This is a genomic window from Tamlana sp. 2_MG-2023 (assembly GCF_030548465.1).
Classification (GTDB): domain Bacteria; phylum Bacteroidota; class Bacteroidia; order Flavobacteriales; family Flavobacteriaceae; genus Pseudotamlana.
On record NZ_JAUOSF010000002.1, the window covers coordinates 288,357 to 519,042 of the forward strand.

Annotated in this window: 199 protein-coding genes, 1 other RNA gene and 1 pseudogene (2 of these 201 only partly in view); 127 read left to right on the plus strand and 74 right to left on the minus strand. The window is 32.9% G+C overall.

Annotation, left to right across the window (positions count from 1 at the left end; genetic code table 11):
- The 4 genes in view from Q4566_RS04340 to Q4566_RS04355 are tightly spaced (at most 31 nt apart) and all read right to left on the minus strand, a layout consistent with a single transcriptional unit that may run on beyond the window.
- Positions 1-647, minus strand: partial view of a lipopolysaccharide biosynthesis protein gene (locus Q4566_RS04340; protein ID WP_303418724.1) — the 5' portion only. 880 nt of this gene lie to the left of the window's left edge; the window shows 647 of its 1,527 coding nt (coding positions 1-647); the start codon lies at positions 645-647; its stop codon lies beyond the left edge, outside the window.
- Between the two features lie 31 nt (positions 648-678).
- Positions 679-1,959 (minus strand): nucleotide sugar dehydrogenase, encoded by a 1,281-nt coding sequence (locus Q4566_RS04345; protein WP_303418727.1) that lies wholly within the window; start codon positions 1,957-1,959, stop codon positions 679-681.
- A 3-nt stretch (positions 1,960-1,962) separates the two neighbouring features.
- Positions 1,963-3,342 carry a nucleotide sugar dehydrogenase gene (locus Q4566_RS04350; RefSeq protein ID WP_303418730.1) on the minus strand — a complete coding sequence of 460 codons (1,380 nt, stop codon included), beginning with the start codon at positions 3,340-3,342 and terminating at the stop codon, positions 1,963-1,965.
- Between the two features lie 5 nt (positions 3,343-3,347).
- Positions 3,348-4,331 (minus strand): SDR family oxidoreductase, encoded by a 984-nt coding sequence (locus Q4566_RS04355; protein ID WP_303418732.1) that lies wholly within the window; start codon positions 4,329-4,331, stop codon positions 3,348-3,350.
- Positions 4,332-5,158: 827 nt separating this feature from the next.
- Here Q4566_RS04355 and Q4566_RS04360 point away from each other — a divergent pair.
- From Q4566_RS04360 to Q4566_RS04375, 4 genes are read left to right on the plus strand one after another with little or no spacing between them, the layout of a single operon-like run.
- Positions 5,159-6,289 (plus strand): DegT/DnrJ/EryC1/StrS aminotransferase family protein, encoded by a 1,131-nt coding sequence (locus tag Q4566_RS04360; protein ID WP_303418735.1) that lies wholly within the window; start codon positions 5,159-5,161, stop codon positions 6,287-6,289.
- A complete protein-coding gene (locus tag Q4566_RS04365) occupies positions 6,286-8,238 on the plus strand; it encodes a nucleoside-diphosphate sugar epimerase/dehydratase (RefSeq protein ID WP_303418737.1) in 1,953 nt (650 codons plus the stop codon). The genes Q4566_RS04360 and Q4566_RS04365 overlap by 4 nt, the downstream gene beginning before the upstream one ends.
- A gap of 29 nt (positions 8,239-8,267) precedes the next feature.
- Complete coding sequence (locus Q4566_RS04370) at positions 8,268-9,041, plus strand: polysaccharide biosynthesis/export family protein (protein ID WP_303418739.1); 774 nt, start codon at positions 8,268-8,270, stop codon at positions 9,039-9,041.
- A 3-nt stretch (positions 9,042-9,044) separates the two neighbouring features.
- Positions 9,045-11,417, plus strand: coding sequence for a tyrosine-protein kinase (locus tag Q4566_RS04375; RefSeq protein ID WP_303418742.1), 2,373 nt, complete (start codon positions 9,045-9,047; stop codon positions 11,415-11,417).
- 104 nt (positions 11,418-11,521) lie between these two features.
- Here the strand turns inward: Q4566_RS04375 and aroB are convergent, their stop codons facing one another.
- From aroB to Q4566_RS04410, 7 genes and pseudogenes are all read right to left on the minus strand, one after another.
- Positions 11,522-12,589, minus strand: coding sequence for a 3-dehydroquinate synthase (gene aroB / locus Q4566_RS04380; protein ID WP_303418745.1), 1,068 nt, complete (start codon positions 12,587-12,589; stop codon positions 11,522-11,524).
- A gap of 142 nt (positions 12,590-12,731) precedes the next feature.
- Positions 12,732-13,801, minus strand: a pseudogene (locus Q4566_RS04385) (polysaccharide biosynthesis protein).
- A 20-nt stretch (positions 13,802-13,821) separates the two neighbouring features.
- On the minus strand, positions 13,822-14,415 hold the full coding sequence (locus Q4566_RS04390) for a sugar transferase (RefSeq protein WP_303418748.1): 594 nt from the start codon (positions 14,413-14,415) through the stop codon (positions 13,822-13,824).
- A gap of 1 nt (position 14,416) precedes the next feature.
- Entirely contained in the window at positions 14,417-14,791 is a 375-nt protein-coding gene (locus Q4566_RS04395; RefSeq protein WP_303418751.1) for a hypothetical protein, read from the minus strand.
- Positions 14,792-14,830: 39 nt separating this feature from the next.
- Positions 14,831-16,030 (minus strand): alanine dehydrogenase, encoded by a 1,200-nt coding sequence (locus tag Q4566_RS04400; protein WP_303418753.1) that lies wholly within the window; start codon positions 16,028-16,030, stop codon positions 14,831-14,833.
- A gap of 159 nt (positions 16,031-16,189) precedes the next feature.
- Positions 16,190-16,594, minus strand: coding sequence for a tRNA (adenosine(37)-N6)-threonylcarbamoyltransferase complex ATPase subunit type 1 TsaE (tsaE, locus tag Q4566_RS04405; RefSeq protein ID WP_303418755.1), 405 nt, complete (start codon positions 16,592-16,594; stop codon positions 16,190-16,192).
- Positions 16,595-16,668: 74 nt separating this feature from the next.
- Positions 16,669-18,222, minus strand: coding sequence for a bifunctional response regulator/alkaline phosphatase family protein (locus Q4566_RS04410; protein ID WP_303418758.1), 1,554 nt, complete (start codon positions 18,220-18,222; stop codon positions 16,669-16,671).
- 40 nt (positions 18,223-18,262) lie between these two features.
- Between Q4566_RS04410 and Q4566_RS04415 the strand changes: the two genes are divergently transcribed.
- The 23 genes from Q4566_RS04415 (at position 18,263) to Q4566_RS04525 (ending at position 39,631) form a co-directional block, all read left to right on the plus strand.
- Positions 18,263-19,483 carry an HD domain-containing protein gene (locus tag Q4566_RS04415; RefSeq protein ID WP_303418761.1) on the plus strand — a complete coding sequence of 407 codons (1,221 nt, stop codon included), beginning with the start codon at positions 18,263-18,265 and terminating at the stop codon, positions 19,481-19,483.
- 51 nt (positions 19,484-19,534) lie between these two features.
- Positions 19,535-20,560, plus strand: coding sequence for a UDP-3-O-(3-hydroxymyristoyl)glucosamine N-acyltransferase (lpxD, locus tag Q4566_RS04420; protein ID WP_303418764.1), 1,026 nt, complete (start codon positions 19,535-19,537; stop codon positions 20,558-20,560).
- A complete protein-coding gene (locus tag Q4566_RS04425; RefSeq protein WP_303418767.1) occupies positions 20,547-21,953 on the plus strand; it encodes a bifunctional UDP-3-O-[3-hydroxymyristoyl] N-acetylglucosamine deacetylase/3-hydroxyacyl-ACP dehydratase in 1,407 nt (468 codons plus the stop codon). Before lpxD ends, Q4566_RS04425 begins: the two co-directional genes overlap by 14 nt.
- A 3-nt stretch (positions 21,954-21,956) precedes the next feature.
- Positions 21,957-22,742: an acyl-ACP--UDP-N-acetylglucosamine O-acyltransferase gene (gene lpxA / locus Q4566_RS04430; RefSeq protein ID WP_303418769.1), complete on the plus strand. Its 786-nt coding sequence runs from the start codon at positions 21,957-21,959 to the stop codon at positions 22,740-22,742.
- A gap of 4 nt (positions 22,743-22,746) precedes the next feature.
- On the plus strand, positions 22,747-23,313 hold the full coding sequence (gene efp / locus Q4566_RS04435; RefSeq protein WP_303418772.1) for an elongation factor P: 567 nt from the start codon (positions 22,747-22,749) through the stop codon (positions 23,311-23,313).
- Positions 23,314-23,319: 6 nt separating this feature from the next.
- On the plus strand, positions 23,320-24,261 hold the full coding sequence (locus Q4566_RS04440) for a UDP-3-O-(3-hydroxymyristoyl)glucosamine N-acyltransferase (protein ID WP_303418775.1): 942 nt from the start codon (positions 23,320-23,322) through the stop codon (positions 24,259-24,261).
- A gap of 68 nt (positions 24,262-24,329) precedes the next feature.
- A complete protein-coding gene (sucD, locus tag Q4566_RS04445; protein ID WP_303418778.1) occupies positions 24,330-25,202 on the plus strand; it encodes a succinate--CoA ligase subunit alpha in 873 nt (290 codons plus the stop codon).
- Positions 25,203-25,393: 191 nt separating this feature from the next.
- Complete coding sequence (gene fabG, locus Q4566_RS04450; protein ID WP_303418782.1) at positions 25,394-26,140, plus strand: 3-oxoacyl-[acyl-carrier-protein] reductase; 747 nt, start codon at positions 25,394-25,396, stop codon at positions 26,138-26,140.
- A gap of 22 nt (positions 26,141-26,162) precedes the next feature.
- Complete coding sequence (locus Q4566_RS04455; protein ID WP_303418784.1) at positions 26,163-28,196, plus strand: VWA domain-containing protein; 2,034 nt, start codon at positions 26,163-26,165, stop codon at positions 28,194-28,196.
- Between the two features lie 16 nt (positions 28,197-28,212).
- Positions 28,213-29,025 (plus strand): prohibitin family protein, encoded by an 813-nt coding sequence (locus tag Q4566_RS04460; RefSeq protein WP_303418787.1) that lies wholly within the window; start codon positions 28,213-28,215, stop codon positions 29,023-29,025.
- 325 nt (positions 29,026-29,350) lie between these two features.
- On the plus strand, positions 29,351-30,208 hold the full coding sequence (gene hisG, locus Q4566_RS04465) for an ATP phosphoribosyltransferase (protein ID WP_303418791.1): 858 nt from the start codon (positions 29,351-29,353) through the stop codon (positions 30,206-30,208).
- Positions 30,209-30,326: 118 nt separating this feature from the next.
- Positions 30,327-31,610, plus strand: a complete 1,284-nt coding sequence (gene hisD / locus Q4566_RS04470; protein WP_303418793.1) for a histidinol dehydrogenase — start codon at positions 30,327-30,329, stop codon at positions 31,608-31,610.
- Positions 31,611-31,661: 51 nt separating this feature from the next.
- Positions 31,662-32,708 carry a histidinol-phosphate transaminase gene (hisC, locus tag Q4566_RS04475; RefSeq protein ID WP_303418794.1) on the plus strand — a complete coding sequence of 349 codons (1,047 nt, stop codon included), beginning with the start codon at positions 31,662-31,664 and terminating at the stop codon, positions 32,706-32,708.
- Positions 32,708-33,844, plus strand: a complete 1,137-nt coding sequence (hisB, locus tag Q4566_RS04480) for a bifunctional histidinol-phosphatase/imidazoleglycerol-phosphate dehydratase HisB (protein WP_303418797.1) — start codon at positions 32,708-32,710, stop codon at positions 33,842-33,844. The genes hisC and hisB overlap by 1 nt, the downstream gene beginning before the upstream one ends.
- Positions 33,845-33,925: 81 nt before the next feature.
- On the plus strand, positions 33,926-34,546 hold the full coding sequence (hisH, locus tag Q4566_RS04485; RefSeq protein WP_303419255.1) for an imidazole glycerol phosphate synthase subunit HisH: 621 nt from the start codon (positions 33,926-33,928) through the stop codon (positions 34,544-34,546).
- 47 nt (positions 34,547-34,593) lie between these two features.
- Positions 34,594-35,328, plus strand: a complete 735-nt coding sequence (hisA, locus tag Q4566_RS04490) for a 1-(5-phosphoribosyl)-5-[(5-phosphoribosylamino)methylideneamino]imidazole-4-carboxamide isomerase (protein WP_303418800.1) — start codon at positions 34,594-34,596, stop codon at positions 35,326-35,328.
- A gap of 92 nt (positions 35,329-35,420) precedes the next feature.
- Positions 35,421-36,176: an imidazole glycerol phosphate synthase subunit HisF gene (hisF, locus tag Q4566_RS04495; protein ID WP_303418803.1), complete on the plus strand. Its 756-nt coding sequence runs from the start codon at positions 35,421-35,423 to the stop codon at positions 36,174-36,176.
- A gap of 50 nt (positions 36,177-36,226) precedes the next feature.
- The gene (gene hisIE, locus Q4566_RS04500; protein WP_303418807.1) at positions 36,227-36,820 is read left to right on the plus strand and encodes a bifunctional phosphoribosyl-AMP cyclohydrolase/phosphoribosyl-ATP diphosphatase HisIE; all 594 of its coding nucleotides are present in this window, start codon (positions 36,227-36,229) and stop codon (positions 36,818-36,820) included.
- Between the two features lie 9 nt (positions 36,821-36,829).
- Positions 36,830-37,606, plus strand: coding sequence for a tRNA pseudouridine(38-40) synthase TruA (locus tag Q4566_RS04505; RefSeq protein ID WP_303418810.1), 777 nt, complete (start codon positions 36,830-36,832; stop codon positions 37,604-37,606).
- A gap of 167 nt (positions 37,607-37,773) precedes the next feature.
- Complete coding sequence (locus Q4566_RS04510; RefSeq protein ID WP_303418813.1) at positions 37,774-38,280, plus strand: Dps family protein; 507 nt, start codon at positions 37,774-37,776, stop codon at positions 38,278-38,280.
- A gap of 124 nt (positions 38,281-38,404) precedes the next feature.
- Positions 38,405-38,566, plus strand: a complete 162-nt coding sequence (locus tag Q4566_RS04515) for a DUF1328 domain-containing protein (RefSeq protein ID WP_303418815.1) — start codon at positions 38,405-38,407, stop codon at positions 38,564-38,566.
- 83 nt (positions 38,567-38,649) lie between these two features.
- On the plus strand, positions 38,650-38,835 hold the full coding sequence (locus Q4566_RS04520) for a hypothetical protein (RefSeq protein WP_303418819.1): 186 nt from the start codon (positions 38,650-38,652) through the stop codon (positions 38,833-38,835).
- Between the two features lie 115 nt (positions 38,836-38,950).
- Complete coding sequence (locus Q4566_RS04525; protein ID WP_303418822.1) at positions 38,951-39,631, plus strand: DUF2461 domain-containing protein; 681 nt, start codon at positions 38,951-38,953, stop codon at positions 39,629-39,631.
- Here Q4566_RS04525 and Q4566_RS04530 read toward each other — a convergent pair.
- Positions 39,628-40,044 (minus strand): glyoxalase, encoded by a 417-nt coding sequence (locus Q4566_RS04530; protein ID WP_303418825.1) that lies wholly within the window; start codon positions 40,042-40,044, stop codon positions 39,628-39,630. The genes Q4566_RS04525 and Q4566_RS04530 overlap by 4 nt on opposite strands.
- A 235-nt stretch (positions 40,045-40,279) precedes the next feature.
- Here Q4566_RS04530 and Q4566_RS04535 point away from each other — a divergent pair, with 235 nt between their 5' ends.
- The 7 genes from Q4566_RS04535 (at position 40,280) to Q4566_RS04565 (ending at position 49,248) form a co-directional block, all read left to right on the plus strand.
- A complete protein-coding gene (locus Q4566_RS04535; RefSeq protein ID WP_303418828.1) occupies positions 40,280-40,666 on the plus strand; it encodes an acyl-CoA thioesterase in 387 nt (128 codons plus the stop codon).
- A gap of 210 nt (positions 40,667-40,876) precedes the next feature.
- On the plus strand, positions 40,877-42,271 hold the full coding sequence (gene leuC / locus Q4566_RS04540; RefSeq protein WP_303418831.1) for a 3-isopropylmalate dehydratase large subunit: 1,395 nt from the start codon (positions 40,877-40,879) through the stop codon (positions 42,269-42,271).
- 85 nt (positions 42,272-42,356) lie between these two features.
- Complete coding sequence (leuD, locus tag Q4566_RS04545; RefSeq protein ID WP_303418833.1) at positions 42,357-42,953, plus strand: 3-isopropylmalate dehydratase small subunit; 597 nt, start codon at positions 42,357-42,359, stop codon at positions 42,951-42,953.
- A 3-nt stretch (positions 42,954-42,956) separates the two neighbouring features.
- Positions 42,957-44,480, plus strand: coding sequence for an alpha-isopropylmalate synthase regulatory domain-containing protein (locus Q4566_RS04550; RefSeq protein ID WP_303418835.1), 1,524 nt, complete (start codon positions 42,957-42,959; stop codon positions 44,478-44,480).
- Positions 44,481-44,560: 80 nt separating this feature from the next.
- Positions 44,561-45,619, plus strand: a complete 1,059-nt coding sequence (leuB, locus tag Q4566_RS04555) for a 3-isopropylmalate dehydrogenase (protein WP_303418838.1) — start codon at positions 44,561-44,563, stop codon at positions 45,617-45,619.
- 201 nt (positions 45,620-45,820) lie between these two features.
- Positions 45,821-48,334, plus strand: a complete 2,514-nt coding sequence (locus tag Q4566_RS04560; RefSeq protein WP_303418841.1) for a right-handed parallel beta-helix repeat-containing protein — start codon at positions 45,821-45,823, stop codon at positions 48,332-48,334.
- Between the two features lie 143 nt (positions 48,335-48,477).
- Positions 48,478-49,248, plus strand: coding sequence for a hypothetical protein (locus tag Q4566_RS04565; protein WP_303418843.1), 771 nt, complete (start codon positions 48,478-48,480; stop codon positions 49,246-49,248).
- A gap of 261 nt (positions 49,249-49,509) precedes the next feature.
- Here Q4566_RS04565 and Q4566_RS04570 read toward each other — a convergent pair whose 3' ends face one another.
- Both Q4566_RS04570 and Q4566_RS04575 read right to left on the minus strand, forming a co-directional pair.
- On the minus strand, positions 49,510-50,391 hold the full coding sequence (locus tag Q4566_RS04570; RefSeq protein WP_303418846.1) for an NAD(P)-dependent oxidoreductase: 882 nt from the start codon (positions 50,389-50,391) through the stop codon (positions 49,510-49,512).
- A gap of 312 nt (positions 50,392-50,703) precedes the next feature.
- On the minus strand, positions 50,704-52,986 hold the full coding sequence (locus Q4566_RS04575) for a S9 family peptidase (RefSeq protein WP_408056941.1): 2,283 nt from the start codon (positions 52,984-52,986) through the stop codon (positions 50,704-50,706).
- 290 nt (positions 52,987-53,276) lie between these two features.
- Between Q4566_RS04575 and Q4566_RS04580 the strand changes: the two genes are divergently transcribed.
- From Q4566_RS04580 to Q4566_RS04605, 6 genes are all read left to right on the plus strand, one after another.
- Positions 53,277-54,830: a DEAD/DEAH box helicase gene (locus tag Q4566_RS04580; protein ID WP_216067963.1), complete on the plus strand. Its 1,554-nt coding sequence runs from the start codon at positions 53,277-53,279 to the stop codon at positions 54,828-54,830.
- Positions 54,831-54,933: 103 nt separating this feature from the next.
- On the plus strand, positions 54,934-55,386 hold the full coding sequence (locus Q4566_RS04585) for a cold-shock protein (protein ID WP_303418849.1): 453 nt from the start codon (positions 54,934-54,936) through the stop codon (positions 55,384-55,386).
- A gap of 47 nt (positions 55,387-55,433) precedes the next feature.
- A complete protein-coding gene (locus Q4566_RS04590; RefSeq protein WP_303418852.1) occupies positions 55,434-56,348 on the plus strand; it encodes an EamA family transporter in 915 nt (304 codons plus the stop codon).
- A gap of 16 nt (positions 56,349-56,364) precedes the next feature.
- Positions 56,365-57,177 carry a DMT family transporter gene (locus Q4566_RS04595; protein WP_303419263.1) on the plus strand — a complete coding sequence of 271 codons (813 nt, stop codon included), beginning with the start codon at positions 56,365-56,367 and terminating at the stop codon, positions 57,175-57,177.
- A 529-nt stretch (positions 57,178-57,706) separates the two neighbouring features.
- On the plus strand, positions 57,707-59,173 hold the full coding sequence (locus tag Q4566_RS04600; protein ID WP_303418855.1) for a circularly permuted type 2 ATP-grasp protein: 1,467 nt from the start codon (positions 57,707-57,709) through the stop codon (positions 59,171-59,173).
- A 7-nt stretch (positions 59,174-59,180) separates the two neighbouring features.
- Positions 59,181-60,161 carry an alpha-E domain-containing protein gene (locus Q4566_RS04605; RefSeq protein WP_303418857.1) on the plus strand — a complete coding sequence of 327 codons (981 nt, stop codon included), beginning with the start codon at positions 59,181-59,183 and terminating at the stop codon, positions 60,159-60,161.
- Between the two features lie 34 nt (positions 60,162-60,195).
- On the opposite strand, the gene Q4566_RS04610 is transcribed toward Q4566_RS04605, so the two are convergent.
- The 6 genes from Q4566_RS04610 to Q4566_RS04635 all read right to left on the minus strand — a co-directional run bounded on the left by Q4566_RS04610 (position 60,196) and on the right by Q4566_RS04635 (position 72,610).
- Positions 60,196-61,122, minus strand: a complete 927-nt coding sequence (locus Q4566_RS04610; RefSeq protein WP_303418860.1) for a transglutaminase family protein — start codon at positions 61,120-61,122, stop codon at positions 60,196-60,198.
- A 1-nt stretch (position 61,123) separates the two neighbouring features.
- Positions 61,124-63,685 (minus strand): circularly permuted type 2 ATP-grasp protein, encoded by a 2,562-nt coding sequence (locus Q4566_RS04615; RefSeq protein WP_303418864.1) that lies wholly within the window; start codon positions 63,683-63,685, stop codon positions 61,124-61,126.
- A gap of 19 nt (positions 63,686-63,704) precedes the next feature.
- Positions 63,705-67,037 (minus strand): DUF2126 domain-containing protein, encoded by a 3,333-nt coding sequence (locus Q4566_RS04620; protein ID WP_303418867.1) that lies wholly within the window; start codon positions 67,035-67,037, stop codon positions 63,705-63,707.
- 286 nt (positions 67,038-67,323) lie between these two features.
- Positions 67,324-69,423, minus strand: a complete 2,100-nt coding sequence (locus Q4566_RS04625) for an HAD family hydrolase (protein WP_303418870.1) — start codon at positions 69,421-69,423, stop codon at positions 67,324-67,326.
- A gap of 91 nt (positions 69,424-69,514) precedes the next feature.
- Positions 69,515-71,605, minus strand: a complete 2,091-nt coding sequence (locus tag Q4566_RS04630; RefSeq protein ID WP_303418873.1) for an HAD family hydrolase — start codon at positions 71,603-71,605, stop codon at positions 69,515-69,517.
- A gap of 183 nt (positions 71,606-71,788) precedes the next feature.
- A complete protein-coding gene (locus Q4566_RS04635; RefSeq protein WP_303418875.1) occupies positions 71,789-72,610 on the minus strand; it encodes a DUF1853 family protein in 822 nt (273 codons plus the stop codon).
- A 123-nt stretch (positions 72,611-72,733) separates the two neighbouring features.
- On the opposite strand from Q4566_RS04635, the gene Q4566_RS04640 reads away from it, so the two are divergent.
- The 6 genes from Q4566_RS04640 to Q4566_RS04665 all read left to right on the plus strand — a co-directional run bounded on the left by Q4566_RS04640 (position 72,734) and on the right by Q4566_RS04665 (position 78,641).
- On the plus strand, positions 72,734-73,300 hold the full coding sequence (locus Q4566_RS04640; RefSeq protein ID WP_303418877.1) for a DUF4251 domain-containing protein: 567 nt from the start codon (positions 72,734-72,736) through the stop codon (positions 73,298-73,300).
- 335 nt (positions 73,301-73,635) lie between these two features.
- On the plus strand, positions 73,636-74,256 hold the full coding sequence (locus tag Q4566_RS04645) for a hypothetical protein (RefSeq protein WP_303418880.1): 621 nt from the start codon (positions 73,636-73,638) through the stop codon (positions 74,254-74,256).
- 69 nt (positions 74,257-74,325) lie between these two features.
- Positions 74,326-75,324: a metal-dependent hydrolase gene (locus Q4566_RS04650; RefSeq protein ID WP_303418883.1), complete on the plus strand. Its 999-nt coding sequence runs from the start codon at positions 74,326-74,328 to the stop codon at positions 75,322-75,324.
- Positions 75,325-75,457: 133 nt separating this feature from the next.
- Entirely contained in the window at positions 75,458-76,798 is a 1,341-nt protein-coding gene (locus Q4566_RS04655; RefSeq protein ID WP_303418886.1) for a DEAD/DEAH box helicase, read from the plus strand.
- A gap of 6 nt (positions 76,799-76,804) precedes the next feature.
- Positions 76,805-78,118, plus strand: coding sequence for a DEAD/DEAH box helicase (locus Q4566_RS04660; protein ID WP_303418890.1), 1,314 nt, complete (start codon positions 76,805-76,807; stop codon positions 78,116-78,118).
- A gap of 82 nt (positions 78,119-78,200) precedes the next feature.
- Positions 78,201-78,641: a KTSC domain-containing protein gene (locus Q4566_RS04665; RefSeq protein WP_303418893.1), complete on the plus strand. Its 441-nt coding sequence runs from the start codon at positions 78,201-78,203 to the stop codon at positions 78,639-78,641.
- 66 nt (positions 78,642-78,707) lie between these two features.
- On the opposite strand, the gene trxA is transcribed toward Q4566_RS04665, so the two are convergent.
- From trxA to Q4566_RS04710, 9 genes are all read right to left on the minus strand, one after another.
- A complete protein-coding gene (gene trxA / locus Q4566_RS04670; protein ID WP_303418895.1) occupies positions 78,708-79,004 on the minus strand; it encodes a thioredoxin in 297 nt (98 codons plus the stop codon).
- 33 nt (positions 79,005-79,037) lie between these two features.
- Positions 79,038-79,373: a cupin gene (locus Q4566_RS04675; protein WP_303418898.1), complete on the minus strand. Its 336-nt coding sequence runs from the start codon at positions 79,371-79,373 to the stop codon at positions 79,038-79,040.
- A gap of 142 nt (positions 79,374-79,515) precedes the next feature.
- On the minus strand, positions 79,516-80,421 hold the full coding sequence (locus tag Q4566_RS04680; protein WP_303418901.1) for an alpha/beta hydrolase: 906 nt from the start codon (positions 80,419-80,421) through the stop codon (positions 79,516-79,518).
- A 345-nt stretch (positions 80,422-80,766) separates the two neighbouring features.
- Positions 80,767-81,927, minus strand: coding sequence for an iron-containing alcohol dehydrogenase (locus Q4566_RS04685; protein ID WP_303418904.1), 1,161 nt, complete (start codon positions 81,925-81,927; stop codon positions 80,767-80,769).
- A 20-nt stretch (positions 81,928-81,947) separates the two neighbouring features.
- The gene (locus tag Q4566_RS04690; protein ID WP_303418906.1) at positions 81,948-82,949 is read right to left on the minus strand and encodes an NADP-dependent oxidoreductase; all 1,002 of its coding nucleotides are present in this window, start codon (positions 82,947-82,949) and stop codon (positions 81,948-81,950) included.
- A 5-nt stretch (positions 82,950-82,954) separates the two neighbouring features.
- The gene (locus tag Q4566_RS04695; protein ID WP_303418909.1) at positions 82,955-83,587 is read right to left on the minus strand and encodes an NAD(P)H-dependent oxidoreductase; all 633 of its coding nucleotides are present in this window, start codon (positions 83,585-83,587) and stop codon (positions 82,955-82,957) included.
- 21 nt (positions 83,588-83,608) lie between these two features.
- Positions 83,609-84,268, minus strand: a complete 660-nt coding sequence (locus Q4566_RS04700) for an NAD(P)H-binding protein (protein WP_303418913.1) — start codon at positions 84,266-84,268, stop codon at positions 83,609-83,611.
- A gap of 1 nt (position 84,269) precedes the next feature.
- Positions 84,270-84,854 (minus strand): TetR/AcrR family transcriptional regulator, encoded by a 585-nt coding sequence (locus Q4566_RS04705; protein WP_303418916.1) that lies wholly within the window; start codon positions 84,852-84,854, stop codon positions 84,270-84,272.
- Positions 84,855-85,266: 412 nt separating this feature from the next.
- Entirely contained in the window at positions 85,267-86,166 is a 900-nt protein-coding gene (locus Q4566_RS04710; protein ID WP_303418918.1) for an EamA family transporter, read from the minus strand.
- Positions 86,167-86,385: 219 nt separating this feature from the next.
- On the opposite strand from Q4566_RS04710, the gene Q4566_RS04715 reads away from it, so the two are divergent.
- A complete protein-coding gene (locus Q4566_RS04715; protein WP_303418919.1) occupies positions 86,386-87,927 on the plus strand; it encodes an SLC13 family permease in 1,542 nt (513 codons plus the stop codon).
- A gap of 41 nt (positions 87,928-87,968) precedes the next feature.
- Here the strand turns inward: Q4566_RS04715 and Q4566_RS04720 are convergent, their stop codons facing one another.
- The gene (locus tag Q4566_RS04720) at positions 87,969-88,877 is read right to left on the minus strand and encodes a DUF6268 family outer membrane beta-barrel protein (RefSeq protein ID WP_303418922.1); all 909 of its coding nucleotides are present in this window, start codon (positions 88,875-88,877) and stop codon (positions 87,969-87,971) included.
- Between the two features lie 265 nt (positions 88,878-89,142).
- Positions 89,143-89,862 (minus strand): 3-ketoacyl-ACP reductase, encoded by a 720-nt coding sequence (locus tag Q4566_RS04725; protein WP_303418924.1) that lies wholly within the window; start codon positions 89,860-89,862, stop codon positions 89,143-89,145.
- A gap of 291 nt (positions 89,863-90,153) precedes the next feature.
- Here Q4566_RS04725 and Q4566_RS04730 point away from each other — a divergent pair, with 291 nt between their 5' ends.
- The 8 genes from Q4566_RS04730 (at position 90,154) to Q4566_RS04765 (ending at position 97,316) form a co-directional block, all read left to right on the plus strand.
- Entirely contained in the window at positions 90,154-90,498 is a 345-nt protein-coding gene (locus tag Q4566_RS04730; protein WP_303418927.1) for a hypothetical protein, read from the plus strand.
- Between the two features lie 13 nt (positions 90,499-90,511).
- Positions 90,512-91,081: a hypothetical protein gene (locus Q4566_RS04735; protein WP_303418930.1), complete on the plus strand. Its 570-nt coding sequence runs from the start codon at positions 90,512-90,514 to the stop codon at positions 91,079-91,081.
- Positions 91,082-91,163: 82 nt separating this feature from the next.
- Positions 91,164-92,837 (plus strand): patatin-like phospholipase family protein, encoded by a 1,674-nt coding sequence (locus Q4566_RS04740; protein ID WP_303418932.1) that lies wholly within the window; start codon positions 91,164-91,166, stop codon positions 92,835-92,837.
- Positions 92,838-92,885: 48 nt separating this feature from the next.
- Positions 92,886-94,655 (plus strand): hypothetical protein, encoded by a 1,770-nt coding sequence (locus Q4566_RS04745; protein WP_303418935.1) that lies wholly within the window; start codon positions 92,886-92,888, stop codon positions 94,653-94,655.
- Between the two features lie 213 nt (positions 94,656-94,868).
- Positions 94,869-95,513 (plus strand): DsbA family oxidoreductase, encoded by a 645-nt coding sequence (locus tag Q4566_RS04750; protein ID WP_303418937.1) that lies wholly within the window; start codon positions 94,869-94,871, stop codon positions 95,511-95,513.
- Between the two features lie 57 nt (positions 95,514-95,570).
- Positions 95,571-96,398 (plus strand): phospholipase A, encoded by an 828-nt coding sequence (locus Q4566_RS04755; protein ID WP_303418940.1) that lies wholly within the window; start codon positions 95,571-95,573, stop codon positions 96,396-96,398.
- 115 nt (positions 96,399-96,513) lie between these two features.
- Positions 96,514-96,681: an adenylosuccinate synthetase gene (locus Q4566_RS04760; RefSeq protein ID WP_303418943.1), complete on the plus strand. Its 168-nt coding sequence runs from the start codon at positions 96,514-96,516 to the stop codon at positions 96,679-96,681.
- A gap of 44 nt (positions 96,682-96,725) precedes the next feature.
- Entirely contained in the window at positions 96,726-97,316 is a 591-nt protein-coding gene (locus tag Q4566_RS04765; protein ID WP_303418947.1) for an HD family hydrolase, read from the plus strand.
- Between the two features lie 156 nt (positions 97,317-97,472).
- On the opposite strand, the gene Q4566_RS04770 is transcribed toward Q4566_RS04765, so the two are convergent.
- Positions 97,473-97,730, minus strand: a complete 258-nt coding sequence (locus tag Q4566_RS04770) for a hypothetical protein (RefSeq protein ID WP_303418950.1) — start codon at positions 97,728-97,730, stop codon at positions 97,473-97,475.
- 229 nt (positions 97,731-97,959) lie between these two features.
- On the opposite strand from Q4566_RS04770, the gene Q4566_RS04775 reads away from it, so the two are divergent.
- On the plus strand, positions 97,960-98,388 hold the full coding sequence (locus Q4566_RS04775) for an organic hydroperoxide resistance protein (RefSeq protein ID WP_303418953.1): 429 nt from the start codon (positions 97,960-97,962) through the stop codon (positions 98,386-98,388).
- A 146-nt stretch (positions 98,389-98,534) separates the two neighbouring features.
- On the opposite strand, the gene Q4566_RS04780 is transcribed toward Q4566_RS04775, so the two are convergent.
- Positions 98,535-99,827: an Ig-like domain-containing protein gene (locus tag Q4566_RS04780; protein ID WP_303418956.1), complete on the minus strand. Its 1,293-nt coding sequence runs from the start codon at positions 99,825-99,827 to the stop codon at positions 98,535-98,537.
- 324 nt (positions 99,828-100,151) lie between these two features.
- On the opposite strand from Q4566_RS04780, the gene Q4566_RS04785 reads away from it, so the two are divergent.
- Positions 100,152-101,357 (plus strand): DUF4350 domain-containing protein, encoded by a 1,206-nt coding sequence (locus tag Q4566_RS04785; RefSeq protein ID WP_303418959.1) that lies wholly within the window; start codon positions 100,152-100,154, stop codon positions 101,355-101,357.
- A 27-nt stretch (positions 101,358-101,384) separates the two neighbouring features.
- Here the strand turns inward: Q4566_RS04785 and Q4566_RS04790 are convergent, their stop codons facing one another.
- Complete coding sequence (locus tag Q4566_RS04790) at positions 101,385-101,765, minus strand: Fur family transcriptional regulator (RefSeq protein WP_303418961.1); 381 nt, start codon at positions 101,763-101,765, stop codon at positions 101,385-101,387.
- A gap of 120 nt (positions 101,766-101,885) precedes the next feature.
- Between Q4566_RS04790 and Q4566_RS04795 the strand changes: the two genes are divergently transcribed.
- From Q4566_RS04795 to Q4566_RS04835, 9 genes are all read left to right on the plus strand, one after another.
- Entirely contained in the window at positions 101,886-102,293 is a 408-nt protein-coding gene (locus Q4566_RS04795) for a MerC domain-containing protein (protein ID WP_303418964.1), read from the plus strand.
- Entirely contained in the window at positions 102,283-102,948 is a 666-nt protein-coding gene (folE, locus tag Q4566_RS04800) for a GTP cyclohydrolase I FolE (protein ID WP_303418966.1), read from the plus strand. The genes Q4566_RS04795 and folE overlap by 11 nt, the downstream gene beginning before the upstream one ends.
- Positions 102,949-102,973: 25 nt before the next feature.
- Positions 102,974-103,939, plus strand: coding sequence for a DUF4625 domain-containing protein (locus tag Q4566_RS04805; protein WP_303418969.1), 966 nt, complete (start codon positions 102,974-102,976; stop codon positions 103,937-103,939).
- Positions 103,940-104,065: 126 nt separating this feature from the next.
- A complete protein-coding gene (locus tag Q4566_RS04810; protein ID WP_303418971.1) occupies positions 104,066-104,974 on the plus strand; it encodes a GTP-binding protein in 909 nt (302 codons plus the stop codon).
- A 47-nt stretch (positions 104,975-105,021) separates the two neighbouring features.
- The gene (locus tag Q4566_RS04815) at positions 105,022-105,651 is read left to right on the plus strand and encodes an ABC transporter ATP-binding protein (RefSeq protein ID WP_303418974.1); all 630 of its coding nucleotides are present in this window, start codon (positions 105,022-105,024) and stop codon (positions 105,649-105,651) included.
- Positions 105,648-106,916: an ABC transporter permease gene (locus tag Q4566_RS04820; protein ID WP_303418976.1), complete on the plus strand. Its 1,269-nt coding sequence runs from the start codon at positions 105,648-105,650 to the stop codon at positions 106,914-106,916. The genes Q4566_RS04815 and Q4566_RS04820 overlap by 4 nt, the downstream gene beginning before the upstream one ends.
- Positions 106,906-107,343, plus strand: coding sequence for a hypothetical protein (locus tag Q4566_RS04825; RefSeq protein WP_303418978.1), 438 nt, complete (start codon positions 106,906-106,908; stop codon positions 107,341-107,343). The genes Q4566_RS04820 and Q4566_RS04825 overlap by 11 nt, the downstream gene beginning before the upstream one ends.
- 206 nt (positions 107,344-107,549) lie before the next feature.
- Positions 107,550-108,677, plus strand: coding sequence for an alkene reductase (locus tag Q4566_RS04830; RefSeq protein WP_303419266.1), 1,128 nt, complete (start codon positions 107,550-107,552; stop codon positions 108,675-108,677).
- A gap of 566 nt (positions 108,678-109,243) precedes the next feature.
- A complete protein-coding gene (locus Q4566_RS04835) occupies positions 109,244-112,399 on the plus strand; it encodes a P-loop NTPase fold protein (RefSeq protein ID WP_303418980.1) in 3,156 nt (1,051 codons plus the stop codon).
- A gap of 678 nt (positions 112,400-113,077) precedes the next feature.
- On the opposite strand, the gene Q4566_RS04840 is transcribed toward Q4566_RS04835, so the two are convergent.
- Entirely contained in the window at positions 113,078-114,277 is a 1,200-nt protein-coding gene (locus tag Q4566_RS04840) for a porin (protein WP_303418982.1), read from the minus strand.
- A gap of 191 nt (positions 114,278-114,468) precedes the next feature.
- On the opposite strand from Q4566_RS04840, the gene Q4566_RS04845 reads away from it, so the two are divergent.
- The 4 genes from Q4566_RS04845 (at position 114,469) to mgrA (ending at position 117,882) form a co-directional block, all read left to right on the plus strand.
- The gene (locus Q4566_RS04845) at positions 114,469-115,086 is read left to right on the plus strand and encodes a YqaA family protein (protein WP_303418985.1); all 618 of its coding nucleotides are present in this window, start codon (positions 114,469-114,471) and stop codon (positions 115,084-115,086) included.
- A gap of 57 nt (positions 115,087-115,143) precedes the next feature.
- Positions 115,144-115,440: a DUF3817 domain-containing protein gene (locus Q4566_RS04850; RefSeq protein ID WP_303418988.1), complete on the plus strand. Its 297-nt coding sequence runs from the start codon at positions 115,144-115,146 to the stop codon at positions 115,438-115,440.
- 4 nt (positions 115,441-115,444) lie between these two features.
- Complete coding sequence (locus Q4566_RS04855; RefSeq protein ID WP_303418991.1) at positions 115,445-116,692, plus strand: mechanosensitive ion channel family protein; 1,248 nt, start codon at positions 115,445-115,447, stop codon at positions 116,690-116,692.
- 176 nt (positions 116,693-116,868) lie between these two features.
- The gene (gene mgrA / locus Q4566_RS04860; RefSeq protein ID WP_303418994.1) at positions 116,869-117,882 is read left to right on the plus strand and encodes an L-glyceraldehyde 3-phosphate reductase; all 1,014 of its coding nucleotides are present in this window, start codon (positions 116,869-116,871) and stop codon (positions 117,880-117,882) included.
- 33 nt (positions 117,883-117,915) lie between these two features.
- Here mgrA and Q4566_RS04865 read toward each other — a convergent pair whose 3' ends face one another.
- From Q4566_RS04865 to Q4566_RS04875, 3 genes are all read right to left on the minus strand, one after another.
- Complete coding sequence (locus Q4566_RS04865; RefSeq protein WP_303418996.1) at positions 117,916-118,581, minus strand: hypothetical protein; 666 nt, start codon at positions 118,579-118,581, stop codon at positions 117,916-117,918.
- Positions 118,582-118,713: 132 nt separating this feature from the next.
- Positions 118,714-119,124 carry a 3D domain-containing protein gene (locus Q4566_RS04870; protein ID WP_303418999.1) on the minus strand — a complete coding sequence of 137 codons (411 nt, stop codon included), beginning with the start codon at positions 119,122-119,124 and terminating at the stop codon, positions 118,714-118,716.
- A gap of 31 nt (positions 119,125-119,155) precedes the next feature.
- Positions 119,156-121,132 carry a dehydrogenase E1 component subunit alpha/beta gene (locus tag Q4566_RS04875; protein ID WP_303419269.1) on the minus strand — a complete coding sequence of 659 codons (1,977 nt, stop codon included), beginning with the start codon at positions 121,130-121,132 and terminating at the stop codon, positions 119,156-119,158.
- A 224-nt stretch (positions 121,133-121,356) separates the two neighbouring features.
- Here Q4566_RS04875 and Q4566_RS04880 point away from each other — a divergent pair, with 224 nt between their 5' ends.
- The 8 genes from Q4566_RS04880 to Q4566_RS04915 all read left to right on the plus strand — a co-directional run bounded on the left by Q4566_RS04880 (position 121,357) and on the right by Q4566_RS04915 (position 129,577).
- Positions 121,357-122,304, plus strand: a complete 948-nt coding sequence (locus tag Q4566_RS04880; protein WP_303419002.1) for an isopenicillin N synthase family oxygenase — start codon at positions 121,357-121,359, stop codon at positions 122,302-122,304.
- Between the two features lie 16 nt (positions 122,305-122,320).
- Positions 122,321-122,650: a translation initiation factor gene (locus Q4566_RS04885; protein WP_303419005.1), complete on the plus strand. Its 330-nt coding sequence runs from the start codon at positions 122,321-122,323 to the stop codon at positions 122,648-122,650.
- 3 nt (positions 122,651-122,653) lie between these two features.
- Positions 122,654-123,595: a DUF1835 domain-containing protein gene (locus Q4566_RS04890; protein ID WP_303419007.1), complete on the plus strand. Its 942-nt coding sequence runs from the start codon at positions 122,654-122,656 to the stop codon at positions 123,593-123,595.
- Entirely contained in the window at positions 123,585-124,454 is an 870-nt protein-coding gene (locus Q4566_RS04895; RefSeq protein WP_303419010.1) for a nucleoside phosphorylase, read from the plus strand. The genes Q4566_RS04890 and Q4566_RS04895 overlap by 11 nt, the downstream gene beginning before the upstream one ends.
- Positions 124,455-124,464: 10 nt before the next feature.
- Entirely contained in the window at positions 124,465-125,031 is a 567-nt protein-coding gene (locus Q4566_RS04900) for a GNAT family N-acetyltransferase (RefSeq protein ID WP_303419012.1), read from the plus strand.
- Positions 125,032-125,130: 99 nt separating this feature from the next.
- Complete coding sequence (locus Q4566_RS04905) at positions 125,131-125,985, plus strand: substrate-binding domain-containing protein (protein ID WP_303419015.1); 855 nt, start codon at positions 125,131-125,133, stop codon at positions 125,983-125,985.
- Positions 125,986-126,273: 288 nt separating this feature from the next.
- Positions 126,274-127,938 carry a polysaccharide lyase family 7 protein gene (locus Q4566_RS04910; protein ID WP_303419018.1) on the plus strand — a complete coding sequence of 555 codons (1,665 nt, stop codon included), beginning with the start codon at positions 126,274-126,276 and terminating at the stop codon, positions 127,936-127,938.
- Between the two features lie 265 nt (positions 127,939-128,203).
- Positions 128,204-129,577 carry a TlpA disulfide reductase family protein gene (locus Q4566_RS04915; RefSeq protein WP_303419020.1) on the plus strand — a complete coding sequence of 458 codons (1,374 nt, stop codon included), beginning with the start codon at positions 128,204-128,206 and terminating at the stop codon, positions 129,575-129,577.
- Positions 129,578-129,723: 146 nt separating this feature from the next.
- Here Q4566_RS04915 and Q4566_RS04920 read toward each other — a convergent pair whose 3' ends face one another.
- Positions 129,724-131,298, minus strand: a complete 1,575-nt coding sequence (locus Q4566_RS04920; RefSeq protein WP_303419023.1) for an NAD(P)H-hydrate dehydratase — start codon at positions 131,296-131,298, stop codon at positions 129,724-129,726.
- Positions 131,299-131,641: 343 nt separating this feature from the next.
- Between Q4566_RS04920 and thrA the strand changes: the two genes are divergently transcribed.
- The 4 genes from thrA to thrC all read left to right on the plus strand — a co-directional run bounded on the left by thrA (position 131,642) and on the right by thrC (position 137,136).
- Positions 131,642-134,086, plus strand: a complete 2,445-nt coding sequence (gene thrA / locus Q4566_RS04925) for a bifunctional aspartate kinase/homoserine dehydrogenase I (RefSeq protein ID WP_303419026.1) — start codon at positions 131,642-131,644, stop codon at positions 134,084-134,086.
- A gap of 88 nt (positions 134,087-134,174) precedes the next feature.
- Complete coding sequence (locus tag Q4566_RS04930; RefSeq protein ID WP_303419271.1) at positions 134,175-135,095, plus strand: homoserine kinase; 921 nt, start codon at positions 134,175-134,177, stop codon at positions 135,093-135,095.
- A gap of 214 nt (positions 135,096-135,309) precedes the next feature.
- Complete coding sequence (locus tag Q4566_RS04935) at positions 135,310-135,666, plus strand: four helix bundle protein (protein ID WP_303419027.1); 357 nt, start codon at positions 135,310-135,312, stop codon at positions 135,664-135,666.
- A 174-nt stretch (positions 135,667-135,840) separates the two neighbouring features.
- Positions 135,841-137,136 (plus strand): threonine synthase, encoded by a 1,296-nt coding sequence (gene thrC / locus Q4566_RS04940; protein WP_303419030.1) that lies wholly within the window; start codon positions 135,841-135,843, stop codon positions 137,134-137,136.
- A 56-nt stretch (positions 137,137-137,192) separates the two neighbouring features.
- On the opposite strand, the gene Q4566_RS04945 is transcribed toward thrC, so the two are convergent.
- Both Q4566_RS04945 and Q4566_RS04950 read right to left on the minus strand, forming a co-directional pair.
- Entirely contained in the window at positions 137,193-138,668 is a 1,476-nt protein-coding gene (locus Q4566_RS04945; RefSeq protein ID WP_303419033.1) for a carbohydrate porin, read from the minus strand.
- A 149-nt stretch (positions 138,669-138,817) separates the two neighbouring features.
- Entirely contained in the window at positions 138,818-140,560 is a 1,743-nt protein-coding gene (locus Q4566_RS04950) for an ATP-binding protein (RefSeq protein WP_303419035.1), read from the minus strand.
- Positions 140,561-140,845: 285 nt separating this feature from the next.
- Here Q4566_RS04950 and gcvT point away from each other — a divergent pair, with 285 nt between their 5' ends.
- From gcvT to Q4566_RS04990, 8 genes are all read left to right on the plus strand, one after another.
- On the plus strand, positions 140,846-141,925 hold the full coding sequence (gene gcvT, locus Q4566_RS04955) for a glycine cleavage system aminomethyltransferase GcvT (protein ID WP_303419037.1): 1,080 nt from the start codon (positions 140,846-140,848) through the stop codon (positions 141,923-141,925).
- Positions 141,926-141,929: 4 nt separating this feature from the next.
- Complete coding sequence (locus Q4566_RS04960; RefSeq protein WP_303419040.1) at positions 141,930-142,844, plus strand: glutaminase; 915 nt, start codon at positions 141,930-141,932, stop codon at positions 142,842-142,844.
- A 25-nt stretch (positions 142,845-142,869) separates the two neighbouring features.
- A complete protein-coding gene (locus Q4566_RS04965) occupies positions 142,870-143,703 on the plus strand; it encodes a sugar nucleotide-binding protein (protein ID WP_303419043.1) in 834 nt (277 codons plus the stop codon).
- Between the two features lie 55 nt (positions 143,704-143,758).
- Positions 143,759-144,052 carry a 4a-hydroxytetrahydrobiopterin dehydratase gene (locus tag Q4566_RS04970; RefSeq protein ID WP_303419046.1) on the plus strand — a complete coding sequence of 98 codons (294 nt, stop codon included), beginning with the start codon at positions 143,759-143,761 and terminating at the stop codon, positions 144,050-144,052.
- 105 nt (positions 144,053-144,157) lie between these two features.
- A complete protein-coding gene (locus Q4566_RS04975) occupies positions 144,158-144,877 on the plus strand; it encodes a YebC/PmpR family DNA-binding transcriptional regulator (protein ID WP_303419049.1) in 720 nt (239 codons plus the stop codon).
- 334 nt (positions 144,878-145,211) lie between these two features.
- On the plus strand, positions 145,212-146,198 hold the full coding sequence (locus Q4566_RS04980) for a Gfo/Idh/MocA family protein (RefSeq protein ID WP_303419051.1): 987 nt from the start codon (positions 145,212-145,214) through the stop codon (positions 146,196-146,198).
- A 364-nt stretch (positions 146,199-146,562) separates the two neighbouring features.
- Positions 146,563-147,510 carry an App1 family protein gene (locus tag Q4566_RS04985; RefSeq protein WP_303419054.1) on the plus strand — a complete coding sequence of 316 codons (948 nt, stop codon included), beginning with the start codon at positions 146,563-146,565 and terminating at the stop codon, positions 147,508-147,510.
- A complete protein-coding gene (locus Q4566_RS04990) occupies positions 147,507-148,400 on the plus strand; it encodes a diacylglycerol kinase family protein (protein ID WP_303419057.1) in 894 nt (297 codons plus the stop codon). The genes Q4566_RS04985 and Q4566_RS04990 overlap by 4 nt, the downstream gene beginning before the upstream one ends.
- Before the next feature lie 56 nt (positions 148,401-148,456).
- Here Q4566_RS04990 and Q4566_RS04995 read toward each other — a convergent pair whose 3' ends face one another.
- The gene (locus tag Q4566_RS04995) at positions 148,457-149,188 is read right to left on the minus strand and encodes an NYN domain-containing protein (RefSeq protein WP_303419059.1); all 732 of its coding nucleotides are present in this window, start codon (positions 149,186-149,188) and stop codon (positions 148,457-148,459) included.
- A 194-nt stretch (positions 149,189-149,382) separates the two neighbouring features.
- On the opposite strand from Q4566_RS04995, the gene Q4566_RS05000 reads away from it, so the two are divergent.
- A complete protein-coding gene (locus Q4566_RS05000; RefSeq protein WP_303419061.1) occupies positions 149,383-151,941 on the plus strand; it encodes a zinc-dependent metalloprotease in 2,559 nt (852 codons plus the stop codon).
- 121 nt (positions 151,942-152,062) lie between these two features.
- Here the strand turns inward: Q4566_RS05000 and Q4566_RS05005 are convergent, their stop codons facing one another.
- The 5 genes from Q4566_RS05005 to Q4566_RS05025 form a co-directional block, all read right to left on the minus strand.
- Positions 152,063-152,611, minus strand: coding sequence for a 1-acyl-sn-glycerol-3-phosphate acyltransferase (locus tag Q4566_RS05005; RefSeq protein WP_303419063.1), 549 nt, complete (start codon positions 152,609-152,611; stop codon positions 152,063-152,065).
- A 4-nt stretch (positions 152,612-152,615) separates the two neighbouring features.
- Entirely contained in the window at positions 152,616-153,704 is a 1,089-nt protein-coding gene (locus tag Q4566_RS05010) for an iron-containing alcohol dehydrogenase family protein (RefSeq protein WP_303419065.1), read from the minus strand.
- 132 nt (positions 153,705-153,836) lie between these two features.
- On the minus strand, positions 153,837-154,538 hold the full coding sequence (locus Q4566_RS05015; RefSeq protein WP_303419068.1) for an HAD family hydrolase: 702 nt from the start codon (positions 154,536-154,538) through the stop codon (positions 153,837-153,839).
- Entirely contained in the window at positions 154,532-155,242 is a 711-nt protein-coding gene (gene kdsB, locus Q4566_RS05020) for a 3-deoxy-manno-octulosonate cytidylyltransferase (RefSeq protein WP_303419274.1), read from the minus strand. The genes Q4566_RS05015 and kdsB overlap by 7 nt, the downstream gene beginning before the upstream one ends.
- A gap of 79 nt (positions 155,243-155,321) precedes the next feature.
- Positions 155,322-156,746 (minus strand): ATP-dependent RecD-like DNA helicase, encoded by a 1,425-nt coding sequence (locus Q4566_RS05025; RefSeq protein ID WP_303419071.1) that lies wholly within the window; start codon positions 156,744-156,746, stop codon positions 155,322-155,324.
- A gap of 129 nt (positions 156,747-156,875) precedes the next feature.
- On the opposite strand from Q4566_RS05025, the gene Q4566_RS05030 reads away from it, so the two are divergent.
- The 3 genes from Q4566_RS05030 to rsmD are packed head-to-tail and all read left to right on the plus strand — an operon-like array spanning position 156,876 to position 158,963.
- On the plus strand, positions 156,876-157,613 hold the full coding sequence (locus Q4566_RS05030; protein WP_303419074.1) for a hypothetical protein: 738 nt from the start codon (positions 156,876-156,878) through the stop codon (positions 157,611-157,613).
- The gene (locus Q4566_RS05035; protein WP_303419076.1) at positions 157,597-158,418 is read left to right on the plus strand and encodes a DUF3822 family protein; all 822 of its coding nucleotides are present in this window, start codon (positions 157,597-157,599) and stop codon (positions 158,416-158,418) included. The genes Q4566_RS05030 and Q4566_RS05035 overlap by 17 nt, the downstream gene beginning before the upstream one ends.
- Positions 158,418-158,963 (plus strand): 16S rRNA (guanine(966)-N(2))-methyltransferase RsmD, encoded by a 546-nt coding sequence (rsmD, locus tag Q4566_RS05040; RefSeq protein ID WP_303419078.1) that lies wholly within the window; start codon positions 158,418-158,420, stop codon positions 158,961-158,963. Before Q4566_RS05035 ends, rsmD begins: the two co-directional genes overlap by 1 nt.
- Before the next feature lie 252 nt (positions 158,964-159,215).
- Here rsmD and rnpB read toward each other — a convergent pair.
- Positions 159,216-159,567: RNase P RNA component class A (gene rnpB / locus Q4566_RS05045), an RNA gene on the minus strand.
- 102 nt (positions 159,568-159,669) lie between these two features.
- Here rnpB and dnaX point away from each other — a divergent pair.
- Both dnaX and Q4566_RS05055 read left to right on the plus strand, forming a co-directional pair.
- Positions 159,670-161,385: a DNA polymerase III subunit gamma/tau gene (gene dnaX / locus Q4566_RS05050; protein ID WP_303419081.1), complete on the plus strand. Its 1,716-nt coding sequence runs from the start codon at positions 159,670-159,672 to the stop codon at positions 161,383-161,385.
- Positions 161,386-161,415: 30 nt separating this feature from the next.
- Positions 161,416-161,997 (plus strand): tRNA-(ms[2]io[6]A)-hydroxylase, encoded by a 582-nt coding sequence (locus tag Q4566_RS05055; protein WP_303419277.1) that lies wholly within the window; start codon positions 161,416-161,418, stop codon positions 161,995-161,997.
- Here Q4566_RS05055 and Q4566_RS05060 read toward each other — a convergent pair.
- From Q4566_RS05060 to Q4566_RS05080, 5 genes are all read right to left on the minus strand, one after another.
- The gene (locus Q4566_RS05060; RefSeq protein WP_303419084.1) at positions 161,994-162,521 is read right to left on the minus strand and encodes a porin family protein; all 528 of its coding nucleotides are present in this window, start codon (positions 162,519-162,521) and stop codon (positions 161,994-161,996) included. The genes Q4566_RS05055 and Q4566_RS05060 overlap by 4 nt on opposite strands.
- A 32-nt stretch (positions 162,522-162,553) precedes the next feature.
- A complete protein-coding gene (locus tag Q4566_RS05065; RefSeq protein ID WP_303419087.1) occupies positions 162,554-163,654 on the minus strand; it encodes a glycosyltransferase family 4 protein in 1,101 nt (366 codons plus the stop codon).
- A 108-nt stretch (positions 163,655-163,762) separates the two neighbouring features.
- Positions 163,763-164,668 carry a Ppx/GppA phosphatase family protein gene (locus Q4566_RS05070; protein ID WP_303419090.1) on the minus strand — a complete coding sequence of 302 codons (906 nt, stop codon included), beginning with the start codon at positions 164,666-164,668 and terminating at the stop codon, positions 163,763-163,765.
- Between the two features lies 1 nt (position 164,669).
- Positions 164,670-166,736, minus strand: coding sequence for a polyphosphate kinase 1 (ppk1, locus tag Q4566_RS05075; RefSeq protein ID WP_303419092.1), 2,067 nt, complete (start codon positions 166,734-166,736; stop codon positions 164,670-164,672).
- 139 nt (positions 166,737-166,875) lie between these two features.
- The gene (locus tag Q4566_RS05080) at positions 166,876-167,361 is read right to left on the minus strand and encodes a histidine phosphatase family protein (RefSeq protein ID WP_303419095.1); all 486 of its coding nucleotides are present in this window, start codon (positions 167,359-167,361) and stop codon (positions 166,876-166,878) included.
- A 448-nt stretch (positions 167,362-167,809) separates the two neighbouring features.
- Here Q4566_RS05080 and Q4566_RS05085 point away from each other — a divergent pair, with 448 nt between their 5' ends.
- Genes Q4566_RS05085 through Q4566_RS05095 form a run of 3 tightly spaced genes read left to right on the plus strand, consistent with a single transcriptional unit; the run spans position 167,810 to position 176,419 of the window.
- A complete protein-coding gene (locus Q4566_RS05085; RefSeq protein WP_303419098.1) occupies positions 167,810-173,551 on the plus strand; it encodes a gliding motility-associated C-terminal domain-containing protein in 5,742 nt (1,913 codons plus the stop codon).
- Positions 173,552-173,561: 10 nt separating this feature from the next.
- Positions 173,562-174,488 carry a type IX secretion system membrane protein PorP/SprF gene (locus Q4566_RS05090; RefSeq protein WP_303419101.1) on the plus strand — a complete coding sequence of 309 codons (927 nt, stop codon included), beginning with the start codon at positions 173,562-173,564 and terminating at the stop codon, positions 174,486-174,488.
- An 11-nt stretch (positions 174,489-174,499) separates the two neighbouring features.
- Positions 174,500-176,419: an OmpA family protein gene (locus Q4566_RS05095; RefSeq protein ID WP_303419104.1), complete on the plus strand. Its 1,920-nt coding sequence runs from the start codon at positions 174,500-174,502 to the stop codon at positions 176,417-176,419.
- Positions 176,420-176,496: 77 nt separating this feature from the next.
- On the opposite strand, the gene pdxH is transcribed toward Q4566_RS05095, so the two are convergent.
- On the minus strand, positions 176,497-177,144 hold the full coding sequence (gene pdxH, locus Q4566_RS05100) for a pyridoxamine 5'-phosphate oxidase (protein ID WP_303419106.1): 648 nt from the start codon (positions 177,142-177,144) through the stop codon (positions 176,497-176,499).
- A gap of 84 nt (positions 177,145-177,228) precedes the next feature.
- Between pdxH and Q4566_RS05105 the strand changes: the two genes are divergently transcribed.
- Positions 177,229-177,642: a hypothetical protein gene (locus Q4566_RS05105; protein ID WP_303419109.1), complete on the plus strand. Its 414-nt coding sequence runs from the start codon at positions 177,229-177,231 to the stop codon at positions 177,640-177,642.
- Here the strand turns inward: Q4566_RS05105 and Q4566_RS05110 are convergent.
- The 12 genes from Q4566_RS05110 to rpsA all read right to left on the minus strand — a co-directional run bounded on the left by Q4566_RS05110 (position 177,639) and on the right by rpsA (position 188,796).
- Positions 177,639-178,544, minus strand: a complete 906-nt coding sequence (locus Q4566_RS05110) for a ribonuclease Z (protein ID WP_303419113.1) — start codon at positions 178,542-178,544, stop codon at positions 177,639-177,641. The two genes, Q4566_RS05105 and Q4566_RS05110, sit on opposite strands and share 4 nt — an antisense overlap.
- A 75-nt stretch (positions 178,545-178,619) precedes the next feature.
- A complete protein-coding gene (locus Q4566_RS05115; RefSeq protein WP_303419116.1) occupies positions 178,620-178,952 on the minus strand; it encodes a ribonuclease Z in 333 nt (110 codons plus the stop codon).
- A gap of 3 nt (positions 178,953-178,955) precedes the next feature.
- On the minus strand, positions 178,956-179,885 hold the full coding sequence (locus Q4566_RS05120; RefSeq protein ID WP_303419119.1) for an aspartate carbamoyltransferase catalytic subunit: 930 nt from the start codon (positions 179,883-179,885) through the stop codon (positions 178,956-178,958).
- Positions 179,886-179,957: 72 nt separating this feature from the next.
- Positions 179,958-180,503 carry a bifunctional pyr operon transcriptional regulator/uracil phosphoribosyltransferase PyrR gene (gene pyrR / locus Q4566_RS05125; RefSeq protein ID WP_303419122.1) on the minus strand — a complete coding sequence of 182 codons (546 nt, stop codon included), beginning with the start codon at positions 180,501-180,503 and terminating at the stop codon, positions 179,958-179,960.
- Positions 180,504-181,126: 623 nt separating this feature from the next.
- A complete protein-coding gene (locus Q4566_RS05130) occupies positions 181,127-182,977 on the minus strand; it encodes an ankyrin repeat domain-containing protein (RefSeq protein ID WP_303419125.1) in 1,851 nt (616 codons plus the stop codon).
- A gap of 289 nt (positions 182,978-183,266) precedes the next feature.
- A complete protein-coding gene (locus tag Q4566_RS05135) occupies positions 183,267-183,662 on the minus strand; it encodes a hypothetical protein (protein ID WP_303419129.1) in 396 nt (131 codons plus the stop codon).
- Entirely contained in the window at positions 183,616-184,782 is a 1,167-nt protein-coding gene (locus Q4566_RS05140) for a hypothetical protein (protein ID WP_303419131.1), read from the minus strand. The genes Q4566_RS05135 and Q4566_RS05140 overlap by 47 nt, the downstream gene beginning before the upstream one ends.
- Positions 184,783-184,916: 134 nt before the next feature.
- A complete protein-coding gene (locus Q4566_RS05145; protein WP_303419134.1) occupies positions 184,917-185,531 on the minus strand; it encodes a hypothetical protein in 615 nt (204 codons plus the stop codon).
- A 44-nt stretch (positions 185,532-185,575) separates the two neighbouring features.
- A complete protein-coding gene (locus tag Q4566_RS05150; protein ID WP_303419137.1) occupies positions 185,576-185,722 on the minus strand; it encodes a hypothetical protein in 147 nt (48 codons plus the stop codon).
- A 495-nt stretch (positions 185,723-186,217) separates the two neighbouring features.
- Positions 186,218-186,511 (minus strand): type II toxin-antitoxin system RelE/ParE family toxin, encoded by a 294-nt coding sequence (locus Q4566_RS05155; protein WP_303419140.1) that lies wholly within the window; start codon positions 186,509-186,511, stop codon positions 186,218-186,220.
- Positions 186,505-186,726: a hypothetical protein gene (locus Q4566_RS05160; RefSeq protein ID WP_303419143.1), complete on the minus strand. Its 222-nt coding sequence runs from the start codon at positions 186,724-186,726 to the stop codon at positions 186,505-186,507. The genes Q4566_RS05155 and Q4566_RS05160 overlap by 7 nt, the downstream gene beginning before the upstream one ends.
- Positions 186,727-186,969: 243 nt before the next feature.
- The gene (rpsA, locus tag Q4566_RS05165; RefSeq protein WP_303419146.1) at positions 186,970-188,796 is read right to left on the minus strand and encodes a 30S ribosomal protein S1; all 1,827 of its coding nucleotides are present in this window, start codon (positions 188,794-188,796) and stop codon (positions 186,970-186,972) included.
- A 483-nt stretch (positions 188,797-189,279) separates the two neighbouring features.
- Here rpsA and Q4566_RS05170 point away from each other — a divergent pair, with 483 nt between their 5' ends.
- Positions 189,280-189,660: a LysM peptidoglycan-binding domain-containing protein gene (locus Q4566_RS05170; protein ID WP_303419149.1), complete on the plus strand. Its 381-nt coding sequence runs from the start codon at positions 189,280-189,282 to the stop codon at positions 189,658-189,660.
- A 414-nt stretch (positions 189,661-190,074) separates the two neighbouring features.
- Here Q4566_RS05170 and cmk read toward each other — a convergent pair whose 3' ends face one another.
- The 4 genes from cmk to Q4566_RS05190 form a co-directional block, all read right to left on the minus strand.
- Positions 190,075-190,758, minus strand: coding sequence for a (d)CMP kinase (gene cmk / locus Q4566_RS05175; protein ID WP_303419152.1), 684 nt, complete (start codon positions 190,756-190,758; stop codon positions 190,075-190,077).
- A gap of 132 nt (positions 190,759-190,890) precedes the next feature.
- On the minus strand, positions 190,891-191,907 hold the full coding sequence (porQ, locus tag Q4566_RS05180) for a type IX secretion system protein PorQ (RefSeq protein ID WP_303419155.1): 1,017 nt from the start codon (positions 191,905-191,907) through the stop codon (positions 190,891-190,893).
- A gap of 116 nt (positions 191,908-192,023) precedes the next feature.
- Entirely contained in the window at positions 192,024-194,474 is a 2,451-nt protein-coding gene (gene lon, locus Q4566_RS05185; protein WP_303419157.1) for an endopeptidase La, read from the minus strand.
- A gap of 535 nt (positions 194,475-195,009) precedes the next feature.
- Entirely contained in the window at positions 195,010-195,660 is a 651-nt protein-coding gene (locus tag Q4566_RS05190; RefSeq protein WP_303419160.1) for a rhomboid family intramembrane serine protease, read from the minus strand.
- Between the two features lie 63 nt (positions 195,661-195,723).
- On the opposite strand from Q4566_RS05190, the gene Q4566_RS05195 reads away from it, so the two are divergent.
- Positions 195,724-196,605, plus strand: a complete 882-nt coding sequence (locus Q4566_RS05195; RefSeq protein ID WP_303419162.1) for a lysophospholipid acyltransferase family protein — start codon at positions 195,724-195,726, stop codon at positions 196,603-196,605.
- Between the two features lie 116 nt (positions 196,606-196,721).
- Here the strand turns inward: Q4566_RS05195 and glmM are convergent, their stop codons facing one another.
- Entirely contained in the window at positions 196,722-198,113 is a 1,392-nt protein-coding gene (gene glmM / locus Q4566_RS05200) for a phosphoglucosamine mutase (RefSeq protein WP_303419164.1), read from the minus strand.
- Positions 198,114-198,192: 79 nt separating this feature from the next.
- Here glmM and Q4566_RS05205 point away from each other — a divergent pair, with 79 nt between their 5' ends.
- From Q4566_RS05205 to Q4566_RS05215, 3 genes are all read left to right on the plus strand, one after another.
- Positions 198,193-198,792 (plus strand): ACP phosphodiesterase, encoded by a 600-nt coding sequence (locus tag Q4566_RS05205; RefSeq protein WP_303419166.1) that lies wholly within the window; start codon positions 198,193-198,195, stop codon positions 198,790-198,792.
- A gap of 180 nt (positions 198,793-198,972) precedes the next feature.
- On the plus strand, positions 198,973-199,692 hold the full coding sequence (locus Q4566_RS05210) for a hypothetical protein (protein WP_303419168.1): 720 nt from the start codon (positions 198,973-198,975) through the stop codon (positions 199,690-199,692).
- 339 nt (positions 199,693-200,031) lie between these two features.
- Positions 200,032-200,397 (plus strand): hypothetical protein, encoded by a 366-nt coding sequence (locus tag Q4566_RS05215; protein WP_303419170.1) that lies wholly within the window; start codon positions 200,032-200,034, stop codon positions 200,395-200,397.
- A 106-nt stretch (positions 200,398-200,503) separates the two neighbouring features.
- Here the strand turns inward: Q4566_RS05215 and Q4566_RS05220 are convergent, their stop codons facing one another.
- A complete protein-coding gene (locus tag Q4566_RS05220; protein WP_303419173.1) occupies positions 200,504-201,028 on the minus strand; it encodes a hypothetical protein in 525 nt (174 codons plus the stop codon).
- A 180-nt stretch (positions 201,029-201,208) separates the two neighbouring features.
- Between Q4566_RS05220 and uvrA the strand changes: the two genes are divergently transcribed.
- From uvrA to Q4566_RS05260, 8 genes are all read left to right on the plus strand, one after another.
- Complete coding sequence (uvrA, locus tag Q4566_RS05225) at positions 201,209-204,040, plus strand: excinuclease ABC subunit UvrA (protein ID WP_303419175.1); 2,832 nt, start codon at positions 201,209-201,211, stop codon at positions 204,038-204,040.
- A gap of 71 nt (positions 204,041-204,111) precedes the next feature.
- Positions 204,112-204,801, plus strand: coding sequence for a TIGR00730 family Rossman fold protein (locus Q4566_RS05230; RefSeq protein ID WP_303419178.1), 690 nt, complete (start codon positions 204,112-204,114; stop codon positions 204,799-204,801).
- A gap of 148 nt (positions 204,802-204,949) precedes the next feature.
- On the plus strand, positions 204,950-207,688 hold the full coding sequence (locus Q4566_RS05235; RefSeq protein ID WP_303419181.1) for a metalloprotease: 2,739 nt from the start codon (positions 204,950-204,952) through the stop codon (positions 207,686-207,688).
- A gap of 174 nt (positions 207,689-207,862) precedes the next feature.
- Positions 207,863-210,274, plus strand: coding sequence for a thiamine pyrophosphate-dependent enzyme (locus tag Q4566_RS05240; RefSeq protein ID WP_303419184.1), 2,412 nt, complete (start codon positions 207,863-207,865; stop codon positions 210,272-210,274).
- Positions 210,275-210,560: 286 nt separating this feature from the next.
- Positions 210,561-211,031 (plus strand): hypothetical protein, encoded by a 471-nt coding sequence (locus tag Q4566_RS05245; RefSeq protein WP_303419186.1) that lies wholly within the window; start codon positions 210,561-210,563, stop codon positions 211,029-211,031.
- Between the two features lie 193 nt (positions 211,032-211,224).
- Complete coding sequence (locus Q4566_RS05250; protein WP_303419189.1) at positions 211,225-211,899, plus strand: hypothetical protein; 675 nt, start codon at positions 211,225-211,227, stop codon at positions 211,897-211,899.
- A gap of 221 nt (positions 211,900-212,120) precedes the next feature.
- Positions 212,121-212,753 (plus strand): outer membrane beta-barrel protein, encoded by a 633-nt coding sequence (locus tag Q4566_RS05255; RefSeq protein WP_303419191.1) that lies wholly within the window; start codon positions 212,121-212,123, stop codon positions 212,751-212,753.
- Between the two features lie 90 nt (positions 212,754-212,843).
- Positions 212,844-213,806: a D-2-hydroxyacid dehydrogenase gene (locus Q4566_RS05260; protein WP_303419193.1), complete on the plus strand. Its 963-nt coding sequence runs from the start codon at positions 212,844-212,846 to the stop codon at positions 213,804-213,806.
- Positions 213,807-214,119: 313 nt separating this feature from the next.
- Here Q4566_RS05260 and Q4566_RS05265 read toward each other — a convergent pair whose 3' ends face one another.
- Both Q4566_RS05265 and Q4566_RS05270 read right to left on the minus strand, forming a co-directional pair.
- Complete coding sequence (locus Q4566_RS05265) at positions 214,120-216,627, minus strand: heavy metal translocating P-type ATPase (protein WP_303419195.1); 2,508 nt, start codon at positions 216,625-216,627, stop codon at positions 214,120-214,122.
- An 8-nt stretch (positions 216,628-216,635) separates the two neighbouring features.
- The gene (locus Q4566_RS05270) at positions 216,636-217,025 is read right to left on the minus strand and encodes a hypothetical protein (RefSeq protein ID WP_303419198.1); all 390 of its coding nucleotides are present in this window, start codon (positions 217,023-217,025) and stop codon (positions 216,636-216,638) included.
- 94 nt (positions 217,026-217,119) lie between these two features.
- Here Q4566_RS05270 and xerA point away from each other — a divergent pair, with 94 nt between their 5' ends.
- The 14 genes from xerA to Q4566_RS05340 all read left to right on the plus strand — a co-directional run.
- Positions 217,120-218,250 carry a site-specific tyrosine recombinase/integron integrase gene (gene xerA, locus Q4566_RS05275; protein ID WP_303419201.1) on the plus strand — a complete coding sequence of 377 codons (1,131 nt, stop codon included), beginning with the start codon at positions 217,120-217,122 and terminating at the stop codon, positions 218,248-218,250.
- Between the two features lie 114 nt (positions 218,251-218,364).
- The gene (locus Q4566_RS05280) at positions 218,365-219,186 is read left to right on the plus strand and encodes a hypothetical protein (protein ID WP_303419203.1); all 822 of its coding nucleotides are present in this window, start codon (positions 218,365-218,367) and stop codon (positions 219,184-219,186) included.
- 154 nt (positions 219,187-219,340) lie between these two features.
- Positions 219,341-219,901 carry a hypothetical protein gene (locus tag Q4566_RS05285; RefSeq protein WP_303419205.1) on the plus strand — a complete coding sequence of 187 codons (561 nt, stop codon included), beginning with the start codon at positions 219,341-219,343 and terminating at the stop codon, positions 219,899-219,901.
- 223 nt (positions 219,902-220,124) lie between these two features.
- On the plus strand, positions 220,125-220,859 hold the full coding sequence (locus Q4566_RS05290) for a hypothetical protein (RefSeq protein WP_303419207.1): 735 nt from the start codon (positions 220,125-220,127) through the stop codon (positions 220,857-220,859).
- A gap of 225 nt (positions 220,860-221,084) precedes the next feature.
- A complete protein-coding gene (locus Q4566_RS05295; RefSeq protein WP_303419210.1) occupies positions 221,085-221,834 on the plus strand; it encodes a hypothetical protein in 750 nt (249 codons plus the stop codon).
- Between the two features lie 170 nt (positions 221,835-222,004).
- Positions 222,005-223,417 carry a P-loop NTPase fold protein gene (locus tag Q4566_RS05300; protein ID WP_303419213.1) on the plus strand — a complete coding sequence of 471 codons (1,413 nt, stop codon included), beginning with the start codon at positions 222,005-222,007 and terminating at the stop codon, positions 223,415-223,417.
- Positions 223,418-223,591: 174 nt separating this feature from the next.
- On the plus strand, positions 223,592-224,101 hold the full coding sequence (locus Q4566_RS05305) for a hypothetical protein (RefSeq protein ID WP_303419216.1): 510 nt from the start codon (positions 223,592-223,594) through the stop codon (positions 224,099-224,101).
- Between the two features lie 181 nt (positions 224,102-224,282).
- Positions 224,283-225,194, plus strand: a complete 912-nt coding sequence (locus Q4566_RS05310) for an alpha/beta hydrolase fold domain-containing protein (RefSeq protein WP_303419219.1) — start codon at positions 224,283-224,285, stop codon at positions 225,192-225,194.
- A 225-nt stretch (positions 225,195-225,419) separates the two neighbouring features.
- A complete protein-coding gene (locus tag Q4566_RS05315; RefSeq protein ID WP_303419221.1) occupies positions 225,420-226,016 on the plus strand; it encodes a hypothetical protein in 597 nt (198 codons plus the stop codon).
- Positions 226,017-226,221: 205 nt separating this feature from the next.
- Positions 226,222-226,977 carry an ABC-three component system protein gene (locus Q4566_RS05320; RefSeq protein ID WP_303419224.1) on the plus strand — a complete coding sequence of 252 codons (756 nt, stop codon included), beginning with the start codon at positions 226,222-226,224 and terminating at the stop codon, positions 226,975-226,977.
- Positions 226,978-226,979: 2 nt separating this feature from the next.
- The gene (locus tag Q4566_RS05325) at positions 226,980-227,213 is read left to right on the plus strand and encodes an ABC-three component system middle component 7 (protein WP_034062228.1); all 234 of its coding nucleotides are present in this window, start codon (positions 226,980-226,982) and stop codon (positions 227,211-227,213) included.
- Entirely contained in the window at positions 227,197-228,798 is a 1,602-nt protein-coding gene (locus Q4566_RS05330) for a DUF2326 domain-containing protein (RefSeq protein ID WP_303419228.1), read from the plus strand. Before Q4566_RS05325 ends, Q4566_RS05330 begins: the two co-directional genes overlap by 17 nt.
- Positions 228,799-229,073: 275 nt before the next feature.
- Positions 229,074-229,712 (plus strand): hypothetical protein, encoded by a 639-nt coding sequence (locus Q4566_RS05335; RefSeq protein WP_303419231.1) that lies wholly within the window; start codon positions 229,074-229,076, stop codon positions 229,710-229,712.
- A 146-nt stretch (positions 229,713-229,858) separates the two neighbouring features.
- On the plus strand, positions 229,859-230,686 hold the 5' end (the start) of the coding sequence (locus Q4566_RS05340; protein WP_303419233.1) for an SMEK domain-containing protein. 2,652 nt of this gene lie beyond the right edge of the window; only the first 828 of its 3,480 coding nucleotides appear in the window; the start codon lies at positions 229,859-229,861; the stop codon falls past the right edge of the window.

Consider the following 230,686-nt stretch of genomic DNA (forward strand, 5'->3'; position numbering starts at 1 on the left):
GAGAATTCGTGCAGTTTGAATCTTACTTTCAGTTTAACAAAAACATAGTAAGCGTTAACACATATAAAAACAATATTAAAAGTAGTGTCTATAATAACAATTGCAATAGCTTTTCCGCCAAATAAAAGAATACCAACAACGGTAGCACTTCTTAAAATGTATCGTATGATTTGAAGTTTTTTTGGAAAAACAAAGGATTCATACCCATAACAGATTCCTGGAAACGTTCCTCCAGGTAGACTAATTGCTAAATTAAAGATTAAAAGTATAAAGATTGTTTTTGCAATATCAATTTCATCTAATGTCATTTTAGTAAAGTAGGTATCAATGTATCTATAAAAGGTGACACCTACAATAACAATAATAAGGGAAAGTACACCATAAATTATCATGGTTATCGCTAGGAAATTCTCCTCATCCTTTTTATTTTTTTCAGCGCGATATTTTGCTACAAATCGAACTATGGTATTGTTTAATCCGAGATCTAAAATAGAAATTGTGCCTATTAAGGCTCCAATAGTTGTATATATCCCATATTCTACTTTCCCTATTTGATTAAGAATAAAAGGAGTAAGAAACAGCCCAACAACATTAGTTAGAAAAATTATTATGTAATTTAAAGCAGCTCCTTTTTTTAATTGACTCAAAATATTAAGTTGGTTTAGTTAATATTTATGGTTACAATCTACCATCTACTTTACTATTCAATATGCCTTTTACATCATAAAGTACTCCATTTTTATTAATTAAAGTATTTAAATCTCTGTCTAAAAACTCCTTATGCGCAACTGTTAAAACTACTGCATCAAATTTTGTATTTGGTAATGCTTGAGTTGTTTTAAGGTTGTATTCATGGTCTACCTCCGAAGGGTTTGCCCATGGATCGTAAATTGTAATATCGGTACCGTAAGTTGCTAATTGTTTAATAACATCAACAACACGGGTGTTTCTTACATCTGGACAGTTTTCCTTAAAAGTGATTCCTAAAATTAAAATTTTAGATTTTTTAATTCGAATATCTTTCTGAACCATAAGTTTTACAACTTCAGAGGCTACATATTGCCCCATGCTATCATTAACACGTCTTCCTGCTAAAATAATTTCTGGATGGTATCCAACTTCTTGGGCTTTTTGTGCCAAATAATAAGGGTCGACTCCAATACAATGACCTCCAACCAAACCAGGTTTAAAAGGAAGGAAGTTCCATTTAGTTCCTGCTGCTTCTAACACAGAATGAGTATCAATATCCATAAGGTTGAATATTTTTGCTAATTCATTAACGAATGCAATGTTAATATCTCTTTGCGAGTTTTCTATAACTTTCGCGGCTTCGGCAACTTTTATAGTAGGAGCAAGGTGGGTTCCTGCAGTAATAATACTAGCATAAAGGGCATCTACTTTTTTACCTATTTCTGGGGTAGATCCCGCTGTTACTTTTAAAATTTTATCAACAGTGTGCAGTTTATCTCCAGGGTTAATACGTTCTGGAGAATAACCTGCATAAAAATCTTCATTAAATTTTAAACCGCTAATTTTTTCAAGAACCGGAACACATTCGTCTTCAGTAACTCCAGGGTACACTGTTGATTCATAGATTACGATGTCTCCTTTTTTTAATACCTGAGCAACTGTTTCGCTAGATTTATACAAAGGTGTTAGATCGGGCCTGTTATTTTTATCAATAGGGGTAGGAACGGTAACTACATAGTAATTACATGTTTTTAAGTCGTCTAAATTTGCTGAAAAATAGAGACCATTATTATCATTGATTTCAGTTTTTAAGACGGCTTTCAATGTTTTAGAATCTACTTCTAATGTGAAATCGTTACCTTCAGATAATTCATCAATACGTTTTTGATTAATATCGAAACCAACAACGTCATATTTTGTAGCAAATAAACGGGCTAGAGGTAGTCCAACATATCCTAGTCCTATAACTGCAATTTTATCTTTACTCATCTTTTACTTTCCTATTGAATAATATTCAAAACCTATTTTATTCATTTCAGCTTTATCTAAAATGTTTCTACCGTCAAAAATAAAGGCAGGTTTTTTCATTTGTTTATATATTTTTTTCCAATCATAGCTCTTAAACTCATCCCATTCGGTCATTATAGCTACAGCATGCGCATCATCTAAAGCTTCATACGGCGAATCTTTAGACACTAGAAGCTGTTTATTTTCTTCTGGAGAACGCGTGTTTAAATAATTTAAATCAGATTGGATTTTACTTTCTAGAACTTTTGGGTCGTAAACGGCAATTTCCGCCTGTTCATTTAATAAATGATCGGCAACATAAATTGCGGCTGATTCTCTTGTGTCATTTGTATCTTTTTTAAAAGCCCAACCAAGCATTGCTATTTTTTTTCCAGACACCGTGTTATATAGTGTTTTTATTAAATGGTCTGAAAAACGTCTTTTTTGGTGGTCATTAAGAATAATAACTTGTTCCCAGTAATCTGCAACTTCATTTAAGCCATAGCTTCTGGCTATATAAACCAAGTTTAAAATATCCTTTTGAAAACAAGATCCACCAAAACCTATAGAAGCTTGTAAAAATTTAGAGCCAATTCGAGAATCCATTCCTATTGCTTTAGCGACTTCATCAACGTTAGCTTCAGTGTGTTCACATAATTCTGAAATAGCGTTTATTGAAGATACACGTTGTGCTAGAAAGGCATTAGCTGTTAGTTTAGATAATTCTGAAGACCAAACGTTAGTTCTTAAAATTCTGTCTTGTGGTACCCAGCTTCCATAAATATTAGCTAAACTTTCTATCGCTTCTTCTGAATCACCTCCAATAAGCACACGGTCTGGACTTAATAAATCTTCTACAGCGGTACCTTCAGCTAAAAATTCAGGATTTGATAAAATATCAAAATTCACATCACTTCCAGTGTTACTTAAAATACTTTTAATGGCTTGAGCAGTCCTTACCGGAAGGGTAGATTTTTCTACAACAATTTTATTTGTTGTAGCCACTTTTGCAATGTTTCGAGCACATAGCTCCACGTATTTTAAATCTGCAGCCATGCCTTTTCCCTTACCGTAGGTTTTAGTAGGGGTGTTTACCGAAATGAATATCATCTCAGATTCATCAATAGCTTTGTCAATTTCAGTTGAAAAAAACAGGTTTTTACCTCTAGTTTCTTCTACAATTTCGGCTAATCCTGGTTCGTAGATTGGTAACTTTGATACATCGCTATCATTCCAAGCAGCAATACGTTCTTCGTTTATGTCTACAATGGTAACTCTTAGATTAGGATTTTTTTTAGCGATAACAGCCATGGTGGGGCCTCCAACATATCCTGCACCAATGCAACAAATTTTGTTAATTTTCATTTTTATTATAAATTATTCCAATACCAATTTACGGCTTCTTTAATGCCTTCGTTAATATTAAATTTGGGGTTATATTTTAATAGTTTTTTTGCTTTTTCTATAGATGCAAGAGAGTGGGGGATGTCTCCAACTCTGTTGTCACGATGTTTTATCTCTATATTTTGAATTTCTTTATCAAATTCAGATAAATGCTTTTTTAATAGTGTAGCTAATTCTAAAAGAGTGGTTCTGTCACCATAAGCCACATTATATACGGTGTTCAAGGCTTCTTGGTTCGTGGTAGTTAATGATAGAATATTCATTTGAATAACATTATCTATAAAAGTGAAATCTCTAGAATAACTTCCATCACCGTTAATAATAGGAGATTCATTATTGATAAATTGCTTTACAAATAATGGAATTACGGCTGCATAGGCACCATTTGGATCTTGTCTTTTTCCAAACACATTGAAGTAACGTAAACCAATAGTATCCAACCCATATGTTTTTTGAAAAATATCAGCATATAATTCATTTACAAACTTTGTAATGGCATAAGGCGATAACGGCTTACCGATAACATCTTCAACTTTGGGTAATGCTTCATGGTCACCATATGTTGATGAGCTAGCTGCATAAACAAAGCGTTTCACGTTAGCATCTCTTGCAGCAACAAGCATATTTAAAAAACCAGAAACATTAACGTCGTTTGTCGTGATAGGGTCGTTAATTGACCTCGGTACAGAGCCTAAGGCAGCTTCATGTAACACATAGTCTACATGTTTACAAGCTTTATGACAATCATCAAGTTTTCGAATATCTCCTTCTATTAAGGTAAATAGACTATTATCCAAAAACGGAGCGATGTTTTCTTTTTTTCCTGTAGAAAAATTATCTAAACAAACTGTTTTTATTTTATTAGTAAGGAGTGTTTCACAAAGGTTAGAACCTATAAATCCTGCACCACCTGTAACTAGAACAGTTTTATTTTGTAGATTTTCAAACATTAATTTGGGTTTTTTTTTAATATCTCGAACAAATATGAAAAAAAATAATTTACAACAAGATATTATTATACTAAGTAGGCGTTTTTAACGATAAAGTGACTTTATAACTAAAGAATCTACTTTAAACGGTAAAAATGGCCTTTTAGGCTTGTTGTAAGCAATCATCAAAGCACACTTGTATTATTATTTTTTCGAGGTGTTTTATTTATGAATTTTCGTTTACAATTACCGTAATATTTCAATAATCAAAGATGTGAAAAAAACACCATAGTTTAGCACTAAAGTATAGTAAAACTAAATATACATAGTAAGAACTGTTGTGTAGCTTTTACATTAATGATAATTGCTGAGCTATCACTTTTTAATATGTACAATTTAAAAATGAATTTATTATTCGGTTTCTGTTTTCGTTTAAAAACTTTTTTTTCAGTTATAAAATATCTAAAAAGGTAGTTAACCGATTATAATAATGCTTTTAGCGAAATAAGTTAATAGAAAGGTTAGGACATTAAAACAATTACTAAATTTACATTGTAAAAATTCAAAATTGAATTGATTAATAGCATATTAGTTTAATTGTAATAATGATTTTAAGGAACAGGTATTTTAAACTCTCTCGTGATTCATAGTATTATATATAATGTAACTATGGTTTTTTAATTTGAGAATTACAATTAGCGTTATTAATAAATTTAAGATTTGATTTTATTATAAAAGGGATTCAATCACATTTTTTATTAAATCAAATTTCATAGTGTAAAATTACTGTGACAGGTAATTTATGGAAATAATTGAGTAAAAATTAATTTTGAAGATTTAAGTTATTAATGTTAACGAAAACGAAAATATATTTATCCTCTCCACATATGGGAGGTTCTGAGCAAAAGTTTGTGTCAGAAGCATTTAACACTAACTGGATAGCTCCTTTAGGGCCTAATGTTGATGGTTTTGAAAACGATTTAAAATCATATTTAGGAAATAAAAAAGAAGTAGCTGTATTAAGTTCTGGTACCGCTGCTATTCATTTGGCATTGGAAATATTGAATGTTACCAGTGGAGATGAAGTTTTATGTCAAAGTTTTACTTTTTCTGCCTCTGCCAACCCTATTATTTATCAAGGAGCAAGACCTGTTTTTATTGACAGCGAAAAAGACACTTGGAACATGTGTCCAGAATTGTTAGAAATTGCTATTCAAGATAGAATTCAAAAGTATAAGAAACCAAAAGCTATAATAGCCGTTCATTTGTATGGCATGCCATATAAAGTTAAAGAAATTAATGCGGTTGCTGAAAAATATAATATTCCAGTCGTAGAAGATAGTGCTGAAGCTTTAGGAAGCACTTATTTTAATAAAGCTTGTGGGACACTTTCAGATATTGGAATTTTATCTTTTAACGGAAATAAAATAATTACGACATCAGGTGGGGGTGCTATGATAGTTAATAACCTAGAGCAAAAAGAAAAGGCTATTTTTCTTTCAACTCAAGCGAGAGACAATGCTCCTCATTATGAACACTCAACTGTAGGCTTTAATTATAGAATGAGCAATGTGTTAGCAGGTATAGGTAGGGGGCAGATGGAAGTTCTTGATGATCGTGTTCAAGCTAGACGAAATAATTATGAATTCTATAAAATGAATTTAGAAAAATTCGATTCCATTGAATTTCAAGAAGAAGTTGAAGGTTTTTATGCAAATAGATGGATTACGTGTATAAAAACAGATTCATTCTCTAAAAGAGAACAAATTAGACTTACTTTACTTGAAGATGATATTGAATCTAGACCATTATGGAAACCAATGCATCTCCAGCCGGTTTTCAAGGATTGTTTACATTTTACAAATGGCGTGTCTGAAGATTTATTTGACAAAGGCCTGTGCTTACCAAGTGGTTCTAATTTAAGTCAAGAAGATTTAGATAGAATTATGGAAAATATTTTAAAAACTCCAAAATTATGATTAAGAATTACGCATCTCTCCTTTCTCATAAATACGCCTCAAAATGGCTTGTTTTTGGCATCGATCTCGCATTAGTGTTGTTAACATTTTTGGCGGCATATTTTATTCGATTTAATTTCACATTAAATTTTGACATAGAACACCTGTTAATACAGTTACCGTTTCTTTTGGTGGTAGCCTCTTTTAGTTTTTTAATGGTTGGTTCATTTAAAAGTGTCATAAGACATACTGGTTTTACCGACGTTATAAATTTGTTTAAATCCATAGCCTTAATGGCTAGTTTTTGTGTGATGTTAGTTTTTCTTAATAGAACAACTGGCATTATGCCAAGTTTTACGATTCCACTTTCTATTATTGTTATGCATGGTTTATTAAGCTTTGTATTGCTAGCAGCTAGTAGACTGGTTTTTAAAATAGGATTTAAATACTTAAGCTGTAATTTAACAGCTACCAAACGTGTTTTAATTTATGGAGCAGCCGATTCAGGTATTATAACTTACAATGCATTAGTGAGTAATCCTAACACAACTTTTCAAATTGTTGCTTTTATAGATGACAATCTCAAGAAGAGTGGAAATAAAATTAATGGTGTCCCTATCATAAATGGAAGCCTAATTACGAATTCTTATATAGAGTCAAATACTATTGATGAAATCGTTGTAGCATCACAATCACTAAGTACTGATAAACTTATGTTTTTGGTGGATAAATTAATTGATTCTGATGTAAAAATAACCAAAGTTCCACCTATTGAACAATGGATAAATGGAGAATTAAGCACCAAGCAAATTAAGCAAGTTCAAATTGAAGATTTGTTAGGACGTGCACCAATTGAAATTAATAATCCGAAACTCAACAATGAGTTTAATGGAGAAACTGTTATTGTTACAGGAGCTGCAGGATCTATTGGGAGTGAGCTAGTGAAACAATTATCAAATTTTAACATCAAGGAGTTAATATTGATAGATCAAGCCGAATCACCACTTTATGAGGTTCAGCAGGACCTAAAAAGAGATGGTAAACATAATTTTATTGCTATAGTTGCAGATATTAGAGATGGTTTGAGACTTGATGCTATTTTTCAAAAATATAAACCAACCATGGTATTTCATGCAGCTGCTTATAAACATGTACCATTAATGGAGCAAACGCCTTATGAGGCCATTAAAATAAATGTAAATGGAACAAAGATTTTGGCTGATACTGCATCACGTTATAAGGTTAAAAAATTTGTTTTTATTTCTACTGATAAGGCAGTAAATCCTACTAGTGTTATGGGGGCAACAAAACGTATGGCAGAAATGTACATAAGTTGTTTGCAAAAACAGAGTAAGACGAAGTTTATCACAACACGATTCGGTAATGTTTTAGGGTCAAATGGATCGGTAATACCATTATTCAAAAAACAAATAGAAAAAGGAGGCCCTTTAACTTTAACCCATCAAGAAATTACGCGATATTTTATGACTATTCCAGAGGCCTCTCAATTGGTTCTTGAGGCTGGTACCATGGGTAAAGGAGGTGAAATATTTATATTCGACATGGGGGAGTCTGTGAAAATATTTGATTTAGCTAAAAATATGATTAAGCTATCTGGTTTAAGGTACCCAGAAGACATTGATATTAAGATAACAGGGTTGAGACCTGGAGAAAAATTATATGAAGAATTATTAGCTAATGGAGAAAATACACTTTCAACATATCATAAGAAAATTATGATTAGTAGAACGAGGGAATTACAATATGCTAAAGTTAAATCAGAAATTGAAGAATTATGTATGATAAATCGTTTTCAAAATAATAATATAGTTCTGAAAATGAAAAGATTAATTCCTGAATACAAATCGAATAATTCAGATTATGAAAGATTTGACAAACAAGTTCAGCATTATAAAAAAGCTAAGAATTTATTGAAAGATGGTTCCGGAAAAACGTATAAGAATATATAAATTTTATAAAAACCCCAAATAGTAACATTATGAAAATATCGGTTTCGGTTAACAGATTAATAGTACTTATATTAATTTTAGGAATTACCTCTTCTTGTACAACAAAAAAGGATATTGTATACTTTCAAAATGCAAAAAACTTTGAAAGTGTGGTCGATACCGATACTTTTAACGCTAGACTAAAAACGGGAGATATCCTTAATATTTTTATTTCCACCTTGGATTTATCGGTCACACAACCCTACAACCTAGTTGAATCAACTAACGGTAGGCAAGGTGAAGGCGTAGCCCTAGATTACCTAATCGACCCTGACGGGAATATCGATTATCCAGTTTTAGGTAAGGTTAAGTTAGTGGGTTTAACTATTGAAGAAGCAAAAGAGGTCTTTAAAAAGAAATTTGAAGAAGGGAAATTATTAAAAAATCCCGTTGTTATTATTAGAATAAAAAATTATAAAATTTCAGTCCTAGGTCAAGTTAATAAACCTGGTGTTTATCCAATTTCTGGAGAACGTGTAACCATCTTAGAAGCGATAGCGAGTGCAGGAGATTTAACTATTACAGGAAGAAGGGATAATGTTTTAGTGATAAGGGATTTTAACGGTTCAAAAACGTATACAAGAATTGATATCACAAATAAGGAATTATTTAATTCGCCAGTATATTTTTTAACTCAAAATGATGTAGTATATGTACAGCCAAATACAAAAGGGATAAGTGCAGGTTCTGGTGATGCGAGAATAGGTTTAGTAGCATCATTATTAGGACTAGCAATAACTATTGGGCTTTTAATACAGAATTAAAATATGGGTTTAGAGACGAAAAATGTTGCTTCAAAAGAAGAAGCTAATAAATTTGATTTTAAAAAAGCAATATCAACCTATTTAAAGCATTGGAAATGGTTTGTATTGAGTGCATTAATAGCTTTCGGAATAGCCTATTATATTGCGAAAAATAGAGTGCCATTATATTCTGCTACATCAAAAATAATGCTTTTAGACAATAAATCCGGGCAGGGCAATGCTGTTCTTCAAGATTTATCTCTTATGTCTAATGAAGAAAACTCTATGGTTAATGACGAAATTCAAGTCATTAAATCCCGTAAGTTACTTGGGAATGTTGCTGAAAAATTAAATTTAAATATAACATATCATATTCTGGGCAGAGTAAACGAATATGAATTATATAAAAATACGCCAGTTGAAATTAATTTTTTAGCTTCTGATTCAATTATTCAAAAAACTAATAGTCAGTTTTACCTTCATATTATTTCTGATTCCAATTTCGAATTTAAATTATATGAAGATGACATATCAAAAAAGTATGCTTTTGGTGAGTCTATACCAACTTCATTTGGAGATATTATTATAACGCCTAAAGGAAATATTAAGGGGGCTATTGATTCTAATATAAGAGTTTCGATTAATTCAATAGAAAATATAATAGGAGAGTTAACGGGAGGTATTAATTTAGCGCAATCGGGAGAAGGGTCTAAAATTGTAGATGTCTATATGGATGCTCCTAATGTCCATAAATCAATTGATATTATTAACACCCTCATAGATGAATATAATTTAGCTACAATTGAAAAGAATAGAATTAGAGCTGAATACACATCGAACTTCATTGATGATAGAGTAGAATCATTAACTTCCGATTTGGTAAGTGTAGATGATAGTATTGTAAAATTTAAGGTGCGTAATCAAATTACAAATATCTCTTCAAAAAGTGGTATGTTATCCACCAATAGTATGTCTAGTGAACAAGAATTACAAGAAATGAACACTAAACGAAATATGTTAGAGTATATGTTAGGGCTATTGGAAACCAATACTTATGAAATGATACCTTCGAATTTAGGAGTTGGGGATGCTTCAATTAGTGGATTAGCAGTTCGATACAATGAACTTTTAGAACGTAGAAGAGTTTTGTTAAAAAGTGCTGGAGAGAATAATTCTGTTGTGTTGGAGTTAGACCAATCTTTAAATTCTATTAAGAAGAATCTAATAGGCAGTGTAAATAATAATATTAGAACATTAAGCATACAAAGTAATAGTATACAGAACCAATTAAGTAGCCTAAATTCAAAAATTTCATATGTCCCAGCTCAAGAGAGTAAATTAATTTCTATCCAAAGAAGACAGAGCATTAAGGAATCTTTGTATCTATATTTATTACAGAAAAGAGAAGAAGCAGAAATTTCTCAAACAACCACATTGCCTAGTGCGAAAATAATTGATTCTGCCTACAGTTTAGGAAGGCTTAAAAATAGTAATACCCCTTTATATTTTGGAACAATGTTACTTGGTTTTTTAATTCCTTTTGGATTCATCTATATTATGACTTTAATGGATACTAAAATTCATAATAAAGAAGATTTAGAGAATCACGTAAAGACGATGACTGTTTTGGGAGAAATACCAAACATAAAAAGCACTAGTAATAGGCTAATAACGTATAATGATAGATCTATATTATCGGAGTCTTTTAGAATAATTAGAACCAATTTTGAATTTCTAAACCGAGATGTAAAGGCTCAAAAATATCGAAATGTTATTTTTGTTACGTCTACAATTAATGGAGAAGGTAAATCTTTTGTAAGTGTGAATACAGCCTTAACATTAGCCAATACCGGTAAAAAGGTTTTGTTAATTGGTTCAGATTTAAGAAATCCACAAATTTTTTCTGCTATTAAAAAAGATAAGAGTGATGTAAGAACTGAAGTTGGATTATCTGAATATTTATCAAATTACAGTGTTAAATTAAGTGATACAATCAATACGCGGGAGGTAAATAAAATTAATATTGACATTTTATTATCAGGTCAAATCCCCCCAAATCCTGCAGAACTATTAATGGATAAAAGGTTAGAAGAGTTGTTTGATACGGTTTCAGAAGCTTACGATTACGTTGTGGTAGATACAGCTCCGTCCATGTTAGTTACGGATACTTTATTAATGCATAAATATGCAGCACATACGCTTTATGTTACACGTGCGGGTTATACAGAGAAAAGAATTTTAAATTTCGCGAAAGAATTAAAAGAGGCTAATAAGTTGAATCATATGATGTTGGTAGTAAATGATGTTAAAGAGGCTAACTTTGGTTATGGTGCAAAATATGGATATTATGGTACTCCAGAAAAGAAAAGTTTCTTTAAGCGTAAAAAGAAAGCATAGCACGAATTGTTGAATTTTGGCTAGTTTATCATAAAAAAAGAGGATTAAATTTAAATTTAATCCTCTTTTTTTATGATTTTCAACTTTAAAGTATAGTCTGAAAATTATTTAGCATAATAATCAAAAGCGTCTATAATTATTTGATCATCAACCAAGCAATCAATTTTATGTTTACCTATATCTTCTAATAAAACGAAGTTGATATTACCATGGTTGTTTTTCTTATCATATTTAAGCAACTCAATTATGGTTGCATGTTCGTTTTTATCGATATCAACTTTGCCATAGTAACTAGTAAGCAATGATTTTATAGCATCTGTTTTCTCCATTGGAAAACCAACTAGTTCACTAGAAATATAACATGCTAAAATCATACCCACAACAACAGCTTCACCATGAAGTAAAGTGGTTTTATTAGGGCTACTTAAAAAATAAGATTCTATAGCGTGTCCAAGAGTATGACCAAAATTCAATGTTTTTCTTAGTCCGTTTTCAAAAGGATCAATTTCAACAACATTTTTCTTAATTTCAACCGATTCATGAATTAAACCATCTAAATCATCTAAAGATAATTTAGATAAGTCTTCAAATTTGCTCCAATAGGACTGTCCAGTTATGAGTCCGTGTTTTAGCATTTCAGCTAAACCAGATCGCATTTCGTTTTTTGGTAAGGTATCTAAATACTTTGTATCTATTAAAACTAAATCGGCACTGCTTATTACACCAATTTGATTTTTTAAATGGCCTAGATCTACACCTGTTTTTCCTCCCACGGAAGCATCAACCATAGAAAGTAGGGTAGTCGGCACATTAACATATGAAATACCACGTTTAAACGTGCAAGCAACAAAACCTCCTAAATCGGTAATTACGCCACCACCAATATTTATAATTAAACTTTTTCTGTCTGCATTTAAATCTGAAAGTGTATTCCAAACGCCAACACAAGTATCTATGTTTTTGTTTATTTCTCCAGATTCAATTTCAATAATTTCAATAGTTACTTCAGTTTGTAATTGTTCTAAAAAAAGCGGTAAACAGAATTGATGTGTATTTTCATCAACTAATATAAAAATTTTAGAAAAGTTATTTTTTACTAAGTATTCATTTAATGAAGAATAGCATGTGTTATTGAAATGAATTAGACTATCATTTGCAGTAATAGAGTCCATAAATATTAATTATAATTTAAGGACGTGAAATTAAGGAGATTTTATATAAAATGATAATTAAGCTATAATTATATTTCAATCAAATTATACCGATGAAATTACACATGCCTGTTCTGAAGGAATTCAAGAGATACAGCAATTTTTAAATATAACTCAACAATATTAATTTTATACCTTCAGGTGAGTCGTTGGGAGATATTGATTTTAATTTACTGAAATCGAATGCTTTTATTTTCTCATCTTTCGAAGATTCTACTATAAACACATCTTTTATACCTGATGGTTTCAAGCGCTCCGAATCGGATATTATATCTTCATGTAGTTTTTCTCCAGGACGTAATTCGGTGATTTTAATTGAAACCGATTTCGGGTCTATAGAATAATTAAAGAGTAGGCGCGCTACTAAATCACTAATTTTAATAGGAGCTCCCATATTAAAAGTAAATGTGCGCTCGTGTACGTTTTCAATTTCAGCAATTTTTAAAATTAACTGACATGCTTTGTGTTTACTAATAAAATATCTAGAAATACGCTCGCTAGTTAGGATGATGGGCTGGCTTAATTCTATTTGTTTTTTCAATAAAGGTACTACTGAGCCATTAGACCCTATGATGTTTCCAAATCGGGTATTGATAAATGTGGTATTCGAAACTGAATTCAAGTAACATAAATAATTTTCACTAATACGTTTAGATATTCCCATGATATTTATCGGGTTAACCGCTTTGTCTGTTGAGATAAAAATAAATTTATTTACATGGTGTTCTATTGATAGGTCTGCTAGTGTTTTAGTTCCAAAAATATTATTTTCTACAGCTTTGTATGGGTTTTGCTCTAAAAGGGGCACGTGTTTATACGCAGCTGTATGAATAACAATTGAAGGATTAAACACGGTAAAGATGTTTTTTAAGCAGCTTCGTTGGTAATATCTAGTAGCTTAAAAACAACATTAGAAGTATTTTCAAATTCTAAGTCTTTAATTAAATTGTAAAGTGGAGATTCAGCAAAATCAATTAATATAAGTTTCTTGAATGTGCTCTTTGCTAATTGTTTAGTAAGTTCGCTTCCAATAGTTCCAGCGGCTCCTGTGATTACTATGGTTTCTTCAGAAAAATTAAAGAATGGAATTTCCTCTGGAGTGGTTTTTATAAAAGGGAAAAGTCCTGACTCTGAAAGCAATTCATCAATAATTTTGGCGTTAGGAATATTCATTGAAGCAATATTTATAAAAATTACTTAGTAATTACTTTAACTACAGTAAGCATAATTAGTTTCAGGTCAAAAAAGAAATTTCTCTTTTTTATATACTCCTTGTTGTATTTTAATTTATCTGGAATTATAGTTTCTATAAAGAATTTTTCAGGATCTTCTGCTTTTTCAAGAAGTTCAACCTCATTTCTATATTTTAGAGAAGCAAGACCCGTAATACCCGGTCTAACTTGAAAAATCCGCATATCATCTTCACTATAAAAATTAACGTAATAACGCAATTCAGGTCTTGGTCCTACAAAACTCATGTCTCCTTTAAGGATGTTGATTAATTGCGGAAACTCATCAATCTTGTAACGTCTTAGTATGTAACCAGCTTTGGTTATTCGTGAATCATGATTTCCGAGTGTTAACAATCCCTTGGAATCGGATTGTATACGCATGGTTCTAAACTTATAAATATTAAAATCTTTGTTGTTTTTCCCAACACGGCTTTGAACAAAAAATACGGGACCAGGAGAATCGAATTTAATAAGAATAATTATTATTAAAAATATCGGAAATAGAAGTATTAACCCAATTAAAACAAAAGTGAAGTCAAAACAACGTTTTATCATCTTACTTGATTAGTTTAATACTTTTAATTGTAGCAATACTGTCGCAATTTTCAACAATAAGGCTTATGTCTTTATCATTAACTTCACCTTCCACAGCATAGTAGCCACAAGGTTCTTGTCTAGGTTTGCTTTCTGAAAAATTGATATCTCCTTTTTTTAGTACCCAAAGCACCTCTGTTGAATCTGTAAGTTTTTGATTAATGACAAGGTTTGCTTCAGAACTATATTGAATTTTTTTGGTGTTGATGTTTTTCAGAACTCTAGCATCTGGACCATAACTACATGATGTTTTTTTTCCGCTTAAAAAAAAAGCTAATAATACTAGGCCTATTGAAAAACCACCAAGATAGTAGCCAATACGTTGAATAAGTTTCATTTAATAGATAGAGTTGAGCGCAATAAAATAGGTGATCTATTAAAATATAAGTAAATTGATATCACTATATTTTAAACCGAACCATTCACCAACAGGTTTGCTTGTTAAAATTCCGTGGTAAAAATACAACCCATTTTTTAAACCTCTGTCTAATCTTAAAGAATTTTCAATTCCGCCATCTTCTGCAATTTTTAAAAGGTAAGGCGTAAATATATTACTAATTGAAACAGAAGCAGTACGGGGGTATCTAGCCGGGATGTTTGGAACACAATAATGCACGACATTATGTTTTACAAAGGTAGGTTGTTTATGAGAGGTGACCTCGCTGGTATCAAAACAACCTCCCATATCAATACTAACATCAATGATAATGGCTCCTTTTTTCATAGATTCTACCATAGTTTCGGTAACTACAATAGGCGCTCTGTTTGTTCCTCTAACAGCTCCAATAACTACGTCACAGCGTTTTAATGCTTTTGATAAATTTTTTGGCTGGATGGTTGAAGTAAACAATGGACGACCAAGATGGGTTTGTATTCGTCTTAGTTTTGTAATGGAATTGTCAAATACTTTTACGCCAGCACCTAAACCTAGAGCACTTCTAGCTGCAAATTCGCCTACAGTTCCAGCTCCTAAAATAACTACTTCTAAAGGAGGAACACCGCTTATATTACCAAACATGAGTCCGTTACCATTTTTAGTTTCCGATAATAACTCCGAAGCTATTAAAACAGAGGCAGTTCCAGCAATTTCACTTAATGATTTTACGGCAGGGTAACTACCATCTGTATCTCGTATAAACTCAAAAGCTAAGGCGGTTATTCGCTTTGTTGCTAAGGTTTCAAAGTATTTTTTAGATTGTGTTTTTAATTGTAGGGCTGAAATTAAAATGGTTTGCGGATTAATCATTTTAATTTGATCTAGAGTAGGAGGTTCTACTTTTAGAATCATTGGGCAGGAAAAAACCTTTGCTGTATCTTTTGTTATTTCGGCCCCAGCTTCACTATAGTCTTTGTCTGTAAAATTAGCACCACTACCAGCCCCAGACTCCATTAAAACACGGTGACCATTACTAACTAAAGCATAAACGGCATCTGGTGTTAAACAAATTCTTTTTTCTTGAAAAGCAGTTTCTTTAGGTATTCCTATAAAAAGCTCTCCTTTTTTTCTGAAAATCTCTAGAGTTTCTTCCTGAGGAATAAGCTGCTGCTTAGTAAAAGGTGATAATTGTTTAGACATTATTGGTGCGCTTAATAAAAATTCAAATTACAAATAAATTTGCTATAGAACCTTCTAAACTAATAAATTTGTTCGTTTAGTAGTTTATATTTTTTTGCAGAAGATTATAACAGGATGTCTAAATTTCAACGGTTAATACTTGATTGGCAAGTTTTCCTTTTAATTCAATTTTAAAATACGACTATTACTACCATCGCTAGTAATATGTACTTCGTCAAAGGTATCAAACAAACTGGCATCTACTTTTTCAGGCCATTCAATGAGTTTCCAATGATCAGAATCTAAATAATCTTCAATTCCAAAATCATAGGCTTCTTCGGTGCTTTTTAAACGATATAAATCAAAATGATAAAGCTTGCCTTCCTTTAAATTGTATTCATTTACAATAGAGAAGGTTGGGCTGCTCACTTCGTCTTCGCTACCTAAACTTTCTACTATTTTCTTTATAAGTGTGGTTTTACCAACGCCCATTTCACCATAAAAAAGAATAGTTTTAGTTTTTGAGTTGCTGATGACTTTTTTAGCTACTTCCTCAATTTCAGTTAGATTATAGGTTATTTCCAATATTGAATAATTTAAAGAGTGTAAAATTAATAATTAGTTTATGTAAAACCTAAAAAGAAACCTTGTGCAATTTTCTATTTCGGATTAAAAACAGCGAAAGGAATAATCATTTCTTCCAGAGAAACACCACCGTGTTGGTATGTGTTTCTAAAATAACTCACATAATGATTGTAGTTATTAGGATAAGCAAAAAAGGAATCACCTTTTGCAAAAATAAAAGAGCTACTCATGTTAATCGCTGGCAGATGTAAATCTTTCGGGTTTTTTGCAACCAAAACTTCTTTTTTATCATAAGTTAAGCTTCTGCCAGTTTTGTAGCGTAAGTTTAAACTGGTGTCTCTATCTCCAACTACTTTTGATGGATTTTTTACATTAATTGTACCATGATCGGTAGTTAATATAAGTTTAAAGCCTAATTGTTGGGCTTGTTGAATCATTTCTAATAATGGTGAGTTTTTAAACCAGCTCAATGTTAAAGACCTGTAAGCTTTGTCGTTAGAAGCAAGTTCTTTTATAACTTCCATTTCTGTTTTAGAATGTGAAAGCATATCTACAAAATTGTAAACAATCACAGATAGGTCGTTGTCTTTAAGAGATTTAAAATTCTCGGCTAATTTTTTGCCTGATTTTAAACTGGTAATTTTATGATACTCATGATTTAAATGGGATAAGCCTAAACGCTTTAATTGTGTTTCTAAAAAATCGGCTTCATGTAAATTTTTACCGCCTTCATCGGTGTCGTTTTTCCAATACTCTGGAAATAATTTTTCCATATCAGAAGGCATTAAGCCTGAAAAAATAGCATTTCTTGCATATTGTGTAGCAGTAGGTAAAATGCTGAAAAACGCTTCTTCTTTTTCCTTTTTATAGTAGTTGTTAATTATAGGTTCGAAAACTTTCCATTGATCATAGCGTAAATTATCAATAACAATTAATAATGTTGGTTGTTCTTTACTAATTTCAGGAACAATTTTTTCTCTAAATAAGGTATGAGACATAATTGGCGCGTCGGTATTTGGTAGAAACCAATCTTCATAATTTTTTTCAATAAATTTACCAAATTGTGAATTGGCCTCGCTTTTTTGAGATTCTAGAATCTCAAACATCCCAATATCTTCAATTTCCTCAAGCTGTATTTCCCAATAAATAAGTTTCTGGTAGAGGCTATACCATTCTTCATAAGAATTTACCATGGACAAATCCATCGATATTTTTCTAAATTCTTGTTGGTAATTTGAGGTTGTTTTCTCTGAAATTAGTCTAGAATGATCTAAATTCTTTTTTAGAGAAAGTAGAATTTGATTAGGATTTACTGGTTTTATAAGGTAATCAGCTATTTTATTTCCAATAGCTTCCTCCATAATGTATTCTTCCTCACTTTTGGTAATCATAACTACAGGAAGGTTGTCCTTTTTTGCTTTTATTTCATTTAAAGTTTCTAGTCCCGTAAGCCCAGGCATGTTTTCATCTAAAAAAACGATATCGAAATTTTCTTCATCTAAAACATCAATAGCTTCTGTGCCACTTTTGCATTTGGTTACTTTGTAGTTTTTCTTTTCTAGAAATAGAATATGAGGTTTTAATAAATCAATTTCATCATCCACCCAAAGTATTTTTATTGTGTTCATATAGCTATATTTGTAAATATTTAATTGTAAAATTTAAAGTTTGAATAAACTTAAAATATTAAACGACCCAATTTACGGATTTATTACGATTCCTAATTCGCTAATTTTCGATTTAATTCAGCATAAATATTTCCAGAGATTACGTAGAATTACCCAAATGGGAATGTCGTACTTGGTTTATCCAGGAGCACATCATACGAGATTTCACCATGCTATTGGTTGTGTTCATTTAATGCAACAAGCGGTTAATGTACTTCGTTTTAAAGGGGTTAGCATATCAGAAGAAGAGGAGACTGGCTTGTATGTAGCGATATTATTGCACGATATTGGTCATGGACCTTTCTCCCATGCTATGGAACATAGTATCGTAAATAATGTATCCCACGAAGAGATTTCATTGCTTTTTATGGAGCGTTTGAATGTTGAATTTAACGGAAGTTTAACGCTAGCCATTCAAATTTTTAAGGGTGAATATTCTCGAAAATTTCTATTTCAGCTTATTTCGAGTCAATTAGACATGGATCGTGCCGATTATTTAAAAAGAGATAGTTTTTATACCGGTGTAGCTGAAGGAAACATTAATAGCGAACGTTTAATTACGATGTTAAATGTTGTTGATGATGAATTAGTTGTTGAGGAAAAAGGCATTTATAGTGTTGAAAAATTCATCATTGCCAGACGTTTAATGTATTGGCAGGTTTATCTTCATAAAACAGGCTTGGTTGCAGAGCAGTTGCTAATTAGGGTTTTAAAACGTGCTAATGAATTGCATGATTTAGGGCGTGATTTAAAGGCAAGTAAAGCATTAATGTATTTTTTAAATAATAAAATCTCTACAGATAATTTTGACGATAAAACTCTCGATGTTTTTTCACAATTGGATGATTATGATATTATTTCTGCCATGAAGGAATGGCAATCTCATGATGATTTTGTGTTGAGTGAATTATGCAAAATGATTATTAATAGACATTTGCTTAAAATTAAAGTTAGAAACAAAAACATTAAGAACCAAAGTCTTGAAAAACGCACGGAAGCTTTAATGGAATCGTATAAAATCACTAAGGAAGAGGCACAATATTTTGTTTTTTCAGGGCAAATTTCTAACCAAGCGTATCATATTAAAGATAAGCGTATTAATATTTTACACAAATCAGGGAAAATACAGGATATTGTTAAAGCTTCAGATCAATTAAACTTAAAAGCTTTGTCCAAACCAGTAACTAAATATTATATCTGCTATCCTAAGGATAAATTTTAACACATTTTTTCCTATTTTTGCACATTATAAAAAAAACATCAAACTTTAATAGTGAAATTTACAGCAGAACAAATAGCGGGAATACTTGAAGGAGATGTTGAAGGAAATCCTAATGTTGAAGTATCAAAGCTTTCTAAAATTGAAGAAGGTTTTGAGGGCGCATTAACGTTTTTAGCAAATCCAAAATATAAACATCATATATACAGTACAAAAGCTTCTATTACGATTGTAAATAAGAGCTTTGTACCAGAACATAAGGTTGAAACCACTTTAATTAAAGTGGATGATGCTTATCTAGCTTTTTCAAAAATTTTAGAATATTATAATTCTGTTAAACTTAATAAAGTAGGGGTAGAAAATCCTTCATTTATTTCAGAATCTGCAACATATGGTGACAATCTTTATGTTGGAGCTTTTAGCTATATTGCTGACAATGTGGTTTTAGGAGATAATGTCAAGATTTTTCCAAACGCATATATAGGAGAAAATGTAGTGTTAGGAGATAATACCATTGTATTTGCCGGAGCTAAAATTTACTCTGAAACCATTATCGGTAAGAATTGTGTTATCAATTCTGGTGCTATTATAGGTGCTGATGGATTTGGTTTTGCGCCAAACGAAGAAGGTGGGTATAGTAAGATTCCTCAAATAGGAAATGTTATTATTGAAGATTTTGTTGATATTGGAGCAGCTACCACGATTGACAGGGCTACTTTAGGTTCAACAATTATTAGAAATGGTGTCAAGTTGGATAATCAAATTCAAATAGCACATAATGTTGAAGTTGGAGAAAATACAGTCATTGCTGCTCAAACAGGTGTTGCTGGCTCCACTAAAATAGGAAAACATTGCCAAATTGGAGGGCAAGTTGGTATTGCTGGACATATTACTATAGGTAATAATGTTAGGATACAAGCACAATCGGGTATTGGTAGAAATGTAAAAGATAACGAGATGCTTCAAGGCTCTCCTGCAATAAAACTAAGTGACTATAATAAGGCCTATGTTCATTTTAAAAATTTGCCTGCGATAGTTAAAAACATAAACGATTTAGAAAAAACAAATGGGAATAGTTAATACTGAAATCAAACAAAAAACAATTAAAGACAGTGTTTCTTTAAATGGTGTTGGGTTACATACAGGTAAAAACGTAACCTTAACTTTTAAACCAGCAGAAGCAAATACAGGATTTGTATTTAAGCGTATTGATTTAGAAGGTGAGCCTGTAATTCAAGCGGATGCAAATTATGTAACTAATACACAGCGCGGTACTTGTTTAGAGAAAAATGGCGTTATTATTCAAACATCAGAACATGTCTTAGCCGGATTAGTTGGTTTGGATATTGATAATGTTGTAATTGAATTAGACGCTTCTGAGCCTCCTATTATGGATGGGTCGTCTAAATTTTTTGTTGAAGCTATTGAAAAGGCAGGAATTGTTGAACTTGATTCGTTTAGAGAAGAATTTGAAATCACAGATATTGTCTCTTATATCGATGAGGATAGTGGAAGTGAAATACTTATTATGCCTGCAACTGAATATCAAATTACTACGATGGTAGACTTTGGTACAAAAGTTTTAGGTACGCAGAATGCAACGCTTAATAAAATTTCAGATTTTAAAGAGCATATTTCTAATTCTCGTACTTTCAGTTTTTTACATGAAATTGAAATGCTTTTAGAAAATGGCTTAATTAAAGGCGGTGACTTAAATAATGCTATTGTTTATGTAGATAAAGCATTATCACCAGAAACTTTAGAGAAACTTAAAGTGGCCTTTAAAAAAGACAGTATTAGTATTAAACCTAACGGAATATTAGATAATTTAACGTTACACCATCCTAATGAGGCTGCAAGACACAAGTTATTAGATGTTCTTGGTGATTTAGCACTTGTTGGAACACGTATAAAAGGTAAGGTGATAGCGAATAAGCCAGGGCATTTTGTAAACACACAATTTGCTAAAAAGCTATCAAAAATTATAAAAAACGAACGTAGAAATAATGTACCAAATATAGATTTGCATGCAACGCCTTTAATGGACGTGAATCAAATTATGGCCATGTTACCTCACAGACAGCCATTTTTGTTAATTGATAAGGTGTTCGAACTTACAGATAATTATGTTATTGCTCAAAAAAATGTGACCATGAACGAGGAGTTCTTTAAAGGCCATTTTCCAGGAGCACCGGTAATGCCAGGCGTATTAATATGTGAAGCCATGGCACAAACAGGAGGCATACTCGTTTTAAATACGGTACCAGACCCAGAAAATTATTTAACCTTTTTCATGAAAATGGATAATGTTAAATTTAAGCAAAAGGTGGTTCCAGGTGACACTTTAATCTTCAAATGTTCGTTAATTACACCAATTCGTCGTGGAATTTGTCATATGCAAGGTTATGCTTATGCAAACGGTAAGCTTTGTGCAGAAGCAGAATTAATGGCACAAATTTCTAAAGTAAAATAAATTATGAATCAACCTTTGGCATATGTGCACCCAGGTGCAAAAATTGCAAAAAACGTTGTAATAGAACCTTTCGCAACCATTCACAATAACGTGATTATTGGCGAGGGCAGTTGGATAGGAAGCAATGTTACCATAATGGAAGGTGCTCGAATTGGTAAGAACTGTAATATATTTCCAGGTTCAGTGATTTCAGCTGTTCCTCAAGACTTAAAATACAATGATGAAGATACCACGGTTGAAATTGGAAACAATGTAACCATTAGAGAGTGTGTGACTATCAATAGAGGAACAACCGACAAAATGAAAACTGTGGTTGGTGATAATTGTTTAATTATGGCATATTGCCATATTGCACACGATTGTGTGGTGGGAAGCAACTGTATTTTTTCTAACAATAGCACCTTAGCAGGACACATTTCTGTTGGTGATTATGTTGTTTTAGCTGGTATGACAGCTGTTCATCAATTTGTATCTATTGGTAATCATGCTTTTGTTACAGGAGGTTCTTTAGTAAGAAAAGATGTTCCGCCATTCGTTAAAGCAGCTCGTGAGCCTTTATCTTATGTGGGAATTAATTCGGTAGGACTAAGACGTAGAGGATTTACAACAGATAAAATTAGAGAAGTTCAAGATATTTATAGAATTCTCTATCAGAAAAATTATAACAATACGCAGGCTGCAGAAATTATAGAAGCAGAAATGGAGGCAACTCCAGAGCGTGATGAGATTCTTCAATTTATTAAGAATTCACATCGAGGCATTATGAAAGGATATTTTAAATCAAATTAAATAAATGGCAACTACATCGGATATTAGAAACGGATTATGTATAAGGTATAATCACGATATTTATAAAATTATTGAATTTTTACACGTAAAACCAGGGAAAGGTCCTGCTTTTGTAAGAACAAAACTTAAAAGTGTTACTAATGGGAAAGTTATAGATAATACTTTTTCCGCTGGACACAAATTAGAAGACGTTCGTGTTGAAACTCATAAATTTCAATTTTTATACAATGATGGGGAGTATTATCACTTCATGAATACTGAAGACTATACCCAAATTCAATTAGTTGAAGCTGCATTAGATAATCCAGGTTTAATGAAAGAAGGCGAAGTGGTTACAGTGATTATTAATTCTGAAGATAATGCACCGCTTTCTGTTGAAATGCCTGCTAGTGTTATTTTAGAAATTACAGCTACCGAGCCTGGCGTAAAAGGAAACACAGCAACAAACGCTACAAAACCTGCTACTGTTGAAACTGGTGCTACTGTAAACGTGCCACTTTTTATCAATGAAGGTGATAAAATTAAGGTAGAGACAGACAAAGGAACTTACAAAGAACGCGTTAAAGAATAACACACTTTGAAGTTTCAAAATCCACACTCCTTAAGTCAAATTGCAGATTTAATTCAATGCGAATTTATTGGTAATCCGGATTTTCCTGTTCTAGGTATGAATGAAATTCATGTGGTTGAACCAGGGGATATCGTATTTGTGGATCATCCGAAATATTATAATAAAGCTTTGGAATCGGCTGCTACTATTGTTTTAATAAACAAAAAATTAGATTGTCCTGAAGGGAAGGCTTTGCTTATAAGTGACGATCCGTTTAGAGATTTCAATAAATTAACACAACATTTTAAGCCGTTTAGAGCTTCAAATGCTGCCATTTCAGACTCTGCTATAATTGGTAAAAATACTGTTATTCAGCCCAACTGTTTCATTGGAAATAATGTAGTGATAGGTGATCATTGTATCATTCATTCCAACGTAAGTATTTATGATGATGCTATTATTGGTGACCATGTAACGATTCATTCGGGAACTGTTTTAGGGGCTAATGCCTTTTATTACAAAAACCGTCCTGAAGGCTATGATCAACTTAAATCAGGTGGTCGAGTCGTGGTTGAAAACCATGTAGATATTGGTGCCGCATGTACCATTGATCGTGGTGTAACAGGAGATACAACCATAGGTGAAGGATCAAAGTTGGATAATCAAATACAAATTGGACATGATACGGTTATTGGTAAGAAGTGTTTAATCGCTTCACAGGTTGGTATCGCTGGCTGTGTGATTATTGAAGACGAAGTGACTATATGGGGGCAGGTAGGTTGTACTAGTGGTATTACAATTGGTAAAAAAGCTGTAGTGCAAGCCCAATCAGGAATTAGTAAATCTTTACCAGGAGGAAAGGTTTATTTTGGTTCTCCTGCCGAGGAAGTTCGTGTTAAACTCAAGGAATTGGCAGCGATACGTCAGATTCCAAAAATATTAGAGATTCTCAAATCAAAAAAACTGTAATTTTCTATAAAAAGTTAATTCAAAAAATTACATTTGTTTTTTAATATATTAACAATTAATTATCACTTATGAGTGTTTTAGTAAATAAAGATTCAAAAATTATTGTTCAAGGATTCACGGGTAGTGAAGGTACTTTCCACGCTAGCCAAATGATTGAATACGGAACCAACGTTGTTGGTGGTGTTACTCCAGGTAAAGGAGGGCAAAAACATTTAGATAAACCTGTTTTCAATACGGTATTAGAAGCTGTTGAACAAGTAGGAGCAGATACTACTATCATTTTTGTACCGCCAGCTTTTGCTGCTGATGCTATTATGGAAGCTGCTGATGCTGGAATTAAAGTGATAATTACTATTACAGAAGGAATTCCTGTAGCAGATATGATTACTGCTTCAAGTTATATTAAAGGAAAAGATTGTCGCTTAATTGGCCCTAACTGTCCAGGTGTTATTACTCCAGGAGAAGCTAAAGTTGGTATTATGCCAGGTTTCGTTTTCAAGCAAGGTAAAGTAGGTATTGTTTCTAAATCAGGAACTTTAACTTATGAAGCAGCTGATCAAGTTGTAAAACAAGGTTTAGGAATTACAACAGCTATTGGTATTGGTGGAGATCCTATCATTGGAACAACAACAAAAGAAGCTGTTGAGTTATTAATTAACGATCCAGAAACTGAAGCTGTAGTTATGATTGGTGAAATTGGAGGACAATTAGAAGCTGATGCTGCTAACTGGTACAAAGCTAGTGGAAGTAAAAAACCTGTAGTAGGATTTATTGCTGGTGAAACAGCTCCTGCTGGTCGTACAATGGGGCACGCAGGTGCTATTGTAGGTGGTAGTGATGATACGGCACAAGCTAAAAAAGCAATTATGAGAGAGTGTGGTATTCATGTAGTAGATTCTCCAGCTGAAATCGGTAAGAAAATTGCTGAAGTTTTAGGATAATACATAAATCAAATACGATTAAACCTTGCAAATCTTTGTGAGGTTTTTTTATTTGAAGCCATTTGTATTTCCTATATTTGAAGTTAACACAGAAATTATTAAAAAAGATAATTTGCTGTAATCTGAAACCTGTTATTTTTATATAATAAATAGTTTTTCACTGGATTACAGAGATTTTAAAATTATAAATAATGAAACTATTAGAAGGTAAAACAGCCATTGTAACTGGTGCTAGTCGTGGCATTGGTAAAGGAATAGCTCAAGTTTTTGCGGCTCAAGGAGCGAATGTCGCGTTTACATACAGTTCGTCTGTTGATGCAGCAAATGCATTAGAAAAAGAATTAATTGCTTTAGGTGTAAAAGCAAAAGGATATAAAAGCAACGCAGCAAGTTTTGAGGAAGCTCAAACTTTGGCTGCAGATGTGGTTAAAGAATTTGGATCTATAGATATTCTAGTGAACAATGCTGGAATTACTAAAGACAATCTATTAATGCGTATTTCTGAAGAAGATTTCGACACTGTTATTGAGGTGAATTTAAAGTCTGTATTCAACATGACTAAAGCTGTTCAACGTACCATGTTGAAACAACGAAAAGGATCTATCATTAACATGAGTTCTGTAGTTGGTGTTAAAGGAAATGCTGGTCAAACAAACTATGCAGCATCTAAGGCTGGAATTATAGGTTTTTCTAAATCTGTAGCTTTAGAATTAGGTTCAAGAAATATTAGAAGTAACGTCGTTGCTCCAGGTTTTATCGAAACAGAAATGACAGCAAAATTAGATGAAGCTGTTGTTGATGGTTGGAGAGCTGGAATTCCATTAAAACGTGGTGGTACACCTGAAGATATCGCTAACGTTTGTGTGTTTTTAGGAAGTGATATGAGTGCATACATTACCGGACAAACACTAAACGTTGATGGTGGTATGTTAACTTAAAAAATAACTTCTTGTACTTTTAATGAGTTCAGAAACATTATTATACATAATACTTGCTGGAATTATAGCGCTACTCTTAGCGCTATTTCAGTATTTTAGAAAAGGGAAAAACATGTCTAAATTGAACATGTTTTTTTCTTTTTTAAGGTTTATTTCTATTTTTTCCATTTTATTGCTCATTATCAATCCTAGTTTTGAGCAAATTCAATTATCTGTTGAAAAACCAAATCTTGTGGTTGCTATAGATAATTCTACTTCCGTAAAGCACTTGAAACAAACTAATCAAGCTAATGAGTTTGTTGAAGGTATTAAAAATAATAAGGCATTAAATGAAAAATTTAATGTTGACTTCTATACGTTTGGTGAACAATTAAAGGTGCTTGATTCGGTGAGTTTTTCTGAAAAGCAAACCAATATCCACAAGGCTTTTAAGCAATTATCTCAAGTATATAAGCAAACCCAATCCCCAACGATTTTGATTACAGATGGGAACCAAACTTATGGTAACGATTATCAGTTTATAAATAGCTTTTATAAACACCCCATTTATCCGGTTATATTAGGAGATACGGTGCGTTATACAGATTTAAAAATTCAGCAATTAAATGTTAATCGCTATGCTTATTTAAAAAATGAATTTCCTGTAGAGACGATTGTCGTTTATAAAGGTCATAATGATGTGAATTCTAAATTCGTGGTTTCAAATAATAGTGGAGTTGTTTTCTCAAAAGTTCTTAAATTTTCTAAGGATGATAATTCCAAGATTATGCATTTTACTATACCTGCAAGCAGGGTAGGTGTTAGTAAATATAAAGCTGAAATCAGGCCTTTAAATAATGAGAAAAACATCATAAATAACGCTAAAAACTTTGCGGTTGAAGTCGTAAACCAAAAAACTAATATCGCTATTGTTAGTGATTTTTCGCATCCAGATATTGGGGCGCTTAAAAAAAGTATTGAAAGTAATGAACAACGTTTCGTTTCCATTTTAAAACCTAACGAGGTTATTTCTCAAATAAATGATTTTCAGTTGTTTATATTGTATCAGCCAAACAATAGGTTTAAAATAATTTTTAATGAGTTTAAAGCTTTAAACAAAAATCATTTTACGATTATTGGGGCGAAAACTAACTTGAATTTCATTAATAATAGTTTGGAAAACTATCAGCATGATATTACTAATCAGAAAGAAGATTATCAAGCTGAATTAAACACTAAATACAACCCATTTATAATAGAAGATATAGGATTTGAATCCTTTCCTCCGTTACATTCTAATTACGGGAGTATCCATTTTGATCACCCTATAGATGTTATTTTAAATAAAACGGTTCATGGTGTTTTAACTAACGAACCGCTGCTTCTTACCTTTGAAAATAATGGCAGACGAGAAGCATTGTTATTAGGAGAAAATATTTGGCAATGGCGCGCTCATAGTTATTTACAAAACCAATCGTTTCATGAGTTTGATGATTTTGTTGGGAAATTAGTGCAGTATTTAGCTTCAAATAAGCAAAAAAGTAGATTAAATGTAGATTTTCAATCATTTTACGATGGAAACAATCATGTAATAATTAAAGCAGAGTATTTTGATAAAAACTATGTGTTTGATGCCAGAGAAACACTTGAAATAGCGGTTACTGAAAAAGAATCAAAAACTCAGAAAACCTTTCCTTTAATTTTAAAAAACAATCATTTTGAAGTAGATTTAAGTGGTTTAGAGCCTTCGGTATATGATTTCACTTTAAAAGCTAAAAATGGAAACGTTTCACAGTCAGGAAGTTTTGAAATATTAGAGTACAATGTGGAGCAACAATTTTTAAACGCCAATGTTTCAAAATTAGAACAATTAGCAGTAAATAGTTCTGGAACACCTTATTTTATTACTAATTCTTCAGGAATATTTAACGAATTATTGGGAGATACCCGCTATATCCCAGTACAGAAAAGTAGTAGAAATACCATACCTTTGATAGATTGGAAATACTTATTAGCTATCATTGCTTTAAGCCTTGGAATCGAGTGGTTTTTAAGAAAATATAACGGATTAATTTAAATAAATAATTTATAGAATGGACAAATTACCTAAAGTAGCATTACCTTTTATTATCGCAATCGTCGTACTGGTTGTAATCATTACAAAATCGGCAGTAACAATCGATTCTGGTCAAGCAGGCGTATTATATAAAACCTTTGGAGGTGGTGTAGTTACCGATGAAGCACCTATGGGAGAAGGCTTTCACATTGTTGCGCCTTGGAACAAAGTATATGTTTACGAAGTACGTCAAATGGAATTAACAGAGCGTATGAAAGTGCTTTCTTCTAACGGATTAGATATTCAGTTAGAAGCAACAGCTTGGTATATGCCAGAGTTTAAGGACTTAGGTAAATTACACCAAGAAAAAGGAGCGAATTATTTAGATCGTGTTTTAAAGCCAGCTATTCGTTCTGCAACTAGAAGTGTCGTTGGAAGATATACGCCAGAACAAATTTATTCATCTAAAAGAGACGCTATTCAAGCTGAAATTTTTGATGAAACTAAAAAAATTGTAGATGATCAATTCATCAATTTAGTTGAAGTTTTAGTACGTGACGTGACGTTGCCAACGGCTATTAAAGACGCTATTGAACGCAAATTAGGGCAGGAGCAAGAATCTTTAGAGTATGAATTTAGATTAGTAACTGCTGCTAAAGAAGCTGAAAAAGTAATTATCGAGGCGCAAGGTAAGGCAGATGCTAATAGAATTTTAAGTGCTTCTTTAACTGATAAAATTCTTCAAGATAAAGGTATCGAAGCAACTATTAAATTATCTGAATCACCAAATAGCAAGGTCGTTGTAATAGGTTCAGGAGATAGTGGTATGCCTATTATCTTAGGAAACTAAGCACTGCTAATTAAAAAAATCAGTATTTCTAAAGATCTGTTAGAAATTATTGAATTTTATAGAATGAAAAATATAGATAATTTAATTTGTTAAGAAAAGCTTCTTAAATTTGGAATTATCCATATAAAATACTGATATTTGTATCAGTAAAAAATAAGATTATGACCTTTATTCATTTACATCATCATTTCAAAATTTGCAATCAAGCGAAGTGAGAATGTATTGAGTAAATTTAAATATATTTTAAACCCGTTTGAGACAATCAAGCGGGTTTTTATTTTTAAAATGCCAACAAAAATTGTTTCAAACTCATAAAACCAATATAATGAGTAAATTAAGAATTGCAGTACAAAAGTCGGGTCGTTTAAACGAAGATTCGATGAGAATTTTAAAAGACATCGGTATTTCAATCGATAATGGTATCGACCAATTAAAAGCCTCGGCACGAAATTTTCCTGTTGAAGTTTTTTACCTAAGAAATGGAGATATTCCACAATATTTAAAAGATGGTGTTGTAGATGCCGCTATTATTGGGGAAAATGTTTTAATTGAAAAAGGAAACGGTATTAATGTGGTTGAAAAATTAGGTTTTTCTACATGTCGCGTTTGTATTGCAGTACCAAAAACAACAGAATACAATTCTATAAAAGATCTTGAAGGTCAGCGTATTGCAACATCGTACCCGAATACAGTTGAAATGTATTTAAAGGAAAATGGTGTAAAAGCAAACCTTCACATTATTAACGGTTCTGTAGAAATCGCGCCAAATATTGGCTTAGCGGATGCTATTTGCGATATCGTTTCTAGTGGAAGCACGCTGTTTAAAAACAATCTTAAGGAGGTTGAAACTATTTTAACTTCGGAAGCTGTTTTAGCAGTATCTCCAATTTTAACCGATGAAAAACAAGCTATTTTAGATACTATTCAATTCAGAATTAAGTCTGTTTTAAAGGGTAGAGATTCTAAATATGTGTTATTAAACGCACCAAACGATAAGGTTCAAGATATCATCAATGTATTACCAGGCATGAAAAGCCCGACGGTTTTACCTTTAGCAGAAGAAGGGTGGAGTTCCATTCACTCTGTGATTAGTAAAAATGAATTTTGGGACGTTATTGACGACCTTAAAGCTAAAGGTGCTCAAGGTATTTTAGTTTGTCCTATTGAAAAAATGGTACTGTAAATAGTACGGTTTTTTAATTCCCACGAAAGTGGGAATCTCATGGTATGTATTACTAATCATGACATAGTTTAGTTTTAAGAGATTTCCGCCTTCGCGGAAATAGAAAAAATGTTTTATTATGCAAATCATAAACAACCCTAATCGTGACAGCTGGTCGGAAATTTTAAAGCGACCAACGCAAACAGTCAATGATATTGAAAGCACTGTCAATGAGATTTTTAAGGAAGTTTCAGTTGATAAAGAAATTGCTATAAAAAAATACACTTTAAAGTTTGATGGTGTTTCGTTAGATTCTAATGTGGTTTCTTCCGAAGAAATTCAAGAAGCTATTGCTTTGGTTCCAGAAAAACTTCAGAAGGCTATAAAATTAGCGAAATCTAATATCGAACGTTTTCATGCAGCACAAAAAACATCTAGAATTGATGTTGAAACGACTAATGGTGTCTCTTGTTGGCAAGAAAAGCGTCCGATTCAAAAAGTAGGATTGTATATTCCTGGAGGTACTGCACCTTTGTTTTCAACGGTTTTAATGCTAGCTGTTCCTGCTCAAATTGCAGGTTGTAAGGAAATTGTTTTATGTTCTCCTCCAAATAAAGAAGGCAAACTAGCTCCTGAAATTTTATTTGCAGCACAACTTTGTGGCGTAACCAAAATAATAAAAGTAGGAGGGATTCAGGCGATTGCCGGAATGACTTTCGGAACGGAGTCTATTCCTCAAGTTTATAAAATATTCGGACCAGGAAATCAGTTTGTAACAGTAGCCAAACAATTGGCTACGAAATTTGGTGTAGCTATAGATATGCCTGCAGGACCAAGTGAATTGTTAGTGGTTGCCGATGATTCTGCGAATGCTTCATATATTGCTTCTGATTTATTAAGTCAGGCCGAACATGGCCCTGATAGTCAGGTGATTTTGGTGTCTACTTCAAGAGCAATCATTGAAGAAGTTTCTAAAGAAGTTGAATCTCAGATAGCCGTTCTTCCGCGTAAAGCGATTGCGGAAAAATCTATTGCTAATTCTAAGCTTATCTACATAGAAAATGATGATTTAGGTTTAGAGTTAATTGATGAATATGGTCCAGAACATTTTATCATCTGTTCAAAAAACGAAGACTTATACATCAATGGTATTAGTAATGCAGGCTCTGTATTTATTGGTGATTATACTCCTGAAAGTGCTGGAGATTATGCTTCAGGAACCAATCATACCTTACCAACAAACGGATTTTCAAAAGCATATTCTGGAGTGAATTTGGACAGTTTCATGAAGAGCATGACCTTTCAGAAAATATCCAAAGAAGGTATTTTAAATATTGGAGAAACGATTGAGCTCATGGCAGAAGCAGAAGGTTTACATGCACATAAAAACGCGGTAAGCATTCGATTAAAAGATTTAAAATAAACTTATTCCTGTGCAGGCAGGAATCTCATGAACTAAGTTCAAAACATGAACATGACTACAAATTTTAACCTAAATAACATAACCCGCCCAGTAATAAAAGCCTTAAAACCATATTCGTCTGCAAGAGATGAATTTCAAGGCAATAGCGATGCCATGGTGTTTTTGGATGCCAACGAAAATCCGTATGAAAACGGTGTTAATCGTTATCCTGATCCGCAACAACGTAATGTAAAAGGCTTATTGTCTGAAATAAAAGGTGTTTCTACTAAAAATATCCTTTTAGGAAATGGTAGTGATGAAGTTTTAGATTTGATTTTTAGAGCTTTTTGTGAGCCAAATCAAGACAATGTTATCACTTTACCACCAACTTATGGGATGTATAGTGTATTAGCGAATATCAATGCGATTGAAATTCAAGAAATACAATTAGATGCGCATTTTCAGCCAAAAGTGGATGCTATTTTAGAAACAGTAAACGAAAAAAGTAAATTGTTGTTTTTATGTTCGCCAAACAATCCTACCGGAAACAGTTTTGAAGCAGCTTCTATTTCTAAATTAATTGACAATTTTAAAGGCATTGTTGTTATTGATGAAGCTTACATTGATTTTTCTAATGAGGAAAGTTGGGTGAGTAGGTTAGCGGAATTTCCTAACTTGATAGTGACTCAAACACTTTCGAAAGCCTATGGTATGGCAGGTATCCGTTTGGGGATTTGCTATGCTTCCGAGGCCATTATTTCAGTTTTAAATCGATTGAAACCACCTTATAATGTTAATGAATTAACACAACAAAAGGCGATTGTTCAACTTCAGAATAAAGAGTTAACAGCACAACAGATTAAAAGCATTTTAGAAGAACGTAGCCTTTTAATTGAAGCTTTAAAAAAGGTAGATTATGTTTCGGAAATCTATCCTTCTGATGCCAATTTCATTTTAGCTAAAGTGGATGACGCTACAAAACGTTACAATCAGTTAATTGAAAAAGGCATTGTCATTAGAAATAGAACAACCCAACCAGGTTGTGAGAACACCTTAAGATTTACCGTAGGAAGACCTGATGAAAATAAAATATTAATAGAGACTTTAAAATCTATATAATGAAAAAAGTATTATTTATAGACCGTGACGGCACTTTAGTTTTAGAGCCACCAGTTGATTATCAGTTAGATAGTTTAGAAAAACTTGAATTTTACCCGAAAGTATTTCAATACATGGCGAAAATTGCCAGTGAATTGGATTATGAATTGGTGATGGTAACCAACCAAGACGGTTTAGGAACAGATTCTTTTCCAGAAGACACCTTTTGGCCAGCCCAAAACAAAGTGATTTCTGCATTTGAAAAGGAAGGGGTTGCATTTGCTGATATTCATATAGATAAGACTTTCCCCCATGAAAATGCTGAAACACGTAAACCAAAAACAGGATTATTAAAAAAGTATTTTTCTGAAGATTATGATTTAGAAAACTCTTTTGTTTTAGGTGATCGTATCACTGACATGGAATTGGCAAAAAACTTAGGAGCCAAAGGGATTTACCTTTCTGAAAACCCTGAATTAGGAGCCGATGAAACTGAAGCGTCACAGCAAGAAATCAACGATTGTATTGCTTTAACGAGCACCGATTGGAAAGAAATCTACGAGTTTTTAAAATTAAAAGACCGTGTTGCTGAAATCACAAGAAATACCAACGAAACACAGATTTATATCAAAATAAATTTAGATGGTTCAGGAAAAAATGATATCGATACTGGTTTATCATTTTTTGACCACATGTTAGATCAAATTGGTCGCCATGGCGCGATGGATTTAACTATTAAAGTGAATGGTGATTTGGCTGTAGACGAGCACCATACCATTGAAGATACTATGATTGCCCTTGGTGAATTATTCAATAAAGCACTTGGTAATAAATTAGGAATCGAGCGTTACGGATTCTGTTTGCCAATGGATGATTGTTTAGCACAAGTTGCAGTTGATTTTGGTGGTAGAAATTGGTTAGAATGGGATGCTGAATTCAAAAGAGAGAAAATAGGAGATATGCCAACTGAAATGTTTTACCACTTGTTTAAATCATTCACAGATGGCGCAAAATGTAACCTAAATGTAAAAGCTGAAGGTGTAAACGAACACCATAAAATAGAAGGTATTTTTAAAGCCTTTGCTAAAGCTATGAAAATGGCAGTAAAACGTGATTCAAATAAGATGTTTTTACCATCAACAAAGGGGATGTTATAATCCCCCTAACCCCTAGGTGGGGGAATACTGTTGCTAAAGACAAATTATAAGAAAATAAAAATAATGAGTGAAAATAAAGATATGAGTGAGAGTTCTTCCCCTTCGGGGAAGCTAGATGGGGCCTCAGTAGTAATAATAAATTACGGCGCAGGAAACATTAAAAGCATACAGTTTGCTTTTAAACGTTTGGGCGTTGATGCTATTTTGTCAAATGACCCAAAAGTGATTAAAGCGGCCGATAAAGTGATTTTTCCTGGAGTAGGTGAAGCGAGTTCAGCAATGAAAATGTTGAAAGAAACAGGATTAGATACTTTAATTCCGCAATTAAAACAACCTGTTTTAGGCATTTGTTTGGGAATGCAACTGCTTTGTAAATCTAGTGAAGAAGGTAACACAAAAGGTCTTGGCGTTTTTCAAACCGAAGTAAAACGTTTTTCAAATGACGTGAAAGTACCGCAAATGGGTTGGAATGTCATTAAAGATTTAAGATCCGATTTGTTTAAAGGCATCAAAGAAAACGAATACATGTATCTTGTGCACAGTTATTATGCCGAGCATTGTAACGAAACGATTGCCAAAACAGATTATGGCCTAAATTATGCATCCGCTTTACAGCACAATAATTTTTACGGCGTGCAATTTCACCCAGAAAAGAGCAGTACTGCAGGTGCGAAGATTTTAGAGAATTTTCTAGCACTTTAGTGATAGAAAAAACCAATAACTAACAACCATCAACTAAAAACCATCAAATGAGAATAATCCCAGCCATAGATATTATAGACGGAAAATGTGTTCGTTTAACCAAAGGTGATTACGATACTAAGAAAGTATATAATGAAAACCCTCTAGAGGTTGCTAAAATGTTTGAAGCCTCTGGAATCGAAAATTTGCATTTAGTAGATTTAGATGGGGCTAAAGCACAACACATTGTAAACTATAAAGTTCTTGAGCAAATAGCTTCAAAAACAAAGTTAAAAATTGATTTTGGCGGTGGTTTAAAGTCTGATGAAGATTTACATATTGCTTTTAACTCTGGCGCTAAACAAATTACTGGAGGAAGTATTGCGGTTAAAGATCGTGAAACTTTTGAGGGTTGGATTTCTAAATATGGTAGTGAAAAAATCATTCTAGGAGCAGATAGTAATGCAGGCAAAGTTGCCATTAGTGGTTGGCAAGAAGATAGTGAAGAGGAGTTACTTCCGTTCATTAAGGACTATCAAAAGAAAAGTATTAAATACGTGATTTGTACAGATATTTCTAAAGATGGTATGTTAGAAGGGCCTTCATTTGATCTATACAAACAAATTATCACAGAATGTTCTAATAGTAGTAGTGGGCAATCCATAAAACTAATAGCTTCTGGCGGAATTTCAGAAATTGGAGAAATACCAAAATTAAGAGATTTAGGTTGCGAAGGCGTTATTATTGGTAAGGCGATTTATGAAAATAGAATTAGTTTACACCAATTAGAAAGATACGTTTAGAAGTATTGTTTTTTCTTTTTCCGTGAAAGCGGAAATCTAATTAAAGTAGATAAAGATTTCCACTTAGATGGAAATACAAAAAAAAATAATAAATGTTAACAAAACGAATTGTGCCGTGTTTGGATATTAAAAATGGACGAACTGTAAAAGGTGTGAATTTTGTAGATTTACGCGATGCTGGCGACCCTGTGGAATTAGCTAAACAATATGCAGAACAAGGCGCTGACGAATTGGTGTTTTTAGATATTTCAGCAACTTTAGAAGGTAGGGGCACCACTTTAGATATGGTTTTACGCGTTGCAGAACAAGTTAATATTCCGTTTACTGTGGGTGGCGGTATTTCTTCTGTAGAACATGTCGATGCCTTATTACAATGTGGAGCTGATAAGGTTTCTATAAATTCTTCAGCTGTAAAAAGACCTGAACTAGTAAACGAATTATCAAATAAATTTGGAAGTCAGTGTGTGGTTGTTGCTATTGATGCAAAACAGGTGGATGGCCAATGGAAAGTGCATTTAGCAGGAGGAAGTATTCCAACAGAAATTGATCTGTTTGAATGGGCTCAAGAAGTGGAACAACGTGGTGCAGGAGAAATTTTATTTACTTCTATGAACCACGATGGTACTAAAAACGGTTTTGCCAATGAAGCTTTGTCAAAGTTATCTGAAACACTAAATATTCCTATTATTGCTTCTGGAGGAGCAGGGAATGTGCAGCATTTTATTGATACATTTGTAGAAGGGAAATCGGATGCCGCTCTAGCGGCTAGTGTTTTTCATTTTGGTGAAATCCCAATTCCTGAATTAAAGAAAGAATTAAAACAAAATAATATAGAAGTTCGTCTTTAAGACAGCTTAAGTTTACTGAATATATTCAGTAATTTTTAAAAGAAATTATCATGACTATTAAATACGACGCGCAAGGTTTAGTTCCAGCCATAATTCAAGATGCTATAACGGGTAAAGTTTTAATGTTGGGTTATATGAATGCGGAATCATATGAAAAAACTGTTGAAACAAATCAAGTTACTTTTTTCAGTAGAAGTAAACAACGCCTATGGACAAAAGGTGAGGAAAGCGGTAACGTTTTAAACGTTGTAAGTATTAAAAATGATTGTGATAACGATTCTCTTTTAATTCAAGTTAACCCTGCCGGACCAACTTGTCATAAAGGTACAGGGAACTGTTGGGGAGAAGATAATAATTCAACGTATGGTTTCTTTTCAACTTTAGAAGATGTGATTGCTGAACGTGTAGCTAATAAAGATACTAACAAATCTTACGTAGCCAGTTTGTTTTCAAAAGGCATCAATAAAGTCGCTCAAAAAGTAGGCGAGGAAGCTGTGGAAACCGTGATTGAAGCTATGGATAATAACGATGAGTTGTTCCTGTATGAATCGGCAGATTTATTGTTTCACTACTTAATGTTGCTTCAAGCAAAAGGATTCACGCTAAAAGATATTGAAGCTGAATTGAAAGGGAGACATAAGTAATTTTCCAATTTGAAAAAGTATTTCTACGTTTTTAATATTCAGTATTTAGGGTATCGTTTTCACGGATGGCAAAAGCAGCCAGATGTCAAAACTTTACACCTTATGGTAGACAGAACACTTAATTTTATTTTAGAAGGTAAAAAGTTTAAGAGTTTAAGTTCAGGGCGCACCGATGCCATGGTTTCGGCGGAATCTGCGGCTTTCGAGCTTTTTGTTCATGAGCCTATTGAAGACCAAGAAGCATTTTTAGAATTGTTTAATTATAATCTACCCCAAGACATCCGTGCTTTAAGTATGCGTGAAGTTGATGAAAAATTCAACATCATCAATAATTCCAAAATCAAGGAATACTTGTATTTATTTGCATTTGGTGAAAAATGTCATCCCTTTTGTGCACCAATCATGACCACAATTCTAGATGATTTAGATATTGAACTCATGAAGGAAGGCGCAAAACTTTTTCAAGGTGAACATTATGTGAAAACATATTGTTACAAACCTACCGATAACGGTATTTACAATAGAGAGATTTTAACTTGTGAGATTGTTGAAAACACGATTTATACCGCTAATTACTTTCCGAAGAAAACCTATTTATTAAGAGTAAAGGGTAAAGGTTTTATGAGAAATCAAATACGATTAATGATGGGGACTTTAATCGATTTAGGCAAAGGGAAACTTAGTTTAGAAGATATTCGAGTGAGTTTATTGCCAGACAGCACGGTTAAAATGAATTATATTGCACCTGCTTCTGGGCTTATCTTGAATAAAATAGACTTCATTTAATTCACATTCACAAAGCTATTATTTCTTAAAAGCTTTAACAGCTCACGTTTTTCTTAACATAATTTAAGTTAATACATTCTTAATAGGGTTAAAGCCTGTTAAATGTTTTGATGTGTCTCGTTCGTCCTTTAGTTTGAATGGAGAACGAACAAAAAAAACAAAACATTATGAGTTATTTAAATTTAAAAGACGAAGATACTTTAAAGGTAGTTGTAGAATTAAACATTCTATTAGCTAATTATCATGTTTATTATCAGAAACTTAGGAGTAATCATTGGAATATTCTAGGAGAAAACTTCTTTGATTTACATGCTAAATTTGAAGATTTATATTCAGATGCTCGAATCAAGATTGATGAAATAGCAGAGCGTATCTTAACTTTAAGATACCACCCTATGAGTAAATTAGAAGAATACTTAAAGGTTTCATCAATTGAAGAAGGTGCTTCAACTAAGAGTGATTCCGATATGGTTGAAGAAACCTTAGACGATCACAAGAAACTTTTAAAGCAAATGTCTAAAGTGATTAAAAGTGCCAATGAGATTTCAGATGAAGGTACTGTTGACTTAATTGGTGGTTATATTAGAGCGTTAGAAAAATCGAGTTGGATGCTAAATGCTTGGAGTAAAGAAACTAAAGACAACTTAAAAGAAGCTACTGTCGAAATGAGTTAATATTAATTTTTATGAGTTAATAATTATTTTATAGTGTAAGTTATATTTTACTAACTTTATAAAAGTTAATAACCAAGGAATAATTTAATAGTAAGTTATTCATTAAAACTTAAAATCAAAAATTATGTTACGATGGACTATCACATTTGTTATTATTGCTTTAATCGCTGGAGTATTAGGCTTTGGTGGAATTGCAGGAGCATCAGCTGGAATTGCTAAAATATGCTTCTACATATTTATTATACTGTTCATCTTCTCTTTATTAAGAGGTGTTCTTAAAAAATAAACAAGTATCATTTTGAAGTCTATAATAGTATGTGTAAACGTATTTATAGCATAATTTAATAATCAAACTTTAAAATTTATATTATGAAAAAAACGATATTAGCGTTAGCCTTATTATTTACAGTATCAACTGTATTTACAGGTTGTAGAGATGAAAAGAGTACAGGAGAAAAAATTGAAGAAGCAGCGGAAGACACTGGAGACGCTATTGAAGATGCGGCTGATGATGTTGGAGATGCTGTAGATGATGCTGTAGACGAAGTGGATTAATCCATTTTAAATACAAGTAAAATACAATGTTTTTTCGTTGTATAAAGATATTAAGAAATGCCCCGAATTACTCGGGGCATTTTGTATTTTAGAATATTATTAAAAATTAAAACATATGAGTAAGTCAGTGCCAAAATCCGTTTTTAAATTTCTTAGTAAGCTAGAAAAAAATAATAATCGTGATTGGTTTAATGAAAATAAGCCTGAATTTAAGGCGATTGAGAAAGAGGTGAAAGCTTTTTATAATTCTGTTTATGAAGGTTTAAATAGCTATGATGAAATTGATAAACTCAAAGTTTTTAGAATTTATCGCGATGTACGTTTTTCAAAGAATAAATTACCTTACAAAACGCATTTTGGTGGATCATTCCATAGAACAAAACCACGCTTGAGAGGTGGGTATTATTTACATATTCAACCGAATAACGAAAGTTTTATTGCAACAGGTTTTTGGGAACCTGCTAAAGAGGATCTTTTAAGAATAAGAAAAGAATTCGAAGTGGACGATGTTGAAATCCGTGAGATTATTGAAGATAAAAAATTTAAATCTGTTTGGGGAGAACTCGTTGGCGATGAATTGAAAACCGCTCCTAAAGGCTTTAACAAAGAGCATAAAGCCATTGATTTAATAAGAAAAAAACAATTCATTTTCGTTAAAAAATATAGCGATGAAGAAGTGTTAAATCCTAATTTTTTAGATGAAATAACCAGTGCATTTAAAACCATTCGCCCATATTTTGATTATATGAGCGATGTTTTAACTACAGATATAAATGGAGTTTCAACTATTGATTAAACCGCTGTTAGCAGCTCTGGTTTATCAAATAATTGTATTTGGCTTAATAAGCGATCTTTAACAAGGTTCATCATACGTTTGTTAAGCGCTGAAGAGTTTTCTATATAAAGTTGGTATTCCTCAACAGTAAACTGTCCGATAATCATGCCTTTCATGGAATTCCTAAGTTTCATGTCACGTTGAATGGCATTTTCAATGTAAGACATGCGTTTTTCCAAAGTAAACCCATGGAAAACAGATTTGTGTTTTCTAATGTAATTTTTAAAAACTTCTACAAGTAAATCATTTTGAAGTTTGATGATTGGTCTCAAAACTAAGTTCTGAAAGCGCTCATCACTACTCATGTTTTCTTTAATCGTTTCGCCTAAAATCTCAGGTCGAATGTTAGTCAGATTTGATTGTCTAGTGTTCATTTTTATGGAGATTTTACTTAAAAATAGAAATTATTCGAGCTGTTCATATTAATTTAACTTTATACTTATCAACGAGTTTATTAACATTCAAGAATTTCATACCTTTAGAAACTCTAAATAATATCGTGGTTTTCGGCTGTTTTGTTTGGTTAAAACACATATTATTTAGCAGGAATGAATCGTCTAGATTTGTTCGATAAAAAGGAATACAAAAATTAACACATAATTATATAAGATGAATTTTCATACAAGAAAATGGATTAAACCTGAAGATTTAAATGCAAACGGAACCTTGTTTGGTGGCCGCTTATTAGATTGGATTGACGAAGAGGCAGCGCTTTACACCATTATTCAATTAGAAAACCAAAAGGTAGTAACAAAATACATTAGTGAAATTGATTTTAAGGCTTCTGCAAGACAAGGCGATATTATCGAAATAGGGATTACCCCTGTGAAATTTGGAAGGGCATCATTAACCTTAAGTTGTGAGGTAAGAAATAAAATGACAAGAGAAACCATAATTACAATTTCTAACATTGTCATGGTAAATCTTGGACCTGATGGCAAGGCCAAACCGCATGGAAAAACGGAGGTAGAATACGTAAAAGATAGACTTCAATAGGGGCGTTTGAAAAAAACAATCAATTTTGAGAATTTGTTGAATAAAATTCAATTTATAATCTATCCACTAGTAATTTTATAAAAATTAAATAACAAAGGGGCTTTAAGTTTTAAATACATGTAATAAAACATAAATTTGTAAGTCTTTATAGGCTTTTAGGCTTTAAAAACGCCTAAGTTAAAAGCAACTTTAATACAAAATATAATATTTATGAGTAAATCATTGTTTGACAAAGTGTGGGATTCACATGTTGTAAGGAAAATTGAAGATGGTCCAGATGTGTTTTATATCGATCGTCATTTAATTCATGAAGTAACAAGTCCTGTAGCATTTGTTGGTTTAAAAAGTAGAGGTTTAAGCGTATTATATCCAGAGCGTACTTTTGCGGTTGCCGATCACAATACACCTACAATTAATCAGCATTTACCTGTTGAAGATCCTTTATCTGCTAATCAATTAAAAACATTAGAAAATAACGCGAACGAATACGGTATTAGTCACTGGGGCTTAGGGCACCAAAACAATGGTATTGTTCACGTTGTAGGACCAGAAAATGGTATTACACTTCCAGGAGCTACTATAGTTTGTGGAGATTCACATACATCAACTCACGGTGCTTTTGGAGCGATTGCTTTTGGTATTGGTACTTCGGAAGTTGAGATGGTTTTGACAACGCAATGTATCATGCAGCCAAAACCTAAGAAAATGCGTATTAACGTAAACGGAGCATTGAGTAAAGCGGTTACCGCTAAAGATGTTGGTTTATATATTATTTCTCAATTAAGTACTTCTGGTGCAACAGGTTATTTTGTGGAGTATGCTGGTGATGTTTTTGAAAACATGAGTATGGAAGGTCGTATGACAGTTTGTAACTTATCTATCGAGATGGGTGCACGTGGCGGTATGATTGCTCCAGATGAAAAAACTTTCGAGTACATTAAAGGGCGTCCAATGACTCCAAAAGGTGCAGATTGGGATAAAGCTATGGAATACTGGAAAACGTTAAAAACCGATGAAGGTGTAACGTTTGATAAAGAGTTTACTTTTGATGCTAGTGATATTGAACCCATGATTACTTATGGTACAAACCCAGGTATGGGAATGAGTATCTCTAAAAACATTCCTACTGCTGAATCTGTTGAAGGTGGAAAAGCAACTTATGATAAGTCTTTAGCCTACATGGGTTACGCTGAAAACGATCAAATGATTGGAAAGAAAATTGATTACGTATTTATTGGTTCTTGTACCAATGGTCGTATTGAAGATTTCCGTGCATTTGCATCTATTGTAAAGGGAAGACAAAAAGCAGACAATGTAACGGCTTGGTTAGTTCCAGGATCACACATTGTTGAAGCTAAAATAAAAGAAGAAGGTTTATTAGCTATTTTTGAAGAAGCTGGTTTCGTATTAAGAGAGCCAGGTTGTTCTGCTTGTTTAGCTATGAATGATGATAAAGTGCCTGCTGGAAAATATGCAGTAAGTACATCAAATAGAAACTTTGAAGGTCGTCAAGGTCCAGGTTCAAGAACCTTATTAGCAAGTCCATTAGTGGCTGCTGCAGCTGCTGTTACTGGCGTTGTAACAGATCCGAGAGAACTTCTATAATTAATAATTAACAATGAATAGTTAAAAATTAGAGTAAAGGATTTAAAACTTTTCACTTTTAACTTTTCACTTTTAACTTAAAATAATGGCTTACGATAAATTTACAACACTAACAAGTACTGCAGTTCCTTTACCAATCGAGAATGTAGATACAGATCAAATTATACCAGCACGTTTTCTTAAAGCAACAACTCGTGATGGTTTTGGAGACAACTTATTTAGAGATTGGAGATATAACGGTGACGATACACCAAAAACAGATTTCGTATTAAACAACCCTATATATAGTGGTAAAATTCTTTTAGGAGGAAAAAACTTTGGTTCTGGTTCTTCTAGAGAGCACGCTGCTTGGGCGGTTTATGATTATGGTTTTCGTTGTGTAGTATCTAGTTTCTTTGCAGATATTTTCAAAAATAACTGTTTAAACATTGGAGTTTTGCCAGTTCAAATTTCTCCTGAATTTTTAAATGAAATTTTTGAAGCGGTTTACGAAGATCCTAAAACAGAATTAGTAATCGATTTAGAAGCTCAAACAATTACATTACCATCATCTGGTACTCAAGAATCATTTGATATCAATGGTTATAAAAAAGGTAACATGTTAAATGGTTTTGATGATATTGATTATCTACAAAGCATGAAAGGTGAAATTGAAACTTTCACAGAATCACGCCCTTTTTAGAGCATGAGTTTGAGAAAAATAGAAATAATGGATACGACATTACGCGATGGTGAACAAACCTCGAGTGTGTCGTTTTCTGCTTCTGAGAAATTAACAATTGCTAAGCTTTTATTAGACGAATTAAAAGTTGATCGCATTGAAATTGCTTCAGCTCGAGTGTCCGATGGAGAACTTCAAGCCGTTAAAGATGTTACAAAATGGGCTGCAGCAAACAACCATTTAGAAGCTGTAGAAGTTTTAACCTTTGTAGATAAAGGAGTTTCTATAGACTGGATGATTGAGTCAGGAGCGAAGGTTCAAAACCTGCTTACAAAAGGTTCTTTAAACCATTTAACACATCAACTTAAAAAGACGCCTAGTCAGCACTTTGAAGAAATAAAAGAAAACATTACTCTGGCTGAAAAGTACAATTTGATTACCAATATTTATTTGGAAGATTGGAGTAATGGGATGCGTAATTCTAAAGCTTATGTTTATGAGTTTTTAGAATTTCTTTCTACACAACCAGTGAAGCGTATTATGCTTCCCGACACATTGGGAGTTTTAACTCCTGAAGAATCTTTTAACTTCATAAAAGAAATAAAGGAAAAGTATCCAAACTTGCATTTCGATTTTCACGCACATAACGATTACGATTTAGGTGTCGCTAATGTGATGGCAGGTCTAAACGCCGGAGCAGATGGTTTGCACTTAACGGTAAATGGTATGGGCGAGCGTGCTGGAAATGCACCTATGTCTAGTACCATTGCTGTGATTAACGATTTCATGCCCCACCTTCAAATTGGTGTCAATGAAAAAATGTTGTATACAGTAAGTAAATTAGTTGAAAACTTTTCTGGTTTGGTTATTCCTTCTAACAAACCAATTGTTGGAGCAAATGTTTTTACTCAAACAGCTGGAATTCATGCTGATGGAGATAATAAAAACAACTTGTATTTTAGTGATTTGATGCCTGAACGTTTTGGCAGAACACGAAAATATGCTTTAGGAAAATCTTCTGGCAAGGCAAATATTCAAAAGAATTTACAAGAATTAGGACTTCAACTTAATGACGAAGACTTAAAGAAAGTAACGCAACGTATTATCGAACTTGGTGATAAAAAGCAAGTTGTTACGAAAGAGGATTTACCTTATATTATTTCTGATGTTTTAGATAGAACTTACGAAGAAAAAGTGAAGGTGAACACCTATGTACTTACGCATTCGAAGGGGTTAAAACCTACAACTTCAGTATCCATAACTATTGAAGGTGAAACTTTTGAAGTTAACGCTCAAGGTGACGGACAATTTGACGCTTTTATGAATGCTATTAAGAGTATTTTTAAAAGTGAAAAACTAATCGTTTTACCAGATTTAATCGATTATGCGGTTAGAATCCCACCAGGAAGTCGTTCAGATGCTTTATGTGAAACCATTATTACTTGGAAAAGTGCTGAAAAAGAATTCAAAACACGTGGATTAGATTCAGATCAAACAGTTTCAGCTATAATAGCTACTGAAAAAATGCTGAATATTATTATTAACTAAAAAATGACCAAACACTAAAGTTTTTAACTAAAGTGAATGGTAATCATATAAAATAAAACAAAGACTAAAATTAATAAAAAATGAAATTTAATATAGCGCTTTTAGCCGGAGACGGAATAGGACCAGAGGTTATTGATCAAGCAGTAAAAGTAAGTGATGCTGTAGCAAAGAAATTCGGACATGAAATTACATGGCAACCTGCTTTAACAGGTGCTGCTGCAATTGATGCAGTTGGTGAGCCTTATCCAGATGCAACGCATGATATTTGTGCTGCTTCAGATGCCGTTTTATTTGGAGCTATTGGGCACCCGAAATACGATAACGATCCTTCTGCACCGGTAAGACCAGAACAAGGTTTACTTAAAATGCGTAAAAAATTAGGTTTATTTGCTAACGTGCGTCCTACTTTTACTTTCCCATCTTTATTAGATAAATCACCTTTAAAACAAGAGCGTATTGAAGGCACTGATTTAGTTTTCTTAAGAGAATTAACTGGAGGAATCTACTTTGGCGAAAAAGGTAGAAGAGATGGAGGAGAAACAGCTTATGACAACTGTGTTTACACAAGAGCTGAAGTACAACGTTTAGCGAAAAAAGGTTTTGAATTAGCCATGACACGTTCTAAAAAACTATGTTGTGTTGATAAAGCTAACGTTTTAGAAACGTCTCGTTTATGGAGAGAAACGGTTCAAGCTATGGAAAAAGATTATCCTGAAGTTGAAGTGAGTTATGAGTTTGTTGATGCTGTAGCGATGCGTTTAGTACAATGGCCAAATAGCTACGATGTGTTAATTACTGAAAACTTATTTGGAGATATCTTAACCGATGAGGCTTCTGTAATTTCAGGATCTATGGGATTAATGCCATCGGCATCTATGGGAACTGATATTGCTTTATTTGAGCCAATTCACGGTTCTTACCCACAGGCTACAGGATTAAACATTGCTAACCCAATGGCAACAGTGTTATCTGCTGCTATGATGTTTGAAACAGCATTTAACTTACCAGAAGAAGGAAAAGCGATTAGAGATGCTGTAAATAAAGCATTAGCTGAAGGGTTTGTTACTGAAGATTTAGCCGATGGAGGAAAATCTTATGGAACAAAAGAAGTAGGTGATTATTTAGCTAAAAACATCTAGATTTAAAATACACTTATAAAATTTTAAAAAGCCTGCTACAAGTTTATTGTGGCAGGCTTTTTTGATGTTTATACCCAATGTCTTTAGGATAAAATTTTACTAGGTTCTGGTAAAATCATGGCATTTTATGATAAATGAAGGCTTTACTTTTATAAAAGATATACTAGGCAGTTATTGCCTATTACTAAGTTATATTTTATTATGAAAAACAGGATACTACTACTACTACTACTACTATTTATAATGTTAACCCAAGCGTTATCTGCTACCGAGTATTACGTCTCAAAAAATGGAGCCGACTCTAACAATGGATCGATAAACAATCCATTTAAAACAATACAAAAAGCTGCAGACATCATGGTTTCTGGTGACATCTGCTATATAAAAAGAGGTGTGTACCGCGAGCAAGTTACCGTAAAAACAAACAATATTACCTTTATAAATTTCGAAAACGATAAAGTTGTTATTACAGGAGCAGATTTGGTAACGGGTTGGGTAGTTAGTAGTCAAGGAGCTCGAATTTATGAAACCAACTTTACAGGTTCGGAATCTGATTACACCATGCTTTTTATAGATGGAGAAAGACAAGGAATGGCGCGTTGGCCAAATAATTTAGGAGATGAAATGATGATGCCTGAAGATAAAACCACTGGGTATGAAGATTGTCAGGTTTTTACAGGGGTCGAAGGTCAAAAAAGTCGTCAAGTTAAATTTCCAAACATGTCTGGCTTTGCAGATGATTTTTTTAAAGGCGGAATATTTAGAGGTATTAATGGGAAAAAATGGATAAACCCAATGGGAACTATTACGGCATCTTCAGGCATAAATTTAACTGTTGATGCCATAACAGATGGTTGGATAGATAATAGTGAAAAAATATTTACAGATAGTGGTAAAGGATTTGGATTTATATTTCATTTAAATGCTTTAGATAGAGAAGGAGAGTGGTTTCAGACAAACAATAAAATATATTTAATGCCACCAGCAGGTAAAAATCCAAACGATTTACAAATTTCAATAAAAAATAGAAAGTGGGGATTTGTCTTAAATAATCGTAATAATATTACAATAAAAGGAATCTCAATTCATGCCGCTTCTATAAACATGGACAATACAGACAATGCTAGGATTGAAGATTGTTCGATACAATATTTACAGTCTTTTTTAACAAGGTCTGGTTATGGTGTGTCTAAGCTTCAAGGCGGGGTATATGTTAATGGGGATAATAATACAATTAAAAACTGTTATGTTGCGCATAGTTGGGGACATGGGATTTATGTAGATGGTGGAAATAACAACAAAATAGAAGGCACAAGGATAGAAGACATTGGTTGGATTGCTCAATTTACATCTTCACTACAAAACTATGCAGACGGAACAATTGTTACCAATTCCACTTTTGGATCTACCGGAAGGTTTCATATTCGAACCAATGGACAAATTAATATAACTTATAATGATTTGTATGATTGCATGAAAATGGGGCAAGATGCAGGTTCTATTCAATGTACTAATGGTAGTGATTGGGGGGTGCCTTTAGATATGAAAGGATCAGAAATTGCATATAACAGAATACATGATTCCAACACACTTACCGATGGTAAAAAGGAATTTGTTTTAGCATTATATCTTGAAGGATGTTATAATTACACGGTACATCATAATTTAATTTACAATTTTATTACCGATGAAGTACCAGATGGAACATTTGCCTATTTAGGACCTCGAAAAGCTAAAATTACAGATTGTTTTTATTATAATAATACTGTTTGGAATGTAGATTGGGCGGTTCGTGTTTGGAATAGAGATAATGAAGGAGACGTAGAAAACATACATTTTTGGAATAATATTATTGATAGTAGAGCAGCATATCAAGAAACGAAAAACACAACATCATTATTTGCTTTAATGGATTTCTCTAATAATTACGAAGACGTAACAGGTACTGGAAATACAATTTTTGAAGATGCTCCAAACGGAGATTTTAGACTTAAAAGTGGTGTTGCTCCAATTAATTATGGAAAAATAATACCAGGGGTTACAGATGGTTTTTCAGGTCATGCTCCAGATGCGGGGGCTATTGAGTATGGAAGTGATTTTCCTGCTGTTGGTTCTACGGTTAACAAGTCCATTTTTGATGGTGGTGATTACTTAACGGAGGCAGGAAATGAAAATATTGTTCCTGCTATTAGTTTTTTGAATCCACCAACCGAATATGAACAAGCATTGATTATTCCTGTAGAAATTAATTATAATTCGGATAAAGAAAATGAATTAGTTGCTGTAATGCATGCCCCTAACGGAACTTGGCTTGGTAATACACGTATTACAGTACAGGCCGGTAAGAACCAAAAGGCTTCCTTAGGTATAAAACTAAGTGAAATCCCTAAACAAGCAACGAATTACAAAATTACAATTTCTATTAGGCCTGTAAAAGGTAATGCCGCTTCAAGTTATGCTTCAGAATTTAACTTAGTTACTATTAAAGCAAATACATTACATGTAGAACCTATAAAAGTAAATGAAAGAATTATTTTTCCAAACCCGGCGCAAAATCAATTAAACTTTAGTAAAAAGGAGGCTTGGGTAATTAAAAATATAACGGGTGAAATTGTGTTAAGTGGTAGTACAGGTAGCGCTGATATAAGTACGCTATCTAATGGGATATATTTAGTTTATCAAAATGGCATAATTTTTAAATTGGTTAAAAAATAGGGCAGTTATTAAAATTGTATCCAATTAAATCTCTTACAATGGGGTAAGATATTGTTAGGTTTAGGTAAAATAATAGAATTCAATAGGATGTGTAAGCTGTAGTTTTATATCACAACTATTCATTAACTAATAAAAACACTTAAATGATGAAAAAATTACCTAACACAAAACTTTTATTTTTGGCTATTGCTTTAATTGCTACAGTTAGTTTTAATGCACAAAACCTTGTTTATGATTTTGACACCAACACCCAGGGATGGACAGCTGGCGTTGCTACTGGTCCTTGGGCATCGGCGTTTGCAGGCAACCCTTCTGGAGAATTAGAGATGACTTACCCTGCAGATTCCAAAAACGCGGTAATGTATGCTCCCGATGAAAATGGTGCAGCCGTTGGAGAAATTGACGCCGATACTTATAGTTATTTTAAAATCATATTCAGCAACGAATCTACCGAAATCGATTTACTAAGAATACGAACAGGACAAGACGATGGTGCTGGTGGTTTTACTTGGTCGAATGCACATGAAGAAGACATCACTACTGATGCCCCTGGTACTTATACCACTAAAACTTTTCAAATTTCGCATGCAAATTATAATGGCGATGTAAAATTTCAAGTTATTTTCAGAAATAAAGCAAATGGAGCATTAACAGATGGTTCTAGAGTTTTAATCGATCAAATAACACTTTCTGACAATACTTTAAGCACCAATAATGTAGCATCTAAAATAGTTCATGTATTTTTATCTAATAATACCTTATCGGTACCAACACCTGCTAAATACCAAATAATGAGTATTACAGGAGCGGTAGTTGCTCAAGGAGAAGGGTCAAAAAGTATTCCTGTATCTGGTTTAGCTTCAGGATTATACATTTACAAAACAGCAGAAGGATTTGCTAAATTTGTAAAATAAGAGAAATTTATTATTTGTATACCTAAGAAAGCTTGATTACAAACTGTAATTAGGCTTTTTTAATGCTTTAAATGGAGAATTATTAGGCACATTCTGAATTTAACCAAGTTTTAAAATACATACTTCGAGGTTTTTGTTTACCTAAATTCACAATAAAACCCTCGTATTTACAAGGGTTTTGAATATTATGAATGTGCATTTTTATAATTTAGATTTTAAACTTTACAGGTTAAAATCTATTACAAACGTTGTCTGTTTGTATTATTTCTTAAGGTTTACGAAATAATCGAAAATCTCAGGGACATTTCCATTACCCATATCAGCATTTACTGCAGCCGTAAGGTTAGCAGAAGTTGCTTTAGCAATATCAGAAACAGATCCTAAATCTTCCATCATCTGTACAAAGTAACCTAAATCTTTATTAGCGTTTGCAATAGAGAAACCTAAGTCACTTACATTATCAACTGCATAGTTTTTACAGAATTTCATGAAAGGAGAGTTAGATGGTCCAGCAGACATGATATCAAATAACTCTTGACCATCTACACCTGCTAATTTAGCAGCTGCAAAAGCTTGAGACATTGCTACCACAGTAGTCATTCCCATAAAATTATTGATTAATTTCGTTGTATGTCCAGCACCTAAAGCACCTAAATGGAATACGTTTTCACCTTGTTCGTCAAGCACTGGTTTTACTTTCTCAAAAGTTTCTTTGTCGCCAGCAGCCATGATGTTTAATAAGCCATCTTTAGCGTGAGCAGGAGTACGACCTAGAGGTGCATCAATCATTCCAGCCCCTTTTTCAGCAAGATCTTTTCCTATTTTACGTGTAGAAGCAGGAATCGACGTTCCGAAGTCTATCAAAACAGCACCTTCTTTAACACCTTCTAGAATACCGTTTTCACCATAAACGATTTTTTCAACTACAGCAGAAGTCGTTAAGCAGAACATGATGATATCACTCTTTTGAGCTAATTCTTTAGGAGAAGCCGCCTCAGAAGCATTACCGCGAGCAATAACTGTTTCAACAGCGTCCTTATTAAGGTCCATAACTATTAATTCGAAACCTCTTTTTTGAAGGTTTTCAACCATGTTTGCGCCCATAAGGCCGAGTCCGATAAACCCGATTGTCGGTTTTTTCATATTATTTATTTAAATATATTACATTTTGTTGCAAAGGTAAGCATTAACGTAATTATTTGAAGGTACAGATGGTTCTTTTTTTAAAAATTAAAGTTAAAATAAATACTTTAATTAACTGATTTTTAACCTTTACGAGATTTGTTTTTTGTATACGGTTATGATTTGAAGTCTTATATTTTTCATTAATTACATCTTCGAAACCCTTTAAGATTAAAAGTAAAATTTGAGATAATTACTTTTCGAAAATAAAAAAAGCCTTATGCTGAACATGTGCATAAGGCTTTAAATTTGTAAATATAGTTTTACTAAAAGTTAATTATTTAAATGCTTAGCATAAAATCCTAACATAGCTTTGTAAAGATCTAATCTATTTTCTTCTTTATGAAAACCATGTCCTTCGTCGTATTTAACCATGTAAGGAACATCAAAACCTTTAGCCCTTAAAGCTTCAACTATTTGATCGGATTCATCAATATTTACTCTTGGGTCGTTGGCACCTTGAACAACAAAAAGAGGTTTTTTAATTTTTTCAATTTGATAAGCAGGAGATACTTCTTCCATTATAACTTTCTCTGAAGCCACATCTTCATCATACCAAATTTCTTTCATGATTTTTAAATAAGGTTTCCAATATGGTGGAATCGTTTTCATGAATGTAAATAAGTTTGAAACGCCAACATAATCGACACCACAAGTATATAAATCAGGCGTTTTTGTTAAACCTCTTAAAACGGCATAACCACCATGACTTCCGCCATAAATAGCAACGTTATTTTTGTCTACCCAGCCTTTATCAATTACGAATTGCAGGCCATCTTCAACATCGTCCATGGCTTTTCTACCAATTTGTTTGAAACCAGATTCTAAAAAGGCCTTTCCGTAACCTCCAGAAATTCTAAAATTAACTTGCAATGTTGCATATCCACGACTTGCAAATAATTGTGCTTCTGGGTTAAACCCCCAAGAATCCCTAATACCTTGTGGTCCGCCATGCGGGTTTACAATTACAGGAACTTTTTTACCTTCTACAGCTGCTTTAGGTAAAGTGATGTATCCATGAATATTTTTACCATCTCTACTTTTAAATGATATAGGGCGCATAACCGCCATATCTTCTTCCTTAAGATTTGGCATTAAATTATAAAGTAATTTGAACTCATCTTTTACTGCGTCGTAAGCATAATACGTTCCATATAATTTGTCACTTTGAAGGAATATTAAGTATTTGTCTTCCTCATCGGTAACTCCAGCTATAGAATAATTATAGTCAGGAAATTTTGAAGTCATTTTTTTGTGTAATTTTTTGTAATAATGACTTACAGGTACAATTTCTTGTTTTTCACCTTCAAAAGCAAAATAATCTAATTCATAACCTCTTTTTCTTGATAATCTTAAACCAGAAACATCAAAATCTTTATTTGAAAATAGTTTTTTAATAACCTTATCTTCTTTTAAATCATATAAATAGATTTCTGTTTTATCACTTTCTAAGTTTGAAACGACATAAGCATCATGTGGGTTTTCGCTAGCATAATTAAATGAAGCAATTCTGAAGCTATCCTTCCAATTTAATTTCTTTTTAACCTCATAATGCTCTCCGTCGGTGGTGTAATATAAATCGATATTCACACCATCTCGAAGTCTTGAAAAACCTCTTAGTTTTCCATCTTTATCAAACTCGTAACCATCAATAGGGTTTTCAGCATCATCATTTTTATATAACTGAACCATTTCACCTGTTACAATATTAATTTTATAAGGTTCAAATATTTGAGGATTATTCTGGTTCATAGAGATAATCATGTGTTCTTTATCTTCTTTTAAACCATTTAGAATATTCACTTTTACACCATCAAAAGGTGTTAATTCAACCTGATTGGTGCCATCCAGATTTACAGCAAATAAATGGTAGTTTTCATTTCCACCTTTGTCCATGATATAAACCAATCTATTATCATTAGCCCATCCAAAACCACGAATCAATTCTTCTTCTTCTTTAATAACTAAAGTAACTTTATCGTTTTCAAGGTTTTTTACATAAACATGATTTTTCGCATCATCGTCTTTTTCTTTATAGGCGAGGTAGGCTCCGTTTGGCGAAAAAGAAAAAGAACTCGCTTTTGGTTTTGCAAAGTAATCTTTAACAGAATATTTATAATTACCATCACTAAAATGCTCTAGTTTGTCTAGTTCGGCATCCGAAGTAGGTAGGGTAGTGTTCCCAGGAAGTGTTTTTACAGTTTTCGTTAAAACTAACGGTAATTCTTGTCCGCTCTGAAATAAAGTACCATCAAAACTATTATTTTTGAAAGTACCGACATATTTCATCGCAGCTTGATTAAATTTTATAGTTAAAACCTGATCTTCAAAAGTAACTTCGTCCATTGGAATATCGGACGCACCTTGTGAAGGACTATCCATAGTACTTGTTAGCCCAGAATCTTCCTTTTTAATATTGAAAAGTAAAGGGATTTCGGTTTCTTGAACTGTTATTTTTCCTTTCCATGCTCCGGAAATGTCTTGTGCATCTGTCTGTGTAATCATACTTAGAAATAAGAATAAAGCACTGCTTAATTTAAAAATTGTTGTTTTCATTTAAAGGTGTAAATTTAAAGATTCTATAATAGAGTGAATTAATTAATTTGGAATGATTAGAAGCAAAAAGTGACTTTTTGTTACATAATTTTCACTAAAAAGCGCTTTTTTTATTATTTACTATAAATATATCGCTTTTTTAGATAATATTTTTTCATGTAAACACGTAATTAATTCCTTAATACTCTTTTGCTTAGTAGATTCTAAAAAATCCTAGAATAATTTTAAGAGCAATCATGCATGATAAACGCTCTAAAGATGTTATTTTTGCACGTCATAAAATTTTTAGCATGTCGGCAACAAAAGCGGAATTAGAAGAAAGAAAAGAAGGGAAAGATTTATACAGTTACCAGAAAGGGGCGATAGATAAAATATTTAACGCCTTTGAGGAATCTCCAGATGATTATCATTTGTTATATCAATTACCAACTGGTGGGGGTAAAACTGTTATTTTTTCTGAAATTGTTAGACAGTATTTAAAGCATCACAAAAAAAAGGTTTTAGTGATGACACACCGTATTGAGTTATGCCGACAAACCTCTAAAGTTTTAACCGAATTTGGTGTTCATAATAAGGTCGTTGATAGTAAAGCGGATTTAAGTGATCAGGCAGATTTCAGCTGTTTTGTTGCCATGGTTGAAACCTTAAACAACCGTTTAAATGATGATAAACTTGATATTTCTGATATAGGTTTAGTTATTATTGATGAAGCGCATTACAATTCATTTACAAAACTTTTTAAATTTTTTAGTCAATCTTTTATTTTAGGAGTAACAGCCACACCATTAAGTTCAAGTATTGAGTTGCCAATGACCGATAATTATGACGAACTTATTGTAGGTGAAAGCATTGAATCCTTAATAGATAATGGTTTCTTAGCGCGAGCTGAAATGTTTACTTATAATGTAGGTTTAACTTCGTTAGTTGTAGGGGCTAATGGTGATTATACTGTTAAATCATCTGAAGATCTATACACCGATAATGATATGTTATCTAAGCTTTTACAGGCTTACGAAGAGCGTGCAAAAGGGAAGAAAACTTTAATATTTAATAATGGTATTAACACATCACTGCATGTTTATGATACTTTTAAAAGAGCCGGGTATCCTGTTGCACATCTAGACAACACTAATAGTAAAAAAGAGCGTGCCATGATATTAAAATGGTTTAAAAACACGCCTGATGCTATTTTGACATCTGTGAGTATTTTAACTACAGGTTTTGATGAACCAACAGTTGATAGCATCATCTTAAATAGAGCAACAAAATCGTTAACGCTTTATTACCAAATGATTGGTCGTGGTTCTCGTATTTTGAAGAATAAAAAAACCTTCTCGGTTATAGATTTAGGGAATAATTTCCACAGATTCGGACCTTGGGGAGAGGATTTAGACTGGCAGCGTATTTTTAAATCGCCTACTTATTACTTAGATTCTATCTTAAGTGATGAGGATTTAGAGAGTAATTTCAGATATGAAATGCCTGATGAATTACGAGCTGAATTTGGAAAGTCTAAAGATGTGTATTTCGATATTCAAAAAACATATGTAGATTCTATTAGAAATGGCGAGTCTTCAAAAGTTGTTTTAGAGCGTTCTATTGAGCAGCACGCTAAAATATGTATTGAAAATAGTGAGGATGTTTATGATGCTTTAGCCTTAGCGAAAATGTTAGGGGACGATATTGATTTTAGAATTCAGCGTTATACAAAATGCATTAGTAAAAGTACTTACAACTTTGTAGATTGGTTAAAAGGGGATTATAGAAAAAAACTTAATTCATATTTACGTTCTAATTTTGATGAAGTTTTTGAGGAAATTCATGGATTTCCACCAGAAGATTAAGCTCTAACTATAAATTATAACACATAATAATTGTAGCATACTTAAAATAAGGTTTATCTTTGCAGTATTATTAACTCATTAAATCTGTACGATTAGATAAACTATGGCAAAATCGCAAGTTACCTTTAACAAAATTGAAAAAGAAAAGAAACGTTTAAAGAAACGTGAAGAAAAGCAAAAAAAGAAAGAAGCTAGAAAAGCTGAAGCTAAAGAAAATCCACAAGGGATTCAATTTGCTTACGTTGATTTTAACGGGAATTTAACTGACACCCCACCAGATCCTGCAATGCGAGAAAAGGTTGAAGCTGAATCTATTGAATTAGGAATACCTAAGAAAGAAGACAGAATAGAAGAAGAACCAGCAGCAAAGGAAGGAAAAGTGTCTTTCTTTGATCATTCTAAAGGTTTTGGTTTTATCATTGATAGTATTAATCAAGAGAAGTATTTTGTACACGTTAGTGGAACATTAGAACCTATTGAAGAAAATGATAAAGTGACTTACGAATTAGAACGTGGTCAAAAAGGAATGAACGCTGTTCGAGTTAAAAAGATTTAACTTTTTCTTATAGCGTAGTTTCAAACTACAAGATCCAATAACATTATATGAGTGCATCGCGTAAAACGATTCTTATCATTTTAGCTTTTTTTGCCATTTATGTTATTTGGGGTTCTACTTATTTGCTTAATAAAATAGCTGTAACTCATCTGCCGCCTTTCTTTTTGGCATCAATGCGCTTCGTTACTGCAAGTATTTTAATTTTTATTATAGCCAAAATTTCAAAAATTAGCTTAAAAATTAGTTGGCCGCAATTAAAAAATGCGGCTATAGCTGGTTTTTTGTTTTTAACCTTCGGAAACGGTGTAGTCGTTTGGGCTTTAAAATATGTTGATAGTGGCTTTGCGGCACTTGAAATTTCAGCACAACCACTTGTTGTCCTAATATTATTACGTATCCTTCAAGGAAAACAAATTTCGTTAATGTCTTATGTAGGTGTTTTTTTAGGTTTTCTAGGCATCTTTCTATTGGTTGGTCAAAAAGAACTTTTAAACCAAGAAGGGCAAATAATTGGTATGATCACTATTTTATGCTGTATGATCAGTTGGTCCTACGCTAGTATTTTTGTGGGTAAAGCCGATTTACCCAGTAATCATTTTGTAAATACAGGATACCAGATGCTTTCAGGAGGCCTTTTTCTGGGTATCATAAGTCTTATGTTGAATGAGCCTTGGTCTGCACCAAAAGTATGGCCAGAAAATGTTCAATGGGCGATGTTAGGCTTAATTTTATTTGGAAGTCTTGTTGCTTTTACAGCATTTAATTTTCTGCTAAAAACAGTGTCCCCAGAAAAAGTTGCAACTTCAACTTATGTAAACCCAATTATAGCCCTAATTTTAGGCTGGTGGATTCTAGATGAACACATTTCATTTCAATCTATTTGCGCTGCAGTTATTCTTTTAACAGGCGTGTATTTTATAAACTCAAACCGTAAATTTAAATTTAGATCCATTGGACGTTAAAAAAGCACTACAATTTATGCTAATTAGTACATTAGCTTTCACATGTATGAACGGTATCGTAAAATATTTAGCCCATTTTGATGCTTTTCAAATTGTGTTCTTTAGGTCTATAAGCTCCTTGTTTTTTACATTCGGATTTCTATTAAAAAACAATATTCCTATTTTAGGAAATAAAAGAAAACTGCTAGTTTTAAGAGGTTTAGTAGGAGTCACTTCAATGGCTTTGTTCTTTATGTCTACTAAATATTTACCTATTGGTACAGCGGTTTCATTACGCTATATGGCACCCATTTTTGCTGCTGTTTTTGCTGTTTTGATATTGAAGGAAACCGTAAAACCTATACAATGGTTATTTTTTGTTGCCGCATTTATAGGGGTTATTATTTTAAAAGGTTTTGATACCACTTTAGATAGTTACGGACTTATTTTAATCTTAGTTTCGGCTATTTTTAGCGGGTTGGTTTATGTAGTTATCAGTAAAATTGGGAAAGCAGATCATCCTGTTGTCGTTGTTAATTATTTTATGATAATATCTACCATTACTGGTGGTCTCGTAGCCATGTTTAATTGGACAACACCTGTAGGCGTAGAGTGGTTAATGTTACTTGCACTTGGTGTTTTTGGTTATTTCGGTCAGGTTTATATGACCAAAGCATTTCAAATTGCAGCAACCAATCAAGTGGCGCCTTTAAAGTATTTAGAAGTTATTTTCACCGTATTATTTGGGGCTTTTATCTTTGGTGAAATTTATACCTTATGGAGTTTGTTAGGTATTGCTATGATTATTACAGCATTGGTTTTAAATGCATTGTATAAAGGTGGGAAATAAACAATTACTTTTTATTTAGTCGAAAGTTAAATAATTATAAAACCATTTGAACCTGCAGAAGGAATCAAGTGTTTGCTTGCTGTAAAGAATAGAAAAAAACCAACTTTTAGTTCTCGTTAATATTTTAACCACAAAGCATACGTGAAAATTCAATAAATCTATTTTGCGCACTTTTTATTAGAGTGTTTTTTAGTTAAATCTTTTAGAATTTTACAGTATTTTCTTTTAAAGAAAGATGACTTCGTGTAACTAGTTCATTCCTAAAAAGATATGTAATCACCTTGTTTCTTTTATAATAAAATCATAGATTTCATATTTACGAAATCTACAATAAATAACAAAAAATACATGTATTAAACGGTGTTATAGCGAAAATTCATTTTAGTATTGTTAAAAATAGGTTGTTTTTTTATTAAATATGCATCCCTAAAAACTGTTAAATAAAATTACTTAAACCATTTAGTAGTTTGTCCTTAAATATTTATTAAATTTAATGAATTGTCGGAGACTATTTACTAAAATATAAGATTTGAAAGAAGCTATTAACTTGCCATTGTTTTCATCATATGAATTCGATTCTAGATTTTATGATGAATTATTTGCTAAAAGAGAAGATGTAAGAAGTATTTATAAAACGTTGTTCGAACTTTTTGGTACTTATTCTGTACCTGAATTTAACCGACTAAATGTTCAAGCAAAAGATTCCTTTTTTAATTCAGGAATTACATTTCAAGTTTATGGAGAAAATGAAGTCAATGAAAAAATATTTCCGTTTGATTTATTTCCAAGAATTATAGATCATAAAGAATGGGAGACTATTGAAACTGGGGTTTTACAAAGAAGTAAAGCTTTAAACCATTTTCTTTGGGATGTTTATCATGATCAGAAAATTATAAAGCAGGGTATAGTTCCAAAGGAACTCATAGAATCTTCAGTTAATTTTTTACCTGAAATGGTGAATTTTGATCCCCCTGAAGGTGTTTATAATCATATTTCTGGTACAGATTTAATAAAGCATTCCGATGGCAAATATTATGTTTTAGAAGACAATATTCGCTGCCCTTCAGGGGTAAGTTACGTAATAGGTAATCGAGGCGCTGTAAAACATGCTTTATTCGGTGTTTTCAATCAGTATAATACACATACCGTAGTCAATTATGGTTCTAAGTTATTAGACACCATGCAATCTGTTAAACCTACAGGTGTAGATAACCCTGTTTGTGTTATTTTAACTCCCGGCGTTTACAATTCAGCTTATTATGAGCATTGCTTTTTAGCCAAACAAATGGGGATTCTATTGGTAGAGGGGCGTGATCTATTTGTTGAAAATGATTTTGTTTACATGAAAACCATTTATGGTATTGAAAAAGTAGATGTGATTTACAGACGTGTAGATGATTTGTTTATAGATCCAAAAGTCTTCAAAAAAGATTCTGTTTTAGGGGTTCCTGGATTGTTTTCAGTTTATTTAAAAGGTAATGTGGCACTAGTTAATGCACCAGGAACAGGAGTAGCAGATGACAAAGCTGTTTACACTTACATGCCAGAAATTATTAAATATTACTTGGATGAAGAACCTATTCTAAATAATGTTCATACCTACCATTGTAGTCGTAAAGACGAATTGAATTACGTACTTGAAAACATTGATAAATTAGTAATTAAACCAGTTGATGAATCTGGTGGTTATGGTATTTCCATAGGAAATAAACTCACTAAGGAAGAAATAGAAAAAGTAAAAGAGACCATAAAAAAAGAGCCTCGAAAATACATTGCTCAACCTATCATGTCGTTGTCAACACACCCGACTTATATTGACGACACACAGTCTTTTGAGTCGAGACATGTGGATTTAAGAACCTTTACTTTATTAGGGAAAGATGTTGACTTTGTGTTAAAAGGCGGACTTACCAGAGTCGCGCTTAAAAAAGGAAATTTAGTAGTGAATTCATCTCAAGGGGGCGGGTCTAAAGATACTTGGGTATTAAAAAAATAGAATATATATGTTAGCAAGAGTAGCAAATAATTTGTTTTGGATGGGGAGATATATTGAACGATCTGAACATATTGCACGATTTTTAAGGGTAAATTATTTTTCTTCATTAGATGCACCAGATGAATTATCGCAGTCAAGACAATTTGTATTGCGTTCTATTATGTACATGGCTGCAAACGAAATCATAGATTCTGATATAGTTTTGGGTGAAGAAGAAGTCTTATTTAACGTTGGCTTAAACCATGAAACACCTTATTCAATAGTAAACGGGTTTGTTAATGCTCATGAAAACGCTAGAAGTGCTAGAGATTTAATCTCTAATGAACTGTTCGAAACCATTAACCGAATAAAACACGCTATAAAAGGGTATCCTGTAGAAAAATTAGTTAAAAGTCAACTGTATGATTTTACGATATTAGTGGTTGATGCCACTTCTGAAATTAAAAGTAAAATTGAAAGTACACTTTTACATGATGAAGTTTATGCTATTATCATGCTAGGTATTAATATTGAACGCGGATTGCAAGTAGCTAGAATTATTAATTCTAAAGTAAGTGATGCAAGCACTGTTAAAAAGATTTATGGTGATTTAGTAGATGGTAATTACCAATGGGCAACTTTGCTAAAATGTGTTTTGGCTTACGACATGATGCGCAGAAGTTATAAGAAAACACCTGAAAGAACCAACACTTTAGAATTTTTAATACTTAACTCCAAGTGTCCACGATCGATTAAAAACTGCCTAAATCAAATGAATAACTATATTTGTATGATTTCTAAGCAGCACGAAAAACCTGTGAATTCAGCTGCTTTTCTAATAGGAAAAATGACTTCTCAATTTGAATATAAATTGATTGAAGAAATTGATAATAATTTAGAAGATTTTATGGCACAGCTAATCGAAAAATTGGCTGAAATTGCTGTGAAACTAGAGGAAGATTATTTCGACATTTCACATACACTGGATACTAAAAAAGTAAAGGCTTAATTTAATTATAACCAGAGCAATAATTAATACTATTTTATTGTTTTTGAGTTTGTTGCTGAAGCCCTAATTCTTTTGCTGGTCTTAAATCTACTGAGATTTCCATGTCATTCTTTCCAGTTGAATAGATAACTCCCTTTAATGGTGGTACATCAAAGTAATCACGCCCATGAGCCACAACAATGTGTTGATCTTTTGGCACTTGGTTATTTGTAGGATCAAAATCTACCCAACCATATGATGGAATAAAAACAGAAAACCAGGCATGAGAAGCATCGGTACCAATTAATTTTTCTTTGCCTTCCGGCGGAAGTGTTTCAATATATCCACTTACATATCGAGCTGGAAGCCCCATAGAACGTACACAAGCAATTGCCACTTGAGCAAAATCTTGACAAACACCTTTTTTAGCTTTCATAACTTCATCTAAGGGAGTTGCTATATTTGTAAATCCTGAAACAAAATCAAAATCTATAAAAATACGCTGCATGAGTTCATGTGCAGCTACGTATAGTGAACGTTTAGGCCTAAATGAAACCTCTGCATATTTTTTTATTTCAGAAGTTGTTTTTGAAATCAACGGAGAGAATAATATAAATTGTCTTGCATTGATAGTGTCATTATCAATACCCTTTAAAAGCTTTATTGCATCCTCAACCGTAACTTTATCTCTTGCCACAGTATCTTCTTGTGAAACCTGAGCACTAAAATCTCTCGCAATTTTACTTCGAGATGTTACAACTAATTCTTCATGGTGCTCTTGAATTGAAAATGAAGCAACTGTATTACCAAAAAAATCTACCCGTTCTGATAATTCAGTTGGCATCGGACTAATTTCTAAACTGTAGTCCAGTAACTTTTGACCTTGAAAATCTTTAGGCTTTAAGGTTGCTAAATTATGACAAAATGAAGCGCCATGTTCATATTTGTATTTGGTTTTGTGCCAGAGATCAAAAACTACCATATTAATTCGTAATGTTTCGGTTAACCAATTGCTTTTGTTGTTGTGAATGATTGAAATACGTATCAGAAATCGCCATAGAAGTTACATGAAATAAGTCGCTTAACTCAGATAATAAACCATCTAGTTTCAAACGTATTTTTGATTTTTCATCGATATATAAAACTTCTTCTAATGTTATTTTTTGTATTAAATTCAATGCTTTTTCTATACTTTTTTGACAATTTGTGGCTTCGCTATTAGCGTTATTGTTAGGCAGTTTATTTATATCCTTTTGTAATCTGCTAATTTGATAAGTTAAAGACCTTGAATATTCATTATCTAAAAGCAATAATTTTATTACGTTTTCAATACTTAAATACGATTTGTAACTGTACCTGTAAATATTTAAACTTTCATGGCTTGACAATAGAGATTCCAGAATTTCATATTCTAAATCTTCATCGTGAGTTACAACAATTAGGGCTCTAAATTTTTCTATGGTGATAGAAGCTTCTTCCAGTTGTAATCCAATAAAGTAGAGGAGGAGCCCCTGTTTTACCATAATACTTTCTTCGGTAAGTGCCATAAAAGCAATAAGTCTAGTGATAATTTTGTCAAAAAACTTAGTTAGTGCATAGATGCTATAATTTTCCTCAGCTTTGAAGTTTTTCCAAATTTTATCAATACTATCAAAAACACGCCACATGTCTTTCGACCATAAATTTCTTAATGTATAATAGGAACCATTGAAACTCTGTAAACTTTGAGCAAAACTTCCAATACGTTTATCATCAATAACAACAGAAATAATTTCCTTTAAAGGATCTTTCAGCATTTCTTCAGATTTATCTTCATCGAAAAAACCTGGAAATGTTGAAGTAATAGTGGTAATTGAGTGATATAGTATATTTAAACTTTCAGAATCAGGCTGATATCTATTTGTGTATTGCACATTCGTCATTTGGTTTAAAACCATTCGAATGTACCTTGCCGTTAAAAGTGTTCTTGCAACATATCTCCCTGACCAAAACAAGTTTTCAGCCGTATTACTAGGTACATCATTAATACTAATAATGTTATTAGGAGATGTTTTGTTCCATGAGTAGAGGTGTAATTGATCTTGGTTTTCTTCACCAATAACCCAAAAATCTTTACTTGTACCACCACGTTGGTTAGAAACAAAAAGTTTCTCACGTTCTGCAGCAACTCGAACTAGTCCTCCTGGCATAACGCTGTAGTCGTCACCTTTAGCAATAGAGAAGGTGCGACATAATACTTTACGTGGTTCTAGTTTTTCATTTACAAAATTTGGAGCTGTAGAAAAATAAATTTTTTCTTGAGCTACATATTGATTTGGATTGGCAAGTATGTTTTTTTTAAGTTGTTTTAATTCTTTTTTATTTAAAAACTCACAGAAAATGATGTTTTCACGTTGTGATCTATCAATTTTCTTAACCACAAAGGAGGTCAGATTTTCAAAAACGTGATTACGTTCCTTTTCTTGTCCGCACCACCACGAAGCTATTTGTGGTAAAATCAATTTCTCGTTCAGGAAATATTTACAGATATTATCCATAAAAGGAATTAAACCAGGGTTTTCTAAAACACCACTACCAATAGGGTTTACAATGGCTACATTTTGCAGTCGTACCACTTCTAATAAACCAGCCACACCTAAATAAGAATCTTCGCGTAGCTCTAAAGGATCCATAAAAGCATCATCAACACGACGTAAAATAACATCAACTTGTTTTAAGCCTTTTAAGGATTTCATCCAAACTTTCCCATTTCGAACCACTAAATCATTGCCTTTAACCAATGGGTATCCAAGGAAATTGGACAGATAAGAGTGCTCAAAATACGTTTCATTATGAGGTCCCGGCGTTAAAACCACAACAGTAGGGTTGTCTATATTATCAGGTGCCGCTGTTAATAGTAATTGATTAAAATCTTTGAAAAAATTAGAAGGTTGCTTAACATTAATATTATCAAATATTTCAGGAATCACTCGGCTTTTGGAAAATCTATTCTCTAAAGCATAGCCCATACCAGAAGGCGCTTGTGTACGATCATTTACCACCCACATACGTCCGTCAGGACCACGAGCCAAGTCAACGGCATGAATAGCTAATTGTTTCGCTGTTTTATATTGAATTTGATCACAAGATCTTAAAAATCCACGATGTGCATAAATAACTTCTGGTGGTATAATGCCATTTTTAAGTAATTTACGCTCACCATAAATATCTTTTAGTACGAGGTTTAGTATTTCAGAACGCTGCTGAATGCCTTTTTCTACCAATTCCCACTCTTTTTGTTGAATGATGAATGGGATGATATTTAAATTCCACGGACGATGTAATCCATTAGGGTCGTTATATACGTTGTATGTGACACCATTTTCTGCTAAAAGCCAGTCTATTTCAGACTGTTTTGAAGCTAGTTCTGTGCTACCAATTTTCAATAAATTATCCAGCAGACTTTTCCAATCAGGTTTGATGGTCATGTCTGAAGTTAGTAACTCGTCATATTTACTAAAATCTTTAAAATAATTTTCGAATATGATATTTTCCTTTGTCTCCATTAATTGGAATCCTTAACTCTTATTTTTTTCTTAAATCCAGTGTGTAAGGGAATTCAAAATTAACAGGCAATTCTTTGTATTTAAAACGTTTAGAGCTTCCTTTTTCTTCAACACTTCTATTAGGATTATCGGTATCTGGATTTATTTCTTCCACAGGTTCTATTTCACCTTGTGTATGACCAAATTCCCAGAAACGGTTAATTCTTCTAGATTCTGCTTCAAAACTATTTACCGGATACGACTCGTATGATCTTCCTCCTGGATGTGCTACAAAGTAGGTGCATCCTCCAATAGAACGTCTGTTCCATGTATCAACAATATCAAATACTAAAGGCGTATCCACTGGAATCGTAGGGTGTAATGCAGAGTAAGGATCCCAAGCTTTATACTTGACTCCGGCTACATATTCACCTTGTACACCAGTGCTTTTTAATTGAACTTTTACACCGTTGCAAGTTAACACAAATCTTTCATCTATGAAATTAGAAACTTTAACTTGAAGCCTTTCTAATGAAGAATCTACATATCGCGCTGTTCCGCCGCCTGTCATCTCTTCACCCAGTACATTCCAAGGCTCGATACCGGCTCGTAATTCCATATGGATTTTATTGATTTCAACCATACCATGTAGAGGAAATCTAAATTCGAAAAATGGATTAAACCATTCTTCTTTAAACGCGTACCCTGCACGATTAAGTTGTTCAACAACATCTTTGATGTCTTCACGAACGTAATGTTCTATTAAAAATTTATCATGTAATTCAGTACCCCAACGTACTAAGTTATGCTCGTAAGGTTTTTTCCAGAACCAAGCTACTAACGTTCTAACCAGTAACATTTGGGTTAAACTCATTTGTGGGTGTGGAGGCATATCAAAACCACGTAATTCTAAGATACCTAAACGTCCTGAAGATGAATCAGGAGAATAGAGTTTATCGATACAGAATTCTGCACGGTGCGTATTACCAGTAAGGTCTGTTAAAAGATGCCTGAACAAACGGTCTGTTAACCAATAAGGCACCTCACCATCTTTTGGAATTTGCTCAAATGCTATTTCTAATTCGTATAAGTTTTCCATTCTAGCCTCGTCAATTCTTGGCGCCTGACTTGTAGGTCCAACGAAAGCTCCTGAGAATAAATAAGTCAATCCTGGGTGATGTTGCCAAAAGGTAAGCAAACTACGAAGTAAACTAGGTTTTCTTAATAGTGGACTGTCCTTTGGAGACACACCACCAAGAGTGACGTGATTTCCACCACCAGTTCCGGTATGCTTACCATCAAGCATGAATTTTTCAGTACCTAAGCGTGATTGCTTTGCGAGATCGTATATGGTAAATGTATTATGGCATAATTCTTCCCAGTCTTTAACCGGGTGTACGTTAACCTCAATAACCGCAGGATCAGGTGTGATTTTTAAAGACTCTAATCTATTATCTTTAGGTGGTTCGTAACCTTCTAGAATAACAGGAACATTAAGTTCTTTGGCTGTCATTTCAATAGAAGCAATGAGATCTAAAAATATTTCGGCAGATTCAAGAGGGGGTAAAAATAAGTACAATTTACCTTCTCTAATTTCGGCACACAATGCTGTACGTACAAAATAATTAGGTGTATTTTGGTCTATACCATTTGTACAATAATCATTATAGCGTTCTTTTACAATATTTTTAAAGCTAGGAAGTCTTCCTTTTATTCCAAATAGTTCTGGTTCATAAATTGGAAAAATTTCATGTTCTGGCTTAGCCTCTAATGAAGCTAGCGGTAAACGTAAACCAATAGGGGAGTCGCCAGGTGTTAAAAAAAGATGATTTCTTCTAAAAGTCCAAGCACTAGTAAACCATTTATTTTCTGTTTTATTTAATGGTAAAAGATATCCGACAGGGGTAGAGATTCCGTTTTCAAAAATCTGGTTGATTTTTTTCTTTGCCAATTCACCGTCTTTATCATCTTCAGGATTATAATCAGTTGGTAAATTTCCCTGTTCATACAGATAGTAAAAAGGATCTTCGTAAGTTGGTTTTATATGTTCATTAGTAACGCTTAAGTATTTTGTAAGCGTTTCTAAGAATAATTTATCGGTGTATTGAGGCACAAAATAATCATCAACATAAGTTGCTAATAGGTTTTTATTGTACCAAATAGGTCTTCCATCCTTTCGCCAACAAATTTCAATTTGCCATCTTGGTAAAGGTTCACCAGGATACCATTTTCCTTGCGCATGATGCAGAACACCTCCTTTTCCGAAGGCATCATGTAACTTTTTAGATAAATCTTTGGCTAATTTACGTTTTAGAGGTCCGTCGGCTGTGGTATTCCATTCAGGAGATTCTAAATCGTCAATAGAAACAAAGGTAGGTTCACCACCCATGGTTAAACGAACGTCTCCTTTTTGAAGTTGCTTTTCAACTTTATTTCCTAATTTATAAATAGCTTTCCATTGTTCTTCTGTATAAGGCTTTGTAACACGTGGTGATTCAAAAATACGTGTTACTGAATTTTCAAAAAAGAATTCAGTTTCGCAAACATCTGTAGCACCTGAAACGGGAGCAGCACTTTCAAACGACGGCGTACAAGCTAAAGGTATGTGACCTTCGCCAGCTAATAGGCCAGAGGTTGCATCAAATCCAATCCAACCAGCTCCTGGAAGATAAACTTCCGCCCAAGCGTGTAAATCGGTAAAATCTTCTTCGGGACCAGAAGGCCCGTCTAAAGATTTTTCATCAGATTTTAATTGTACTAAATATCCTGATACAAAACGGGCTCCGAAACCTAAATGACGTAATGTTTGTACAAACAACCAAGCAAAATCTCTACAAGAACCGTTTTTGCGTTCTAAAGTTTCTTCACAAGATTGAACACCAGGTTCCATCCTTATATTATAACTTAAATATTCATAGATCTTTCTATTAATATCAATTAAGAAATAAATGGTTTTTCTTGGCGTGTAGTCTATGGTTTTAATGAAATCTTGAATGAGCTTACCTTCATCAGTGATCTCTAAATAAGGTTGAAGTTCCTTTCTAATAGTATCTGAATATTTAAAAGGAAATTCTTCAGCAGACTCTTCAATAAAGAAATCGAAAGGGTTAATCGTTTTTAAATCGGCTATAATTTCGACATCAATAGAGAGCTCATCGGTTTTGTCTGGAAAAACTAAACGTGCCACATAATTACCAAAAGGATCTTGCTGCCAATTAAAAAATTGGTTTTCTGGTTTTATCTTGATGGAATAAGACTCTATTGGGGTACGTGAATGGGGAGCTGGCCTTAGTCTAAAAATATGAGGTGATAATGATACTTTTCTATCATATTTGTATTTTGTTTTGTGCGAGATTACGATTTTTAATGCCATATGTTATTCTACTAATGAAACGTTTAAACGATTTTGGTTTTATGATTAAAAATGAAATACCATGTGCAATGAACATAATATTCTTTGATCCTAAAAAACAAATAAAACCATGATCTCTAATTTAGGAAGATATGGTTTAATATCATGCGGAAATAACAAATAAAATACGCTTTATATTTTACAAATTGATATTTTTTAGATGAATAAATGAATTATCTATAATAGGCTAAAAAAAAACATTAAAAACAACATTAATTATTAGCGACTGTTTTTAAATATTCAAATTTTATCTAAAATAGGTAAACTTCAAATAACACCTTGTGCTAATCATATTCTTTAAATACCTATTAAACAAAATATAATAATACAATGGGAAAGTTGGAATAAACAATAAAGGGTTTTTACTATACATTGTTATTTTAGTACGGTATACATAAATTAAAAGTTTTTCTGGAGAAATAAGATAGCTTTTAACCATTTTTATTTTTCTTTTTAGACCTACCGAGATATTCATTTTGTATAGTTCTTCTCCAGAATCATTATTTCCAATATTATCATAGAATCCTTTAGAGATTTCTATCGTTCGTTTTAACTTTTTTAAGCTAACAATAGTATTCAACTTTAGGGCGTAACGAGTCATGATTTTTTCAGAAAAAGCCAAACTATAGCATATGTTTTGAGATTTTTTACACAAATCTTTAAATACTTCGAACATAAATTCCTGAGTATCTTTCATATATTCTTCGTATACCTTCTTTTCAGACTCCATGAATTTCTCAACGACATACTGTTCAGGGTTATTATTATAACTCATAGCAGTACCATGTGGAGCTTGACATAAATATTCATAAAAATCGGTGTTAGCCATCATTGTTGTGGCACTGAAATTATCAAATAAATTAACCTCAAAATTTAAGCCTCGTTTATAGTTATTGTATTTAGAAATCGCATCATTTAATTCATGTCTAAATTCACATAAACCAAGATAATACCCATTAACTTGAATATTTTTTCCAAAATAGTCATACAATGCATCTTGAATTGTTCCACCCCATCCAATATCAATAATATTTAAGCCTTCTTCTTGGTAATTTACACCAAAAGAAGCTAAGTAATTATTAAAAGCTTCACGTTGTTGATCTCTGTTAGCATTATAATATTTAATGAATTTTGGATTTATCTTTAATTCCTGAAATGTATCAGAATTAAAGAAATCATTAATTCTTTTTTCAGCTTGTCCTTTTTGGTTTAAGTCGTTAATTATTTCACTTTTTTCTAATTCACTTAAACTGAAATTGTTTAAAAAATTTTTAACTGAAATATTTTTATAACGTACTTTATAATACTCAAATGTTTCTTCTTCAGCACAATTTAATCCAATTTGAAGTGTGGATTTTCTAGATACTTTAAGATAGTGTGTGTTTATAAATGCTCCACCTTTTACATGGTTTATCTCTTGATAATAATCAAAAAGTTTTTTTAAATAGAAACCTTCTCTAGCTAAGAAAAACAAGTTTCTTACTCCTTTATTCAGGCTTTCTTGATATAACTTTTCAATAAAAAAGTTAAATAATATAATATAATCGCTATGCGGTGGAGCTTTTTTCGTGTTGCAAGTTTTATAAATATTCTTAATTAATTTTGAATATTTCTTGTTATCGTTACCAAAGGCTAATCGTTTTTGTTCTTGTTTTTCCTTTTTATTAGGTATGAAAAATCCTTTTATTCCAAATTTTTCAGCATGTACTATGTCACTTTCATAATTATCTCCTATCATGATAGCTTGTTCACCTTTTAATTGAAGTATTTCTAATAAGTGGGGGTAAAGTCCGCCTTTATGTTTACTATAATTTCGAGCGGCTGAAACATAAACACCATCGAAAATAGATTTTAAATCATGAGCTGCTATAAGGTTTTCTATGAGAGATTCGTTGGTGTAAAAATCGGAGACACAGTAGATTTTATAGCCTTCTTTTTTCAGATGTTTTAGGGTTTCTACGGTTTCGGTGTTTAGGTACTGTGTTGAAAATTCTGCTGAAAACTCTGCTTGCTCACTGATTTCTAAAAATTGATCAAAACTAGTACAATTCCCTAATGAGTAATTATTTTTAAGGCGTGTGTATATTTCTAATACAAGTGTATTATATGGAAATTCACCTCTAAATATGTTAAGTTTTTCCTCTAAATATTCAGTAGCCTGATTTCTAGTGTAATATAAGTCATCAATTTTTAATGGTATATTAAATTGTTGTATCATTTTTTTAGCCCATAACCTGATTACAAAATTTGGGTGAACTGTACGGTGAACTATAGTGTCAAAAAAATCGGTAAAAATATAATCTACTTTATTGTTTTCTGATAAAAATCGTGTAATTTCTTTTCTCATAATTTAATATTTTCATCATATAAATAAGCCAATTTCTTAGATGCAGACTTACATTATTGTATTGTAGTATTTAAGAGGGATTTTATTTTTTTTATCTAAAATGTGAATATTTTAAATAGATCGTTTTCCTTATAGATTTTTTTATCATGCGATTCAATCGAATATAATAATACAAAGGAAAAGTAGGGATGTAGTAATGTTTATTCTTTCTAAAAAGTGAAAATTTGGTAAGCAAAACGTATTTTACTAATTTTTCAGGGGATATAACATAACTTCTAATAATTGGTAAATTCTTTTTGATAGCCTTTCCTAATGATAACTTATAATTATCATCTCCAACCGTAATATTACCAATACTATTACAAAAGCCTAATGACAAATCACTAAACCGTTTTAATTTTCGTTTTGTAACCAAAGTGTTTATTTTTAAAGCGTAGTTCACTATGATTTCATCTGCAACTTGGGTTGTATAACATATTTTTTTAGTTGCTGCACAATAATATTTAAAAACATCAAACATAAAATCCTGAGTTTCTTTTATATACTGCTCGTAAATTTTCTTTTCAGACGGATCAAAATATTCAATTGTATAATTATCAGGAATGTCTTGATAACCAATAGTACTACCATGTGGGGCTTGACTTAATTGTTCATATATTCCTGTGTTTGACATTAAAATTTCTTTGTTAAAACCACTATATAAATTAGCCTCAAAAATTAGCCCTCTTTTACGCTTGTTTGAATGATTATTTTGTATAGCATCTCTAAATTGCGTTATACCAAGATAATAACCGTTTACACTAACCTCTCCATTGTAATAAGCATGTATTTTGTCTTGCATGGTACCCAACCAGCCTACATCTACAACCGTTATTCCTTCTTCTTTAAATGGCGTGTTGAATGATGCCATGTAATTTGTAAAACCTTTTTCTTGACTTACTCTATTGGCTTCGTAAGAGGTTTTAAAAAGTATATTCGCTCTGATTTTTTTATATTCATCAGTTTCAAAAAAATTGATAAGAGTTGTGTTAGAATTGGAACAATTTAAGTCTTGAATTATTTGATCAATCAGATCATCTGAAAAATTAAAATTTTGAAGAAAACTATGTACAGATAGGTCTTTGAAGAACTCTCTAAAATAGTTAAAGTTTTCTTTTTCAAAAGGCTTGTATGTTATCTGAAGTGCAGATAAGCGAGACATTTTTAAATAATGTGTTTTAACAAAATGACCATGTTCTAATTTGTTAACTTCCTGATAATAATCAAATAATCGTTTTAAATACAGACCTTCTCTAGCAAGAAAAAAAATGTTTTTTATTTTTTTATCTAAACATTCCTTATATAATTTTTCTGTAAACCGACTAAAAAAGATAATATAATCACTGTATGGTGGCGCCTCTTTAGTATTACAATTGTTATAAATGGTTTTAATTATTTTTTTATAATCTTTCGCATCATTACCAAAGCGAAGTCTTTTTTGTAATCGTTTTTCTGGTTTGTTCTCAATATAAAAAGATTTAATTCCTGCTTTTTGGGCATTAGTAAAATCACTTTTATAATTATCACCTATCATAATTACTTGATTTGCTTCTATTTTTAGCTTCTCAAGTAAATATGGATAAATCTCTCCATGGTGTTTACTGCATTCTCTTTCAGCTGAAACATAAATATCCTTAAACAAGTCTTTTAAACCATGTTTTTCTATTAATTTCTTTAATAATGTTTCATCTGAATAAAAATCGGAAACACAGTAAATAACCATGCCTTTTTCTTTAAGGTACTTTAGGGTTTCAACAGTTTCAATATTTAAATACTGTATATCAAATTCACAATAGTATTCGATCTCTTTACTGATGGAAACAAATTGCTCTAAACTTTCACAGCTTCCAAGCGAGCTATTATTGTCTAACCTTTTATATATTTCAGCAATAAGTCTATCATATGGTATTTCTCCTGGGAATAAATTGTATTTCTCTAATAAGTAAATATTAATTTCATTACGTGTAAAGTATAATTCATCAATGGTTAGAGGAATGGAAAATTGTTCTATTAATTTTTTAGCCCACAATCTTAAAATATAGTTTGGGTGAACCGTTCTGTGAACTAAGGTGTCAAAATAATCTGTAAAAATATATTTTACACCACTAGTTTCAGAAATGAAATTAATAATCTCTTGTCTCATTTAGGGCATTGGTTATAAAAAAACAATTCTAATGTCTATACAAAATTAAAATTTGCACTAGGCGGGAAAACTTATCCAAAAGAACGAAACTAAATGATTGGATAAAGAATAAAATCGTCTAAATACAAATTAATTAGTTGTTTTCGGTTTTAAGTGAAATTTCAAGAACATTGATTTTTTTTATTAGTCATTCCACCATACTACAAAGTACTTCTGCTTTTCCCCATTAGGGAATTTTATCCAACAAAGTGGCGCTATTTTATTATTTATGAGAGTTGTTATCTCCTCATTAAAGCTTGAGTAAGTTAACCAATTAACATGACTAATAGGAGTTTGTAACCAATCTATTTTATGAGGAATAAAGAACTTACAATTTTCAAACATATTAATTCTGGAATAATGAATATAGTATCCATTTAAGCAGCTTTTGTTGAGTAAGTTGAACTTAGGTAGCTTTTCGTCATAAGGAACAAATAACTGTGCTTTAAAGTAAACATATTGAGAGAGTTGATTAGTATTTACATTCAAATCGACTAAAGCTTTCGTTGCTGAAGGGTTTTTAATCAACGGTAATTGTTTATCTCTTAGTTTAGTGAGTTTTTTAATTAGTGAGTCATTTCTATTTGGTCCAACCCAATGTTCAATTTCTGTATTACCCTGAGTTGGGTCATACAAATAGAATTTATATACAATTTCAAGATGAATAAGTTGCTGGTCGCGTTCTAAAATGCAATCAATTTCACCAATAGTTTGTTTATTTTTCTGGATTTGGAGGTTCTCCAAGCGTATGTTAATATTGTCGTATTTGTCTAATTCTGAAAATACAAATTGTTCAACACGCTTTCCTAAACGTGCATTTGGTGTTTCTTTCGCTTTAAATTGAACTATAGGTTTTTGTGGTAATTCTAACTGATATATCCCCATAACACTATGACTTTCCCAGAGTAATGGCGTATTGAGGTATCCTTGAAATTGCAGTTGTAATTGGTTTGAATTATAGCTCATGGTTCATCTAAATTTAGATTAGATAATTCGGAAATCAACTTTTTATGCGTAAATTAACATGGTGTATTTTGATTTTCAAATCAATAATTAATATCAAAAGTATAACTTGTAATTTTTGTAACTATGAAAAAGATTTTAAATAAAGCATTAAGTAGCGTTTTGTTTTTAATAATAATGGCTTGTGGATCTTCAAAAACACCTCTATCACAAGCGGAGATGGATACCTTAGAAACCCTTATCAACAAAAAGAATTTCACTATTGAATCAGATTGGGCGCACCCAACCGCAAGTATGGCTATGCAGCAAGCTTCAAGAATGTTGGGGCCTGGAAATAATCCGAGCTCCATAAATTTAATAAGTAACAGTAATTTTTTAACGGTTTCTGGTGATAGTATAACCTCTAGTTTACCTTATTTTGGAGAAAGACAAGCCGGTGGAAGTTATGGTGGTGGTGATAGCACTATTGAATTCAAAGGATTAATGAAGAATTATAAAGTAGAACAAAAGAATAATTCTAGTATTGATATTTCATTTGAAGCTAAAAGTCATTCTGAAAATTTTAGGGTTAGGATTAATGTGTTTCCAAACCTAAAAACAGATATGATGTTATCGGGGAATACTCGAACGGTTATAAGATATACTGGCGAATTATCACCTGTTTCTGAAGAAAAAGAAACTGTAAAAAAATAATTTTTCACTAGAAAAATCTAACAAAAGAAATAGATTTAGCATAAGTTTTTTTATGAAACCTACCAATATTCTAAAGGTCTATAATGCATTAAAAGAACCAATTAAATAGGTGGAAATAAATAACGTACACCGATAATTTAATTACAATATTAAGCACTTGCTCAAGTTATTATGCAAGTGCTTTTTTATGCTTCATATTATTTTCTACACTTATTATTAAATAGCTTATTGCTTTTTTTAATTCAGTATTTTATCGTGTATTATATGGTTCCATCGATTTTTTTATGAACCGATAGGATATTCCCTTAATTTATACATACACAAAATAAACTCTCATGAAAAATATTATCGGACTATTAGGCATTTTTTTATTTAGTACCTTTTCTAATCTTCAAGCCCAGGATACCATTTATATTACTGGGAATAAAGTAGAGAACTATAAAAAAAGAAGTCCGATTTATGATTATTCTGAAAAAAACTTGAATAATACAGATACCATTCCTGGTTACCTCACTCAAAATAATAAACTTAAAATTACAGGAACAATTTATGAGAGTGATGGTGTAACGATAGCAAGTAACGTATTGCTTTTTATTGAACAAAGTGATGAAAATGGTGATTTCCAATTGCGTAAATACAATAAAAAACGCTACGTAAAACATCGTGGATGGGTAAGAACCGATGATAAAGGACAATATAAACTTTACACCTTTATTCCTGGAAGTTCCATGTACGGAAATGATCCTAAACAAATTCACCCGATTTTAAAAGAACCTAATAAACCAGCATATAAAATAGAGCCTTTTCTTTTTGATGACGACCCTCGGTTAACGGATAAATGTCGTGAGTTGGTAGAACAGACCAACCCTAGAAGAATTTTAAAGCTTGATAAAAAAGAAGGAGTCTATGTGACAACAAGAGACATTATACTAGGTGAAGAAGTAGCTATTAAATAATCATCCGTTTTTATGACGTTTTGAAATATAATATTTTATTGTTTAGAATTCCATTAAGTTTGTAAACTTATGGATTCACTTACTCAAATTGTTTTAGGCGCGGCCGTTGGCGAAGCTGTTTTAGGAAGAAAAGTTGGTAATAAAGCCTTACTTTATGGGGCTATTGCGGGAACAATTCCTGACTTGGATGTATTGGCTAGTCATTTCACAGATACGGTTTCTGCTTTAGAAATTCATAGAGGTTTTACACATTCCATATTGTTTTCCATAGTTTTCGCACCTATTTTTGGTTGGCTGGTCTCCCGATATGAACGTTATAAAGATATCAAAGGCTGGTCCTGGTTGTTCTTTTGGGGTTTTATTACACATCCGCTATTAGACGCCCACACCACATGGGGCACTCAATTATTTTGGCCTTTTGATTTACGTCTGGCTTATAAAACCATTTTTGTAATAGATCCGTTGTACACCTTGCCTTTTTTACTATGCTTAATTTTAGTAATGTGCTATAAAAGAACTTCTAAAAAAAGGAGATTTTATAATCGTTTAGGACTCATCATAAGTTCTGGTTATTTGCTAATTACCATTGTATTAAAGGGATTATCTTATACTAAGTTTGAAGCCGCATTAAAGACACAACAAGTTGAATATTTTGATCTTGACACACGTCCGTCACCATTAAACACGGTATTATGGACTGCTAATGTAGACACTAAAGACGCCTATTTAGTGGGGTATTATTCTTTTTTCGATACCAAACCTATTACGTTTTATCGTTACCCGAAACATCATGAATATTTAGGTGATTTAGAAGAAAACACGAAAGTTAAACGCATGATTGCAATTTCTAATGGTTGGTACACCATCACTAAATCTCAAGATAATTTATATTTTAATGATTTACGCTTCGGAACTATGGGAATAAAGCCTAATCCCAACCAATTTGTATTCAAATATGAAATTCAACAAGCTTCAGATGGTACAATCAAGTTTATTGAAACACCAAAGAATAGAGAAGATGCCAAAGGACTAATATCTGAATTATGGCAACGCATTAAAGGCAATTAACCTTTTATTTCATTTTAAAATTATAAAAACGAACTCAATTTACTTGCTGTTAAATTTATACAAGCAAATAATAAGCATGTATTAAATACCGGTACCAACTAAACTGTCGTTATCTTTGCGGAAAATTTTTTCCATGTTAAAACAATTTTCAGATTTAGGTGTTCATGAATCCTTTCAAAAAAGCTTATTAGATTTAAGCATATCGAAACCTACAGATGTTCAAGAAAAAACCATTCCTGTAATATTAAATAAAAAGGAAGATTTGGTTGTTTTAGCAAAAACAGGAACAGGAAAAACAGCTGCTTTCGGGTTACCATTATTACAGCTAACCAACACAAACGATGTAAATATTCAAACGCTTATACTCGCACCAACCAGAGAATTAGGCCAACAAATATTTACGAATCTTCATGCTTTAGCTGCCGAAAATCCTGAAATAAAAATAGCTTCCATTTGTGGAGGGACACCCATAAAACCTCAAATAGAACTATTAAAAGATCCTACGCAAATCGTAGTGGCTACACCTGGTCGTTTAGTCGATTTATTAAAACGTGAAGTCATCAATCTTAATCATTTGAAATACTTTGTTTTAGATGAAGCCGATGAAATGGTTACTGCATTAAAAGAAGAAGTGGATACCATCATAAAAGTCATTCCTAAAAACAGAAGAACCTTCTTGTTTACGGCAACAATGCCTGGTACCATAAAGCAATTGATTCAGAATTACATGTCCAAACATGTGGTTCAAATTGAAGCAAACATGGAAACTACTGGTCACCAAGGCATCGATCACCAATATGTGGTGGTTGAGCCCATTGAAAAATTAGACGTTTTGCTTTATTTCTTAAATTCAAGAGCAGGGGAGCGTGGTATTATTTTCTGTAAAACAAAAGCGGCTGTAAATAAATTAGCTAAAAATTTAGCCATTAATAAATTTTCTTCTGGAGCTTTACACGGTAGTTTGTCACAAGGTATTCGTGATCGTATTATGGGACAATTTAGAGAAGGTCATATTGATATTTTAGTAGCAACCGATTTGGCTGCTCGTGGTATTGATGTTAAGGAACTATCATATGTGGTTAATTATCATTTACCTGATACTTACGAAGCCTACGTACACCGAAGCGGAAGAACGGCTAGAGCGGGAGCAAAGGGACTTTCCTTAACCATCCTACAGGAAGAAGAAGTGGTTGATATTGCTGAGTTTGAAGATGAATTAGGAATCACTTTTAAAACCTTTGAAAAGGCAGATGCACAAAGTATTGAAGAAAACAATACCTTATTATGGGCTAAAAAAATATTTAAAACCAAACCCAATCGTGAGGTTTCAGAAGATTTAAAATCTCAAATAAAAACTATTTTTCATCACTTAACTAAAGAGGAATTGGTCGATAAAATATTGGCTCATTATTTAGCTGAAAACACAACCGTACTACCAAAAGAAACCGTTTCTAAAAAGCGTAAAAAGCACTAATAATACATGGCAAACGAGATTAAAAATCAGCAAGATATTTTAGATAAACTGAATATTGAAGCTTTAAACCCCATGCAAGAAGAAGCGCTTGCGGTTATGGAAGTTTCAACGAACACCGTGTTATTATCTCCAACGGGTACAGGAAAAACATTGGCTTTTTTGTTACCATTACTGAAGGTTTTAAACCCTGAATCGGAAGACATTCAAGCTTTAATCATTGTGCCTTCTCGAGAATTAGCCATTCAAATTGAGCAAGTCGTGCGTTCTATGGGCTCTGGCTATAAGGTAAATGCGGTTTATGGCGGTAGACCTATGTCCAAAGATAAAATTGAAATTAAGCACAATCCCGCTATTTTAGTAGGTACACCAGGACGAATCTTAGATCATTTTGATAGCGATCGTTTTTCAAAAACTAGTATAAAAACGCTTATTTTAGATGAATTTGACAAGTCTTTAGAAGATGGTTTTGAAGAAGAAATGAAAGCGATTATTGGTCAGTTAGCAAGCATTAATAAACGGATTTTAACTTCAGCCACTCAAGGTGTGAAAATCCCTGGTTTCGTAAGATTAGATAAACCTGAAATTGTCGATTTTCTGAAAGAAAAAAGAAAATCTCAATTAGCCATTAAAACAGTTATTTCCCCTGATAAAAACAAACTTAAAACCCTGTTGCAATTAATGCAACATATAGGAAATAAACAAGGCATCATTTTCTGTAATTTAAGAGATAGTATAGGAGATGTAAGTCGTTTTTTAAAGCGCAATAAAATTAGTCATACAACTTTCTCTGGAGGCATGGAGCAAAAAGACAGAGAGCGTGCTTTAATAAAGTTTAGAAATGGAAGTTCTCAAGTACTATTAGCTACCGATTTGGCTGCTAGAGGTATCGATATTCCTGAACTTAATTATATCATTCATTATGAATTGCCACGACATGAAGAGGAATTCATTCATAGAAATGGCAGAACAGCCAGAGTTAATGCCAAAGGCACAGCCTATATTTTAAAATGGCAGGATCAATTGTTACCAGAGTTTATTAAAGATGTAAAAGGCATTAATATTTCTAAAAAAGCTGAGTTTATTCCTCAATTTTGGGAAACTTTATTTATTTCTGGAGGTAGAAAAGATAAAATTTCAAAAGGTGATATTGCTGGCTTATTTTTTAAAAATGGTAACATTAACAAAGATCAACTGGGAATAATTGAGCTAAAGCAAGACTGTGCTTTTGTTGCAGTACCTTTATCTATTGCCAATGAGTTGGTTGAAAAACTAAACAATTCACGATTAAAGAAAAAAAAGGTACGTATTACCATTCTGTAAACACCTAATATTTAGTTGAAATTTAAGATGGTACATCTATTTTTTACATGTACTTTTGCCGCTTCAAAAATAAAATTCTAAAATGAAGCGTATTAACGAATATAAAAAACTCTTTGGAGTTGAAAACGAGATCGAATTAGGTACTTTAAAAAAGAGTTACCGCAATTTGGTTAAAGAATGGCATCCTGATAAATTTCAAGATGGTGACGCTTTAAAAGAAGAAGCTGAAATTAATAGCCGTAGAATTATTGATGGTTATCATTTCTTGGTGAGTATGGCGCCAGAAACTTTAGAAGCAAACTTACCAGCTTACACCGAAACAATTAACAATTCTGGTATTGCCGATTATCAGCACAAAGGACAGTTGTTAGAAATTACATTTTTAGATGGCTCTACTTACGAGTATTTTGGCGTGACTAAACAAGTGTATATTAAAATGATAAATAGTGGTAAGTTAAATCGTTTTGCTAAACGTTCAATCTATCCTAATTATAAATATCGCATGTCGAAGCGAGAGCTTTAAAATTAATAGAGTTAAAAAAGGTTGTCCATTTCAGACAACCTTTTTTAATTATTACTTTATTTTCTGCTAGTTATTACTAGAAATCACATTAAGGATTTCATTTTTCTGAAGCACACCAGACTGTCTCCATACTTGCTTACCGTTTTTAAATAACAACATCGTTGGTACACCACGTACTTGATATTTTGTTGCTAGTTCTTGATTTTTATCAACATCTATTTTAACAATAGAGACGTTGTCACCAAGAGTATCTTTCACTTCTTTTAAAATAGGACCTAATGTTTTACAAGGTCCGCACCATGTTGCAAAGAAATCTACAAGCACTGGTTTGTCTTGATTTATTATTTCTGAAAACTTACTCATAATTATAACTTTTAAGCGATTTGACTCTAAAGATTAAACACTTTTAACTCGTTCTAGTTTATCAAGTACAGAAATAGACAAACGGATGATACAATTTGAAATACAAACTAAATCATGCGGAACATTGGCATCAAGTGCAACAATATCTCCTTTTTTAAGATTTTGTTTTTCACCATTTGCACCAAAATCGATTTCACCATCAAACATTTCAATAACAATTGGAAAAGGCGCTTTGTGTTCCTTCATGAACTGTCCGCTTTTCATAACAATTCGAACTTCTTTGGTGCTTTCCGTTTTTAATAAAACAGTTACCGCTGGTTTTTCATTTTCTTGATAAGTAATATTTTCTAGTATGGATGCTTTTTGCATAATCTTTGGTATTAAATATTTCTTTTTATTAGTAAAAATTGGTCATTTAAGTTAATGTAAAAAAATAGACTATGAAAATAGGTTGAAAACTTTTATCCTAAATTAAAGAATACATATTACTGAATATGTTCAAATAAACAGCTTAAAGTGTCTTTCTAATCTTACTTTGATAAAATGTATTATTGAAAAGTACATTCTTTAAAAAAATAAAAGCTTGATGATAATCTTTAGTAGGAAGATTAAAAATATCATGGCCTCGACCTCGATAAGTGTAGAGTATAAAACTAGTGTTTAAACTGGCTAATTTATCTGTTATTTTTTCTGAACCTTCTAAAACAAAAAAGCCTTTTTGAAAGATAGTGCATGAATGGTGTGCTCCTTTACCATAGGGCACAATGGGATCTTTTTCACCATGATAAAAAATACCAGGAATACTATTGTGCTTCTCAATGGCATTCGTATCAAAAATAGCTCCAGAAATTGAAAAAACTGCTGCTATTTTTATAGCTTGGTGTCGAGCGGAATTGCTCATTAAATGTCTATTATAAGCAATATTTAAAATGGTTTCTGCACCAGCACTGCTTCCTGCCAAAACAATTTTAGAAGCATCGATATTAAAATCCGTTTTATAATCGGTTAAAAACAATAAGGCATCCATAACATCCTGAGCCCCTTTTTTATAAACTTGGAAAATTTCATTTTGTGGCACTCCACAACTCACACTAAGGCGACCTTGGGTTAATCGATAATCTATACTAGCCACATTATAGCCTTTGCGTGCAATGTTTTTCGCCATAGACACCATATAACTTTCGTTTCTCTTTCCGGTGTAAAAACCGCCGCCATGGACTAAAACCATCAAAGGTTTTTTACTTATACTATCCCTAGCAGGTTGATATATATCTAGTTTTAGTGTGTCATTCGCTTTAATCGCATAATTATATGTGCGTACATTTATTGAATCAAATACGGAATCGATATAGCGTGTTTGTGCACTTACCGAGTAAAAAATAAGGAAAAATAAAATGCTTAACCTGAATATTGGCATAGTTTGATTACTTCTTAATTTTGTTACGCTAATTTAAAGTGAATTTTTTATAACAGTTAACCTGTTAGGATTATATTGTGAAATCTAAATGTATTTTAAACTAAAAGAGGCTGCCTAAAAAGTAAAATTTTCGTCAACCTGAACTTGATTCAGGTTCTCATAATGATTGGTTATCAATATGATGTGATTCTGAAATCGAAGATTCAACGAAGTTAAATAAATTCAGAATGAAATACTTTAATACTTTTTGTACAGCCTCTTTAGTATTACTGCTTTATAATAAGCAGCATAATAACTTGTTGAAACCCTGAATCGAGTTCAGGGTGACGTTTAGGTGGCGTGAAACTAGTACGCCATTTTTACTATTTCTTCAACATTTTCAGGAGACAAGTCTTGGTGTTCTCCAAGGCCTGTCCAACCACGATCGGTAAAACGTTTTGAAATTTCTTCAGCAGTACCTTCATAATCTTTGGTATAATCTGATAATTTCGTATCGATTCCTAATTCATGGAAAAAGACTACTGTTTTTTCAATGGCAGCATGTGCTTTATCCTCAGTAGAGCCTTCAGTGATATTCCAAATGCGTTCGGCGTATTGGGCTAATTTCTCTTTTTTGGCTTCAAAATTAAATTTATAATGGCTTGGCGCAATTATGGCTAAAGTTCTAGCGTGATCTATTCCGAATAAAGCCGTAAGTTCATGTCCCATAGCATGTACTGCCCAATCTGTAGGCACGCCTTTTTGTATTAATCCGTTTAAAGCCATGGTGCAACTCCACATGAAGTTTGAAGCCGCTTCATAATCTTTAGGATCTGCAATCACTTTGGGAGCCACTTCGATAAGGGTTTGCATGATGCTTTCAGCAAAACGATCTTGAAGTAACGCACCAGCAGGGTAGGTCATATATTGTTCTAAAACATGAGTAAAAGCATCAGTGATACCATTAGCTAATTGGCGTTGCGGAATAGACTGAATCACCTGAGGGTCTAGAATGGAGAACTCAGGAAATAGGCCAGGACCACCCATACCTAATTTTTCTTTAGTTTCGGTATTGGTAATTACGGCACCAGAATTCATTTCAGAACCCGTAGCAGGTAAGGTTAAAACCGTTCCGAAAGGCATGCCTTTTTCAGTTCTAATTTTTTTACTCAAAATATCCCAAGGGGTATTGCCTTCAAATAACGCAGCAGACGATAAAAACTTCGTGCCATCAATAACAGAACCACCACCAACAGCTAGTAAATAAGTGATATTTTCAGATTTAATTACTTTTAAAGCGTTCATTAAAACGGCATATTCTGGATTTGCAGGAATACCACCAAATTCTACAACGTCATAGTCAGATAAAGCTTTTTTAACCTTGTCGTAAATGCCATTCTTTTTAATGCTTCCGCCGCCATAGAGTAGGAGGACTTTAGCGTCTTTAGGAATTTCATTTTCTAATTTTTCTATAGTGTTCTTACCAAAAATAATTTTGGTAGGATTTTTAAAATCAAAAGTGTTCATAATTTTCGTTTTTAGTTTGTTTAAATTTCAACAATCATTTTCCCTTTGTTTTTACCTTCAAATAAACCGATAAATGCATCAGGGATATTATCAAATCCATTTACAACGGTTTCGGTGTAAGTCAGTTTACCTTCAGCTAACCAAGCCGATAATTCTTTTATGGCTTCAGGGAATTTTTCTGAATAATTAGAAACAATAAAGCCTTGCATTAAAGCACTGTTTTTAACTAAAAAAGGCTGTACACTAACGCTTTTTGGAGTTTCAGTTTTGTTATAAACAGAAATAGCACCACATATAATAATTCTAGCAAATCGGTTAATATTAAACAACACAGCATCTGAAATTGGTCCGCCTACATTATCAAAATAAATATCAACACCATTAGGCGCTAATTTTGAAATTTCAGCATTCATATCTTCAGTGGTGTTGTAGTTGATTCCGGCATCAAAACCGAATTTACTTTTAAGCATTTCAACTTTTTCATCGGTTCCAGCAATACCTATAACATGAAGTCCGAGAATTTTTCCAATTTGTCCAACAACGCTTCCAACAGCTCCAGCAGCACCAGAAACCACTAAAGTTTCGCCAGCAACAGGTTTTCCTATTTCGTTTAAACCACAATAAGCCGTTAACCCTGTCATGCCTAAGATACCTAGATAAGCACTTAAAGGCACTTTAGTTCCATCAACCTTTAAAAGACCTTCACAAGAAGAAAGTTGTTTCGTTTTCCAATCGAGCATCCCTGAAACATAGTCACCTTCTTTAAAATTATCATTTTTAGAAGCAATAACTTTAGCCACCACACCAGATTGCACGGGTTTATTAAGTTCTAATGGTGCGACATAAGATTTTGCATCACTCATGCGGCCTCTAAGATAAGGGTCTACCGACACATAACTCGTTTCTAAAAGAACTTCTCCAGAATTAGGTTCTAGGTTTTCATCTTCAGTTATAAATTCAAAATCTGAAACTGAAGGTTTTCCTTGGGGTCTGTTTTTAAGTAAAATGCTTTTTGTTTTCATGTCTTTTATTTTATAACGGTTACTAAATCTTCCATAGGTTTTCTAACTTTTACTAAGTTAACCAACCAATCGTTTTCTTCTTTTCTGTAGCCTAAAGGTAACATGACTGCACTACGTAATCCTTTTTCTTTTAAACCTAAAATCTCGTCAACAGCAGTAGGATCAAAACCTTCCAATGGTGTAGCGTCAACACCTTCAAAAGCAGCAGCGATGATCGCTTGAGAAAAGGCAATATAGGCTTGCTTAGCTGCGTGATGAAAATTTTCTTCCGCAGGTTGTTGCGGATAAGATCCTAATAACATCTGACGGTAATTTTCCCAACCTTCGTTTTTAAATCCGCGAATGTCATTTGTTAAATCAAACATGTAATTGATACGGTCTTCGGTATAGGTATCCCAAGCCGCAAAAATAAGTAGGTGAGAACAATCGGTAATCACAGATTGGTTCCAAGCCACAGGTTTAATTTTTTCTTTAATATCTTGATTTTCAATTAATATGATTTCAAAAGGTTGTAAACCACTTGATGTTGGAGCTAATCGTGCAGCTTCTAAAATACGTTCTATTTTATCTTCAGGAACAGTTTCACCGTTCATAGCTTTTGCTGCATATCTCCAATTTAATTTATCTAATAATTCCATAATTGTATCTATTTATTAATTCTATTTTGAAAGTGATTTTATATCGTGTGATGTAATAATTGATTTTGTTTGAGAACTTGAATTAGCCAAGTTTATCATCCCTTGAGCAATGGTTTCAGGTTCAATGACTCTATAGTTTTTTAATGGCCCGACGAACAAGGGTTGAATGACTTTAAATACAGCCAACCCAATCTTTTCTAGCGTTCGTTGTTCTTCACGTTCGCCCCCAATTAATGAAGGTCTTAAAACAAAGGTGTTTTTAATATTTTGCTGAAACACATCACGTTCCATTTCACCCTTAGTCTTATAGTAAAACACAGCACTATTAACATTGGCTCCCATAGCAGAAATAACCAAAAATGTTGAAATGTTATTTTCTTTTGAAAGTTTTGCTGCCGTTACCGGAATACCGTAATCGATTTGTTTGTAAAGGTTTTTGTCTGGTGTTTTACTAGATGTAGTGCCAATACAGCAATACACTTCGTCTGCAGTGAAATCTGTTTTAAATTGTTCTAATGCTAACAAATCACCTATAAACTGTGTCACTTTATTAGGAAGGTTTTCAATTTTAGAACGCGAGAACAGTTTGATTTGGCTGTATCTATCGTCTTCAATTAATTTTTGAAGTAAAATACCGCCTGTTAAACCGGTTGCTCCTAAAATGATGGCTGTTTTATTCATGTTATTTGTTAAGTTTTATACTATCCCAAGCGGCTTGATACGCTTCTTCTATTTGATTTTCACTTAATGTAAAGGCGGCTCTTTTTTGAACCGTCAATAAAAAGGATAAGGGATTTATTGAATAGGCATATAATAAATAATCGTCTATAGGTTTAATGATGCCTTCTTGTTTGCCACGAGCCCAAAGGTCGAGTAGTGGTTGTAAGTGTTTGATGCCTTCTTGTCTAGACGCTTCGTCTATAATTGGTGTATTATCACATTGCGCTAAGAAAAAAGCGTATTCACATGCTTTGAGTTTGAAATCAGCTATACGCTTCCAAATCATTTCAAAACTTTTTTCAACACAAGCATCTTCGTTATAATTTGCGAAAGCATATTTGGTGTATTCAGCTTTTACTTCAATGTAGGTTTGATTAACCAAATCCTGCTTGTTTTCAAAGTATAAGTAAATGGTTCCAGGCGAAACATTAGCCATTTTGGCAATTTTACTCATGGGCGTGGCATGGAAACCGTTGTTGTTAACCAACTCAATAGTGGCTTTAATTAAGGCATTGCGCTTGTCTGTACTTTTTTGATGTTGTGCCATGATTTTTAAATTAGAGTACAAAGGTATTAAGAAAATGAACGTTCATTCATTTTTTAACAAAAGTTTAGTTTTATACTTGGTTTTTGGTTATTAGTTGTTGGTTTCTGGAAATTTACTCTTGCGAGATTATTGCACGGAGCTACGCTGAGATTTCACTGAGATTCACAGAGAGTTTTTTAGACACTAATTTCACTAATTTTCACGAATGCTTTGCGTTATTCACCTTCGCGTCTTATGGGCTTTGGGAGAAATTATATTAGTTACTAGTTGCTAGCACTTTGGAGGTTATTACCGAAAACTATACTGAGATTTTACGAAAATTAACAAATTACTTAAAACACCAATAAAACCGGTGATCGAGCGGAGTCGAGATCTGTTAAAAACCTACAAACAAGAATAGCACAACCAAAACCTATGAATACAAAATCAAAAAGACACCAAGCATGATTCCAGCAAGTGGCACCAGTTTTTTACGTTTATTTTGTTCTTTGAAGATGAGTCCGCCCACAAGAACTGAGATTAAAATCTGACTACGTTTGATGGCTGAAAGCAACATGATTAAGGCTTCTGGGTCTTGTAGAGCCTTGTAATAGAAATAATAGGCAGACAATAATAGTACGCCAACAGCAGGAATAGACCAGCGCCATTTAAAAGCCTTTCGTTTTTCAGGATAAGGAAACCAGGTAATACTTAAAATAACCAGCAAGATTAAAACCACATAAAAGCTAAACCAAAAGATTAAGGTAAAAGGTGTTAAGTTTAAGTATTGAATTAAAAATTTATCATAGAGTCCGCTTGAAGCTCCTAAAAATGTGGCTGCTATTATAGCGAAAATCCATTTGTTCTTTTTGAAAACAATGCCTTCTTTTTTTCCAATTTTTGAATAGAGTAAGACTGAAGAAATTATAAGGAAAAAACCGAGCCATTGCAAGAAATTCGGATTTTCATGATAAATAAGTATCGCCCCAATAAAAGTAAAAAATGGCCCTGCCGAACGAATTGGTGTTACAATAGTAATAGGCAAGTGCTTTAAAGCTTGATACGCCAAAATCCACGATGCCGCCATGATGGCTGATTTTATGAATATAAAACCATGGAGGTTCCAAGATATGGTTTCGATGAATACACCATTTTTTTGAGCGTATTCAGGCGCATAAACAGATGTTAAAAATAAAGGAATAAGGAATAAAAAACCAGATCCTATCGTGCCTAAAAGTACTGGAAAGACTTCGTTTCCTCGAACAGCATGCTTTTTACATAAGTTATGTAAGCCTAAAAATAACGCGGCCAAAAGCCCTAAATACATCCACATGGGCGCGAAGATATGTTAATGCTCTTTTTTGAGGAACAAATTTCGTTTTAAATTTAGTCGCGAAGAGTTTCTGCATTGCTTTGTCTTCAGGATCATTCATTTACAGAAATTCTACTATTTACTGAATTTTAAAATTAATTTTTAATGTATTTTTGAAACCAAATTAAAATATAATTATGTTTTAATTTCTCAATAAAACCAACTAAAACCACCACTTTTATGTCAACTTTAGAGTCGAGTACCGAAATTAATATGAAATTAATAATCGCAGGTTTACTCGTGTTTTTTAGTATTATTTTCTTTGTTGATCTCCAACCAGGGGCACCAGAAGTCACTTATACGGCTGCAATTGCCTTTTTGATGGCTTTTTGGTGGGTTACCGAAGCTTTACCCATTGGTATTACGTCGTTTCTTCCAATTGTTTTGTTTCCTACGCTTGGCGTCTTAGACGGAAAATCGATTTCTGATGCTTATATCAATTACGTGATCTTTTTATTTATTGGCGGTTTTGTTATGGCTTTGGCCATGGAGAAATGGAACCTCCATAAACGTATTGCTTTAAAAATACTATCGGTAGTAGGAGGGAGTCCCTTTAGAATCATGTTAGGTTTTATGCTGGCCTCATCTTTTTTATCCATGTGGATGTCCAATACAGCAACAGCTATGATGATGCTTCCTATTGCTTTTTCAGTCACTACGGCTTTAGAAGAGGTTTATGGTGAAGGTAAAATAAGTTCGTTTGCAGCTGGTTTATTATTGTCTATTGCTCATGCGTGTTCCATTGGAGGTATTGCAACGCTAGTTGGAACACCGCCAAATCTATCCTTTTTAAGAATTTTTGAAATTATTTATCCCAACGCTCCTGAAATTTCATTCGGACAATGGATCACCTTTGCTTTTCCTGTAACCGTTATGATTTTTCTGTTTTCATTAGGTTTACTTTATTTTACCTACCGTCCGAAAGGACAAATAGAAGCTCTTGACAAATCGTTTTTTAAAGATAAATACGAAGCGCTTGGAACGGTAAGCGCTGAACAAAAACGGGTGTTTATATTGTTTGTTTCATTAGCATTACTATGGGTGTTTCGATCTAATTTAAATTTAGGATTCATAAGTATTCCTGGGTGGAGTACGTTGTTTAAAAACCCGAAATTTTTAAACGATGGCACGGTAGCTATTTTTGTTGCCATGTTATTATTTATCGTGCCGTCTTCTAAAAAACGAGAGGCTTTAGTGGATTGGAAAATCATGATGAAACTCCCTTGGCACATTGTCTTTTTATTTGGAGGTGGTTTTGCACTTGCTAAAGGATTTATCGACTCTGGGTTGTCTAGTTATGTGGGCGGACTATTAAGTGGCACTAAAGACATGTCGCCTATGGTGTTGGTGGGTTCGTTAACAGCTCTAATGTCGACGCTTACCGAATTTACATCTAATACAGCTACCACTGAAATGTTATTGCCTGTTGTTTCTGGCTTAGCTTCCGAGATTCATGTGAACCCTTTGTTAATCATGATTCCTGTGACTCTAGCAGCTTCCATGGCTTTTATGTTACCCATTGCTACCCCTCCAAATGCGATTGTTTTTGGTACCGGTAAACTTAAAATGATTCATATGATTAAAACAGGACTTATCATTGATGTTTTTGCCACGATAATCATTGTTTTAATGACCATTTTTTGGGGTACTATTATTTTTGATATCGACCCAAGTGTTTTTCCTGAATGGGCGGAAAATTCCGCGAAAGCGTTAAAGCATTAGTTGTTTTAATCACTTCAAAATTAAATCGAAAAACTAATTTGTTACTTTTTATCGAAATGAATACGGTACATGAGCTCTAATTTAAAAAGTGCTCCATCTTTAAAGGAATTATTTAATTCGGTTCTATTGTCATCAAAATAAAAAGGACCTAGAGCCATCTTAATTTTATCGTTTGAACCATAAACTCCGTAGTTTCGACGCACCGCATAACCTGCTTTCGTGTTTAGATAAAGTGATTTGCTAAGTTGAAACCTTAGATAAGCAAATGCTTCATTTGATACTTTGGAAACATAAGCGCCATCAGCTGTGTAGTCTTGTTCGGTTAAGTTGTAGGTTGTTCCTAAACCATCAAAGGTCATTCCTAACCAAATTTTATCTTTTAATCTGTAGTTGATATCTCCTGTGCTGGGTAAATATAAATTGGTTTCAAATCGCTTGTTCGGACTTAAATAATAGATACCAAAAAGCGGAATCATTAGAGGGCCGTATTTTTCAGTGTTGATATAAAAACCATATCGATACTTTAAATTTTCTCTTTTTTGTTTTGTAATCAGCGTTAAAAAAGCGATTTGTAAATTTTCTTTGGAGAACGAAATATGATCTGAAGCTATTTTAGGTATAACGTAAAATGTACCAGACCATTTATCATTGAAAACCTTATTAACACCTAGGTTTACACCTAAAATCTTTAAATTAGAATGTGAAGCATCCGAATCTAATTTTACTTTTGTTTTATTGGTAAATAATCCTGTTAGAAGTGTTGTTTTTTCATTAATAACTACTGGAAATTTAAGAGCTAAAGCCAATTCCTCAACAGTAGTACTACTATCGAAATCATCAAACTCATTTTTAGGCGTATTGGTATAACTTAATTTAGCAATATCAAAATGGTTTTGAGCATACCCTAAAACAACTGATAAACAGCATAAAAGGCTAAAAATAATCTTCATATGAAAAAAATAAAAAGCGAATATAACCTTTGTGTTAAAAAACGAGTGAACACCAGAGGTTTTTATTATAATAAAAATGCTTTTTACACTTAATCTTATGTTTCCTTAATTTTTCACTAAAATACAGATTCTAACATTTTAAAGGAATGGTTATAAATACCTAATTTAGACTTAACGTATAATTAAAAACTAATTAGGTTGTCTAAAAAAAAAACGAGACCTAATAGGTTTATAGATCTCGAATTTTATATGATTTATTTTTTGTTTACGGATTTGTAGACCACAATGCAGCACTTTTAAGCATGGCACGCCTTGGTAATTTTAATCCTGCGACAATTAATTCAGCAAAATCTTCAGGTTGTAAAACGCTGTCTTCAGAGTCTTTGTTTGCAATTCCTAAATCAACAGACATGTCTGAAACAATAGTACTAGGTGTGAGGGTGCATACGCGAATGTTATTTTTACGCACTTCTTTCATTAGTGATTCCGAAAGACCTATTACTGCAAATTTTGATGCTGAATAGGCTGAAGTCGTTGCATTTCCACTTAAACCCGCTGTAGAGGACACGTTAATAATTTCACCTTCATTTTTATCAATTAAATGTGGTAAAACTTCTTTAGTCACATAATACATCCCCATGACGTTAGTTTGAATAATTTGTGACCATTGGTCAACAGGCATATCATTCAAAGTGCCAAAAGCTGCAATTCCAGCGTTATTCACCAAAATATCAATACCATCAAGTGTATCTATAAGGCTTTTTATAGCTGGTTTAACAGCATCATAATCACTAACATCAAAAGCAGCGTACGTTGCTTTAACCCCGAGGGCTTTTATTTCGGCAACCGTTTCCTTTAGAACGGCTTCGTTTCTACCAGTTATAGCGACGTCAATACCTTCTTTTGCAAATGCTAAAGCTGTAGCTTTTCCTAAACCTCTGCTGCCACCCGTAATAATGGCTTTTTTTCCTTTAAAATTTGTCATTTTTCTTCTTTTAAGCGGTTTTTGTAAGTCTAAAACTTACATTGTTTTTTAAACTTCTAAGGTACAAATTAGCATGAAGTAGGCCATAGTTCTTATATCGTTTTAATGTTAATTTATGAGTTTTGGTGACTTTGTTTTTTGAAATTGAAAAACAGGAGAAAGAACCAGAACAGTAATTTACTTAAGTGTTGTACTGAAGTATATTTCTTGTTAATTTTTTATACATTGGCCTTTTTTTAAGACAATTACTACAACTCAATAGCTTTTATGTCAAATGTTTATAAAATCATTTTGGTACTGATACTAGTGCTTTCCGTAGGCCAATTTCTAAAGTCCCTATTTAATGATCGAGCCTTTCATAAATTAGAAACAGAATTAAAGCTTACAAAACAAAGTTTAGATTCTGCTTTATTTACAAATCAAAAGGCAAAATTTGAAATACAACAACTTCAAGTGGTTATTCAAGATTATCAATTAAAAAATGAGAAAATTCAGAATAAAATAGACATCATTAATTTAGAATTTGAGCGCTCTAAAGTCGCTACATTTAAACACCGTGAAGTCATTGATTCTCTATTAAAAGTGAAACAAGAACGTCTTATTATTCTAAAAGCAAAAGATTCAATATTCGATTAAAAACCTCTTATTTATGAAGCCAAATTTCTATATCATTTTGTTAATATTCTGTTTTAAATACGCGCTGTGGGCTCAAGAAAGCATCGCGGGAGTAACTGATACTACTATAATTCATGAAACTTACACCAAACAACTAGAAAAACCTATTGAAATTGAAGCTTCAATGCATTTAATTAACAACACCAACCGTTCGCTTTACGTATTTAACCCACCTAGTTTTCAGTATTTTCAAGAGTTAAGAACACTTTTGAATACCGAAACAGACGACCACATGATTAAAGCCATTAATGCTTATCACAACAGTTTTAGCGAAAACCAAAACCATTATCAAGCATTATACAACGCCTGTAATGAGAATCAAGCCTTATACAAAAGGAATATAACTGATTTAGAGTTAGGTTTAAAAGGCTTAGAATCTACGGTTGATACAACACAAAATGCCTTGCTTCAAGCCAACACCCATTTAGATAAAGCTAATGAAGAACTTAAAACTTATAAGAAAAAGCAATTTTGGAAAAACATTGGAAAGGTTGGAGCAGGAGTCGTTGTTGGCGTTGTTATAGGTGTTTTGGTAGCTCATTAATACGTTACTAACTTGAAATACCTTGGAAACATTTATATTTATATGATTGAAAAACAGATTCTTAACAAAAAATAATCAAACCATGCCAAACCAGATTAAACCGTTTGAAAAAATAGGGCTTTGCTTTAGTGGTGGTGGCTATCGGGCCACCTTTTATGCTTTAGGTATTTTATCCTACTTAGAGCAAATTACATATAAAGACCAAACCTTATTGAAACGTGTTAAGGCTATAAGTACGGTAAGCGGGGGGACTTTAACTGGAGTAGCTTACGCCAAAGCGGTACAAGCACCTGATTATAATTTCGATAGTTTCTTTAAAACTTTCTACAAGACGTTTACTCCTGAAAATGACCAACTCCTAGAAAATGCCATAGCAAAGCTGGAAGACGACACCGTTTGGAAGGCTAATCCGTATAAAAAAAGGTCACTCATTAATGCTTTTGCCTTAACTTATTCAAAAATGCCATTATTTGAAGGTACGTTTGAAGATTTTAAAACCGATGAAATCAAACAGCTAGAACAAGTCTGTTTTAATGCTACCGATTTTTCGTTCGGGCTCACATTTCGATTTCAAAACCATGGTTATTTTGGAAATAATCCATTGTATAAGCACAATCAGAAAGAAATTAATGCATTACGTTACCAAGTAGAACTAGGTGATGTTATTGCTTCGTCATCTTGCTTTCCTGTTGGTTTTGAGCCTTTAGTATTTCCAGATGATTATTTTAAAAATCAAAAGTCTACTGATTATAAAAATCTGAAATCTCTAGATCATTTTATTGATGGTATTGGCATAATGGATGGTGGCATTGCCGATAATCAAGGAATAGGGAGTATGATGCTTATTGATGATCGTATGAAAAATACCTTAGACCTCATTATTGTGAATGATGTGGGTAGTTTTAAAATGCAACCTTGGAAACCAGACAATACACAAATTGAAAAAAAATCAACGCTTAAACAGGTCGTTAATAAAATGCTTAAACACTTCACTTTAAAACCTTTATACTGGATTATTTTATTGCTTGGTTTAACACTCCTTGTTTTAAATAACATGCATGCCTTTGGAGTTCAAGCCTATAGCAGTCTTTATATTTTAGGTGGTATGATTTTAGGTGTCGGCTTGCTTTTAACACTTTTTGGTATAGTAGCTTCAGTGGTTAAAATGTCTGTATTATCCAGATTAAAAAGCATCTTTAAAAAGCAGGTTCCAGAACCTTTGTTAGATGATATTTTAACTTTTCAGAAATTAGATATTAGTTTAATTCAGCGCATGCTTTCTGAACGTTTAACTTCAGCAATGAGTATGATTAACGACGTGTTTTTAAAACAAATGAGACGTCTGAATTATGATTTATTTTACTCAAAAGATGCCTTAAAAAACAAACGTATTACAGCTACGGTTTATAAATTAAACGGACAAAAAACACCTTACAATAAAGGGAAAAACTACAACAAGGCTATTCCTGCACCTAGTAAAATCCTTGAAAATGTATGTTTAACCGCTTCTGAAACCCCAACAACTTTATGGTGGGACAAGGTAGATGTTACTAAAAATCGTATGGAAACATTAATTGCCTGCGGACAATTTACCATCTGTTATGAGCTCATGGACTATATTTTAGACTTAAAAAAAGATTATGAAAATTTATTTGTCGATTTTCCTGAAATAGCTAAAATGTATAAATCTTTAGAAACCGATTGGGAAAATTTCAACAAAAATCCGCTCTGGTTAGTCAACCAACTCAAGCCCTAATTTTGTAAATACATTTTATATTGTATTTTTATTTTTTAAACCAAACCAATGACCAAACCCATAGGAGACTTACACTGCCACCCTTCATTTAAGCCTGCAAATAATACTGCGATTAATGATATCTGGACATACAAGAAAAACCCTTGTACCAAAAGCTTGTTTAAAGGCGTACTAGGCTTTAGCCTAAGACGAATATTGGTCAATCAATTTGTTAGTGATTTAGCTACATACACACAATCGAATTTAGATCATTGCCATGACGGCCATAACCGACTCTTATTTTTATCTATTTATCCTATTGAAAGGCAGTTTGTCAAGCCGAATAGGCCCTTTCAATCATCAACTTTCACTCAACGATTTATTTTAGGACAGGTTTTTGGAATTAAACTGAAGTTACATCTAGATTCTAAGATATTTCAAGTACTTACAGGATTTTCAGAAGTGAAGGTCACCGAATATTTGGATAGTGCTCATGAATCTGATGAAATTGATTATTTTGATAACGATTTGGCTTGTGAATACTCCTATCTAAGTGAAAGTCATAACACTGCATCGCCAAATGAAACGTATGAAATCAGCCCAAGCTTTAAAATGGTTTCTAATTATGAAGAATATGCCGCTTTAGACAACCAAAATACGATTGCCGGAATAGTTACGATTGAAGGCATGCATGCTTTGGGAAAATACAAAAGAACCGATTTATTTGGAAACACCTTAATTGATGAGCTTTCAGAATCAAATAAAAACGCGCTTCAAAACAGTTTCATCAATAATGTGAGGCGTATAAAGGACAGGGCTGAGTTTGAATTCACACCCTTTTTCATCACATTCGCACATCATTTTAATAATCTACTAACAGGACATTCTAAAAGTTTTGGTGATCCTAAAAATAAAGCCCTTCCAGGTTTCTCCAATGTATTTAATCAAAAAGCGGGATTAGATCTAGGTATCACAGCCTTTGGCAAGACCTTAATCAAGGATCATCTACTTTCAATAGCTAACGGACAACGTATTCTTATAGACACTAAACACATGTCATTAGAAGCCAGAAATGATTATTTCAACATTGTTAAATCTCTTAGAGAAGCTGGTGATTCCGTACCCATTATTATTAGCCATACCGCGATAAATGGGATTTCTACCAGGGCCAGAGCCGCCGAACACCCAGATACCAATCAACTCGATAAAAACTCATACATAAGCCGTTGGGATATTAATATTACCGATCAAGATATTAGAGAGGTTTTTGATTCCGATGGAATTATTGGAGTCTGTATGCATGATGGTCGCATGCCAGGAGGGAAGTTTAAAGCCTTAATGAAAACCTACAAAAAGCGATTTACAAGTGGAGAAACTTTAAATAAATTGCATACACAAATGTTTTTAACAAATGTATTTCACATTGTAAAAGTAAATTTAGAGCATATTAGAATGCATAATTGTCAAAACCCAATGCATATTATTGATGAAGTTAACGCATGGAAAACCATTTGTTTAGGCTCTGACAATGATGGAATTGTCGATCCTTTTGATAATTTTAATTCAGCAAAAACTTTAGAAACATTTAAAAATCGTGTAGCAAGGTCTATTGAACTTAATTTTGATCCGCTTTGGAGAAAATTTAAAATCCTTAACATTAAGGAGACTTCTTATACCGTTTTTACGGAAAATGAACTCCAAGATCTCATGTTAGGTTTGTCAGCTGAAACTATTTCAGATATGATTTTCTGTGACAATATTGATGCTTTTTTAAAAAAGTATTTCACCCGAAACTATCTCGAGAGTGGTGTTTTAAATCACACCGAAGCCACTGTTTAAATAGTCAGGGTTTGGAAATTACTGGTTACCAATTTTTTAGCTTGTCATATATTTCCCGTATCAGGTGAAACAAATGCTCAGCCAACATTTCAACCACATAAGCGATATTTTAAAGTGTAAACTGAAAAACATCGCTTTTTTTGTAATGCCAAATAAACATTTCGACTATTTACATCGAGATATTATTATCTCTCTTAAATAAAAAGAAAGTTAATGAAAGATAAATTAAAAATTGATATTGTTTCAGACGTGGTTTGCCCATGGTGCACCATCGGTTATAAGCGTTTGGAAAAAGCTATTAATGAACTCGGCGTTCAAGATCAAGTAGATATTGAGTGGCAACCTTTTGAACTAAACCCCAATATGCCTGCGGAAGGTCAACTCATTACAGAGCATATTGCAGAAAAATATGGTTCAACACCAGAAGAACAAGAAGCTTCTAGACAACGAATGACTGAAGTAGGTGAGGAGCTCGGTTTTAAATTTGATTATTTTGAAGGCATGAAAATGGCAAACACTTTTGATGCCCATGTTTTACTGGAATACGCTCATGAATTTGGTAAACAAACCGAATTAAAAATGCGATTAACCACAGCTTTTTTTAGTGAACGCCAAGATGTTTCAGATCGTAACGTTTTAAAACAAGCATTATTAGACGTAGGCTTAAATGCCGAAGAAGCTATGGCTTTATTAGACAACGATGAAGCCCGTTACAATATAAGAAGCAAACAAGCGTTTTGGCAAAATGCCGGAGTACAATCGGTGCCAACTATTGTTTTTAATAAGAAAAGTGGCGTTACCGGAGCACAGCCAGTAGACGTTTTTAAAGAAGTCTTAACTGATATGCTTAATAAGTAAAAAACAACTGTTTAATGACTTTAGAGTCATAATGTTATATCAATTGATAATAAATATATGATCAAAAAAATATTATTGTTTGGTCTACTTTTAATGACTTTTCAGTTATTTGGTCAAAAGTATACTAGGGCAGAAGTCCGTAATTCCATTCAAGAAAACCCTACTTTTTCTATTCATCATGATAATTATATCATTACGGGGATTCCAACGAATACAGATATCAATTCAGACACCGCTGATATCAAATATCAAATAAGTTTTAAGCAATTAATTAGTCGGAAACCATTAGTATGGGACAGTTATATGTATGTGACCTATACACAAAAGGCGTTTTGGAATATATATAAGTTTTCAAGTCCGTTTGAAGAAATAAATTTTAATCCATCCGTAGGTTTAGCGAAGGTTATTTATGATAAAGATGACCGTGTAAAGGGGTTGGCGTCGGTCATGCTTAATCATAATTCCAACGGTAGAGATAGTATATACTCAAGAAGTTGGAACAGTTTAAACTTTAAATATTCAACAGCTCTCAATGAGAAAACACTGCTAAGTGCCGAACTTTGGGCACCTTTCATGTATAAAGAAGGAAATCCAGACCTTTTGGACTACATAGGTTTAGCTGCTGTTACTGTTTCCCGGAATCTAAATTCAGAAAAACTAATTTTAGAAATACAAGCAAAAAAAGGACTAGAATGGGATTGGAAAGGCTCTGTAAGATCGCGATTGTATTACAATCCGTTTAAAACAAAAAATCAATACTTAATGCTAGAATGGTTTGCAGGTTATGCTGAAAGCCTCATTGATTATGACCAATTTACTAGTATGGTAAGAGTTGGTTTTGTTGTAAAAACAAATGAATTAGATTTCTTAAGGCAAAAAAACTAATTCTCCTGCTTAATTGACACCAATTTAAACGCATTGAAGGTCAAAATATTAAGTATAGAGCACAAATACATTGTTTCAAATTCATAAATTTGATTAACTATCAATATATTCAATTATGCTCGCATTATACCAGTTATTACTTCAAATCCCAATGGGAACACCAAATCCAGACGACAATGAAAAAGTGGATTTATCAAATCCACTTGAGGTTATCGTTTTTATTGTGATTCCTATTGCAATTATTGCGCTTTATTTTTTTTGGAGAAGAAAGAAGAATAAGTAGTTGTTTATAATTTAATTGGCAACAATATACAATCCGTAATTTAAATGAAAACCGAGAATTTATTAAAGCAAATTGATTTTATTAAAGAAATTGATAAAATAAAATATATTCAAAGACGGACAAAATTATTTAATAGCGATAGAAATGAAAATGATGCCGAACATAGTTGGCATTTAGCTATGATGGTAATTGTTTTAAGTGAACATTCAAATTGCGAAATTGACCTATTGAAGGTCATAAAAATGGTCTTAATTCATGACATTGTAGAAATTGATGCTGGAGATACTTTCTTGTACGATCAAAACAAAAATCACGAAAATACCGCAGAAGAATTGAAATGTGCGGAACGGATATTTGGAATGTTACCAAAAAAACAAGCACAGGAATTTATGCAAATTTGGGCTGAATTTGAAGACGGTAGTTCGAACGAGGCGAAATTCGCAAAATCAATGGACAGACTTGAACCCTTATTACAAAATACCTCAAATGACGGAGGAACGTGGAAAGAATTTGGAGTTAAATATCAATCAGTTTATGATAAGCAAAAAATAATTGAAAATGGCTCAAAAGGGTTGTGGAATTATGCCGAAAAACTAATTGATGAAAGTGTTGAAAAGGGCATATTAGAGCAATAATACTGTTGCCAATATAATCCGAATTTTTAATTCTTTTTACACGTTAGTTTGATATACGGAACCGTTAAAAAATTCTCGACTGCACTTGAACACCAATACTACTGATGCTTCGTAAAAGTGTTCGAGCGCAGTTGAGAACACTTAATCAAAAGTTATTTATTTCTCTTTCTTTCCTGGCTTAGTATCAAGTTCGATATTCTCTATAGGTTCTTTCTCTGTTTTTTTTTCTTTCTTTAATTTATCCCCTTCATGCCTGTCGTTCGTCAAAGGCCTAGCTGTTCTAGCACCAGGGAAATCTAGGTTTTCTTTAGCAACCTCAGGTTCGTTAGCTGTTTTCTTAACGATTTCATTATTATCTGCATTTTTGTTTAAATGTTTGGTGTTTTTTTCTGAATTATTATCTGATTTAGTCATAATTTTAAGTTTAAAGATTTTACTCAATTAAACTTAATCATAAGAAACCCTTCGGATTAACTTAAACCATGAAATTTTTGATGCTAAAGCTTACTGAAAGAACTACATCATAAAAAATATATCTGTTAAACTGTTATTTAAGTGTTTTAGGAGAAGTTTAAGACAATTCTTTCCTTAAAATATTTTTATCCTATTATCTTTAATGAATAACTATAAAAAATATAAACACATGAAAACGTTATATGAAGCAACCACTATTGCTACTGGAGGAAGAAAAGGGCGCGTAGAATCTGAAAATAGTCCAGTTAATTTTGACTTATCAGTACCTAAATCTATGGGTGGTGATGGCGGAGACGGTGCAAATCCAGAACAGTTGTTTGGTGCAGCCTATGCAGCATGTTTCGGAGGCGCTTTACAAGCCGTAGCACAAAATGAAGGTATTGACATTGATGATAATGAACTAAGTGTTACAGCTATTATCGGGTTTTGCAAAGATGATGACGGGTTTTTCCTAGAAGCCACTTTAGATTGCTACATCCCAGGAGTAGATCTTGAAACTGGAGAGGACTTAGTAGAGAAAGCCCACGAGATGTGCCCTTTTAGTAAAGCAACACGCGATAATATCACGGTTACCTTGAATTTGCTTTTGGACGAATAGAATCATACAAAAGCTTTGAAAATATGTCAGTATTCTGGTAAAAATATTAAGTAAGAGCTAAAGGGATTTAACAATTCCATAAAACTAAAAAAGTGAGTTAGATTTTAAATCCAACTCACTTTTTTATTAAACAAATCGCTTTAATATTACTCTTCCAGTTTCCAGGTTCTTACCCAATCAATCTTCATTGTATTTATGGTGTTATCTTGTAAATCTGACTTTGGAGGAAGACCTCCTAACCAAGTTGCTTCATTAGTCCATAAATCGAAAATAATTTCCAATTCTCTGGTAAAAAATCTTTCCTCATAATAAGTTCCGTCTTGATCTTCACCAACTACCACACTACCTGCGGGTTCGCCGTCTAGATAAAATTGTATATTTCTTTCATCTTTCCACCATACACCATAGGTATGATAATCTTCATTCCAACCCACATTTCTTAACGGATTTGCTTCAGATAAATCAGATCTCATGAAATTACCTTTATTTCTAATTTCTTTAGGTTCTAAATTATCGTCTGCATGAAAATATTGAGAATTCATTTGTTCAGGGAAAACATCTGCAGAACAACCAGAACATGAGGGTTTTGAGTTATTTTCGATAACATCTATTTCATCTCTAAAGATGCCTCCACCGCCTTCACCTTTATTTAGCCAAAAGGTATTATAAGCAGAAATATGAGCCGTTTTTATTCTAGCTTCAGTATACATAGGGTAACTGGTTTCTGCCTTAGAATGGATTCTAGCAGTTTGAAACCACCTTCCTTCAGGGTTATTTTCATTCAAGCTTGCTTTAATCCATAAATTACCATCCGTAACACCTGAGTTTTCTGCCGAATTAGACATGAATACTGGAACGCCATAATTCCATACAGAATGAAACCACTTACTAGAGTCCCAAGCATCAAACTCATCAGACATAGCTTCTAATTTAACCCAAGAATAACCTTCAGGAGTGGTGTCATCAATAGAAACAAAAGAGGGGTGATTAGGGTTTATATTTTCAAAATCTTTGGCTGTAGGGCCTTCAATTTTTACAACTGTAATTTTTACAACTGCTGTATCGGTATCACCATCAGCATCACTTAATTCATATGTAAACGCATCTTCTCCAAAAAAACCTGAATTTGGTATATATTCAAAAGTACCATCTGAAATTTCAGTAACCGAACCATTTGTTGCGCCTTCAGATAAACTGTAATTATCATCGGTTCCTCCATCGGTACCCAAATTGTCATTTCCAGAAACATCAATTTGGTTCTCTGCGCCTGACCCACTATCTTGTATCACTTCTAAAGCATCATCTGAAGCCATGGGTTTACCATCTACGGGATTTGACTCTGAATCAGAATCAGAATCAATGCAACTATAAAAACTTAAACTAAGGCTAAGTACCAATGCTAATCGCGTAAATTGTATTAAATTATTTTTGTGTATCATCTATTAAAATATTTTAAAAATCGATATGCTACAAAATTACTACTACATTCTTGTTACCTATAGCTCAAATACTAGACTTAAACTACACAATAATTTAACTGTATAGTAAATGTTTTTGAATCTATAACAAATTACTCAAATGCCTATAAAGCAAATAGAGCACTATCACTTGTAGAGGTAGAGGTGAAGCCTTATGTGTGTGAATTCCAACTGCTATTGGCTGTTTTAAGAGCTTATTATGGTTTTCTATATTTTATATATTTGTTAGGTGGCACAAATAAAAGTGTAGTTGTTTTATTTCCTATCATAAACCATAAAATAAAAATGAAAAGTATTTGTAACCAATTAAGTAGAAAGAATAAGTTTAGGGTTAATTCTCTTTTAGCCATTATAATGCTTTTAATAGGACAAGCACTAACAGCTCAAAATGTAGTATATGTTTATGGCGATATTTCTGCAAAAGGAAAAGTTCCTTCAGGTGAAAGCGAACCTTTTCATCAAATGCGATTAAACGACAAAGGAAGGTATGGCATGAGCCAATTTAAAACTGCCATAGCAGAAACAGGTTTACATATTACCGAAGTCTATGATGCAGCAACAACTTTTGATGCTAGCTTCTTAAAAAATGTAGATGTTCTTATCTTAGGTTCTAATCAAAAAAAGTTTTCTGAAACAGAAATTAATTCCATTCATAAGTGGGTAGAACAGGGTGGCGGACTCATAGCTTGGTCGGATAGTGCTTTTGGTGGTCACTATGAGCATGTTGGATTAGCGAATACTTTGGGAAGAGATTCTGATAATCAAATTACCGAAGCTTTTGGTATGCATTTTTTAACCGATAATGGCGCTGGAAACTATTTAATTACGACCTACACGAAAGATCATTTTATCAACAATAACAACAAAGATGGTGGCGTTCGTTTTAGAGGGGAAGGGGTTAGTTTTGTACGGGTTAGTCCGCCCGCAATCGTTCTGGCAAAAGCACAGGACCATGGTTTAGGCGGACAATTACGAGTAAATAAAGTAGATGGCGTTTTTAATCCAGAAACCGATGTTACGCTTGCAATTGCAACTATTAAGAAAGGAAGGGCTTTAGGTTTGTTTGATAGAAACATGATGTGGAATGCCGGTGATGGCAGCCAAATAACACATTCAGATAATAAAGAATTTGCACAACGCATGGTCTTATGGGCAGCTGGAATTGAAGATAACTCCAGAATCCCTAAAAAAGATACATCCAAAAAAACAGGAATCAATTTACCTCCTAAAGTTAGTGTTCAAACAGATTATGATTCCAAAAACACAGTAAGTTTTATTGCCGATATTGAGGATAGCGATACAGATAATATATATCCAGAGATTACCTGGGTTGTAAAGAAAGGTCCAAAAGTCACTTTTGAAAACAACAACCCAAACACAAAAACTCCTGTGGTGACATTATCTGAAAAAGGAACTTATTTATTTATGGCCATCATTAGCGATGGGGAATTTAAGATTACCAAAAGAATAACCATAAATAAAACCGAATAATTAAGGAAGCTATTCTGTGATTTTAAACTAATCATAACAAGCTTCACACTTACCTTGAAGCAATATTTGAGAAACCTCTACTTTTCGATTAGGAATATCAGGAATAGGAACATTAATTTCTAAACATTCGACTTTACCACAGCTTATGCATTGAAAATGAGGATGAACATCCTTATGAACAGCTGATGAGCAATTGTGACATTTTGCATACCATTTATGGCCATTTTTACCTAAAAAGGAGTGCACAATACCGTCGTCTTCAAGTTTGTTCAAAATACGATAAACCGTAGTTTTATTCATATCTAATTGAAGTCGTTCTACCAAAGTAATAACAGATATAGCACTTGAATCTTTACTAAATTCATGGAGTACGACCTCTACCGATTTTGTTTTTCTTAAAACACCCATAGTGCAAAGATAATGTTGCTGTTCTGTATTAGCAAAAATACACCTTCAAATTTAACGCAACTAAGTTGCAACAATGATTATTAATACTATATTTGCAACTCAGTTGTATTAAATAAAATAATGATCGTATTAAAACAAAAATCAGATAGTATAGGTGCTATAGCGAGCGCACTTTGCTTAATCCATTGTGTAGCCACTCCAGTTATTTTTATAGCACAAAGTTGTGCTGTTGCTTGTTCCCATGAAAACACTCCAACTTGGTGGGGTCTTATAGATTATTTTTTCCTAATCATTTCTTTTTTTGCGGTATATCGTTCTACACAAACTACCTCTAAAAATTGGATGAAAACAGCACTATGGTTAAGCTTACTGGCCTTATTCATGGTCATACTAAATGAAAAAATGGCTTGGTTTCATTTAGTTGAACAAATAATATATTTACCTGCTATCGCCCTTATAACCTTACATTTATACAACAGAAAATATTGCCAATGTCAATCAGATAAATGCTGTGTAAATGAAGGATAAAGAACAAATCCAGATTGAGGGTGATAATCACTTTTCTACAAATATAGAAACACCTTTGCGCGCTGATGCTTTTGATAAATCAGACAATGAAAAAATAAAGAACATACAATATCATTTTAAAATGATAATGGAAGAAATGGGGCTGGATTTAACCGATGACAGCCTATCTGGAACACCATATCGTTTTGCTAAAATGTATGTAAAGGAGTTGTTTTATGGGCTAAATCCGGCTAACAAGCCAAAACTTTCCACTTTTGATAATAAATATGGTTATAAAAAAATGTTGATTGAGCAGAACATTACAATAGATTCTGCTTGCGAACATCATTTTTTACCCATTGTAGGTCATGCTCACATTGGGTATATTCCAACCAAAAAAGTTATTGGTTTGTCTAAAATTAATCGTTTGGTTGATTATTATTCTCATCGTCCGCAAGTACAAGAACGCCTAGCCATTCAAATATTAAATGATTTACAAAATACATTAGAAACAAAAGATGTTATTGTAATGATTAACGCCAAACACCTTTGTGTATCCTCTAGAGGCATCAAAGACAAAAATAGTTTTACAACCACTTTAGAATATGGTGGTTGTTTTTCTAAACCTTCTACTAGAAAAGAATTCTTAAAAATAATAGGACAACTAACATTTTAATAAAAAAATAAAAATCAAATCATTAATGAAACGTAATTTAAAACCCAATCACTTTTTATTTGTAATTCTAATAACTGTAATCTTTTTTTCTTGTAGCAGCGATGACGTAGAAATAGTATCAATTAAACCTATTATTTCTAATGTAGAAGTGGGGTTAAATGATAATGAAATAGGCGTCGTAGGTCGTGATTTTCACCTAAATGCAAAAATAATTGCAGGTGATAAAATCGATTTGGCTCAAATAAAAATAGAACCTATAGAAGGAGAAAGTTACGCCAGCCCTTGGAATTTTGAATTGAATTGGGATGAATATAAAGGCGTGAAAAATGCCACGATCCATAAACATTTTGACATTCCTGAAGATGCCGTAGAAGGATATTATTCTTTTACAATTATTGTTAACGATGAAAATGGGACAACACTAGAAGAAAAAAGAAACATTACCATTTATAAGGCAGAAAACTTGCCTGTAGACCCTAAACTTACAGAATTTACAGTTGCAGCACGAAGTGATAGTTACAGGGTCTTGTATATTCATACTCTAGGGGGCTACCGGGATCCGGAAACTCAAGAATATGGCAATTACAATGTTTACATAGATAATGCTGAAACACTCGATGTAGCAGTGAATCTTAGCGGAATAAAAGATGATGGACAAATATATATATTATTAATTAATAAAAAACATAATCATAGACCTGAGTCTATAAGTAGTATTGATTTTACTAAATCAATAGTTGTAGATGTATTTGAGCATACTAATTTGGAGCAAACAGATCGATGGAGTAATATTAATTTTGAACGTCCTAATTTTCCTAATTTGTCGAAATTACTAATAGGTGCTTCAGTTGATAATAATTTACCAAATCCAAATAAAATTTCAGATGTTAAAGGATGGGAATCGGGAGATTATTATGTAGGGTTTATTTATAAAAATACAACACACAATATAAGTTTGTTTCATTATATAGAAGTTGCATTATCAATTTAATCATTTTGAATAAAAACGGTGTTTGTCAAATTTAAAGGGTTAATACATCATTTTTTTTACGATATTCATAAGGAAAAGTAATATGTTGATACTATAAAGTCAGTTTATAAAAACAACAAAGTTCAGATGAAAAATGCGGAAGCGATTATAACCGTTGTTGGATTTTTAGGAGCAGGAAAAACCACCTTATTAAAATATCTCATAGAAAGCTTCAATAAAAACGGTTGGGAACCCTTTGTCATTCTTAATGATTATGAGAATGCCAATATGGATGCGCAACAATTTGCAAAGCAGGTTGGGTTGAATAGCATCAAGCCTTTAAGTGGGAGTTGTATTTGTTGCAGCGGCATCTTAGAACTAAGAAACACGGTAAACCGAATTCCTAAAAGGGAAAATGGCATCACTTTAATTGAGGCCAATGGTACATCAGATGCCTGTTCGTTAATGGAGTTTCTTGGCGTAGGACTTAATGATCGCTTTTTACCACCCATTCAAATTTCGGTTGTTGATGTTAAAAACTGGCAAAAACGTGGGGAACATAATGAATTGGAAGCTAATCAAATTCAAGTGTCTTCATTACTGGTTTTAACACATCTCGAAAACCTTTCCGAAGTTAGAAAAACTGAAGTAATTAAGGCGTTAAAAACACTAAATCCGACAGTGAAAATCATTCCTATGAATGACTTAGATGTTTTATTGCTTCCAGAATTACTACCTTCTAAAAACAGCTCTCAAAGGTTAGACCATCAAAAAGCACATTGGGCATCATGTTCGGTCGATTTACCAAACTTACCTAACAAGGATAGTATACACAGAATTTGTAAGGCATTACCAAAAAGTATTTTGAGAGTCAAAGGCTGTACAAAAATCACTTCAGAAGACAATTACACCTATTTTGAACGTAAGCCAGATGGCGAGGTTCACGTGAGGCCTTTTAGAGGCATACCAATAACAGGCTCTAAACTTCTAACTATTGGACCAGGTAGCGAACCTTTTGCTCTAGAAAAAGTTATTAAAGCTATATTGAAGGATTGAGTTGTTGGTAATAACCTAGGGAAGTTGTTTATTTAATAAAATTAAAAATGATATACAGTAACCATCTTACATTTCAATATGAAAAAAAAGGAAACCTGTTTAGTTTTCCTAATATCACCTTAAACGAACAAGAAAACCTGCTTATTCTAGGGAAATCGGGGATTGGTAAAACAACACTTTTACACCTCTTAGCTGGTTTATTAAAACCTACCGAAGGCAACGTTATCATAAATGACACGGACCTTCATAAATTATCTAACAATCAATTAGACAAATTTAGAGGAGAAAATATAGGTTTGGTTTTTCAGAAAAAACACGCGATAGGGTCTTTAAACGTGCTACAAAATTTGCAAACACGTCTTTATTTCAGTAAAAAAAAGGTTAAAAATACAGCCATTGAAGACTTGCTAAAACAACTGGATTTATACGATTTTAAACATAGTAAAGTCACAGCGCTTAGTGAAGGTCAGCTACAACGCTTAGGCATTGCATCTGCTGTGATACATGAACCTCAAGTGATTTTGGCTGATGAACCCACTTCTAGTTTGGACGATGAAAATTGTGATATTGTTATGAAACTCCTCATAGAACAAGCTGAAAGAACAAAAGCCAATTTAATAGTAATCACGCACGATTATAGAGTAAAATCATGCTTCCAAAACCACATCATTTTATGAATCTTTGGAAAATTAGCATACAAAACATTAAATCTAAGCCACTTTATACGGTTTTAAGCGTTGTTATTTTAGCACTAAGTATCATTCTGCTTTTAGGTATTCAACAATTGAAAAATTCTTTTGAATACCAAATGGAAAATAATTTAGGTGACATTGATATGGTCATTGGCGCTAAAGGGAGTCCGCTGCAATTGGTTTTAGCATCGATACTTCATTTGGATAATCCAACCGGAAACATCTCATATCATGACGCCAAAAAAGCCAGTAAAAACCCTTTGATTAAATTGGCTATACCTATTTCCTATGGTGATAATTATAAAGGCTTTAGAATTGTAGGCACTACCAAAGCTTTTCCAAACCTTTATCATGCAGAAATAGAGCAGGGGCTACCTTTTGAAAATCCTATGGAAGTGGTTTTAGGTAGTACTGTTGCGGAACAATTGGGACTTAAAATCGGTGATAAGTTTTTAAGTTCTCATGGCTTAGCGGAAAATACTGAAGACATACATGATGATGAATTAACGGTTGTTGGCATCTTAAAACCCACACAAAAAGTTATAGACCGCTTAATAATTACCAGTTTACAGAGTATTTGGGATGTTCATGATCATGATACTCATAATGATGGTACTCATGGAAAACATGATGAACATGAGCACGAAGATGATCATGTTCATCATAACGAAAATAATCATGTAGACGATCATTTAGACGAAGACAAAGAAATAACGTCTTTATTGGTTTCCTTTAGAAGTCCGACTGCTTTTTTAACCTTGCCTAGAAAAATTAATCAACAAACCAACATGCAAGCGGCCATGCCGAAATTTGAATTGAACAGATTGTATGAATTTACAGGTGTCGGTTTTAAAACAATCAGCATTATCGCTTATCTTATTCTTATCATTTCAGGGATTATCATGTTCACCAGCTTGTACAAAATGGTAAAAGAACGTACTTTCGATTTGGCCATTTTAAGAACCTATGGCGCCAGTCATTTTCAATTGATAAAAATTGTGGCTTATGAAGGTTTTACAATAGCTTTAGCCGCATTTGCGATAGGTTTTGTGTTCGTGAAAGTAGGCTTTAAATATGTTTTTAAAGTGATGGATGCCAGCGATAAAGTGTATATGCTTCAAGAATTGCCCCATCAAGAAGTGCTGCAAGTTGGCCTTTTAGTGTTTATTATTACCGCGGTTTCTGTTTTATTGGCCATATATCCCATATTAAAAATGAACATCTCAACAATTTTAAGTCATGAAAAATAAAATCTTACTCACAATCACGTGTTTAGCTTTTTTCCTAAGCTATAGCCAAGAAAAAATTACTTGGGAGCATTTGGCAGAAGTGACTTATACCGAGAAATTTTTTCCTTCTTACGATGATTATTTTTTGTACCCAGCCTTTTCAACAACTATGAAGTCATTATCAGGTAAAAAAGTCACTATTTCAGGATATTTTTTAGATGTAGACCCTAATGGGCAGTTATTTATTTTATCTAAAGGCCCCATGGCTTCATGCTTTTTCTGTGGGGTAGGTGGTCCTGAAACCGCTATGGAACTTCAGTTTAAAACCAAACCCAACTTTAAAACAGATGACGTTGTGAGCATCACGGGAATCTTAAAACTCAACAAAGATGATGTTGAACATTTTAATTATATTTTGACTGAGTGTGTAGGGCGGTTAGTGGAGTGATGCGCTACGTTATGCCTCACTTGATGCGGCACTTCATTAGCGATAACTAGGCTTGGCTTAAAAGTTGGACTCTTTTCATATGAGTTCACATCATAATGGTATCAACAAAGCGTTACACTTATTTAGAATTAATTTTATGTCAGAAAATTTCAGAAGCTGTTAAACAATTAGCAAGCTTAAAATACAATAAAAGAAAAATGAAGATGATGACAAAAGAATATTTACTACAGAATTTTAATAATATAAAAGACTTACCCTTAACAAATAGAGTGGTCATGGCACCAATGACTAGAAGCCGAGCCAACAATGAAGGCAACGTTCCTACAGACGATTTACATGGTTTGTATTATGAACAAAGAGCGTCTGCAGGATTAATTATTACAGAAGGATCTCAGGTATCAAAGCAAGCGGTAGGCTATATAAACACACCCGGTATCTATAGTAAAGAGCAAGTTGAAGGTTGGAAAAAAGTGACAGAACGTGTTCATAAAAAAGGAGGTAAAATATTTATTCAACTATGGCATGTTGGGCGAATTTCGCATCCCGATTTTCATGATGGTAATCTACCTGTAGCGCCATCCGCTATTAATGCTGATACAGATGTTTTTACACCTGATGGCATGAAAAAAACGGTGACACCAAAGGAAATGACCAAAGAAGACATCAAACAAACCATTGAAGATTTTAAAAATGCCGCTTTAAATGCGGTAGAAGCAAATTTTGATGGTGTTGAAATTCATTCTTCAAACGGTTATTTATTCCATCAATTTTTTAATAAAACCTCCAATAAACGCACCGATGAATATGGTGGAAGCATTGAAAATAGAGCCCGTTTTTTCTTTGAAGTTTTAGATGCTATTAAATCAGTAATAGCCGAAAAGAAGATTGGAGCACGTTTCAACCCATCATTACATGGCACCTTTGGAATGGAAATGGACGATGAAACCATACCAACATTTGAGTATATTATAAAAAGATTAAACGATTATAATTTAGCATATATTCACTTATCAGAACCTTTCACTGATGTTTCTAATATATCTTATGCTGTCGAAAACATTGCAGAACACTTTAGACCTCTTTACAACGGAACCTTAATGATTAATGCAGGTTTTGACGAAGATTCAGGTAATGCGATTATAGAAGAAGGAAACGCAGATTTAGTCGCCTTTGCTAAACTCTATATTTCAAATCCAGATTTGGTAGAACGGTTTACACTGAATAAAGAAATGGCTGAATGGGATGAAGATACCTTTTACGTTCCAGGAGCCAAAGGATATACCGATTACCCTAGAGCAACACCAGAACTTAATAGTATGAGTAGCGATGTTTAAAAAGTAGAGTATAATTAAGCATAATAAAAAAGGCTAGATAATTTACACTTAAATTTATCTAGCCTTTTTTGTGAGCTGATGCGCTAGGTTTTTTATAAAGTTCTCACAATGAATATGCTTGACATAATCACTATAATATATGTCTGCGACGTTGTATCTGCAATTATGTAAAGGGCTATTATGCTTATAATTGTGAATTATACTATAAAGTTTTGGGTTATAGCCTGTCCCGAACTTTTTTCGGGATAACTTGAGCTTTGGTTAAAAGCGAAAGTTGTTACTACTGTTTCTATAAAAATTTATTCTAAAAGTTTCTTCTGCAATGTTAATGGAACACTTTTTAGGCGACGACCCAGGAGGGAAGCGTAATGTGTGTGGAATGGTTTATAAATGTTAAAAACTTTGTTTTACTTTACGATTTTCCCTCACAATAATTCCTACAATATTTTGTAGATTTAAACTCTCCCTTTGAAGTATTAATTTGTACATATTTAGTGTTTATTAAAAAGATGAATAAACTGGTAATTTAAACAAAGTTCTTTTTAGAACGAAACAAGAATATTAAAATGAGTGTTAAATATAATTTTATAGATAATAAACCTATTGGAAAAGATTTATTTGAAGGAAAGTCTCAAGAAAGAATAGCAAATGTTATAATTGATATTGTCAAAGATAATAAATTTAAGGTTATTGGAATTGATGGTGGTTGGGGAACAGGAAAAAGTAATTTGGTAAAAATAGTAGATGACCAATTACCTAACCATAAATTCTTTGTATATGATGTTTGGGGACATCAAGAAGATGAACAAAGAAAAGCAATCTTAGTTGAGTTAACAGACTTTATTACAGATACGAAAAAACCTCTAGTTGCAAATAAAAATGAATGGAAAGATAAATTAAAAAAGCTTTTAGCTAAAGAAAAAGAAGTAACCACAATAAATAGACCTTATTTAAGTGTTGGGTTTATTCTTTCACTATTAGCGATTATTTATATACCTACAATAAACACTTTTATTAGAAAAAGTAATGGTTTTGAAAGTTTAGAAAAAGATTGGTGGAGAATTCTTGTAATCTTACTTCCTATTTTACTCGTAGTTATTATTTATTTTTGGAAAGTTGGATATCATCTTTTTGTTAGAAATGAAAAATGGTCTTCTTTTAAAATTGCTATGGAACAAACTTTCCAAGTATATACAAATAAGCAAGAAGAAGAAACCAAGATTGAAACAATTTCGGAAAACCAACCATCTGTTAGAGAATTCCGAAAATGGATGAAAGATATTGATAAAGATTTAAAGGGTAATAAATTAGTACTCGTATTCGATAATTTTGATAGGCTACCTAAAAAACATATACTAAGTATTTGGTCTGTAATACACGTTTTCTTTGCAGAGACAGAATATGAAAACATTAAAATAATTATTCCATTTGATAGAATACATATAAAAAATGCGTTTAAGGATTTAAATGGTGAAGCAAAGGATTATGCAAATGATTACATTAATAAGACGTTTGATATAGTTTATAGAGTAGCTCCACCAATATTATCTAGCTGGAAAGTTTTCTTTAAAGATAATTGGAAAACGGCTTTCCTAGATTTTAATGAGACCGAATATATAAAAACAGAACAAGCGTATGAAATTTTCAGACCTGATATTACTCCAAGAGAAATAATAGCTTTTATCAATGAAGTTGTTTCTATAAAATTATTAGATGATTCTATTCCTGACAGATATATTGCAGTATTTGTTTTGAACGAAGAGGAAATTATTCAAAACCCGTTAAAAGCTGTGACTGACTTGAGTTATCTAAAAGGCATGGAGTATCTTTTTATCGATGATGGAGATTTTCAGAAATACATTACTGCACTTGCATATCAAATTGAACCCGATAACTCGTTAGAAATAGTTTATAGAAAACAATTAAAAGATAGTTTAGCAAATGGTGATGAAGTAATATTAAAAGAGCTTTCAAAGACTAAAGTTTTCAGTAGAATATTGAAACCAATTATTGATGATATTGAAGATTTTAATAAACCAATTGAAACTTTAAAATTTATTGATGATGACTCATTAATTTCTGAATTAGAACTACAAGATATTTGGAACGATATTTATTTAAAAATAGACAGCTCAAAATTTATTCCAGGTGAGTTAGAAGACTATAAATTTACATTGTTGGATAAAATAAATGATGAGCATAAATCAAATTGGTTAAAAATAATTGTTAATCAATTATATACTTCTGATGAGGCATTTAACACAGCAAATTTTTCCGAAAGTATCGATAAGTTAGATAACTTTAGCAAAGAAAAAAATATTGACGTTGATGTTTTTTCTCATTTGAAAGTTAAAAGCGTAACTATTGAACAGTTAAAGTTATTAATTGATAAAAAAGAAGGCAAGTTTGAGAAATACAAAATTAATTGTTTAAAAGCAAACATAGAAAAGTATCTAACATCAATTACCGTAACTAATTTAGATGAAGCAAATTTTATTAATCATCTTAAAAATAAAACAGAATTCTCAAAATTCCACGAATTATTAAAAACATTTGTACCAAGTAATGCTGCTAACTCAAATATTTTAAAAGAAATCTATAGACTTTTAAAGGCAACATCTAATGAACCTATTCCAAACATATTAACGGACGCACAAGTTTATACATTAATGAATGGGGCAAAAATAGGGGATGACTTCTATAGTGATTTGGCATGTATGAGGATATTATTTAATTCTTCAAGTCATCCTAGTTATGCTGCAGTTTACAATAAAGCCTTAGACTCTGAGGATACTGAATTTCACAAAAAAGTTTCTGATAAGATTGAACACTATATTAGTCTAAAAGATTTACTAATAAATTCAATTCGTTTTCAAAACAACCTGATTAAAGCCATTATTCCTTTGATACTAAGCAAGAATAATGAAAACAGAATTTTTGATAGTAAAATGATAATTAAAAAACTAATTGATATATGCAATGCAAACGAAATTGAAACTGAAACATTATTTCGAGAAATTGATAAACATAAACTTGAAGAATATGATTTTGAATTTGCATTTGGTTTAAGTATTGAATTTTATAGAGCAGCAAAAGAAAGTAATTCAATAATAGCTAATCAAATTATTCAAATTTTTATTAAACATTTCAAAAATGCTAATGCCGAAGATTGGTCTGCAGCATTTGAAAATTTAAGTGGTAAACAAATTGAAATATTGCAGATTATTGAATTTAAAGATTGGAATAGTTTTGCTCTCGAGAAATTTAAAAGCAAATTAGTTCAAATAGTGAGCGATTCTGATAATGAAAATTTGGATAAAATTTTACCTTTAACTGCAAGTTTTGAAGATTCAGGAACAAACCTTGTTAATACATTTAAAGATTTAAGAGATTTATTCATAAAGAATAATAATATCTCTAAAGAGCACTTTATTAACTTCATTGAATTATTAATTAAATATGGGTCATTAGTTGACCGGTCTGCTGATGTTTTAAGAACACTTTTCAAAACTGAATTCCTAGATGATGAAAATTGTGTTAAATTAATGGCATCTCAAAGTAAGGAAATTAAAGCCTTAATTGATAAAGTTAAAAAATCTGAATCAAGTGATTTTATAAATGGAATTAAGGATAGAGGAACTATTAAAATCATTGAGGAATTAGCAAATTCGCTAAGCATCAAAATCCCTAAACCTAAGGCCGACGATAAAGAAAAAGAGTAAGTATTCGAATTTATTATGTAAAATAGAATCTCGATGTTATACTTGGCCTCATAAAATTTTGGCCAAAACAATAGGAGAAATGAGCCGTTAATTGTTTCCAAAATTATATGCAGCCTTGAATTTTTGCTTCTTTTGTTTCAAGACACTATTTTAAAGAATTGATTGAATATCAGTTTTTAAAATACTTTATAATGAAACATTAAAAAAAGATTAATTGAAGCTCAAAATATAACAAGTGCATAGAATTTTATTTTTTTAAAATTTATGCTCTTGTGGCAAGCTTACGAGAATCGTCTAAAAAATAATTTCTTTATCCTAATACAGAATATCAAAATTATGAAAATATGGTTTTTTATGATTTTTCTTAAGTAACCCGCGGAATAAGCTTGACATAAATTATTATCGATATAAAACACTAACGTGTAGTAGAATCTATAATTATATCAATATCGTTAAAAGCGCTATTACGCTATAGAAACTTCTCATTCAAGAAACCCGCAATAAGCTTGACATAATTACTATCGATATAAGTCTAAAGACATTATATCTGCAATTATGTCAAATAGCCCCAAAAAGGGCTATTACGCGTATTGCTGTGAATTGTACTATAATTTATATTATGTAAAATAGAAATTCTCAACACACACTCTAGTATTTAATTTTCACATTTAAATCATTCTACAACGAAATATCCCACTGCACTCTAAAACGCCATCCGTCAGAAGGTTCTATATGGCTACTTGCTTGTATTTGAAAATACGTGAATTCTGTAGTGAGTTTATTTCTATGACCATTAAAAAACCAGTTAAAGGCTAAACCAAATTCTTCTTCAAGGTCTTTCTTAAAATCTACATTCGGATTGTATGAACCGAATCGTCCTGCAACTTCCAACGGTTCTGGAACGAAACCAAAAATATTAGAGAAAAAATAACCGGCTTGCACATACATACCTCTCAAATCAGTTTCTGCATCATTAACGTTATCAAAAATTCTTTTATGATGCAACTCACTTTGCCATGAAAAGCCTTTATACTTAAACGCCGTTTCAATCAAGCCTTGATTTATGGTGTATTGACCGGAAACTCCATCTTGAAAACCTTCTAATTGTCCGCCACCAGATTGTGAAAATCGCGTATAAGGACTCGTGTTAGTCGCTGCAGCAAAAGCAATTAATGCCTCAGGCTTTGTAACATGTTCTAAATCTGATCCCGACATAGAAACTTCTCTTCCTAAGAAATTCCACTGTAAGCGTCCTACATACAAGAGTTTGTTATCGTCATTTTCAGTCGAGCCACGCCCCGTTCCAGTTAATAATGATAAATGATAGGTTAAATCTGCTGGAGATTCCTCAAAAAGGCGTCCGTAAAAAGAAATACCTTGCTGGCGATCCAAGGTAAATGGCCTGTTTATTATCGAACGATCCACCATTTGTTGTTTTCCTGAGGAAATCACACGCTCTCTGCTGTAATAAGTTTTCCATTGTCCGACTTTAATATTAAAACCCTTCCATTTTTCAAACATCAACCTGAAATCCAACAGATTAGATTGCGATAACTCATACTCAAAATAATACTTTAAATCTGGCGTAAAAGCATGACCTCCAATTTTTAAACGCGCTCGGTTAATTTTAAAAACCGTATTACTGGTAGGATAAATATCATCAAATGTTAAGGGATCTTGGTCACCAGGCGTTGCAAAACGAAATTGCAAACGCGATTCTATATGCAGTAAATGCTTGTTATCTGAAGTTTTAAATTGAAAGCCTTTATCGGTATATTTTATATCGATTTTCGGCATTGTTGTAGAATCTTTTTTAATCTCCTGTGCTACAATCTTACCCGCAAATAAAATTAAAAGAAACATTATTAAATTCTTCATTCCAAGTACCGAAAATTTTGCAGTCATAAACCTTATAATTAACTGTAAATTTATACTTAATGATCGAAATATTCAAATTTGATTTTTAATTAAGAAAACTGAAATATTTTAACAAAAAATACGCATAAATCTAACATTATAATTTATGTAATTATTAGAGTTAGCAGTATATTTGCACTTTAATTTTAAGCATGAAAGACAGTCAAAAATCTAAAAGCGAAAAATCACGGTTAGAGCTATTACATCAGTATTATAGCTACACGGGGTTCTATAGTTTTGTGTGGCAAGCTGTTAAAAAGGCTTTGCCCTACATTATTGGAGTTGTTGTTTTGGTTTATGTTATAAATCATTTTTTTGATATTAATGAAGCATTAACTGAAATGACAGAAATACTTCCTGCTTGGGGTGTATTGAGTTTTTTCTTTGTTTCTGAAACACTTCTCGGACTTATTCCACCAGAAATTTTTATTGCGTGGTCAGGTAAAATGCACAGTCCGTGGTTTTTCTTAAGCCTGTTAGCGGTTTTATCTTATGCAGGAGGGCTTCTAGCCTATTGGATGGGACGTACCATTACTAAAATCCCGTCGGTACACCGTTACCTAGAAGAAAAAATGGAAAAACAGCTGAAAAACTCTAGAAAATGGGGAGGGTTTCTAATCGTAGTTGGCGCCCTATTACCACTACCCTTTTCAATTTCTTGTATCGCGGCAGGTATTATTAAGTTTCCTTTTAGAGCCGTGATGCTTTACGGATCATTACGTTTATTACGATTTGTAATTTACGGATTGGTTATTTTTCATGCGCTGTAAATCCTTTAAAATCAGTTGTAACTAAATCGTTAAATTAACTTTATAAAGCAGAAAATTATGTTTTCATCCATTAATATTTTTAGACTTATTGCCCTTTTAGAAGGTATTTCATATATTTTGTTGTTATTCATAGCAACGCCAATTAAATACTTGGCCAACGATCCGCAATACGTTAAAATGCTTGGTATGCCTCATGGTTTGCTATTTGTTGCTTACGTAGCTATGGCTTTTATGTTTAAAAAAGAATTTGCTTGGAACACCAAACAATTCTTTACCGTTTTAATTGCTTCGGTCATTCCATTTGGAACTTTTTATATTGACAAGGTGTACTTGAAAAAATTAAAAACGAACTAAAAAAATGAACAGCTTAAAACAGTGCTTTTTTGATTACTTAATTTCTGTAGGGCTAGATGAAAGTATTGCTCAATATCTAAATGCTTTTGTGTTTTTCTTGGGCTTGCTCATTGTTATTTTTTTGATAGACTTTATCATAAAAAAAATAATCCTTCAAGCTTTTGCTCAATTATCTAGTCGTACTAAAACCAATTTTGATGATTTATTAATCGCCAATAAAGTACCACGAAACATTGCGCATATCATCCCTTTTATCATTGCCTTAAAATTTATTCCCGATATTTTTGAAGATTTCCCCGATTTTGAAATCATGGTAGAAAAAGGCTTGCAAGTCTTTGCTATTTTATTAACTCTTTGGGTGGTTAGAAGTTTACTAAATACATTAAAGGATTATTTAAAAACCTTACCACGATTAAAAGACAAGCCTATAGATAGTTACATTCAAGTCTTTATGATTTTCGCATGGACTGTTGGTGTGTTTTCAGCAATTGCGATTATGACTGGGATTCCATTCATCAACTTTATTACGGGTATGGGAGCAATTTCAGCCGTGGTACTTTTGGTTTTTAAGGATACGATTCTTGGTTTTGTAGCAAGTATTCAAGTAGCCATTAACGATATGGTGCGTATTGGAGATTGGATTACCTTTGAAAAATATGGAGCCGATGGTGATGTGATTGAAATTAATTTGGCCACAGTAAAAGTTCAGAACTTTGATAAAACCATTACTACGATTCCACCGTATGCCTTGATTTCTGATTCTTTTAAGAACTGGCGCGGTATGACCACTTCTGAAGGCCGACGAATTAAGCGTGCTTTATTGATTAAGCAAGATGGTGTTAAATATTTATCGGAAGCTGAAATAGCAGATTTAAAGAAAATTCAGCTATTAACTGATTATTTAGAAAACCGTCAAGCGGATATTGATAACTATAATAATACACACAACATTGATAAAAGCTTACTGTTAAACGGTAGAAACCTAACGAACTTAGGTGTTTTCAGAAAGTATATCGATTCGTATTTGAATAATCATTCTGCAGTCAATAAAGACATGATGATTATGGCCAGACAATTAGCGCCTACAACACAGGGTATTCCATTAGAAATTTATGCTTTTAGTAGCGATAAACGCTGGGCTAACTACGAATATATCATGTCTGATATCTTTGATCACCTCATAGCCGCACTACCCTATTTCGGATTAGAAATTTTTGAATTGCCTAGTCATTCAAGTTTCAACATCAAGTAATTAAACTTATAAATGGTGCGTCAGGCAGAATTCGTTTCAGCAGCTCACTATTTAATAATTATGGTTCATTAAAACAGTATTGCAATACATGTTTTAACCTAATGTATAAAACACTTTTCTTTAATTCAGAAGTCTAAAAACTAATGCTTATTTTCACATTTTAAAGACCAAGTATCATGCAAATAAACGACAAATCAGGAGTTAAAAGCTACCAAGCGGATTCAAAGCGCTATGACACGATGACTTATAAGCGTTCTGGGAAAAGTGGTGTGCTGCTACCAGCACTATCTATCGGTTTGTGGCATAATTTCGGATTTGTAGATAATCTTCAAAAAGGAAGAGAAATTCTAAGAACAGCATTCGATTTAGGAATAACGCACTTCGATCTCGCTAACAACTATGGTCCGCCATATGGTTCTGCAGAAGAAAACTTTGGAACCATTTTTAAAAACGATTTCAAAGCTTACAGAGATGAATTGTTTATTGCTACAAAAGCAGGTTATGATATGTGGCCTGGCCCTTATGGGAATTTAGGCTCTCGAAAATACCTAATTTCGAGTTTAGACCAAAGTTTGAAACGTATGGGTTTAGATTATGTTGACATATTCTACCACCACAGACCAGATCCTGATACTCCTTTGGAGGAAACCATGGGGGCTTTAGCTGATATTGTTCGTCAAGGAAAAGCATTATATGTTGGTATTTCAAATTACCAACCCGAAGAAACTCAAAAAGCAGCCGAGCTTTTAAAAGAATTAAAAGTACCTTTTATATTACATCAAGCCCGCTATTCCATGTTAGATCGTTGGGTTGAAGATGGTTTATTAAAAACCTTGGAAGATAATGGTGTGGGGTGTATTGCTTTTTCACCATTAGCACAAGGCATGCTTACAGATAAATATATCAACGGGATTCCAGAAGGATCTAGAGCTGCTAAAGATCTAACCTATTTAAATGAAGATATGGTGTCAACTAATCTGGACAAAATTCAAAAGCTTAATGCTATTGCACAAAACAGAGGGCAGAAACTTTCGGAAATGGTTATCGCATGGATTTTAAGACAACCACAAGTGGCTTCTGTTTTAGTTGGAGCTAGTTCTGCTAGTCAATTAAAAGAAAATGCTAAAGCTTTGGATAATTTGAATTTTACTAGCGATGAGTTGAATTTGATAGAGAAAATAATTGCCTAAACTTTAGTCTAAGCGGATATTGTTGTCAGTCAATTACTCTTTAAAAACAATGATGGTAGCCTTTACACCGGTCGCTAGGTTCCATTGGTTGTGTGTTACAACAGCACCCGTATCATCAACCACTCTAAATTCTGCAGTATTAGGTCCAGATTCGCCTTGATTTAAAGCTACAAAATCAATTTTATTAATTCCTGGCATTAAATCCAATTTAAAGCCTTTAAACGAGTTTGTTAAAAACACACGAGCATGAACTACGTCGTCGTTAACACGCACTTGAATGACGTCACCATCCATATAACCATGATCACGATAAACGACATTTACGAACAAAGCACTGCTTTTAAAATCTCCTAAAAATTGATCAACTGTACTACCGTTTCTCATTTCCATTTCTTCTTTACTAAGCTTTAAATGGTCTAGAGTTTTATTAATTTTATCGGCATACAACTCACCTGGATCACCAAATTCTTCATCTGAAAACATAGAAAATTCTTTTTTCGGAAATGGTAAATTTGGTGTTGGTTTAGGAAGATTTAAATCAGGTTCAGCCTTAATATCAGGCGTTTGAGGTTTTAAATCGGCAGTATCTTTCGGTGCTTCAACAGCAGGTATGCTAAAAGATTTATTTCTACTATCTATTTGAGCATAAGTAGATAGCGAAAATAAAATCATAAAAAGATATACGATATAAGATTTCATTAATCTTTTCTTTTTTTTTGTTTGAATTGAGGCATTATTACTGACAAAGATATTTTTTTCTTTGAAACACAGAAGCCCCAAGTTCATATTTAGTAGATGTTTAACAATTGTTTTGGTTGCTCACTCTTGCGCTTACTCCTCCTTTTCTACGGCATATTCAATACAAACCGTTCTTCTACCCCATTGTATTGCGGCTTCCACATCTAACCCCATATAAATATCAATATGATTTTTCCATCGCGAATGCATTTTGTCTTTTACAATATAATTCCCTTCTAGTCCTTCAATTTTAACAAGCGTATTATACTTTAATTCATTCTTTAATAAATCACGAGACACCGCAATATACTTTTGTCCAGGCTGCAATTCATCACCAAAGGCAGTAAGAACCGGATTAGTATTAGTTTGATTTGTAACCGAATTATAGGCTGAAGCTTTCACTGTTTTTGATATCCAGATATACGGGTCTTCAACCTGTTCAACCTGTTGATTTATTTTACAGTAAAAAATAATGAATAAAAGAATTAAAGTTGATAGTCTCAAAATAACGTTTTTATCGTATCAATATACACAATTAATAGTCTATTAAAGTTTTTAAAGCGGTTTCAAACCTAACTTTTGGTAAATATTGTTCTTCTAAAGGCTTTGCAAAAGGAATTGGGGTATCTAAACTACCCACACGTTTTACTGGTGCGTCTAAGTGCTCAAAACAATGTTCCATAATAAGTGCAGAAATATCACTTGAAATACTTCCAAATAGCGAATCTTCCTGTAAAATAATCGCTTTTCCTGTTTTTCTAACTGAATTAAAAATCGTTTCGGCATCTAAGGGTTGAAGTGTTCTTAAATCAATAAGGTCTGCTGAAATTTCTGGATGCTTCTCTATAGTTTCTAAAGCCCAATGTACCGCCATACCGTAAGTAATAATTGTTATTTGTTTTCCTTTTTTAATTACTGAAGCTTCTCCAAAAGGCAGTGTATAATAGTCGGTTGGAACTTCTTGACGGATACTTCTATACAATCCTTTGTGTTCAAAAAACAACACAGGATTAGGATCATTAATGGCAGTGGCTAATAAGCCTTTGGCGTCATATGGAAAAGCAGGATAAACTACTTTTAATCCAGGAGTTTTTGTAAACCAAGCTTCGTTGGTTTGAGAATGAAACGGCCCAGCACCAACTCCGCCACCGCAAGGCATCCTGATAACCACATCGGCATTTTGCCCCCATCTATAATAAGACTTGGCTAACAGATTCACAACAGGATTAAATCCGGATGATACAAAATCTCCGAACTGCATTTCAACAATACTTTTCATTCCAGCTATGGATAGCCCCATTGCCGTTTCAATAATCGCCGATTCACAAATGGGTGTATTACGAATACGCTCTTTTCCAAATTGTTCTAAAAAACCTTCAGTAATTTTAAAAACACCACCGTATTCGGCAATATCTTGTCCCATGATAATCAAGTCATCGTGACGTATCAAACTCTGTTTTAAGCCTTCAGAAACCGCATCAATAAAACGCAGCTCTTTTAAGTTTGAATTATTTTCAACTAACTCGAAATCAGTATTTTTAAAAACATCTATTAACTCTTTAGTTTCACTTGAAACAATATCTAATTCAGTAAAAGAATGCGCTAAATTATCATTTATATACTCGGTTAAATTTGCCTTTATTTCTTCAACAAGATCATCCGTAAGGACGTTTTTAGTTTTTAAAAATTGCTCGTAATTATCGATAGGATCTTTCGTTTTCCAAGTATCAAAAAGCGCTTTGGGAACATAATCGGTTCCGCTAGATTCTTCGTGACCACGCATTCTAAACGTTTTAAATTCTATAAGAACAGGTCTTTGGTTGTTACGAATACTTTCTGCAATTTCAGTAACTTTAGAAAAGACTTCAATAATATTATTACCATCTATAATATGAGATTCCATACCGTAACCCACACCTCTATCTGCTAAATTTTCACAATAATATTGCTCATTTGTTGGTGTTGACAATCCGTAACCGTTATTTTCAATACAAAACAATACAGGTAATTGCCAAACGGAAGCAACATTCAGAGCTTCATGGAAATCACCTTCACTGGTTCCACCTTCACCGGTAAACACCGCGGTTACTTGTTTTTTGTTGTTCAACTTACTGGCCAATGCAATCCCGTCGGCCACGCCTAATTGCGGACCTAAATGTGAAATCATGCCTACTATTTTATGTTCTTGAGAACCAAAATGAAAAGACCGATCACGCCCTTTGGTATACCCTGATGCTTTGCCTTGCCATTGCGAGAATAATCGATTTAAAGGCATGTTTCTAGAGGTAAATACACCTAAATTCCGATGCATCGGTAAAATGTATTCTTCATCATGTAAAGCCATAGTAACCCCAACCGATACCGCTTCTTGACCAATACCCGAAAACCATTTACTTATTTTACCTTGCCGTAGCAAAACGAGCATTTTTTCCTCAATTAACCGTGGTAATAGCATCTTTTTATACAGATCTATTAAGCAATTATCATCTAGATGTTCCGTATTATAAATCATCATTAATTGATACTTTTCTTTGGTGATAAATTAGTTTCTAAAGCATATCAAAGATACCATAAAAACTGATTTTATAAGGGCTTACAAGGGAAATGATGCTTTGCAAAATCTTTCAATGTTTTTCGTACATTTGTGTAACACACCTGAACACAATTGGACTTTTTATCTCTAATTTAAATGAAATAAAACTTATCCAGATGAGTTCATTATAAAAAAAACACCTCATGAACAGGATACCTAGTGTCGATTTAAAAGATTTTATTTCTAATGACGCTACTAAAAAACAAAACTTTGTAACAGCCATTGGTAAAGCTTACGAAGACATTGGTTTTGTGGCTTTAAAAGGTCATTTTTTAGATGAAACCCTTGTAGAAAATCTTTATAAAGAGATTAAAAATTTCTTTGATCTTCCTCTTGAAACAAAACAGAAATATGAAATTCCTGAAATTGCAGGACAACGCGGTTATGTATCCTTCGGAAAAGAAAGCGCTAAAGGTAAAAAAGAAGGTGACCTAAAGGAGTTTTGGCATTTCGGACAATATGTTGAAAATGATGAAGTACTAAAAGCAGAATATCCAGAAAATGTTATTGTAGAAGAATTACCAGGCTTTAATAAAACAGGAAAAGAAGCCTATCAAATGCTTGAAAAAACAGCCAAGTATGTGCTTCGAGCTTTAGCAATTCACCTGAAATTAGATGAAACTTATTTCGACGCATACATTTTGAATGGAAACTCGATTTTAAGACCTATCCACTACCCACCTATTTCTGAAGAACCAAAAGCTGCTGAACGTGCTGCTGCACATGGTGATATAAATTTAATCACCCTGCTTATGGGGGCTCAAGGTCGTGGTTTACAAGTACAAAATCATAAAGGTGAATGGATTGACGCTATTGCAGAGCCAGATGAGCTCATGATAAATGTTGGCGATATGTTATCCAGACACACAAACAACAAACTTAAATCGACTATACACCGAGTTATCAATCCGCCAAAAGAACTTTGGGGCACTTCACGTTATTCGATTCCATTTTTTATGCACCCCATTAGCGCTATGAAATTAGATGTTTTAGATGAATGTATTGATGAAGAACACCCAAAAGCTTTTGAGGATATTACTGCAGGTAAATTTTTAACCGAGCGTTTAATTGAATTAGGACTTATAAAATAAAGACGAAACGTAACAGATGGATTTACAAGACCAACTAAAGAATTTATTTCCCGATCATGAAGTTGAGGAAAGCCAAGCAGATACCAATGAAACTTCAGGTATTTGGATGCAAGACGATCCCATTTTATGTAAATATGAAAAACGAAAAGGCAAACCAATTACTATTTTAGATGGTTATACTGGTGCTACCGAAGATTTTAAAATTCTAGCTAAAGAAATTAAAACCAAACTTAGTGTTGGTGGTAGTTTTAAAGATGATAAAATTATTATTCAAGGAGATTATCGTGATAAAATCATGGAAATGCTGAAAGAAAAAGGCTTTAACGTAAAACGTGTTGGAGGTTAATATATGAACAAACAGCCGCTTCACATTACAAATGGTTCTGTTTTAACAGACATTTTAAATGAACTAAAAATTGAAGGTGATTTTCTAACATGGCAAGCCATGCTCTGTGAAGGTCCCACTATTGAAAATGTTTTTTCCGAAGAATTTTTAAAACTAAGACGTGCTTATTTTAAAGATTTTTATAATGTTGAAGTAGATAATGAACTTATTCATAACGAATTAGACAAACTCGATTATCCCGAGCGTTATTCTGAAATTGTGTTATGGTTTGAATACGATTTATTTTGCCACATCAACATGGTAGCAGTTATCAGCTTGATAAAACAAAAGAAAATCGACCTACCCATTTATTTGGTGAGTAGCGGACGCGAAAAAGGCAGTAAAAACTTAATAGGTTTAGGCGAGTTAAATTCAGAACAACTCGTGCAACACTACAAAAGTAAAGTTTTGTTAAACGCTGACGATCTTGACATGGCGCGTAATGTTTGGAGTATTTATTGTGGCGTTGACCATAATTTACTAAAACCATTAATAGTAAAAAGCTCCTCTTTCGATTATTTAAGTAACTGTTTAAAAGCGCATTTAGAACGCTTCCCCGATTCTGTAACAGGGTTGAATGATTTAGAAAGAAACATTCTTGAAATTTTAAATAAACACAAGGTCACTTCAAAAAATCATTTATTAGGTTACATACTTAATTATCAAGGTTATTTTGGCTATGGCGACTTTCAATTAAAACGTATTATTGATGAGTTAAGTGTATTTTATACGGTAAAAGAAGACCACCTAGAACTGAACCGAAAAGGGCTCCTAGCACTTCAGGATCAACATAATTTTGCTGAAGAAATAGAAAACGGTATGACCTATGGCGGTGTTAAAAAAGCAGCGTTTTATTTCAGTAAATCGGCAAACAAACTCATTAAATCTGTGCATTATGACGATTAAAGATTCTGAACTTATTTTAAATCAAGATGGTAGTATTTATCATTTAAATTTAAAACCAGAGCATATTGCAAACACCATAATATTGGTTGGAGATCAAAACCGTGTGGAAAAAATATCCAAGCATTTTGATTCTATTGAGTTTGAAACCCAAAAACGTGAATTTAAAACGCATACCGGAATCTACAAGGGCAAACGAATTTCAGTCGTTTCAACTGGTATTGGCCCAGATAATATTGACATTGTTTTAAATGAATTGGATGCTTTAGTAAATATAGATTTTGAAACGAGGCAACCTAAAAAAGAAATCACTTCATTAGATATTATTAGAATTGGTACTTCGGGATCACTTCAAAAAAATATTCCTGTTGATGCTTTTGTATTGAGTACATATGGCTTAGATATGAATGGTATGCTTCATTCCTATCAAATAGAGAATATTTCAAACCCAGATATCGAAAAAGCCTTTGCTTTACAAACCAATTGGAGTGTTAATAAAGCAAAACCAATCGTAATTCAAGGAAGTAAATTACTGGAGAAAAAACTAGAAAGCGATTTAACTCACAAAGGTTTAACGGCTACCGCTGGTGGTTTTTACGGTCCGCAAGGACGAGTTTTACGCTTAGCGGTTCAAGATCCAGATTTAAATGATAAAATGGATGATTTCTATTATGAAGGTATTTATATTTCAAACTTCGAAATGGAAACTTCGGCCATTTATGGTTTATCTAAACTTCTTGGACACAATGCACTGTCGTTAAACGCTATTATAGCAAATAGAGCTAACGGAACCTTCAGTAAAAATCCTTTAGCCACCATAGAAAAACTTATTATTTATACTTTAGATAAGTTGGTAGTATAAATTTAAAAAAATGAACTTAGATAAATTTTTCGTTTCTGAATTGATTCTAGAGAATCCTTCAATTTTATTACGCCCCCTAACCAGTGATGATATTGATATAATTGAAACCATAAGTTATAATAAAGCTTTAGGTGAATTTGGTGCTCGTGTAAATAATAGGCAAGATTTAGAAGGGTATTTTGATTTCTGCTTAAATTCTAAGAAAGAAAAAGAAATTTATCCTTTAATCATAATAAACAAAGAAAATCAACAACCAATAGGTTTAACCATGTTAGGTAGTATCAGTTTTCCGAATAAAAGACTAGAAATTGGGTGGACTTGGATTTCTGAAAAATTTCAAGGCACTGGTGTTAACAACATGTGTAAAAAGCTTCTACTTAATTATTGCTTTGATACATTAAACTTAAGAAGAGTAGAATTCAAAATAGATATAAAAAATATCAGGTCTCAAAAGGCGGTAGAAAAATTAGGAGCCGTAAAAGAAGGTTTACTAAGACATTTTAATATGCAATCTTATGGTGAAAGTGATGGCACCTATGTTTACAGTATCCTTAAAGAGGAATGGAAAAAAGAATAATTGATATTTTAGTATATTTATTAAAAACTTACAGATAAATTTTAAAGTTTATAATTTAAACTAACATCTTTCAAATAACAATAATCCTAGTTAATTAATATGAAAACAGTAAATATTGGTGGTGTTCCAGAACATTTTAATTTAGCTTGGTATTTAACATTAAAGGAAGGTGAATACAAAAAAGAAGGCATAAATTTAAGGTGGCAGGACTACCCTGATGGTACGGGAGCTATGTGCAAAGCACTTAGGTCTGGTGAAATTGATATCGCGGTTATCTTGACCGAAGGAATCATTAAAGACATCATTGCTGGCAATCCAAGTAAAATTGTGCAAACTTTTGTGCAAACACCTTTAATTTGGGGTGTTCACGTGGCTGAACAATCAAATTACAAGAGTATTGAAGATTTAAAAGGCACGAAGGCTGCTATTAGTCGTTATGGCTCTGGTTCGCATTTAATGACTTATGTAAATGCTAAAAACCATGAATGGGATTTAAAAACAGATTTAAATTTTGAAATTATTAATGATTTAAATGGTGCTGTTAAAGGATTAACACAAGGAAATGCTGATTATTTTCTTTGGGAAAAATTCATGACCAAACCACTGGTGGATCAAAAAGTGTTTAGACGCATCGGTAACTGCCCTTCCCCATGGCCTTGTTTCGTGATTGCAGCTCGTGAAGATTTTATAGAAAATAATAAAGCGGAATTAAAAGCTATAACTGATATTATTAATAATACCACTTCAGAATTTAAAGATATTCCAAGTATTGATAAAATGATTGCCAATCGCTATGATCAAAAAATTGAAGACGTCCAAGAATGGCTAAATCTTACCGAATGGTCCCAGGAAATGATTGATGAAGCTACGGTAATGGAGGTTCAGAAGCAGTTATTTGCTTTAGACATCATTCCAGAGATTGTATATTACTCTAAATTAACTTCAACTTTATAGTAATAGCTTATAAATATTCTTAATAACTTAAACTTTCTGCAACTAATAAGTAATACTATTAAGTTTACTCATAATATACTGGTTACTATGCTATTATAGTAGTTTGTGTTTTTAGACGCGTTTAAACCACGTGAATAGCACTCTAATTTTAACCAACTACTATCGCAAATCTCATAATTAACTTTTGGGTAATCAACTCGTTTTATATAAATTAGCGCCATACTAATTGGTTTACCAGTTAGGTAAACCAATTTTAAACTAAATTATAAAACCCCAAAACTAACGAGAATGAAACAAAAATTACCAAAAAATCACATGCATGCTCTGGTATTATGTATGATTTTTGCATTGGTTTCCTCCAGTGCTTTTGCGCAAACATTAATTCCCGCCGATTTAATGAGAAACTGCAGCCAATGGAAAATTACTAAGCCCGATGGCTCCGAGCAAAAACCACTTTGTGAGTACCCAAACCAATCCTATTACTATGTGAATGGAGATGAAGATGGCATTGTTTTTAAAGTAGTCATTGATGATAGTAATGGTTCAACAGCAAACTCGAATTACATTCGTTCTGAACTACGTGAAAGACTGCCAGACGGTAGTTTAGACATCTATTGGACAACTGCTGGAACACACGTTATCTATGTAGAACAAGCTATTACCCACCTACCAACCTATAAAAACCACCTAGTTGCCACTCAAATACACGGTGATAAAGCGGCGGATATTGACGATGCAATGGTGTTACGGTTAGAAGGTCAGCATTTATTCCTTTCCTTTAATGGTGGAGATTTAAGAAAAGATGTCACTATAAAAACAGATTATGCGCTTGGTACCAAGCATGAAGTGATTTTCGAAGTAATCGACGGAAAACATTATTGTTATTATTCTGAGGCTGGTGGTTTAATAGAGTTATATGATAGCGGTAGAACAAATGCTGCTTCATATCTTGTTAAAACTAACGTAGATGATGGCGGTAATACGATCACTCCTGCTAGAGATTATGTCATGGAAAGAACTTACGATCAATCTTATTTTAAAGTTGGTAATTATACCCAATCCAATTTAGGAAGAGAAGTTCAAGAAGCTACAGATGATGGTAAAGTTTACGATTATGACGCACCTAATTACGGTGAAGTTGTTGTTTACGACTTTAGTGTTAGACATGGAACCGTTGAAGATGGTGGAGATATAGGAGGAACCGACCCGCCTCCATCAGGGTCTGTTACACCTAGAGCAGACGAAATTACAATCATTGATGCCACGGCTGTTGGTACCGAAATAGGTACTGCTAATAACCCGAAAGACTATGTTAGTCCCCATTACGCTTATGATGGCGTTGTTGATACTGGATACTACTGGACAGGTGATGCTAGTGTAGAGCCTGAAGTCGCCATTACTTTGGATTTAGGCTGTAATCGTGATCTCACAGATATCGGATTGTATTTTTTAAAAGCAGAATCAAGAACAACAAATTTTGATGTTGCAGTCTCTCAAGATGGTATGAGTTTTAATACGGTAATTTCAAACCAAGATAGCGCATCCTCAGGGTATACAGTTGATGATGAACAACTTTTTGATTTATCAGGAAACAACGCGCGTTATGTGAAAATTAAAGGTAACGGAAATAGTCAGGCTAATTCTGGTTGGACAAGTTTTGCTGAGATAAGATTATATGGCGATAACGCCGATTGTTCAACTTTAAGCACGGAGCATGAAATTACTAATCAAGAAGTATTTTCGTTACACCCTAATCCAGCCAGCACGATAGTTAAATGGAATAACTTTAAAGATTTTGAAACCGTAACCATTTACAACTTAATGGGCAAAATTATTTTAAAACAAGTTGTTCAAGGTAACTCTATTGATGTTTCAAGCTTAAATTCAGGTTTATATATTTTTAAGTTTTCAGGAGAAAACGGAACTATAAACAAGCGTGTTATTATAAAATAAAAGAAATTATAGTGTACTTTAAAGAGGCCGTCTAAAAAGTAAAGTTTTCGTCAACCTGAACTTGATTCAGGTTCTCATAATGATTGCTTATCAATATGATGCGATTCTGAAATAAATTCAGAATGACGTACTTTAATACTTTTTGCACAGCCTCTTTTTGTAAATATATTCCACCTAAAAAGCATAGAATCATATGTTAATAAAATTCTAAAATGATTAAGAGCACCTATCAAATTATTACATTTGGCAAAATCCAAAATATACAATGAAAAAACTACTAATTTTAGCATTTGCTATTTCTGTGTTTAGCTGTAAAACAGAAACAAAGCCAGATTATATTTTAATTTCTGGAAAAATTACTAATAAACTACCTTCTGAAGTTTCTATCAACACACAAGATCGTTCTTTTTCTGAACCTATAGACGTTGCAGCCGATGGAACGTTCTTTGATACACTAACCGTTGAAAAGGGTGCATATGTTTTATATGATGGTAAAAATCCAGTCTTTTTACATTTTGAACCTGGTTATAATCTAAATATTAACTATGATGCTAATGATTTTCAAAATTCATTAGTAATCACTGGTGAAGGTGCTCCTGAAAACAATTATTTAGCTGAAAAACTAAAGAAAACTCGTGAATTAATGGGAGATAATGCTAGTTTGTATAGTTTGTCAGAGGAAGAATATAAGGTAAAACAATTAGCTATAAAAGAATCCTTACTTACGCTGTTAAATAATACCAAAGGGATTTCTGAAAGTTTTAAAGTTGATGAGGAAAAAGAACTTAATTATAACTATTTAGGGAGTTTGAATATTTACGAAAGAGCTCATGGTTATTTTACCAAAAACACAGATTTTAAAGTCTCTGACGATTTCTTAGACGAATATGAAGGTTTCGATTACGCTAATGAAGCTGATTATAATGCTTCACCTAGCTATAAGAAAATTGTTGCAGATCATTATGCTCTAAAAATTAATGATTACGTGACAAAGGATGCTTTAACACAAGAAGAAGCATTTTTTAAAACCGCACGCGACATTAATTCTGAAACGATTAGAAACACCTTTTTATTCGATGTTGCGAACCAAACAATTGTTCGCGCTAAAGACATAGAAGCTTTTTATAAAGAATTTATGGAGATTTCTACAAACGAAGAAAATAATGCCATAATAACAGAAAAATACAACCAGTTAACCGCGGTAGCTAAAGGAAAACCATCTCCTAAATTTGTTGATTACGAAAATTACAAAGGCGGCACAACGTCTTTAGATGATCTAAAAGGTAAGTTTGTATATATTGATGTATGGGCTACTTGGTGCGGACCATGTAAACGTGAAATTCCTTTCTTAAAAGAATTAGAAAAAACGTACCACGATAAAAATATTGAGTTTGTAAGTCTTTCTATTGATAAAGTTTCAGATCGTGAAAAATGGAAAAAAATGATTGAAACAGAAAATTTACAAGGTGTACAGGTTTTAGCGGATAATGATTGGAAATCTAAATTCGTTACCGATTACCAAATTCAAGGCATTCCAAGATTTATCCTTATAGATGAAGCAGGTAATATTGTAGATCCAAATGCGCCAAGACCATCAGATCCTAAATTAGTAGAATTATTTACGGAGTTGAACATATAACGTCTTCCTGAACTTGATTCAGGGTCTTATCCAAATTACTAAAAAAGCTGTTTTAGAAGTGAATTTTCACTTTTAAAACAGCTTTTTTATGTTAAAGACCTTAGTTTTTGGTGGTTATTCATCACTTTAAAGTCTCTATTATACTTCTACTTTGTTTTCTTCTTAGTCTTTTCTTTAGGTGCAGAAGTTTCTGGTTGTGTAGGTGCTTCAGGCGCTTTAAACAAGTCTAAAAACGCATCACCTAAAAACTCTATAATATGACTTGCTATTAAACTTTGAAACCCTAATTCCATAGCAGCAAAATCGGCCGATTTTCCATGTAAATAAGTACCAAATATCGCAGCAACACTTGGGTGATAGCCTTGCGCTAATAAGCCTGTTATAATCCCTGTTAACACATCGCCACTTCCGGCAGTTGCCAATCCGGGGTTTCCAGTTGAATTCACAAACAGTTTGTCGTTAAAAACAGTAATACTATAAGCGCCTTTAATAATTAAAATCACTTTATACTTTTTAGTAAACGCTTTTACCTTATCTAACTTTTGAAAATCATCCTTCCAAACGCCAATTAAACGTTCTAATTCCTTTGGGTGTGGTGTTAAAATGCTGTTTTCAGGAAGGTATTTTAATAAGTTCTTTTTCTTAGATAACATGTTTAAGCCATCAGCATCGATAACCAAAGGTGCTTTATTAGCTTTTAAAAAGGTCTCAAAAGCTTTAATGGTTTGTTCGTCTGTCCCCGCTCCTATTCCAAAGGCTATTACAGTAGGTTCAATGTTGTAATTAATTTTTGTTATTTTTTCCTCATCACTATCGGTAATCACCATAGCTTCAGGAAAAGAAGCTTGCATGGCGTTGTATCCACATTTAGGAATGAGTGTGGTAACCAACCCAGCACCAGCCGATAATGTTGCTCGGGCAGTTAAAGTCACCGCCCCAATCTTACCATAACTACCACCAATAATTAATGCATGTCCGAAATCGCCTTTATGTGAAAAGCGTTCTCTTGGCATATAATTTGGTAAAACTTCAGCCTTACCAATGAATTCGGCTTCTGTTTCTGTAGTTAATAGGAATTCAGGGTCTAATCCAATATCTAAAATCTCCCATTGAGCGGTATATTTTGCGGTGTCAGGTAAAAAGAAAATCAATTTAGGTGAAGCAAAACTTAAGGTGAATCCTGCCCAAACCACATCGTTTTCGTTTTCAACAGCTTTATCTGTAAACAATCCAGAAGGCACATCAACAGCCAACGTAAAGGCTTTACTTTTTCTGAAATGCATAAACAATTCTTTTACCCAATTGCTTACAGGACGGTTTAAACCGATACCAAAAATAGCATCAACAATAATGTCTTTTGGGCCAATCTCTGGAAAATCACCGACAGCATGAATCGGTTCTGGCCAAGACTTCGTTACCCCTTTTAACCTTTCATAGTGTGCTAAAAAATCATCACTTCGTTTATTACTGTAATCTACGATATAGGTTTTAACGTTGTAACCGTGGATAATCAAATGTCTAGCAATTACCAGTCCGTCGCCGCCATTATTACCAATACCACAGAAAATGTGTATAGGAACTTGAGCACCTTGCATGCGCAAATGCATCCAGTTAAAAATCTGAACTCCGGCGCGCTCCATTAATTCAACAGAGCTTATTTTTTGCCTTTCGGAAGTTAATTTATCACCTGCGTAAATTTGTTCTTTTGAAAATATTTTCATCTTGAAATTTTATTGTGGATTTTTCAGTACTTATTGAGGTTTGTCACTTTTTTTTTATGAAACTGGATTCAATATAAGAATACTGCAAAAAGGTTATTAAAGTTTTTTTATAACATTAAAAATAATACTTTTGAGGTGTACTATGTAATTATAATGAATCATTTCAGCCAAAATATTAACGCTATAAATTCCTTTTCAACAAGAGGAATCGTTTCTACATTTGGTACAACTACAAATATTACAACCCTTTGGGGTTGCTAATTACATATTCTTCGGACAACATTTGTGATTTTTTAAATCACAACAATTCAATTATTATTTTTAATTATCAATTCATTAAAAAATGAAGGTTTTAAAATTTGGAGGGACTTCAGTAGGTTCTTCAAAAAACATAAATAAAGTTATTAGTATTTTAGAAAATTACAGTGAAAAAGATACTGTAATTTGTGTGGTTTCAGCAGTTGGTGGGATTACAGATCAATTACTTTTAGCTGGAAAACAAGCACAAAATAAGGATCAAGCATTCTTAGAAACTTTTAAAGGCATTCAAGAAAGACATTTCGAAATTATAAAGGAATTAAATCCAAATAAGAGCGAAACCATTTTGAATTATGTTTCGGAGAAGTTAAACAGCTTAAAGAGTTTGTTAGAAGGTATTTTCTTAATTAACGAATTATCACCTAAGACATCAGATAAATTGGTGAGTTTTGGTGAATTACTTTCTTCGTTTATTATTGCTGAAACTATAAAAAACAGAGGTGGTTCTGCGGAAAGAAAAAATTCTCAAGAGCTTATCGTTACCAATTCAAATTTCACAAAAGCTGAAGTTGATTATAAAATAACAGATAAAAATTTTCAAGATTACTTTAAATCAGCACCTCAAAAAATAACGATTCTTCCTGGGTTTATTTCAAAATCTAAAGCAGGAGAACAAACAACTTTAGGTCGTGGTGGTTCAGATTTTACAGCAGCCATTATCGCTGCTGCTTTAAAAGTAGCACAGTTGGAAATTTGGACAGACGTTAGTGGTATGTACACAACGAATCCGAAATTGGTAAAACAAGCCTACCCTATCGATAAAATTTCATATCAAGAAGCTATGGAATTATCGCATTTTGGTGCAAAAGTATTGTACCCACCAACGGTACAACCGGTTTTAAATTTAGGAATCCCTATTCATATTAAAAACACGCTTGAACCAGAAGCTGTTGGAACCATTATTTCTAATGATGAAACCAATTCTGTAGCACCTGTTAAAGGAATTAGTAATATTAGTGACATTGCCTTGCTAACTTTAGAAGGTAGTGGTATGGTTGGTATTCCAGGCTTTTCAAAACGTTTGTTTGAAACTTTATCGCAAGAGAAAATTAATATCATCATGATTACGCAAGCATCTTCAGAACATTCTATTTGTTTAGGTATTGAAGAAAAAGACGCTGAAAATGCTAAAATTGCAATTGATGAGGAGTTTGAAAACGAAATTGCATTAAATAAAATTGAGCCAATCATAATTGAAACAGGTTTATCTATCATCGCATTGGTTGGTGATAACATGAAAAACCACCAAGGGATAAGCGGTAAAATGTTTAGTAGCCTAGGAAAAAATAATGTGAATGTTAGAGCTATTGCTCAAGGTGCTTCAGAAAAGAATATTACCGCAGTAATTGCTGAAAATGATGTAAAAAAAGCGCTAAACACTTTACACGAACAGTTTTTTGAAACGAACACAAAACAACTTAATGTATTCATTACTGGTGTTGGAAATGTTGGAGAGCGTTTGGTTGAGCAAATTCACCAACAAAAGAAATTCTTAAAAGACAACCTGAAAATTAAAATGCGTGTTGTTGGATTATCAAATTCAAGAAAAATGCTTTTTAAAGAAGATGGCATCGATTTAACCAATTGGAAAGCTCAATTAAACGATGGAGAAGATGCTACGTTACAAGGTTTTTTTGAAAAAACAAAAGGTTTAAACCTACGTAATAGCATCTTTGTGGATGTTACTGCGAATAAAAATGTAGCCGATTTATACGCACAATATTTAAGAGAAAGTATTGGTGTGGTGGCTTGTAATAAAATTGCCTGTTCTAGTGATTTTGAAAATTATAAATTACTAAAACGTTTATCATTAAAATATAATGCACCGTTATTATTTGAAACTAATGTTGGTGCAGGATTACCTATTATTGATACGCTTAATAATTTGGTAGCTTCAGGTGATAAAATAAAATCTATCCAAGCGGTATTATCTGGAAGTTTAAACTTTGTATTTAACAACTTTAACGATTCTACTAAGTTTTACGATGTTGTGAAACAAGCTGGTGTTGAGGGTTATACAGAGCCTGATCCAAGAATTGATTTAAGTGGTGTGGATGTAGCTCGTAAGATTTTAATTCTTGCCAGAGAAAGTGGTGTAGAAATGAATTTAGAAGATATTGATAACAAATCATTTTTATCTGAATCAGGTTTAAAAAGTGACACTGTTGAAGATTTCTATGAGACTTTAGTGAAGGATGAAGCGCATTATCAAGCACTTTATGCTTCCGCGAAAGCGAACAATTGCCAGTTAAAATATGTAGCCTCATTTGACAATGGCAAAGCGAACGTAAGTTTACAGGAAATTCCTGAAGGACATCCTTTCTATAACTTAGAAGGAAGCGACAATATCGTGATGTTCTACACGCAACGTTACCCAAAACAACCTATGATTATTAAAGGTGCGGGTGCTGGAGCCGATGTAACAGCCTCTGGTTTGTTTGCGGATATTATTAGAGTTGGAAACGATTAAGAATTAGCGCTTAAAAATTAAGAAAATGTTACACGAAAAAAATTCTAGTTTTTGTTCTAGCGCAGCCGAAAATTATTTGATAGATAGCATGAATGAAATAAAAGTATTTTCTCCTGCAACCGTCGCCAATGTGGCTTGTGGATTCGATGTTTTAGGTTTTTGCTTAGACAGCGTTGGAGACGACATGGTCATACGAAAAGTTGAAAAGAAAGGCATTCACATCACGCGAATTGAAGGTTTTGATTTGCCTTATGAAGCTGAATTGAATGTCGCTGGAGTTTCTGCATTAGCCATGTATGATGCTATTGATGTAGATTTCGGGTTTGAAATTGAAATCTACAAAAATATTAAACCAGGTAGTGGTATTGGAAGTAGCGCAGCTAGTGCTGTGGGTAGCGTTTTTGGAATGAACGAGCTTATTGGGCGTCCGTTTAACAAAACACAACTTACCGAATTTGCTATTAAAGGAGAGGCCTTAGCGAGTAAATGTGAACATGCCGATAACCTCGCTCCTGCTCTTTTTGGTGGTTTTACTTTAGTGAAAAGCATAAAACCATTACAGATTTTAGAGATTCCGTCGCCAGAAGATATTTACGCAACGATTATTCATCCGCAAATAGAAATTAAAACCTCTGAATCTAGAGGAATTTTACCAAAGGAAGTGTCTTTAGTTGATGCCATTACACAATGGGCTAATGTGGGTAGTTTGGTGCATGCATTACATACTTCAGATTACGATTTAATTAAAGATTCGTTACATGATGTCATTGTAGAACCGTATAGAAGCCAGTTAATCCCACACTTTTATGATGTAAAAACAGCTGTGCTAAATGCAGGTACTTTAGGTTGTGGAATTTCAGGATCTGGTCCTTCAATTTTTTCATTGAATAAAGGATTAGAAACCGCTAACAAAGTCAAAGAAGCCATGGAACGTATTTATTCGAAAACAGGTATTGCTTTCGATATTCATGTGTCGAAGATTAATACGAGTGGCGTGAAGGTTTTATGACGGAAGACGGATTGACAGAAGGGCTTACTCTTGTGTGTGAAAAATAATGACGAAAGACAGGTCACGGATGACAGAAGAGCTTACTCTTATGTGAAAAGGTAATAACAGAAAACGTGTGACGGGTCAAAGATATGAATATTAATGAAAAACATACAACCACATACGGAAACAATCTCCCGTCTTCGGTCATTGGTCACCGGTCAAAAAAGTAAAAATGGACAAATTTAAATTTGAAAAGCTTATCATTTGGCAAAAAGCCATGGATTTTGGAGAGGTAATACATAAACTCTCTTTGGTATTTCCTGATAAAGAAAAGTTCAACCTATCTTCTCAAATTTGTAGAGCATCAGATTCAATAGCCTTAAATATTTCTGAAGGTTCTATAGGACAATCAAATCCTGAACAGAAGAAATTTATAGGTTATTCTATACGTTCATTAGCAGAAGTTGTAACTTGTTTATTCAAAGCAAAAAGAAGAAACTATATTACAGAAATACAATTTACCGAATTATACGATGAATCTTATCATCTTATGAATATGATGAGTGCCTTTAGAAAAAATATAAATTAACAACAGAAACGATTACATTTATTAATATGATAATTAGTTTTGTAAAACATAAAAAATATACTTTTCAACTGAAACGTAAACAATCTTCCGTCTTCCGTCAATGGTCTTCGGTCAATAATTAAACATCAACAATCCCCCGTCTTCCTTCATCGGTCTTCGGTCAATTTCAAAACCATGAACTATTACTCACTTAATCATAAAGCACCAAATACAACTTTTGAAAACGCAGTTGTAAAAGGATTAGCACCAGATAAAGGACTTTACTTTCCGGAAAGTATCACGCCTCTACCTCAGTCTTTTTTCGACAACATTGATGATTTATCACATGCTGAAATTGCTTTTGAAGCGATTAAACAATTTGTTTCACCTGAAATTCCAGAGGATGTATTAAAAACCATTGTTGAAGAAACTTTATCATTCGATTTTCCTGTTGTGAAACTCAATGAAAACATTTCTACTTTAGAGTTGTTTCATGGGCCAACCATGGCATTTAAAGATGTTGGAGCCCGTTTTATGGCGCGTTGTTTAGGTTATTTTAATAAAGAAAACACGAATGAAGTGACTGTTTTAGTAGCGACTTCAGGAGATACTGGTGGTGCTGTAGCAAATGGATTTTTGGGTGTTAAAGGTGTGAATGTTGTGATATTATATCCTAGCGGAAAAGTTAGCGATATTCAAGAAAAGCAATTAACTACACTAGGACAAAACATTAAAGCTTTAGAAGTTAACGGAACTTTTGATGATTGCCAAGCCATGGTTAAGGAAGCCTTTTTAGATGAAAGCCTAACCACTAAAATGCAATTAACGTCTGCAAATTCTATTAATGTGGCCCGTTGGTTACCACAATTATTTTATTTCATGTTTGCTTATAAGCAATTACATAACGATCATGATAATATTGTGTTTTCTGTACCTAGTGGAAACTTTGGTAATGTTTGTGCAGGAATGATGGCACAAAAACTAGGTTTACCAATTAAACATTTTGTGGCTTCTAACAATGAAAATAATGTGGTAACACGTTATTTACAAAGTGAATTATACGAACCAAAACCATCAGTTCAAACCATAAGCAACGCCATGGATGTTGGTGCGCCAAGTAACTTCATTAGAATTCAAGAAATTTATAAAAATAACTTTGAGAGTTTAAAGCAAAATGTGTCTTCTTACAGTTTTTCAGATGATGAAACCAAAGAAGCGATGTTAGAAATTTACAATCAATATAATTATGTAGCAGATCCTCATGGTGCTGTTGGATATTTAGGTTGCAAATCACATTTAGAAAAAAATCCAAAAGCACATTGTGTGTTTTTAGAAACAGCCCATCCAACTAAATTCTTAGATGTTGTTGAAGAAGTGATTAAAGAAGAACAACCACTACCAGAACAAATTCAATCGGTTATGGGGAAAGAAAAAGAAGCCACAGTGGTTTCTAATTATAACGACTTAAAAGCGTATCTTTTAAATAAATAGAAGTTACTTATACAGACTATAAAACTCGTTTGAAATTTATTTTTTAAACGAGTTTTTTATTTCCAAAGCCACCATTCAGCTTTAAACCCTAAGTAATAACCCCATCTGTTTTCGCCTGAAAATTGTAGATAAGGTGAATACAAACTTTCCATGGCATAATCGTTATAACGGGCTACCGAGGCTACAAATCTTAAATGCGGACGTGCCCAAATGTCGCGCAAGCCTGTGGGTACTAAAACAGGAGCGACACTTAGTTTTACCATCGAAGCATAGGGATTCGTACCATCTTTTCGTTGTGAATAATGGAGTTCAGCCAACAAATGAAAATAATCCGTTAGAAAAAATTCATTCCTTGAACCGATAGTGAAATCCGTTTTCCGATTATAAACTTCCTTTTCGAAATAAGTGGGTGCTAAGTTATCTAAATCTGAGCCTCCTTTACTTTTGGTGTAAATAACATATCCGTTAAAAGTGTAATTATCAGAGATATTTAAAACCGTATGATTTACTAAAGCCAAGGAATAGGCGTTTTTAAACCGTAAACTATTTTCATCTGGAGCGCCAAAAGTGAGCCATGTTTTTGAGAGGCCTCCATCTCCCCCATTAGCGATACCAGCACCATAGCGTAAGGTGAAATCATTAAAAGAACCAGATTTGAGCTTTTTAAACTGCCTATGATATCGAGCACCGAGAACATAACCGTAATCTGAAGGATAATTAACAGCCTCTTCTAAATCGTCTTCAGTTTCATTAGATAAGCCATCATCTTCACCTTTTTCCATATGATGGTATTCTGCAAGCGCCGTAATACTATTAGCATCATCAATATTAAAATCATGTTCGCCAATAAAAACAGTGCGTTGCCTTAATGCTGCACTTGGTGTACCGGTTTTTATATTAAGATAAAAATATGGTGGTAAAGTAGAAGTAGTATCTACTGAAGCTACAAAAATTGTGGATAATCTACTATTTTTATATTCAGCGCCAACGCCTTGTCCAGAATGATCGTTAAAATAAAAATGATCGGCGATATGAACATCAGCGCCACGATAAATGCGTGAACCAATCCATATATTTAAACCAGAGCCTCTAATATTTCTAGCTTCAGCGTAGAGTTCTGGTAAAGCTAAGGTTAACCCTCCAACACTTGAAGTCGATGTATTTCCTATTGAAGTTAAACTTGTAGAATACGCTGATAAACGTATTTGAACATGAATTTCAGTGCTATCACCTTTTTGCGGTTTAAATACTAAATTAGGAACCAACTCTAAATAATCCTGCTCTTCTAGTCGGCCGCCAATACTTCCCATATTATTCAGGTTTAAGCGTCTACCAACAGAGCCGCCGTTCTCAAAAGACCAATCGACACCTACTCTTCCGTAAGATCCCAGATAAAAGTTTTTGTTCTTAGCGTACTCATAATTTATTTGGGAATGGCCATTAAAGGTCAAAACAACAAGAAAGGTTATTAGTATAAAATTTCTAAAAAAACATTCGTTTTTATCCGTTCTTGAGGGCGCGTTTTTTGTCATTTGTGAGGTTGGTTTCTAACAAATATACGAGGAAAGCTCTTTAATATCAATAGCCTTTCTAATATTAATCTTACAAATTATCAAGATGTTAATGACGCAGTTATAACATTATTAGAATAAGTTCAGCTCCAAATTCTAAACTAATCAGCTTAGTTTAAATTAGCTATTTCTCTAGTATGATTCTTTAATACGGTAAAGAGCGCTTCTTTATTAAAAGGTTTTGAAAGTATATCATCAAAGCCAAGGTTATCAAGTTTAGAAACGAATTCGGTACTTGGAATGTTAGCTGTAAAAGCAATAACAGAAATATCTGGCCTGATTTTTTTAATGTGTTCAATCGCTTTAAACCCATTCATTTTAGGCATTTCTAAATCCAAAAGCACTAAATTAATAGCTTTATTCTGTTTTACTTTTTCTATAGCTTCAATCCCGTTTGTAGCTTCTTCTATCTTAGTTACGTGTTTTTCTAGTAGCTTCTTAGCATACATCATGCTTACCATATTGTCCTCAACTAACAATATGTTTAAATTTAGTTTAAAGTCATCTGTAAAAAACACATCTTTCTCCTGTTTTTCAGGCACTAAACTGGTAAGATTTAAAGCTAAAGGAAATTGAAAACGAGACCCTTGGTTTACAACACTTTCAATATGGATTTCAGAGTGCATTGCTTTTATAATCGATTGAGAAATCGATAGGCCTAAACCTGTACCTCCATAAACAGGATTCTTCTCATTTTTTATTTGATGAAAGCTTTCAAATACCTTTGATAGATTTTTTGGCGCAATGCCTATTCCTGTATCCTCTACCACAAATTTAATAACAACTTGACGGTCGTTTAAATCTATAACTTCAGCAGAAAAAGTGATGCTACCCTGCTCTGTAAATTTTATAGCATTTGAAATGAGATTATAAATTACTTGAGCAATCCGCTTTTCATCCACATTCACAATAACCCCTTTTAACTTATAGTCTATAGAGGACTGTAATACAAGATTTTTCTCTTCCGCCTTGTTTATAAATGGTATTGTAATTTTCAATAGGAAATCATACAACACTTTTGGTGATTCAGAGAGTTCAAAAAGCCCGGATTCAATTTTATGAACATCTAACATATCATTTACCAATAAAAGCATATTGCTATTACAATGGTCTAATATTTCAAAATACCTTTTGTTTTTATTTTCAAGTGAATCGTTACCTAAAATTAACTGGGTAACACCATTGATGCTATTAATTTGAGTTCGCAATTCATGACCTAAATTTGATAAGACTTTAGTACGACGGTCCTTTTCACTTTCAGCATTTTCTTTGTCGAACGAAATTTTCTTTATGATTGATTTATTGTAACTTAATGCTTGCAAAGAGAACACCATCATAACGCCAAAATTAATAGCAGAATTAAGCATGAAACGGTAATGAATCTGTTCTTTTGTTAAGTCTGTGTAATATTCAGAATATAGAGGGGAGATTGAAAACGTAACAACTAAAAACAATAACATTATTACATACAGAATACTGGTATGTCTTTTAAAATACACCTCTCTACGGATGACATATGGTAGTGAAAAAAGCAATCCAAATTGAAACCAATAATAGCCAGACATGATGCCCTCTAAATATGTTAATCCCATCGTTGCACTGCCTAAAAATAAAAAAACAATATAAGGGCCAATGATATAATTACGCTTAATAACAAAAGCATAAACACTTATAGTAAAGCTTATAAGTGGCAATAAAATTAGAAAAAAAGAGGCTGTTAATCCTTTTTCAAAGCTTATAAAGGCATAATAAAAATTAAATAGTATAGCAGCCAAATAGATATTCAACGCCAACTTAAAAGAAGTTTTACGTTTTAAATCTTTAAATTTTAGAGTGTGAAGTGTTTGTGACATTGAGAGATAGCAATACTCAAAAATAAGTATAATAATATGTAAAACACAAACTTTAACTTCTTAGTTATCCGTAAAAATTATTCTGTTTTATTCTCATTATGTCTAAAATGAAGTTATTTTGTTATTAATTATAAAAATTATGAGTAATATCCTTTACTTATTATGAGTACTCTGATACAAATTTCATTATTAAAAGGAGTCCCTTTTTAACGGTATTTAACAAAAACACCTCACTTTAAACCAAATTAATTTCGATACTTTTGTGCAACAATCAAAATATATACCATGAAAAATATAGCCTTAACAGAAACTCACAAAGCCCTTGGTGCTAAAATGGTGCCCTTTGCAGGATACAATATGCCTGTACAATACGAAGGTGTCAATATAGAACATGAAACGGTTAGGAAAACCGTTGGTGTTTTTGATGTATCTCACATGGGGGAATTTCTAGTTGAAGGTGAGCATGCCCTTGAATTAATTCAAAAAGTATCAACTAACGATGCTTCAAAATTAACTATTGGTAAGGCACAATATAGTTGTTTACCTAATGATGATGGTGGTATTGTAGATGATTTGATTATTTATAAAATTAAAGAAGAAACCTATTTATTAGTGGTGAATGCGAGCAATATCGAAAAAGATTGGAATTGGATTCAGTCTAAAAATGATGTTGGAGCAACCATGAGAAACCTGAGTGATGATTATTCACTTTTAGCCATTCAAGGCCCTAAAGCCATTGAAGCCATGCAAAGCATTACCAGTCATGATTTAGCTGCTATCAAGTTCTATAATTTTGTAGTAGGTGATTTTGCTGGGATTGAAAATGTAATTATCTCAGCTACTGGTTACACTGGTAGTGGCGGATTTGAAATTTATTGTAAAAACAGTGAAGCGCAGCAAATTTGGGATAAAGTTTTTGAAGCGGGCGCTGAATATGGCATCAAACCAATTGGTTTAGCCGCTCGTGACACTTTACGTTTAGAAATGGGGTATTGCTTATATGGAAATGATATTGATGATACCACATCTCCAATTGAAGCTGGCTTAGGCTGGATTACAAAATTTACTAAAGACTTTACAAATTCTGAAGCCTTAAAAGCGCAGAAAGAACATGGTCCAGAACGTAAATTAGTGGCTTTCGAATTGGATGAGCGTGGTATACCGCGTCAAGGTTATGACATTGTTGACCATAACGGAAATAAAATTGGCGTTGTTACTTCTGGAACCATGTCCCCGAGCCTTGGAAAAGGTATTGGTTTAGGCTATGTTCCTCCTGTATTTACTGATATTAACAGCAAAATTAATATTCAAATTAGAAAGAACGCTGTTCCTGCAACAGTTGTTAAATTACCTTTTTACAAATAATTATATGTTGGACTATCAAGCCATTCTAAATGCTATTTATCATGATACAATTAACGCAAAGGATAAAGGCATTGTAGCATCCTACATACCAGAATTGGCTCATATTAACAGTGATACGTTTGGCATTCATTTAAGAACTTCAGAAGGTGAAACTTTTGGTGTTGGTGATTTTGAAAAACCTTTTTCAATTCAAAGTATATCTAAAGTTTTGGCTTTATCTAAAGCCATGTCGCTCATTGGAGAGGATATTTGGAAACGCGTAGACGTGGAACCTAGTGGAAACCCCTTCAATTATCTAGCCTTGATAGAAGTTGAAAATGGCATTCCTAGAAACCCTTTTATTAATGCTGGGGCTATAGTAATAGCAGATATATTAGTTTCTAATTTAGAAAACCCTAAAGAAGAATTCTTAGATTATATTCGAGATTTAACAGGTGATAACAGCATAACTTATAATAAAGATGTAGCCAACTCTGAAAAACTTACGGGTTTTAAAAATTACGCTACAGCCAATCTTTTAAAATCATTCAACAATTTAAACAACCCTGTTGATGTTGTTTTAGATTTCTACTTTCATCAATGTGCACTAGAAATGACTTGCAGTCAGCTGTCCAAGGCCTTTTATTTATTTGCAAATCAAGGAAGTTGTTTACAAAACAAAGCGCATATTACCAATCAGCAAGTAAAACGTATTAACGCATTAATGTTAACTTGTGGTTTTTATGACGAAGCTGGTGAATTCGCTTTTGAAGTTGGATTGCCAGGGAAAAGTGGTGTTGGAGGTGGTATCGTAGCCCTTTTACCTGAAAAATTCGTGATAACCGTTTGGTCTCCTGGCCTAAATAAAAAAGGCAATTCTAAATTGGGCATGCTCGCATTAGAGCAATTTACTACCAAAACCAAACTTTCTATATTTTAGAGATTTGTAATTTGATGGCTCATTTATGTTAAAGCGTGAAAACAAACATAGAATTTTAATTTTAGGTGCGAGTGGTTTCCTTGGAGGTGCTATTTATAAGGAACTCTGCCCCTATTTTAGAACCTTTGGCACTTACAATGTTAGTAATCGCACTTATGAAAAGAATAAACACTTTTTTCAATATAATTTCGAAGAAGATGATATTTACGAAATTCTTGATATTGTAAAGCCCACCATAATTATTTCTGCACTACGAGGCGATTTCTCAAAACAAGTCATGCTACATCAGCATCTTGCGGAATACGTGCTTCACAATAGTGTAAAATTACTCTTTTTATCTTCGGCAAACGTTTTTGATGCTTATAGTAAATTCCCGAGCTATGAACTAGATAAAACTTATAGTAACAGCATATTTGGCCATTTCAAAATAAAAATTGAAAATATGTTATTGCGCTTACCAAAAGAGAAGGTTGCTATTATTAGGCTTCCAATGGTTTTTGGTTCACAATCGCCAAGAATTCAAGAGATCCTTCATTTTTTTAAGGCAAATGAACCTATTGAAGTGTTCCCTAATTTGGTAATGAATGTCACGAACGATTCTAAAGTGACACAACAAATTCACTATATCATTAACCGAAATAAATCTGGTGTTTTTCACCTAGGAAGTGAAGATTTGGTGCATCATGACGACTTTGTAAAAGAGATTTTATCTTCTTATGATTTAGAGCAAAAAGCCATTTTCAAACAAGTTTATACTACTAATGAAGAGCGTTATTTAGCCGTGTTACCAAAATTCAATAAACTACCAAAACATCTGCGTCTTAAAAGTGACGATATTTTAAGTGAATTGAAATTATAGTTGATTAGAAACCTGCAATTACGTAAATTGTAGAACACTAAAAAGCGTACAAATTATGAGCAAACTTTCAAAACAAGATATTGAAAAAAGATTACTTCGATTACCAGACTGGGAATATTATGATGATGCAATTCATGGCGAATTCGAATTTGAAAATTTCAAAGACTGCTTTAGTGCCATGAGTAGAATTGCTTTTGAATGTGAAGCTTTAGACCACCACCCTAACTGGACAAACGTTTACAATGTTCTCACTATTTCATTATCCACACACAGTGAAAATGGCGTTACCGAAAAAGATTTCGATTTAGCTAAAGCCATTGAATATATCGTAGAGCCTGAAGAAGATTAAGGGGAATTATTTGTTTTTGATTTGAAGGTTTTTAAATTTGTCAAATAATACACAATCAGTTTAATTTAACACAATTCCTATTTCGATAGGATAACATATATTATTATGGGAAGAGCTTTTGAATTTCGAAAAGCAAGAAAGATGAAACGTTGGTCTGCAATGAGTAAAGCCTTTACACGTATTGGTAAAGACATTGTAATGGCCGTAAAAGAAGGTGGTCCAGACCCTGCTAGTAATTCACGTTTACGTGCTGTGATACAAAACGCAAAGGCCGTAAACATGCCTAAAGACAATGTTGAACGTGCTATAAAAAAGGCCAGCGACAAAAGCCAAGGTGATTATAAAGAAGTTATTTTTGAAGGCTATGCACCACATGGTATTGCCGTTTTAGTTGAAACTGCAACCGACAACAATACACGTACTGTAGCTAACGTTAGGAGTTATTTTAATAAATGTGACGGAAGTTTAGGCACTTCTGGATCGGTAGTATTTATGTTCGATCATACTTGTAATTTTAGAATTAACGCTGAAGGTTTAGACCCTGAAGAATTAGAACTAGAATTTATCGATTTTGGAGCGGAAGAAGTTTTTGCCGATGATGACGGTATTTTAATTTACGCCCCTTTTGAAAGTTTTGGAGCTATTCAAGCTGAACTAGAAAGTCGAGAGATAGAAATTTTATCTTCTGGATTCGAACGTATCCCACAAGTTACTAAGCCTTTAACTCCAGAGCAAGCAGCCGATGTAGAAAAACTACTCGAAAAACTTGAAGAAGATGACGATGTTCAAAACGTCTACCATACCATGGAGGAAAGTGGTGAATAACACATATATTAAAAGAGAGCTATTTAGCTCTCTTTTTTTTTACTCTTCTTCCATTTTGTTAGCTGCAATCACTTAACTTATATTTTTATAATTCAAAAAATTAAAAGTATTTGACACTCGTTTTACTTAAAAAACTCTATAGAAAAAATTCTACCTGTTTCTGTAGGATAAAACCTCTAAAATGATTTTGTAATTTATTCTAATAATCCTTTTTTATTAGTACTTTAGTTGTAACAACAACTAAACTATTGTGTGCTTATACCAAACATTATTTTGTAAAATCTATAATGACATAAACACACTAGCACTTTTTAAATGAACAACACATACTACCATGAAAGGATTATCCAAAAACGTAAAATGGGGCATTATCGGCTGCGGTAATGTCACAGAAGTAAAAAGCGGGCCTGCTTATAAGATTACTAACGGTTTTTCCATTGCTGCCGTGATGCGACGAGATGCTAACAAAGTTAAAGATTATGCCAAACGACATAATATCGATACGTATTATACAGATGCCGATCAACTTATAAATGATAATAATGTTGATGCCGTATATATTGCAACGCCACCAGATACACACAAATACTATGCTCTAAAAGTTGCTGCTGCAGGAAAACCATGTTGCATAGAAAAACCACTGTCACCTAGTTATGCGGAGAGTTTAGAAGTTTATAATGCGTTTAAATCTAAAGAAATCCCTTTGTTTGTAGCTTATTACAGAAGGTCTCTACCTAGATTCTTAAAAATAAAATCTTTTATTGATGCTGGTTATATTGGAGAAGTAAGACATATTACCACACACTTAAGCAAGCCTCCAAGTGAAACTGATTTATCTAAATCATATAACTGGAGAACAGATGCCAAAATTGCTCCTGCTGGTTATTTTGATGATTTAGCAAGTCATGAATTGGATTTATTTACGTTTTATTTTGGTAATATTACCGAAGCTCAAGGCATTAGCATCAATCAGCAACATTTATATTCAGCGAAAGATGCGGTTACCGCGAGCTGGTTACATGAATCGGGGGTTACAGGCTCTGGAACTTGGAATTTTGGTTGCAATGAGCACACTGATAAAGTTATGATATACGGCTCCAAAGGCACTATAAAATTTTCGGTGTTTCATGAAAACCCAATTATCCTAAAGTGTGAATCCATAAAGAAGGAAGTTTTTATAGAAAACCCTAAACATATACAATACCCCCATGTTGAAAATATGATGTATTATTTTGAAGATCCGACGAAAACGCATCCATCAACAGGGGAAACAGCCCTTCACACCAGTTGGGTTATGGATAAAATACTTGGTCGAATATAATAAGATTACCATTCTATTTAAATAATAAAAAACCTCAATACCACAAATATTGAGGTTTTTCTATTAAATACAATTGAGATCAGTAACTAGTTACATACTTTTAAGATGAAATTTAACCGAATGTCAGGTCGAGCGCAATCGAGATCCCATTTTTAACACCGAAAAGTTCTCGACTCCGCTCGAACTGTCAATAGTACTACATACAACATTCTCATTTTCAAATTTATATCGAGTTTAAAATTGTAAGTATTTATCTATATGTTACTATAGTGTAATTTGATTAATTCTTTATTCAGAATGTTTTAATGACTTTTTCAAAATATTAAACTGTTTTTCTGTATTTTAATCCTTATAAGAATTCAACATGATTTATAGTAAAAAAGCAATTGTTTGGGATTTCTCGATTTTACAATTAACCGAAAACAAGTTCTGGTGTCGAGGTGTTGTTCTGAAGGGAAACAAACCATGGCAGAACAAAAAAAATAATACATTAAGAAATGCTTTAAGTGTACTTAAAACGTATTTCAGGCCAGTATACGCAAATCAAGAAATTAAAATTCATTTACAAGGAAAAACGATTACCACAGAAACCGATGCCCGAGGTCGATTTGAAATTATATTGGAAACTAATTCCTTAGAAGTTAAAATCATGATGGATGATTCATACTTGAACATCGAAAATAATTATGTTACCACTTTTACTGCGCCTTCGGGATATTTAGACATAATTTCAGACATTGACGACACTATTTTGGTATCTAATACTTCAAATTTATTTAAAAGAATTAAAACCTTATTGTTTTTTGTTCCCGAAAAAAGAGATGTCATCGTATTTACACAAAAGATATTTCAAGAATGGCAAGAAGTAAATCCGAGACTTTTTTATGTTTCGAAAAGTGAAAGTAATTTATACGGTATTTTAACAGCTTTTATAAAATATAATAGCCTACCGAAAGGTTTGTTAATATTAACGCCTTATTTAAATTTTACGCAATTAATTAAAGGGTATAAACCTGAAAATTTTAAACTTGATGCCGTTCGTTTTTTAATCAAGAATACCAGGAGTGAAAAATATGTTTTGGTGGGTGATGATAGTCAGAAAGATATGTTCATTTATACAATCATTGCCAATGAGTTTCCCGAATTAATTTTAAAAATTTATATTAGACAAACGGGTAAAAAAGTTAGTAAAAGTCAAAGTCGAATGTGGCAAAACCTAACAGCCACAGGGATTTCTGCTTCATACTTTTTACCTGAACATGAAGATGCCGTTTTAGAAGAAATCAAGAAGTTAAAACTTAAATTAATATGAGATTATTATTTGTAGTCAATCCGATTTCCGGAGGTGTAAACAAGGAGCCTTTTTTAAAAGAAGCAAAATCTATTTGCAAAAACTACGGACTTGAATTTAAAATTTTTACAACTACAGGGGTTAACGACAACGAAGAATTGAGTAAGGTTTTAAAGCGTTATCATCCAAATAAAGTTGTTTCGGTTGGTGGCGATGGCACAACACTGTTTACAGCTATTAATTTACTAAACACAGAAATTCCTATGGGAATTATTCCTTTAGGTTCTGCAAATGGCATGGCTGTTGAATTAGGTGTACCTCAAAAACCCATTGAAGCTTTTAAAGATATTATCATGTCCAATATTATTGGTGATTTAGATTTGATTTGTGTGAACAAAAAGCATTATTGTATTCATATTGGCGATGTTGGAATTAATGCCACTATTGTTGATGGCTACGAAAAGGATGCAAATAGAGGCATGGCAACTTATGCAAAGTATTTTGTAGATGCATTAAGCAAAACAGAACCTTTTAAAATAGAAATTGAATGCAATAATGAAGTGCAGCATTATGAAGGCGTTATGTTAGGAATTTGTAATGCAAGAAAGTATGGCACAGGCGTTCCTTTAAGTTTAGAAGGAAATCCAATGGATGGCCTGTTTGAAATTGTTATCATCGAAAAAATTAATGCCAACGTACTCATCAAAGCAGGGCTTTCTAGTTTTGATGAGAATTTTTTAGATAGCCAAAACCAGACGCTTATTACGACATCAAAAGCTATAGTTCATTTTACTGAACCCCGATTACTTCAGTTAGATGGCGAAATTATCGGAGATTTTAAGACTTTAGAAATCAAAATGCTAAAAGGAGCCGTTAAACTAATAACAACTAAGTGCAATGTTTATTTATAGTACTAGCCTTTGGTAAAATCAACTAAAATACCTGTAAATCTTTAAAAGTTTAGACATTACTTTTTATTCTTTACATAAATCAATTTAAAACGCCCATTGGTTTGATCGCGTTGTTCTAACTCAAATTGATCTAAAGATTTAAATAATGGTGTTAATTTTTCAAAACCAAAATTACGAGAATCGAAATTGGGTTGTTTTTTTATAATTAGCGACCCTACATCTCCTAAAAACGCCCAGCCATCATCATCTGCAGAATCTTCAACAGTATTTTTCAGGAACTGAATAACCTTTGGTGTGATATTATATAAATTTTCTTTTGCTTTTGGAGCACCATCTGATGGTTTTTCAGAATCCTTCTTTAAAATTTCTAGGTAAATAAACTTATCACAAGCTACTATAAATGGATTTGGCGTTTTCTTCTCCCCCATCCCGTAAACAACCAAACCGGCTTCACGTAAACGTGTCGCTAATTTAGTAAAGTCACTATCTGAAGATACCAAGCAAAAACCATTCACTTTTTCTGAATATAAAATATCCATGGCATCAATAATCATCGCTGAATCTGTAGCATTTTTACCAGTGGTATAACCATATTGCTGAATTGGCGTAATAGCGTTTTCTAGAAGTATGTTTTTCCATTTAGCTAAATAAGGCTTGGTCCAGTCGCCGTAAATCCTTTTTAATGTTGGCGTGCCGTATTTAGCAATTTCCTCCATCATTTCAGAAATATACTTTGCGGGAATGTTATCACCATCAATTAAAACTGCAATTTTTGTGTCTTTTATCATAAGTTTTAAATATAAGTAAATTTGAAACCTTAATTAGGTTTTTGACTACTAATTTTTTTTAACTTTCATTTAAATGGTTTTAAATTAAAATATAAGTATTTTTATAGCTTATATTTTAAATAACCAAATTAAAAATCGTAATTGATACTATGAGTTTACCCAAAAAATCATTCAGGTTTCTCTGTCTCTTATTTTTGTCAATCTTTATTTTTTCTTCTCAAAACGCTGAAGCACAAAGAAAAAACAGAAAAAACAAGAAAGATAAAACAGAGACTTCGGCTGAATCATCTGAAAAAAAATCCAAAGAAAAATCTATTACCGAATTAACCAAATCTAGTGAAAAATCTGAAGGTTTATTTACCATTTATCAAGATTCAGTGAATGGAACAATAAAAATGTTGATTTCAGAAGATCAAATAGGTAAAGAATTTATTTATTTCAGTCAAATTTCTGATGGTGTAATGGATGCTGGCAGAATCAACAGAGGCTCTTACAGAGGGTCAAAAGTCTTTAAAATTGAAAAATATTTTGATAAAATTCAGTTTATAACACAGAATACATCATTCTATTTTAATCCTGAAAGCCCTTTAGCAAAATCTGAAGGAGCCAACATAAGTCATGGAACAATGGCTAGTATTAAAATTGATAGCTATGATAAAGATAGTGGACAATATTTAATTGATGTTAATGATTTGTTTTTAGATGAAACATTATCTCAAATTAAACCAGCAGCACGCCCTGGGCAATCTCCCACAGATTTTAAGCTAGGCAAACTAAGCAAGGATAAAAGCAGAATAAATGCTATTAAAAATTATCCTGAAAACACTGATGTGGCCATTGAATATGTATATTCGTCACCTTCTGTACTTAATAATGGTTCTGAGGCCGTGGCCGACGGAAGAAATGTGAGTATAAAAGTGCACCATAGTTTTATAGCTATGCCAAACAATACATATCAGCCTCGTTTTGATGATCCTAGAGTTGGTTATTTTTTAACCGAAGTAAACGACCAAACAGCTACAAATTCTACGCCATATAGAGATTTAGTTCACAGGTGGAATTTACAAAAGAAAAATCCTGAATTAGAAATTTCTGAACCTGTTGAGCCTATCACTTGGTGGATTGAAAATTCAACACCATTAGAGTGGCGTGAAACCATTAAAGCAGGTGTGTTAAAATGGAATGTTGCTTTTGAAAAAGCTGGCTTTAAAAATGCACTTGTAGTTAAAGTTCAACCTGATGATGCCGATTGGGATGCTGGAGATATTAGATACAATGTTTTACGCTGGACGTCTTCTCCAAAACCTCCATTTGGTGGTTATGGCCCTAGTTTTGTCAACCCAAAAACAGGTCAAATTTTAGGTGCGGATATCATGCTAGAATTTGTTCATTTTACAAATCGTGTATTTTACGATAAAGTATACAGTCTAGCTGCTTCGCAACAAGCTTATGATGGTAAAGCTTATAATTATGATGGAGATGAACATCATTCTTGTGCATTTTCAGATACGATGCATAATGATTTTATGTTTGCAAACGCTGTAGCTAGTGTTACTGGAGCTTCAGACTTAGAAATGGAAGGCATTAAAAAAGAATCAATGCTTGCGCTTATTATGCATGAAGTTGGTCATACTTTAGGCTTGAATCATAACATGAAAGCGAGTCAGTTGTTTTCGCCTGAAGAGCTTGCCAATCCCGAGTTTATTGAAGGAAAGTGTTTAACTGGATCTGTAATGGATTATGCGACTCTCAATATTACTAAAGACCGTAGTAAGCAAGGGCAATATAGTGACGTTGCAGTTGGTCCTTATGATATTTGGGCTATTCAGTTTGGATATACACCTTTTAAAACAGGTAAAGAACGTCATGATTTATTAAGTCAGTCCACTAAACCAGAGCTTACTTTTGGAAATGATGCTGATGATATGCGTTCTCCTGGGAAAGCGATTGACCCTAGAGTTATGATTAATGACCAATCAAATGATGCTATAACATACTCAGTAGACCGCATTGAACTATGTAATGCATTGATGAAAAATGTAAAATCACAATTCACCAATACCGATGAATCTTACCAAGAATTACGTCGTGTTTACTACCTATTAAGCAGTCAAAAAGCTGGAGCTGCAGGTGTTATTTCTAGATATATAGGTGGTGTTTATGTAGATCGTGCTATGGCAGGACAAGAAGGTGGTACTCAACCTTACACTCCAGTAAGTTTGGATGATCAAAAAAGAGCTATGAAGGCTTTAAATGATTATGTATTCGCTCCAGATGCTTTTAACGCTCCCGATGACTTGTATAATTATTTAGCGATGCAACGTCGTGGATTTAATTTTAGAACGCCTGAAGACCCTAAAATACATGAACAAATCTTAACCTACCAAAAGAATGTATTAACACACTTATTGCATCCTAATACTTTACAGCGTATTTCCGATTCAGAATTATACGGTAATGAATATCATTTGTCAACCGAAATGAACGATCTAAATGATGCTATTTTTAAAGCTGATATTTCAGGTAACGTAAATTCATTTAGACAAAATTTACAATTAGATTACACAAATATGCTCGTTGATATGTTGACGGGGAAAGACCGTAGTAAGTTTACAAATAATGCCAAATCGATGGCGTTATACAATTTGAAGAACATTAGAAATTGGGCTACGCCTTCTGGCAATATAGCTTCAAAAGCGCACAAACAACATTTAAGAACCTTGATCGATAATGCAATTAAGGAAATAAAATAGACGTTTTTTACATATAAAAAAATTAAAGCCAAGTTGATATCAACTTGGCTTTTAAATTAATTATATATTTTTTATAAAACTGATTTGAAACACATTATACTACGCATCTTAAAGTTTAAGTTTAAGAATACTTGGAAACTTTACCTTTTACATTATCGAAAAAACTGTAAATATATTTAAAGTCTTCTTCTATATTATCTGTTGGATAGAAAGGTTCTGAAACCAAGTTTTGCTTATTTTCATAATCGAGAGTAAACATAATTATTGGAACATTCGCCTTTTTAGCTATGTAGTAAAAACCTGTTCTGAATTTTTCAACTTTTTGTCGTGTACCTTCAGGGGCTAATGCTATTCTAAACTCCTCTTTATCATCAAATAATTTAGCAATGGCATCAACTTTATTTTCGTTTTCTTGACGATTTATAGGACTACCACCAACAGCTCTCAAGAACCAACCTAATGGAAAAACAAAAAGTTCTTTTTTTGCAATAAAATTACTTTTAAGCTGTACAACTGCACGCATTAAAACACCAATATAAAAATCGTGCCAACTGGTGTGTGGTGCAGCTATAAGAATAGCTTTTTTAACTGTATTTTTAGAAAAGTTTGTATTACCTATAATGCGCCACCCTAACCATTTAATATAAATTAACTTAGCTAGACTTTGCATGGTATTACATTTTTTGATAAAGTCCTTTTAATTTTTCTCTTGTGATGGTTTTTTGCCAGTTTTTACCAATCGCATTTTCCCAAAGTGGCTCAAGGCTTAAAGCAACATCAATCATAATATCGAACTCATCATTACTTAATTGTGCACAAATACTTTGAGGTAACTCAATGTTATGCTTTATTTTCATTTCTTTAAATAAAGCGACACCTTCTGGGTAAAATTCCTCCAAATGATCAAATACTACACAGTTTCCTAACCCATGTTTTGTTCCCAATAAATAAGATAAACCATAACTCATAGCGTGTGCAACACCTACTTGAGAATAAGCAATACTCATTCCACCGTGCCAAGACGCCATCATTAATTTTTCTTGAGCTTCTACATCTGATAAATCAGCAAAATCACCTAGGAAAATTTCTTTACATAAATCCAAAGACTTCTCGCCATAACTTTGACTGAAAGAGTTTAAATAAGAGCCGTTTAATGATTCAATACAGTGAATATAACAATCCATTCCTGTATAAAACCATTGATCTTTAGGAACTCCCTTTGTTAATTCTGAATCTAAAATAACTTGGTCAAATGGTGTGAAATCAGAATTTATACCTAACTTTTTCTCAGGACCGGTTAATACAGTTGTTCTTGAAACCTCTGCTCCTGTACCTGATATAGTAGGAATGCCAACATGATATATGGCTGGGTTTTTAACCAAATCCCAACCTTGATAATCTTTAGCCTCACCTTCGTTAGAAAGCATAATAGAAACGGCTTTGGCTAAATCTAAAATTGAGCCTCCTCCTATTCCAATAATCCCTGAAGGACGTTCTTTTGTATTTAAAATAATTTCTTCAACAAGCTCATCAACTTGAGTCGTTTTGGGTTCTTCTTTGGTAGAGATGAAAATAATTTTATCATCATAATATAATGATATCCTAGAAGTTAACTCTGTATTGTTTTTAAAAACATCATCTACCAGAAAAATAAAAGGAGCATTAACACTTAAGCGTTTAGGCGCTAAAATTTCATTTAACTGATTAAAACTACCTCTACCAAAAACAACTCTTGGCACCATTGGAAAGTTCTTATAACTCATTTAACACATTTGTTTTTAGAATTTTCAAAAATACTATTAATTTACCTTTTATAGCTGTAATTCTTATCAAATTATTGGACTAATTTACCTGAAACAATCATTACTCCAATAATGGAACAGAAATCTATTAAGCTAATTTAAAATATTTAAAATTTCACTTATAGAATCTATAGTTTTATAAGTTTTACCGTTTGTTTCTTCTTCTTTAACTTCTTCATGCGCCCAGGTGGTATGAAATGGTACATGAATAGCATGAGCATTGATATTGACCAAAGGTAAAACATCCGATTTTAAAGAATTTCCAACCATTAAAAATTCGGTAGGATCAATCTTTAAATGCTTTAAGAGCTTTGAATAATTGTCTTCCTTTTTGTCACTTAATACTTCAATGTGATGAAAATATTTTGTTAATCCTGATTTCTCTAGTTTCTGCTCCTGGTCAAGTAAATCTCCCTTTGTTGCTAATATTAATCTGTATTTTTTTGATAATACCTCTAACACTTCTTCAACACCATCGAGTACTTCAACTGGCATGTTTAACATGTTTTTACCAATATTTAGAATAGCTTCAATAGTTTTAGGTGAAACTGTTTTGTTTGATAGTTCTAAGGCACATTCTACCATCGATAAGGTAAAAGCTTTCACGCCATAACCATATAAAGGCAGGTTACCAATTTCCATTTTAAAAAGCTCTTGATCAATTTTATTAGGAGTTTCGTATTTTGATAGTAGCTTAGAGAATTCTACTTCAGCGTCTCTAAAATACGTTTCATTTACCCATAGTGTATCATCGGCATCAAAGCCAATAACTTTTATGTTTTTGTAGTTTACCATATTTTTTTGGCGCGTTCTAAATCTTCCGGCGTATCAATTTCAACACCTTCGACATCTGTTTCTACCATTTTTATACGCTTACCATATTCTAAATATCTAATGCATTCTATTTTTTCCGAAGCTTCTAATGGCAACATAGGTAATTTATAGAAATCTAATATAGCCTCTTTCCTAAATGCGTAAACCCCCTTATGCTTGAAGTATTTTGCTCCAGCATCCTTATCTCTCAAATAAGGAATTGGGCTACGTGAAAAATATAAGGCAAAGTTAGATTTATCAACGATTACCTTTACGGTGTTCGGGTTCTTTATTTCATCCTCATTAGTTATATGCACCATTAACGAGGCCAGATCGATACTTTTATCCTTATCTTCTTTAAACACTTCAATAAGTTTACGAAGCGATTCTTTATCTGTAAAAGGCTCATCTCCTTGTACATTAATAACAATATCCACGTCCATAAACTCAACAGCTTCAGCAATTCTGTCGCTACCGCAATCGTGTTCCTTCTTACTCATTATGGCCTTTCCTCCATTATTAGTAATCTCTTGATAAATAATATCACTATCTGTTACAACAAACACGTCATCAAACAGTTGAGTCGCTACAGTTGCTTCATAAGTTCTTAAAATAACTGTTTTACCTCCAAGGTCTTGCATGAGTTTTCCTGGGAAACGTGAAGCCGCATAGCGCGCCGGAATCATTGAAATTATTTTCACAAGTTTAAATTTTAAATTGATTTATGGTCATTCAATTTCAGTTCAAAAGTACTTAATTTTAAAACTATTCTTCAAAAAAATCATCTTTAAAACCAATTAAGTATAATTTTTCTTTAGCTCTGGTAACAGCGGTATAAAGCCAGCGTAAATAATCTTTATCAATACCATTTGGCAAATAAGGCTGTTCTACAAAAACAGTATCCCACTGCCCTCCTTGAGATTTATGACAAGTAATAGCATAAGAAAATTTTACTTGTAAAGCATTAAAATGTTTGCTCGCTTTAACTTTTAAAAACTTCTTGTAATTGCTGCCTTCGTTTTCAAAGTCCTTTAAAACCTCTTGATAGAGTCGGTTGGAACCCTCATAAGATAATGATGGCGTCTCACCTTCAATAGTGTCTAAAAGTAGTACTGTTTCAAAGGGTTGCATGTTTGGATAATCAACCATTCTTATTTTCACTTCAGCAAAACGAAATCCGTATAAAGCCTGGATACTAAAGATTTCTAAAACTTCAATAATATCACCATTTGCTATAAAGCCTGCTTCAGTAGTAGGTTTTATCCAAAAATAATTATTTTTAACAACCATTAAATAATCACCAGCAGATAATTCATTTTCATTAAAAAGAATGCGACTTCTTATTTGCTGATTATACAGGTTAGCACGTTTATTACTCCTTACAATAATGGCGGTTTCTTCATTACCTAGTTCACTGTACGAATCATTAATGGCATCCATAATCTCATAACCATCTACAAGTCTAACAATATCTCTAAAAGGACCTATTTCAAATTTAAAAGCATCAAAAAAAGAACTTGCCAAGGTTTCTCTCAAAACGGTGGCATTCATCAAAATTCCAGAATCTTGCTCTTGCCTTACCACTTCATCTAATTCCATTCTAGTGACCTCTTTATTATAATTTAAACTTAATATGTTCTCGTCTAAAGCCGGGCTTAAATCTAATTTCACAGGTGGTAATTGCGCTGTATCTCCAATTAAAAGCAATTTACATTGGTGCCCAGAGTAAACATACTGCATTAAGTCATCTAATAAAGATCCGTTTTCCATAAATTTAGATTCTCCGGGCGTATCTGGAATCATGGAAGCTTCATCTACTATAAAAATGGTGTTTTTATGCTTATTTGGTTGTAAAACAAATTTTACGCCACCTCCTTTTTCTTTTTTCGGAAAATAGATTTTTTTATGAATTGTAAAGGCTTCTTTTCCTGAATAATTTGAAATCACTTTAGCCGCTCTACCTGTTGGTGCTAGTAGTACTGCGCTCTTTTTAGCTTTCCATAAATTGGATACAATAGCACCTACAATAGTTGTTTTTCCTGTTCCAGCGTAACCTTTTAACAAGTAAAGTGCATTTGGGGAATTATTAAAAATAAATTCTGATAATTGTTGAAGAACAATATTTTGTTTTATAGTGGGATTAAACGGAAACTGCTGTTTTATAAGCAGATAAAATTGAGAAGCATTCATCTAAAGGGATCTGGGAAAATATTTTATTCAAAGATAGAAATGATTTTTACTCTCTTTGTTTTTACGGTTAAAAAAAAATTGTAGATTTGCTAAATACCTTAAAAATAATTTTTAATTAAAGAACATACTATGTTAACATTTATTCTTATTGCAGTTGCTGTAATACTAGTTACAATTGGCTTGATTAAGTTAATTGACAAAGTTATACCTCAAAAACTTAAACCTGTCTTAACTATTGCCCTTTGGATTTTAATTGGCTACCTAGGTTATTTAACATATATGTCTGTTTATGAGCCAATTCAATTTAATAAAGTAAAAAATAAACGTTACGTACAAGTTATTGAAAGTTTAAAAGATATCAGAGACTCTCAACTTGCTCACAGACAAGTTACAGGTAAATTTGCTGGAGATTTTGATCACTTAATAAGATTTATTGACACTGCAGAGTATACAATTACACAACGAAGAGACTCTACTATTCTTGATGAAGAAAAAACGAAATTATACGGCGTTGATTCATACAAAGAGATTGTAGTGATTGATACACTTGGTTTTGTTCCAGTTAAAGATTCTTTATTTAAATCTTCTAATAGATACAAAACAATGATGAATGTTCCTGTTGGGAAAGAAGGTGGTAAGTTTGATATGAAAGCTGGATTTATTGAGCAAAACGATATTAAAATTCCTGTTTTTGAAGCATCTGTGAAAAAACGTGTTCTTTTATATGATCAAAGCAATGACCTTATTATCCAAGAAAACCAAGTAATTTCTGTTGACGGTGTTAACGGTGATGCTTTAAAAGTAGGTTCTATGGACGAGGTTAATACAACTGGAAACTGGCCTAAAACATATGGCGCAAACGAATAACAGTTCTAACGAACTAACAAATATAGAATTGTCCATTCAACTAAGTTTGAGTGGACTTTCTTTTTGTATATTAAATCGTAATTTAAATTCAATTATCAATTTGGGTGAGTTTCAGTTTGAAAAAAAACTGAACCCTCTAGAATTATTGGATCGCTTAAAGGAATTATTTAATAATCAAAAGGCTTTATCTTACGACTTCTCTAAAGTTTCTGTAATACATGATAATGACTTATCTGCTTTAGTGCCACAATCCTTATTTAGTGAAGATTGTTTAGCTGATTATTTAAAATTCAACTCTAAAATCCTAAAATCAGATTATATCACTTTTGATACTATTTCTGAAAATGATAGTGTAAATGTTTATGTGCCATACATCAACATAAACAATTTCATTTATGATAAATTTGGAGCATTTACCTTCAAGCATATTTCCACAGTTTTAATAGAAAATATACTTCAAATAGAAAAAAACAAGTTGAACACGCGAGTCTATATTCACGTGAGTACAGGTCATTTTGAAATTGTTGTCGTTGAAAATTCTAAATTAAAACTATATAACACCTTTACATACGGTTCTAAAGAAGATTTTATTTATTACATTCTATTTACTGCCGAACAATTAAATTTAAACCCAGAAACGCTTAAATTAGTTTTCTTGGGTCAAATTGAAAAAGGAGATAAACTTTACGAAATAGCATATAAATATATTCGAAACATTAGTTTTGGAAGTAGAAATGATACATTTAAATTTGAAAAACAGCCTAAAACAGGGTATTCAAACTTCACTTTAATAAACAATTTTTAATGCGAATTATATCAGGATTATATAAAAGTAGAAAAATTATTGCTCCAAAAAACTTACCTGTGCGGCCAACAACCGATATGGCTAAGGAGTCTTTATTCAACATTATTAATAACTTGTATTATTTTGATGCTATTTCTGTATTAGATCTATTCGCAGGTACGGGTAATATAAGCTACGAATTCGCTTCTAGAGGCACTGAAAACATAACTTGTGTTGATCAAGATTTTGGTTGTATTAAGTTTATTAACCAAACCGCAGAAGCATTTGATATGCCTATTCAAACGATTAAAAGTGACGTTTTTAAATTTCTTGAAAAGTCTAAAATTCAAGCAGATGTTATTTTCGCAGACCCTCCTTATGATTTTTCAGAAGAACAGTTCTCTAGAATTCCTAATTTAGTTTTTGAAAATGATTTACTGCTTGAAGATGGTGTACTTATTGTAGAGCATTCTAAACATACAGACTTATCAAACGTAAGTAACTTCTCCTATTCTAAAAGTTATGGTGGAAATATGTTTAGCTTTTTTGAAATTCCTGAACAATAAATTATTATACTTCGCTTTTTTTCAGTACATTAGAAGTGTTCCTAGGGTAAATTTATAGTGTATCACAAACAAAACTCATCAGACTTGATCATTTTTCAAGCATCAGTTTAAGTTTTTGTATTGTGATAAATGAGCACTAAACTAAAAAACCATTAAGCATATTAATGTGACTTTTTAAAGATTATAATTATTAGTTAGTCACTAGTTTTTAAATGATAAACCCTTCTTTAAATCAAAAGAAGGGTTTATTTATTTGTAAGTAAATCTATAAGCCGAATCCTGTATGTTTAGTATTTAATTTAGATTACTCTAAAAATACTAAACACCCTTATCATTTATCTGAATGTATAGTTACCCATACACTTTAGCTGCCTACCCTCTAGCATCAAACGTGCCGCCTTCTCCCGATAGTTATCGGAACGCTAGTTTACATGACATTGCACCACATAGAGTTTACCTGGTTTCACTACAGCATTACCTGTACATACTTTCTGTTGCACTTTTCCTAATCTCACGACTGGTGGTCATTAACCACTATGTTGCACTATGGTGTTCGGACTTTCCTCTATTCATTTTCATGAACAGCGATAAGGCGATTTACTTGCGCGCAAAAGTACATAAATTGTTAATAACTCCTATTAAATTTTAGCTTATGAATTCAGTTTTAAGCATTGAATTTTTAACTTTGTTCTTCTAAGATTTTTCAATGGAACATTTTGTTGTATCGGCGCGTAAATACAGACCACAAACGTTTAAAGACGTTGTTGGTCAGCAAGCTATTACAAATACTTTATTAAATGCCATTGAAAATAATCATTTAGCACAAGCCTTATTATTTACAGGGCCTCGTGGTGTTGGTAAAACAACTTGTGCCCGTATTTTGGCTAAAATGATTAATAGTGATGGAAAGGAAACTGGTGAAGAAGATTTTGCTTTTAATATTTTTGAATTGGATGCGGCTTCAAACAATTCGGTTGATGATATTAGAAGTTTAACCGACCAAGTTCGCATTCCGCCACAAGTAGGTAAATATAAAGTCTATATTATTGATGAGGTGCATATGCTCTCGCAAGCGGCTTTTAATGCGTTCCTTAAAACATTAGAAGAACCACCTAAGCACTGTATTTTTATTTTAGCAACTACCGAAAAGCACAAAATAATCCCAACCATTTTATCTCGATGTCAAATATTTGACTTCAAGCGTATTACAGTTAAAGATGCAAAAAATTATTTAAAATATATTGCTGAAGAACAAGGTATTACTGCTGAAGATGATGCCTTACATATTATCGCCCAAAAAGCAGATGGCGCCATGCGTGATGCCCTTTCGATTTTTGACAGAGTAGTTAGTTTCTCTGGAAAAAACTTAACGCGACAAGCCGTTACAGAAAATTTAAACGTACTAGATTACGAAACATATTTTACGAGTACCGATTTAATTTTAGAAAATAAAATACCAGATTTACTATTACAATTTAACAATACCCTTTCAAAAGGATTTGATGGACATCATTACATTGCTGGTTTAGCATCACACTTTAGAGATCTTTTAGTTAGCAAAAATCCAGAAACCATAGAATTGCTTGAAGTAGGAGATCAAACAAAAACAAAGTATTTGGAACAAGCTAAAAAAGCTTCCCAAGAGTTTTTAATGCAAGGAATTAATCTGGCAAACGATTGCGACCTCAAATACAAGACCAGTAAAAATCAACGACTTCTCGTCGAACTATGCCTCATGCAGCTTGCCTCTATCACTTTCGATGGAGAAAAAAAAAATGGTAAACATTACATAATACCTGCATCCTATTTTCAAAAGAAAGGCATCACTCCTATTCCTGTAAAAAAGGACATTGAAACTCCGAAAACTCAAACAACAGCAACTCCTGCAAAGGATGCTAGTAAAAATCCAGCAGCTTCATTCCAAGTAAAAGAACCGCCTAAGGTCGTTTTAAAGCAAGAGACAAAACGAACTTCTGGACTCTCACTTAGTAGTATTAGAGCAAAAAAGGAACACCAAATCAAGCAAATGGAAGTGGTGGTTGATGAAGAAAACTTGCCAACCGAAGCATTTACTGAAGAGGCGTTTTTAAAGGTATGGCATGAATATATTGGAATATTAAGAAAAGAAGGTAAACACAATCTAGCTTCTATTTTAGCCATTGATACTCCAAAATTAAAAGGAACAACAGCACATTTAGAATTTCCTAATGCTACCAACAAAATAGAAGTTGAACGTCAGTCATACGGTCTTTTGCTTCATATTCGTCAATCTCTAAGTAATTATGATATTTCGTTAGAGATCACGATCAATGAAGTCATGGAAAAACAATATGCTTATACCACAGTAGAAAAATTTGAAAAATTAAAGGAGAAAAACCCAAGTATTGACCTTTTACGAAAAACTTTTGATTTAGGTCTTTAACCTCTTAATTTAATTTTAAAACATAAAATGATGCTCGGACTAAAATTACCAACAGACCCTCGCTGGGTTAATATCGTAGAAAAAAACATTAAAGAAATTTTAACCGATCATGCATTTTGTGAACAGAAGGCAACGAGTACAGCTATTTCTTTAATTGTAAGTTTTCCTGAATATACCGATTTAGTACAAGAAATGACAGCTTTAGTAAAAGAAGAGATTAGTCATTTTAAAATGGTTCATGATAAAATCATTGAGCGCGGTTGGGTATTAGGGCGTGATAGACGTGATGATTATGTTATACAATTATTAAAATTTTTTCCTAAAGGAGGAAGCCGAACAACACAACTAACGCACAGACTGTTATACGCTGCACTAATTGAAGCTAGAAGCTGTGAACGTTTTAGATTGCTTTCCGAAGAATTAGAAGATCAAGAATTAGCAACTTTCTATAGAAATTTAATGGTTAGTGAAGCCAATCATTACACCATGTTTTTAGGTTTTGCTAGAAAATATGGTGATAAAAAAGAAGTTGATGCCAAATGGCAAGATTTACTTGATTATGAAGCTGAAATCATGAGTAACTTAGGAACTTCAGAATCAATACATGGTTAAAACTTGTAACCTACGCCTATCTGAAAATTATTATTTTTTGCATCAACGCCTGAATCGTCATCAAAAACATTTATAAGACCGTTGGAGTGACGTACATCAACAAATAGCGCTTGATTAATTCGATATTCAGCTCCTATAATTGAAGAAAAGCCAAAGTTAGCAGCCATATCATCAACTTCATGGATTTTCAATCCAATCTGTGGTCCTAAGTTGACATGAAAATTTTTAAATAGTTTAATGCCAACTAAAATCGGCATTTGAATATAATCAAATTGTAATACGTCGGCTTTTGACCCTTCGTATGAAAATTGAATTTCAGGAATAAGTGATATGGTTTTGGATAAGCCTATATCTGCTAAAAAACCAATGTAAACACTATTTCTATGTTTGTTTCCTGCTGGAACTTCACTTTTAAAATCTAAGCTAGAAATATTCATACCTCCTCGAACACCGTATTTTACATTTTGAGCATTCACATTCAGAGAAAACACTAAGATTACTGTTAATAAGTAAATATATTTCATAATTAAAAGGTTATTGGGGTTGGTTAATTATTTTAATTCGAGAGTTCTTCAAACAATTTTTTCCACTTTGGAAATATAGATTCAGGCGATAATCTTAAAATATTTTTACGAGCTGCAGCTCCCATATTTTTCCTAGTTGTAGGATTTTCAATGAGTTTAATCAATGATTGGGAAAAATTCTGAATATCATTGATTTCAACCAGATAGCCGTCTTCTCCATCTGTTATAAGTTCTTTTACACCACAAGGACAATTAAATGCCACTGCTGGAACACCACAGGCCATGGTTTCAATAAGAACTAATGGAAAACCCTCAAATCGAGATGAAAGGGCATAAATGGAAGATTCTAAATATACACTCATGATGTCTGAAACAGGTTCATGAAAATTTATATATTCAGAAACACCATAATCTTCAGCCATATTGATATACTTGGAATATTCATCTTTTTTTCCGTAAATATCTAGAGTCCAATCCTTATGAGTTTTAACCACTTCAGACCAACTTTTTATGAGAAAATCAAAGCCTTTTTGATGTGTATGACGTCCTACAGCTAATACCCGTTTATTTTCTAGTGACGCATAACTTTCAGGATAAAATATTAAGGGGTTACTAATAATTTCAATATTTTTTAAATATTTCCATTCTTCAATATGATCATCTGATAGTAAAACCACTTTATCATAACCTCTACCACCTTGATCTAGTAGAGCCTTTTTTACTTTATTAATAAACTGGGTTGGAATTGAATTTGAATTCTGAGTGTAGTTTACGCTTTTAGAGTTATGACGCTCATAAACATACTTAAATTTTTTACTTAAGAAATTAGGCATATAAAGCCCAGAAATATTATCGACTACTACGACTACAACATCAGGGATTTCATCTTCTAAAATCTTATTGACTTGTTTCATTTTTGAAACACCACCAATTAAAACATCTTTTCCTTTAGATAAATTGTATTTTTTAATAGCACTGTTGACATTAAAAAACGGCTTATCGCCTTCTTCTTCTAGGGCAATAACAACAATGTCGTAATTATATTCTTTTATGAAATAATCAGTTTTTATTGCAATAATGCGCTCTTGCCCAGTCGTGCCATTCAATTGATTAACAATATATAATAACTTCATCCTTTAGTAGTGTTTAAGCGATAGTTGGGGTATCGAATAATCTTAATAAAGACGAATATATATTATAATTATAAACACCTACAACAATAAAAGGTAAAGTGCAGAATTTTACTGTGTATTGCTAGAAACGGTGTCGTAATAAATACTTTTTATAACACCATCTGCTAGCCCAATTTTAGGAACATAGATATTTTTAGCACCGCTCCACTTCATGGCAGATAAATAAATGCGCATCGCTGGAATAATTACGTCAGCACGATCTTGGTTAAGATCTAGCTCTGAAATTCGTTCTTCGTAAGAATAACTTTGAAGTGTATTATAATAGGAACTCATATAGAAATACGATAGTGGTTTTCCCATCGCTTTTCCTGAGATTTTAAATATTTTATTGATGTTTCCACCAGAACCAATAACAGATATTTTTTCGTAATCTAAAGCGTTTGACGCAATCCATTCACGAAGTTCCTGCCAGGCTTCGTTCTTAACCATATCATTAAGAAGCCTAACGGTTCCTATTTTAAAAGATTTAGAAACAATAGACTTACCATGATCTATTACTGTAAATTCGGTACTACCTCCACCTACATCAACATACAAATAGGTCTTATTAGGGTCGATATATTTATTTAAATCGGTAGCTGCTATTATTGCCGCTTCTTCTTCTCCTTCAATAACATCAATACTAATTCCAGCATGATCCAATACCAAATCAACAACTTGTTTACCGTTGGATGATTCTCGCATCGCCGATGTGGCACAAGCCTTATATTTTACAACCTTATGAGATTTCATTAATAGTTTAAAGGCTAACATCGTGTCTAGAATACGCTGGGTATTCTCTTTAGATATTTTACCTTTTACAAAAACATCTGCACCTAAGCGAATTGGAACTCGAACTAATGAGTTTTTCTTAAATTGTACAGGACGTCCCTTTTGTTCAATAATATTTGAAATAAGAAGACGTACTGCATTTGAACCAATATCTATGGCAGCATATTTTTTTAATGAAAGCATATTAATTTTCTAATTTTTTAACATAATAATCGTAAAGCGCATACTGAGAACGAATTTTTTCATCATCATTTACGCGGTATTCATTTTCTTGTGAGTCATTTAATATTCTAGCCTTCACATTATCGTTCCAACAAATATTAAATGTTTCAATTATTTCTTGTTTGATGTCTTCATCGTAAATCGGACAGCTTACCTCAACTCTATTTTCAATATTTCTAGTCATCCAATCTGCAGAAGAAATATACACTTTTGGATTACCTTCATTTCCGAAAATATAAACCCTAGAATGTTCTAAGAATTTATCCACCACACTTATAACTTCAATGTTCTCACTCATTCCAGGCACTCCAGGAATTAAACAGCATAAGCCTCTAACAATCATCTGGATTTTAACGCCTGCACGACTAGCTTCATAAAGTTTATCTACCATATTGTAACTAGAAATACTGTTCATTTTTAGTCTAATAAGGCCTTCTTTACCCTGACGAACACTTTCAATTTCATGATCTATAAGTTTAAAAACTTCTCTTTTTGTGTAATGAGGAGATACAATAAGGTGCTTATATTTGTTAATCCTATAATTCGTTTTAAAGAAGCTGAAAATTTTGTCAACATCTTTTAAAATCTTTTGATTGGCTGTGAAAAGAGTATAATCCGTATAGATTTTAGCGGTAGATTCATTAAAATTACCTGTGCTTATAAAACCATAACGACGTATTTTTTTCCCTTCTTCACGCTCGATAACACACATTTTACTATGTACTTTAAGCCCTGCTACTCCAAATATTAGGTTTACACCTACCTCTTCCATTTGCTTGGCATAGTTTATATTAGCTTGCTCATCAAACCTTGCCCGAAGTTCTATGGAAACCGTAACCGTTTTTCCGTTTATCGCTGCATTAATTAAAGAACTTGCAATATGTGATATTTCCGCTAAACGATATATCGTAATTTTTATAGTTTTTACTTTTGGATCTAAAGCAGCTTCCCTTAAAAATTTTACGACATATGAAAATGTTTGATATGGTGCATGCTGTAAATAATCCTTCTTTGCAATGGCTTTAAATATACTACTTTGTAGGCTTAATCCTTTTATAGGCAAGGCTTCAATTTTATCATACAAAAGATCTGTTCTTCCTAAACTTGGGAATCCCATATAGTCTCTTCTATTATGGTAACGTCCTCCAGGGATGATACTATCGGTGGCATCAATACCCATTTTAGACATCAAAAACTGTAAGGTATCTTTATGAATAGTTTTATCGTAAACAAATCTAACTGGTTCTCCTACTTCACGATGTTTAACACTATCGGATATTTTATCTATAAAACTTTTACTTAAATCACTTTCAAAATCTAACTCCCCATCTCGAGTTATTTTAATCATATGTGCAGAAATACTTTTATAGTCAAAAATATTAAAGATATCACTCAAACAATGACGTAATAAATCATCTACAGCAATAATAAAGAACTTGTCATCCTGTTTTGGCAACACAACAAAACGATTTACCGCCTTCGGTATTTCGATTAAAGCAAATTGCTTTTTATCACCAGGCATTAACATTCTAACCGCCAAATAAGCACCACTATCTTTTAAATTAGGAAGTACAACCTCATCGTTAAGAATGATAGTAACCAAAGCTGGACTTACCTGTTTAAGGAAATATTCCTTAATAAATTCATGCTGAGAATCGTCAATTTGAGTTTCATTTATAAGGTAGATATTTTCTTCTCTAAGCTTCTTCCCTATTTCATATAAAATATCTAAACTTTCACTTTGCTGACTAATTACAATTTGAGTAATAATTTCAAGCAACTCTTTTGCTCTAATACCGCCAAGTTCGTTTTTTGCACCTTTACCTGCTTCAACAATACGTTTAACGGTAGCATAACGTACTTTAAAGAATTCATCCAAATTGTTAGAAAAGATTCCTAAAAAGCGAAGTCTTTCAATTAAAGGCACAGCTTCATCTGCAGCTTCTTGCAATACTCTAGCGTTAAATTGTAACCAACTTATTTCTCTATTAATGTAACTATTATTTACAGAGGCTTCTGTTTTTGTCATTCAGCATTGTTTTATATATCCTAAACAAATATATCGTATTTTGATGTAATAATGTTAACAAAAACACTTGGTAATTGGCAAAAATAGATGAGAATTAATGATAATTTAAGATTGGGACTTTATTATATTAATTAAGTATTTACTTTAAATCACGAGGAAATAATGTTTTAACAGTTTTACCTTGCTCTATATCATTCCAGTGTAAAACATCAAATTGTATTTTAACAAAACCTGCAGTTGGTACATTATCAATTAAAAGATCGCCATACGTGTTTACGAAATCTGTAATAGCATGGTTATGTCCAAAAATCATAAGGTCATCAATACCATCGTGACATGATTTTATAAAATCAATAAGATTGTATCCTGCAAAATCATATAAATCATAGTTATAACTAACAATGTTCTCATTAATTTTGAGGTTAGATAAAAAAATTTTAGCAGTGTCCTTAGCTCGTTTAGCATCACTACACACTAATTGATCGATTTTTATATACTCCTTAATAAGGTGTTTTGACACCAAATTAGCATCTTCTATACCTCTATTATTTAGTGGGCGTTCATGATCGATAACATTAAATTCCCAAGAGGATTTTGCATGTCTTACTAAAATTAAATTTTTCATAAAATATTAAGAATTACGGTTATTGTGCTGATTGTGATATTTAACAATTCTACATTGTTAATCGGTAAATACTCACAAAACAATAATAAAACTAACTCAAACACAAGATTTTTTCACAGAAATAAACTTAAGACGACAAATTACTAATAATTCCGTTTAACAACTTTTAACAAACTCTTAAACGAATATTTAAGTGATTTAACATTTTTTTTTGAACTTCTTTAGGCATATAGCTTCATTTGTCACACCTACAAAGTACTAGCTTATGAACCCAAACCGAACCAAACCAACCGTAAACTATCATGCTATAGTTTCTCTTCCCTCTTTTTTTAACAATAAAATAATATCACGGTTTCTGCTTAATCGCTTTTTTCTATGTCTTGAAAAAACAGAAATAAGTATTAAAAGCTAACCTTATAAACTAATATAACCACTTTATTAATGCAATATGAGAAATAATTACAATTGTATTTCGGTAGTCAAGATAAACAAAGCCTTTTTCATAGCCTTTTTTATTGCTATTCCTTTTTTAACTTTTGCTCAAATTGGTCAACAGGCAACTTCTATAAGAAAAGATGTTAAATTTAATTGGGTAGAACCTTCTCAAGTCACAAATGAGTCGCCGGCAACCATTAAATCTATTGAAGTTGGTACCACACTTTATAATACATTTGTAGTTCCTTCAGGGTATTCTCTTGACAGAGTTGGACCAGATGGACATGGTAAAAATCAAATTGTTAAAAATAATGTTGGTACCCCTATACTTACAACGAGTTCAGATGCAACTTGGAATGATAAAGCTCTAGACGCCTATAGAGATAAAAATCTTAACCATTATTTTATATCGGACCTAAATGGTTATGTCTTTTGTAATTCGTTTAATCTTGTTACTTCAGCTAGTAATAATGCCCAAAAACAATCACTTACTTATAGCCCAGCAATTCCATCAAATAACGGTGGTATTCTAGCAGTTACTGAAAGAGGTGGTAATAACTGTTTTTTTATTGAAGTTTATGGATACCCTGCTGGATCATCAGGAGGAACTGAAGTTAAACTTGGTGATACGTTTGTACGAAGTAAAGGAGATTATAGAAATTGTACAGGACCTTTTGAACCTAGATATGCCGAATCAGATTACTGGGGGTCAGGACGTTGTAATGGTAACGGACAGACTATTGCAATCGCCTTATTTTACCTGGACAAACTCGCTCCTACAGGCTCTTTAATAACACGAATTGAATTTACAGGAGCCTCTCGAGATCATGGTGATGGTAAGTTTTTTTTACTTCAAAAATATGCCGTAGATCAACAACTTATAGAATGTCTAGACAAAACATATAATGGTGATTTAAATGAGTTGAACAATGAGCCAAAAGGTTCAACATATTCTTTAATTTCTGGGCCAACGATTTCTGATGGTTCTACAGGACATAGTTTTACATTTAATCAAGACGGAACTTATAAATTTACGCCATCAAATAATTTTACTGGAGACGTAGATTTCACATACCAATTATGCCTACCGTACCCTAACACCTCGGTATGTGACACAGGTGAAGTAAAATTAAGCTATGTAGCACTTCCTCCTACACCAACATACCAAGTAACTTGTAATAATTCAAATGGTTATAATCTAGAAATAATAAATGCTACTGGAGCAAATACTAATGATTATGAATACTCTATTGATGGTGGAGCCAATTATCAAACAGGAACCACTTTTAATAATTTAACTGTAGGAACTTATGTAATAAATATTAAAAGTCTAAGTACTAGTTGTGACCTAGGCGGTGGAACAGTCACAGTAGTTATAGAAGATTTAGAACTAACTGGAACCAAAACTGATGTGACTTGCAAACAAGATACTTCAGGAGAAATTGATATCACCGTTTCTGGCGGACTTCCAGCTTACACTTTTAAATGGACAGGGCCTAATAATTTTTCTGCAACTAGCGAAGATATTTCAAACCTAGCCATTGGAGATTACCAAGTCACAGTAACAGATGCTAATGGTTGTGAAATAAAGGAGGATTTCAAAATTGAGGCTCCAGCAGATGTGACACTTCCAACCATAACATGTCCTACGAATGTTACTATAACAACTGATGCAGGTTTGTGTACAGCCTCATCTGTAGATCTAGGTACACCAAGCACTAATGATAACTGCTTAGTTTTTAGTATAACTAATGATGCTATCGAGCCATTTGCACTTGGAGATACAACAATAACTTGGACTGTAGAGGACAACTCAGGCAATAAAGCATCATGTATTCAAACTGTTACAGTAGTAGATAAAACAGATCCAACTTGGACTAATGAACCAAAGGATGCAACAGTAGAATGTGATGGAACTTCTGATCCGAACGGTGCTTTTGCTGCATGGTTAGTTTCTTTCAGCGGAACAGATACTTGCGGAAATGCCACGGTAACAAATAACAGTTCAGGATTAAGTGATTTATGTGGTACTACAGGAACTGAAACGGTAACCTTTACACTCACCGATGAAAGTGGAAACAAAATCACCAAAGATGCTACATTTACTATTGAGGATAAAACAGATCCAACCTGGACTAATGAACCAAAGGATGCAACGGTAGAATGTGATGGCTCTGCTGATCCGAACGGTGCTTTTGCTGCATGGTTAACTTCTTTCAGCGGAACAGATACTTGCGGAAATGCTACGGTAACAAATAACAGTTCAGGACTAAGTGATCTTTGTGGCACCACAGGTACTGAAACAGTAACTTTTACATTAACTGATGACTGCGGAAACAAAATCACCAAAGATGCTACATTTACTATTGAAGATAAAACAGATCCAACTTGGACTAATGAACCAAAGGATGCAATAATAGAATGTGATGGAACTTCTGATCCGAACGGTGCTTTTGCTGCATGGTTAACTTCTTTCAGCGGAACAGATACTTGCGGAAATGCTACGGTAACAAATAATAGTTCAGGACTAAGTGATCTTTGTGGTGCTACAGGTACTGAAACAGTAACTTTTACATTAACTGATGACTGCGGAAATACAATCACCAAAGATGCTACATTTACTATTGAAGATAAAACAGATCCAAATTGGACTATTGAACCAAAGGATGCAACAGTAGAATGTGATGGAACTTCTGATCCGAACGGCTCTTTTGCTGCATGGTTAACTTCTTTCAGCGGAACAGATACTTGCGGAAATGCTACGGTAACAAATAATAGTTCAGGACTAAGTGATCTTTGTGGCGCTACAGGAACTGAAACAGTAACTTTTACATTAACTGATGATTGCGGAAACAAAATTACCAAAGATGCTACATTTACTATTGAGGATAAAACAGATCCAACTTGGACTAATGAACCAAAGGATGCAATAGTAGAATGTGATGGAACTTCTGATCCGAACGGCTCTTTTGCTGCATGGTTAACTTCTTTCAGCGGAACAGATACTTGCGGAAATGCTACGGTAACAAATAATAGTTCAGGACTAAGTGATCTTTGTGGCGCTACAGGAACTGAAACAGTAACTTTTACATTAACTGATGACTGCGGAAACAAAATCACCAAAGATGCTACATTTACTATTGAAGATACAACAAGTCCTTTAATAGATAATACAAATACCTCTGACATTGAAATTATATGTGGAAAAGGTGATACTGAACAGCAAATTTTAGATTGGTTAGCTTCAAATGCTGGAGCGACAGCTACAGACAATTGCAGTAAAATAAAATGGACTCACGATTATAGTGGTGATGTAAGTGTAAAATGTAAATTAGGCAAAGGCATTGTAGTCAATTTTACTGCCGAAGATGAATGTGGAAACACAAGTTCTACATCGGCAATTTATCATATTAAAGATCTAATTGCACCTACTATTGATACACCAGCTACCGATTTAACAGTGGAATGTGATGGTAACGGAAATTTAGTTGATTTAAATAACTGGCTTACATCAAACGGAGGAGCTATTGCTACTGAGGATTGTTCAGTTATGACGTGGAGTAACGATTTTACCATGCTTTCTGATGAATGCGGTAAAACAGGTATGGCAACTGTAGCATTTACGGTAAAAGACGCTTGTGGAAATGAAACGACTTCTACAGCCACATTTAAAATTGAAGACACAAAAGTTCCAGCATTGCCTAGCACGCCTTCAGATGTTACTTATGAATGTATTGGTGATGTACCTGCCCCAGGAACTTTAACAACTACCGATAATTGTAGTGGGGATATTACAGTACTAGGTGTTGATAGTGTTAATGACACAGATCCGTTAAATATCATAATCACTCGAAGTTGGACTTTTGTAGATGCCTGCTCAAATGCATCAACTACAGCACAGATTATCACCGTTAATGATACCATTGATCCTATACTAACTTTACCTCCTAATGTAACAGCTGAATGTAGTGATAATTTATCACCTGTAGCATTTGGTATCGCTACAGCAACTGATAATTGTGATCCTAATCCAATTATCACATATAATGACGTTAGAACAGATGGTGCCTGCACTGGGACATTTACAATAACCCGTACTTGGACGGCGACTGACTTTACTGGAAATTCAGTATCTGCCGATCAGGAAATTTCAACATCTGATACTACTGCTCCAGAATTCGATCAATCTATTTTACCTCCCGATATGGTTGTAGAATGTGATAACATCCCAACTGCGGAAATATTAACAGCCACAGATAATTGCGGGCTTGCAACTGTTAAAATGAATGAGCGTAAAATTGATGGAAGTTGCCCTTCTAATTATATCATTCAGCGCACTTATACTGCTACAGACGATTGCGGTGTTTCTAGAAGCCATATACAAACAATAACAGTTCAAGACACAAAAGCTCCAGAATTTGTAGAAGCTCTACCGTTGCAAGCCATAACTGTAGAATGTGACGCTGTTCCATCTCCCGTAATTTTAACGGCTACTGATATTTGTGGAACAGCTTCAGTTACAGTTAGTGATATTAGAACAAATAACAGTTGTGAAAACAACTATACAATAGCGAGAACGTGGACAGCCAAAGATGAATGTGGGTTAACCACTACGCACACACAAATAATAACGGTTCAAGACACAACAGCACCACAATTTGTTGAGACTTTACCTGGCGATATTACTGTAGAATGTGATGCTATACCTGATGTTATTATTTTAACTGCAACTGATAATTGTGGAGACGCAACAGTGACCTACAATGATGTAAAAACCATTGGAAGTTGTATTAATAATTACACCATAGCGAGAACATATACAGCAACAGATGAATGTGGGTTAACAGCATCACACACTCAAATAATAACGGTTCAAGATACAACAGCACCTGTGCCATCAACATCATTTACAACCACTTTGGATGTAAGTTGTACAAACGTTCCTGAAATACCAAATATGACGTTTAATGATAATTGTAGCTCTAACATTATAATCGATTTTAATGAAACAAATTCATTTGATGAAAATGTATTTGTCGATTATCAAATTGTAAGAACATGGACAGTAACCGATGAATGTAAAAATGAAGCTACATACACTCAAACTATTAATGTTAGGCTTGATGAAATATTTACCGAGTTTGTTGCTCCAGACACCTGCTTCAATAATGGTATTGTAGACCTCTTTAATTTCATGCCTAAAAGTATAAATACCAATGGAACCTGGGAAATTGTAGAGGGTCAATCTCCTGCTAGACTCGTTGGAAACATATTCAACCCTACCATGATAAGAATGAGTGAAGATTTTCGTCCAGGAACAGATGGTATTAACTATAGGTTTAGATACACCACAACGGATAATGGTTGTATTAGCGTGAATGAAGTGGTTATGAATTTACATGCTGATTGTGTAGTTCTACCATGTGGTGAAGATGAAATCAAAATCTCCACAGCAATCACTCCTAATGGAGATGGTTATAATGATACTTTTGATATTAAGGGTATAGATTTATGTGGGTTTGTTGCTGAGGTTAAAATATTCAACAGATGGGGCGCTTTAGTTTATGAATCTAAAAACTACACTCTAGGGAGTATAGAAACATCAGGAGTACAAGGTGATTGGAATGGTACTTCTCCTAATTCATCTCTAGGCTCCAACGGTATGTTACCTTCAGGAACTTATTATTACATCATTAATCTAAAAAATAGCGGGATAAGTCCTTTAACTGGACCTATTTATATCGGAACCAAATAAAACCTAACCTATGAAACTTTTAAAATATAACATATTAGCTATTGTCTTGTTAAGCTGTACGTTGGGAGTTGCACAACAGTTACCGCAATTTACGCAGTATATGTACAACACCATCTCCATCAACCCCGCTTATGCTGGTAGTAGAGAAGCGTTAAGTATTGTTGGACTGCACAGAAGCCAATGGGTTGGTTTTAAAGGCGGACCAATAACACAAACATTATCTATAAATACACCGTTAAGAAACGACCGAATAGGTTTAGGCTTATCTTTTATGGAAGATGATTTAGGTCCGCAAAATTTCACATACCTATATGGCGATTTTTCATATTCAATTCCAACTGGTAAAAATGGAAAATTATCCTTTGGAGTTAAAGGTGGCTTTACACAATTTAGTTTTGACTCTAATTTCCGAGTAGATCCAGATAACCAAAACGACCCACTTATTTATGGTACAGAAGATAGATGGTCACCGAATATTGGTGCAGGTGTTTATTGGAGTACAAATCGATTATATTTCGGATTATCTGCACCAAGAATATTGAATACCGATTTACATAAAGAAAATGGTTATGAAGCTCTTGAACGTATTAGTTATTATTTTACAGGAGGTGTAGTTGTTGACATAAGCAAGCATTTCAAATTTAAACCAGCATTTCTAATAAAAGCAACTAATGGGGCTCCCTTGTCTTACGATTTAACTGCTAATTTTTTATATAACGATAAATTCTGGTTAGGTGGTTCTTATAGGATTAACGAAGAAACTGCTGCCATTGGAGGCATTGTAGATTTTCAAATATCTAGACAACTACGTATTGGATATGCCTATGAAAAACCAATTTCAGATATCGCAAGTTACACTACTGGAACTCATGAAATATTACTCATGTATGAATTTAAATTTATGAGTACTAAACTAAAATCTCCTCGCTACTTCTAACACTATCATCTATGAAAAATATAAATAACATATTTCTTTGTATCGCTTTATTTTTAAGTTTTTCAGTGTTTGCACAACAAGGAAAACAAAAAAAAGCAGATACTTTATTCAATAAATTTTCATTTGTAAAGGCATCCAAAGTATACCAAGAACTTATCCAAAACAACTATAACAAAGACTATGCTACGCGTAAGATAGCCGATTGCTATGCTTTATTAAGAGACCCTCGAAATGCCAACAGGTATTATAAAAGTGTTGTAAAACAAGAGAATGTCCCAGTTGAATATTACTATAAATATGCGCAATCGCTACGTGGTATGAAAAAATACAAGGAATCAGAGATTTGGTTGCAGCGCTACATAGATTCTGGAGGAGCTCCAGGCAATAATGATTTCACAAAAAACGTAAATTTTATAAGTAGCGTATTTGGTGCAAAACAACAGTATTTCTTAGATAAAGTAAGATTCAATTCAAAATATAGTGATTTCGGAGCTTTTGAGCATGATGGCCAAGTTTACTTTGCTTCTTCTAGAGACGAAGGTGTGACTACAAAAAGACTTTATGGTTGGAACGAGCAACCTTTCCTCGACATTTATGTAGCAGAGGCAGGAACAAGAAAGAATGTAGATCACACAAATAAACTACCTGGATCTGTAAACTCCATTTATCATGATGGCCCTGTAACCATTACAAAAGACGGAAAAACCATGTATTTTTCTAGAAACAACTTTACCAAAGGGGTTGAAAAAAAGGATAGTAAGGGTTTAACCAATATGAAACTCTATAGAGCACACCTAGTTGATGGCTCATGGACTAACATTGAAGATTTACCTATTAATGGTGATGAATTTTCTACGCAACACGCCGCGTTAAATAGTGATGATTCTAAATTATACTTTGCATCCGATAGACCTGGTACATATGGTGGCTCAGATATTTGGGTTGCAAATATCAATGTAGACGGTAGTATTTCAGATGTCGAAAACATGGGAGATATTATTAATACAAAAAATGCTGAAGGTTTCCCGTTTATAAATGCTGAAGGCGTGTTATTCTTTTCTTCTGATGGCCATGTTGGTTTAGGTTTAATGGACATATTTGCAACAATTAAAGGTGATGATGAAGATTCAATCGTAGATATTATAAACTTAGGTGTTCCTATCAATTCGAGCACAGACGATTTTGCTTTCACTATGAACCCTGATGGTATAACAGGTTATTTTGCTTCTAACCGCCGTGGAGGTCGTGGCAGTGATGACATCTATGCTTTTCACCGAGAACCTGTACTTCATGTTGAAGGTGTTGTAACAGATGCGATTAATATGACACCAATTGAGAATACTAAAATAACGCTGTACGATGAAACCGATAATGAAATTGCCTTTATGTTCACAGATAAAAACGGGTATTATCAAATCAATATAGATAGAAATAAGAATTATAAAATAGTTGCTAGTCAGGATAAATACATAGAAGATTATAGAAACTTTACATCAAAAAATCTTCAAACTGAACTGATAACCATTAACACCAATTTATTATTAAACCCTATTCATGATGTTGTTAAACTGGCAGAGTTAAATGATATCTACTTCGATTATGACAGTCATAATATTCGAGAAGACGCAGCATTAGAACTTGATAAAATTGTCAGTTTAATGAATTACGATTACCCTGAAATGGTTATAAAAATTGAATCACACACCGATTCAAGAGGAACATTAAGTTATAATGATAAATTATCCATAGACCGTGCTAATTCTACATACGAGTATTTAATTAATAAAGGCGTTAATCCTTCTAGAATTACGTCTCATGAAGGTTTTGGAGAACGTAAATTAACCAATGGTTGTGAAAATAGCACGAACTGTGAAGAAGCAGAGCACCAACTAAATAGACGTACTCATTTTATAGTCGTACAAATGGAATAAAAACCTTATTATATTTCAAAACAAAGCCATCTACAACTTTAGATGGCTTTGTTTTTTTTTATAACTTTCTACTAAAATCAAGGCGATAAGCGCTCAATTTTCCAATCGTAATCTTCTTGAAGCTTATAACGAATACGGTCATGAAGTCGGTTTGGGCGTCCTTGCCAGAATTCAATTTCAACTGGCTTCACTATATAGCCACCCCAATAATCAGGTCGTACAACATCCTTACCCTCATATTCGGTTTCTAATTCACGTAGTTTATTTTCTAGGAATTGTCTATTTTCAACCACCTCACTCTGATGTGAAACCAATGCACCTAATTGACTACCACGTGGCCTCGATTCAAAATAACCGTCACTTAAATTTTTTGCTATTTTTTCAGCCTTACCTTTAATAATGATTTGGCGTTCGGCACCATGCCAAAAGAAAGATAAACATACGTTAGGGTTGGCCTCAAGAGCTCTTCCTTTTTCGCTGTTATAATTCGTATAGAAGATAAAGCCCTCATAAGTATAGCGTTTAAGTAACACGACTCTACTCTTCGGGTAACCGTCTAACCCAATGGTTGAAACCGTCATCGCGTTAGTTTCATCTTCAATAAAGTATTGATCCACTTCGTGAAACCATTTTTGAAATAATTCTAACGGGTTTTCTGGGACATCCCTTAAAAGCAGGGCTCCCCGCTCGTATGACTTTCTATATTTACCTAAATCCTTTTCCATAGATTACAAATTAACGAAAAATATATTTTTTTTATATGAAAATTTCAGTAAAGACCTTAAATTTGCAAGTTATAAGAAACCATAATGAAATTTGAGAATTCCCCTCTAAGTGAGAGATTTAGTTTTAGCAAACTTGAATTACCCTTTGGTAATTTTTTTCTATGTGAAAATTTTATTATTTCAGAAATTTATGAAGGTGTACATTTTGATATGGATAAAATCATCTTTGCAGCTAAAGAAATTATTGCATTTTACGGCGAAGATGCAAAACTTGCTTACATATCTAATCGCACAAACTCCTATTCAACAGATCCTCAAGATTGGGCAAATATTACCGCGAATTCAAATCAATTAGTGGCGACAGCCATTGTTTCTTACAACCAAATGGGGCGTTTAAATGCCAATTTAGAAAAACATTTCTCTAAATTAGAAATGCACATTTGTTATTCTTTAGAAGAAGCTGTTACTTGGGTAAATAGTTTAAAAGTTTTAGCTTAAAACTCAAAAGTCTTTCCGTCTTCAGATAACTTTACATTGGCAAACACTTGTTTAGCTTCCTTTTTAAATACGTTTATATTATCGTATCTGGTTGAATAATGTCCTAGTATCAAAGTGCCTACATGTGCTTGTTTAGCTATTTGTGCCGCTTGTTTTGCTGTTGAATGCTTTGTTTTTGTTGCCAAGTGCTCATGCTGATCTAAAAACGTTGATTCATGGTATAAAACATCGGTATTTTCTATTATGGGTACGATGTCTTCCTTATACATCGTATCACTACAAAAGGCATAACTTAATGGTTTCGCTCCTGGTTTTGTTACCTTTTTATGATCAATTAAAACCCCATCCTCATTTTTTACGTCAAAACCTTGAACTAACTTTCTATAATAGGCAACGTCAATATTAGCTTCTTCAGCGGCAGAAACATTTAACTTACGATCCCCTTCTTTTTCTTTGAACAAATAACCATTTGTATAAATGCGATGGTTTAGTGGAATCGTGTGCACCTCTACTTTATCATCCTCAAAAATCAATTCTGAATCTTTAGAAGTCAACTCATGAAAATATAGGTTATAATTCGTCCATGAATCTGCTAATTTCATCTGAAGCACTACAATTTCCTTAATACCTTTCGGACCATAAATATGTAAATCTGTTTCGCGAGTAAGCAGTCTAAAGGTCGATATGAGACCAACCAAACCAAAAAAATGATCACCATGTAAGTGCGAAATAAAAACATGCTTTATGCGATTAAATTTAATTTTATGCTTGCGTAATTGCACCTGTGTACCTTCACCACAATCTATTAGAAACATGTGATTGTTAATTTCTAAAACTTGAGAGGTGGTATTGTTTAAGGTACGTGGTGTAGCGCTATAGCAGCCTAATATTGATAATTTCATTTAATCCCTTTTGGTTTGTATCCGGTCATGTAAAAGTGAAGTAAATTTTAAACGACAAATACGATAAGCATGAGGTTAGAACCCTAAATCACGTTCCATGTCTTCCATTTCAATAACATCATGAGCTTCTTGAAGTGTAGGCACTACAACAATCTCATCAGGAACCACGTCAAGGTCAATTTTGTTGGTCACGATAACAAAAGATTGCTTTGTGGCTCTATGTTTATTTGAAAGTTCTAAAAATTCAACAATATCTTCTTTTCCAAAAACCCCTAAAGTATTTAAAGCGACAATGATATTATTGTTTTTAAATTTAGGATATAAAGCTTGAATCTTTTTTACTAGTTCTATAACAGTAACTTTTTCCTGAGTAATTATAGAAGTATTTCCATTTTGGTCTAAAATCATAATTTACTGTTTTATTTTTGATGCTAATAAATATATAACGGCCATTCTTACGGCAACGCCATTTTGAACTTGATCTAATATAATCGATTGTTTTGAATCGGCCACATCACTGGTAATCTCCACGCCTCTATTTATAGGTCCGGGATGCATGATGGTAATCTCCTTATCCAAAGAATCTAGTAAATCTTTGGTGACTCCAAACTGCTGAGTATACTCTCTAGTAGACGGGAAATAACTAATATCCATACGCTCATTTTGTACGCGTAACATATTAGCTACATCACACCAATTCAAAGCCTTACGCAAATTAGTTTCAACCTTTACTCCAAGTTCATGAATATACTTTGGAATCAATGTTTTTGGTCCGCAAACCATCACTTCAGCCCCTTGTAATTGTAAGGCAAAAATGTTTGAAAGCGCTACTCTACTGTGTAAAATATCACCCACAATAACCACTTTTTTACCGCTAACATCACCTAATTTTTCACGTATAGAATACGAATCTAAAAGGGCTTGTGTTGGGTGTTCATGTGCCCCATCACCAGCATTTACAATACTTGCTTTAACATGTTTTGAAAGGAAAACTCCAGCCCCAGGATTTGGGTGACGCATCACCACCATATCCACTTTCATTGATAAAATATTGTTTACCGTATCAATTAAAGTTTCACCTTTTTTCACAGAAGACTGCGCAGATGAAAAGTTAATCACATCGGCAGACAAACGTTTTTCAGCCAGTTCAAAAGACAGTTTTGTCCTGGTAGAATTTTCAAAAAACAGATTGGCAATAGTAATATCTCTAAGCGAAGGGACCTTTTTAATGGGTCTATTAATCACTTCTTTAAAATGATCGGCGGTTTCAAAAATAAGTTGAATATCTTGTTCGTTAAGATATTTAATTCCTAATAAGTGATTTACACTTAATTCGCTCATCGTCAAAGTTAAAAGTTGAAAGTTAGACTGCTACGCTTAGGTAGCTTAAGCCTTAACTTTAGTTATTTATATTTATTGTTCAATTAAGTAAACGACATCTTCATCAGAATGATCATGCTCTTTCCAGTTTACTTTTACTTTTTCATTATTAATCACATCTACCTGGCGTCCACGATAATCTGGCTGAATTGGCAGATGTCTACTAAAACGGCGGTCAATAAGCGTTAAAAGCTCAATTTCATTAGGTCTTCCAAAAGATTGAATAGCCGTTAAAGCCGCTCTAATACTTCTTCCGGTGTATAAAACATCATCAATAAAGACGATATTTTTATCTTCAACTAGAAAATTAATTTTTGTACTATTGGCTTCAAGAGGTTTTTCGCCTCTTCTAAAATCATCTCTAAAAAAAGTGATATCTAAGTGTCCTAATTGAATGTTTTTAACCTTGTAATCATCTGTCAAAATTTTAGCCAATCTATCAGCTAAAAACACGCCACGCGGCTGTAAACCAATAAGAACCGTGTTAGAAAAATCGTGATGTTTTTCAATAAGTTGACAAGCCAATCGGTGAAGAATGATGTTTACCTCTTTTTCGTTAAGTAAAACTTTTTGACTCATATTATTATCCAAAACCTAAGTTGGAGAACAAAGGTAAGGCAAAATATTAGAAGTTGAAACCAATCACGTTAAAGATTATTTGGGCGCATCCCAAAAGGGTCGGGCTATCCACTATATCTTTTTCTCGTACCTCAAAAAAGGATGCCGCTGCTATCCCTTGCGCGTATTCACGTTCCAAAATATAATATTCGTTTTAATCCGATAGCGCGGACTTGTAGTCCGTGCCTAAATAAATAAGCTACAACACTTATTTACAACAAATACCGTTCAAAGCTTAAAAGTATATATAGAACTATTAAATTCAACCGAAAAACTTTATATAGAAGTTAAATAAAAAAGCCTCTATATCCCGATAGCTATCGGAACTATAAAAGCTTTCTCATTTATTGCTTACTCTTATGGGCACTGACTACAAGTCCGCTCTATCGGATTTGTCTAAATTATTTTTACTTACCCTAATACTTACTCAGTTCGCCATTAGTATTTAAACTAGCGTGAGAAAGGATACATAATATCCAGTAATTACACTTGTTCTCCATTTATCATTTTTATTGTAAATAGAATACAATTTATTAAACTTTTAGTCTTTGTTTTGACCACCAAGTATTACCCGAATAGGTGTATTAGTTGCTAAACAGTTTTATAATAGTTTCGTCATTAGAAGCAGTTGCTATATCACGAGCAGTCACGCCATCATTATCCTTGATATCAGGATTAGCTCCATACTTTAAAAGTTCTTCAATAGCGCCTTTACTCCCTTTATCGGTAACGATGTGAAGTGGTGTCTTACCCATACTATCTGATATAGACGTATCTGCACCACCTTTTAGTAGCGCTTCTCTGGCCCAACTGTTTCCTTTTATGGACGCCTGCATAAGTGCAGTAACACCATCATTGTTTTTATGGTTAACTTCTATTCCAGCATCAATAATACGTTTTATTCTACTATTCTCTTTGTCGTAAGCTTCAAGTGGGATAAGAAACCAGAGCAGGTTATTGCCACTATCATTAATATCATTAAGGCGATTCTCTTTAATTAGTTGGTCTAATGCTTCTTTAACCCCTAGAGCTGCAGCCATCTGAATCGGGGTAAACCCTTTTGAATATTCGGTTTCATCATTCATCTCAAAATGAATTTGAGCAAATGCAGGATAGGACTTACAGTAACTATTTGCCAGAGCATACTCCATTGGTGTTTCATCATATTTGCTCTTACGAGTGAATAACTCGGTATACTCTTTTAGAAGTAGAATATTTTCTGAGCTAATATCAGGATTCATTCTATTAATGATATTGTCACCTTTATTATTAATCAATGTAGGATCTGCACCAGCATTAATAAGCAGCGGTAGTAGTTTTTGGTTGTACTCATATGTTGCAAAGTGAAGCGGAGTATTACCCTCATTATCTTGTAAATTTATATTTTTAGTTGATTTTTCAAGAAGCGCTTCGAGTAGTTTTGGTTTACCTGCTTCAATGACTGCGTGAATTAGAGATCTTTTATTTTTAAAAACGGCATCGGGGTCAATCTCAATCAATTTCACCAGTGAATCAGAATCACCATTTTGTGCTGCTAATTGTAACTGCTCTGTTGTTATTTTGGCACCTGCTTTCAAGAGCGTTTTCATGGCAAACTCATTTTCATTTTCAAAAGTATAGTCAAGCATTGTCTTTCCCTTGCTATCTTTGAAATTGAGGTCTACTCCTGATTCTGCAGCCTTTTGTAGAACATATCCAAATCCTTTAATAGCGGCACAGTGAAAAGGACTTTCACCATTGTCCTCTTTAAGGTAGTCATATCCTGCTTCAATAAGTGGCTTGATACAATCTGCTTTACCTCCCTTTGTACAGTAGATGAGCGCACTAATATCCTTAGAAACCCTATGGTGTATATCTGCACCGTGTTTAATGAGTAGTTCCAGTATTTCGCCTTGATCATTTTTGATGGCATAGAACAATGGTGTGAACTTTGTTTCATCAATGTTATTTACATCAGCACCATTTGCAATTAATAGTTCTACAAGCTCTATCTTATTGTTTTCAATGGCCATGTTGAGTGCAACACTATCACGTGCTATTTTAGCATGTACATCTGCATTATTATCAATAAGACACTGAAGAACTTCTGGTGTTCCATTAGAAAAACAAGCGGTATGTATGGGCTGGTAGCCATCTTTAGATAGTGCGTGAATATCTGCGCCTCTCTCTAAAAGTAGTTTAACTGTTGAAAGGCGTGCATAGTTTACCGCCATATGAAGCGGACGAATACCTTCGTTAGATTTTGCATTAATATCCACAGCTTCGTCTAGAAGAAACGCAACTATTTCATTTTGACCTAACTGAGAGGCATAATGCAGTAAATGGGCTTTGTCTTCAAGTTTAGTATTAATGTCAAAAGCATTATTAATTTCTATTTTAAATTGTTCAAGGTTTCCATTTTCTATGAGTTCTTTTATTGTGGTATTATCAGTCATATTCACTATTTATTCTTAGTACATTATATGGTCAATATTTGCGTAAGCCTTACTACAAGCAACTCGCTCTATTTTTGTAACCATTCCGCATAGCTTACAAAAATTTGATTTATAATTTCAAGTGAAAAATGTGGGGACATAGGACCTTTAGTGTTATTCATGCTTTTCTAGATTTTTTTATTTATGTAATGCCGTCTACATCTGCGATTTCACTTGTTGTAACGGCATAGCTTCTTTATTGTCAAACTACTGTTTTTCGTTTATAAAACCTAAAACGAGTAGCTTTCCCTTAAACCACATCCTCAATTTTAAGTTCAACGGCTCCACAGGTATAACCAACTAAGAGTGTGGTGTCATCGATAAACTCAATAGAGTATCCACTCATCGAACCATTTTGTTTACCTTTTAGAGGTAGACGACATAATAACGCCCCCTCAATACCAACAATATCAACACAGGACGTATCTCGAAGAATCGCCACCAGAGTATTGTCACTTGAAATCGCTACAGCGAATGCTCTTTCATTAGAAAGCTTTTGTAGCTGCTCACCCTGATTGTTAAAAAGTAACGTGTTCGTGTTACTTAGCACGACGAGCTCCTTGTTTTTACTTATTGCACCACTAAGCACCCCGTTATTATCAGGTAGTGGAAATTTGTGTACCGTTTTTTTGAGTAGAAGGCACAATACTTTTAACTTTTTCGTTACTAATTAGTAATTCATGATCATTTAATGGTTCGAGTACAGTTACCCAACTACGCTTCTTCTTTTTATACACTTTAGAAAATTGAAGTGTTCCAGCTTCACAGCTATGCGCCGATATTTTGCCGAAACTTCCAGAGAATAGCGTATGGCCATCTTGAGAGAAAGATAGCGATTTTAACGAGTATATCATGTGGTTGTGCCCACTAGATTCACCGATGGTATGTTTGGTTGCTTCATCAACCAAAGCTTCAGGTTCTATCTTATCATCATCACCATAAAACACCCATTTCACGGCATTGGTTTTCATGTCTATAACGGTAATTTTGCTGTAATTATCTCCAAAAGCAAAATAGGATCCACAGGAAGAAAATGCCGTAGGGAATATCCGGTATCCGCTGTAAAACTCTTTTATCGTTTCTCCTTCTGTAGTCGTTAAGCGAACTGAATCGGCATTTATACCAGGCATGGCAAACATTTTACCATCTGAAGAGGTATTAATTTGAGCGACGCTGTCTCTAGCTTTTTCAAAGCTTATAAATTCTTTTGATTTGACCAGTTTTATACTGGACTCGAACGGAAGTGATGCGCGTATTTCATCAAGTTCTAAATATAATAATTCAGCCAATTCGTAGAGGTAACTTACGCCAGTGTCTGCGTACTTAGCACGTTGTTCACTTCCTCCTTCATGACTAATGTAGCATAGTTCATTGTCACTATTGTAATAGTACCAATTGTCATATTCTTGTATGGGTGCAAATGCGCGTTTAGCTTCTGGGAATTCAGAATGAACTTGAAAGGCACCAAAATGCAGACCCAAATCATCTTCTTCAGGAAACGAAAGTCCACTAAAAGCAGCTGACAATTCTTGGTATCGCTTAGGTTGTTTTGTATAGGAGTCACTCTCTTTCGGAGGATATATATATAGGCTATCTCCACTTTCCATCCTTACAACGAGAGTGCTTTCTTCCATTGAAAAACTTTGAGCGCCTTCCGTTATTACTTTTAATACGGCCTCACTTTCAATGTCTACAGCTAAAACTTTTAGTAGTTCGTAGAACGCTTCATTTGGTGAATCACTTTCGCAAATAGTGTTGAAGTTCATTGTTTTTTTATTTTGAATTAATACTCTAAATATTTTTATTAAAATGAATTGATTTTTTCACCAATTTTATATGATGATCTTTTCTTTTTTGATAGGAAGCCATCACTAAGTTCATGATATTACTTTTTTCTATTTTAACCCCATCCATAATCTGTATCGCCAAATACAAATTCTTTCATTAATCTTATAAAAAGCCCTCCTGTACCGAAAGCTATTTTATTTTGTTCTGGAAAATCATCATTATCTTCAACTGCTAATCCGTGATCTGCTATTATAATGACAGGCTCTCCTAAAGCATTTTTTCTTTGGTGATCCCAAATAATCCAATTCTGACCAGCTTCGCAAAATCCTTGGTGTATTTCCTCATCGCCTTCAAGTTCTTCTAACATAAATTCAGACGAAGGGCCTTCACCATCATATCCATAAAAATCTATAGCATCGGGCACGCCATCTCCAAACATTATGGTATTATGCATTTTAACCACTGTCATATAAGATTCTGGAACTGGAAGATTAGCATCTTGAAAATCATCTGTGTAAGGCGCTCCAAAAGTTATAGAAGCTTCGTCTTCATCATAATTTTCAAAATAAACCTTTAGTTCATCTTCATAGGTCACATTAATAATTTTAGTAGAAATTTCTTCTAGCATTTCAACACAGGAAGGTGTTAAAGCCCAAGGTTTAAAATAGGCTACAAATGCATTTGCTAACTCTTCTCCTTCTAATGAAGCTAATTCTTTTGGTGTCATAGTCTTTTAGGTTTAATATTTAAGGTATACAAATATCTTATTTCTTAGCTCCCTTTTTCACCCTGTTTTCCGTGAAAACTTGCTAAATATTCCATAAAACTATAAGCCATGTGCTTGTGTTCCGCTTGAGATTGGTATAATTTTACAGGTAACTGGCGGAAGTTATTGCTTCCGTTTACTCGCTTTTGCAATCGGATTAAATTTGGGGCATAGTGTCATCCACTACGTTAAATCGTCATGAGAATCAAAACCTTCAGGTGTTATAAAAATATAGCCTTTCATAAGCCTTCCTGTAAAGTCCATGGGCAAGCAATATTTCCTTTTCATGAATTGGGTTTAAAATTTCAGTTAACGCTCTTTTTATCAAAGACGTTTTGCCTATATGGGTTCCGATAGCGCGGACTTGTAGTCCGTGCCTAAATAAATACGCCACAACACTCATTTACAATAAATGGCCTTCAAAGCTTAATAATAAATACAGAACTATTAAATTTAACTGAAAAACTCTTTCCTTTTTTTAAACTTCCTGATGACTATAGACGTTAAACGTTAAATTAGAAAGCCTTTACAGTCCCGATTGCTATCGGGACTGTAAAGGCTTTCTAATTTATTGCTTACTCTTGTGGACACGGATTAAAAGTCTGCGCTATCAATGTTTATTTTTATTGTTGTCCGCGCTATCGGGGTTAATGATCTAAAGGTTCTCTTTTTGTGTGACGAACTCGTAATATCCTAATTTCATATTTTGTTATTTGATAAGTAATTCGGTAACTATAAACTTCAAAAGCTCTAATTGTGCCATCGTTATTTTTACGATACTTATCTAATGCATAAATCTCTGGATTGTATTTTAAGTTTTCTGCTTTGTCGAAGATTTCTTCACGTACTTTTATAGCAGATTGTAAAGATTCTTTTTTAATGTAGTTATACGCTTTATTCAATTGTTTTAAAGCTAGCTTTCCCCAAATAACTTCTACCATTGATTAGCTATTTTTCTAGCTTCTTCTTGCGTATAAAAATTACCGTTGTCAATTTCTTCATTAGCTTCATCAATTTCTTTATTATATTGCTCGATACTAATTCTTTCAAATTCTTCCGTTTCCTTATTTAGAATTGTTTCTAACTTTGTGAAAAGTGTTTCGTTTACAGAAAACAACTTTTGTATAAACTCGTATTTTCTTGCTTCTAAATCCATGTTTTCTATATCTTTATTATAACAAAGATACAATTTCTGCTGTATATTTTTAAGTCTACTATTTGAGACAGTCAGCGCTATCAACGTTTCTTTTTATTGTTGTTTGCGCTATCGGGTAATCAAACAGCTAGAAAACGCTATAATTCACTTTAGTGCACAAAAAAAGCCTCTCGGAAATTGAGAGGCTTTAGATTATTATTGGATTTCTGTCTTCACGGAAATGAGAAACTAATTAGTATCTAATTAAGATTTCCCGTCCATTTTATCTTTAAGCGCTTGTAGAGCGTCATTAGCATCACCTAAAGTTGGTTTTGCTTCTGCAGCAGCACTAGCAGCTTTCTTAACAGCAGCTTTTACGTTTGCAACTTCTTCAGCTTTAAAAATAGCTGTATGAGACGCTACGACACGTTTAAACTCTTTGTTAAATTCAATAATTTTGAATTCAGCAGACTCCCCTTTCTTAACTTTGCTACCGTCTTCTTTCTCTAAGTGACGAGAAGGTACAAATGCAACGATATCTTCGTTAAATTCGATTGTAGCTCCTTTGTCAACGATTTCAGAAATTTCAGCAGTATGCGTAGTTCCTAAAGCGAATTCAGTTTCATACTTATCCCAAGGATTAGCAGTAGTTTGTTTGTGACCTAAAGATAATTTACGTCCTTCAACATCTAATTCTAATACCACAACATCTAATTTGTCACCAACAGCGCAGAATTCAGATGGGTGCTTGATTTTCTTAGTCCAAGATAAATCAGAGATATAAATTAATCCGTCGATTCCTTCTTCTAATTCAACAAAAACACCAAAGTTTGTAAAGTTACGAACCACACCAGTGTGCTTAGAACCTACAGGGTATTTTCCAGTGATATCTGTCCATGGATCAGCAGATAATTGCTTGATACCAAGTGACATTTTACGATCTTCTCTATCTAAAGTTAAGATAACTGCTTCAACTTCATCTCCTACAGATACGAAATCTTGAGCAGAACGTAAGTGTGTAGACCATGACATTTCAGAAACGTGAATTAATCCTTCAACACCATCAGCAACTTCGATAAATGCACCGTAATCAGCGATTACAACAACTTTACCTTTTACTTTGTCACCAACTTTAACCTCTTCAGCTAAAGCTTCCCAAGGGTGTTTAGATAATTGTTTAAGACCTAATTGGATTCTTGATTTGTTTTCATCAAAATCAAGGATTACAACGTTTAATTTTTGATCTAACTCAACAATCTCGTTAGGGTGGTTAATTCTAGACCAAGATAAATCAGTAATGTGGATTAAACCATCAACACCACCAAGATCGATAAATACACCGTAAGAAGTAATGTTTTTAACAACACCTTCTAATACTTGACCTTTTTCTAATTGACCAATAATTTCTTTCTTTTGTTCTTCAATATCAGCCTCAATAAGTGCTTTATGAGAAACAACAACGTTTTTAAATTCGTGGTTGATTTTCACAACTTTGAATTCCATTGTTTTATTTACGTACTGATCGTAATCTCTAATTGGTTTAACATCAATTTGAGAACCTGGTAAGAATGCTTCAATTCCGAAAACATCTACAATCATACCACCTTTAGTTCTGCATTTTACAAAACCGTTAACGATTTCACCAGTATCATGTGCGTTATTTACGCGATCCCATGCTTTGATTACACGTGCTTTTCTGTGAGATAATACTAATTGACCAGTTGCGTCTTCACGAACATCAATTAAAACCTCTACTTTGTCACCAACAGCTAATCCTGGGTTGTAACGAAATTCGTTTAACGAAATTACACCTTCAGATTTTGCGTTAATGTCAATAATAGCATCACGATCTGTAATATGCACTACAGTTCCTTCTACAACTTCGTCATCTAAAGTGTCAACGAAATTTTCTGCTACTAATTTTTCAAATTCTTTTAATTGTAAATCATCAACTTCATCAATACCTTCTTGGTAATTGTGCCAGTTAAAGTCTGCTAAGAATTTTTCAGGATTTGCTTTTGCTTCAGATACAACTGGAGCACTTTTTGCTTCAGTTGCCTCAACTTCAGCTTGTTTTGCGTTTTCCGCCATTTTAATAAGTGATAATGTAATGTTGTGTTTTACAACTTATTACATTATATTTTGTATTCTGTATGCTTTGGAAGATTTAAGCGATTAACACACAGAAGTGTTATATAATTTTTAGTTTCATTCCTTTTATCTTTCCAACGACTCGCTAAAAGGAGTGCAAAAATACATAATATTGAGATAATTACCTAGAAATGATAAAATAATTTTAACTAACTGAAATTGAGTTGATTCATAATCTGTTTGAAAGAAAACAGTTACCGTCAAAATATAGCGTAATTCCAGTTAATTAGAACTAAAAGGAAAGTAGTTTAATCTTCTTTGAAAAATTAGAATAACATAAGTTATCAATCTTGATGATCCACTTTTCTAATTCTTTAAGAACCTGCTCAATACAATTTCAGTAAAATTGTTATTCTTTTTATCTGAATATTTTCTTATCTTGTTAAGGTTGAAAAATAACAATAACCCTTATATTAATTAATTATGACATCAAAAGAAAAATATCAACCCGTACTAGATTTAGGCGAAAAATTAGAAATTAAAAATGGAGAAGTTGCAGAAGCTGACGGCGTTTTAAAAGTAAAAGGTCAAGCCAAAACCCAATATGAGAAAAATATTTTATGGGATAAAATTAAAGAAATTGGTGGTGAAAATCCAGCAGACATTAAAGCTAATATTACCGTTGCTGATACGACTGTTTACCACAGACATACCGTTAAAAGTGGTGAAACTTTAGGTAAAATTGCTAAACAATATTATGATAACGCTTCAAAGTATCAAGATATCTTTAAAGCTAACTCTGATATTCTTAAAAACCCTGATTTAATTCACCCAGGGCAAGAGCTTATCATTCCAAATATATAGGTTAATCCCTCCTATTAAATTATAAAAGACGAATCTTAATTGGTTCGTCTTTTTTTTGTTATCTCGTAGAGGTTAAAATTTAGTCTCAGGAGTTCAGTATTTCAATTCGACAAACTAACTTTTAATTAAAAGTGAATAGTGAAAAATTAAAAGTGAAAAATTTGACGGGAGACCGAAGACAGGAGACGGAAGACGGAAGTTGTCGTTCCTGACGAAAGGTGGAATCGTTTAAATTGAAAACGGTTTAAGTATATTAAATATTAAAAGTTCACTTACTATTACACGATTCAACAAATAAACGTATAAATCGTTATGCAATTAAAAGTGAATAGTTGAAAATTGTCACTTTATATATGGAAATTCAATTTTTTCTCTGTGCGACTCTGTGTTTCTCTGCGAACCTCAGTGTAATAACTACAACTTATCACCTACCAATCCCAAAATTTTCTCAAACTGTTCCTCACGAGATAAATCTGAATTATCAAACTCGATAGCATCATCGGCCATAACTAGAGGAGAATCATCACGTGTGGTATCTAGGTGATCGCGGTCTTGAACGTTTTTTAGGACGGCTTCATAATCAACAGCATCTCCTTTTTCAACCAGTTCATCATAACGTCTTTGCGCTCTTTTTTCCGCGGAAGCGGTCATAAATAATTTCAGTTCGGCGTTAGGAAAAACAACGGTTCCAATATCACGACCATCCATAACAACACCTTTGTTTTCGCCAAGTTTCTGCTGTTGCTCCACCAGTTTTTTACGAACCTGTGAAACTGAAGCCACTGTACTCACAAAGTTTGAAACTTCAAGTGTTCTAATTTCTTTTTCAATATTAACACCGTTTAAATACACTTCAGCAAAACCCAAAGCCTCGTTAAATTTAAATGCGATATCGATATTTGATAATTGAGAAATCAATTCTTCTACTTTAAAATCCCTCTCATTTATTAAACCTTTTTGCATGGCATAATAGGCTACAGCACGATACATCGCACCAGTATCTACATACACGTAACCCAAATGTTTTGCTAATTGTTTAGCGACCGTACTTTTTCCTGTTGACGAAAACCCATCGATGGCAATGGTGATTTTTTTCATTGTAATTAATTAGGCTGCAAAATTAGGTAAAGAGGCAGAAGCAGGAAAGTTTTTTTTAATTTATTGAAAATCTAAAAACCGTTATTAAAAAATAGATTCCTCACAGCATCGGAATTTTAAAAACTTCAATCATTACAAAGCAATCTGTAATCCGAAGAAGTTGGCATTGGCAGCACTAGTATATTTGGCATACGTATAGCTAAAGCGCATTTTATTCATTTTAATAGAAAGTCCTGCTGAAATTCCAGAAAAGTTACGCTGATCTACAATTCTTAAATCCTCTCCCCTTCTGAAATTATAACCTAAACGTACATTAAAGCCTTTATCCGGAAAGAATTCGGCTCCAACAATAGTGTGTCTAATCACTTGCCCTAAAAAACCAATGCTTTCTTCAGTTTGGTTACCTTCTAAATCACTACTAGTTCGTGCTGGATTTGGTCTTGCTATAGGCCATTCTTGTAAGTTTTCTAAAGTAACATGCCAACGTATTGGCACATTATCTAGTTTTTGAGATACCCCTAAGGCCACTTCAAACGGTAATTTCTCATGAATATCGGCATAGGTTGTAATTTGAGTACCTATATTCCTAACAACTAAAGCTGCATTCAAGTCTAAACGCTCGTTAATATAGATTAAACCTAAATCTACCGCCACCCCAAATGAATTATACTGTTCTAATTTAGATGAAATAAACTTAGCATTAGTTCCGAAGTAAAAGTCTGAATATCCTAATTGTAATGCATAACCCAAGGAAAGAGAGGCTTCACTACCTGAAAATTCTCCTGTAGCATTACCATCTTCGTCGTAACCATCAAAAGAACCATAATTAATATAGTTCACACCAGCATGAAATGTTTGCACATGTCTATCGTAAGTATACGCGTAAGCTGCCGTTCCGTAACTAATTCCTCCTAAATAACTGGTGTAATTCACAGCCAACTGATTATCCATTTCCACGTTAATGGTTGCCGGATTAAATAAAGCTTGTGTAACATCGTAATCTACATTAGTAAGCACTTTACCTCCTAAGGCTGCTTGTCGTGGGGAAGAAACTAAGTTCAAAAATTGGTATGTGCTCTCTCCTCCAACTTGAGCAGTTGCGAAAGCACCAATTAATAAACAAAAAAAGAGGTTAATTTTTTTCAGCATATTTACGACACAAAGTAAGTAAATCTATCTTAAAACGACAGCATGTATTTTTTATTTTAAATCATAAAAAAACCTCGACGTAGACCGAGGTTTAAATTTGTTATGAAATTAAATACTTATAATTTCTTTGCGTTTTTTACTTTTTGATTGGTAACTGCTATATCGATAACGTCACTCATATCTGATACATAATGAAAAGTTAAACCTTTTAAGTATTCTTGTTTGATTTCTTCAATATCACGTCTGTTTTCCTCGCAAAGTAGAATTTCCTTGATTCTCGCACGTTTTGCTGCTAAAATCTTTTCTTTTATACCGCCTACAGGAAGCACTTTTCCACGAAGTGTAATTTCTCCAGTCATGGCTAAATTATTCTTCACTTTCTTTTGTGTGAATAATGACACTAAGGATGTTAACATCGTAACACCTGCACTTGGCCCATCTTTTGGCGTCGCACCTTCTGGAACGTGTATGTGTACATTATATTTATCGAAAATAGAAGCATCAATACCAAAACTGTCGGCGTTAGATTTAATGTATTCCATCGCAATGGTAGCCGATTCTTTCATTACTTTACCTAAGTTACCAGTAATGGTCATCGAACCTTTACCTTTAGATAGAATAGACTCAATGAATAAAATATCACCACCAACACGTGTCCAAGCTAACCCTGTAACTACACCAGCCACATTATTATTTTCATACTTATCGCGCTCCATTTTTGGTCCGCCAAGTACTTCAATAATATCTTCATTTGTAACTTTAATATTGTACTCCTCTTCCATGGCTATGTTTTTAGCTGCAAAACGCACCATTTTAGCCACTTGTTTTTCTAAACCACGAACACCAGATTCTCTAGTGTAACCTTCAACAATTTTTTCTAATTGAGGTTTACCAATTTTTAAATGCTTATCTGTTAAACCGTGTTCTTTTAATTGCTTCGGAAGTAAATGACGTTTAGCGATTTCAACCTTTTCTTCAATGGTGTATCCAGTAACATTAATGATCTCCATACGGTCTAATAAGGCTGGCTGAATGGTAGACAAGCTATTTGATGTTGCAATAAACATCACTTTAGATAAATCGTAACCCATTTCCAAGAAATTGTCGTAAAATTCACTGTTTTGCTCAGGATCTAAAACTTCTAGCATCGCTGAAGAAGGATCACCTTGATGAGAATTTGACAATTTATCTATTTCATCTAAAACAAATACTGGATTTGATGTCCCTGCTTTCTTTAAACTCTGAATAATACGTCCTGGCATGGCGCCAATGTATGTTTTTCTATGTCCGCGAATCTCAGCTTCATCACGTAAACCACCTAATGAAATTCTAACATATTCACGCCCTAAAGCTTCAGCAATAGATTTGCCTAAAGATGTTTTACCAACACCTGGAGGTCCATAAAGACATAAAATCGGTGATTTCATATCGTTACGTAACTTTAAAACCGCTAAATATTCAATAATTCTACGTTTTACATCTTCTAAACCAAAATGGTCACGATTTAAAACTTTCATAGCACGTTTTAAATCGAATTTATCTTTAGAAAATTCATTCCAAGGTAAATCTAAAAACAGTTCTAGGTAGTTACGCTGAATAGAGTATTCGGCAACTTGCGGATTCATACGTTGCATTTTAGCAATTTCCTTTTCAAAATGCTTTGCCACTTTTTCGTCCCATTGCTTGTTTTTAGCCTTAGCCTTCATCTCTTCAATTTCCTCATCATGACTTACGCCACCCAATTCTTCTTGAATGGTTTTCATCTGCTGATGCAAGAAATATTCACGCTGCTGCTGACTCATGTCCATTTGAACCTTAGACTGAATATCATTCTTAAGTTCTAATTTCTGAAACTCAACATTCATGTATTTCAGCGTCGCTAAAGCACGCGCTTTAAGATCGTTAATCTCTAAAAGCTCTTGTTTTTCTGCAACTGAAAGGTTCATGTTTGAAGACACAAAATTCACCAAAAACGAATTGCTTTCAATGTTTTTTATGGCAAAAGAAGCCTCACTAGGAATATTAGGATTCTCCTTGATGATTTCTAAAGCTAAATCTTTAATAGAATCTATAATCGCTGAAAACTCCTTGTTTTTTAAAGCAGGCTTCGCTTCAGCAAGATCTCTAATGGTAGCCGTCATGTATGGTTCTTCCGTAAGAACTTCTGCAACTTTAAAGCGCTTTTTACCTTGAATAATAACGGTAACGTTACCGTCAGGCATTTTTAAAACACGTAAAATTTTGGCGACTGTACCTGTTTCATGGATTTCTTTAGCTGAAGGATCTTCAACCGATTCATCCTTTTGAGCCACTACACCAATCACTTTTCCGCCTTTGTTGGCATCGTTAATTAGCTTTATAGATTTATCTCTTCCAGCGGTAATAGGAATCACGACACCTGGAAACAAAACTGTATTTCTTAAAGAAAGTATAGGTAAAGTTTCTGGCAACTCTTCGTTGTTGATCGCTTCTTCATCTTCAGGTGTCATTAATGGTATCAATTCTGAGTTTTCATCAAATTCCTGTAATGACAAACTGTCAAGGGTCATAAAATTAGATTTCTTCATATATATAATTAGGTCAATCTGTCATTAAAACAGAATTGATCATTTTTTTAATTTTAAACTTAAAAGCTTATTTACTTGGAAATCAACAGTATTAATAGAGATATCGATATCCAATATTACTATAAATTCAATACTTATGCCATACTTTTAAAATAGCTTTATAGTTTTTGGTTGCTTACTCTTGCGGGGTGATTACACAGAGCTACACTGAGATTTCACAGAGACTCACAGAGGTTTTTAGACACGAATTACACTAATTATCACGAATATTATGCGTTTTACATCTTTGCGAGAAATCAATTTAGTTGGTTGTTTATAGTTATTAGTTGATGGTTGCTTACTCTTGCGGGGTGATTACACAGAGAGACGCTGAGATTACGCAGAGACTCACAGCGTTTTTTGGACACGGATTTCACTGATTTGCACAGATTAAAAATTAGGTTTCGACTGCGCTCAACCCGACAGACTAAATTCCCTAAATAGCGTTGACCATTTTTAATTTTTCACTTTTCATTATTCACTATTAATTATTTAGCTAAATCTTCCCCATTTTCTTTAATACAAACAATAAAACAATAGGAAGCGCCAGTAAACCAATCATTAAAATATTAGTTTGAAATAACCATGGGGCTAAAAACAAAGTGATTAAATAACCGCCAACAGCACCACCAAAATGGGCATCATGACCAATATTACCAATTTTATTTTTCATCCCGTAAATAGAATACAATAAATACCCTATTCCGAAAAGGTAAGCAGGTATCGCTATTGGAATAAAGAAAAACATTAATTTCATTCCTGGCTGAAGTAATATGGCCGAATAAATAATTCCTGAAACTGCTCCACTTGCGCCAACAGCACTGTATTGGTATTCATTTTTATGAAAATAATAGGACAATAAATTACCTAAAAGTAAACTTCCCACATATATAATAATAAACTGCAGCGGGTTTAGCAGGTTTATAACGACATCTGCAAAAAAGTAAAGCGATAACATGTTGAAAAGTAAATGCTGCGTATCGGCATGTAGAAATCCTGAACTAAACATTCTAATCTTTTCACCACGCTGAATAGCACCGATATTAAATTTATATTTTTCAAAAAAACTAAAGTCCCCAAAACCTTTATAAGATATAATGACATTGGCTGCTATAATGATAATGGTTACTGGATTTAAATTGTCCATAAAGGATTTAAAGATTAAAGTGTATTTAACATATATTTGCGGTTACAAATCTAAAATTAATTAATGCATTTTCTAGCTTATATTATTGTTTATCCGATTTTGTGGTTAATTTCCATTCTACCTTTTAGATTATTATACTTAATTTCCGATGGTGTTTACATATTACTCTATCATATTATTGGTTATCGAAAAAAGGTAGTGACCGAAAACTTAAAACTTGTTTTCCCAGACAAACCTGAGGATGAAATTTTAGCCATTAGGAAAAAATTCTACAAGCATTTGTGCGATATGTTTCTTGAAATGGCAAAAACCATGTCTATTTCTAAAGCGTCCTTAGAAAAACGATTTGTTTTAAAGAATCCAGAAGCTATAAATAGATTTGAAGAAGTGAATAAAAGTGTCTTATTAATGTATGGACACTATGCGAGTTGGGAATGGTCTTCACAGCTTCAAAACTTGACTGATTTTCCTGGTTTTGCTGTTTATAAAAAGTTAGCCAATAAATATTTTGATAAAATGGTTCGTGATATCCGTTCAAAATTCAATACCTCTTTAATTAGCACTAGAGAAACTGTTGGTGCTATTACTCAGAGTGAAAGAAATGGGGTGAAAAGTGTTATTGCATTTTTAAGCGACCAATCTCCACGACTATCTAAAGAAGTGTATTGGAATGAGTTTATGGGGATTGAAGTTCCTTGTTTTACTGGCGCCGAACGTTTAGCCAAGAAATTAGATTTAGCCATAGCCTATTTGAAAATTACCAAAGTGAAACGTGGGCATTATGAAGCTGAAATTATGATGCTTTCAGAAAATCCAAAAGAATCTCCTGATTACGAATTAACCGATATGTTTCTTCGAGAAGTTGAAAAACAAATTTATGAAGCTCCAGAATTTTATTTTTGGACTCACAAACGCTGGAAGCATCGGAATAAAAAAGCGGAATAAGGAAAACTAAAAAGGGATGAAATTATTAAATTTCATCCCTTTTTTATGCTATTTAAAACAACAAATATACTTGTCTCCAATCGAAGCCGCTTCTTAAAGAAGCTTTACGCTCCTAGCTACAAAGTCTTTGCAATCTCACCCAATTCAGCAATAAATTTATCACCTAAATGATCAGCTTCTTCTTGAGATTTAGCTTCAGTATAAATTCTAATGATTGGTTCAGTATTACTTTTTCTTAAATGTGCCCAGCTTTCAGCAAAATCAATTTTAACCCCATCAATAGTAGTTAATTGTTCGTTTTTATAACGCGATTCTATTTCCTTCAAAATGCCGTCAACGTCTAAACCTGGAGTTAATTCAATTTTTTTCTTACCCATAAAATAACTTGGGTATGTTTTTCTTAGCTCACTAACGGTCATTTCTTTATCGGCTAACAAACTTAAAAATAAAGCGACACCAACAAGGGCATCACGACCATAGTGTGAATCTGGATAGATGATACCTCCGTTACCTTCACCACCGATAACAACCTTATTTTTTTTCATTAAATTCACTACGTTCACCTCGCCTACTGCACTAGCTTCATACATTCCACCATGCTTTTCGGTCACATCTCTAAGTGCTCTTGTAGAACTCATGTTACTAACTGTATTTCCAGGTGTTCTACTTAAAACATAATCAGCGCAAGCTACCAAAGTATATTCTTCACCAAACATCTCACCGTTTTCATCCATAAAAGCTAAACGATCTACATCTGGGTCCACTACAATTCCGAAATCGGCATTGTGCTTCTTAACGGCATCCGACAAATCGGTTAAATGCTCTTTTAAAGGCTCTGGGTTATGTGGAAATTCCCCATTAGGCTCACAGTATAGCTTTACTACTTCAACACCTAAACGCTCTAATAATAAAGGAATAGCGATGCCGCCTGTAGAATTCACACCATCAACAACCACTTTAAAGCTCTGCTCTTCAATGGCTCCAACCGTTACTAAATCTAAATCTAGCACTTCAATAATATGTAAGTCGATATAGGCTTTATTCTTTGTTATTTTCCCTAAACGATCAACATCGGTAAAGCTCATTTTGTCACTTTCAGCAATATCTAAAATTTTTGCACCTTCTACAGCATCTAAAAATTCCCCTTTCGCATTTAAAAGTTTTAATGCATTCCATTGTTTTGGATTGTGACTAGCAGTTAAAATAATGCCGCCATCAGCATGTTCCATAGGCACAGCGACTTCAACAGTAGGTGTTGTTGAAAGCCCTACATCAACCACATCAATTCCTAACCCAACGAGCGTGTTCATAACTAAATTCTGAATCATTTTTCCAGAAATACGAGCATCACGGCCTACTACAACCTTGTGTTTTTCCTTGTTTCTTTGCTGTTTCAGCCATGTACCGTAAGCTGAAGCAAATTTTACAGCGTCAATTGGAGTTAAGTTTTCTCCAACCAAACCACCAATAGTTCCTCTAATTCCTGAAATTGATTTTATAAGTGTCATAGTTATTTTTAAAAAATTGATGAACAAATATAGCATTTCAAAGTCGGAATACTAAAAAGGGAATTCGTAAATTTCACAAATGAATTATTTAGCCCACATCTATCTTTCTGGTGACTACGAACTGGTTACTATTGGAAACTTTATTGCCGATGGTATTAAAGGAAAAAAGTATCTAAAATTCCCTAAAGATATCCAGATTGGGATTCTCTTGCACAGACATATTGATACGTTTACAGATGCTCATAAAACGGTACGATTGAGCACTAAAAGGCTTCATCATAAATACGGGCATTACTCAGGTATTATAGTCGATATATTATATGATCATTTTTTGGCTAAAAACTGGAGTAAATATTCAGATATTCCATTGGAAATTTACACGGAAACTTTTTACAATTCACTGGAAGCTCATTACGATTTGTTACCATTAAACATTCAAAAACTATTACCGTATATGCTTGCCGATAATTGGTTATTGAGTTATGCTTCTATTGAAGGGATTTCACGTGTTTTAGATGGTATGAACCGACGTACTAAAAACCGTTCTAGTATGAATGAAGCCGTGCATGAGCTTCAAGAATTTTATGAAGAGTTTGAAACAGAGTTTTCGAACTTTTTTGATGAACTCATTGACACTTCAGCAGAAAAACTAACTGAGCTCCATGCGCTTTATTACTAAAAGTTTTCTATTTACAGGACTAATTGAGGTTGAAAATTTACAGATTTCGACAGACTACTAGTTTCAACGGATTATTTGTAAAGGCTATTGCAGCTTGTCGGTTTTCTTTTGTTTTCTTTTTTTAAGAGCCTGATATTTTATAATTTAGAAGTATCTCTAACGCGTACCATCCCTTAATCTATGCCTAAAAAATCTAAGAAAATAGTCAAAATTATAGCCGGAGTCATTATCTTTTTTACACTGCCTAGTTTGCTTTTTTTTGGTTTTGTATACTTTAAATACAATGAAGATTTACCCACAGGAGTTCAAGGTGAAGCCGCAGATCAACTGGCATATAAAATGTTAGATGCCTTGAATTACCAAGCCTATAAAAACACAACTTATATTGAATGGACTTTTAAAAAACGTCACCATTATAAATGGGATAAAAGCACAAACATTTGCGAAGTATTTTGGAAATCCTATCGCGTCGTTTTAGATTTAAATAATAACGACAACACAAAGGTTTATATTCAAAACTTCATACATACAGGTGAATTAGCGCCAGATCTTATTGAAACAGCCATAAAATACTTTAATAACGATTCTTTTTGGCTGGTAGCACCGTATAAAGTATTTGATAAAGGTGTTGAACGCCGATTAGTTAAAACAAATAATAAAGAAGCCCTTTTAGTTACTTATACTTCTGGTGGTTCAACGCCTGGCGATTCTTATTTATGGTTGTTAGACAACAATTACAAACCGAAATCCTTTAAAATGTGGACGACCTTATTACCCATTGATGGCTTGGAAGCTTCTTGGGAACATTGGACCACTACCGAAACAGGCGCTCAACTTCCAGAGTTTCACAAGTTGATGTTTCTAGGTTTGGAAATCACCGATATTAAAGGGTACAATTAACACCTCTCTTACCAAAATTAAAACCTGTGTATTTCAACGGATGCGACAAGTGTTAAAGTTAGTTAAAACTACAACATTTCGCTCTTATATATCAACCCTATATTTTAATACCCTAGTAAATGGGTATGGTTGAAATTTTGCCCTGACCCCATCCTAATTTCATAGCTCATAACCACAAACGCATCATAGAGATTCACTGTACCCCAAAATTAATATGGGTTAACATTTTAATGCAGTTTTTTAACTTTTGTTAAGGCCTTCTAAAGAGGCTTTTCTACTATGTTTTACTTCATTAATTTTAATCCAGAATTAATAAATAAACCTTTAAAACACGATATTATGAAAAATCTTTCTTTCTTATTTTTTTTAGCTTTTGGAGTTGCTTTTGCAAATAATACAAACCCTACAACTCAGAACGAAGTAAAAGTTGGTGACGAGTTAGTAATTAACAAACAAAATGCAGATAAATTTAATCATGTAGATTTTCCAAGGCTAAATTTTATTGTAAAACGTGGTGGAATTGCAAACTACAATAGTGTTGACGGACATGTAGTTCTTGTAAAAAATGTTGAAACTAACGCGAATGGTGAAACTAAAGTTACTTTAGAAAGTAAAAATGGTAAAAAGTTTTTCGGATTTTTAAATTCAGTAGATGCAGATTACAACAAAGCTCTAAACGCTGGTGAGTTATCTGTAATAAAATAAATAATTAAAAAGTTTTCACATTATAAGAATTAGTCCTCATTATATTCCATAAAAACTTTCAAAGGATTACCTTACTAAAAATAAGGTAATCCTTTTTTTATGACACCTATTTTCCACGCTGCCCGACAAACTTATGGTTATCAGATTTAAACAATACGTTAAAACTGGTTAAACTCCCATAAATTCTAGTAATATATTGCTGTAAATCAACCTTGTTTTGCTCATCTAAATCACTCGCATTAATACGCTGCTCCATAACACGCAAGCGATCTCTCACCATTATAATTTTATTAAAAAATTTATCAATTGGCAGCTCATAAGCCTTTAAATTACCATCGGCAGGTTCAAGAATTAACTTTCCACCCTTGTATTTATCGGCAATTGGTACAATTTCACTAACATCACTCCATTTTTTCAAGATACGTACCAAACGACTTTCCACTTCCGAAAAGCTTATAGTATCCACATCGCCATCTGCTGCTTCAATAACTTCAAAAGTGCTATCAATAGCAATGGTTTCCAATCCGTTTTCAATAAAAGTGACCCAGTAATATTCCGATGTTACGTTTGTAACGACACCTTTTCCAAATTCTGGATGATTTATTCGTGATCCTATTCCTAGTATTTTCATATGTTATGATTGTGTTTTAGTGTTCTAAATTTAACTTCATAAATATACTTCCTTCAGAAATAATTATATAAAAATTCAGAAGAAATTCTATGCTTAAATTCAATAACGCTTCCGCGGAAGCGCATAAAACTTCACAAGATTTTAACAACTAAAATTGTACCTTTGCACTTTTGCAAATTTATGAGTCAATTCAACGAATTTATTGAAGTTAAGGGCGCTAGGGTACACAATCTTAAAAATATAGATGTTTCCATTCCGCGAGAAAAACTTGTTGTGATCACAGGTTTATCAGGTAGTGGAAAATCTTCTTTAGCCTTTGACACCATTTATGCTGAAGGTCAGCGCCGATATATTGAAACTTTTTCGGCTTATGCACGTCAGTTTTTAGGCGGATTAGAACGTCCTGATGTTGATAAAATTGACGGTCTCTCCCCTGTTATTGCTATAGAACAAAAAACCACTAGTAAATCGCCACGCTCAACCGTAGGAACTATAACAGAGATTTACGACTTTATGCGTTTGCTTTTTGCACGAGCCAGTGATGCCTATAGCTTCAATACCGGCGATAAAATGGTGAGCTATAGCGATGAGCAAATTAAAGACCTTATTTCTAGCGATTTTAAAGGAAAACGCATTAATGTTTTGGCGCCTGTGGTACGTTCCAGAAAAGGACATTACCGCGAATTATTTGAGCAAATTGGAAAACAAGGTTTTGTAAAAGTTCGAACCGATGGTGAAATTCGCGATATCACCAAAGGCTTGAAATTGGATCGTTACAAAAACCACGATATAGAAATTGTTATAGACCGTTTGGTTATTGACGATTCGGTAGATAATGATAAACGCCTTTCTGAAACCATAAACACCGCCATGTATCATGGTGAAGATGTGCTTATGGTTATCGATCAAGACACTCAAGAAGCCCGTTATTTTAGTCGGAATTTAATGTGCCCGAGTTCTGGTATTTCATATCCAAATCCAGAGCCGAATAACTTTTCATTCAATTCCCCAAAAGGCGCTTGTGATAATTGCAATGGCATCGGAAACTTGTATCAAGTTAATAAAGATAAAATTGTTCCAGACGATACTATTTCTATAAAAGCTGGCGCATTAGCACCACATGGTCCAGAAAAAAACAGCTGGATTTTCAAGCAGTTTGAGACGATTGCACAGCGATTTAATTTCAGCTTAACAGATGCGTATAAAGACATTCCTGAAGCAGCCAAAAACATGATTCTTTACGGTGGCAATGAAAAATTCTCTATTGAAAGTAAAACCTTAGGTGTTACTCGCGATTATAAAATCGATTTTGAGGGCGTTTCTAATTTCATTGAAAACCAATACAACACGGCAGAATCGACCTCATTAAAACGTTGGGCTAAAGATTTCATGGATAAAGTTACTTGTCCTGTTTGTGAAGGTTCTCGATTGAAAAAAGAATCACTTTATTTCAAAATAAACGATAAAAATATTGCTGAACTCGCCAATACCGATATCGTTGAATTAGCAAAATGGTTCAGTGATTTAGACAAGCATCTTTCAGAAAAACAATTAAAAATTGCTGAAGAAGTTATAAAAGAAATTAAATCCAGATTACAGTTTTTATTAGATGTTGGTTTAGATTATTTATCACTCAATAGAAGCTCAAAATCCTTATCTGGTGGAGAAGCGCAACGTATTCGATTAGCCACTCAAATTGGTTCACAATTGGTTGGTGTGCTGTATATTCTTGATGAACCAAGTATTGGATTGCATCAGCGTGACAACGAAAAATTAATAAATTCCTTGGTAGCTTTACGAGATATAGGAAACTCTGTTATTGTTGTTGAACACGATAAAGACATGATTGAGCGTGCCGATTATGTTATTGATATTGGTCCTAAAGCAGGAAAACACGGTGGTGAAATTATAAGTATTGGAACTCCAGAGGAATTATTAACACATAATACGCTTACAGCAGATTATTTAAACGGTAATAAAGAAATTGAAATTCCTAAAACACACCGTGAAGGCAATGGAAACTTTATTGAGTTGAAAGGCTGTACAGGAAATAACTTAAAAAACGTTTCAGTAAAATTTCCGTTAGGAAAAATGATAGGCGTTACCGGTGTTTCAGGAAGTGGAAAATCTACTTTAATTAACGAAACCCTCTACCCTATTTTGAACGCGTATTACTTTAATGGCGTAAAAAAACCAATGCCTTATAAAAGCATTAAAGGTTTAGAACATATCGATAAGGTTATTGATATTAATCAATCGCCCATTGGTAGAACTCCTAGAAGTAATCCTGCCACATACACAGGCACTTTTAGTGAAATAAGAGCCTTGTTCGCTAAAATTCCAGAGGCCATGATTCGTGGTTATAAAGCAGGACGTTTTAGTTTTAACGTGAAAGGCGGACGCTGTGAAACCTGCCAAGGTGGTGGTTTACGTGTTATTGAAATGAATTTCCTTCCAGATGTTTATGTGGAATGTGAAACTTGCCAAGGCAAACGTTTTAACCGTGAAACTTTAGAAATTCGATACAAAGGAAAAAGCATTAGTGATGTTTTGAATATGACCATGAATGAAGCAGTAGACTTCTTTGAGCACATTCCTAAAATTCATAAAAAACTAAAAACAATAAAAGATGTTGGTTTAGGCTATATCACGCTAGGGCAACAAAGTACAACACTTTCTGGTGGTGAAGCGCAGCGTATTAAGTTAGCTTCTGAGCTTTCAAAACGAGATACAGGTAACACTTTTTATATTTTAGATGAACCCACTACAGGCTTGCACTTTGAAGATATTCGCGTGCTCATGATTGTTTTAAACAAATTAGCCGACAAAGGTAATACCGTATTAATTATTGAACACAACTTAGATGTTATTAAAACCGTTGACCATATAATTGATATTGGTTACGAAGGCGGAAAAGGCGGCGGAAAAGTAATTGTGGAAGGCACACCCGAAGAAGTTGCTAAACATAAAAAAAGTCATACCGCTAAATTTTTAAAAAAAGAATTACATTAGTCCAGTAATACTTGTTACCATGAACTGGTTTCAGGCTCACAAGTAAAAAATATTAAAAATATAAAAACAATATGAGAGCAGAAAAACACCCAAAAGGCTGGAATGAAATTAAAACAAACGATTCTTGGGCCATTTTTAAAATTATGGGTGAATTTGTTAGTGGTTTTGAAAAAATGAGCAAAATTGGTCCTTGTGTATCTATTTTTGGCTCCGCAAGAACAAAACCCGATCATAAATATTACAAATTAGCCGAAAATGTGGCTAAAAAAATTGTTGAAGGTGGTTATGGTGTCATCACAGGTGGTGGTCCCGGTATCATGGAAGCTGGAAATAAAGGAGCGCATTTAGCTGGCGGAACTTCCGTAGGACTTAATATCGAATTGCCTTTTGAGCAACATGACAATCCTTATATTGATGCTGATAAAAATTTAGATTTCGATTACTTTTTTGTTCGTAAAGTGATGTTTGTAAAATATTCACAAGGTTTCGTAGTGATGCCTGGAGGTTTTGGAACATTAGATGAACTTTTTGAAGCCATAACATTGATACAAACCCATAAAATTGGAAAATTCCCTATAATCCTTGTCGGAAGAGCGTTTTGGGCAGGTTTATTTGAGTGGATTAAAAATACACTATTAGAAACCGATGCTACAATTAGTGCCAAAGATTTAGATCTTATTCATTTGGTAGACACGGAAGATGAAGTCATTGATATTCTTGATGAATTCTATAAGAGCTCAGATTTAAGTCCGAATTTCTAAAGCCTAAAATCTTTAAGTATTTCAATCATAATCCATTAACCTAAATCATTAATCGTTGAGACTACGTTTTTACAATTGTTTTCTTTTCTTTTTCATTAGCCTGCTAGGTTTTAGTCAAAATAAAATTGACTTAAAAGCAGTTTTTGACGTGGAAAACAAACAGATAAAAATATCTCAAACTATTATTTATCATAATAATACAAATAATGAATTAGATCTTATTTATTTAAACGATTGGAACAACAGTTACTCCTCAAAAAACACACCTTTAGCTCAACGTTTGGCAGAAGAATATAAAGACGAATTTCAACTCGTTAAAGATGAAGATCGTGGTTTTTCAGATATTAATTATATCAAACAGAATGGGCAGCTTTTAGAGTATGAAATACTAAAAGACCAGCAAGACGTTATTAAAGTTTATTTAAAAGAAGCTTTAAAGCCTAACGCATCTTATGAATTGGAGCTCGATTATATTGTTAAAATCCCACATGCAAGTTTCACCCGTTATGGTATTAATGACTATGGTAATATCAGCCTTAGGTATTGGTACATTACACCAACGGTTTATGATGGCCAATGGCAATATTATAGCAACAAAAACTTAGACGACCTATTCATCCCTAAAGCGGATGTTACATTAGAAATTGAATATCCAAACACCTACGATTTAACTTCAGATTTAAATTTAGACAAACTAACAAAAACATCTGAAAATGAAATAATTGCATTAAAAGGAAAACACCGAAACTCTAACAAATTATTTCTTCAAAAGGACTCCGATTTTGACACCATACAAGCTGATGATTTATCAATCATTTCGAATATTGATGGTAAAGGTGTTGAGATTATAGATCAAGTAATAATCACTGAACGTATTGCTAAATTTATAACTGAAAACTTTGGTGAATACCCACATGAGCGCCTTTTACTAACTCAAATTGATTATGATAAAGATCCCATTTACGGATTAAATTTCTTACCAAAATTCATAAAAACACACCCTTTAAGTTTTGAATATGAACTAAAAATCCTAAAAATTGCCCTTTACAATTATTTAGAAAATACTTTATTACTTAACCCTAGAAAAGAGCAGTGGTTAATTGATGGTATACAAATTTACTACATGATGCAGTATGTAGATAAGTACTATCCTGACATGAAGTTTCTTGGTTCAATTTCCGATTTCTGGGCAGCAAGACCCTTTCATGCATCAGACATGATGTATAACGACAAATACATTCTAGCCTATATGATTATGGCTAGAACCAATAGAGATCAACCACTAACTATGGCCAAGGACTCGCTTTTAAAGTATAATAAAAATATAGCCAACAAGTACAAAGCAGGTGTTGGATTACAATATTTAGATGACTTTACAGACCACACCATGGTTGAAAGTAGCATCGAGTCTTTTGTGAAAGAATCTAAGTTAAAAAACACCTCGATTACCGAATTTGAAAATTATTTAAAGTCACAAACAGATAAAAACATCGATTGGTTTTTTAGTGATTATTTAGCGACTCGAAAAGTTATTGACTATAAAATTAAAAAAGTTAGTAAAACGGAAGATTCCATAACTTTAACCATTAAAAATAAGGGTAAAAATAACATGCCTGTGTCATTATACACCCTTAAAAACGACAGTGTTGTGGCTAAGCAATGGGTTGAAGACATTCCCGAGTACAAAACCATTACTATACCAAGGAATGAAGGTGATAAATTAGTTTTAAATTATGAAAACTCCATTCCAGAATTCAACTTAAGGGACAACTGGAAATCATTAAAAGGCGCTTTTTCAAACAATAAACCTTTACAAGTACGACTATTTAAAGATCTTGAAGACCCTAATTATAGTCAGGTATTTATCATGCCTATTTTAGAATTTAATAATATTTATGATGGTATTAATTTAGGATTAAAAGCATACAACAAAACCATATTACGACGTATGTTTTACTACAAAATAGCGCCACAATATTCCTTCGGCTCCAATGCCGTAACAGGCTCGCTTACGGTTTCAAAAACGCATAATATTCAAGATCGTAATTTATTCTACCTTAATTATGGTTTTTCAGGATCGTACAAATCTTATGCAGAAGATTTGTTCGTTAGACGATTAACGCCATCTTTCTCTTTGCTTTACAGAGACAACGAAGACTTTCGCTCTAATAAAAGAGGCGCATTATATACGAGGTTTATTGATATTCATAGAGATGAAGATGAGCGAAACCTCGTAACAAGTGACGAGCCTAATTACTCCCTTTTTAATACCCGTTTTGTCTATTCAAACGATAACCTAATTAACTTTTATAAGTGGTATGTCGATCTTCAGTTTAGTAAAGAATTTAGTAAGGTGTCCTTAAATTATGAATACCGACATTTATTCGAAAACAACCGTCAGATTAACGTTAGGGCCTTTGCCGGAACGTTTTTACGGAATGACAACGACCCTACTTCAGATTACTTCAGCTTTGCTTTAAACCGCCCAACCGATTATTTATTTGATTATAATTATCTGGGAAGGTCTGAAACTACTGGGATATTTAGTCAGCAATACATTCCTGCTGAAGGTGGATTTAAATCTAAATTAGAACCTGCTTTTGCCAATCAATGGATTACAACGTTAAACGCAAGTACTACATTATGGCGTTATATTTTACTTTATGGAGATGTTGGTTTGGTTAAAAATAGATATGAAGATCCTAAGTTTGTTTACGGCACAGGTGTACGTGTAAATTTAGTCACAGATTATTTCGAATTATATTTTCCAATCTACTCTAATTTAGGATGGGAAGTCTCTCAACCTAATTACGCTGAGCATATTAGGTTTATATTTACCATAGACCCCCAATCGTTACTCGGATTATTCAGAAGACGCTGGTTTTAATTCTCAAATATTAAAACATTATCAGTAAAAAGATGTTTTTTATCAATTAATTCTAATAAAAACATCACAAAAGTGATCTCTATTAAATTATTCACAACAACTTAAGCTATTATAAAATTGCAAAAAAGCTAAAAATTAACTACTTTTGCCGCAACTGAAAAATTCATGGCTTCTATGCAAACCTTATCCGATTTGAATAATAATCTATCATTCGAAGATTTTAAAACTGAAGTACTAAATGATTATAGAACGGCCGTAATAAGCCGGGAATGTAGCCTACTTGGTAGACGTGAAGTTTTAACAGGTAAGGCCAAATTCGGGATTTTCGGTGACGGTAAAGAAGTACCGCAATTAGCTATGGCTAAAGCTTTTCAAAAAGGCGATTGGCGTTCTGGATATTACAGAGACCAAACCTTTATGATGGCCATTGGAGCACTTACTCCAGAACAATTTTTTTCAGGATTATACGCCAACACCAATTTAGAATTAGAACCTATGTCTGCCGGACGCCAAATGGGTGGTCATTTTGTAACACATAGTTTAAATGAAAACGGAAGTTGGAAAAACTTAAAAGAACAATATAATTCTAGTGCCGATATTTCACCAACCGCAGGGCAAATGCCTCGTTTATTGGGTTTAGCACAAGCTTCAAAAATATTTAGAAATGTAAAAGGCATTAACGCCACTAATTTTTCTAATGCTGGTAATGAAGTCGCTTGGGGAACTATTGGAAACGCAAGTACAAGTGAAGGCTTGTTTTTTGAAACCATAAATGCTGCAGGTGTACTTCAAGTACCTATGGTAATTAGTATTTGGGATGATGAGTATGGTATTTCGGTACACGCTAGACACCAAACGACTAAAGAAAATATCTCTGAAATTTTAAAAGGATTTCAACGTGATAATGATAATAAAGGTTTTGAAATTTTACGTGTTAAAGGCTGGGATTATGCCAATTTGATGGAAACCTACCAAGAAGCGAGTAAAATAGCAAGAGAGGAACATGTTCCTGTATTAATTCATGTTACCGAGTTAACACAGCCCCAAGGCCACTCTACTTCAGGCTCGCATGAACGTTATAAAAATGCCGATCGTTTAGAGTGGGAATCAGACAATGATTGTAATGTAAAATTTAGAGCTTGGGTTATAGAAAGTGGTATTGCCACGAACGAAAGCTTAATTGAAATTGAACGTGCAGCGAAACGTGATGTGCGTGAAGCTAAAAAGAATGCATGGAACACTTTTTTAAGACCTATTTCAAGAGAACAACAGGAATTAATCGCTTTATTAAAACCGATTGCAAAACAAAGTGTTAATGGTGTTTTTATATCTAAAATCATTGAAACCTTAACGCATATTGACGAGCCAACACGAAAAGATTTACTCTCAAATGCTAGGCGTGTATTGAGGTATTTAGTTTCTGAAACTTTTGAAGAAAAACGTAAACTTCAAGTTTGGATTGATACCCTTTTTCAAAACACACAACCACGTTTTAGTTCACATTTATATTCTCAAACACAAGGATCAAATACGCGTATAAACGAAGTAAAACCTGCCTTTGATGATGGTGCTGAAATGGTAGATGCTCGTATTATTTTACGTGATAATTTTGATGCCATTTTTGAAAACTATCCTGAATCTTTAATTTTTGGTGAAGACACTGGAAATATTGGTGATGTAAATCAAGGTTTAGAAGGTTTACAAGCTAAGTACGGTGAACTTCGTGTGGCTGATACAGGAATACGTGAAGCCACCATTTTAGGGCAAGGTATTGGTATGGCCTTACGTGGATTAAGACCTATTGCCGAGATTCAATATTTAGACTATATCTTGTATGCATTACAAATTATTAGTGACGATTTAGCTACCACACATTATAGAACAAAAGGAAAGCAAAAAGCACCGTTAATTATAAGAACTCGTGGGCATCGTTTAGAAGGCATTTGGCATTCTGGTTCTCAAATGGGCGGTATTTTAAATCTTATTAAAGGTGTTAATTTATTAGTGCCTAGAAATATGACCAAAGCTGCAGGTTTTTACAATACCCTACTTTTGGGTGATGATCCTGCAATTGTAGTGGAGTGTTTAAACGGTTACCGTCTTAAAGAAAAAATGCCTAATAATTTAAGCTCAATTAAAACTCCAATTGGTGTTGTTGAAACCTTAAAAGAAGGTACCGATATTACTTTAGTGTCTTACGGCTCTACTTTACGAATAGTTCAGGAAGTTTCAAAGGAATTACTAGCAGTAGGCATTGACGCTGAAATTATTGATGTACAATCTTTAATTCCGTTTGATTTAAATCATGACATTGTAAAAAGTATTGCTAAAACCAATCGTGTTATGATTATTGATGAAGACGTACCAGGAGGTGCTTCAGCATTTATTTTAGATGAAATTTTAAACCGTCAGAATGCTTTTCAGTATTTAGACAGTGCACCAAAAACACTTACCGCAAAGGCACACAGACCAGCATATGGTAACGATGGTGATTATTTCTCTAAACCATCTTCAGAAGATATTTACGAAGCCATTTATGCGGTAATGCACGAAACAAATCCTGCTAAATTTCCTAAGTTGCGCTAAGCTGAAGATTGATTATTTTTTATTTACTATTGATTATTGGGTTCACGTTAAAGTTTAAACTGTATTACTGCAAATTGTTTATTTGTTTAATCGTGTAATCGTGAGGTAACTTTTAATATTTAGTATCTAACTTCTAATATTTTTAATTATTAATTTTTCATTTTTAACTATTCACTTTTAATAGCATAGCTGAGCGACTGTGGCTGTGACTGAAAACTGCGACTAAACTTTCCCATTTTCACTTTTAACTACGTACTTTTACAATTGGATTTGTAAAAACACACTTATGAAAGCCGTTTCGGTAAGAGAAATTAGAAAAGAACTAAAAAGCCTGACTTCGGAAGAACTAGAAGAACTCTGCTTACGTTTATCACGTTTTAAAAAGGAAAACAAAGAGCTACTCACCTATTTACTTTTCGAATCACATCATGAAGATGATTATATCGCAAGTGTAAAAAGTTATATAAACGAAGAGTTTGAAGCTATAAATCGTAATAGTATTTTTTACATTAGAAAAAGTGTTAGAAAGATACTTCGCAACGTTAAGAAATTTATACGCTATTCGGGAAATAAAGAAACCGAAGTAGAGCTCCTACTCTATTTTTGTGAGCAACTCAAAGCATTTAGACCATCTATATCAAGAAGTGCTCAATTACAAAACTTGTACAATCGCCAGTTAGACCTTGCTAAAAAAATTATAGGCACATTACATGAAGATCTACAATACGACTATAATTTAATGCTTGAAGACTTGTAAAATGAACGCGTTCGTAGCAAACTTTAATGTATACGCTATTGTTAGTCTCTTGTTTTCATAAATTTTAAAGAATTAATTTATGCGGGTCATTATAGAATGATTTGCAAAGTTTATATTTGCTTTCTTTTTAAGTTTTTAGAATTTAAAACCATAATTAAGACATTTAATCCATTATTAATATTATAAATAAAAAATGAAGCTATCCATACTTAAATTATTAACCTTAAGTTTAGTTGTACTAATTTCAAGTTGTTCAAGTGTAAAAGAATTAAACCACTGGACCTCTAATGATGTGGCAACTATTAAATCTCAAAACATCTTAGTCATTGTTAAAGCTAAAAAATCTCACATACGCGAATCTTTTGAAAAACAAATTACCAAACAGCTTAAAGCTGAAAATTTAAACGCGACCTCTAGTTATGAGCAATTCCCGGAATTAAATCCGAATGATACTTTAACAAAAGCAGAGCTAGCACAACTTAAAGAGAAGTTTCAAAAAGCAGGTTTCAATGGTATTGTTTTTAGTCGCGTTATAGGTGTGGAAAAATTAACCAATACGACAACTTCTGGTGGCTATGAAGCTGGTGCTACTTTAGGTGATTACCCATATTTATACGATATGGGATTCTACGGTTTTTACTCAAACACACTTCCAATGCCAAGTTTTGAAGGTGTTTACGAACCTATGGAAATACAAACCCAAACTGCTAACATCTATGTTTTAGAAACTGTGGTTTACAACTTAGATTTAGAAACAAAAAAACAAATGGTAGCTTCTGTAACCTCTAAGATAGAAAACGTTGAAACAGGTCATAATTTGGCGAAAAACTACGCTAAAACCATTGTTAACGGTGTGAAAAAGAAGTAAACACAAAGGTTAATGATAAACCAAATAAGCTGAATAAAGACATGGAAATTGTTACTTTATTCAGCTTTTATACTTTAAAGGATTATGGATATGATTTAAACTCTAGATTCAGTTTATCAGATATATTATGATTTTTTATATCCATTTTCTCAACTTTAGTTATATTTATACAAGCAAAAAACTATTAATTAATTTATACAACCCTTATTAAATCAAACATTATGAAAAAAATTACATTACTTATTCTACTTGTATCTTTGGTACCTTTGCATGCTGCTTTCGCTCAAAGTTTTGAAATAACCCCCTCTTATGGTACACAATTTGGAGCAAAATTAAATTACGGTTACGGATACTTACAAGTTGAAAATAGTGGACAAATTGGTATTACTGTTGGTATGGAAGTTCGACCAAATGTTGTTGGTGAATTAAGCTATTACCGTCATAGTACGCAATTAAACATAAAGGATATTGACTATGCTCCAAATAAATCTAGATTATCAGATCTTAATATGGATTGGTTTTTCTTAGGTGCCAATCATTATTTTGGTAGCAATGATTTTGTTAAACCTTTCTTGGGTGGCGGATTAGGTGTGGTTTTTGTAACGCCTGAAAATGAAAATAGAGCCATTATCGGTTATGATTTAGATAATTCAACACGTTTTTCATTCCTTTTTAAAGGAGGTGCTAATTTCATGTTAACCGAGATGATTGGGTTAAATGTACAAGGTAACTTATTTATTCCTATTGAGTACGGCGGATTTTACGTTGGTACTGGAGGAGCTGGAGTTGGAACACAAAGTACTATTGTTTTGGCAGGTTTAAGTGCTGGATTAGTATTTAAACTAGGCGCGTAAACAAAAGATATTTTAAATTTTTCTTACCTTTAAACTGGGAAACAACAATGTTTTCTAGTTTAAAGGTTTTTTATTTTAATACAGTAAATTATGAAAATTGTAGTTTTAGATGGTTATACGCTTAATCCAGGAGATTTAACTTGGGAAGGTTTGGAAGAATTAGGGAATTTAAAAGTATATGAACGTACACCTTTTGAAGATGAAGCTATTTTAAAAAACATTGGAGATGCCGAATTTGTTTATACCAATAAAACACCTTTATCTGAAGACGTTATAGCCAAAGCGCCAAATCTAAAATACATAGGAGTACTTGCCACGGGTTATAATGTAGTTGCTATTGAAGCTGCCAAAAAGCGAGATATTGTAGTAACCAATGTACCAGAGTACAGCACGATATCGGTAGCACAATTTACAATGGCCTTATTGCTAGAAATGTGCCATCATGTTGGTAACCACAACCAAGCGGTACAAGCTGGTGATTGGAGCAAAAGTCCCGATTTTTCTTTTTGGAACCATCCCTTAATCGAATTAAGCGGAAAAACTATGGGTATAATTGGTTTTGGTAATATTGGTCAGGCCACAGCTAAAATAGCGCAAGCTTTCGGATTAAATATCGTGACTTACAGCAGAACAAAATACCCTGAATTAGAGTCTGAAACCTGTAAATTCGTTTCTCTAGACGAACTTCTTGAACAATCTGACATTATTAGTTTACATTGTCCGTTGTTTGAAGAAACCAAACATATTATTAACAAAGATAGCATCGCTAAAATGAAAGATGGCGTGATGCTTATAAATACTTCTCGTGGTCCTTTAATTAATGAAGAAGATCTGAAAAATGCATTAAATGATGATAAAGTTTATAGCGCTGCCATCGATGTCGCTTCGGCGGAACCCATTGATCCAGACAATCCGTTGTTATCGGCAAAAAACTGCATCATTACACCTCATATTGCTTGGGCTCCAAAAGAAGCCAGATTCAGATTAATGCAAACTACGGTTGATAACCTAAGAGCTTATCTTTCTGAAAAACCAGTAAATGTTGTGAATTAGTTTTACAGCTTATTTTTGTGACTAACAGATTAATTGAACCTATACCCAATTCCGCGAAAGCGAAACCTAAATAAAACATTTAAGAGTTAATCGAAAACTTCTCTGTGCCACAAATTGAACCTTTACTGCGCTCGGCCTAATATTATATTAAAAATAAATATTAATTATTTGAGGCGACGTTATGCTATCAGGATAATTACAAGTGACTAAAATTAGTTATCAGAAAGTCTCATTACCTAAAGGTGTGAAATGTAAAAAACTTGTTCAGTTTTCATGAAATATCAATATAACTCTGATTAATAGTTACTAACAACTAATCTATTTTAGCATTTTTTAAACGCAGCGCATTAGAAATCACAGACACCGAACTGAAGCTCATGGCTAAAGCGGCGATCATAGGCGAAAGCAAAATTCCGAAAACAGGAAATAACGCACCCGCCGCAATTGGGACACCTATGGCATTGTAGATTAGCGCAAAAAACAAATTCTGTTTGATGTTACGCATCACTTTATCACTTAAATGTTTTGCTTTTAAAATTCCATGTAAATCACCTTTAACCAGAGTAATCATGGCACTTTCAATAGCCACATTAGTTCCTGTGCCCATGGCAATACCTACATCACTTTGGGCTAATGCAGGGGCATCATTTATACCATCACCCGCCATAGCTACTATGTTTCCGTTGTTTTGGAGATTCTTAACCTCATTAAGTTTATCTTCTGGAAGCATGCTTGCTTTAAAACGATTGATATTTAGCTCATTAGCCACCGCTTGCGCCGTATTAAAATTGTCTCCCGTTAACATCACGACGTCTACACCATTGTTTTGTAATGCTTTAATGGCTTTAGCGCTGGTCTCTTTAATTTTATCTGAAATAACCACAAAACCCTTAACTTCATTATTAATCGCTAAAAAGGACACGGTTTTGCCTTGTTTCTGGAATAATGCTGCTTTTTCTTCCATTTTGGAATCAATTGAAGCATGTACATATTCCATCATTTTAGGGTTACCTAAACTTATCTTTTCACCATTTATCATGGCTTCAACACCTTTACCGGTAACGGCACTAAAACCTTCAGATTTTAAGGTTTCTATCTGTTGTGATCTGCCATATTTTACAGTAGCTTCAGCAAGTGGGTGTTCGCTATTTATATTCAGTGAGACGATGTATTGAAGCAGGTCTTTTTCAGAAAAATTATTATTGAATGTACCCACAGTTTCCACTGTTGGTTTCCCTTCGGTAATGGTTCCAGTTTTGTCAATAATTAGAGTGTCGACCTGATGCATTTTTTCAAGAGCTTCGGCATTTTTTATAAGCACACCATTTTGAGCACCCTTCCCTACGCCTACCATCACAGACATTGGCGTTGCTAAACCCAAAGCACATGGGCAAGCAATAATTAAAACGGCAATGGCATTAACTAAAGCATAGACATAAACGGGTTCTGGCCCCCAAATGGTCCAAGCCAAGAAAGTTATTATGGAAATAAAAACAACGATAGGTACAAAATAACCTGAAACTTTATCGGCTAATTTTTGAATAGGTGCACGACTTCGGCTCGCCTCATTAACCATATGAATAATTTGAGATAGTAAAGTATCGCTACCAACTTTTTCAGCTTTCATTAAAAACGTTTGGTTGCCGTTTATGGTTCCGCTATTAACTTTATCATTATTGCTTTTATTAACAGGGATTGGTTCACCGGTAATCATTGATTCGTCGATTGTAGTGGTTCCTTCAATAATAACACCATCAACAGGAATTTTATCGCCAGGTTTAACTTTTAGAATATCGTTTAATTCAATTTTATCAATTGACACTTCAACTTCATGATCATTAACAATTTTAAGCGCCTTATTAGGTGCCAATTTCAGAAGTTCTTTAACCGCTTGATTGGTTTTACTATGTGCTCTGGCTTCTAATAATTGTCCGAATAAAACCAGCGTTAAAATAACGGTAGCCGCTTCAAAATAGACATGAACGATTCCGTTTTCGGTTTTAAACTGTGCCGGAAAAATATCTGGAAAAAACATTCCGAAAACACTAAATAACCAGGACACACCTGCCCCTATTCCGATTAGTGTAAACATGTTAAGGTTCCATGTTTTTATGCTCTTATAAGCACGTTCAAAAAACACCCAAGTCGCGTAGAACACTACGGGAATGGAGAGTATAAATTGTATCCAATTCCAATATTTTTGATCTAAAATAGCATATAGCGGATTATTAGACAGCATATCGCTCATGGCTATTAAAAAAATAGGAAGAGTAAAGGCAACCGCTATTTTAAACTTTTTTAGCAGCTTTTGATATGTTTTTTCTTCAGAAGACAAATCAGCTTCAACAGGCACTAAATCCATACCACAAATAGGGCAATCTGCAGGTTCATCTTCCAGAACTTCAGGATGCATGGGGCAGGTCCATTGACTCACGGCGCTTACCGTTACATTTTGCTGCTCAACCAAATCCATGCCGCAAACAGGACAATCGCCAGGTTTATCGTAAGTTTTATCACCTTCGCAATGCATTGGGCAATAGAAAACGCCATTACCTATGCCTTTGGGTTTGTCTATTTTTTTCGAATGGCTTGAGCAACAACTCTTTTCATTTATATTGTGAATCGTATAATTACCACCATCATCAAATAAAGCTTTTTGAAATGTTTCAATAGGAATATGGTTAACCATTTCGATAGTCGCTTCCGCTGCTTTTAAGTCAACAACCGCACTAGAAACTCCCGATACATCGGAAAGTATTTTTTCAACGTGGTTACGGCAACCGTTACAGGACATACCTTGTATTTTATATGTGTGTTTCATTTGTGCTGCTATATTTTAGATTGTTCCATGTACTCTTGCCATAGAATTAAAACGTATTTGTTTTTACTATTTTCAGTAATCCTCAGAAAGCCAAATTCATATACAAAAAGATAAACTTCTCCTTTCTGATTTTTCCAATAGTGCGTAAAATAGTTGGGGTTAAAACCTTTTTCTAGTAATAATTCGGCTCTTAAAGTTACTTTACCACCTTTGTTATATTCTTTTAATATTTTCCTGTTTAGTTTTAACTGATTGTCAACTTTATTATAAAAACGTTCGGGCTGCACTTTTGCTTGCTGATATTGATAGGCACTTTTGCATTGTACATCACAGAACTTTTTATCTGTTCTTCCGGTTAATTCACTTTTACAGTATAAACAATTGGTGTAAAACCTCATAATAATTAATTTATCGGTATAATATACGAATGTTATTCATATAAAACACCTTTAAGTCATATCTGACCTCTAATATTGCATAAAAATTAAAATTATGGAAAAAGGTAGAAGCATCACATTAAAACACCTTTTAATTAAAGATATAAAACAAATAGGTTTACAATTTACAACCGACAAAGTTATACATGCCCTTGTAAAAGAACTTCCCGATGTAAAATGGAGCAATGAATTTAATATGGCATATATTGTAAATACACCAGGAAATCTAGATCTCATTTTTAAAAAGTTTAAGGGCGTTGCCTGGGTAAATGGTCATTATTTTTTTGACAACAAACCTATTAATGAGCATAGTGAACCAATGGATATTACTTGGTTTAGAAACCGTGCTCTTCCTAAAGTTTACAGGCTTTGTCCTACCTCGTATTTAGACAAGCTCGAAATTAAAAAGTATGCCAACAATACCATAAAATCTTATATCGTCGCTTTTGAACATTTTATCAATTATTATCCAGATAAAGAATTGATTGCTATTAATGAAAATGATGTTAGACAGTATATTCTAAAATTAGTACAAGGTGGCAAATCGGATTCTTATATAAACATGTCTATTAATAGTATAAAGTTTTACTATGAATCGGTTCTTGGCATGCCTAATCGTTTTTATAAAATTGAACGTCCTAGAAAGGAAAAGAAATTACCTCAAGTACTTTCTAAAGAAGCCGTTTTAAGGATAATAGCTCATACCAATAACTTAAAACACAAATGTATTGTAAGTTTATTATATTCCTCTGGAATACGCCGTAATGAGTTGGTTAATTTAAAAATTACTGATATTGATAGTTCACGCATGCTAATTCGTATTCATGCTGCTAAAGGAAAAAAAGATCGTTACACACTCCTATCACATAATTTACTGAACGATTTACGAGCGTATTACAAGCAATGGAAACCAAGAACCTACATTATTGAAGGTATGTATGGTAAACAGTATTCGGCGCAAAGTATAGGACGTGTTGTTACGAATGCTGCAAAAAGGGCTAAAATCCCTATAACCGTGACTCCTCATATGCTTAGACATAGTTTTGCAACCCACCTTTTGGAAGATGGTGTGGATTTAAGGCAAATTCAAGTTTTGTTAGGTCATAGCTCTACCAAAACCACTGAAATTTACACACATGTAGCTACGACTGCTTTTAAGCAGATTAAAAATCCGTTGGATGATTAAAAACATATAAAAGATATATACCACATATATTTCATATACCTTATATTTGGGGATATATAGAACATAATGTTCTATATAGTATTGTTAGGGTACATTTAGAGAAACCAAAAATCAATGAGATTTACAATTTTACTAACTACTTTCCTTCTCTCGCAACTGACCTTTTCACAGTCAATAGCAAGTTTTAACACCAATAATACAAAATACATTGAGAACGTAAATTTTGCTCAAATTATTGAAAAAACGAGTTTTTATAATTCGGACGGAATTCAAACGGAAATTGAGCACAAGAATTTCAATAAATCAATGCAATTGACAAGCCTAAAAAGGTTCAATGATGAAAATAAATTGATTTGGCTAAATATATATAAATATGACAGTTTACAAAGGCGAGTGAGACTTGATAACAAAAGATGGATAAACTTAATCGGATATCAAACAAAACATACTGAATATAAATACGACTCAATCGGCAATTCTGTTCAGATAGATTATAATTATCAAAAACAAATTTCGAATATTGCCCAATATTTTTTTGACAAAGAGAAAAACTTAATCAGACTTGAGAACTTTGCCGGTAATGGTAGTTTAATTGGTTATGAAACAGCAAATTACGATTATAAAAAAAATATTGTAGCTATCAATCAATATAATAACAAAAACGAGTTAGTTAACTCCAATAATAGAGCAATAAGTCATTCTGGAAACAAAAAGCAAAAGTCTTCGAATAAATATAATGAACAAGGAGATTTAATATTTTATAAGAGAAATTGGAATGATAATGATAATGTTTGTTACACTATAAAATATAAGTATGACAAAAAAGGAAATTGGATTTCTAAAAAAAGATATAGCCATATACTGACTCAAAACGGAAAGTTGAAAAATAAAAAAACAAAAATGATTAAAACGAGAAAAATAAAATGTAGAGAATAAAAAACGTACCCTAACACCGTATATAATTTATTGCTAGGTTCTCGCCTACTTACGAAAATCCTCTCGGATTTTCTAGTCAGTTTATATTTGCTAAATTAGGTGATTAAAACCCGCAACAAACCATATACATAATCCGTTATAGCACATTCAAAAAATGACTGAAATTGAAGAAGATTTTCTAAATATTATTAATGATTTAAAAGATAAAATTGATCAGCCTACTAAATATAATAATAAAAAATCTGCGGGTTTAATAAGACAATTATTATTAGATGACTATCCACTCATCGACCAAGTTAATAGTAAACATAAACTAAAGATGTCTTTTAAAGTGCGAAAACTTAAAAATGCTGAACCTGGTATTGGAAAAATGATTATGGAGGGTATAGTTCCAAAGGAAATCACAAATGAATCAGATATTGAAACTATTAATAGACAAAAATTCTTAAAATTACGTTGTTTAATTCTTCACGAACAAATATACAACGTACAAGATATTATAAAAATTAATTCAAATGTTAGAGGCGGGATTCATTCAGGCAAAGCAAAAACTGAAAAAGAAAAATTAGCAGTTGAAATGATAAATACTGGACCTAAAATTGGATATAAAAATGGAGAGCCAGCTGATGTTACTTTAGGTTTAGTACATCCAATTGCTAAAATTTTATTAAAATCACTGGAAGAATTAGAATATAAAATAAAAAACGCGCTATAACACCGTGTATAAAACATAGCTAAATTAGGCTTTCCCAGAGGTTTTTGCTTGTTTCCCGAGTCCGCCAAATTTTTAATTTGGCTTTTACGTTTGACAATTTAAAAACAAAATTAAAAATTTAGCTCTGTTTTAGCCTTAAATATATTACCTTTTTACACGCTACGTTCCATACACATCAACGTTATGCGTAAGCACGAAAAACCACACTTCTAAATTATACCGAATGAAGAAAATTTTAGACTTTAAAACGTTGATAGCAATTATTGGTATCGCTTTACCAATAATTTTATTTATCGTTTCAAAAGATATAAAAGAATTATCTTTTAAAAATATAGCTGTAACTGAATTAGTTTCTGACAAGAAAATATCAGACGAATCAATTAAGGTGTTTTTTGATAATGAACAAGTATTTAACTTATATTCTATCTCATCCGTTTTGACTAATACTGGAAATGTTCCTATAATTAACTCAGAATTATTGAATTCTCTACACGTAAGCTTTCAAGATTCTGTTAAAATTTTGAAGTATACAATAAATACTAAACCATCTAATATAAAATTAGACAAAGAGTCACAGTCAAATAATACATTGATATTAAAGCCTGACTTACTCAACCCAAAAGACAATATTCATATTAATTTTTATGTTACATCACCAAACGAAAAAGTCCTTCCTAAAATTACATCTCGAATTGTTGGTGGAGAAATTTTAAACCTTAATATGGATGAAGATATCAGGCAAAAATCAGATTTTAAAAACAAAGCCTTTGCGAGTTTTGAAGGAACTATTTATTGGATGTCTTTGATATATACAATAATTTATATTTTTATTGTTTTCTGGGCTATTTATATCAATAAGGATATGAATTTAGACACATCTCTAAGCAAATTTTTGACGTTTTTCTTTATGAGTTTAGGGCTTATATGCTCGATATTATATCTGATTCAAACCAAATAAGCCTACGCATAACACCATGTATAAAACATAGCTAAATTAGGCTTTCCGAGAGGTTTTTGCTTGTTTACTAAGTCCGCCAAATTTTTAATTTGGCTTTTACGTTTGACAAGTTAAAAACAAAATTAAAAATTTAGCTCTGTTTTAGCCTTAAATATATTACCTTTTTACACGCTACGTTCCATACACATCAACGTTAGCTTTAATGTTGAAAAACCGCTTTACATAATGAATTGGAGCTCTGAACAAATTGAATTAGTTGAAAGTCGAATTCTTTTAATTAAACAACTAATTGAGGCTAAAGAACATTTCAGAGGTCGCGATAAAATAAAAAACTTACCTGACAGGTATTGGACGCATTCTTATAAAGATTATGCGGCTTTAAGGGTGTATCTTGCACTTACTTGTTTTGATATTTTAGGACAGCCAAATGATTGGATGGACTTTAATAGCTGGTTGCGAAGCAAAAAACGAAAAAAAGAAAGGGAAGAAATTATCGATAAAAGTTTAACTTATAATTATTCTGAATTTATTTTAAGTGTTAACAATGAGTATAATAAAATCTATGGTGTGAAAAGCTCTTTTTATAAATTTATTCAAGAAGTTTTAAGTCAAGAAAATAAACAAAAACTTTTTGATAGTATAAAGACAAGCATACAATTAACCCCTCGTATTGTAAAGCCAACTGGAACAACTTTAGCAACTGGAAGAGAAATAAAACTTCCAATTGAAAGAAAAGAAAAATTTCTATTTAATATTAGAAATTCATTTACACATAAAGGAGTTTCTATTGCTGATCCAGCTGGTGGAATTTTCGATAATGAAAAACCAAGTCTTTGGCCACCAGATTGGAAGCCTAAATGGGGATTTAGCGGAATACACAAGGAAACTATTAATGGAGATCTAATAACATTTTCTGTTAGGAGATGGCCATTTATTCTGATTGAAATAATTGAAGACACAATAAATAATAAATAGAAACACTAAAGCTAACACCGTGTATAATTAATTGCTCTGGTAGTTGCTTATTTGGAAAATTCCTTCGGAATTTTCTCGCGTTCGTTTTTGTTTACTAAATTAGTTGCTTAAACACGCAACTAACCATACACAAAACCGTTACCTGCAAGCTGAAAAAACATCGCGACCGAATGAATATTAAGCACTACGAAATTGAAATAGAACCTGCAAATCCCTTTGCGAATTGCAAATTAGATAGACAAAAATATTCAGGAATCTTAACCAATATTATCAACTCATATCCATATGGTTTTGTACTTGGCTTGAACAATAAATGGGGAACTGGAAAAACTACATTTGTGAAAATGTGGGAACAGGAATTAAAAAACAACGATTTCCAAACTTTATATTTTAATGCTTGGGAAAATGATTTTGAAAACAATCCTCTCACAGCATTAATGGGAGAATTAAAAACACTTACAACAAAAGCAACAGAACCAGCCTTTAAAAAAACCCTAAAAAACGCATCTTCTCTAACTAAGCATATTGCACCAATAATAGCCAAAGCGATAGCAGATAGATACATTGACACAGAAGGAGTAAAAGACGCCATAATAGGAGTTACTAAAGGACTATCTGATGTTTTTGAAAATGAAGTGAACGAATACCAAAACAAGAAAAAAAGTATTTCGGATTTTCGACAAAGTCTCTCGGAATTTATTGCAAATACAAATGAAGGGAAACCTCTAATATTTATTGTGGATGAATTAGATAGATGCCGACCGAATTATGCAGTTTCTATACTCGAGCAAATAAAACATTTCTTTTCAATTCCAAATATTGTTTTCATCTTATCGATTGACAAGGAACAACTTGGTAATGCAGTTAAGGGTGTTTATGGAAGTGATGATATAGATGCTGATGAATATTTGAGAAGATTTATTGATTTAGAATATTCTATTCCAGAACCAGAAGTAGATGTTTTTTATAAATATTTATATGACTACTTTCAATTTGATGAATTTTTTCAATCATCCGAAAGGTCAAAATATCATGAATTAAAATCAGACAAATCAAATTTTCTTCAGACTTGTAAACTACTTTTTACAAATGCCAATATTCCATTAAGACAACAAGAGAAAATTTTTGCTCATTCAAGATTGGCTTTAAGAAGTTTTGAAGTTAATATGTATGTTGTACCACATACTTTTCTTTTACTCATATTCATAAAAATTAAACACAATGAATTTTATGAAGAATTGAAAAGTAAGAGTTTAAGTATAAAAGAGGTTCAAGATAAGTTTATATCAATAATTAAGGGTAAGATAAATGAAGAAACTGAAACACAATTAATGTGGCTTGAAATCCCTTTGATTAACGCCTACAATAATTATTCGCAAGAAAGATATCATAGAAAAATATTGTATGAAATAGATAAAGAAACTGGACAGAACAAAGCACTAATCAGTTCGATTATTAAAGAAAATTCCGAAATTGAGGTTATGCATATTTTAGAAAGTATCAATAGAGTTCGTGGTGTTGGCTCTTTAGATTTATCTCATTTCATCAAGAGAATTGACTTATTAGAAGATTTGAAAACATAGAAAGCCTGCAGGCAACACCGTATATGCTTTATTGCTAGAGTTCTCGCTTACTTACGAAAATCCTCTCGGATTTTCTATTCCGTTTGTTTTTGCTAAATTACATACTTAAACCCGCAACAAAGCATATACATAACCCGTTGGCAACAAGCTGAAAAACGAACTCAACGAAAACAAATGAACTCAAGAACAATCGAGAAAAATATTGGAAAACCGACAAAAATCGATTGGAAAAAACCGAAAGCAATTGGAAGTTCATCATTTTATCTAAAGTCTTTTAAAGCAAAAAATAATTCGACGGAATTTATAAAAGAAAACTCTAAATGTAGTTTTGAAAAATATTCAGGAGGAATTCTTTTAAGGTCAAACTTGTCTAATAAAACAAGTGCGTTGACAATAAAAGAATCGGAAATTGAATACATAAAATTAATACGTGGAAAAGAAAGCGTTGAACCTCTGACTTTATCACCAATGTGGATTATGTTGAAATTAGGAGTTTCTAAATTAATTGCGAGATATTTTAGAATTGTGCTAGGAGAATATTCAATAGAAGAAATGAAATTAAAAATCGAAACTGAAAATCAAAATATGGAATTCACGCAAAACGGATATATATTTGAAAGACAATTGAGTTTCTTTAAAAACCTGAACTACGGAGAAAAATTAATAATTGAAATGAACGAATAAAATAAAAATCGGAACGAAAAAAAGAAAGCCTGTTGCCAACAACATATATAATTTATTGCTGGCTAATTGCTTACTTACGAAAATCCTCTCGGATTTTCTTGGTCTGTAATTATTTACTAAATTAGTTGCTTAAACCACGCAACAAACCATATATAAACACGTTGCCCACAATTTAAGAAAAATGCAGAAATTCATTATAATTTTAGCTTTTATTACAATTTCTTGCAAAGGACAAACCGAGAAAACTACCTCGAATGAAAAGTCTTCGTCCGAAATTATTACAACATCGGAATTTAAATTAATCAAAGCTGAACATCAAAAAGGACTGTTGATTTTATTTCCCTGCTTCCCTTGCGACGCTGAAAACACATTAAACGAATTTAAGATTTCAGATATTAGCGTTAAAAATGGATTTTCAGTTTTGGCAATGAACTTAAACGAACTCTTGTATCTTAAACCAAAAGAGAAACAAGAATTGGCTGAACAACTAACGAAAATAATTAGTGAATATAATTTGCCAAAAAAGAACATATTTGTTGGAGGATTTTCGAGCGGAGGAAATGTGAGTTTAACTATCTGTGATTATCTCGTGAAAAACAAAAGTCAAATTCAACCAAAAGGCGTTTTTGTTGTGGATTCGCCAGTTGACCTTTTGGGACTTTACAAAACAGCAGAAAAAAATTTAAAACTCAATTTTTCGGAACCATCTGTTGCGGAATCAAAGTGGATTAAAGAAATGTTAGATAATGAGTTTGGAAATCCAGAGAACGGAATCACCAATTACGAACTGAACTCGCCTTATACATTGGAATCCCAAAATATTGAGAACCTTAAAGGTTTAGAAAAATTAAAAATCAGATTTTATATAGAACCTGATTTAAAATGGTGGAATGAACACGCAAAAAACGATTATAAAGATTTAAATGCTTTTTACATTCAAAAATTATCCGAACAGTTTAAAGCCGAGTTTGGAGAAAATAATATTGAGCTTATAAAAACAGAAAATCGAGGTTATCGAGCAAATGGGGAAAGACATCCACATTCTTGGTCGATAGTAAATGAAAAAGATTTAGTAAATTGGTTGACCGAATAAAAAAACTGTGGGCAACAAAGTATATAAAACATAGTGCGAGTCTTTGCTAACACGAAAGTTAGAGCATATTTGCAAGGTCGCCAAATTTTTAAATTTGGCTAATTGAGAAAAGAAAGATAATTAGAAAAATTTAAAAATTCGGCTTGTGCTAATCCGAAACGTAATCGCTCATTTTTCAGCACTACGTTTCATATACAAGACCGTTAGGCATTATTAGAGAAAACGATGAAATTTGAACCTACAAATACTAAAACGGATAAAATCAAATGGCTGATTTATATAGTAATTGGATTTTGTGCTTTAATCTATATTATCAAATACTCTGAATGGAATTTCTTTTTTAAGTTTTTAACTTCTTTTCTTTTAATTATAAACCTATTGTTTGATATCTATTATTTAACAAAGATAAAACCCTTTATTACGAATATTGAACTGAATGAATCCTTTCTAACTATAAATAGAATCAATAATAAAAGTAAGAAAACTCAATTATCGAATTTAAGATACTCAATTAGAAAACAAAAATTTGACAAACAGAAAACAGAAATTGAAATAAAAGAAAAAAAAGGGTTTAAATTTAAAACGATTGAAAGATTACACATAAAAAACTGGAATGAAATCTTTGAAATTGAACAAGAATTAGAAAATCATAAAATACCAAGAGTTGAATGGAAACCGCAAACTATTTGGAAGAAATATTGGGGGATTTTTATAGATTTATTTTTTCTGACTGTTGGAGATGGAGATATTGGAATGTATGATTACCAAGAAAGATTGAACAAAGAATCGAATAGAAATAAAATCAAAAACAACAATGCCTAACACCGTGTATAAAACATAGCTAAATTAGGCTTTCCGAGAGGTTTTTGCTTATTTGCCGAGTCCGCCAAATTTTTAATTTGGCTTTTACGTTTGACAAGTTAAAAACAAAATTAAAAATTTAGCTCTGTTTTAGCCTTAAATATATTACCTTTTTTACACGCTACGTTCCATACACATCAACGTTAGCAACAAGGCAAAACAAACATTGAGCAAACCAAGAAGAAAAATACAACCGAACGAACAACTGATTTTACATTCAGAAGTTAATGGAATATGTCCGCTTTGTCCGACAACATTAATCTATGAAAAAAACGGAAAGAACCAGAAAGGATTTGAGATTGCTCATATCTATCCATTAAATCCACTTCCAAAAGAAGTAATTCTTTTAAAAGATGAAAAATTATTGAATTCGGATTCAGACCACGGAGATAATTTAATTTGTTTATGTAATCCTTGTCATAAAAAATACGATAAAGATAAAACTGTTGAAGAATATCGGGAATTATTTAAAATAAAAAAAGATATTCTTAAAAGGAAAAAGGAACAAAATATTTGGTCTAAAACAAGTATTGAAATCGAAATTTTTGAAATAATAGAATTACTTGTTGCAAAAGATTTGGAATTTGAGAACAATTTAGAATATAGTCCAAAAACAATTGACAAAAAGACAAACGATACAATTACTGTTTTAACAAAAAGAAAAATACATCAAAACGTACAAGATTATTTTTATAAAATTAGCGATAAGTTTAAAGAATTGGATTTTATAGAACCGATGACCACAGAAGTTATTTCATCTCAAATAAAAAATCATTATTTACTACTTAAAAAACAAGGAAGCAATCAAAAAGAAATATTTGATGCAATGACAACTTGGTTACAAAAACAGACTAAACAAGATAATCGTGAAGCTTCGGAAATAATAATATCGTACTTCATACAAAACTGCGAAATATTTTAAAAATGATTTATCCAAATAAAAATATTCGTTTCGAAGAATCTATAATTTATAAGATGATATCCGTTTTAGAACAACGTGAAAAATTAACTATAAATATTCACGAATTATACAATGAAACTAAAACAAAATTTAAAAGTACAGACGAATTTATAATCTCTTTAGATGTGTTATATGCTTTAGATATGATAAATGTAGACTTTGAAAACGAAAATATAGAATATGTTAAAAGAAATTAAATGCGACAAATTTATTGAACCCGTAATTGAATTTAAGAATGGATTAAATTCAATTTTAGGAGATGATATTTCAACCAATTCAATTGGTAAGTCTACATTTTTGATGATTATTGATTTTGTGTTTGGAGGCAACACTTTCCTTAGTAAAAATTCAGGAAGTATTGAGCATTTAGGAGATTTCACATTCAAATTTAAATTTAAATTTGGTAAAGATAAATTCTATTTTTTGAGACAAACTGCAAATCCAGATATTGTAAGTGTATGTGATATAAATTATAATCCACTAAACCATATATCAACTAAAGAATATACATCACTACTTTTGGAAAATTACGGTATTAGCTATCCACAAACATCTTTTAGAGATATTGTAGGGTTATTTTCTAGAATTTGGGGAAAAGATAATTATAGTGTTGACAAGCCTTTATTATCCTTTTCAAAAGAAGCAGACGAAATTTCAATTTCTCGAATCATCAAACTGTTCGGTCTTTACGATAAAATTGTTGAGACATCTAAAAAATTGAAAGACAAAAAAGATTCAAAGAAATTTTTAACTGGTGCAATAAGAAAAAATTATATTCCAAAAATTACAAAGACCACTTTTGAAAAAAACAAAAGACAACTAGAAGGTATTGAAAAGGAGATAACAAATATTAAAGAGAATATTTTAAAATTCACATTAAACATTGAAGAACTAACGAACAAAGAAGTTATTGAACTTAAAGTTGAAAAAAGTAAACTTTTAAAAGAACAGTCACTCATAGTAAATAAAATTAAGCGCCTTGATTTAAATTTAAATCAAAAAAGAATAAAGAGTAAACACCTAGATAGATTATCTGCATTTTTTGAAAATCCCAATGAAGAAAGAATATCCGAAATAGAATCTTTCCATAATAAAATCAGCTCGATATTAACTAGAGAAATAAAAACAACAAAAGAGCTTTTAGAAAAAGAAAACGAACTTTTTAACCAAAGAATAGAAGCTATTGATTTCAAAGTTTCTGCATTATTAAGTAACGTTAGTAGTCCAAAATATATCGTTGACAAAATTTATGAACTTACGATTGAATCAAATAAATTGAAGAATGAAAATCGTTTTTATCAAGAAAAAATTGATATTACCGAAGAGGTAAAAGAAATTGAAATTGACATTGATGCTTTAATTGGAGATATTCTAACCGAAATTGAAGTTGAAATTAATAAAGAATTAATAGAAATAAACGAGAAAATCCACGTTAAAGGTAAAAAAACACCTAAAATAGAATTGGGAAGAAAATCATACAAATTTGACCATTCATCTAATACAGGAACAGGAAAATCTTACGCAGACCTTATTGAATTTGATTTAGCAATTTTAAAACTAACAGTACTTCCTTTTCTAATACACGATTCTATTTTATTTAAAAACATAGAAGATGTCGCAATAGATAAAATAATTGAACAATACTCAAATTTTGAAAATCAGATTTTTATTTCAATTGACGGAATAAACAAGTACAACAATAAATCTAGAAAAATATTGAAAGAATCAAACGTGTTAGAACTATCAAAAGACAGAAAGTTATTTAATAAAGATTGGAGCTAAAGCCCAGTTGCTAACACCGTGTATAAAACATAGCTAAATTAGGCTTTCCCAGAGGTTTTTGCTTGTTTGCCGAGTCCGCCAAATTTTTAATTTGGCTTTTACGTTTGACAAGTTAAAAACAAAATTAAAAATTTAGCTCTGTTTTAGCCTTAAATATATTACCTTTTTACACGCTACGTTCCATACACATCAACGTTCTACACCATTTGAAAACAAACACCTCTAATAACGATAAACGTATTTTCTATTTCCTAAAATTTGGGAATAAAGAAAATATGACTGATTTATTAGAAAACGGAACTATCTATTTTAATACAATCGAATACTTCAGAAAATTAGAGGAGCAAATCGCTCGTGGAGATAAATACGAAGGAACTACAAATATTAAGAATTATCACGAGTATGATAAACTGAAATTGACTCTGACAATTCCAGAAACAGGAAAAGAAATTGAGCTTAATCCCAATAAATTTCATTTACGAGAATTTTTGACCGAAATAAAAGGAAATTTATATTCAATGTATTGTATTAAATCACCTGATGTAATGGAATCGGATTATAAAATCGATCAAAGAGTTAAAGAATTTGGAACTCATTTTGTAATTATCAAAAACGTTGTGAAATTTTTAGACTTAATATGCGAAGAGATAGAAAAACAAGATATTTCTTATCGAGCAAAAATTGTCAAATATTACGAAAAAGAAAAGATAAACGGAGAAATAACGTTATTTGACAAATCAACTGAATACGAATATCAGAAAGAATTCAGAATAGTTTTATATACGAATGAAATAAAACCAATTGCATTGAAAATTGGAAATTTAACCGAAATTGCTGAACTTTTTGAGATTAAGGCAATTGACGATATGAAATTAGAATGGACGAATAAAAACGGTGTAGAACAACGTGTATAATTAATGGCTAGTTCTAGCCTACTTACGAAAATCCTCGCGGATTTTCTATCTGGTTTTTATTTGCTAAATTAGGTGCTTAAACACGCCACTAATCATACACAAAACCGTTACCTGCAAGCAGAAAAAAACCAACTGCATCAAAAAATATGAACAGCTCAATTGAAAATAATCTTCTTGAATATGTTAGAAAAATAGACAACGAAGGTGTTTTTAATAAGCACGATGAAAAATTAATCGCAGAAGATTTTTTTATGCGACTTTTTGAATTAATCTACGGTTGGAAAAGTCTAGTTAACTTAAACTACACGGAAAAGAATGCAGAAGGAATTGACTTGTATGATATCAAAAAAGGTATTGCTATCCAAGTCACAGCAATTCAGAGTAACGAGAAAAAAAAGATTGAAAAAGATACTGTTGAAAAAATACTAAAATATCACAGTTCAAAAAAAATAAATCAAATAATCGGCTTCTTTATTAGAGATAACAAAGCACTAGAAAAGATAAGTGAGATTGAACTTTCTAAAACATATGGTAGAAGAATTTCAATAAAAACAACAAGACAAATAATTGGCGATTTTCAAAAAATAATTTCTACAGAAAAGAGAAAAAGAATTGAAGAAATTGTCAAACAAGAATTATCTTCTGAATTTAATGGATTAAGTAATTTTTGTTCGTTTATACCATTTGACAAAGTCATAACATCAACGGAGTATATTACACCAGAAAATGCCATTTACTTTTCCGAATTTGAAAAAAAGAAAATCAAGGAGATTGCCTCTCTTTTTAATAAAAACAAAACCAAAGAGTACGCTATACTAGGAAACCCTTGTAGCGGAAAATCAACCTTTACAAAAGCAATTGTTAGAAATTTAATTCCTTACTACAAAACATATATTTTAGACCTTTCAAATCCCGATTTAAATTACTCGAAAAGAGATTTAATGATGGAGATAAATCAACTTTCCTTTTACCAT

Bases quoted from the DNA above. Each gene is read 5' to 3' on its own strand.
- Q4566_RS04530 (WP_303418825.1), bottom strand. From the start codon at position 40,044: ATGAACACTAGACAATCAAATCTGACTAACATTCGACCTGAGATTTTA.
- Q4566_RS05080 (WP_303419095.1), bottom strand. From the start codon at position 167,361: ATGAAAAATTTAATTTTAGTAAGACATGCAAAATCCTCTTGGGAATTT.
- Q4566_RS04690 (WP_303418906.1), bottom strand. From the start codon at position 82,949: ATGAAAACAAAAAGCATTTTACTTAAAAACAGACCCCAAGGAAAACCT.
- pyrR (WP_303419122.1), bottom strand. From the start codon at position 180,503: ATGAGTCAAAAAGTTTTACTTAACGAAAAAGAGGTAAACATCATTCTT.
- Q4566_RS04605 (WP_303418857.1), top strand. From the start codon at position 59,181: ATGTTAGCAAGAGTAGCAAATAATTTGTTTTGGATGGGGAGATATATT.
- Q4566_RS05110 (WP_303419113.1), bottom strand. From the start codon at position 178,544: ATGAAATTATCAATATTAGGCTGCTATAGCGCTACACCACGTACCTTA.
- rsmD (WP_303419078.1), top strand. From the start codon at position 158,418: ATGCGAATTATATCAGGATTATATAAAAGTAGAAAAATTATTGCTCCA.
- folE (WP_303418966.1), top strand. From the start codon at position 102,283: ATGAAGGATAAAGAACAAATCCAGATTGAGGGTGATAATCACTTTTCT.
- Q4566_RS05070 (WP_303419090.1), bottom strand. From the start codon at position 164,668: ATGCTTTCATTAAAAAAATATGCTGCCATAGATATTGGTTCAAATGCA.
- Q4566_RS04990 (WP_303419057.1), top strand. From the start codon at position 147,507: ATGAGATTATTATTTGTAGTCAATCCGATTTCCGGAGGTGTAAACAAG.
- Q4566_RS04525 (WP_303418822.1), top strand. From the start codon at position 38,951: ATGAGTAAGTCAGTGCCAAAATCCGTTTTTAAATTTCTTAGTAAGCTA.
- Q4566_RS04760 (WP_303418943.1), top strand. From the start codon at position 96,514: ATGCTCGCATTATACCAGTTATTACTTCAAATCCCAATGGGAACACCA.
- Q4566_RS04585 (WP_303418849.1), top strand. From the start codon at position 54,934: ATGGCAAAATCGCAAGTTACCTTTAACAAAATTGAAAAAGAAAAGAAA.
- Q4566_RS05210 (WP_303419168.1), top strand. From the start codon at position 198,973: ATGCCTAAAAAATCTAAGAAAATAGTCAAAATTATAGCCGGAGTCATT.
- Q4566_RS05205 (WP_303419166.1), top strand. From the start codon at position 198,193: ATGAATTATTTAGCCCACATCTATCTTTCTGGTGACTACGAACTGGTT.
- hisB (WP_303418797.1), top strand. From the start codon at position 32,708: ATGAAAAAAGTATTATTTATAGACCGTGACGGCACTTTAGTTTTAGAG.
- Q4566_RS05255 (WP_303419191.1), top strand. From the start codon at position 212,121: ATGAAAAAAATTACATTACTTATTCTACTTGTATCTTTGGTACCTTTG.
- Q4566_RS04945 (WP_303419033.1), bottom strand. From the start codon at position 138,668: ATGACAAAAAACGCGCCCTCAAGAACGGATAAAAACGAATGTTTTTTT.
- Q4566_RS05230 (WP_303419178.1), top strand. From the start codon at position 204,112: ATGAGAGCAGAAAAACACCCAAAAGGCTGGAATGAAATTAAAACAAAC.
- thrC (WP_303419030.1), top strand. From the start codon at position 135,841: ATGAACTATTACTCACTTAATCATAAAGCACCAAATACAACTTTTGAA.
- Q4566_RS05300 (WP_303419213.1), top strand. From the start codon at position 222,005: ATGAATATTAAGCACTACGAAATTGAAATAGAACCTGCAAATCCCTTT.
- Q4566_RS04360 (WP_303418735.1), top strand. From the start codon at position 5,159: ATGTTAACGAAAACGAAAATATATTTATCCTCTCCACATATGGGAGGT.
- Q4566_RS04590 (WP_303418852.1), top strand. From the start codon at position 55,434: ATGAGTGCATCGCGTAAAACGATTCTTATCATTTTAGCTTTTTTTGCC.
- rpsA (WP_303419146.1), bottom strand. From the start codon at position 188,796: ATGGCGGAAAACGCAAAACAAGCTGAAGTTGAGGCAACTGAAGCAAAA.
- Q4566_RS04875 (WP_303419269.1), bottom strand. From the start codon at position 121,132: ATGATTTATAATACGGAACATCTAGATGATAATTGCTTAATAGATCTG.
- Q4566_RS04985 (WP_303419054.1), top strand. From the start codon at position 146,563: ATGATTTATAGTAAAAAAGCAATTGTTTGGGATTTCTCGATTTTACAA.
- Q4566_RS05270 (WP_303419198.1), bottom strand. From the start codon at position 217,025: ATGAGGTTTTACACCAATTGTTTATACTGTAAAAGTGAATTAACCGGA.
- hisG (WP_303418791.1), top strand. From the start codon at position 29,351: ATGAGTAAATTAAGAATTGCAGTACAAAAGTCGGGTCGTTTAAACGAA.
- Q4566_RS05245 (WP_303419186.1), top strand. From the start codon at position 210,561: ATGAAAGCCGTTTCGGTAAGAGAAATTAGAAAAGAACTAAAAAGCCTG.
- Q4566_RS04685 (WP_303418904.1), bottom strand. From the start codon at position 81,927: ATGAACACTTTTGATTTTAAAAATCCTACCAAAATTATTTTTGGTAAG.
- Q4566_RS04710 (WP_303418918.1), bottom strand. From the start codon at position 86,166: ATGTGGATGTATTTAGGGCTTTTGGCCGCGTTATTTTTAGGCTTACAT.
- Q4566_RS04635 (WP_303418875.1), bottom strand. From the start codon at position 72,610: ATGAGCTATAATTCAAACCAATTACAACTGCAATTTCAAGGATACCTC.
- ppk1 (WP_303419092.1), bottom strand. From the start codon at position 166,736: ATGACAAAAACAGAAGCCTCTGTAAATAATAGTTACATTAATAGAGAA.
- kdsB (WP_303419274.1), bottom strand. From the start codon at position 155,242: ATGATTCCGGCGCGCTATGCGGCTTCACGTTTCCCAGGAAAACTCATG.
- Q4566_RS04630 (WP_303418873.1), bottom strand. From the start codon at position 71,605: ATGAGACAAGAGATTATTAATTTCATTTCTGAAACTAGTGGTGTAAAA.
- Q4566_RS04345 (WP_303418727.1), bottom strand. From the start codon at position 1,959: ATGAGTAAAGATAAAATTGCAGTTATAGGACTAGGATATGTTGGACTA.
- Q4566_RS04560 (WP_303418841.1), top strand. From the start codon at position 45,821: ATGAAAAACAGGATACTACTACTACTACTACTACTATTTATAATGTTA.
- Q4566_RS05130 (WP_303419125.1), bottom strand. From the start codon at position 182,977: ATGACTGATAATACCACAATAAAAGAACTCATAGAAAATGGAAACCTT.
- hisIE (WP_303418807.1), top strand. From the start codon at position 36,227: ATGACTATTAAATACGACGCGCAAGGTTTAGTTCCAGCCATAATTCAA.
- lpxA (WP_303418769.1), top strand. From the start codon at position 21,957: ATGAATCAACCTTTGGCATATGTGCACCCAGGTGCAAAAATTGCAAAA.
- Q4566_RS04515 (WP_303418815.1), top strand. From the start codon at position 38,405: ATGTTACGATGGACTATCACATTTGTTATTATTGCTTTAATCGCTGGA.
- Q4566_RS04885 (WP_303419005.1), top strand. From the start codon at position 122,321: ATGGATTTACAAGACCAACTAAAGAATTTATTTCCCGATCATGAAGTT.
- Q4566_RS05015 (WP_303419068.1), bottom strand. From the start codon at position 154,538: ATGGTAAACTACAAAAACATAAAAGTTATTGGCTTTGATGCCGATGAT.
- Q4566_RS05190 (WP_303419160.1), bottom strand. From the start codon at position 195,660: ATGGACAATTTAAATCCAGTAACCATTATCATTATAGCAGCCAATGTC.
- Q4566_RS04820 (WP_303418976.1), top strand. From the start codon at position 105,648: ATGAATCTTTGGAAAATTAGCATACAAAACATTAAATCTAAGCCACTT.
- Q4566_RS04460 (WP_303418787.1), top strand. From the start codon at position 28,213: ATGGACAAATTACCTAAAGTAGCATTACCTTTTATTATCGCAATCGTC.
- Q4566_RS05260 (WP_303419193.1), top strand. From the start codon at position 212,844: ATGAAAATTGTAGTTTTAGATGGTTATACGCTTAATCCAGGAGATTTA.
- sucD (WP_303418778.1), top strand. From the start codon at position 24,330: ATGAGTGTTTTAGTAAATAAAGATTCAAAAATTATTGTTCAAGGATTC.
- Q4566_RS04705 (WP_303418916.1), bottom strand. From the start codon at position 84,854: ATGGCACAACATCAAAAAAGTACAGACAAGCGCAATGCCTTAATTAAA.
- Q4566_RS04995 (WP_303419059.1), bottom strand. From the start codon at position 149,188: ATGATAAAAGACACAAAAATTGCAGTTTTAATTGATGGTGATAACATT.
- Q4566_RS05215 (WP_303419170.1), top strand. From the start codon at position 200,032: ATGAAAAATCTTTCTTTCTTATTTTTTTTAGCTTTTGGAGTTGCTTTT.
- Q4566_RS05335 (WP_303419231.1), top strand. From the start codon at position 229,074: ATGACTGATTTATTAGAAAACGGAACTATCTATTTTAATACAATCGAA.
- dnaX (WP_303419081.1), top strand. From the start codon at position 159,670: ATGGAACATTTTGTTGTATCGGCGCGTAAATACAGACCACAAACGTTT.
- Q4566_RS04910 (WP_303419018.1), top strand. From the start codon at position 126,274: ATGAAACAAAAATTACCAAAAAATCACATGCATGCTCTGGTATTATGT.
- Q4566_RS05290 (WP_303419207.1), top strand. From the start codon at position 220,125: ATGAAGAAAATTTTAGACTTTAAAACGTTGATAGCAATTATTGGTATC.
- Q4566_RS04720 (WP_303418922.1), bottom strand. From the start codon at position 88,877: ATGAAGATTATTTTTAGCCTTTTATGCTGTTTATCAGTTGTTTTAGGG.
- Q4566_RS04755 (WP_303418940.1), top strand. From the start codon at position 95,571: ATGATCAAAAAAATATTATTGTTTGGTCTACTTTTAATGACTTTTCAG.
- Q4566_RS05195 (WP_303419162.1), top strand. From the start codon at position 195,724: ATGCATTTTCTAGCTTATATTATTGTTTATCCGATTTTGTGGTTAATT.
- Q4566_RS04675 (WP_303418898.1), bottom strand. From the start codon at position 79,373: ATGCAAAAAGCATCCATACTAGAAAATATTACTTATCAAGAAAATGAA.
- Q4566_RS04900 (WP_303419012.1), top strand. From the start codon at position 124,465: ATGAACTTAGATAAATTTTTCGTTTCTGAATTGATTCTAGAGAATCCT.
- thrA (WP_303419026.1), top strand. From the start codon at position 131,642: ATGAAGGTTTTAAAATTTGGAGGGACTTCAGTAGGTTCTTCAAAAAAC.
- Q4566_RS05005 (WP_303419063.1), bottom strand. From the start codon at position 152,611: ATGCAAAGTCTAGCTAAGTTAATTTATATTAAATGGTTAGGGTGGCGC.
- Q4566_RS05310 (WP_303419219.1), top strand. From the start codon at position 224,283: ATGCAGAAATTCATTATAATTTTAGCTTTTATTACAATTTCTTGCAAA.
- fabG (WP_303418782.1), top strand. From the start codon at position 25,394: ATGAAACTATTAGAAGGTAAAACAGCCATTGTAACTGGTGCTAGTCGT.
- Q4566_RS05115 (WP_303419116.1), bottom strand. From the start codon at position 178,952: ATGATTTTAGACCAAAATGGAAATACTTCTATAATTACTCAGGAAAAA.
- Q4566_RS04725 (WP_303418924.1), bottom strand. From the start codon at position 89,862: ATGACAAATTTTAAAGGAAAAAAAGCCATTATTACGGGTGGCAGCAGA.
- Q4566_RS04795 (WP_303418964.1), top strand. From the start codon at position 101,886: ATGATCGTATTAAAACAAAAATCAGATAGTATAGGTGCTATAGCGAGC.
- Q4566_RS05035 (WP_303419076.1), top strand. From the start codon at position 157,597: ATGGCGCAAACGAATAACAGTTCTAACGAACTAACAAATATAGAATTG.
- trxA (WP_303418895.1), bottom strand. From the start codon at position 79,004: ATGAGTAAGTTTTCAGAAATAATAAATCAAGACAAACCAGTGCTTGTA.
- Q4566_RS05285 (WP_303419205.1), top strand. From the start codon at position 219,341: ATGACTGAAATTGAAGAAGATTTTCTAAATATTATTAATGATTTAAAA.
- xerA (WP_303419201.1), top strand. From the start codon at position 217,120: ATGGAAAAAGGTAGAAGCATCACATTAAAACACCTTTTAATTAAAGAT.
- Q4566_RS04805 (WP_303418969.1), top strand. From the start codon at position 102,974: ATGAAACGTAATTTAAAACCCAATCACTTTTTATTTGTAATTCTAATA.
- Q4566_RS04580 (WP_216067963.1), top strand. From the start codon at position 53,277: ATGTCGGCAACAAAAGCGGAATTAGAAGAAAGAAAAGAAGGGAAAGAT.
- Q4566_RS05280 (WP_303419203.1), top strand. From the start codon at position 218,365: ATGAGATTTACAATTTTACTAACTACTTTCCTTCTCTCGCAACTGACC.
- Q4566_RS04835 (WP_303418980.1), top strand. From the start codon at position 109,244: ATGAGTGTTAAATATAATTTTATAGATAATAAACCTATTGGAAAAGAT.
- Q4566_RS04970 (WP_303419046.1), top strand. From the start codon at position 143,759: ATGAGCAAACTTTCAAAACAAGATATTGAAAAAAGATTACTTCGATTA.
- Q4566_RS04950 (WP_303419035.1), bottom strand. From the start codon at position 140,560: ATGTCACAAACACTTCACACTCTAAAATTTAAAGATTTAAAACGTAAA.
- Q4566_RS04845 (WP_303418985.1), top strand. From the start codon at position 114,469: ATGAAAGACAGTCAAAAATCTAAAAGCGAAAAATCACGGTTAGAGCTA.
- Q4566_RS04375 (WP_303418742.1), top strand. From the start codon at position 9,045: ATGGGTTTAGAGACGAAAAATGTTGCTTCAAAAGAAGAAGCTAATAAA.
- Q4566_RS05085 (WP_303419098.1), top strand. From the start codon at position 167,810: ATGAGAAATAATTACAATTGTATTTCGGTAGTCAAGATAAACAAAGCC.
- Q4566_RS04735 (WP_303418930.1), top strand. From the start codon at position 90,512: ATGAAGCCAAATTTCTATATCATTTTGTTAATATTCTGTTTTAAATAC.
- lon (WP_303419157.1), bottom strand. From the start codon at position 194,474: ATGAAGAAATCTAATTTTATGACCCTTGACAGTTTGTCATTACAGGAA.
- hisC (WP_303418794.1), top strand. From the start codon at position 31,662: ATGACTACAAATTTTAACCTAAATAACATAACCCGCCCAGTAATAAAA.
- Q4566_RS04815 (WP_303418974.1), top strand. From the start codon at position 105,022: ATGATATACAGTAACCATCTTACATTTCAATATGAAAAAAAAGGAAAC.
- Q4566_RS05060 (WP_303419084.1), bottom strand. From the start codon at position 162,521: ATGAAATATATTTACTTATTAACAGTAATCTTAGTGTTTTCTCTGAAT.
- Q4566_RS04365 (WP_303418737.1), top strand. From the start codon at position 6,286: ATGATTAAGAATTACGCATCTCTCCTTTCTCATAAATACGCCTCAAAA.
- Q4566_RS05155 (WP_303419140.1), bottom strand. From the start codon at position 186,511: ATGGTAGAAGTTATTTGGGGAAAGCTAGCTTTAAAACAATTGAATAAA.
- efp (WP_303418772.1), top strand. From the start codon at position 22,747: ATGGCAACTACATCGGATATTAGAAACGGATTATGTATAAGGTATAAT.
- Q4566_RS04960 (WP_303419040.1), top strand. From the start codon at position 141,930: ATGTTGGACTATCAAGCCATTCTAAATGCTATTTATCATGATACAATT.
- Q4566_RS04935 (WP_303419027.1), top strand. From the start codon at position 135,310: ATGGACAAATTTAAATTTGAAAAGCTTATCATTTGGCAAAAAGCCATG.
- hisH (WP_303419255.1), top strand. From the start codon at position 33,926: ATGAGTGAGAGTTCTTCCCCTTCGGGGAAGCTAGATGGGGCCTCAGTA.
- Q4566_RS05120 (WP_303419119.1), bottom strand. From the start codon at position 179,885: ATGAGCGAATTAAGTGTAAATCACTTATTAGGAATTAAATATCTTAAC.
- Q4566_RS04400 (WP_303418753.1), bottom strand. From the start codon at position 16,030: ATGTCTAAACAATTATCACCTTTTACTAAGCAGCAGCTTATTCCTCAG.
- Q4566_RS04595 (WP_303419263.1), top strand. From the start codon at position 56,365: ATGCTAATTAGTACATTAGCTTTCACATGTATGAACGGTATCGTAAAA.
- Q4566_RS04895 (WP_303419010.1), top strand. From the start codon at position 123,585: ATGACGATTAAAGATTCTGAACTTATTTTAAATCAAGATGGTAGTATT.
- Q4566_RS04370 (WP_303418739.1), top strand. From the start codon at position 8,268: ATGAAAATATCGGTTTCGGTTAACAGATTAATAGTACTTATATTAATT.
- Q4566_RS04850 (WP_303418988.1), top strand. From the start codon at position 115,144: ATGTTTTCATCCATTAATATTTTTAGACTTATTGCCCTTTTAGAAGGT.
- Q4566_RS04890 (WP_303419007.1), top strand. From the start codon at position 122,654: ATGAACAAACAGCCGCTTCACATTACAAATGGTTCTGTTTTAACAGAC.
- Q4566_RS04830 (WP_303419266.1), top strand. From the start codon at position 107,550: ATGACAAAAGAATATTTACTACAGAATTTTAATAATATAAAAGACTTA.
- Q4566_RS05145 (WP_303419134.1), bottom strand. From the start codon at position 185,531: ATGACACCAAAAGAATTAGCTTCATTAGAAGGAGAAGAGTTAGCAAAT.
- Q4566_RS05295 (WP_303419210.1), top strand. From the start codon at position 221,085: ATGAATTGGAGCTCTGAACAAATTGAATTAGTTGAAAGTCGAATTCTT.
- Q4566_RS04915 (WP_303419020.1), top strand. From the start codon at position 128,204: ATGAAAAAACTACTAATTTTAGCATTTGCTATTTCTGTGTTTAGCTGT.
- Q4566_RS04570 (WP_303418846.1), bottom strand. From the start codon at position 50,391: ATGAAAAAACCGACAATCGGGTTTATCGGACTCGGCCTTATGGGCGCA.
- Q4566_RS04355 (WP_303418732.1), bottom strand. From the start codon at position 4,331: ATGTTTGAAAATCTACAAAATAAAACTGTTCTAGTTACAGGTGGTGCA.
- Q4566_RS05010 (WP_303419065.1), bottom strand. From the start codon at position 153,704: ATGAGTTATAAGAACTTTCCAATGGTGCCAAGAGTTGTTTTTGGTAGA.
- Q4566_RS04350 (WP_303418730.1), bottom strand. From the start codon at position 3,342: ATGAAAATTAACAAAATTTGTTGCATTGGTGCAGGATATGTTGGAGGC.
- Q4566_RS04840 (WP_303418982.1), bottom strand. From the start codon at position 114,277: ATGAAGAATTTAATAATGTTTCTTTTAATTTTATTTGCGGGTAAGATT.
- Q4566_RS04425 (WP_303418767.1), top strand. From the start codon at position 20,547: ATGGGAATAGTTAATACTGAAATCAAACAAAAAACAATTAAAGACAGT.
- Q4566_RS05220 (WP_303419173.1), bottom strand. From the start codon at position 201,028: ATGAAAATACTAGGAATAGGATCACGAATAAATCATCCAGAATTTGGA.
- Q4566_RS04410 (WP_303418758.1), bottom strand. From the start codon at position 18,222: ATGAACACAATAAAAATACTTTGGGTGGATGATGAAATTGATTTATTA.
- Q4566_RS04535 (WP_303418828.1), top strand. From the start codon at position 40,280: ATGAATTTTCATACAAGAAAATGGATTAAACCTGAAGATTTAAATGCA.
- Q4566_RS04780 (WP_303418956.1), bottom strand. From the start codon at position 99,827: ATGATACACAAAAATAATTTAATACAATTTACGCGATTAGCATTGGTA.
- Q4566_RS04615 (WP_303418864.1), bottom strand. From the start codon at position 63,685: ATGGAGACAAAGGAAAATATCATATTCGAAAATTATTTTAAAGATTTT.
- Q4566_RS04660 (WP_303418890.1), top strand. From the start codon at position 76,805: ATGGCAAACGAGATTAAAAATCAGCAAGATATTTTAGATAAACTGAAT.
- Q4566_RS04700 (WP_303418913.1), bottom strand. From the start codon at position 84,268: ATGAATAAAACAGCCATCATTTTAGGAGCAACCGGTTTAACAGGCGGT.
- Q4566_RS04695 (WP_303418909.1), bottom strand. From the start codon at position 83,587: ATGGAATTATTAGATAAATTAAATTGGAGATATGCAGCAAAAGCTATG.
- Q4566_RS04810 (WP_303418971.1), top strand. From the start codon at position 104,066: ATGAAAAATGCGGAAGCGATTATAACCGTTGTTGGATTTTTAGGAGCA.
- Q4566_RS04520 (WP_303418819.1), top strand. From the start codon at position 38,650: ATGAAAAAAACGATATTAGCGTTAGCCTTATTATTTACAGTATCAACT.
- Q4566_RS04390 (WP_303418748.1), bottom strand. From the start codon at position 14,415: ATGATAAAACGTTGTTTTGACTTCACTTTTGTTTTAATTGGGTTAATA.
- Q4566_RS04775 (WP_303418953.1), top strand. From the start codon at position 97,960: ATGAAAACGTTATATGAAGCAACCACTATTGCTACTGGAGGAAGAAAA.
- porQ (WP_303419155.1), bottom strand. From the start codon at position 191,907: ATGCTGAAAAAAATTAACCTCTTTTTTTGTTTATTAATTGGTGCTTTC.
- Q4566_RS04665 (WP_303418893.1), top strand. From the start codon at position 78,201: ATGAAGCGTATTAACGAATATAAAAAACTCTTTGGAGTTGAAAACGAG.
- Q4566_RS04455 (WP_303418784.1), top strand. From the start codon at position 26,163: ATGAGTTCAGAAACATTATTATACATAATACTTGCTGGAATTATAGCG.
- aroB (WP_303418745.1), bottom strand. From the start codon at position 12,589: ATGGACTCTATTACTGCAAATGATAGTCTAATTCATTTCAATAACACA.
- Q4566_RS04740 (WP_303418932.1), top strand. From the start codon at position 91,164: ATGCCAAACCAGATTAAACCGTTTGAAAAAATAGGGCTTTGCTTTAGT.
- Q4566_RS04865 (WP_303418996.1), bottom strand. From the start codon at position 118,581: ATGAAATCTTATATCGTATATCTTTTTATGATTTTATTTTCGCTATCT.
- Q4566_RS04980 (WP_303419051.1), top strand. From the start codon at position 145,212: ATGAAAGGATTATCCAAAAACGTAAAATGGGGCATTATCGGCTGCGGT.
- Q4566_RS05305 (WP_303419216.1), top strand. From the start codon at position 223,592: ATGAACTCAAGAACAATCGAGAAAAATATTGGAAAACCGACAAAAATC.
- Q4566_RS04620 (WP_303418867.1), bottom strand. From the start codon at position 67,037: ATGGCATTAAAAATCGTAATCTCGCACAAAACAAAATACAAATATGAT.
- Q4566_RS04645 (WP_303418880.1), top strand. From the start codon at position 73,636: ATGAAAAATATTATCGGACTATTAGGCATTTTTTTATTTAGTACCTTT.
- Q4566_RS04655 (WP_303418886.1), top strand. From the start codon at position 75,458: ATGTTAAAACAATTTTCAGATTTAGGTGTTCATGAATCCTTTCAAAAA.
- gcvT (WP_303419037.1), top strand. From the start codon at position 140,846: ATGAAAAATATAGCCTTAACAGAAACTCACAAAGCCCTTGGTGCTAAA.
- pdxH (WP_303419106.1), bottom strand. From the start codon at position 177,144: ATGGAAAAGGATTTAGGTAAATATAGAAAGTCATACGAGCGGGGAGCC.
- Q4566_RS05170 (WP_303419149.1), top strand. From the start codon at position 189,280: ATGACATCAAAAGAAAAATATCAACCCGTACTAGATTTAGGCGAAAAA.
- Q4566_RS05240 (WP_303419184.1), top strand. From the start codon at position 207,863: ATGCAAACCTTATCCGATTTGAATAATAATCTATCATTCGAAGATTTT.
- Q4566_RS04650 (WP_303418883.1), top strand. From the start codon at position 74,326: ATGGATTCACTTACTCAAATTGTTTTAGGCGCGGCCGTTGGCGAAGCT.
- Q4566_RS05105 (WP_303419109.1), top strand. From the start codon at position 177,229: ATGAAATTTGAGAATTCCCCTCTAAGTGAGAGATTTAGTTTTAGCAAA.
- Q4566_RS05095 (WP_303419104.1), top strand. From the start codon at position 174,500: ATGAAAAATATAAATAACATATTTCTTTGTATCGCTTTATTTTTAAGT.
- Q4566_RS04395 (WP_303418751.1), bottom strand. From the start codon at position 14,791: ATGAAACTTATTCAACGTATTGGCTACTATCTTGGTGGTTTTTCAATA.
- Q4566_RS04765 (WP_303418947.1), top strand. From the start codon at position 96,726: ATGAAAACCGAGAATTTATTAAAGCAAATTGATTTTATTAAAGAAATT.
- Q4566_RS05025 (WP_303419071.1), bottom strand. From the start codon at position 156,746: ATGAATGCTTCTCAATTTTATCTGCTTATAAAACAGCAGTTTCCGTTT.
- Q4566_RS04625 (WP_303418870.1), bottom strand. From the start codon at position 69,423: ATGAGAAAAGAAATTACACGATTTTTATCAGAAAACAATAAAGTAGAT.
- Q4566_RS05055 (WP_303419277.1), top strand. From the start codon at position 161,416: ATGCTCGGACTAAAATTACCAACAGACCCTCGCTGGGTTAATATCGTA.
- Q4566_RS05140 (WP_303419131.1), bottom strand. From the start codon at position 184,782: ATGAACTTCAACACTATTTGCGAAAGTGATTCACCAAATGAAGCGTTC.
- Q4566_RS04715 (WP_303418919.1), top strand. From the start codon at position 86,386: ATGTCAACTTTAGAGTCGAGTACCGAAATTAATATGAAATTAATAATC.
- Q4566_RS05250 (WP_303419189.1), top strand. From the start codon at position 211,225: ATGAAGCTATCCATACTTAAATTATTAACCTTAAGTTTAGTTGTACTA.
- Q4566_RS05315 (WP_303419221.1), top strand. From the start codon at position 225,420: ATGAAATTTGAACCTACAAATACTAAAACGGATAAAATCAAATGGCTG.
- glmM (WP_303419164.1), bottom strand. From the start codon at position 198,113: ATGACACTTATAAAATCAATTTCAGGAATTAGAGGAACTATTGGTGGT.
- Q4566_RS04965 (WP_303419043.1), top strand. From the start codon at position 142,870: ATGTTAAAGCGTGAAAACAAACATAGAATTTTAATTTTAGGTGCGAGT.
- Q4566_RS04610 (WP_303418860.1), bottom strand. From the start codon at position 61,122: ATGGTAGTTTTTGATCTCTGGCACAAAACCAAATACAAATATGAACAT.
- Q4566_RS04855 (WP_303418991.1), top strand. From the start codon at position 115,445: ATGAACAGCTTAAAACAGTGCTTTTTTGATTACTTAATTTCTGTAGGG.
- Q4566_RS04930 (WP_303419271.1), top strand. From the start codon at position 134,175: ATGAATGAAATAAAAGTATTTTCTCCTGCAACCGTCGCCAATGTGGCT.
- Q4566_RS04905 (WP_303419015.1), top strand. From the start codon at position 125,131: ATGAAAACAGTAAATATTGGTGGTGTTCCAGAACATTTTAATTTAGCT.
- Q4566_RS04750 (WP_303418937.1), top strand. From the start codon at position 94,869: ATGAAAGATAAATTAAAAATTGATATTGTTTCAGACGTGGTTTGCCCA.
- Q4566_RS04575 (WP_408056941.1), bottom strand. From the start codon at position 52,986: ATGAAAACAACAATTTTTAAATTAAGCAGTGCTTTATTCTTATTTCTA.
- Q4566_RS04770 (WP_303418950.1), bottom strand. From the start codon at position 97,730: ATGACTAAATCAGATAATAATTCAGAAAAAAACACCAAACATTTAAAC.
- Q4566_RS05030 (WP_303419074.1), top strand. From the start codon at position 156,876: ATGTTAACATTTATTCTTATTGCAGTTGCTGTAATACTAGTTACAATT.
- hisA (WP_303418800.1), top strand. From the start codon at position 34,594: ATGAGAATAATCCCAGCCATAGATATTATAGACGGAAAATGTGTTCGT.
- Q4566_RS04510 (WP_303418813.1), top strand. From the start codon at position 37,774: ATGAGTTATTTAAATTTAAAAGACGAAGATACTTTAAAGGTAGTTGTA.
- Q4566_RS04920 (WP_303419023.1), bottom strand. From the start codon at position 131,298: ATGAAAATATTTTCAAAAGAACAAATTTACGCAGGTGATAAATTAACT.
- Q4566_RS05330 (WP_303419228.1), top strand. From the start codon at position 227,197: ATGTTAAAAGAAATTAAATGCGACAAATTTATTGAACCCGTAATTGAA.
- hisF (WP_303418803.1), top strand. From the start codon at position 35,421: ATGTTAACAAAACGAATTGTGCCGTGTTTGGATATTAAAAATGGACGA.
- uvrA (WP_303419175.1), top strand. From the start codon at position 201,209: ATGAGTCAATTCAACGAATTTATTGAAGTTAAGGGCGCTAGGGTACAC.
- Q4566_RS04680 (WP_303418901.1), bottom strand. From the start codon at position 80,421: ATGCCAATATTCAGGTTAAGCATTTTATTTTTCCTTATTTTTTACTCG.
- cmk (WP_303419152.1), bottom strand. From the start codon at position 190,758: ATGAAAAAAATCACCATTGCCATCGATGGGTTTTCGTCAACAGGAAAA.
- Q4566_RS04640 (WP_303418877.1), top strand. From the start codon at position 72,734: ATGAAAAAGATTTTAAATAAAGCATTAAGTAGCGTTTTGTTTTTAATA.
- Q4566_RS05265 (WP_303419195.1), bottom strand. From the start codon at position 216,627: ATGAAACACACATATAAAATACAAGGTATGTCCTGTAACGGTTGCCGT.
- hisD (WP_303418793.1), top strand. From the start codon at position 30,327: ATGCAAATCATAAACAACCCTAATCGTGACAGCTGGTCGGAAATTTTA.
- Q4566_RS04825 (WP_303418978.1), top strand. From the start codon at position 106,906: ATGAAAAATAAAATCTTACTCACAATCACGTGTTTAGCTTTTTTCCTA.
- Q4566_RS04550 (WP_303418835.1), top strand. From the start codon at position 42,957: ATGAGTTTGAGAAAAATAGAAATAATGGATACGACATTACGCGATGGT.
- mgrA (WP_303418994.1), top strand. From the start codon at position 116,869: ATGCAAATAAACGACAAATCAGGAGTTAAAAGCTACCAAGCGGATTCA.
- Q4566_RS05325 (WP_034062228.1), top strand. From the start codon at position 226,980: ATGATTTATCCAAATAAAAATATTCGTTTCGAAGAATCTATAATTTAT.
- Q4566_RS04565 (WP_303418843.1), top strand. From the start codon at position 48,478: ATGATGAAAAAATTACCTAACACAAAACTTTTATTTTTGGCTATTGCT.
- Q4566_RS05065 (WP_303419087.1), bottom strand. From the start codon at position 163,654: ATGAAGTTATTATATATTGTTAATCAATTGAATGGCACGACTGGGCAA.
- leuB (WP_303418838.1), top strand. From the start codon at position 44,561: ATGAAATTTAATATAGCGCTTTTAGCCGGAGACGGAATAGGACCAGAG.
- Q4566_RS04785 (WP_303418959.1), top strand. From the start codon at position 100,152: ATGAAAAGTATTTGTAACCAATTAAGTAGAAAGAATAAGTTTAGGGTT.
- Q4566_RS04790 (WP_303418961.1), bottom strand. From the start codon at position 101,765: ATGGGTGTTTTAAGAAAAACAAAATCGGTAGAGGTCGTACTCCATGAA.
- Q4566_RS05090 (WP_303419101.1), top strand. From the start codon at position 173,562: ATGAAACTTTTAAAATATAACATATTAGCTATTGTCTTGTTAAGCTGT.
- Q4566_RS04745 (WP_303418935.1), top strand. From the start codon at position 92,886: ATGACCAAACCCATAGGAGACTTACACTGCCACCCTTCATTTAAGCCT.
- leuD (WP_303418833.1), top strand. From the start codon at position 42,357: ATGGCTTACGATAAATTTACAACACTAACAAGTACTGCAGTTCCTTTA.
- Q4566_RS04975 (WP_303419049.1), top strand. From the start codon at position 144,158: ATGGGAAGAGCTTTTGAATTTCGAAAAGCAAGAAAGATGAAACGTTGG.
- leuC (WP_303418831.1), top strand. From the start codon at position 40,877: ATGAGTAAATCATTGTTTGACAAAGTGTGGGATTCACATGTTGTAAGG.
- Q4566_RS05160 (WP_303419143.1), bottom strand. From the start codon at position 186,726: ATGGATTTAGAAGCAAGAAAATACGAGTTTATACAAAAGTTGTTTTCT.
- Q4566_RS04880 (WP_303419002.1), top strand. From the start codon at position 121,357: ATGAACAGGATACCTAGTGTCGATTTAAAAGATTTTATTTCTAATGAC.